Source organism: Cellulomonas sp. zg-ZUI22 (assembly GCF_017353535.1).
GTDB lineage: Bacteria > Actinomycetota > Actinomycetes > Actinomycetales > Cellulomonadaceae > Cellulomonas > Cellulomonas wangleii.
The window spans coordinates 56,881-236,877 of the sequence record NZ_JAFMUZ010000009.1 but is presented as its reverse complement, the minus strand read 5'-3'; the positions used below and the strand labels follow the sequence as shown (position 1 = coordinate 236,877).

The window sequence follows — 179,997 nt, the reverse complement described above, 5'->3', positions numbered from 1 at the left end:
TGCCACTGCGTCGTGTAGTTGCCGCCGTCGTTCATGCCGGAGGACACGGTGCCGGGGCTGTCGGTCCAGAACGAGAACCAGTAGCCGCCGCTGGTGCCGGTCTGGTTCGTGGTGATCGTGGCCGCCGAGGCCGGGGTGGCCAGGGCGACGGTGCCGGCCACGAGCGCGCCGACGGCGACGGTGCCGAGGGCGGCGCGCAACGAGCGGCGCCGGGTCGAGGGTCGAGCAGGGGCGAAAGTGTCGGTCATCAGGAGGCGCTCCAGTGCGTGAGGGTGGAGGTGTCAGGCGGTGCGGACCGCGCTCCCTCGCGGGGGCCGCTGAACCTGCCACGGCGGTTCGACCGGTACGAGCCGGTCGATACCGTTATCGCCGCAGTCTGCAGCGTGGGAGCGTGACCCATCACCGTCGGGTGAGAGGGTTAATCGTTTCCGTCCTTCACCCGGTGAGGTCTCGGCAGAGCGCTCGGGAGCGCCGTGTGCGCTCGCAAGTTTCGGGTCGGGCTCCGCACAGCCACCCGACCAGGACCGTCGCTCGCTGCCGGGTACGCTCGCGCCCGTGGCCGAGGCGGGGGACGTGCTGACCATCGACGGCGGGGACCTCGGGTGCGCGCGGCTGCTGCTCCTGCTGCGTGACCGCGTCGCGACGCTGCCCGCCGGCGCGGTCGTGCACCTGGTGACGAGCGACCCCGTGGCACCGATCGACCTGCCCGTCTGGTGCCACATGACGGGGCACGAGTACCTGGGCACGGTCGACGGCCGGGGCCGGCCCACCTACGCCGTGGGCGTCGCGGCGCGACCGACGGCGACGGACGAGCGGAACCCCTGGCAAGCGGGTCCACGCGACGACTGACCGGGCGATGACGGACCAGGCGTGACCGACCGGGCGCGACGCACCCGGTGCGGGCTGCCGGGTCAGTCGCGCGGGACGACCCGCAGCGTCACGTCCACCACCTGGGGCCCGACGACCGTCCCGACGATCGCCGGCCCGTGCGCGTCGTACTTCGCGTGATAGGCCGCGTCGAGGGCCGCGTGCACGTCGGGTGGCGCCGGTTCGAACGCCACGTCCTTCTCGACACCGCCGGCGCGGACCCGCCCGCTGCCCGAGGCCCGCGCGCGCCGGAACCACCCGTTGCCCGGCCCGTAGGCGGACCGCACGTACAGGTCGTCACCGGCCCGCACGCACCAGATCGTCACGTACGGGCGCAGCGTCCCGTCGGGGCGGTACGACGCGAGCTGCAGCTCCTCCGCGTCGCCGAGCCGTGCCAGGTCATCGGGTGCCCAGGTGCTCATGCGTCCTCCGGTGCGCTGGTGCGGGACGGTTCCGTCGCGGTTCGCGGTGTCGCGCCCGGGGCGTCCGCCCCGCCGGGTGCGGCAGATCCGGGGGCGTCGGCCACCGAGCCGTCGGCCCACCGCAGCACCCGCAGGGCGAGCAGCGTGAGCCACCTGCTCGGGGCGCCCTCGTCCTCCCCGAGGTCGACGAGCAGGCGGTCGTGGTGCCGCTGCTCCAGGCGCCAGCGGCCGTCGTCGCCGCGCTTCGACGCGAGCAGGTCGAGCGCCTCCGCCGCGCGCTCGTCGGGGGCCGGGCGCGTGCGGCGCAGGTGGTCCAGCGCGCGTCCGACGTCGTAGTACCAGCCGTGCGGGAAGGCCAGGTGCTGCCAGCGCTCCTGGCCCACCCGCCCGTCGGACAGCCGCCGCAGCAGGTGCCGGTCCAGCAGGTACTCCTCGCCGCGCACGCGGGCCTCGGTGACCGCGGGGTCGGCCGAGACGCGCTGCTCGTACTCGGCCAGCCCTTCGAGCACGTTGATCGTCGTGTCGAAGGAGCCGCGGGTCGACCCGTTCTCCTGCTCGCAGTTCCAGCCGCCGTCGGCCATCTGCTCACCCAGGAGCCGGTCGACGACGCCGCGCACGTCCTGCCCGAAGTACGCGCCGGTCGCCACCGTGCGCCCGTTGATGCAGGGCTCGACCTCGCCGTCGAAGAACCGCATCGTCGGGTCGTACTCCCAGCGCGCCGCCTCGTGCACCGGCGCCAGGGCACGGTGCGCCTGCGGGCTCTCCGGGTCCAGCCCGAACGTCCGCAGCAGCCGCAGCGTCGCCTCGGTGGAGACCCACTCGGGGAAGAACGTGCCCCCGCCCCACCGGCCGTCGGGGTCCTGCGCGGCCAGCAGCCGAGCGCCCCAGCCCTCGTGCGCGACGCGGGCACGCTCATGGGCGACCTCACCGGGCGTGGCGTCGGCCAGGTCGTCCAGCACCTGCCAGCGCAGCGCGGGGTCGGAGTCGAGGAGCCACGCGACGACGTCGTCCACCCCCCGAGCGTCCTCCGGGTCTCGACTGCGATCAACCCCGAGCCCGGACCGGCAGGCCGGTACCGGCCCGCCCGCACGCGCGGGTTGTGGGGGCCAATCGTTTCGGGACGGGACTGCGGGCTCCCGCGCTGCCTAGCATCCGGGGACCCACACCCCGACGGAACGGCTGGTGCGCGCATGAGGACGATCCGGACCCTGGTCACCGTCGTGGCGGTCGCCGCGACCACGTTCGTCCTGGCGCCGGTCGCGTCCGCCGGGGGTGGGCAGGGGCACGGGCACGGGCCGGGTCAGCGCGGCCCGTGCTCGCGCACCGACGCGCTGTTCTGCGAGGACTTCGAGTCCCAGCCGCTGGGCGGCCCGGTGAGCCTGGACTGGGGCGTCGACACCCGCCGCGGCGCGCTGTCCGTGGAGCGGGCGGGCCGCGCCGGGAAGGTGATGCGCGTGCACACCGAGGACAACGGGCAGGCGTTCCTCGAGGTCACGGACTTCGCGGCGCCGGGCAACACGTTCTACGGCCGGCTGCGGATCAAGGTCGACGACTTCCCGACGGCCCCCGACTGGGCGCACTTCACGCTGGTCGAGGTCACCGGCTCGGGCAGCGAGGAGATCGTCCGACCGCTCGGCGGGCAGTTCGCGCCCACGGTCGGCCCCGACGCGACGTTCTGGGGCGTCGGCGCCGACGGCGGGCCGACGGGCGACTGGACGAGCTGGCAGGAGTCCGCGCCCACGGTCGAGGACCGCTGGCAGTGCGTGGAGTTCGAGTGGTACGCCCCGGAGAACCGGGTCGCCGTGTGGTTCGACGGCGTGCCGCAGCCGGACCTGACGGTCACGACGACCGAGCACGGCGGCGCCGACGTCGACTTCGTCCTGCCGACCGCGGACACCGTGCGGATCGGCTGGCAGCTCTACCAGGGCGGGTCGACGCCGGGCGCCTACGACGTGTGGGTCGACGACATCACGCTCGACACCGAGCGCGTCGGCTGCCGCTGACGATCCGGTCCGACCGGGCCCACCGTCAGAGGAACGGACGCAGCTCGACGCGCCGTCCGCACGCCCGCGACGCGTCGGTCGCCAGCCCGAGCGCCGTGGCGTGGTCGACGGCCTCGACGACCCAGAACCCGGCGACGTACTCGGTGGTCTCGAGGAACGGGCCGTCGGTCCGCAGCGGCGGGCCGTCGCTGGTCGCGTCGACGACCGTCGACGCCCAGGGTGCGGCGAGGCCGCCGGCGAGGACCCACTGGTCGGCCGCGACCAGGCGGTCGTTGTACTCGTCGATGGACGCGATCTCCGCCGCTGTCGCGGTGCCGGTCGCGTCGTCGATCACGGACATGAGGTAACGGGCCACGGGGACCTCCGGGTGCTGGTCACGCCCCGTGCGGAGCGTCTCGACACGGTGACGCACGGGGCCGCGCGCTTTCGACACCCGGCTGAGCGTGCCAGGTCCACCCCTGCGGACAGAGGCTTCCCGGCGGTGGGGCGCGCCGGTTACGGTCGTCGGACCGACGGCGACGAGGAGACGTCATGGCGACGTTCGACCGGTCCGACGACCTGCGCGGCGCGACGTTCGTCGGCGTCGACCTCACCGGTGCCCGGTTCCGGGGGGCCGAGCTGTCCGGTGTCGTCATGCGCGGCGTCGAGATCGGCGGGGCGGACGTCGACGCGCCGTGGCTGCCGCACGCGGACTTCTTCCGCGTCAACGGGGTCGACGTCATCCCGCTCGTGGAGGCCGAGCTCGACCGCCGGTTCCCCGGTCGGGAGCTGCGTCGGGCCGGCGATCCCGAAGGGCTGCGCGCCGCCTGGCACGCGCTCGAGCGGACGTGGGAGGCGACCACCGCACGCGCGGCGGCGCTCCCGCCGGGTGCGGTCGACGTGTCGGTCGACGGCGAGTGGTCCTTCGCCCAGACGCTGCGCCACCTGGTGATGGCGACCGACACGTGGTTGCGCCGCGCCGTCCTGGGGGTCGCGCAGCCGTACCACCCGATCGGTCAGACGGACCACGGGTACGCGCTCGACGGCAACGACCCCTCCGTCTTCTCCGCGGTCGCACCGCCGTACGACGAGGTCCTGGAGGTCCGCGCGGGACGACAGGCCATGGTGCGCGAGCTGCTCGCGACGGTGACACCGGACGAGCTCGCGGTCGAACGGCGCAACCCGTGGGCGCCGGAGCACCCGGAGACGACGCTGTCGTGCCTGCACGTGATCCTCGAGGAGGAGTGGGAGCACCACCGGTACGCGGTGCGCGACCTCGCGGTGATCGAGGCGCGCGGCTGAGCCCGGCCGCGGCGTGCGCCCGCCGCTCAGCGGCCCACGTCCCGCCGCCGGAAGCCGGCGAACCCGACGGCGACCAGCCCGGCCGTCACGAGCGTGAGCCATCCGAGCCCGCTCCAGTCCGGGGCGGCGGCCGTCGTGTCCGGGACGTGCCAGAACGGGCTGATGCCGAGCACCCAGTCGTCGAGCCCGAAGGTGGGGCCGAGCAGCGTCAGCAGGAACGACGCCACCAGCGCGCCCCACGCGGCCAGGTGCACGACGGGCCGGGCGCCCACGACCGCGACGGACACCGCGACGACCGTCCAGACCGCGGGGACCGTGGCCAGCGTCTGCAGGACGACGTCGACGAACCCGACGGGGAGGTCGGCGCGCGCGGCCATGAGGCCGACGACGATCCCGGCGCCCACCAGGTAGCCCGTGATCACGGTCAGCGCGACGGCGACGTGGGCGGCGTAGTAGCGGACGCGGGGGAGCGCACCGGCCAGCACCGGCTCGACGCGGTCCTCCACCTCCTCGCTGCGCACCCGCAGCATGATCTGGATGCCGGGCACGGCGGCGATGATCCCGACCAGGCTGAGCAGGGTGCGGACGAACGCGCCCGTGAGCTGCTCGGGCGTGGTGGCACCGGACGCGAGGACCTGCTGCACGCCCGTGCTGCCGGACACCAGGTCCGTGATCGACGTCGTGAAGTACCCGAACACCAGCCCGAGCAGGTGGAACGCGATCGCCCACGTGACGATCGGCGCCCGGTTGAGCCGCAGGGCGAGCAGCAGCGGGCCGCGGACGCGTCCGCGCGCCGGGCCGGGGCGCTGCGCGATCGACCCCTGACCGAAGTCGCGCCGCGCCTGCAGGGCGAAGCCGACGGTGACGACCACGAGGGTGAACGCCACCGTGAGCAGCAGCGGGGCCCAGTGGTCGCCGGCGGCCGGCCGGGTCTCGAGCGTCCAACCCAGCGGGTTGGCCCAGACCGTCCACGCCGGGGCGTCGAGCGCGAGGCAGAAGCCGCGGGCGAGGAACAGGGCGCCCAGGGTGCCGACGGCCAGGGCGTTGGCCGTCCGGGCGTCGGACCCGATCTGCGCGGCGACGGCGGCGACGGCGGCGAACATCCAGCCGCTGGCCGTGTACGTCGCCCCCAGCAGCAGCGACGCCTCCCACGCACCGCCGCACAGCGCCGTGACGACGCCGGCGACGAGGCCCGCGGCGAACGACCCGACGGTCGCGACGGCCACACCGGTCAGCAGCCGGGCGGAGCGTCCCACCACCCCGGACGCCAGGAGCTCGGCCTGGCCGGAGTCCTCCTGCCCGCGCGTCGTGCGGGTGACCGTGAGGATCGCGCCGAGCGCCACGAAGAAGCCGCCGAGGGCCAGCGTGCGCCAGGAGTTGAACCCGTCGACGGTCGTCAGGTCGTACGCCGGACCGAAGATCAGGCCGATCGCGGGGTTCGCCTCGACAGCGGCGGCCAGGCCCAGCCGCGCGGCGAGGTCGGGGAAGACCCACGGGTACACGATCACCGAGGACGCCGACAGCAACGTCACGACCAGCACCCACGGCGCGAAGAGGCGGCCGTCGTGCCGCAGGGCGGCCCGCAGCAGCGGGCGCGTCCCGGTGAGGGAGGCGGTCGCGGTGCTCATCGGGTCGGGGTGGCCCGCGCGTGCGTGGTCTCGTCGCCGTACAGCCGCAGGAACAGACTCTCGAGCGACGGGGGCGCGACGGTGAGCGCGCGGATGCCGTGCACCGTGAGCACGGCCATCGCCTCGCCGATCCGCAGGGTCTCGACGTTCGCGGTGATCCGGGCGCCGTCGACCTGCACGTCGCGCAGGACGGCCGGCGCGGGGACGGGGAGCGGCTGCATGAGGGTCGCGTGGATCGTCGTGCGGGTCTGCCCGCGCAGGTCGGCCAGGGTCCCGGACTGCACGACCCGGCCGTCGCGGATGATGCTGATCCGGTCGGCCAGCGTCTCGACCTCGGCCAGGACGTGGCTGGACAGCAGCACCGTCGCGCCGCGGGCCCTGGCCTCCCCGAGCACCTCTTGGAAGACGTTCTCCATGAGCGGGTCGAGCCCGCTGGTCGGCTCGTCGAGCACCAGCAGCTCGACGTCGGACGCCAGCGCCGCGACCAGGGCGACCTTCTGCCGGTTGCCCTTGGAGTACTGCCGCCCGCGCTTGGTGGGGTCCAGCTCGAACCGCTCCACCATCTCGGCGCGGCGGCGCTCGTCGAGGCCGCCGCGCAGTGCACCGAGCAGGTCGATCGCCTCGCCGCCGGTCATGCCGGGCCACAGCGAGACGTCGCCCGGGACGTACGCCAGCCGCCGGTGCAGCGCCACGACGTCCCGCCACGGGTCCCCGCCCAGCAGCCGGACGGTGCCGCCGTCGGCGCGCAGCAGCCCGAGCAGCACGCGGATGGTCGTGGACTTGCCGGCGCCGTTGGGGCCGAGGAAGCCGTGCACCTGCCCGCGCTCGACCTGCAGGTCGAGGCCGTCGAGCGCGCGGAACCGGCCGAACGACTTGCGCAGCCCCTGGACGTCGATCACCGGCTCGCTCATCGGGCTCCCCTTCGTCGACCACCGGGCACCCCCAGTGAACTCCACGGGGGCCCGTCCGGCGCGCACGAGGCTCCCGCGTCGGCCGGCGGCCGGGCCGCCGGTCCGACTCAGGCGTCGATCGCCGCGAGAGCCCGCCCGTGCGGGTGCGTCAGCCGCGCAGCAGTGCGCTGTAGCGCAGGTGCACGTCCAGCGGCAGGCCGTCCTCGGTGTCCTCGTCGTCGACGAGCTCGCCCGGCACCGCGCGCAGCATGAGGTCGGGCACCGGGTACGGCTCGGGGTCGTCGCCCTCGCCCTCGGTCCAGTCGATCTCGTCGTCGTCGGTGGGGTCGAAACCGATGCCGTGGTCGGCCCAGTACCCGGCGGCGTAGCGCTCCTCGATGAGGCGCAGCAGCTCCCACGTCGGGCGGTCGGGCTCCGGGACCTCGTCGGCCGACGCGTACCGGCAGTAGTACCCGGCGCCGAGGATCCAGTAGGCGGCCAGTGCGCTGGCGCGGTCCGTCGTCGGGTCGTCGAGCACGAAGCGCACCAGCGCCTCGCCGGTGTCGTAGTTGGCCCGGCGCACGAACGTGTGCCGCTGCTGCGGGGTGGCCGAACGCAGGTAGTCACGCAGGAACTGCTCGGCCTCGGGGTGCACGGTGCTCACGTCCGTCGAGGCTACCGGGCCGTCGCCCGTCGGTACCGCGGCTGCACGCCGGGACGCGCCGGGTTAGCGTCGGCGGCGTGTACCGCGAGGTCGGGGGCGTCCGCGTGCACCACGTCGAGCACGGCGGCGGGGTGCCGTTCGTGGTGCTGCACGGCGCCGGCGTCGACCACCGCGAGGTCGTCGGGGCGCTCGAGCCCGCGCTCGCGGACCTCGCGGGCGTCCGGCGCGTCTACCCGGACCTGCCCGCGCACGGTCGTACCGCCGCACCCGCTCACCTGACCAGCGGTGACGACGTCGTCGAGGTGCTGCTGCGGTTCGTCGACCGGGTCACCGGCGGCGGGCCGTTCGTCATCGCCGGGCACTCCCTGGGCGGGTACCTGGCGCGCGCCGTGGCCGCCCGGCGGCCCGACCGGGTCGTCGGCCTCGCGCTCGTCTGCCCGGCCGGCCGCACGGCCCGGGACGTCCCGCCGCACCGGGTGCTGCACGACGAGCCCGGTGCCGCGGACGCGCTGGACCGTGCCGACGTGCCGGGGTTCGAGGAGTACCTCGTCGTGCGCACCGCCCGGACCGCCCGGGCGTACCGGGACCACGTGCTGCCCGGCGCCCGGCTGTGCGACGAGGAGGGGTTCGGCCAGGTGTACGGGCGCTGGGAGCTGCGTGACGCCCCCGACGCCGACGCACCGCAGCCCTACCCGACGCTGGTGCTCGCGGGCCGGCACGACGCCTCCGTGGGGTGGGCCGACGCCGTGCGGCTGCTCGACGTCTACCCGCGTGCCTCGCTCACCGTGGCCGACGGCGCGGGCCACGCGCTGCTGCACGAGCAGCCCGACCTGGTCGCCGCGCTGCTGCGGCACTGGCTCGCGGGGCTCGCGCTCCCGGCCGCCTGAGGCGACCGGACGGACCCTGCGCGTGCGGGGTGTGGCCCGCCTCCGCATGCTGGGGACGGCGGCGCCGTCCGGGCCCGCCACCACCAGCCGGCAGGGGGCGCCGCGATGCGTGCAGTCGTCATGGAACGACCCGGGGAGGTCCGCGTCGTCGACCGGGAGCAGCCGAGGATCGAGGAGCCGACCGACGCCGTCATCGAGGTGACCGCGACCTGCATCTGCGGCTCCGACCTGTGGCCCTACCGGGGGATCGAGGCCGTCGACCACGCGTGGATGGGTCACGAGTACGTCGGCGTCGTGCGCGAGGTGGGGCCGCAGGTGCGCGACGTGCAGGTGGGGCAGTTCGTCGTCGGGTCGTTCTTCGCGTCCGACGGCACGTGCGAGATCTGCCGCTCCGGGTACCAGTCGCACTGCGTGCAGCGGGTGCCCATGGGGTCGATCGGCACCCAGGCGCAGTACGCGCGCATCCCGCTGGCCGACGGCACGCTGGTCGCGACGCCGGGCATGCCGGACGCCGACCTGGTGCCGTCGCTGCTGGCCGCGTCCGACGTGCTGGGAACCGGGTGGTTCGCGGCGGTGGCCGCCGAGGCCGGGCCCGGGAAGACGGTCGCGGTGGTCGGTGACGGGGCCGTGGGCCTGCTCGGCGTCCTGGCGGCGCGGCAGCTCGGCGCCGAGCGCGTGATCGCCATGTCCCGGCACGCCGACCGGCAGGCGCTCGCGCGCGAGCTCGGAGCGACCGAGATCGTCGAGGAGCGTGGCGACGCGGGGGTGGCGCACATCAAGGACCTCACCGACGGGCTGGGCGCGCACAGCGTCGTCGAGGCCGTCGGCACGCAGGAGTCGATGATGCAGGCGATCGGGTCGACCCGGCCCGGTGGGCACGTCGGGTACGTCGGCGTCTCGCACGACGTCACCCTGCCCGGGCAGGAGCTGTTCTTCTCCGGCGTGCACCTGCACGGCGGGCCGGCTCCGGTGCGCAGGTTCCTGCCGGACCTGATCCGCCGGATCTGGGACCGGACCATCGACCCCGGACGGGTCTTCGACCTCACCCTCTCGCTCGAGCAGGCCGCCGAGGGCTACCGTGCGATGGACGAGCGGCGGGCGACGAAGGTGCTGCTGACCGTGTGAGGGGCGAGCGCGCCCGCGGACGGCGCGGGGCACTGTCGGGACGACGAGGGGGTCGGGATGACCGTGCCGGGACCTGACGACGACCTGCGCGGCGCGCACCTCACGGGCGTCGACCTGCGGGGGGCGCGGTTCGTGCGTGCCGACCTGTCCGGCGTCGTCATGCGGGGCGTCGAGGTCGACGGCGCCGAGATCGACTCGCCGTGGCTCGTGGAGAGCGGGAGCCTGCTGGTCAACGGCGTCGACGTCGTGCCGTTCGTCGACGCCGAGCTGGACCGACGGTTCCCGGGGCGCGAGCTGCGCCGCGCATCCGACCCCGACGGGCTGCGCGCGGCGTGGGCGGCGCTCGAGCGCACGTGGGAGGCGACCCTCGCACGGGCCGCCGCCATGCCGCCGGGCACGGTCGACGTGCAGGTCGACGGCGAGTGGTCGTTCGCCCAGACGCTGCGTCACCTGGTCATGGCCACGGACACGTGGCTGCGACGGGCCGTGCTGGGCGTCGAGCAGCCGTTCCACCCGCTCGGTCACCCGAACGAGGAGTACGAGGCCGACGGCAACGACCCGTCGGTGTTCGCCCCGGGGACCCCCGCGTACGACGACGTGCTGGCGGTCCGCGCCGAGCGTGTCGCCATGGTGCGTGACTACCTGGCCGACGTCACGGTCGACGACCTCGCGGTGGAGCGCCGCAACCCCTGGGCGCCGCAGTACCCCGAGACGACGCTGTCGTGCCTGCACACGATCCTCGAGGAGGAGTGGGAGCACCACCGGTACGCGGTGCGGGACCTCGACGCGATCGAGGCGGGCGGTCAGTCCGCGGCGACGTCGAGCGTGTAGGCCGCCTCGACGGTGAACCCGTGACCGTCGCCGCCCCTGATCACGACCTCGTGGCGACCGGCGGGCAGCGGTGGGACCAGGCCCCACAGCCCCCACATCGCCATGGGGACGATCCGGCGGGTCTGCGTGACGGGGTTGTCCTGCGAGCCCGCGAGGTCCACGGCGTCGACGACGACCTCCCGCAGCTCGACGTCCGCGCCGTCCACGGTGATCCGGCCGAACCCGTCACCCAGCACCGGCGGACCGTCGCCCGCCGGTCCCCACATGTTGACCGCGGGGCCGTACAGCGGCCGCCCGGCCGGCACCGTGCAGTCCCGCTGCACCGGTCCGCCGAACGTCCCGGCGAGGAACCAGACGTCGTCCGGCTGGTCCCGGCCGGCGTGCTCGCCGTTGAGGTCGGCGACCGGCGAGGTCGCCCAGTCCTGACCCGCGACCCAGCGGAGCCAGCGCGCAGCCAGGTCCTCGGGGGAGCCCGTCGGGTACGGGACGGGCGCGGGCCGGCGGCGCGGGAAGAGGAGCATGGCCAGAACGTAGTGGCCGGCGGTGCCCGGTGGGGCCGGAACCGGTGGTCGATCGGCGTCGGTCCGTCCCGGGGGTGGTCGCACCGTCCGCCGACGGCCGTCAGCCGGGCAGCACCTCGGCCAGGAAGCCGTCGACCACGCCCCGGAACGCGGCGGGCTGCTCCACCCACGGGTAGTGCCCGCACGCCGCCAGCACGGCGAGCCGACCCGCGGGCAGCGCGGCGGCGAGCGCTGCGACCGGGGTGACACCGGTGAGGGCGTCCTCGGCGCCGGCGACCACGAGCGTGGGGACGGTCAGCGTCGGCAGGCCCGCACGCAGGTCGTCGGGCGGCGGTCCCGCGAGGTACGCCCGGGCGGCCGCCAGGTGCCACCGACCGGCGGCGGCGTGCTCCCGCTCCGCGGGTCCCCACGCGGCGTACCCGGCGGGCGCACCCGCCCGCTGCCACGCGTCGTAGGCCTGTGCGCTGCACGTGTCGGCGCCGCCCTCGAGCACCGCCACCGCGGACCGGAACACGGGGTCGTCCGCGCGCCGGGCGGCCACCGCCTCCGCGTCGGAGGCGACGTCCACCAGCGACGCCGCCGACGGCGTGACCAGGACGAGCCCGGCCAGGCCCGGGAACCGCAGCGCGTGGCCCAGCGCCTGGCGTGCTGCCGCCGAGTGCGCCAGCAGGACGAGGCGCGACGCACCCAGGTGCAGGCGCAGGTCCTGCACGTCCTGGGCCTGCGCCCACCACGAGGCGTGGGCGGGGTCCAGCGGGGAGCGGCCGACGCCACGGGGGTGGGGTACGACGAGCCGCCGGGCCCCGGCCAGGCCGGCCAGGTCACCGAGGTACGCGGGGTCGCGCGCGGGCCCGCCCGGCAGTGCGATCACGACGGGGGCGTCGGCGGGGCCGTGGGCGTCGTACGTGAGCTCGGTGCCGTCCGCTGCCGGGTAGGTGGCCACGCGGTGACCGTAGCGGCAAGGCGCTCGCCGCGCGCACCGCGCGCACCCGACCTACCTTGTGGCGATGACTCCTGCCGCTCATGCCGTCGACCGTCTGATCGCCGCGTACCAGCGGTCCGTCTCGCCCCGCAAGGGCTTCAGCTGTGCCTACCGCGTCGCCCACGGCGACGCGTCCTGCTCCGGCGTGGTCCGGCAGGCCGTGCGCAGCCGCGGGGTCACCCGTGCGGTGGTGCCGGCCGTCGTGCAGCTCGTGGCCTGCTACCAGGCGGCGACGATGCTCGCGCAGTCCGACGTCAGCGGCGTCTGCTGCTGCGGTGGCATCCCCATCCCGTTCCGGTTCCCGTTCCGCTCCTGAGCGCAGCCCGGCGCGGCGGACCTGCGTCCGCAGCGCACGCGACCGCGCGGACGGGCCGCCCCCTCCGGGACCCGTCCGCGCGATCCGTCGCCCCGTCGCCTCAGCGGCGGCGGGCGGTCAGTGTCGCGACGACCGGCGCCAGGAAGGCGACGCCGGCGGCGACGAAGGCGGCTGTGGCGACGGTCTCGTCGACCAGCGGGCCGTTGGTGCGTCCGATGCCGATCCACGTCAGGCCCCAGGCCATCGCGAGGCCGACGGGGATGACGAGGGCCGGGCGCCGGCGGCCGTAGGCGCCGTACGCGATGGCGAGCAGCGCGGCGGCCGAGACGAGCACGACGGACCAGCCCGTCGCCCCGAGGCCCAGCTCGCCGACGTCCGCGATCGCCAGGAACGCCGCGGTGTTGGCGAGCGTCGCGACGCTCACCCAGCCGAGGTAGAGCCCGACGGTCACGTCCGTCACCACGGACGGCAGCGTCGTGGTGTGGTCCGTCCGGACGAGCTTGACGAACATCGTCGCGAGGACCGCGAGCAGCACGATGATGACGAGGTCGCTGCCGCCGACCGAGCCGGCCTGGACGACCGCGATCCACAGCGCGTTGAGCAGCATCGACGCCAGCACCCACCAGGCGATCGCGCGCAGCCGACGGTCGGTCGCCTGGCGGGGCAGCGCCTGGACGATCGCGAACACCGCCAGGCCCGTGTAGATGACGGACCAGATCGAGAAGGCGGGGCTGTCGGGGGCCACGGGCGTCGCCGTGGCGGACAGGGAGCCGCCCGCGGCCTCGGCGATCGGCTGCCCGCCGAACGCGCCCGAGCCGACGGTCGCACCGACGATGGCGATCACGGCGCCGACGAGGACCGTGACCTGACGGACCCGGTCCTGGGACGTGGTGCGGCCGACTGACGCGGCGGGGTTCATGGTCTCCATGGCACCAGAGTGACAACAGTCAGCACGCTGAGCATCTTGAGAGACGTCCGGATCTGCCTGGATCGTCCCACGGTCGGGGGTGGGGCGCCCGCCACGTCGACCGCGAGGGCGTCGTCACCTGCCGCCCGCGCTGCGTGCGGCACCAGCCGTGGCTAGCGTGACGAGGCATGGGTCCGGAGCATCGGGCGTGGGTGCCGCCCGCGTGGGTGGCGTGGGGCGCGGTCGTGGCCGCGTTCGCCTTCGCCGCGGTGAGCCTGCTCTGGGCGACGGGCAGCACGCTCGGCCTGGACACCCTCGGCGGGACGGTCGAGCGGCTCGGGCGTGCACGTGACCCGGCGCTGCTCTCCGCGAACGCGGTGGCGCTCGTGCTCAAGGTGCTGGGCGGGGTGCTGGCCCTCGCGCTGGTCCAGCCATGGGGTCGCAGGCTGCCGCGACGACCCCTGCTGTCGCTCGGCTGGGCGGGGGCGGCGGTCCTCGTCGTCTACGGGGTGCTGCAGGTGACGTCCGTGGCGCTCGTCGCGGCGCACGTCGTCGTGCCCGACGAGGTGCTCTCCGCCCGGGCCCTGCGGTGGCGGTTGCTGCTGTGGGAGCCGTGGTTCCTGGTCTGGGGCGTGCTGCTGGCCGGTGCCACGCTGCGTCACCAACGGCTGAGGCCGGCGTCCTGACGTGGCCCCGAGTCCGATGTCGGGAACTCGCGGACGTCAGTCCAGCCAGCGGGCTGCGGCGTCGTAGACGTCGTCCGGCACGGTGTTGAACGCGATCGCCGCCTGCGGCGCGTGCCGGTGCACCAGGTTGACGACGCGCTCGAACAGCTCGAGCAGGTCCTCACGTTTGCGGATGCCGCCGCCGACCACCACCACCTGCCAGGCGCGGGACCGGAGCGCGTCGGTGACGACCTGCTCGACGTCGTCGCTCCCGTCGAGAGCGACCAGGCACCGGACCGCGGTGACGCCGGCCTCGTCGAAGCGCGTCATCCCCTGGGCCACCGCGCGCGCGACCGGCTCCGGGTCCCAGGGGCCGGGCGCCCGGTAGGGGTCCAGACCGATCACGAGCACGCCCGGATCGGGGGTGGTGGCGCTCACCTCCTCACGGTAGGCGCCGCGCGTCGGTGCCGAAACCCCCCACGCGGCGGGACCGCGAACCCCTACTGTCACGCCATGGCTGCGAACTTCACCTGCATCGGTCTGGACGCCACGGCACCGGGTGACCTCGACCGCATCCTGGAAGCGGCCGGGGCGGGCGCGACGCCGCTCGGTGAGCGGGACGGCATCACGGTGATGCGCTGGCAGGACGACGGAGGTGCCCGGCTCGTCCTGGAGGTCGACCGGCAGCGGCGGGTCCTCGCCGTGACACCGTCGTTCGCGGCCGAGGCGGGTGCGGAGGTCGCGTCGCTCGGCCACCTCAACCAGCAGGTGTGGAGTGCCGACGTCCTGCAGGACGGGGAGAAGGTCACCGCACTCGCTGCGGACGTCGAGCAGTCGGCCCTGCTGGACCCGTCCGCCCCGCGCGGTGGTCGTGCCGCGGTCGTCGCCTTCGGCTCGCAGGTCCAGGTCCTCCCCGACGTGCAGGCGTTCGGCTCGTCGCCGGCCTCGCTGCTGAGCCCCGACAAGGAGGACCACGGTGAGCCGCCGGCGCACTACGTGGAACAGGGCTGGCCCTGGCCCCCGCGGATGGGCCCGGAGTCGTTCGTCTCCTACGGCGTCTTCGGCGACCCGGCCGGGGCCGAGGCGTACGCCCGGCTCAACGGCACGGTGCTGCGCTCGCGGACCTGCCGCACGGCGCTCACCGGTGGGACGTTCCACGTCGCGCGCGTGCGGACCGTTGGGTTCGAGGCGGACGTGTGCCTCGCCGCGTCGGAGCACCCGCAGGCGCCCGCGCCGGGAGCGGTGCTCGCCGGGGTCGTCTACCTCGTGATGTCGCTGGAGGACGCCCCCGCGCCGGAGGCCCGCGCTGCCCGCCGGCGGTGGTCGCTCCGGCGGTGACCCCGGGGCGGGTGGCGGGGCGGCTGCGCGCGCCGGACGGACGGACGACGTCGCCTCAGGCGCGGCGGCGGAACGGCGCGAGCGTCGCGCGCAGGGCGTCGGCCGCGCCCCAGTCGTCGTCGAACTGCGCCACGACGGCGAGGTGCTGGCGCAGCTGGACGATCGGCATCCGCTCGCGCCACCCGTCGTCGAGGCCCGTCAGCTCGGCGTAGAGCGCGAAGAAGCGGTCGGCCTCGGGCGGTGGGGCGGTCGTCCACACGTGCGCGAGGTCGACGTCGGCCCACGTGTAGGAGACGGCCGGGTCGATGAGTGCGGGCGTCCCGTCGGCCGTGGCCATGACGTTGCCCGCCCACAGGTCGCCGTGCACCAGGCAGGCCGGGCGCACCGGCAGCAGCTCGGGCAGCCGCGCGCACAGGTGCTCCAGCGCCGCGCGGTCGCCCGTGCCCAGGGCGGCGGCGACCCGGGGCTCGTCCAGCCACCGCAGCAGCCGGTGCTGCGCGAAGAACTCGAACCCGTCGTCGTGCCACGTGTTGACCTGGCGGCGCCGGCCGAGCCAGTTGTCGCGGTGCCACCCGAACCGGGAGTGCGTGGTCGTCGTGTGCAGACGGGCCAGGACGTGCGCGCACCGTTCCCAGAACGCCGCGTCGGCCGGCCGCGGGCGCAGGGGCTCGAGCACGAGCAGGTCGGCTGCGACGAGGACGACCCGCGGCGTCACCGCCCCGCCGAGCGTGCGCAGGGCATCCAGGCCCTCGGCCTCCGCGGCGAACGCGTCGTCCGACGGCGACTCGACGAACCCCTTGACGAACACGGACGTCCCGTCCGCGCGGCGCGCCAGACCCGCGACGGCGGCCTGTCCGCCCGCCGCGTGCTCGACAGCGACGACGTCCGTCAGCCCGGCCGCGTGCAGGCGCCGCAGCAGCAGGGCCGTCGCGTCGGACCGCGCGGTGCCGCCGTCCTCGTGCTCCATCGTCACGGGACGGGACGGTACCGCGCCGCACGGTGACCGACCCCGTGCAGGGGCGGACATCCGCGGACAGACCACCCGTTCCGCAGGCGGGATCGCGCCGCCCGCAGCAGGATGACCAGCGACACCGACCCCCAGCGAGAGGTGAGACACCCGTGGAGCACTGGACGATCGCGACCGTCGCGCAGCAGAGCCCGGACTTCCGGCGCGTGCTGTGGACCGGCAAGCACAGCCAGCTCGTCATCATGACGATCCCGCCGGGCGGGGAGATCGGTGAGGAGGTCCACGAGGACATCGACCAGATCCTCACGTTCGTCTCCGGCACCGGGAAGGCGGTCGTCTCCGGCCAGGAGCGCAACGTCGCGCAGGGCGACCTCGTCGTCGTCCCCGCCGGCCGGACGCACAACTTCCTCAACACCGGCGAGAACCCGCTGATCCTCTACACGGTCTACGGACCGCCGGAGCACGCCGACGGCGCGGTGCACCGGACCAAGGAGGAGGCGGACGCCGCCGAGGAGGCGGGCAAGGACGAGCCGCCGACCGAGTGAGCCGTCCCGCGCCGTGAGGCGCGACCGTCGCGAGACCGGGCTCAGCCCGCTCATCCCCAGGGATGCGCCGCCTCAGCCCGGTCTCGCGGCGTCGTCGTCCCGGATCGCTCTCACCACTGCGAGCGGGCGTAGTCCTTGAGGAAGCAGCCGTACAGGTCCTCGCCGGCCTCGCCGCGCACGATCGGGTCGTAGACCCTGGCCGCGCCGTCGACCAGGTCGAGGGGGGCGTGGAAGCCCTCCTCGGCGAGCCGGACCTTGGTGAAGTGCGGGCGCTCGTCGGTGATCCAGCCGGTGTCGACCGCGGTCATGAGGATGCCGTCGGTCAGCATCTCCGCCGCGCTGGTGCGCGTGAGCATGTTGAGGGCGGCCTTGCTCATGTTGGTGTGCGGGTGGCCCGGGCCCTTGTAGCCGCGGGAGAACACGCCCTCCATCGCGGACACGTTGACGATGTACGTGCGCCGCGCGGGTGACGCGGCCAGCGCGGGGCGCAGACGGCTGATGAGGATGAACGGCGCCGTCTGGTTGCACAGCTGCACCTCGAGCAGCTCCATCGGGTCGACCTGCTCGACCGTCGCGACCCAGGAGTTGGTCTCGGCGACGTCGGGGATCAGGCCGCCGGCGTCGATGGACGTGCCGGCGACGAGCCGCTCGAGGCTCGCGGCCTGCGCCGTGAGGGACTGCGCGACCAGCTCGTCCGCGGCGCGGGCCGCCCGCTCGATCGCCAGCGCGGGGCTCGTGAGCTCGCTGACGGACCCCGCCAGCGCCCGCGGGTGGGCGTCGCTGGTCTGGCCGAAGGTCGTGATCATCGCGGCGGCCTCGTCCGGCAGCGGGGCGGCCTCCGCCTCCGCGAGCTGCGAGTACGCGCCCGGCGACCGGCGCACGGTCTGGGCGGCGTTGTTGATGAGGATGTCCAGCGGGCCCTGCGCGGCCACGTGGTCCGCGAGCGACACCACCTGCGACGGGTCGCGCAGGTCGATCCCGACCACGTGCAGCCGGTCCATCCAGTCGGCCGAGTCCTCCATGGCGCCGAACCGGCGGACCGCGTCGCGCGGGAACCGCGTGGTGATCGTCAGGTCCGCGCCGTCACGCAGCAGCCGCAGCGCGATGTACATGCCGATCTTCGCGCGCCCGCCGGTGAGCAGCGCCCGGCGCCCCGTCAGGTCCGTGCGGGCGTCCCGCTTGGCGTGGTGCAACGCCGCGCACGCCGGGCAGAGCTGGTGGTAGAACGCGTCGACGACCGTGTAGTCCTCCTTGCAGACGTAGCACGGACGCGGCTTGAGCAGGGTGCCCGCGATCGCCCCGGTGGCCGACGAGGACAGCGGGATGCCGTTCGTCTCGTCGTCGATCCGGCCCGGGCTGCCGGTCGCGGTCGCGGCGATGACCGCGGCGTCCGCCTCGGCCAGGAGGCGACGCTTCTCGCCCCGGCGGTGCTTCTTCGCGGCCTTGAACAGGCCCGACGCGGCGCGGCGTGCGGCGGCGTGCTGCGGGTGGTCCTGCGGCAGGACGGCGACCTGGTCCATCACCCGCAGGAACGTCGCGAACTCAGCGGGGCCGACACCGGGCCGGTCGCCCGTCGTCGCGTCGGGGGTGTCGTCGGTGGGGGGCACCGGGCTGGTGGTGTGCGCGCTCATGCGCCGTCCGTCCTGCATGGGGGAGAGCCGCCGGGAGGGTCGGGGGCCGCAGAAATCGTACGCGTCGCGGGTGCGCGGACCACGGGGGTGCGACCACTGTCACGTTGGCGACCACCCCGCCCACGGCCGACCGCTCAGCGCGCGGCCAGCACCCGCTGGACGATCCACGCGTGCATGCCGACCTGCCGCACCCGGTCGAAGTCGTACCGGTCGAAGAGCTCGACCGTCCCGCTGAACAGGAAGCGCCCCTGGGCGTCGCGGCCGGCGGTGGTCTCCGAGATCGCCTCGACACGGCCACCGCCCTGCCGGGCGATGAAGTCCAGCGCGCCCTCCAGGGCGAGGCGGGCGACGCCCCGCCCCCGGTGGCGGCGGTCGACGAACACGCACGCGATCCGCCAGTCGGGCACCGGCGGCGGCTCCTGGTCGTACCGCCGGCGGTGCTTGATGTTCGGCAGCTCCTGCGGGCTGCCGTACTGGGCCCAGCCCTGCGCCCGGCCGTCGGCGTCGAGGACCAGCGCGGCATGGGCGCCGCCGGTGCGGACCCGCCGCTCCTTGACGTCGCGGTGGCTGATGCCCCGCTGCCCGCACTCGGGGTGCCAGCCGATGCACCAGCACCCGCCGAAGATCCCGTTGTTGCGCTCGACGAGCTCTGCGAACGCGTCCCACGTCGAGGCGTCGAGCTCGTGGACACTCAGGCCGGCGGCGTCGGGCACGTGCTCCGGCGTCGTGGTGCGAGGGGTGTCGTCGTCAGGCACGGGGACCTCCGGCGCGGGCCGCGCGACGACGAGGTGGGACGCCGGACCGCGCCACCACACCGGCTCACCGTCGAACCGCAGCACCACGGACCGAGCATGACAGCGGCCACCGACACCCGGTGGTCCGGGGTCGTCGCGCGCGCCGGTGAAAAAAGCGCGCGGCGGGACGGGTGATCATCGGCGTGATCCGCCCTGCGGCTCCCGCATTGTCGCTATCGTGGCGTCCCCACCTGCGAGAAGAGGCACGCCCATGGTCGCCCGTCGACTGCTCGCGCTCGCGACGCTGGTCCTGCTCGTCGCCGGGCTCGGTGCCGCGCCGGCTTCTGCGGCGCGCGCCGACTTCCCGTTCTACTCCCGGCCCTACACGTCCGTCCTCGTCACCGACTACGGGCTGAGGCAGCCGACGATGCAGCCCGTGTCGTTCGAGACGTGGCTGGCCTGGGGGGCCCCGGCCCCGGTGCCCGCGCCGACCGAGTACCTCAAGTACCCGTGGGCGCCGCAGATCGTCGCGCGGACGACCTTCCCCCACACCGAGCCGATCTGGCAGGTGCTCACCTTCGACGAGTGGGCGCGAGCGGGGTACCCGACGCCCCGCGCCGCCGCCTGGCTGCCGCAGACGAGCTACACGAAGTTCCCCTCGTCGCCGGAGATCATCGCGGAGTTCGGGGGTGTCAACCACATCCTGACGTTCGACGAGTGGCGGGCCGCGGGGTTCCCGGCGTTCGTCGAGCGGAGCGCCTCCTACGCCAAGCTCTCGTGGGACGCGGGGATCGCGGAGACGTACCCGGGGAACCCGGGCGCGGAGACCAAGCTCAACGGCGTGCGGCTCACGTACGCGCAGTGGGCGGCGGCGGGGTACCCGACGCCGATGGTCCGCGACATGTTCCCGGGCGACACCTTCTGCTGGGTGCCGGCGGAGTGGCTGGTCAACGACCAGGGCCCGGTGCCGAAGTACCCCGAGGGCGGCATCAGCTACGAGGGCGTGACGTACTCCGGCTACGTGGCGCGCGAGCACTGGCCGCTGATCGGCGCCGACGTCGCCACCGCGCCCCACTGCCCCTAGGGGACGGCTCCGCGGGTGAGGGCGACACACGCACCTGGACCCCGATGACTTCCGCCATCGGGCCGGGTCGGAACGCCATACCCCGCACCCACCCCGGAGGACCCGATGACCGACACCGCGACGTCCCGCACCCTCGACGTGCCCGGCGCGACCATCGCCTACGACGTGCGTGGCCCGCTGCCGACGGCGGACGGCCGACCGCCGCTCGTGCTCATCGGCCAGCCGATGGACGCGCGGGGGTTCGGCACCCTGGCCTCCCACTTCCCGGACCGGACCGTCGTCACGTACGACCCGCGCGGCATCGGCCGCAGCACGCGGGACGACGGGCGTACGGACCATGATCCGGCGGTGCAGGCGGAGGACCTGCACGCGCTGGTCACCGCGCTGGGGGCCGGCCCGGTCGACCTGTTCGGCAGCAGCGGCGGCGCGATCACCGCCCTCGCGTGGGTCACCGCCCACCCGCAGGACGTCCGCACGCTCGTCGCGCACGAGCCGCCGATCCTCGGGGTGCTGCCCGACGCCGAGAACGCGCGGGCCGTGTCCGCCCGGGTCGACGCCGCCTACCAGGAGCACGGCTGGGGGTACGGCATGGCCGCGTTCATCGCCCTCACGTCGTGGCAGGGCCCGTTCCCCGCGGACTTCCTCACCGAGCTGCCCGACCCGGCGGCGTTCGGCATGCCCGCGCAGGACGACGGCTCCCGCGACGACCCGCTGCTCTCCGGCGCGTCGGCCCCGGTGACGGCGTACCAGCCGGACGTCGCCGCGCTGCGGTCCTCACCGACGAGCGTCGTGCTCGCCGCCGGGATCGAGAGCGAGGGCATCATCACGTGGCGCGCGACCCACGCGCTCGCGGACCTCCTCGGCACGCAGGTCGCCATCTTCCCGAGCAACCACGGCGGGTTCCTGGGCGACGAGTTCGGGATGCCCGGGCAGCCGGAGGCGTTCGCCGCACGGCTGCGCGAGGTTCTGCCGGAGGCGTGACGTCCGCCGGGCGGACCGGCGTCAGACGACCGACGCCGCGCCACCCCGGCCTGCAGGGCGGCCGCGGTGGTCCCGTCAACCGGGGTGAGCGACCATCGGTGGCGTTCGGGCTCTCGACCGACGCACGGCGCGCGAGCTCGGTGGTGGTCAGCGGTGGCGCGCCGTTCTCGCGAACGTCGGCGTTGCGTGCGTCCAGTCAGTCGAGGTACTCGGCGAGCGGTGCGTCGGGGCCCGGTATCGCGGCGCTCATCGGTTGTTCCACCACTCGGGCGTGATCCCGCCGTAGCCGAAGTCGGCGGGTGACAGCTCGCGGTCTGGGTCCAGCGGGTCGATAACGCGGATCCCGGGTCCGTAGAACCCGAGGTGGGTCGCGTAGACGACGAATGCCTCGGCGGCGACGTGCATGGCCCGGGTGGCGTCCTCCGGCGTCAGCTCGACATGGGGCACCCCCGTCGCCAGCCGGGCGAAGCTGCTCGTGCCCAGTTCCGACAGCGTGGCGAGCGAGTGGGCGCCGTGCTCGTCGTCGCGCCGCGTCACGTGAGCCTCGAGCCCGATGGGGCGCCCGTGCCAGCGCAGCAGGAGGGCCTCGCCCCTCTCCTCGCGACCCACGCCTCCGGCCCTGACCAGGAGGCTGCCGGTCTCGGGGTCCTCGACGTAGAACTTGGAGGCGAGCCTGATCCCTTCACCGAACAACGCGGACAGCCCCGCGTACGACTCACCCACCCGGAACTCGAACACGAGCGCTCCCCTGGCTCCGCCGGTCGTCGAACACGGCCAGCAGCGCGTGCTGGCGGGCCTCGTCGGGCGTGAACCCGTTGGCGAGCGCGTCGCTCCGCGTGTTCTCCCAGGCGCGCACGAGGGAGTCCCGCGAGATGCCGTTGATGGTGTCGACGGCGGTGTCGGCCAGCAGGCCGGGCAGCTCGACGGTCCCGAAGTCGCGGGTCCAGTCGGCGCCGTCCTGCGGCAGCAGGACGATCACGTCGCCCCGTGCTGCGGCCGCGTACCGGGCCGAGGCCGTCGCCCACAGGTCGTTGTTCCACTTGACGCCCGGGTCGAGCGGGTCACCCCAGCCCAGGTCCAGCAGCTGGGTCTCGGTGAGCGGTGCGGCTGTGCCGTCCGCGACCGCGTCGTCGTGGGCGGCGAGCCAGTCGACCATCTCGGCGAGGGACGCTCCGGGCGCCGGCATCGGGTTCATCGGGCACCTCGCGTCACAGGCGCGATCTCGCCGTAGCCGAAGTCCGCGGGCGACAGCTCTCGGGCCGGGTCCAGCGGATCGGTGACGCGGGCGCCCGGGCCGTAGTCGGCGCGGTGGGACTCGTACACGACGCACGCCTCGGCGGCGACGTGCAGTGCGCGCGTCGCGTCCTCCGGCGTCAGGTCGACCAGCGGCACCTTGGCCCGCAGCAGGGCGCCGTGGGACGCGCCGGGCCCGCTGAGCGTGAAGAGGGCGTGGTCGCCGTGCTCGTCGTCGCGGCGGGTGATCCGGTAGTCCACCCCGATGGCCCGCCCGTGCCACCGCAGCACGTAGGAGCCGCCCGGGTTCTCCGGGCCGTCCCCGCCGGCGGGGACCAGCAGGCTGCCGGTCTCGGTGTCCTCGACGTAGGTCCTGTCCGCCAGCGTGACCCCGTCGCCGAACAGCGCGGCGACCTCTCCCACGGTGCGGCCCTTGCGGTACTCGAACACGTGTGCCCCCTCGACACTCGCGGCGGCCACTCTGATCTCTTCGCCGAACGCCGCGGACAGCCCCGCGGACGACTCACTCACCCGGAACTCGAACACGAGCGCTCCCTGGCTCCGCCGGTGCCGTCGCCGGCCCGGCACTCCGATCACCGGCGCCGGCTGGTGTCACGGCGGCGCGCAGCCGGACAGTAGTGGACGAGTCGGGCCGAGACGCGGTGGCGTGCCGAGAACGCGGTCAATGCGCGCGTGATCCGGGAGCAGGACGATGACGTCGCCGTGGGCGGCAGCCACGTAGCGCTCGGACGCCTCGCCCCAGATCCGGTTGACGAAATTCTCCGTCGGCTTGTCGTAACTCCAGTCCAGTGGTTTGCCGCCCGGTCGCGTCCTTATAGGCGTTCTTGAGCTGTGGCGAGTCGATGAGGTACGCGAATGTCGTCTCGTCGATCACGGCTAGCTTCCCGGCCGCATCGGTGGCAAGCCCGATGGCGGACGCATTAGCGTCGTACGGGTTCTTCCCGCTGTAGAAGATCGCGCCGTCGGTGGCGTTCGGGCTCTCGACCGACGCACGGCTCGCGAGCTCGGCGAGCGCGTCGGTGGTCAGGGGGCGCACCGTTCTCGCGGACGTCCGCGTTGCGCGCCTCCAGCCAGGCGATGTACTCGGTGAGCGGCGCGTCGGGGCCCCCCGCATCGCGGCGCTCATCGCTTGCCCCACCGCTCGGGCGTGATCTCGCCGTAGCCGAAGTCGGCGGGTGACAGCTCGCGGTTCGGGTCCAGCGGGTCGGTGACGCGGATACCAGGCCCGTGGTCCTCGCGGTAGGTCGCGTAGACGACGTACGCCTCGGCGGCGACCTGCATGGCCCGGGTGGCGTCCTCCGGTGTCAGCTCGACATGAGGAACCCCCGCCTTCAGCAGGGCGAAGCTGCTCGTGCCCAGCTCCGACAGGGTGGCGAGCGGGTGGGTGCCGTGTTCGTCGTCCCGACGTGTCACGCGGGCTTCGAGCCCGATGGGGCGCCCGTGCCAGCGCAGGACGAGGGTCTCGCCGCTCTCCCCGCGGCCGACGCCTCCGGCTTCGACCAGGAGGCTCCCGGTCTCGGGGTCCTCGACGTAGTACCTGGAGACGAGGCGGATTCCTTCACCGAACAACGCGGCCAGCCCCGCGGACGACTCACTCACCCCGAACTCGAACACGAGCGCTCCCTGGCTCCGTCGGCGCCGTCGCCGGCCCGGCACTCCGATCACTGACGCCGCTGGTGCCGCAGCCACGCGCAGCCCGGACCGTAGTGGACGAGTCGGGCCCAGAAGGTCCCTTTCGCCTGCCATCTCTCTTGAGCGCATGACTTCGTGCGGGAGCCGGCATGGCGGTTCACCCATCCGGTCCAGTCGCAGGTGTCGGTCCGGCGGCGTCGGCGGTGCGACGGGTGGAGGCGCGCCGCGCCTTCGGGCGGTCCCGGACGACCCGATCCTCGGCACCGTCCCCCCGGAGGCGTGACGCCGGCGGGCCGGGCTTCGAGCCCGGCCCGCCGACGTCCGTCAGACGAACCGACGCCGTGCCACCCCGGCGAGCAGCGCACCGAGCCCGAACAGCGCGGCGGCAGCCACCCCGCGCCCGATGGAGCTCGCGCCCGCCCCGTCGGCCGCGGCGATGTCGATCGAGTACGCGGTGACGGACGCCGCGCCCTCGGGACCGCCGTACGCCATGGACTCGGTCGCGGCGCGGTCGGCACCGGCCTGGATGACGGCGTACTTGATGCCGTAGTCGGCGGCGGTGGCGGCGCCGGTCTCGACCAGCACCGACGTCCCCTCCTCGGAGAGTCGGCCCGCGCCGTCGACGAGCGCGGGGGCGCCGTCGGCGGCCGTGGTGATCCCGTCGGCCAGCGTGAGCGAGCCGTCGGCGGCGGTCCGCAGACCGGTCGCCAGCTGGTCCGCGCCGGCCGTGAGCCGCCCGGTCCCCGCGACCAGGGTCGAGGTGCCGTCGGCCAGGCGCCCGGCCCCGTCGGCGAGCTGCGAGGAGCCGGACCGCAGGGCCGACGCACCCGCCGAGAGCTGTCCCAGGCCGCCGACGAGCGTCTGCCCGCCCGCGGACAGCTGTCCCACGCCCGCCGACAGCGACGCGACGCCGCCGCGCAGCGTGCTGTCGTCCTTGGTCTGGCCCGCGACCCCGACGCCCGCGCGCACCTTGGTCACGACGCCGTCGGTGATCTGGTCGATACCGCCGGCGGTGAGCGCCAGCCCTTCGCGCAGGCCGGTCCTCTTGGGGTCGCAAGCGGCGGTGGCCTGGCTCGAGAGCCCGCAGAGGGCCGTCTGCAGACCGGAGACGGCGGTACCGGTCACGCCCGCCAGCCCTTGGAACGCCGGCGCCAGCGGGACGGGAGTCGTGGGTGCGGCGGCGTACGCCCGGGGGTCGTACAGCCCCGCGAGCGTCTGGAACTGGCCCTTCTGGGTCGGGTCCGCCGTCTGCGCCGCGAGCCCGCCGAACAGCTGGGCCAACGCGCCCATCTGCTGGGCGTCCGTCGCGGCGCTCACCGTGGCGGTCGTCGACCCGAGCTCGCCGTAGACCCCCGCGAGCGCCGACTGCAGGCCGTGCAGGGTCGAGAGCCCGTCGAGCAGCGCGGTCACGCCGTCCTGCAGGTTGGCGACGCCGTCCCTGATCGGCTGCGCCTGGGCCGGGACGTTGCCGATCTCCTCGTACATCGTCTCGAGGCGGCGGTCCATCGTTGCAGGCCCTCGCTGACCGTCGTGAGGCCGCCCAGCAGCTCGGGGACCTTGCTGCCGGCGGACGCCAGCCCGGCGTCGAGGGTCGCGGCGCCGGTGGCGAGCTGGTCCGCGCCGGCGTCCAGCGTCCGCGCGCCGGTGGCGAGGTCGGCCGCGCCGTCGTCGACCTGGGCGACGCCGTCGGCGAGCCGGGCGGCGCCGGGCACGGCGGTGTCGTTGAGCCCGGCGGAGAGCTGGTCGGCGCCCGCCTGCAGCTGCAGGAGCCCGTCGAGCAGCGTCGCGGCGCCGTCGCGCAGCTTGAGGAGGTTCGCGTCGATCTCGCTCGCGCCCTCGGTCAGGGCGATGCCGCTGCGCGCGCCGCCGGCGTAGCTGGCCGAGCCGCCCTTGAAGGACGGGCTGGTCAGCGGCGACACCGGCAGCACCGAGACGTTCGCGGCCGGGATGCGCCCGCCGGTGACCTGCGCGGTGTACCCGAACTCGGCCGTCGCCGACCCGATCGGGGGGAACAGGGTCATCGTGTAGCTCATCCGCGTGCCGCCGCGCCCGTCGCCGGCCATGTTCGCCTCGTCCGAGCTGACCGACGTGAACGACGGCGGCAGGGTCGTGGTGAGCTGCCCGACGAACGGGATGACGGTCTCGGCGGTCGCCGTGGCCTTCTTGCCCGTGCCGTCGTCGTAGGTGACCTCGTCCTGGCGCGTCGTCAGGTTGGTGACGGTGTACCGGACCTCGAGGGTGCCGGACTTGCCGACCACCCCGCCCGCGGACACCTTCTCCCCGTCGAGCCGGTACTCGACGTCGATGCTCACGGGCAGCTCGCGCGTGAAGTCGCTGACCGTGCGCAGCCGCTTGCGTCCGTCGACGTCGACGGTGGTCTCCATCGCGTCGTCGTGCAGGGTGTAGCCGCCGAAGCCGTCGAGGTTGCGCAGCCCTTGCGTCGAGACGGGGTTGCGGACGGTCGTGGTGCCCGTGCCGCTGAACGCGAGCTGGTCGTAGACGCGCGCGACCTGGAGCCGGCCGTCGGCGTCGAGCCGTGCCTGGACGGTCTCGGTGTTGGTCACCACGACATCGTCGGACGCGGCGGCTGCCGGGGCGACGGCGAGGAGCAGGACGAGCAGCAGCCGAGCGCGGCGATGCCGGACCGCCGGGCGGCGGGGCTCGCCGCGGGCCGGTGGCGTGCGGTCCGGCGCGGCGCGGGCCGGTGCGGGGCGCGTGCGGTCACGTCATGCCTCCGTGGTGGGCTCGTAGGGACGGGACGACGTGGGCCGGGCCGGAGCCGCGGTCCGCGGGCCGACCGTGGTGGGTGCGGGTTCGTGCGCCCCCGTCGCCGGTGCGGCGTGCGCGGGGCCCCGAGCGGGGTCGTCGAGCCGCTCGGTCTCGCGATCCGCCTGCACGGCGGGGCCGAGCAGCGCGGTCGCGACGAAGCCCGCCGCCGCGGTGAGCAGCACGGCTGTCGCGAAGACGGGGGACGTCGTCGCGAAGCCGGAGGGGTCCGCGGCGTACGGGGACTCGTAGGAGCCCGCCATGGCGGCCGCGCCGAGCAGCGCGGCCCACAGCGGCAGCCGCCCGCGGGTGCCGGCGGTCACCGCCAGGCAGACGAGAAGCACCACGAGCACCGCGACGGCGCGGCCGCTGGGGGCGTCGGGCAGCGCGGCGGCGCGCAGCAGGTAGCCGATCCAGGCGGCGGCGAACCCGACGGCGAAGGCGCCGGCGCGTTCCGCGGCGGACCGGTCGGGCACGAGCCCGAGCGCACCGCCGAGGGCCGCGCCCAGCAGGGCGACCCCCTGGACCTCGGGGCCGAGGACCCCGGACAGCAGGACGACGAGGGCGGCGAGGGCGGCGAGGAGCGTGCCCGCGAGTACGTGTCTGATCATGACCACTCCGTTGTGGTGCGTGACGTGACGCCAGGCCGGGGCAAGGGCATCCGACGGTCCGGGAGTGGGACCTTGGTCCCTCGCGGACCGGGCATCGACTGTCTAGCAGCGCCCGACCTGCGTGGAACAGTGAGTACTAGGTACTTCGCACCGTTCGGGCGCACATCGTTACCGGGGCGTTACCCACCGGTACGCGGCATTCGTCGCCCACGGGCGGTCGTCGAAGCCACGCGTGAGGATCGGTGGTTCGTCCGGTACGTCCCCCCACGCTTGCAAGGACAAGTAGGAAATCAAGGGGTCGGGCGGGTCGGTCTCTGCTTGGGTGGCGCGATGCCGACCCTCGTCACGCCGCCCAAGCTCGCCCCCGGTGACCGCGTCGCGGTCGTGTCCCCGTCGTTCGCCGCGCCCGGGTTCGCGCCCGCCGTGCACGAGCAGGCGATGCGCCGGCTGGTCGAGGCCACCGGTCTGGTGCCCGTCGAGTACCCGACGACCCGGCAGCTCGGGGCGTCCCCGCAGGAACGCGCGCGGGACCTGAACGTCGCGTTCGCGGACCCGACGATCCGGGCGGTGCTGGCGACGATCGGGGGCGAGGACCAGGTCCTCGTCGTGCCCCACCTCGACGCCGAGGCCGTCCGGGCGGATCCCAAGCCCTTCCTCGGCTACAGCGACAACACCAACCTGCTGAGCTGGCTGTGGCAGCAGGGCGTCGCCGGCTTCTACGGCGGCTCCACGCAGGTGCACCTGGGCCCCGGACCCGCGGTCGACGACGTCCACCTCGCCTCGCTGCGCGCGGCGCTGCTGACGGGGGAGACGCTCACGCTGACCGAGCCGGGTGAGTCCGAGGACCTCGGCCACGACTGGCTCGACCCCCGCGCCCTGACCGAGCACGGCGAGCGGGAGCCCACCGGGCCGTGGACGTGGGCGGGCCCGGCGCGCTCGGTCACCGGCCCCACCTGGGGCGGGTGCCTCGACGTCCTCGACTGGATCGCGATGGCCGACCGGTTCCCGCCCACCGCGGACCTGCAGGGCGCGGTCCTCCTGCTGGAGACGAGCGAGGAGCTGCCGTCGGCGCCGACCGTGCAGCACTGGGTGCGCTCGCTCGGTGAGCGCGGGCTGCTGGCCGCCGTCGCGGGCGTGTGCGTCGCCCGCCCGCCCGTGACGGGGTTCGAGGTGCGGCTCGACGCCGACGAGCGTGCGCGCCGCAGGGCCGAGCAGCGCGATGCCGTCGTCGGGGAGGTCACGCGCTACAACCCCGAGGCCGTCGTGTGCGTGGGCGTGCCGTTCGGCCACACGCGGCCGCAGTGGATCGTCCCGTACGGCGGGCGGATGACGCTCGACGGGGCGACGCGGACGGTGACGGCGTCGTACGCCTGACGCCGGTGCGTCGTCCGCCTGAGGCAGGGCTCAGGCGGACGTCGTCGGCGGGGTGCCCGTGCCGCTCGACGTGGCCTGCTGCCCGGGCGCGGCCTGCTCGTCCGAGGCCTCCTGCTGCTCCGGGGCGTCCGCCTGCTCCGGGGTGGCCTGCTCGTCCGCCGCCACGGGCTCGCGCCCGGGCAGCAGCACCGACGTCTCCGGCTCGGGGTGCCGGCGCCGCTGCACCACGATGAGCGTCACCCCGGTGACCACCGCGGCCAGGGCGCCCCACACGTTGGCGGGCAGGCCCAGCGGCGTGACGCTGGTCGGGTCGATGCGCAGCAGCTCGAGCCACACCCGGCCCGCGCCGTACCAGACCAGGTACGCGCCGAACGCGGTGCCCCAGCGCATCGCGACGCGCCGCTCCAGCAGCAGGATCACCGCGATCCCGAGCAGGTTCCACAGCATCTCGTAGAGGAACAGCGGGTGGAACAGCGTCCCGTCGGGCAGGCCCGGGGGGAAGGCGCCGTTGCTCGACGGGATCTCCAGGCCCCACGGCAGCGTGGTGGGGCTGCCGTACAGCTCGTGGTTGAACCAGTTGCCGAGCCGCCCGATCGCCTGCGCGAGCAGCATGGCCGGGGCCAGCGCGTCGGCGAACGACAGGAGCCGCACCCCGGCGCGGCGGCACCCGATGGCGGCGCCCACCGTCCCGCCGATGAGCGAGCCGAGGATCGCGATGCCGCCCTCCCACACGTAGAGCGCGCTCACGGGGTCGTCCACGTAGTTCCCGAGGTGCGTGACCACGTGGTAGATCCGGGCGCCGATGATGCCGAACGGCACGGCCCAGATCGCGATGTCGAGGACCGCCCCGGGGGGTCCGCCGCGCGCCGTCAGCCGCCGCGAGGTCAGCCAGACCGCCGCCGCGATGCCCGCCATCAGGCACAGCGCGTAGGTGTGGAACGTCAGGGGGCCGACGGAGATGCCCGACCAGGACAGGTCGGGGCTCGGGATCGACAGGGGCACCACTGCCGCGGCTGCTCGGTTCACGGGGATGAGCATCCACCGTCCGGGGCGTCGGGGGAAAGCCCGGGCGTCGTCCGCGCGCCGGACCCGGGCGGGGTGTGCCGCACGACGCGGTCAGACCCGCGGGTCACCGGGGAAGCCGGTCCACCGCAGCCCGGGTGGCAGGTGGCTCTGGTCGTTGAACGTCACGAGGGTCGGCGGCAGGTCGGGCCGGTACTCCAGGACGGTCAGGGCGGCGTTCGCGCTCTCGAGCCCGATCCAGCGGGCGTCGGGGGCGTCCAGTGCGTGCCTGACCAGCCACGCGACCTGGTAGGCGTGGGTCACCAGGACCTCGTGGACGTCGTCCGCGCCGGCCGGCGCGGCGGCGAACCGCTGGGCGAGGGCGTCGGCCGTGCGTCGCCCCGCGGCGGCCTCGGCGGTGTCGAACCCGTCGAAGAACCCCACCAGCGCGCGCGGCACGTCGGCCGGCGCCGGGACGTGCGGCACGTGGTCGACGAGCTCGTCGGCCGGTGCGACGGCCACCCCGAGCAGGTGCCGGGCGACCTCGTGGGCGCTCACGACGGCGCGCGGCAGCGGCGAGTGCCACACGGCCGTGACCGGGACGCGTGCGAGGCGCTCGCCCAGCAGTGCGGCCTGTCGGCGGCCGGTGGCGGTGAGGGTCCCCAGCGCGTCCGCCTCGCCGTGGCGGGCGACGTACAGGTGGCGGGTCGCCATGCGATCACGTCCTCGGGGCGCCAGGTGCGCCGACGGTGCCGGTGGTGCCGTCGACCTGCAGGGTCGAGCCGTCCGCCAGCGCGGTCGTCGCGTGCGCGACACCGAGGACGGCGGGGATCCCGCGCTCGCGGGCGACGATCGCGGCGTGCGACAGCACCCCGCCGGTCTCGGTGACGACGCCGGCGGCGAGGTGCAGCAGTGCCGTCCACGACGGGTCGGTCCACCGGCAGACCAGCACGTCACCGCGGCGGACGCGCGCGAAGTCGGCGGGCCCGTGCACCACGCGCGCCGGGCCGGTCGCGGTGCCGCGGCTGCCCGGTGTGCCCGTCAGCAGGTCCGTAGCGACGCCGTCCGGTGCACCCCCGTCGAGGGCACGAGCGGCCGCGGTCGGGGCACCCGTGGGCGGTTCGGACGTCACGGGCCGGGCCTGCAGCACCCACGCGGTGCCGTCGGCCACCGCCCACTCGACGTCCTGCGGCGCGCCGAGCAGGTCGGCGGCGCGTCGCCCCAGGTCGGCGAGCCGTACGGCGGTGGCGTCGTCCAGGGCCGGTCGCAGGCGGTCGCCGTCGGGGACGTCGCGCACGACGATCCGGGTGCCGACCCGGTCCGCACGGGTGCGCTTGTCCGCGACGGTCCGCGTGACGGTGCCGTCGCCCTGGACGCGGTGGGCGTCGGGGGTGACCGTGCCGCCGACGACCGTCGCGCCCAGCCCCCACGACGCCTCGATCAGGACGGTGCCGTCGTCGCGCGTGAACAGCACGCCCGCGATGTCGGCGTCGACCAGCCGCTGCACGAGCACACCCATGACGGGGTGGCCCGGGCCGGCGGTCGCGGCGCGGTAGGCGACCGCACCCGGTGCGTGCAGGGAGGTCCAGCAGGCGCGGACGGCGTCGACGACGTCGGCCACGTCACGCACACCGAGGACGGTGGCGTGCTGCCCGGCGGCCGACGCGTGCGTCCCGTCCTCGTGCCCCGCCGACGAGCGCACGGCCACGGGCACGTCGCCGAGCGCGTGCAGGGCGTCGGTCAGGGCGGCGTGGAGGTCCGGCGGCACGGGCCGGTCGCCGGGGGCGTCGCTTCCCCGGTGCGCCGCGACCGGGACGACGAACCCGTCCGGCACCGGCAGTCCTGCCCGCACCAGGTCCCCGAGCGCACCGGCCTTGCCGCCGCACGTCGGGCGGTCGGCGTCGGCGAGGGGGATGAGCACGGTGCACCCCCTCACGTCCTCAACGATCCGTTGACAACCGACTGTTGAGTGTGGACGATCGCCGCATGGAGCACAAGGACCGTCTCGCCGCCGCGGCGCGCGACGACCAGGCGCAGGCGCACCGCGAGCACGAGGCCCGTCGCCGGCTCCGGGCTGCGGGCGCGGACGCGATCCGCGAGCAGCCCTGGCGGCCGGCACCGATGCCGCCGTCGGCCGTCGACCTCGTGCAGGACGCCGTGTGGCGCTCGGCCGACCTCGGCCCCGACGCTCTGCTGGCCGCGCTGACCATGCTCCCCGCCGCGCGGGCCGAGGTCGACGGGCTCGAGGACGGGCTGCTGTTCGCCGCCCGCAGCGCCGGGCTCACCTGGGCGCAGATCGCCGACGCGATGGGGTTCAACTCACCGCAGGCGTGCCAGCAGCACCACGCCCGCCTCGCTGCCCGGCGCGGGACCGCGTCATGACCCGCACGTCGGCGCCCGACCTGCGGGTGCTGCACGCCGTGCGCGTCGCCGGCTTCGCGGAGGTCGGCGCTCTCGCCCGGCGTGCGGGCGTCGGCGCCGACGTGACCGAGGACCTGCTGCTCGACGCCGAGGCCCGTGGCTGGGTGACGCACGCGGCGTTCGCCGGCCTGGGCGGCTGGTCGCTCACCGCGGCCGGTCGCGCGGAGGGGGAGCGTCGCCTGGCGGCCGAGCTCACGGACGTCGACGGGTGGGACGAGGTCCGTGCGGTCCACCGCGACTTCCTGCCGCTGAACACCCGGCTGCAGGAGGCGTGCACCCGCTGGCAGCTGCGTCCGACGCCCGCCGACCCCCTGGCCCCGAACGACCACACCGACACCGCGTGGGACGCCGCGGTGCTCGACGACCTGGCGGCCGTCGAGCGCGGCCTGGTGCCGCTGGTCGCCCGGCTCGGCGGCGTCCTGCAGCGGTTCGCCGGCTACGACGAGCGGTTCGCGCGGGCGCGGCGCCGCGCCGCCGCCGGCGAGCCGGGCCGGGTCGACGGCACGGACGTCGACTCGTGCCACCGCGTGTGGTTCGAGCTGCACGAGGACCTCGTCGCGACGCTCGGGATCGAGCGCGGCGCGGCGAGCTGACCCGGCGCCGGGCGGCCCCCTCCGCCGCCCGGCCCGGCTACCCGTCAGCCGATCCGCCGCCGGTACGTGGCGACCGCCGCCAGGTACGCCACGACGAGCACGCCGACCAGCCAGGCCAGCGCCACACCGATGTCCGAGCCCACGGGCTGCCCGGCCAGCAGCGCGCGGATCGTGTCGACGACCGCCGTCACCGGCTGGTGCTCGGCGAACCACGCCACCGGCCCCGGCATGGTGCCGGTCGGCACGAAGGCCGAGCTGATGAACGGCAGGAAGAGCAGCACGTAGCCGACGCCGCTCGCCCCGTCGGGGGAGGTGGCGGCGACGCCGGCGATCACCGCGATCCACGTGAGGGTGAGCGTGAACAGCGTCAGCATCCCCAGCACGGCGAGCCACGCGCCGACGGACGCCCCGGTGCGGAACCCGAGCAGCAGCGCGACGGCGACGACGACCGCGACCCCCGCGAGGTTGGCCACCAGCGAGGTGAGGACGTGCGCCCACAGCACGCTGGGCCGCGCGATCGGCATCGAGCGGAAGCGTTCGACGATGCCGCTGCTCACGTCGAGGAACAGCCGGTAGGAGGTGTAGGCGACACCGGACGCCACGGTGATGAGCAGGATGCCCGGCAGCACGTAGTCGAGGTACGACCCGCGCGTGCCCGTCTCGATGGCGCCGCCGAACACGTACGTGAACATCAGCATGATCGCGATCGGGGTGACGACGCTCGTGACGATCGTGTCCGGGCTGCGCAGGACGTGCCGCAGGGACCGGCCGGTGAGGGCGGCGGTGTCGGCGACCGCGTGGGTGGCGCTCATGACGGGTCCTCCTGGGTCGGGCCGTCGGTGGAGGTCGGGGCGACGAGCGCGAGGAACACGTCCTGGAGCGACGGCTGCTTCTCGACGTACTCGACGGTGGCGGGCGGCAGGAGCGTCCGGAGCTCGGCCAGCGTGCCGTCCTGGACGATCACGCCCTCGTGGAGGATCGCGATGCGGTCGGCGAGGTGCTCGGCCTCGTCGAGGTGCTGGGTGGTCAGCAACACGGAGGTGCCCGCGGCGGCGAGGCGCGTGATCGTCGCCCACACCTCGAGCCGGGCCTGTGGGTCCAGGCCTGTGGTCGGCTCGTCGAGGAAGATCACGGGAGGGTCCCCGACCAGGCTCATGGCGATGTCGAGCCGCCGCCGCATGCCGCCCGAGTACGTGCCGGCGCGGCGGCCGCCGGCGTCCGTGAGGCCGAACCGGGCGAGCAGGTCGTCGGCCACGGCGCCCGTGTCCGGCAGGTGGCGCAGCCGGGCGACGAGCGCCAGGTTCTCGCGGCCGGTGAGGATGTCGTCGACGCCCGTGAACTGACCGGTCAGGCTGATGGCGCCGCGCACCCGCGCGGCCTCGGCCACGACGTCGAAGCCGTGGACGACGGCCGTGCCGGCGTCGGGCCGCAGCAGCGTCGCGAGGATGCGCACGAGCGTCGTCTTGCCCGCGCCGTTGGACCCGAGGAGGGCGACGACGCTGCCGGGCATCACGTCGAGGTCGACGCCGCGCAGCACGTGGACGTCGCCGAACGACTTCTCGACGCCGCGCACCCGGACGGCCGGGGCGCGCACGGCTGCCGCGCTCACGGCTGCTCCCGGCGCTGGGCCTCGTCCATGGCGCGGACCAGGCGGGTGCGGGCCTTGTCGATCCAGCGCTCGCCGGTGTACGCCTCGGCGAAGCCCTCCACGAACTCGACGGGGTCCTCGCCGACGATCGCCCCCACGGGCCGCTCGTCGGCCGCGGCGCCCTCCCAGAGGTCCGCGAGGTCGCCGACCATCTGCACCAGGGCGTCGCCGTCCGTGAGGCCGCACGTCGCCATGAGGTACCGGTGCATGCCGGTGGCGGCGGTCCGGTACGGCTCGGGCAGGCCGTGCAGGCGCGCGACGTCCCGCCGGTACTGCTTCTTCTGCTCCCACGGCCCGGTCAGGGCCTCGATCCACCTGGCGACCATGTCAGCGCTCCCTGTCGGTGCTGTCGGTGCGTGCGGTGCGGAGCCGGTCGATCCGGCCGGCCAGCAGGTCCCAGGTCCGCCAGAACTCGGCGAGCTGGTCCCGGCCCGCCGCGTTCAGCGAGTAGACCTTGCGCGGCGGGCCCTTCTCGGACGGCACCTTCTCGACGTCCACGAACCCGCGCTGCTCGATGCGCACGAGCAGCGCGTAGACGGTGCCCTCCGCGATGTCGGTGAAGCCCTGCTCCCGCAGGTGCGCGGTGATCTCGTACCCGTAGGCGGGCCGGGTCTCGAGGAGTGTCAGGACGATGCCCTCGAGCGTGCCCTTGAGCATCTCCGTCAGCTGGTTGGCCACGGGTCGTCCCCACTCCTCGGTGTCACTGAGTACTGGAACAAAGTAACGCTAGGTACCGCTGCTTGGCAACACTAGGTACCGGCGCCCGGCGTCGCGCGAGGGGCCACGTGGCGGAACGGCCCCGGGGGGTGGAGAGTCGACGGACGGCGGCACACGGGGAGGCGCGGTGGACGTGCAGGTGGGCGAGGTGGCCCCGGGCGAGGTGCCGTCCTGTGCGCGCGTCATCGCCGCCGCGCTGCGCGACGACGCGGTCGTGCGCTCGCTGGTGCCTGGGGACCACGACCGCTTCGCACGGCTGACGTCCGTCTACGCGGCGGCCGTGCGGATGGCGCTGGCGGGCCGGGGCGTCGTCGACGTGGCACGGGACGGACCGGACGGCCCCGTCGTGGGCGTCGCGATGTGGGAGGGGCCCGACCACTCGCCGGGCGGGTGGCCGCTGCTGCGCGAGCTGCCGGGCCTGGTGCGCGCCGTGGGTGTGCGGCGCCTGCCGGCCAGCGCCCGGGCGCTGCGCGCGTTCGCCGCGCTGCGCCCCCGCTACCCGCACTGGTTCCTCGCCGACGTCGCCACCGAGCCCACCGCCCGCGGTCGCGGCGTCGGGTCCGCCCTGCTCGCGCACCGCCTCGCGCTCGTCGACACCACAGGGCTGCCGGCCTACCTGGAGTCCACGACCGCGGCCAGCCGCCGGTTGTACGAGCGGTTCGGGTTCCGCGCCACCGGGACCGTCCGGCTGCCCGGCGCCGCCGCGACGGCGATGGTGCGGCCCGCCGTGCGGGACGACGACGCCGTGGACGGCTGACGGCGCCCCGGGCCCGCCACGGTGGCGCGATGTCGACCCAGCAGCTGACGGTCACCGCGTCCATCGGCGTCGAGGTCAAGGGTGAGACGTGGAGCTGCGTCGAGATCCCCGGTTCCGCCGGCCGTCAGTGGGCCGTGGGCCGGTAGGTCAGCTCCTGCGTGCGCCCGTCGAGCACGCGGCTGTCGAGCAGCTCGAGGTCGAAGTCGCCCGCGCCGCCGAACACCGGCGCCGTCCCCGTCCTCCCGGTGATCACCGGGAAGATCGTCACCTGCACGCGGTCGACCAGGCCCGCGGCCATGAGCGCCCAGTTCAGCGACAGGCTGCCGTGCGAGCGCAGCGGCAGGTCGGACTCCTCCTTCAGCCGGGCGACGACCTCGACCGCGTCCCCGCGTGCGACCGTGACGTCGGGCCAGTCGACGGGCTCGTGCAGCGTCGAGGACACCACGGTCGCCGGCAGGTCCCGCATGCGCCCGGCCCACGAGTCGTGGATCCCCGAGTCGTCGGGGCTGTCCGCCCACATGGTCACGAACTCGCGCAGCGTGGTGGCCCCGAACACCATGCGCTGCTCGCCCTCGTAGAGCTCGTGGCGCCGGCGCAGCAGCTCCGGCCCCTGTTTGCCCCAGTACCCGCCCCAGTCGCCCGGCGGCCCGTAGGAGCCGTAGCCGTCGAGGCTCACGAAGACGTCGAAGGTGTAGGGGGCGGTCATGGGGGGTCCTCTCGCGGGGCTTCCGGGGTGTCGTTGTCCCGACCGGCGGGGGCGGTCCGACTCATCGGGTGGCAACCTGGGAGTGATCGGGTCGAGGGCCAGGGGGCGACATGTCGAAGGACCAGCTCATCGCGCTCGAGCGCGAGCTGCGCGGGTTTCCCGCGCCGTCGGGGACGCTCGCCGAGCGGCGCGCCGGCTTCGAGATGTTCTCCACCCGCCCACCCGATCCGGGCGTCACCGTCACCGAGGTCACGCTCGGGGGCGTCCCCGCGCTGCTGGTCGAGCCGTCGACCACCACGGTCGGCACGGTGCTGCACCTGCACGGCGGCGGCTACGCCCTCGGGTCCGCGCGCTCCGGCGTGGCGCTGGCGTCGGCCCTCGCGCACCGGGCCGGTGCGAGCGCCCACTCGCTCGGCTACCGGCTCGCGCCGGAGCACCCGTTCCCGGCGGCGGTCGAGGACGGGCTCGCCGCGTACCGAGGGCTGCTCGACGCCGGGTACGCGCCGGACCGGGTCGCCCTGACCGGCGAGTCCTCCGGTGGGGGCCTCGCGCTCGCGGTGCTCCTCGCCGCCCGGGACGCCGACCTGCCGCAGCCCGCCGCGGTCGTGCTGATGTCGCCCTGGGTCGACCTGACCCTGTCGGGGGAGAGCCTGCGCACCCACGAGGCGGTGGACCCGATGAACAGCGCCGCCGGCCTCGCCGAGAACGCGGCCCGGTACCTGGACGGCGCCGACCCCGCCGACCCCGCCGCGAGCCCGCTGCTGGCGGACCTGCACGGGCTGCCCCCGCTGCTGGTCCAGGTGGGCGCGCACGACGTGCTCCTCGACGACGCCACCCGGCTGGCCGCCCGTGCCGCCGCGGCGGACGTGGACGTGACGCTCGAGGCCGTCGCCGGGGCGCCTCACGTCTTCCAGAACTTCGAGGGGCGCATCGACGAGGCGGACCGCGCGCTGCACCGGGCGGGCCGGTTCCTGGCCGAGCACCTGGCGCGCTGAGCGGGCGGGACGGGACGAGTCCGGGTCGGGGCGTGGCGTCGGCAGCGGACGGCGGGGGGACAGAGCGCGCGGTCCGGCGTGCGGCGGGGCAGCGGCGGCGCTCAGGTCCGGGCGACCCGCCCCGGGGCCATGTCGTACGTGACCCACGGGGTCGCCGTGGCGTGACGGTCGTACAGCGCCCGGGCTCGCGTGTTGTCCTGCGCGGTGATCCACCGCACGACCGTGTCGCCCCGCTGGGCCGCGAGGTCGCCCGCCGCGCGCAGCAGGGCCGAGCCGGCGCCGCTGCGTCGCGCGTCCGGGTCGACGAAGAGGTCGTCGAGGTACAGGCCGGTCGTGCCGGTCGACGGCCGGGCGAACGCGCGCAGGTTCGCCAGCCCCAGCAGGGCGCCGTCCGCCCCGACCGCGACCAGACCGGTCATGCCGTGCTGCTCGCCCACGACCCACCCCCATGTGGTGGCGATGGCGTGGCCGTCGTCGGGCAGCTCGTAGAAGGCGCGGTACGCGCGGAACAGCCGTGTCCAGGCAGCGTGGTCACCCGCGGCGACGCGGCGCACGGTCGGTCCGGACGGCACGGTTCCCACGGTCGTCATGGGCGGAAGCGTGACGGTACGTGGGGGTTCCTCGGGCGACCTGCTCGGCATCCGGACGTGCGGCGCGCACCGGTCCCGGGCACCGGTCAGGGCTGCGCCGGTGGACCGTCCGTGGTCGGGGTCCGGGCCGCGGGGTCGTAGTAGTCGTCGTCGTCCGCCGGGTCGTTGCGCCGGGGGCGGGCGGCCGGCTGTGCGGGGGGTGACGGTCCGTCGGGTGGTCGCGCGTCGAGGGCGTCGTCGGCGTCGTCCGGGCCGTCGGGGTCGCCCACCACGACGACCACGTCGACGTCGTCACCGAGCTCCACGCCCTCGGCGCGCCGGGCGGCGACCTTGACCGGCACCATGAAGCCGCCGTCCTTGGGGAAGATCGACGTGGTGAACGTCGTCGCGCCCAGCGTGACCGTCGCGGGGATGCAGCCCCAGCCGTACGTGACGCGCGAGGCGATCGCCCGCAGGCGTGCGGCCTCGGGGTCGGGGAGCGCGACGAAGTGGTACGGCGCGGGTCCGCGCCACCAGATCACCTCACCGCCGAACCGCAGCTCCACCCGGCGAGCATGGCAGCAGGCGCCGACAGTCGCGCAGGCTCACCGACCGGGCCGCCTCACCCCGCTCGTGCGGCGGCGACGACGGACTCGATCGCCGACCCCGCCGGGACGACGATCGTCGCGACGGCGGCGCCGAGCGTGAGCTCCACCTGCGTGGCGTCCGCGTACAGCGGGTGCGGGGTCAGCGCGACGGTGTCCAGCCGGCTGAGCGGCAGCACGAGCCGCGACGCGGAGTGCTGCGGCGTCTGCCCGCGCGTGACCCAGGTGCTGCGGCCGATCACCTCGACGGCCGACCCGTCGCCCGCGACGACCGCCCCTTCCACGGTGGCCGGGGACAGCACGTGCGCGGCCAGCCGCACGAGGCCGAGCGCCCCGGTGGGCCGGACCGTCAGCCGGCGCCGCCCGTGGCACGCCCACGGCACCAGGCCGGGGTTCGCGCGGACCGCCGCGGTGACGTCGGCGACCAGGGCGAGGTCCTCGGGGCCCGGGTCGAGCGGGCACGGTGCGGCGGCGCGCCCCGCGGCGTCCAGGGCGCGCCCGACCGCGGTCGGCGCGCCGACGACCGCACCCGCGCGCAGCACGTCGACCAGCCGCGTGACCTGCGTGCGCGCCGACCCGTTGAACCGCACCGTCAGCGCGGCGCCGTCGTCGGTGCGGACCGTCAGCCGCCCATCGAGCAGGTCGACGGACTCCTGGACCACGACGACGCGCGTCAGCGGCACCGTGCGCACGTCGTACCCGGCCGGGACCGCGGGAACGCCGCGGCGCGCCCGCTCCGCCGCGCGTCGGCTGAGCACCGTCAGGGTCGTCGCGTCCACGACCAGCAGGTGGTCGTACAGGTCCATGTCGGCGGTCGCGTCGCGCCGGGCGATGTTGCGGGGGACCTTGAGGACGAGCCGCGCGGCGTCGAGGTCGAGCGGGTGGTCGCGGTAGAGGCGCGGGACGTCGTCGGGGGTCGTGACCTCGTCGATCCACGGGCCGAACCGGTCGTACTCGGTGGTGGCGGTCATCCGGCTCCCCGGTCCTGGGCGCGGCGCGCCGACGGCCCGGCACGCGGGGTGCGGCACCCTCGTCGGTGCGCGCAGCGCGACCCTACTCCCGGCCATCTCGGCCGGGTGCCGGGACGTTGCACCGGCCGCGCCGGGTGACGTCGCGGTGGCGACAGCGGGACCGCGCCCGGTGGCCCGGCACCGCGCGCGGGCACGCCCCCGGCGTCCGACACTGGCAGCGGACGCCCGACGACGGACGCCCTCACCCGCCCGCCAACGAGGATCACATGAAGATCACGCGCAGCGGCGGCCGGTCCGTCCCCGGCCCCGAGGACTGGTTCACCGGCGCCGTCTGGATCGACGGCGTCCGGGACCCCGACGGTCCCGGGTCGGCCGGCTGCGGGCACGTGCGGTTCGCGCCCGGCGCCCGCACGGCGTGGCACCGCCACCCGCGCGGGCAGACGCTCTACGTCACCGACGGCATCGGCCGGGTCGCCCGCCGCGGCGGCCCGGTCGAGGAGATCCGCCCGGGGGACGTCGTGCACATCGACCCGGACGAGGAGCACTGGCACGGCGCGAGCCCCGACCGCTTCATGGCGCACGTCGCGCTCCAGCAGGCCGACGACCACGGCGAGGTCGTCACCTGGCTGGAGCACGTCACCGACGCGGACTACCGCGGGTCGTGACCGGCGCCGTCGACCGGTACGAGGGGCACATCCTCGGCCTGGCCACCGCGGACGGGCGTCGCGTCGTCGTGGGCCGGTGGCTGCGCTCGCCGTGGGGGCGGTTCGCGGACGTCATGACGCAGGACGCGCGCGGCCGCCGCACGCTGCTCGCACCGTCCGACGCGGTCGCCGACGAGGTCACCGCGACCTACGTCGTCGACGAGGTCGTCGTCACACCGGTCCGCGTGACGTGCGACCCGGCCACCCGACGCTGGCACGTCACCTCCGGCCCGCTGACCGCGGACGTCACGCTGGGCGGGCGGACCGCGCTCGGGGCGCTGCTCACCGCCCTGCCCCGGCCCGTCACGCGCTCGCGGGCGTTCGCCGCCGCGGTCGACCCGGTCGCGTCGCGGCTGGTCCCGGGGGTGCGGACCGTCGGCAGCGCCGGGCAGGGGCGCCGCGAGTGGTACGGCGCCACCGGGCAGCACCGGGTCGTCGACGTCGACGCGACCTGGGACGGGGTGCCGTGCGGACCGTTGCTGCCGGACGTGCCGCCCGTCGAGCTCGGCTTCTCGTCCGTGCCGCACCGCCCGACCGTCACCGCGGTCCGGACGACGATCGCGCTCGGGGGCGAGGGTCGCGCCTGAGGCGCAGGCCCCGCGGTCCGAGGTCGACGTGCGGCGTCATCGCCGGTGACGTCCGACGTGCCCCTGGCCTAGCGTGCGCGCATGGCCACCGTCGTCCCGTACCGCCCCCTGCCGCTCGACCTCACGGACGTGCGGTACGCGCACGGTCCCGACTCGGAGCGTCGCCCGGAGGTGCCGGCCGGGGAGACGGTGGAGCTGCGGTGGGACACCAGCAGGGTCTACCCCGGCACGACGCGCCGGGTCCGGGTCCACGTCCCCGCGCACGACGGCCCCCCGCCGCCGGCGGGGGTGATGGTGTTCAACGACGGCGGGCTGTACCTCGACCCCGACGGGGACGTCCGCGGCGGCGTCGTCCTCGACAACCTGGTGCACGCCGGCGACGTCCCGTACACGCTCGGCGTGTTCGTCGACCCCGGCGTCGTCGTCGGCAGCCCGCAGCCGAAGAACCGCAACGTCGAGTACGACGCGTTCGACGACCGCTACGCGACCTTCCTGCTCGACGAGATCCTCCCGCTGGTCACCACGCGGTACGACGTCACCGACGACCCCGAGCGGTGGGGCGTGTGCGGGGGCAGCAGCGGCGGCGACGCGGCCTTCACGGTGGCCTGGATGCGCCCCGACCGGTTCCGGCGGGCCGTGTGCTTCCTGTCGAGCTTCGCGCAGATGCCCGGCGGCAACCCGTACCCCGAGCTGCTGGCGAGCACCCCGCGCAAGCCCTTGCGGGTCTTCCTCCAGGCCGGGCACCGCGACCTCAACCACGACGCGCCCACGCGGAACTGGCTGGCCGAGAACCTGCGTGTCGCCGCCGCCCTGGCCGAGGCCGGGTACGACCACCGCCTCGTCCTCGGGGACGGCGGGCACAGCACCAACCACGGCGGCGTGCTGCTGCCCGACGCGCTGCGCTGGGCTCTGGGCCCGCGCGCGTGACGCTCAGGCGGTGAGCACCTGCTCGTAGTGCTCGACCACCGGGAACGGGTCGTAGAAGTGGTGCAGCAGCCGGCGCCACTCCTGGTACCCGGCCGACCCGCGGAACCCCACGGTGTGGTCCTCCAGCGACCGCCACGTGACGAGCAGCAGGTAGGTGCCCGGTCGCTCCACGCAGCGCGACAGCGTCAGGCCCTCGAACCCCGGCGTGCCGGCGATGATCGCCCGGGCACGCCCGAAGGCGTCCTCGAACTGCGCCTCACGGCCGGGGACGACGGACAGCAGCGCGTGCTCGAGGACCATGCGGCGATCGTGGCAGAGGAAGCCCGGGCGGCTACGGTGCGCCCATGAGCAACCTGAACGAGGTCGGCGAGCGGGACGCGTGGCGCTGCTGGCTGTGCGACCAGCCGGTGGACCCCGACGCGTCGGTGAACTCCGACCTGGGGCCCAGCGTGGACGCGGGCGTCGCCCCCAAGGCGAAGAAGGGTGCGGCCGCTCCCGAGCGGCTGGCGCACCGGGCGTGCAACACCCGCAAGGGTGCGGTCAAGCCGGTGGTCCCGTGGTCGCCCGACCTGTTCGTCGTCGACCCCGCGCCCATCGCGGAGACGGTGGAGCGGCTGCGACGCAAGGGCGGGCGGGAGGTCGTGGCGCGCTGCCCCGGCCGGGCCGACGCGGACGCTGCCGCCGAGTGGCTGGTCGACCGGCTGTCGCGGTTCGCCCCCGACCTGCCGGTCACGACGCAGGTCGAGCCCGGCGGCGGGCAGTTCCTGCTGTCGGTGCGGACCCGCTGACACCGTCACCCGGGCGGCCGTAGCCTGCCCGCATGACGCGTCCCGGGATGCTGCTCCGCCGTGCGGTGCCGGCCGACGCCGAGCGCGCCGGCACCGTCCACTTCACGTCGTGGGTCGAGACGTTCACCGGGCTCGCCTCACCCGAGTTCTGGGCCCGCGCGTCGCAGGAGCGCAGCGTCGCCATCTGGCGGCGGCTCCTCGACGACGGGCTGGACGCGACGCTGGCCGAGGTCGACGGTGAGGTCGTCGGGCTCGCGATCGTGGGTGAGGCGACGGCGCGGCACGGGCACGAGCCGGTCCGCGAGCGCGAGCTGTCCAACCTCTACGTGCTGGCGGCGCACCACGGCGCGGGCGTCGGGCAGGCGCTGCTCGACGCGGTGCTGCCCCCGGCGGAGCCCGCCCAGCTCTGGGCTGCGCGCGGCAACCCGCGGGCCGTGCGGTTCTACGAGCGCAACGGGTTCGCCGCCGACGGTGCGACCGACGACGGGTCGTCGTTCGGCGGGATCGAGGCGGTGCGTCTGGTGCGGTGAGGTACGGCGTCCCTCGGCGTCGTCAGACCGTCAGGTGCGCCACGTCCCCGACCGTGACCACCGCGCGGTTGTGGAAGAACCCGTCCTCCCGCAGCGTCGTGATGCTGCCGGACGGGACGGGGAACGCGACGTGCCCGGCGGCCTCGACCGGCATGCCGATCCACGCCGCGACGACGAGGGTCGCGGTGAACCCGTGGGTCACGACGACGAGCTCGTCGACGTCCCGCGCGAGCAGGTCCGTCATCGCGCCGTAGACGCGCAGCGCCACGTCGAGCCGCGTCTGCGCGCCGGGCACGCCCGGGTGGTGCCGCAGCCGGTCGCCCACGGCAGGCGCCGGGGTGTACCGCGCGTCGAGCCACGCCTGCGGGCGGCCCTCGGCGTCGCCGTAGGAGATCTCGCGCAGGCGGGCGTCCGCCTCCGGTGCGGCGCCCAGCGCGGCCGCCACGACCTGCGCCGTCCGCCACGTGCGGCGCAGGTCCGACGACACGACGGCGACGCTCGACGCGCCGACGCGCTCGCGCAGCACGGCCGCGATCGCCGCCGCCTGGTGCTCGCCGCGCGGCGTGAGGTCCGAGTCGTGCTGCCCGCCGACCAGCCCGTCGACGTGGTGCGTCGCCTCCGGGTGCGTCACGACGCTGACGGTGCGCACCCGCGGCGGGACGACGCCGGGCACGGGCGGTGCGGGGAGAGTCGCGGAGTCCACGCGCGCACCCTCCCACGCGCCGCCACGCCCGCCTCCATCCTTCGATGCAACCGCCCCGGTTCGTCCCTGCGCCCGGCGCGGCAGCACCCCCCGGATTCCTAGCGTCGAGTCATGTCGCACCGACCCCGACGAAAGGGAACTCCGATGAGCGTCCTCACCCCACCGGCACCCCCGCAGCAGCGGGGCGGCCTGCCCGGTCTGATCCGCCGCCGCCCGCTGCTGTCGTTCGTCGTCCTCGCGCTGGGACTCAGCTGGATCGCGTGGATCCCCTTCATCCTGTCGAACCACGGCCTCGGTGTCTGGGACTTCACGTTCCCCGGCGACGAGGGCGGCCAGCTGCTCGGCATGCTGCCCGGCGCCTACCTCGGGCCCATCGGCTCGGCCCTGCTGGTCACCGCGGTCGCGGACGGCCGCGCCGGGCTGCGGGCGTGGGTGGGGCGGCTGTGGCGGTGGCGCGTCAACTGGCGCTGGTACGTCGGCATCCTGCTGGGTGTCCCGACCGCGATGGTGCTGTCCGGGCTGGTCTTCTCCGGCGGGCAGATGCAGGCGCCGGCCATGCTCGCGATCGTCGCGCTCGTGCCCGGGCTGCTCATCCAGATGGTCACCACGGGCCTGGCCGAGGAGCCGGGCTGGCGTGACTTCGCGCTGCCCCGGGCGCAGCGTCGGTTCGGGCCGGTGGTCGCGGCGCTGCTCATCGGGCTCCTGTGGGGCGTGTGGCACCTGCCGCTGCACCTCACGTCGTGGGCCGGGTGGCCCGAGATGCCGTGGTCGCGGCCGCTGGAGTTCATCGCCTTCTGCATCGTGTTCAACATCGTCATGACGTGGGTGTTCAACCGCACCGGCCAGAGCCTGCCGATGGCGATGCTGCTGCACGTGAGCATCAACAACACCGCGTCGACCGTGTGGGAGAGCATGTTCCCCGGCATGGACCGTGACACGTTCCAGCGTGCGCTCATCCTCGCGGCCACCGTCGCGGCGGTCGTCGTGCTGGTCCGCAGCCGCGGCCGACTGGGCTGGACGTCGCACGAGGAGGCGCCTGCCGTCACGGTCGAGCAGGCGCACGGCGCGGGGACCGACCGCCGGCTGGCACCGACCCCTCTATCGTGACGACCGTGACCGAGTCTCCTGCTCAGCACCACCGCCGGCCGACGGACGTCGTGCCGGCGGTGGTCTGGGTGCTCTCGGTCGGTCTGCTGGCCGCCTCCGTGGTCGTCAGCGAGGCCGACCCGGAGGCCGCGCTCGTCCTCCCGGGCTTCGGCGACGCCGCGTGGTGGTGGTCGGCCGTGGTGCTGACCCTGCAGGCCGTGGCGCTCGCCGTGTGGTCGTCGGGGCGGCCGCGTGCCGCGCTCCTCGCGGTCGCCGCGGGGGTGCCCGCGGGGTTCGTCCTCGGTGACGCCATGGGTGTCCTCCTCCTGGCGGTGATGGTCGCGACGTACCGGGCGGTGCTCGCGCGGCCCGCCGGGCGTCTTGCCACCACCCTCGTGGCGGCTGCTGCCCTGGTGGCCGGAGGGGTCGCCGCGGCCACCGCCCGCAACGGCGCCGAGGGGTGGACCGTGGTCGTGGCCGGCCTGCTGCAGGCCCTGGCGGCCGTGGGCCTGCCACTCGTGCTCGCGAGCGTCGTCGGGTCCCGCCGTGACGCGGTCGACGCGCTCGCCCGCACCGCGCAGGCGCAGCACCGCGAGCGCGACGCGCTCGTCCAGGTGGCCGTCGAGCGGGAGCGCACGGCGATGGCCCGCGAGCTGCACGACATCGCCGCGCACCACCTGTCGGGGATCGCCGTGATGACCGGGGCGATCGGGCGGCAGATCGACGTCGACCCCGAGGGGGCGAAGGTCGCGGTCGCGCAGGTGCGCGAGCAGAGCACCGCGATGCTGCGGGACCTGCGCAACCTCGTCGTGCTGCTGCGTGACGTGGACGTGCCCGTCGAGCCCGGCGGCCCGGTGCGGATGGAGACGCTCGCCGGGATCGGCGACCTGGTGGCGGGGGCGGCGCGGGCGGCGGGGGCGGACGTGTCGCTGGAGACGGTGGGGCCCGTCGCGGACGTCGCCGCCGCGGGGGGTGTCGGGCCGCTGGCGCAGCTCGCGGCGTACCGCGTGGTGCAGGAGGCGCTCGCCAACGCCGCCCGGCACGCGCCCGGTGCGCCGTGCTCGGTGCGCCTGGACGCCCAGGAGGAGGGGCGTCTGGAGGTCGTGGTGCGCAACCGTCCGCCTGCCGTCCGCGCGGCCCCTGCTCCTCATGACCCCGGCTACGGTCTGGTCGGCATGCAGGAGCGCGCGGAGCTGACGGGCGCGAGCCTGCGGTTCGGCCCGACGCTCGACGGCGGGTGGCAGGTCGTGCTGTCGGTCCCCGTGGGCGGACCGGCGCCGGGGTCGACGACGAGCGGGGGACAGGGCCGATGACCGTGACCGGGACCGTGCGGGTGGTCGTCGCCGACGACCAGCCGCTGGTGCGCATGGGGCTGGCGACGATGCTCGGCACCGAGCCGGGCGTCGAGGTCGTCGGCCAGGCCGCGGACGGCATGGAGGCCGTCGAGCTCGCGCTCAGGCTGCGGCCCGACGTCGTGTGCATGGACATCCGCATGCCCGGCAAGGACGGCATCACCGCGACGCGCGAGCTGTGCGGCCCGGACGTCGCCGACCCGATCCCCGTGCTGGTGCTCACGACGTTCGACGTCGACGAGTACCTGTTCGGCGCGCTGGAGGCCGGCGCGTCGGGGTTCCTGCTGAAGGACGCCGAGCCGGCCACGCTCGTCGAGGCCGTCCGCTCGGTCGCCGCCGGCCACGGGATGCTCGCCAACGCCCTGACCCGCCGCGTGTTGCGCGAGGTCGTCACCCGCCGCCGCACCCAGCCCGTCACCGCCGCCCGGGCCAGCGAGCTGCTGACCCCGCGCGAGCTCGACATCCTGCTGCTGCTCGCGCAGGGCATGTCGAACGAGGAGATCGCCCGCGAGCTCTACCTCGAGGTTTCCACCGTGAAGTCGCACCTCGCGCGGTTCATGCCGAAGCTCGGCGTGAAGTCGCGGCTGCAGGCCGTGGTGTGGGCGTACCAGAACGGGATCGTGGACGTCACGGGTTAGGCCGCGAACTCCTGGAATGCCCTGGCAGCGAGGTCGAGGCCGTCTAGGGAGAGGCCACGTCGCTGCCCTATTGCCAACTCGCGGTGCGCTGTGCGTTTTGGTCCACTGCCTCTATCGACATCGGATCGCGTCAATTGTCAAGAACCAGCCATTCCTCGCGCTCGGTCACGTCTGCGGACGGCGTCATCGATATCGCTGCGCAAGGTGGCGCTGATCCTGTCCCACGCATAAACGGTCTCCATGCCGGCGCCAGTCCACTCCTGATCTAGGTAATCGACAAACATGACCGCGCGCGAAACGCGTTCGTCGAACGTGCGAGCATCTCGAATCTCTCTACGGGTCGACGACCTCACGATTGGAGTATCGACGATAATCGCGTCTATGTAGGAGAAAAACGCGGGGAGTCGAGCTTCGGTGTACGCGCCTAATTGGTTTGTGCGGTAGGGGCCGGCGGTGCCATCCATCGAGGAATCTAGCAGGCTGTATCGCACTGCGCGCTCGAGATGATAAGCGATCTGCTCCTGACTAAAACCGAGCGCTCCAAACTCCGCGTAGATCACACCTACCTCAACAAAAGCACCTCGACCCTCGTCTCTACCACGAATATACGACAGAAGCGCTGGGAGGAGAAAGTGCTCGCGACCGTCCTCCACCGATATATCAAAGACGTTAACAATTTCACTCTTGGTGGGGTCGTACTGAGCATAGTCCCCGAGCACCACTGCGCGCAAGAATTCGTGGGCTGGCACCGTGTATCGTCGCCCATTGCGCGCCTCCGTCAGCACGCGCTCTGTGTTTACATAGGGACTGCCCACGAACCGCGAGAGCATTGATATTGCTCTCCTGGTGTTCCCTCCGCTAAGGTTGTCGACAAGTTCCCGCAACTGTTCGCTATTGCCAAAACTAGCTTCCAGCATGTCGAGGTACGCGCCTACGTCATCGATGGAGAACTGAAGCGCCTCCGGAAGGTGGGTCTGTCGGCTCGCTAGTTCTCTCGCGTACTCCAGGCGACGGAGGATGACTTCATCCACGCGCGGAGGAGCAACAGTAAAAACGCGGAGGTGATACGCCGACAGGGTGCCGGTCGAGCGAGAGTTGAAGAACGTCGCAGGCCTCAGTGAGATAAATACTGTTACCGGCCATTGGGCGGCGAGAGCCTGGCCGATCAGAAATACCCTGCCTTGGTCCTCGATCGGCCACTGATCAATGTTGTCCAGGATCGCGACCAGCGCATATCGTGAGTTCAGGTGCCTAAGAGAACGCAGGACATGGTCCCTGCTAGAGACGAGTCGCTCGAGCTCCTCAGCCTCCTTGAGGGCGTAGATGTCTGGTTGCGATGCCTTTAGCGCCCCATAGATACCGCGCGCGAATTGATTGATCTCCCTGTTATAGACAGCTCTCACGAAACTGACTTCGGTGATCTCGACGTCGTAGTCCTCTGTAAGTTGGCGAGAGATCTCGGCATACACAAAGCTCTCGAAGTCCTCGAAGGTCCCCTTTGCGCCAAAATCAATGTAGAAGGCCAACGTGTCCTCAAGCAGATCTCGACCTTCGACGCGGATCAAGTGCTGAAGAAACATCGTCTTTCCGACGCCAACGTCGCCAAGTATTATCAGCGGGCTCGACTGCATAGCCCGGGTGAGGCTTGAGCCGAGTTCTGGGTGCAACTTTCCACGCTTCTGCCTCACTGGCGCGAGGTCTGCGCCAGTTGTCGAGATCGTCGCGGCGTAGCGTTCGCGCAGGACCTCTTTGCTGACAAGCGCGTACTGCGATAAGGCACCAGTGTTGCAGTAGCAGAACTCGTAGAATTCGTCACTAGCCTGCTGAGGGCCCTCGATGTCGCGAATGAAAGCGTTTCCGAGCATTTGGAGGTTGGTATCCAGGGCACCGCGAGCGCGCAATCCAGGGTAGCTGGTAATGGAGGACGAGAGTTTAGCAGGGGGGAGCGGTTGTCGATTTCCCACGGCTAGGTGGCGTAAGAGATTTCTCTGGGCCATCCCATGTCGCGAGAGCATGGCCCAGAACACTGAAAAGTCTTCCGCCATCTCGTGGAGGCTGTGGAAACACAGCGCCTCGCCGGCCAAGGGGCGGATCCCGTCCTGTCGAGAGGCGTAGAATGCAATGAGTTGATGTCCATTGGTAACGACTGCGATCGGCACGCCACGGGCCTGGCAGTATGTCAGAACTTGTTCAATCGCTTTCTTTGTTGCGGGATCCGCCATTAGGGTCCGAAGGTCAATTTTTCGGCGGCTCTCAAGGCCTGCTGGAATCGTGAAGTGAATGCCTTCGCGTTTGGCTTCAACTATAGCCTGGGGAATCGGCGACCCGAGCGCATAGTCTACATAACCGTCCGTGCCGCCGAGCTCCGTATCGATATCCATAGTGCGCCACGCGAGGCCATCAAGGAGGATTCGATCGATAACGCGGATCCGGGTCGTCGCCTCGTTGAGGCTGCCCGGACTTGCATGGTCAACTGCGAGTTGTTGCATCGCCGCCTGGGCACTTGCGTACCTGTCCATGAGTCCTCCGCGCCGGGTTTGGCATAGCATCGCACAATGCGCGTTGGTGCGTGGCGAGATCGGCGAACTGCCCGGTGTTGACGTAGCTCTCAGTCTCATGTACGCTAGGCGAGCCTGTCCGTGTACCCTGGCAAAGGACGGATCATGAGCATCTAGACAGTCTCGAGTTGACGGATCCGACTTCCACGAGTGGCCAGTTCACGCGAACTGGCCACTCGTGTGCGTTTTGGAGAGCCAGCTGAGTGCCGAGCGCCGGGCTTGACGCGGCTGCGTCAGCAGTCGTACGTTGCCCGAGCCCGTCCATGTTGTCGTACGAAGGATCAGTCATGGCGAACTGAGGTCCCATCGGAATGGGCTTGTCGTACTTGAGAGGGCCGAGACCTCAGTGGTCTCGGTCCTCTCGCGTGTCGCCGCCGGTCGTGGGTCAGCGTTCGGAGCCCGCGCTTCCGTAGTTGACCCCGCCAGTGTGGGTTGCTGCAAGGACGGCATCACCGCGACGCGCGAGCTGTGCGGCCCGGACGTCGCCGACCCGATCCCCGTGCTGGTGCTCACGACGTTCGACGTCGACGAGTACCTGTTCGGCGCGCTGGAGGCCGGCGCGTCGGGGTTCCTGCTGAAGGACGCCGAGCCGGCCACGCTCGTCGAGGCCGTCCGCTCGGTCGCCGCCGGCCACGGGATGCTCGCCAACGCCCTGACCCGCCGCGTGTTGCGCGAGGTCGTCACCCGCCGCCGCACCCAGCCCGTCACCGCCGCCCGGGCCCGCGAGCTGCTGACCCCGCGCGAGCTCGACATCCTGCTGCTGCCGGGCCGGACACCCTCAAGGTCCGGCGGCTGCGCCGCGACCCGCGGGCGTCGATCGTCGTCGCCGCACCGGTGGGCGAGCGCGAGCACTGGGTGGCGGTGTCCGGCCCGGTCACGGTCGAGAGCGACGGCGCGCACGACCTGGCGGCCCGCCTCGCGGCCCGCTACTGGGACCTGACGGACCCGGTTCGCGTGGAGGACCTGCAGGGGATCCTCGCCGAGGACCAGGTCCGGCTCGTGATCCACCCCGAGAACGTCCGCCGGTACGCGTACTGAGAGCCGTCCCGTCGGAGGGCGCTCCCCTCACCGCCGGGGCGCCGTACGTCAGGGCAGCGGGATCCGCGACACCGTGAACGGCCCCGGCGTCCCCCCGCCGCCGAACCGGATCTCGAACTGGCTGTTGACCACCAGCAGGCTGCGCCCGGCGCGGGCGATCGTCGTCGGGTCGTCGAACGAGGGGTCCGTCGTGCGGGAGACCACGGTCCCGGAGGCGAGGTCCCGGCTCAGCCTGACCTCGACGACGGACTGCGGCGGCCCGGCCGTCCACTCGGCCGCGTACAGCGTGCGGCCGTCCAGCAGCAGGCCGTCGCCGGCCACCGAGGCGCCCCCGAGGTCGACGCGCACCACGCTGCCGTCCTTCAGCCCGACGCGGAACAGCTCGCCCGTCCGCGGCTTCGACACCACCGCGTACCGCCCGTCGCGCGAGACGACGATCCCGTTGGCGTTGATGTCCTGGTCGTACGTGAAGACGGTGCCCTCGAACGAGACGACCGGCTTCAGCAGCTCGGTGCCCGTCGTCCTGCGGTCGCGGGCGTCGATCCGGTAGAGCACCGGACGCGACGAGTCGGTGACGTAGACGTCGCCGCGGGGCCCGACGGCGATGTCGTTGAGGAACGCCGGGGTGCCGTCCTGCACGACCTGCCACGACCCCGTGAGCTCGCGGGTCCGCAGGTCGTACGCCCAGACGAGCCCCGTGGGGCCGCCGGCGACGAACAGCGTGCGGCCGTCGACCTTCAGCCCGGCCGCCACCACGCGGCCGTCCTCGCCGCCCGGCAGGAAGGGCACGGCGGTGGGCTGGTCGAGACGACCGCGATAGATCGTCCCGTCGGTGGTGCTGCTGACGTAGAACTCGTTCCCCCGGGCGGCGATGCCCTCGGGGTAGATGTCGTCGGCCGCCGGGCCCACCGGGTCCAGCAGGTACGTCGTCGGCAGGTCGGGGCGGTGCCGCTCCTGCGTCTGCACGTCCTGCACCCGCGTCTCCTGCGCGGCGGCCGGGACGGCGGTGAGGAGGGTGAGGGCCACGACGGTGGCCAGGGTGGTCGTCAGGCTGGAGCGCATCGGTGGACCCCTTCGACGGGGGCGTCCGGCCCACCGGGCGCGGGCCCCCGCCGACACCCCTGGGTGCACCGTGACGATCGGGACGAATCGGCGCCGAGGCCACTGTAGGGACGGCGTCGCCCCGCGTGCCACCGCTCGGTGCGGGGGTGCCCGGTGGCTCAGGGCACGGGGATCCGCGACACCGTGAACGGCTCCGGGGTCCCGCCGGCCGCCCGGGTCTCGAACTGGCTGTTGACCACCAGCAGGCTGCGCCCGGCCCGGGCGATGGTCGTCGGGTCGTCGAACGACGGGTCGGTCGTGCGCGAGACCACGGTCCCGGAGGCGAGGTCCCGGGAGAGGTCCACGGTCACGACCGACTGGGGGTCGGCCGTCCACTCGGCCGCGAGCAGCCGCCGCCCGTCGAGCAGCAGGCCGTCGCCGGCCACCGAGGCGCCGCCGAGGTCGACCTTCACGACGCTCCCGTCGGTCAGCCCCACGCGGAAGAGCTCGCCCGTCCGCGTCTTCGCGACGACGGCGTACCGGCCGTCGCGCGAGATCACCAGCCCGTTGGCGTTGACGTCCTGGTCGTACGTGAAGTCGGTGCCCTCGAACGACACGACGGGCTCGAGCAGCTCGGTGCCCGTCGTGCGGCGCTCGCGGGCGTCGATCCGGTAGAGCACCGGGCGCATCGAGTCCGTCACGTAGACGTCCCCGCGGGGGCTGACGGCCAGGTCGTTGACGAACGTCGGGGTGCCGTCCTGCACGACCTGCCAGGAGCCCGTGAGCTCGCGGGTCCGCAGGTCGTACGCCCAGACGCGCCCCGTGGCGCCCCCGGCGACGAACAGCGTGCGGCCGTCGACCTTCAGCCCGACCGCCATCGTGCGGCCGTCCTGGCCGCCGGGCAGGAACGGCACGGCGGTGGGCTGGTCGAGACGACCGCGGTAGATCGTCCCGTCGGTGGTGCTGCTGACGTAGAAGTCGTCGCCGCGGGCGGCGATGCCCTCGGGGTAGATGTCGTCGGCCGCCGGGCCCACGGGGTCCAGCAGGTACGTCGTCGGGAGGTCGGGGCGGTGCCGCTGCCCCGCGTCGTGCGCGGCGGCGGGGACGGCGGTGACGAGGGTCAGTGCCACGACGGCGGCAAGGGTGGTCGTCAGGCTGGAGCGCATCGGTGGACCCCTTCGACGGGGGCGTCGGCCCCACCGGGCGCGGGCCCCCGCCGACACCCCTGGGTGCACCGTGACGATCGGGACGATTCGGCGCGGTGCCCACTGTAGGGACCGCGCCGCCGCGCGTGCCAGGAGGCCGCGCGGGCGTCTCACGCCGGGACGCTCAGCCCCTGCAGCCAGTCACGCCACGCCGGCTCCTCGCGCTGCACGTACGCGGCGGCGTCGGGCGAGAAGAGGTGCGCGCGCACGGACGCGTTCGTCGTGCCCTCGCCGGCGTCGTGCACGCCGACGCTCAGCACGCCGGGCACCGGGCCCGTGAGCCGGACGACCGCGTGCCGCGGGCCGACGCTCTCGACGGTCCCGGTCGCCCCGCGCACGTCGAGCGTCGACCCGACGTCGCCGAGCCCGAGCGCGCCGCGCAGCGCCGCCCACACCGTCGGCTCGTCGCCGGGGTGGACGGCGTCGGCCTCGAGCTGCGTGGCCTCCTGGCCCGCGAAGTGCGCGAGGTACAGGCGCAGGACGTCGAACGAGGGCCTCCAGCTCGCGCCCATGTCCTGCCACCAGTCCTGCTCCCAGTCCGCGCCGATGCCGAAGCCGCTGGTGGTCACGCGCACGACGCACGTCCCGCCGGAGCGTGCCTCGACGACGAACTGCGACGTCATGGGGCTCAGGTCGTCCGGGTCCTTGCCCATGAGGCCGGCCCAGTCCTCCTCGTAGACGAGGCGGTGCGGCGGCTCCCAGGCGGTGACGTGGCCGTCGGAGCCCATGTCCCTGCCCATCGCGAAGTGCAGGGTGCCGCCCTCGTGCTCCTCGATGCGGGTCGGCAGGAACCAGGAGCTCAGGCCACGGGCGGTCGCGATGGCCTGCCAGACCTGCTCGGGGGTCCCGGGGACCTCGACGTCGAACTCCAGGCGGTACGGGACGTGCGGTGCGGTGGTCATGCGTCCTCCTCGGGCAGCGGGTGCGCGGCGACGACGAGCCGGTGCGGGCGCCCGTCGTCGTGGTGGTAGCGCGCGGCCAGGTCGAGCACCGCGGCGGTGAGGTCGTCCGCGAAGGCCGCACGGTCGGCGGCGGAGCGGAACCCGATCTGCGTGTCGATGGTCAGCGTGGGGACGCGTGCCCCCGACGTCCCGGCCCGGCGAACCAGCGCGCCGACCTCCCGCACCAGCCGCCCGGCCAGTGCGACGAGGTACCCGGCGGACTGCCGGTCGGAGGTGGCGTCCGGCTGGGCGGCCGACGCGCTGACGGCCGCGGGGGAGACGACGTACCGCGCGGCGGACGCCCGCAGCACCCGCTCGGTGATGCCGCCGTGCCGGCGCTCCTCGGCCAGCTCCACCAGGCCGTGCGCCTCCAGCGCCTTGAGGTGGTAGTTGACCTTCTGGCGGGGGATGCCGACGCGGGCGGCCAGCCCGGCGGCCGACGCGGGCTCGGCCAGCTCGCCGAGCAGCCGTGACCGGACCGGGTCCAGCGCCACGGCGGCGGTGTCCGCGTCCTCGATGACCTCGACGTCCTGCATGGGTCCAGGGAACCCTTGACAAGAATATTTGTCAAGGGTCCGGGAGGTCGGCGCGGTGCGGCAGCGAACAAAGTTCCGGGCGAGCGGCACTGCTGTCCGACCGTGCGCTCACGGCGAGGAGAAGCCCGATTCAGTCTGCACAAGGTAACCTCCTGCGGTTACCATCTGCAGAATGAGTGGACGCGAAGAGATCGCCCGGCTCGCGGCCCGGGCACCCCTGCGCACCATCCGCGTCGCGGACCTGGCTCACGTGTACGCGCACCCCAAGAAGGAGATCCGCGAGCTCCGGCTGCGCGGCGTGCTGCACCGGCTGGCCCGGGGGATCTACTGCGCCGTGCCCCTCGACGTCGATGCGGCGACGTGGCGCCCCACCCTGGAGGCGGCGACCGCTGCGGTGGCGACTGCGCACGTCGGCGACCGGGTGCCCGTGCTGATGGGCCTCACGGCCGCCCGGGTCCACCGAGCGCTGCCGCGTGCCGTCGGTGAAGGGCACGTCGCGGTCCCGACCTACCGGCGCCCCACGGTGCTGGCGGATCGCGACGCCCGCGTGGTCTTCACCGAGCGGGACGTCTCCGCGCTGGACGCCGTCCTCGTCCCGACGGATCTGGGGCCCGCCCTCGCGACCACCCCGGAGCAGACCGTCCTCGACCTCGCGCGCACGGACCCGCGAGGTCACGACGTCGACGCCCAGGAGGCGATCGACGCCCTGTGGCCGGCGTGCGACCCCGCGCAGCTGCAGGACCTCGCGGAGCACCAGCGCATGCGGGCGACGCTCCGACGGCTCGAGGCCAGGCGATGACCGGCAGCGGGTACGCGGAGTGGGCGGCTGTGGCCGAGCGCTTCGGCGTCGCTCTCGAGCAGGTCCGACGCGACCACCTGATCTCTCATGTCCTGGGTGCCCTCGCTGCGGGAGTCCCCACCGACGACCTGGTCTTCTTCGGAGGGACAGCCCTGTCGCGCACCCACCTGGTCGACGCCCGCCTGAGCGAGGACATCGACCTGGTCGCGCTCGCGCCGCGCAGCAGGGTCGCGGAGGACATCGACAGGGCGGTGCGGCGCGGTCTCGCCCGGAGCCACGGGCGGCCCACCTGGCGACCCGCGCTCGCCTCAGCGCGTGGCGCGGAGCCTGCCCTGCTCGAGGTGGGTGACACGCTGGCCGTCCGGGTCCAGCTCCTGGCCGACGACGGGTTCCTGTGGCCGACGGAGGTGCGGCAGGTCGAGCAGCGGTACTCCGACGCGCCTCCGGCCCGCCTTCGGACCCTGACGGCAGCGGGTTTCGCGGCCGCCAAGCTCAGCGCGTGGATCGACCGTCGTGCACCTCGTGACCTGTACGACCTGTGGGCCCTTGCCCGGCGCGGGCTGGTGGACGCGGCAGCGCTGGACGTCTTCCTGGCTGCAGGACCGACGGGAAAGCCGCCGGGCGCGTGGGTCTTCGACGTGCCGGCCGACGAGGCCATGTGGCGTCGCGCGCTCGGTCACCAGACCCGGCTCGGCGTCACGGCCACCGAGGCCATCGCCGTCGTCCGCGCCGCGTGGGACACCGCCGCGCGGTGAGCCGCGCGTGCGCCCGGGGCTGGCCGGCCGCACCGACGGGCTGGCGTGTCGCACCCCCCGGACGCCACGCTGTCGGGCATGGACGTCCCCGGCCCCACCCCCCGCCTGCTGCTGCGCCCGATGACCGACGACGACCTCGACGACATGGCGGCGCTGCTCGGCGACCCCGTCGTCATGGCGCACTACCCCCGGCCGCGCACCCGCGAGGAGGCGCAGAAGTGGATCGACTGGACCCGCCGCTCCTACCGCGACCACGGGTTCGGCCTGTGGGTGCTGGTGGACCGGGCGACCGGGGAGTTCGTCGGCGACTGCGGGCTGACGGTGCAGCACATCGACGGTGTCGACGAGCTGGAGGTCGGGTACCACGTGCGCGCGGACCGCCAGGGCGAGGGGCTGGCGACCGAGGCCGCGCTGGCCGCGCGTGACTTCGCCCGCGAGGTGCTGGGGGCGACCCGTCTGATCGCGATCATCGCGCCGGACAACGTCGCGTCGCAGCGGGTGGCGTCGAAGATCGGGCTGGGCGTCGAGAAGCGCGCCCGGTACGGCGACGACCAGCGGGAGGTGCTCATCCACGCGGGCGTGCCGTGACCTGCACCGATGGTGTGTACGTTCGAGCACATGGCTCACGACTACTTCGCCGGCGACCCCCGCACCAACCGCGAGCGGATGCTCGCCGGTGACCTCTACATCGCCGACGACCCGGAGAGCGAGCGCATCGCGCGCCGCGCCACCGCGCTGGTCGACGCGTACCAGCGGGCCGTCGTCGCCTCCGACGACGCCGGTGCGCGCGCGATCCTGAGCGACCTGCTCGGCTCGCTCGGCGAGGGCGCGTTCATCAAGCCGCCGCTGGCCGTCGACTACGGCGAGAACATCCACGTCGGCGCCCGGACCTTCGTCAACTCCGGGCTCACGGCGCTCGACGTCGCGACCATCACCATCGGCGAGGACTGCCAGATCGGCCCGAACGTGCAGCTGCTGACCCCGACGCACCCCGTGGACCCGCAGCCGCGCCGCGACAAGCTCGAGGCCGCGCAGCCCATCACCCTGGGCGACAACGTGTGGCTCGGCGGCGGGGTCATCGTCTGCCCCGGGGTGACGATCGGGGACAACACGGTGGTCGGCGCCGGGGCCGTCGTCGTGCGTGACCTGCCCGCGAACGTCGTGGCCGTGGGCAACCCGGCCCGCGTCGTGCGGACGATCGAGCCCGGCGACGCGCGGTGACCCGGCGGCGGGCGCGACGACGCTCGACGACGCGCTGGTCGAGCGCCCGACCCGCGCCTGCCCGGACGGGTGACTGCCGCCGCCGCGAACGCTCGGCGATACTCCGCGGATGAGCGTTCGTGCGCGCCCGGTGGTGTCGGCCCTCGTCGTGCTGGCGCTCGGGGGGTGCGCGTCGAACGGACTGCCGGACCGTTCCCCGGAGGTCACCGGCACGGTGACGGCCGACGGCGCTGAGCAGTCCCTCACGACGGTGTCCGACGACTACTACGAGGGCATGGCGTTGCGTCTGACGGACGCCGTGGTCGTCGACGCCGACGGCGCGCAGGTGGACGCGCCCTCCGACGGCGACGAGGTCGAGGTCTGGGTCGGTGGCGGCTGCAACGAGTCGCGCCCCGTGCAGTGCACCGTCGTCGCCGTGCGCGTGCTGGGCTGACGCTTCTCGAGCCCACCGGGCGTCCGTCCTGTCCGGACATGCCCGTTCCTGGACGGCGGTGCATCATCGAAGGGCGGCGGGCGGCCGGCCCGCCGAAGACAGGGGGGCAACCAGATGTGCACAGGCATTCGATTCTCGGACGGTGACGGCAACCTCTACCTCGCCCGCAACCTCGACTGGACCGTCGGGTACGGGGAGCGGGTGCTCGTCACGCCCACCGGATACACGCCCAGGTCGCCGTTCGGTGCCGTGGGCAGCATCCGCCACGCGACGATCGGCATGGGCATCGTCGAGGAGGACACGCCGCTGTACTTCGACCTCGGCAACGACGCGGGCCTCGCCGTGGCGGGCCTGAACTTCCCCGGGTACGCGCAGTACGCGCCGGGGCCGGTCGACGGGAGGACCAACGTCGCCGCGTGGGAGTTCCCCCTCTGGGTGGGCTCGCAGTTCGCCTCGGTGGACGAGGTGGAGGCCGCGCTCGCGGACGTGACGATCGTCGACAAGCCCATCAACGAGAAGTTCCCGAGCTCGTTGCTGCACTGGATCATCGCCGACGCGAACCGCGCGATCGTGGTGGAGCACACGGCCACCGGCCTGCACGTCTTCGACGACGACGTGGACGTGCTGGCCAACCAGCCCGGGTTCGAGTGGCACCACGAGAACCTGCGCAACTACCTCAACACGGGCCCGGAGTTCCCCGACGCCCTGCAGGTCGGGCGGGCCAGCCTCACGCCGTTCGGCTCGGGCTCGCACATGCGCGGGATCCCGGGCGACTACTACTCCACCTCGCGGTTCGTGCGGGCGGCGTACGTCAACGCCCACTACCCGACCAAGACCAGCGAGGAGGACAACGTCAGCCGGGCGTTCCACACCCTGCAGCAGGTCGCGATGGTCGACGGCGCCGCCGCCATGGGTGACGGGGCGTTCGAGAAGACGATCTACACCGGTCTCTTCTCGTCCCGGACGACGACGTACTACTGGAACCTGTACGACGACCCGGCGATCCAGAGCGTCGCGCTGGCCGACCTGAAGCCGGACGGCACGGAGCTGGTCTCGGCGTAGGGGGGACCCGCGCGGCCCTGCGGCCGGCGCCGCGTCAGGCGCCCCGCAGGGCCGCGGTCCGCCCGTCGTCGACCGTCGCCGCGCGCTCCCGGTCGGCACGCGAGCGGGCCACGTCCTCGGTCATCCTCGCGGTCTCCACGCGCTCGGCCCGGCTCGCCCGGACCGCGAGCAGCGCCCACAGGATCGTGGTGAGGTCCACCGCCTCCTGCAGCCACGCGCCCGCGAGGGCGGGCAGGCTGCCGGTGGCCGCCACGAGCATCAGCGCCACGGACAGGCCGACGCCCATGGCGATCGACTGCCACGCGACCCGCATGGTGCGCTGGCCGATCTGCACGGCGCGCGCCGCGCGGGACAGGTCGTCGACCGTGATGACGACGTCCGCGGACTCGCTGGCGGCGCTCGCACCGCGCGCGCCCATCGCGATGCCGACGTCCGCGACGGCCAGCACGGGTGCGTCGTTCACGCCGTCGCCGACCATCATCACCGGGCGCAGGGGGGCGGACCGGACCGCGGCGACCTTGTCCTGCGGCAGCAGCTCGGCGCGCACGTCGTCGATGCCGGCCTCGGCCGCGATCCGCCGGGCGACCTGCTCGCCGTCCCCGGTCAGCATCATCGTGGTGCAGACGCCGGCGCGGTGCAGCGCGGCCATGGTCGCGGCCGTCTCGGCGCGCAGCTCGTCGGCCAGCGTGAGGCTGCCCGCGAGGCGCCGGTCGACGGCCACGTGGATGCTCGTGTCCCCGTCCGACGACGCCGGTGCGGCACCCGACTCCTGCGCGACCCAGCCGGCCTTGCCCACGACGACCACCCGCCCGTCGACCGTCCCGCGCACACCGTGCGCGGGGACCTCGACGACGTCCTGCGCGGGCGGCAGCGTCCGGCCCGTCCCGCGGGCGCGCTCCACGACGGCCTCGGCGAGGGGGTGGCTCGAGTACTGCTCCACGGCCGCGGCGAGCAGCAGCAGGTCCTGCGGCGCGAGGCCCTCGGCGTCGACGTGCGTGACGCGCGGCTGCCCGTGGGTGAGGGTCCCGGTCTTGTCGAACGCGGCGGTGCGCGCCCGGGCCAGCTGCTCCAGGGTGCCGCTGCTCTTCACGATGATCCCGGCCCGCGCGGAGCGGGACATCCCGGCCATGAACGCGACCGGGGCGGCGATGATCAGCGGGCACGGGGTGGCGACCACCAGCACCTCGGCGATCCGGACCGGGTCCCCCGAGACCAGCCACGCCGTGACGGCCACCGCGAACGCGAACAGCGTGAAGGGCACCGCCACCCGGTCCGCGAGCCGGACGAACGGCGCCTTGGAGTCCTGCGCCTCGCGGACGAGGGCGATGATCCGCTGGTACTGGGAGTCCGCCGCCGCGGCGGTGGCGCGCAGCTCGATGGCGTCGCCACCGTTGATCGCGCCGGACAGCAGGCCGTCGCCGCGCACGTGCTCGACGGGCAGCGACTCCCCGGTCAGCGACGACTCGTCGAGGATCGCGTCGTCCGACTCCAGCACGCCGTCGACGGGGACGACCTCGAAGGGACGCACGAGGACCCGGTCGCCGACCACGACGTCCCCGACCGGGACGTCGGTGGGCTCCCCGTCCGGTCCGAGCAGGTGCGCCGTGCGGGGCGCGTTCTGCAGCAGCCCGGTGAGCTCGCGCCGGGCCCGACCCGCGGCGTAGTCCTCGAGGGCCTCGCCGCCGGACAGCATGAGGCACACCACCAGGGCCGCCCAGTACTCGCCCACCGCGACCGTCGAGGCGATCGCCGTCACCGCGAGCAGGTCGACGCCGTGGTTCCCCGCCCGCAGGTCCGCCACCATCCCGCGGGCCTGCAGCAGCGCGACGCCCACGGCGTACACGGAGACGACCCACCGGGCCGTGGTGCCGTCGCCCGTCGCCTCGAGCAGCCCGCCCACGGCCGCGACCGCGACCGTCGCGAGGACGACCGGGTAGTCGAGCAGGCGGTGGACGAACGTGCCCATACCTCAGTGGTACGCCTCGCGGGGGTCGTTCCGCCACGAAGGACAGGCACGCCTGACCCGCGCGCGCGGGCCAGGCCTGCCGGTGCGTCAGGCGGCCGCGGAGAGCCGCTCGATCTCCTCGCGCGTCAGTCGCAGGTCCACCGCCAGGACGGAGTCCTGGATCGACGCGGGCCGCGACGCCCCGGGGATCGGGACGACGACGTCGGCCTGCGCGAGCTCCCACGCGAGCGCCACCTGCTGCGGGCTGACGCCGTGCGCCTGGGCGACCTGCGCGAACGGGGCGAACGTGTCGCCCAGGTCGGCGGCCTTGGCGATGCCGCCGAGCGGGCTCCACGGCAGGAACGCGATGCCGAGCTCGGCGCACAGGTCCAGCTCCGGCTGGGACGACCGGAAGGCGGGGGAGTACTGGTTCTGCACGGACGCGAGGCGCCCGCCCAGCACCTCCTGCGCGAGCCGGATCTGCTCGGGGTTCGCGTTGGAGACGCCCGCGAGGCGGATCGTGCCGGCGTCGAGCAGCTCGGCCAGCGCGCCGACCGACTCCTCGTACGGCACGTCCGGGTCGGGGCGGTGGAACTGGTACAGGCCGATCGCCTCGACCCCGAGCCGGCGGGCCGACTCCTGCGCGGCCTGCTTCAGGTACTCGGGGCGGCCGTTCACCGTCCACGAGCCGTCGCCGGGGCGCAGGTGCCCGCCCTTGGTGGCGACGAGGACGGACGAGGCGTCGCCCGACCAGGTGCGCAGCGCCTCGGCGATGAGGTCCTCGTTGTGGCCGACCTCGTCGGCGTGCAGGTGGTACGCGTCCGCGGTGTCGATGAGCGTGACGCCCGCGTCGAGCGCGGCGTGGATGGTGGCGATCGAGCGCTCCCGGTCGGGGCGGCCCTCGATCGACATGGGCATGCCGCCGAGGCCGATGGCGCTGACCGGGACGTCGGCGATGTGTCGTGTCTGCATCCGCCCATCCCACCCCGGTGCGCCACGTCCCGCACGCCGACGCGCCACGTCCCGCACGGCGCCTCCGTCGAAGGATGGAACTCGCCCGGGGCCCTCTTCCGAGGCTCGATGGCGACCCCGCCCGGTCCCTAGGTTCGAGAGCAACACCAGGACCTCGACAACCAGGAGACCACCATGGCCACGCAGACCACGGCCGCGACGACGGGCACCGCGGTGCGCCTCGTCGACGTGCACAAGACCTACCCCGCTCGTGAGCCCGTCCACGCGCTGCGCGGAGTCTCCCTCGACCTGCCGGCCGGGTCGGTCACCGCGGTCGTCGGGCAGTCCGGTTCCGGCAAGTCCACGCTGCTGAACTGCGCCGCGGGCCTCGACACCCCCAGCCGCGGCTCGGTCGTCGTCGGCGGCCACGACCTGACGACGATGCGCCCCGACGACCTCACCCGGTTCCGCCGCGAGCACGTCGGCTTCGTCTTCCAGGCCTACAACCTCATCGGGCACCTCACGGCCCGCGAGAACGTGCGGCTGCCGCTGCTGCTCGCGGGCCGCCAGGTCGACCCGGCGTGGGAGGCGGCGCTGCTGGAGTTCCTCGGTGTGCCGGACCTCGTGGACCGGCTGCCGGGCGAGCTGTCCGGCGGGCAGGCCCAGCGGGTCGCCATCGCCCGCGCACTCATCACGCGGCCGGCGGTCGTCTTCGCCGACGAGCCGACCGGCGCGCTGGACTCCAGGACCGGGGCCGCGGTGCTCCAGGTGCTGCGGGACACGGCCGACGAGCTCGGCCAGACGGTCGTCATCGTGACGCACGACGCGGGGGTCGCCGCCTCCGCCGAGCGCGTCGTCGTCCTCGCGGACGGGCTGGTCGTCGACCGGCTCGAGCGTCCCACCGCCGAGCAGGTCACCGCCCGGCTCCTCGCGAAGGGACGGTGAGCCCGATGTGGCAGCTCGCGTCCTCGGGCGTCCGCGCCCACCGCGGTGCCTTCGCCGGCACCGCCGTCGTCCTGGCCGTCGCCGCGGCGGTGCTCGCCGTCACCGGCGTCCTGTTCGAGTCGGGCCTGCGCACGCAGGGCGCGGCCGACCCGACGTCCGGCGGGCTGCTCGTCGCCCTCGCCTCGTCGTACGCCGGCACGCTGATCGTCGTCGTCGTGATGGTCGTCGCGGCCACCGTCAGCCTGGCGCTGCGCAGCCGCCGCCGGGAGTTCGCGCTCCTGCGTGCCGTCGGCGCGACGCCGGCCCAGGTGCGTCGCACCGTCACGCTCGAGGTGGGGGTCGTGTCGCTCGTCGCCGCGCCGCTCGGGGCGGTCGCGGGCCTGTTCGGCGCCCGCCTGCTGGACCCGCTGCTCGTGCGCAGCGGGATGGTCGCGCCGGACTTCGCGTCGTCGCTCTCCCCGCTGCCCGTCCTGGCCGCCGTCGCGCTCATCGTGGTCACCGCGGTGCCCGTGGGGCGGCTCGGCGCACGCGAGGCCGCCCGCACCGCACCCACCGCCGCGCTCCAGCAGAGCGCCGTCGAGGACCGGCAGGTCGGCCCCGGCCGCCGCCTGACCGCGGCGACGATGAGCGTCGTCGGCCTGGTCATGGCGTTCTCGACCCTGTGGATCCCCGGCGCCACCGGCAGCGCGATGGCCTCGCTGTCGGCGTTCCTGCTCATCGGGGCGGTCGCGCTCGCCGGTCCCGTGCTGGTCGGCTGGATCTTCGACCGGGTCGCACGCATGCACCCGGCCGGTGGTCGTCCCGCCACCATGCTCGCCGTGCGCAACGTCCGCGGCTTCTCGCGGCGCCTGACCACGGTCGTCGTGCCGCTCGCCCTGGTCGTCTCCGCCGCGACCATCCAGACGAGCGTGAACCGGGCCCTGACGACCGCGGCCGAGCAGGAGTTCGTCGCCGCGGTCAGCGCGGACCTCGTCGTCACGCCCCCGCAGGACGCGACGCAGGACCTGGTCGCGCAGGTCACGCAGGTGCCCGGGGTCGCTGCTGCCGTGCCGCTCGCGACGGTCCCGGCGCAGGTCCGGACCGACAGCGAGGGCGGCGCGCTGGCCTGGGAGGCGACCGCGCTGCGGGTCGTCCCCGTCGGCACCACCGCGCTCGACCCGGACGTCGTGAAGGGGTCGCTCGCCGACCTCGACGCACCGGACACCGTGGCCGTCAGCAGCGACACGGCGTTCACGTCCGGTGCCGGGCTGGGGGAGACGCTCACGCTCCGCCTCGGGGGTGACGAGGTCGACGCGACCGTCGTCGCCGTGTTCTCCCGCGGCATGGGCGTCGCGGGGGTCATCACAGGGCCGGCGACGGCCGAGGCCCACGGGCTGCCGGTCATGGCCGACACCGTCCTGGTCGACCTCGCCGACGGCGCGGACGCGACCGCCACGACCGCGGCGATCACCGCCCTGGGCGCCACGGCGGCGGACCCGCAGACCCACATCACCACCGCCATGAGTGCGGCCGGCGACGAGAACGAGGTCGGGACGGCACTGCTCCTGCTGCTGCTCGCGGTCGTGGCGGTCGGGGCGGCCAGCACGCTGGCGATGACCACGGTCGCGCGGCGCGACGAGCTCGCGCTGCTGCACCGCACCGGCACCACGCGTCGCCAGCTCATGGCGATGACCACCGTCGAGGCGGCGATCACGGGCGTGACGGCCTGGGTCGTCGGGACCCTGGCGGTCGTCCCGGCGCTGATCGGGGTGAGCGCGGGCGTGCTCGACGGGCCTCCCGTGGTGGACGTGCCGGCGTACGGCGTCGTCAGCGCGGCCGTCGTGGTCTTCGCGCTGATCGCGACCGCACTGGCGGCGCGCCGCACGACGCGGGTGGCGACGGCCGTCGCGTAGGGGACGGCCCGACGCCCGCACGGGCCCTTCACCCCCGCCCCGGGGTGGAGGGCCCGTCGGCGCGTCCCGGTCGGGCTCCAGGCTCCGGACGTCCAGCCGACGGGCCAGAGCCCGGCGCGGGCTCAGACCCGCAGGCCCTCCACCCGCGCGCCCGGCGCGATCGTCGGCCCGGCGGTGTTGAGCTGCTCGACCGCGAACCCCGCAGCGGCTTTGTACCCGGCCATGAACGCGGTGCGCTCGACCTCCGGGACGACGTCGTCGATGTCGTCGAAGTCCCCGCCGCAGCGCTCGTCGACGAGGTCCAGCAGCCCGAACGGCCCGGCGCCCCGGTTGCGCAGCACCAGCCGGGAGACCGGTCCGCACAGCTGCGCGTCGAAGGCGGCGAGCGCGGCCGGGGTGACGCCGTGCCGCAGCATCGCGGCCCCCAGGTGGCGGGCGTCCATGATCGCCTGGCTCGCCCCGTTGGACCCCGTCGGGTACATGGCGTGCGCGGCGTCCCCGACCAGCAGCACCGGGCCGTCCTGCCAGGTCGGCACGGGGTCGCGGTCGATCATGGGGTTCTCGTAGACCACCTCGGCGCGCGCCAGCAGGTCGGGCACGTCGAGCCAGTCGTACGTCCAGCCGTCGAAGTGGTGCGCGAGCTCCTGGACGTCGACCTGCCGGAACCAGCCGCTGCGCTGCCAGGCGGTGTCGTCCACCTGCAGCTCGGCGATCCAGTTGACGGTGGCCAGGCCGGTGACGGGGTCGGCGGGGGAGATCGGGTAGACGACGACGCGGTGCCGGGCCGAGCCCAGGCCTACGAACGACGAGCCGGTGCGCACGGGCACCGCCTGCGTGGTGCCGCGCCACATCATGGTCCCGCCCCAGTGGATCGGCGGCTGGTCGGGGTGCATCTGCGCACGGACGGCCGAGTGGATGCCGTCGGCGCCGATCAGCACGGACCCGTGCTCGTGCCAGACCGTGCCGTCGGGGTGCTGCCCCGTCGCCGTGACGGTCCCGTCGGTGTGCGTCTCGTAGCCGGTCACGCGGTGGCCCAGCCGGATCGCGTCCGCACCGGCCCGCTCGCGCAGCACCTGCGCGAGCAGCAGCTGCAGCCGCCCGCGGTGCAGCGCGTACTGCGGCCAGCGGTACCCCGCGTCCAGACCGCGGGGCTCGCTGTAGATGTCGTGGCCGTTGCGCCCGACCAGCGCCCACTCGCGCGCGGGGACGCCGATCGTGTCCAGCAGGTCGGGGCCGATGCCGAGGTCGCCGAGCTCGCGCACGGCGTTGGGCTGCAGGTTGATGCCCACGCCGAGGGGCGCGAGCTCGCGCGCGCCCTCCAGCACCGTGAACGGCACACCGACCTGGTGCAGCGTGAGGGCGACGGCCAGGCCGCCGATCCCGCCGCCGGCGACCAGCACACGCGGCTGCGCCATGTCCGGCCCGCTCATCCGACGCTGTACAGGTCGATCTGCACGGCGTCCGCGTCGCGTGCGCCGGTGCCCACGAACACCATCCGGTTGAGCCACCGGTAGTCCGGGTGGCCGCTCTCCAGGCGGGCCGTCGAGCGCATGGAGTACGACTCCGGCGGCGTCGGGGCGCCGGACGCGAGCCGCCGCATCACCTCGGGCGGGCCGTGGCGGTAGCCGGTGTTGACGATCTCGACGATCGCCCCGTCGGGCGTCTCGAAGGCGTACCGCGCGTGCAGCTCGGCCACGCCGTCGTGGGTCACGGACTGCCAGTCGGCGCCGAGGTCGAGGATCGTGCCGCTGACCCTGCCGGTGACCCGGCCGCCGATGATCGGGATGATGCGCCGCTCGGCGAACCGGCCGAGACCGACGTCGATGACCGGTGCGAGCTCGACCTGGAGGGTGCAGAAGTGCTCCAGGGTCGGTGGCCGCAGTGCCAGCACGGGTGCCTCCTCGTCGTCGAGCGGTCGGCGCACCCTACCGACGCCGCGGAGCTCCGTCCCGGGGCGTCTCACTCACCGTCGGTGCGGCGCGCACCCCTTCCGTGTGACGTGGATCACGCCTATCGTTGGCATACCAACGACTGGCGAGGACGCCACCGAGGAGGCCACCGTGCACCAGATGGACGGCACCGCCGACACCCCCGAGCTGAAGCAGCTCTACGCGGACTTCGAGGCCGAGAGCCTGGCCCCCCTGTGGACCCAGCGTGACGACCTCATGCCCATGGCCCCCTCGCCGAAGGCCGTGCCGTACGTCTGGCGGTGGAAGGCCCTGTACGACATCGCCCGCCGCTCCGGCGACCTCGTCCCCGTCGGCCGCGGCGGCGAGCGGCGCGCGATGGGCCTGGCGAACCCCGGCCTGCCCGGCACCGCCTACGCCACGCCGACGCTGTGGTGCGCGATCCAGTACCTCGGCGGCCACGAGACCGCGCCCGAGCACCGGCACAGCCAGAACGCGTTCCGGTTCGTCGTCGAGGGCGAGGGGGTGTGGACCGTCGTCAACGGCGACCCCGTCGCCATGCGCCGCGGCGACCTGCTGCTCACCCCCGGCTGGAACTACCACGGCCACCACAACGACACCGACGAGCCCATGGCCTGGATCGACGGCCTCGACGTGCCGTTCTCGCACTACGCGGACGTCGGCTTCTTCGAGTTCGGGTCCGAGCGCGTCACCGACGAGGCGTCGCCGGACGTCTCCCGCTCCGAGCGGCTGTGGGCCCACCCCGGCCTGCGCCCGCTGTCCGGGCTGCAGGACCAGACGAGCTCGCCCCTGGCCGCCTACCGCTGGGAGCACACCGACCGCGCGCTCACCGAGCAGCTCCGGCTCGAGGACGAGGGCCACCCGGCGACCGTCGAGCAGGGCCACGCCGCGATCCGGTACACCAACCCGACGACCGGCGGTGACGTCATGCCGACCCTCCGCTGCGAGTTCCACCGGCTGCGCGCCGGTGCCGAGACGCCCGCACGCCACGAGGTCGGGTCGTCCGTGTGGCAGGTGTTCGAGGGCGAGGGCACGGTCGTGCTCGGGGACACCGAGCACCGCGTCGAGACCGGCGACCTGTTCGCCGTGCCGAGCTGGGTGCCGTGGTCGCTGCACGCCGACACGCAGTTCGACCTGTTCCGCTTCAGCGACGGGCCGATCATCGACCGGCTGCAGTTCACGCGCACGTACGTGCCGGGCCAGCGCAACGAGGACCTCGCGTGAGGCTCGGGACGCTGCGCCTCGCCGCGCCCGGTGGCCCGACACCGGCTGCGACGGTCGCGGTGCGCATCGACTCCGACGCCGTCGCCGTGGAGATCCCCGGCGCGGTGGACGTCGGGGCGCTGCTGGCCGCACCGGACTGGCGTGAGCGTGCCGCGTCGGCCGGCGGGCCCCGCCGGGCGCTGGCGGACCTCGAGCCGTGGGCCTGGGCGCCGCCCGTCCCGCGGCCCTCGAAGATCGTGTGCGTCGGGCTCAACTACCGCAACCACATCCTCGAGATGGGCCGCGAGGTGCCCGAGCACCCGACGCTGTTCGCGAAGTACCCCGAGGCGCTCATCGGCCCGTACGACCCGATCGTCCTGCCCGCGCACGCGGCGGACGCCGTCGACTGGGAGGGCGAGGTCGCCGTCGTCGTCGGCGCGACCGCCCGGCGGCTCGACGAGGCCGCCGCGGCCGCCGCGATCGCCGGGTACGCGGTCCTCAACGACGTCACCATGCGCGACTACCAGTACCGCACCGCGCAGTGGCTGCAGGGCAAGACGTTCGAGGCGACGACGCCGTTCGGGGCGTGGCTCACCGTCACGGACGCGCTGCCCGCCGGTGAGCTGCGGACCGTCGTCGACGACGAGCAGGTGCAGCACACACCCGTCGACGACATGGTCTTCGGCCCGGCCGCGCTCGTCGCGTACGTCTCGCAGATCCTCACGCTGCACCCCGGGGACGTCATCGCGACGGGCACGCCCGGTGGGGTGGGCCACGCACGCAGGCCCCCGCGCTACCTGCGGCCGGGGCAGGTGCTCACCACGTCCGTCACCGGCCTGGGCGAGCTCCGCAACGACGTCGTCGCGGAGGCCTGACGTGCCCGCACGCACCGACCGGACCACCGACCCGGACCTGCGCTCGGCGCTCCTGCTGGCCAGGCGCGGGCAGGCGTACTTCTCCCGCAAGCTCAACGAGCTCGGCAACGACGAGCTCGACGTGCCGTCGCTGGTGCCCGGGTGGACGCGCAGGCACGTCGTCGCGCACGTCGGGCTCAACGCGCGGGCGCTCACGCGCCTGACCGAGTGGGCCGCGACGGGCGTCGAGACCCCGATGTACGCGTCGCGCGAGGAGCGGGACGCGGAGATCGCGTACGGCGCGACGCTGCCCGCGCGGGCCCTGCGGAGCCTGTCCGCGCACGCGGCCGTGCACCTCGACGTCGAGTGGCGCGACCTGCCGCCCGCGGCGTGGGCGGCCCTGGTCCGCACCGCGCTCGGGCGCACGGTGCCGGCGAGCGAGACGGTGTGGATGCGCACGCGCGAGGTCTGGGTGCACGCCGTCGACCTGGACAACGGGGCGTCGTTCCGGCAGCTGCCGCCCGAGCTGGTCGACGCGCTGCTCGCGGACGTGGCCCGGATGTGGGGTGCCCGGCCGGGCGGCGAGCCCGTCCCCGTGCTCGAACCGACGGACCGGCCGCGACCGGCGGCGCAGTCCGCAGCGGGTGCCGTGGCCGGTGCCGGTGCCCAAGCGCCGGTCGGTGATGCCGTGCGCGTCCGCGGCCGTGCCGCCGACCTCGCGCGCTGGGCGACGGGCCGGGGCGGTGCCGCTCTGCTGACGACGGCGGACGGCTCGCCCGTCCCGTCGCCGCCGCGGTGGCTGTGAGCGACCATCCGCGCGGGCAACGCCTCCGGTGCCGGGACGTGCGCGAGCTGAGACCCCGGCGCCGCCTGGGACGATGGCGCGCGTGACCGAACCGCTCGACCTCGCCCGCCACACCGGGTTCCTCGTGCGCCGCACGCAGCAGGCGCACCTCGCGGCCTGGGCGCAGGAGGTCGGGCCGCGCCTGACGAACGTGCAGTTCGGCGTGCTCAACGTGCTGCACCGCCGCGGCGAGGCCAGCCAGCGCGAGCTCTGCGACGACCTGGACCTCGACCGCTCGACCATCGCGGGGCTCGTCGCGCGCCTGGAGGCCCGTGGCCTGGTGGCGCGCGTGCGCGCCGCGGACGACCGGCGCCGCAACGTCGTGCGGCTCACCGACGACGGCCTCGCCCTGCTCGACGAGCTGGTCCCGGCGGCCGCGCGCGTGGACGACGTGCTGACGTCCGCGCTGACCCGTCAGGAGCGACGGACGCTGCAGGCGCTGCTCACCAAGATCCTGGCGGACGGCCAGGCGACCCCGACGGAGGACTGAGGGACGGCCGCCGGGGACCGTGGCCTGGCAGGGTCGACGCATGGTCCTCTACGACGACATCGGCCGGACGTACACCGCCACCCGCCAGGCCGACCCCCGCATCGCCGCGCAGGTCGACCGGGCTCTCCAGGGCGCGTCGACCGTCGTGAACGTCGGCGCCGGCACGGGGTCCTACGAGCCGCCGACCACGGTCGTCGCCATCGAGCCCAGCAGGACGATGATCGACCAGCGCCCCTCGGGAGCTGCCCCGGCCGTGTGCGCGGTGGCCGAGTCGATCCCCCTGGCGGACGACGCGGTGGACGCGGCCCTGGCGGTCCTCACGGTGCACCACTGGACCGACCTGGAGCGCGGGATCGCCGAGATGAGGCGGGTCGCACGTCGCCGCGTGGTGGTCCTGACGTTCGACGAGACCGTGACCCGTGACTTCTGGCTGCTGCGCGACTACCTGCCTGCCGCACGGGAGTACGACCGGGCGCACGCCGTCCCGATGGAGCGCCTCGTCGCGGCGCTCGGCCCGTGCGAGGTGGAGGCCGTCCCCGTGCCTCACGACTGCGTCGACGGGTTCGCCGCCGCCTGGTGGAGGCGGCCCGCCGCCTACCTCGATCCCGCGGTCCGGGCGGGCATCTCGGTGCTGAGCCGGGTCGGCGACGCGGAGATCCGCCACGGTCTGGAGCGGCTCGAGCACGACATCGCGGCGGGCGCGTGGGCCGAGAGGTACGCCGACCTGCTGGCGCTCGACGAGCTCGACGCCGGCTACCGTCTCGTGACCGTCGACCTGTAGGCGGAGCCGAGGGCTGTCAGGGAGCCGTCCGCGACGAGCGCCGGTAGCGTGACCGGATGCCTGCCCGAGAGCCGCTGCGCCGCCTGCTCGCGTGGTACGCCGACCAGCCCGTGCTCCGGGCGGTCCTGCCCGGCGTCGCGCTCGTGGCTCTCGGCCTGCTCGTCTTCTGGGGCATGTTCGACGCGGTGCAGGGGCGCGACGACTTCTCCCTGTGGGACGCGCCGGTACTCGAGTTCCTGGTCGGCGTCCGCAGCGACGTCGCCACCGCGGTCCTCGCCGCGCTCACGTTCGTCACCGGTCCGACGGTCCTGCCGGTCATCATCCTGGTCGCGTGCGTGGCCTGGGGCCTGCGCGCGCGCGAGTGGTGGCGGCCGCTCCTGCTCGCCGGCGCCATGATCGCCTCCACGCTGCTCTCGCTCCTGGTCAAGGGCCTCGTCGCCCGCCCCCGCCCGCCGGAGGAGACCATGTACATCCCCGGCTCGGAGACGACCGGGTCGTTCCCGTCCGGCCACACCATCGGGACGGCGACCTTCCTGCTGGTGGCCGGGTACCTCGTGGCGAGCCGGAACCGGACCTGGCGGGTCGTCGTCGGCTGGCTGGTCGTCGGTGTCGTCGGTGCCGCCGCGGTCGCCCTGAGCCGCCTGTACCTCGGCTACCACTTCCTGACGGACGTCGTCGCGGCGGGCGGCCTGGCCGTCGTCGTGCTCGGCGTCGTCACCGTGGTGGACCGGATCCACGTGATGCGCGGGCTGCCACCGAGCGAGCCGGAGCCCGGCTGGAGCCCGGAGCCGCCACCGGGGCTCACACAGCCGTCGCCCAGCGCCTAGGGGCGCCGTCCGGGACCTGCGGGACGCACGGGCGGCGACCCGGCATCAGGTGCCTGACGCGACCACCTCGCCGCGCTTGGCCCGCTGGATCTGCTCGTACACGTGCGTGCGCAGCTCGGTGAACCGCGGCAGCGCCCGGGTGGTGAGCTGGTCGCGCTCGGCGGGGAGGTCGATCGCGAGGTCCTCCTGCACGAACGTCGGCGAGCTCGACAGCATGAGCACGCGTCCGCCCAGGTACACCGACTCGTCGATGTCGTGGGTGACGAACAGGACGGTGACGCCGAGGTCCTGCCAGACCCGCCGGACGAGGTCCTCGAGGTCGGCGCGGGTCTGGGCGTCGACGGCGGCGAACGGCTCGTCCATGACGAGGATCTCCGGCTGGTAGGCCACCGCGCGGGCGATGGCCACGCGCTGCTGCATGCCGCCGGACAGCTGCCAGGGGTACGTGTCGAGCGCGTGCCCGAGGCCGACCTCCTCGACCGCGCGCTCGACGACCGCCCGCCGTTCCGCCTTCGGCACGCCGCGCGCCTTGAGCGGCAGCCCGACGTTGTCCCGCACGGTGAGCCACGGGTACAGGGAGCGCCCGTACTCCTGGAACACCAGCGCCATCTTCTTCGGCGGCGCGGTGACGGCGGCCCCGTCCAGCGTGACCGAGCCCGCCGTGGGCGGCAGCAGCCCGGCGAGGCACTTGAGCAGCGTCGTCTTGCCGCACCCGGACGGCCCGACGATGCAGACGAGCTCGCCGGGGCGCACGTCGAACGTGATGCTCCCGATCGCCTCGACGGGCCCGGAGGAGCCCTGGTAGGTCTTCTTCAGGTCCTGGACGGACAGCAGGGGCGTGGTCTCAGGCACGGGCGACCTCTCTCGAGCCGTGGTACCAGTGCAGCACCCGGCGTTCGACGAGCTGGAAGACGACGGCGACGGCGACGCCCACGAGGCCGAGCAGCAGGATGCCGCCCCACATCTCGGCGACCATGTACTGCCGCTGGAAGTAGACGATCTGGTAGCCCAGCCCCGACGACGAGGCGAACATCTCCGAGATCACCATGAGGATCAGGCCGATCGACAGGCACAGCCGCACCCCGGCCATGATCTGCGGGCTCGCGGCCGGCAGGACGACGTACCGGTAGGCCAGCGCGCCGCGGACCCGGTACGACCGCGAGGTGTCGACGAGCACCGGGTCGGTGCCGCGGACCCCCTCGATCGTGTTGAGCAGCACCGGCCACACGCTGCCCGAGACGATGACGGCCAGCTTCATGGTGTCGTCGATGCCGAGCAGCAGCATGAGGACGGGCACGAGCACCACGGGCGGGATCGCCCGGAAGAACTCGAGCATCGGCTCGAGCAGGGCGCGCAGCCACGGGGTCGCGCCGATCGCGGTGCCGGCGACGATCCCGATGACGATCGACAGGAGCACCCCGATCCCGAACCGGCCGAGGCTCGGCAGCACGTCCCCCGTCAGGGTGTCGGGGGAGAGCCACGTGCTGACGAACGCGTCGAGCACGCGCGACGGCGGCGGGAAGTACAGGTTGGTGGTGCCGCGGGTCGCCAGCGCCCACCCGAGCACGAGCAGCACGGGCAGGCCGGCGCCGTAGGCGACGGAGACGAGCGCGCGACGCACCATCAGGCGACGCCTTCCCTGCGGACCGACGGGTGCCAGTGCAGGACCCGCCGCTCGACCAGGCGCGTCGCGAGGTTGACGAGCAGCCCGAGCAGGCCCGTGACCAGCACCAGCGCGTACAGCCCGGGCGCGTCGGGAGCGGACCGGTAGACGTCGATCTGCCGGCCGATCCCGGGATTCCCGATGACGAGCTCGGCGGTGATGGTGAGCACGAGCGCGATCGACGCGGCGAGCCGGAAGCCGGTGATGACGTACGGCAGGGCGGTGGGCAGCACGACGTGCCGCAGGCGCTGCAGCCGTCCGAGCCCGTAGCCGCGCGCGGTGTCGTCGGCGACCGTGTCGACGTCCCCGACGCCGTACAGCACCTGGATGAACACCTGCCAGAACGGCGCGTAGACGACGACCACGAGCGCTGCCTCGCGCGAGAGGCCGGCGACGAGGACCGCCAGCGGGATGATCGCGACCGACGGGATGGGGCGCAGGAACTCCACGGTGGTGTGGGTGGCCCGGCGCAGGAACGGCACGAGGCCGACGACCGCGCCGGCGACGACGGCGGCGGCCACCGCGATGAGCAGCCCGAGCGCCCACGTCACGACGGTGTCGCCGAGCGCCGACCAGAACCGCGGATCGTCGAGCTCGGTGACCAGGCGGGCGGCCGTCGTCGTGAAGCGCGGCAGGTAGGCGGGGTTCACGACCTGCGTGAGCGCCACGATCTCCCAGGTGGCCGCGAAGCCGAGGACCCCGAGGGCACCCATCACCGCGCTGCGGCTGCCGCGCGGGCGGCGGGTGCGGCCACCGCCCGTCCCGCTCGGCGCACCGGCCCGGGGCCGGGCGGCGACGCCCCCGGGTCCCGGGCCGGTGGCCGTGTCGGTCGACGTCACGAGCTGACGAGCTCGTCGAGGTCCGGGGCGGTGTCGAAGAACTCGTGCTCGACCGCGAGGTCGGCCAGGCCCTGCAGCACGTCCTCGTCGATCTCGGTCGAGAACTGCGGCAGTCGCAGGTTGGCCGCCGCCGCATCGGGCAGCGACATCTCGGTGACGAGCGACTGGCGCATGGTCTCGTCGTTCTCGGCCGCCCACGCGAACGCGGCGGTGAACGCCTCGCGCACGGCCTCGACGAGCTCCGGGTCGTCGGCGACGGTCGTGCCGGTCGTCTGCAGGACGAGCGTGGGCAGGCCCGGCAGCACCGCCTGGTACGGGTCGACGACGCGGGCGCCGCCGGAGCCGACGATCATCGAGACGAACGGCTCGGGCACCCACGCGGCGTCGATGTTGCCGGCCTCGAGCTGCGCCTGGGCGTCGGGGAAGGCGACCTCGACGAACTCGACGGTGCTGGGGTCGCCGCCGTCCTCCTCGACCGCGGCCATGATCGTCAGGTCACCCGCGGCCCCCAGGGAGTTCACCGCGACCTTCTTGCCGGCCAGGTCGGCGGGGCTCGTGATGTCGCTGCCGGCGCCCACGACGACCGAGTTGATGTCGTCGCCCTCGGTCAGGCTCTGCGCGTAGTTGGCGACGATCTTGACGTCGAGGCCCTGCAGGCTCGCGCGCATCGCGCCGAACGGCTGGCCGACGGAGAAGTCGATGTCGCCGTTGATCAGCGCGGGCATGGCCTGCGCCCCGCCCTGGATCGGCTGGACGGTGACGTCGAGGCCGTGCTCGGCGAAGACGCCCGCCTCGACGGCGGCCCACAGCGGCGCGGTCTCGCTGATGCTCAGGGCGCCGATGGTCACGGCGCGCGGGGAGTCGGCGTCGGGGGCGTCGGCCGAGGCCGCCGGCTCGCTGTCCGGGGCGGACCCGGAGGACGAGCACGCGGCCAGTCCGAGCGACAGCGCCGCGACGAGCGCCGCCACGAGTGCGGGACGTCGGTTCATGGGGGTCCTCAATTCTCCGTTGAATCTCGGGGTGACGGGCGCCTCCGCACGCCGTCGGGACCGACCAGCGCTCGGACCATGCATGACACTCGTCCAGCAATCGTGCAGTCGAATGTCACACGTGTCAATGCTCCGGGCCCGCCTCCGCGTCCGGGGCTGGCCGGGTGTGCGTGCGAGAATCGCCCGCATGCCGACGCCGCCCGACGACGCGCTCGCGCCCGACGGTGCCGCCGTCCGGCGGCGCCCCGAGCAGCTGCTGCTGGCGTTCATGGGCGAGCTCATGGTGGCCGGCGAGATCGGGCCCCTCCCCGCGTCCGTGCTCATCGGCGTCCTGGCGGAGCTGGGGGTGGGGGAGGCGGCGACGCGCGCGGCGCTCACCCGCATGGCGGGCCGCGGCCTGCTCGCGCCGCAGCGCGTCGGGCGCACGGTCTCCTACGGTCTGACCGCGCAGAGCGAGCGCGTGCTGCGCGAGGCGCGCGACCGCGTGTTCGACCCTGAGCCCTTCGCGCCGCGCGGTGCCGGGTGGACGCTCGTCAGCTTCTCGGTCCCGGAGAGCCGCCGCGACGTGCGGCACCGCGTGCGCGCCCAGCTGGCGTGGGCGGGGTTCGGGCTGCTGCGCGACGGCCTGTGGATCGCCCCCGGTGAGGTCGACGTGGCGCAGGCGCTGGGCGGGGTCCGTGACGACGGTGACGGTCGCGACGACGACGTCGAGATCCTCGCGTTCCGCGCCCGCGAGGTGCCCGGCTTCTCGGCCGCGCGCAGCGTCCGGACCGCCTGGCGGCTGGACGCGATGCGCGCGCGGCACGAGCAGTTCCAGCAGCGCTGGGCGCAGGCGATCCGGGACGCGGCGCCGGACGCAGGCGCGGTCGCGGGTCCGGTGGGCGCGCACGCGCTGCGGGACGTCACGGCCCTGGTCGCCGACTGGCTCGACCTGCTGCGCGCCGTCCCCCGCCTGCCGGTCGAGCACCTGGCGCCGGACTGGCCGGCGACGCGGTCGGTCGAGACCTTCGCGCGGCTGCACGCCGCCCTCGCCGGGCCGGCGCGCGACGAGCTGGCCCGAAGGCTGGAGCCCTGAGCCCTGAGCCCTGAGCCCTCGAGGTTCGACCTCCGAGCCCTCTAGGTTCGAGGCGCGGCTCCGGGCACGCACCGCGACCGTCGTCATTCGACAACTACCTGACGATCGTCACGGAAATGATTGACGTGTGCAGGTGCGTACCGGCACGATCGGGACGTCCCGCACCGTCGCGGTCACTCGCGGCCCGCCCACGAGGATGTGAGCAGTGGCAGACGTCCCCTCGCCGTCCCCCGGTGACCTCGCTCGCGCCAACTACGCCGCGATCTGGGACGCGGTCGCGCGCGCCGTGCCGGACCGTGTCGCGGTGCGGGCCGAGGGCGCCACGCTCACCTACGCCGCGTTCGAGCAGCAGGCCGCCCGGCTCGCCGCGACGTTCGTCGCCCACGGACTGGGTCCCGACTCCACCGTCGCGGTCTTCATGTACAACCGCGTCGAGTACCTGGCCACGCTGTACGCGGCGTACAAGATCGGCGCGATCCCGGTCAACATCAACTTCCGCTACCAGGGTGCCGAGCTGGCCGAGCTGCTGGAGATGTCGCAGCCCGCCGCGCTCGTCTACCCCCGGAGCCTCGCCGTCGCGGTCATCGACGCCGCCGAGAGGTCCCCGCTGCCCCCGCTCGTGCTCGTCGTCCCGGACGACGCACCCCCCGGCACCCCCGTCGGCCCCGGTGCGCCGTTCGCGACCGCGCTCGACGCCGCACCCCTCGCCCCGCGTGACCTCGGGCCGGAGCACAAGATCTTCCTGTTCACCGGCGGCACCACCGGCCGGCCCAAGGCCGTGGTGTGGACGCACGGCAACCTGTTCGACAGCCAGCAGTTCTCGATCTACGGCTCGTTGCCCGTCGACCCCCCGGCCACCCTGGACGACGTCACGCGCATCGCCGCCCGCGAGGACCTGCCCCGCACGGTGTGCCTGCCGCTGCCGCCGATGATGCACGCGACCGCCCTGTTCAACGTCATGAACGCGATGGTGCTCGGCGGCACCGTGGTGTTCCTGCCGAGCCCGCGGTTCGACCCGCGCGTGGCCGCCCGGGTGATCGAGGAGCACGGCGTCACGCGCCTGGTCGTCGCCGGCAACGCGATCGTCGGCCCGCTCGTCGACGCCCTGGACGCGGGCGCCGACGCGGACGTCTCGTGCCTCACCACCGTCCTGAGCTCGGGCATGGTCTGGTCCGACGACCTCAAGCGCCGCCTGATCGCGCACGCGCCGAGCGCCACCCTCATCGACATCGTCGGGTCCAGCGAGGGCGGGCCGTTCGCCTACGGCGTCGTCCGCGGCCCGGAGGACCTGCCGAACCGCCCGCGCCTCGCGCCCGGTGCGGTCGTCCTGGCGCGGGACCTCACGCCGGTCGAGGACGTCGGCGGCACCGGGATGCTCGCGTACCGCGGCGCCATGCCCCGGGGGTACCACGGCGACCCGGCGCGCACCGCCGAGACGTACCCGGTCGTCGACGGCGTGCGGCACGTCATGCCCGGCGACTGGGTGCGCGTGCTCGGCGACGGGTACGTCGAGCTGCTCGGCCGCGGGTCGGGCGTCGTCAACACCGGCGGCGAGAAGGTGTTCCCCGGCGAGGTCGAGAAGGTGCTGCTCGCGCTGCCCGGTGTCGTGGACGCCGTCGTCCTGGGCCTGCCGGACGCACGCTGGGGCGAGGTCGTCACGGCCGTCGTCGTCACCGCCCCCGACGTCGTGCTCGTCCCCGAGCAGGTCCAGGACGAGGTGGGCCGCCGCCTCGCCGGCTACAAGAAGCCCCGCCGCCTGTACGTGCTGGACGAGCTGCAGCGCAGCCCCAGCGGCAAGGTCGACATGCACCGGCTGCGGCGGCGCCTCGCCGAGGCCGATGCCGTCGTCGGCCCCGCGGCCGGTCCCGCCGCCGCCCCCGCGCCCGTCACGCCCGCCCCCGCGCCAGGACCCGCACCCGCGGAGAGGACCCGATGAAGTTCACCGACGCCCACGTCCCGTTCGGCCTGAGCTGGACCTCGCCGTTCGCCAAGTGGCAGGGGCCGCTGGCCGAGGTCAACAGCCTCGACCTGGCCGTCGACGTCACGGGCCGCGCCCTGGCCGACCGCGGGCTGCCGCCGGAGGAGATCACCGAGTGGACCCTCGGGTGCACGGTCCCGCAGCAGCACTCGTTCTACGGCGTCACGCTCGTGTCCCGCCGCCTGGGGTCGGGCGAGCACGGCGGGCCGTGGATCTCGCGGGCCTGCGCGACGTCGGCCGCCGTCATCGAGCACCTCGCCACGCAGGTGCAGCTGGGCGCGCACACCACGACCATCGGCGTCATCACGGACCGCACCAGCAACGGCCCGCTCATGCTCTGGAGCAGCGCGACGAGCCCCGGCGGTGCGCCCACGCCCGAGCACTGGGTGCTCGACCCCATGAAGCTCGACCCGACCACCGGGCAGAGCATGAACGACACCGCCGAGAACACCGCCCGCGACGCCGGCTACACGCGCGAGCAGGTCGACGAGGTCGCGCTGCTGCGCCACGAGCAGTACCGCAGCGCCCTGGCCGACGACCGCGCGGTCCAGCGGCAGTACATGGTCCCGGTCCGCATCCCGACGCGCCGCGGCGAGACGTGGGTCGACGAGGACCACGGCGTCTTCCCGACGACCGCCGAGGGCCTGGCGCGGCTGCGTCCCGTGGCCCCGGGCGGCGTCGTGACGTACGGCGCGCAGACCCACCCGGCCGACGGCTGCGCGGGCGTCGTCGTCGCGAGCGCCGACCGCGCGCGCGAGCTGGGGCGCGACGGCGTCACCGCGCAGATCCTCGCCACGGGGTTCGCACGCGCGGAGCCGGCGTACATGCCGAAGGCGCCCGTCCCCGCGGCCCGGCGCGCGCTCGCGGACGCAGGGATCGAGATCGGGGACGTGGACGTGGTGACCACGCACAACCCGTTCGCCGTCAACGACCTGTGGTTCGCCGAGCAGACCGGCGTCCCGCTCGAGCGGATGAACCCGTACGGGTCGTCGCTGGTCTACGGCCACCCGCAGGGCCCGACCGGCGCGCGCGCCGTGACCGAGCTGGTCCACGCGCTGCACGCACGCGGCGGCGGCGTCGGGCTGTTCACCGGGTGCGCGGCCGGGGACTCCGCCGGGGCCGTCGTCGTGCGGGTCGACGGATGACGCGCGTCCACGCCGGCCCGCGGTCCCGCACCGCGGCGCGACGGATCGCGTCGCTCGACCCCGACCGCGTCCCCACCCAGGTCTACGCCGCGAGCCCTGCCACGCACCAGCCCACGATGAGGGAGCACACCCGATGACCTCCGACCCCGCCGCCACCGCCACCGACCCGACGCCGCTGCTGACCTCGGTGCCCCTGGACGACCTGCCGTCCCTGGTGGGCACGACGTTCGGCCCGTCGTCCTGGCGCACGATCACGCAGGAGCAGGTCGACCGGTTCGCCGACCTGACGGGCGACCACAACCCCATCCACCTCGCCCCCGAGTTCGCGGCGGGCACGCCGTTCGGCGGGACGATCGTCCACGGCTACCTCACGCTCGCGCTCGTCGTGCCGCTCATGGCCGAGGTCGTCGAGGTGACGGGCGTGGGCACCGGCGTGAACTACGGGCTCGACCGCCTGCGGTTCCCGGCGCCCGTGCGCGTGGGATCGCGCATCCGCGTGACGTCGACGCTGACCTCCGTGAGCGACGTGCCCGGCGGCTACCAGGCCGTGTTCGAGAACACCTTCGAGGCCGAGGGGCAGGCCAAGCCCGCCGCCGTCGCCGTCATGATCGTGCGGTACTACCGGTGAGCGCCGGGGTGGGCGTGAACGTGGGCACGGGCACGGCCTCCGGCACGGACCTGACCGGCAGGGCCGCGGTCGTCACCGGCAGCGGGCGGGGCCTGGGACGCGCGTACGCCCGGGCGCTGGCTGCCGCGGGGGCCGGCATCGTGGTCAACGACGTCGACGCCGACGCCGCGCAGGCCACGGTCGACGCGATCGTCGCCGACGGCGGCGCGGCCGTCGCGGTCGTCGCGCCCGTGGGCCCGACCGAGACCGCGGACCGCCTGGTCGCGGCAGCCGTCGAGGAGTTCGGACGGCTCGACGTGCTGGTCACCAACGCCGGCGTGCTGCGCGACCGCGTGCTGTGGAAGACCTCCGACGAGGACTTCGACCTGGTCGTCGACACCCACCTGCGGGGGACGTTCACGACGGCCCGCGCGGCGGCTGTCCGCATGCGTGAGCAGGGCGAGGGCGGGCGGATCGTGCTGGTCGGGTCGCCCGCCGGGCAGCACGGCAACTTCGGCCAGACCAGCTACGCGGCGGCGAAGGCGGGGATCGTCGCGATGGCCCGCACCTGGTCGCTCGAGCTGGCGCGCGCCGGGATCACGGTCAACGCCGTCGTGCCCACGGCGATCACCGCGATGACCGCGACCATCCCGGTGTACGCCGAGGTCGCTGCCGCCTACGACCGCGGGGAGCCGCTGCCGCGCGTCGTGCGCCAGGAGCACGCGCTGGGCGGCCCGGAGGACGTCGCGCCGCTCGTGGTGTGGCTCGCGTCCGACGCGTCCGCCGGGGTCACCGGGCAGGCCATCGGCATCGGTGGCGACAAGCTGTCGCTGTACTCCGTGCCGCAGGAGGTCGGGCTCACGTTCCGCGAGGGCGGCTGGACCGCCGACGCGATCGCCGAGGCGTGGGAGGCCGGCTTCGCGCCGCACCAGCAGCCCAGCGGCATCACGCTGCCCCCGCTCGACGCCTGACGGCCCGACCCCCGCCCGGGCGCCCTGCGACCTTCGCGAGAGGCCGCTCCGGCCCGGCGGGCGGGGGCGTCAGCGTGCGGGGGCCGGGGTGCGGGCGGGCGCGGCGAGGGCGGGGCGCGGCCCGGGCGGGTCGGAGGCGACGGAGAACTGCACGACCCGGTCCGCGAGCTCGGGCGCGTACCCGCTGATCACCTGGCGCACCCGCACCGACGCGGGGGCGCCGAGCTGCTCGTAGGTGTCGAGGAACAGGTCGCGCGCCCGGTCGCGCGGCCAGTCGGCGGGCAGCAGGCGGCGGGGCAGGTCGGGGTCGACGCCCGGGAACGCCCGCCACGCGTCCATCAGCTCGGTGCGCTTGACCAGCGCGTCGACCGGGGAGATGGCGCCCTTGCCCAGGGCCGCGTGCGTCGGCTCCCAGGTGGCGACGAACGCCCGGTACGTCTCGGCCAGGCCGTCGAGGTCCCAGGCGCTCTCGGGCGTCAGCGTGCCGTCGGGCAGCGGGGGGCACGTGGCGACGAACGCGGTGGCGCGCGTGACGCCCAGGGCCCCGAGCTCGGCGAGGGCCTCGTCGTGGCGGGCGTGCGGGGAGATCCACAGGGCGTCGTACAGCGGTGCGAACCCGAGCCAGCGCAGCCGCGTGCGCAGCGCCTCGCGCGCCGAGCGGTTGGCCTCGGGCACGGAGAACGCCACGAGGCTCCAGCGGCCGTCCCAGTCCGCGTCGTCGCCGGCGCCGAAGGCGACGATGCGCTCGGCGCCCGTGCGCATGATCGTCTGGGCGCGCGGGGTCAGGGAGTAGAAGGTGTGGCGGCCGCTGCGGGTCGAGACGAGCAGCCCGTGCTTGACCATGCGGCTGAGGGCGGCCCGGGCCGCGACGTCGCTCACGCCGAAGTCGGCCAGCAGGTCGACCAGGGCCGCGGACGGCAGCGGGTCGGTCTGCCCCCACCAGTAGTCGCCGAGCAGGGTCAGCAGCAGGCTCGGCGGCGAGCCCTCCCGCGTGCGCGGCGTCCTCGTGCCGGCCTCGCTGCTCCGTGCCACGAACTGATCCCCTCCCTGCCGGTCGTCGCGGGCGGCGACGATGCTTGACATATCTTACGTCGTCCGCCGATAGTCGTGTCACATTTGAGAGCCGGGAGCCACTGACGATGAGGTTGGCCAGCACCCACGACGCACGCCTGCACGCCGTCCTGCACGACCGGACGGTCGACCTGACCGACGCCCTGGGCCTGCGCCCCGGCGCGGGCGGACCGCTGCTGGACTTCCTCGAGCGCGGCGGCACGCTCGCCGACCTGCAGCGCCTCGACCTCGGCGCGCTGCCGTCGCGGCCGCTCGACCCGGCCCGGCTCGCGGCGCCGATCGCGCGCCCCGGCAAGGTCGTCGGTGCCCCCGTCAACTACCGGGACCACCAGGCCGAGATGGGCGAGCAGCGCACCATCGCCGACTACGGGGTGTTCCTCAAGGCCACGTCGTCGGTGGTCGGCCCCACCGGTGCGATCCGCCTGCCGTACACCGACGTGCGCACGGACCACGAGGGGGAGCTGGCCGTCGTCATCGGCCGCACCGCGAGCCGCGTGCCGGTCGAGCAGGCCCTGGACCACGTCTTCGGGTACGCCCCGGTCCTCGACATCACCGTCCGCGCGGGGGAGGACCGCTCGACCCGCAAGTCCTTCGACACCTTCACGCCGTTCGGCCCGTGGGTCACCACGGCCGACGAGGTCCCCGACCCCGGCGCGCTCGACCTGCGCTGCTGGGTCGACGACGAGCTGCGGCAGCACGCCTCGACGGCCGACCTCATCTACGGGGTCGCCGAGCTGGTCGCGTACACGAGCCACGTCATGACGCTGCATCCCGGGGACGTCATCGCGTCGGGGACCCCGGCCGGCGTCGGGCCGATCGCCGCCGGGCAGCGCGTGGCGGTCGAGATCACCGGGCTCGGGCGGCTCGACGTCGGGGTCACCGACGACGGCGCGATCCCGTACGCCGACCGGCCGGGGCACCGGTGACGGCGGCCTCGACCGCGGCCGGGACGCGCGCCGTCCGGCCGGGTGCGGGCGCCGCCCCGCTCGACGCGCTGTTCCGACCCGCGAGCATCGCCGTCGTCGGGGCGTCGGCGCGCGCGGGCAAGGCCGGGCACGCGATGGTCCAGGCGCTGCGCCACTTCCCGGGCGCCCTGCACCTGGTGAACCCGCGCGGCGGCGAGGTGCTCGGCCGCCCGGCCATCACGACGCTGCGCGACGCGTCCGACGTGGACCTCGCGGTGCTCGTCGTGCCGCCGGACGCCGTGCCGGGCGCGCTGCAGGACGCCCGTAACGCCGGCGTGCGGGCGGCCGTGGTGTGCGCGGGCGGGTTCGCGGAGTCCGGGCCGGCCGGTGCGGCGCTGCAGGACCGGGTGGTCCGCGTGGCGCAGGAGGCGGGCATCCGGCTGCTCGGCCCCAACACGTCGGGGTTCATGAACCCGGTCGACCGCACGACGGCGAACTTCATGCCCGCGGTCGCCGACCTGGCGCCCGGCTCGGTGGGCGTCGTGGCGCAGTCCGGCGGGGTCAACCTGGCGCTGGCCTTCCTGCTGGCGCGCGCGGGGGTCGGGCTGCGGCTCGGCGTCGGGCTCGGCAACGCGGTGGACGTCGACTTCCCCGAGGTGCTCGACCACCTCGCCCAGGACGACGCGACCACCGCCGTCGGCCTGCACGTCGAGGGCGTCGCCGACGGCCCGGCGCTGGTCGCGGCGCTGCGCCGGACCACCGCGCGCAAGCCCGTCGTCGCGTTCACGGTGGGCCGGTCCGACGTCTCGGAGTTCGCGCAGTCGCACACGGGCGCCATGACCGGGTCCTACGCGGTGACGCGCGCGGCGCTGCAGCAGGCCGGGGCCGTGGTCGTCGACAGCCTGGAGGAGATGGTCGCCGCGCTCGTCGCGCTGCGCGCCGTGCGGCTGCCGGCCGCCGCCCACGTCGGGGTCGGGCTGCTCACCGGGCAGGCCGGGCCGGGGCTCGTCGTCACCGACGCGCTCGGGGCGCGGGGCGTCGCGCTGCCGACGCTGACCGCCGCGACGCAGGAGCGCATCGCCGAGCTGCTGCCGCCGCTGACGTTCCAGCGCAACCCCGTCGACACCGGCCGTCCCTCGCCGACGTTCGGCGACGTGCTCCGCGCCGTCGCCGACGACCCGGCGGTCGACCTCGTCGGCGTCTACGCGCTCGACGAGCCCGGTGCGCTCGACCCCGTCGCCGCGCTCGCACCGGTCGCCGGCCGGGTGCTGTTCGCCAGCGGTGGCCCGGCCGACGCGCTCGCCGCGCGACGTGCGGCCCTGGACGCCGTGGGCGTCCCGCTGCTCGCCGGCCCCGGCGACCTGGCGACCGCGCTGGCCGCCGTGGTCAGCGACGCCCGCGTCCGTGCCGTCGCCGACGCCCCGCCCGTGCCGGCCTCCCGCACGGTCGGCCGCACGCTGGACGAGCACGAGGCCAAGACGCTGCTGGAGCACTACGGCGTCCGGACGCCCGTGCGTCGCGTCGCCGTCGACCGCGCGCAGGCCCGCGCGGCGCTCGCCGACCTGGTGCGCGACGGCGGCCGGGCCGTGGTGAAGGTGCTCGACACGGCCGTGGTGCACAAGTCCGACGTCGGCGGGGTGCACGTGGGGGTGCACGACGCCGCCGGGCTCGAGCGGGCCCTGGACGTGATCGACGCGATCGCGCCCGCGCATGCCCCGGCGCCGGCCGCCCGCCGCTACCTCCTCGAGGAGCTCGCCGAGCCCGGCGCCGAGCTGATCGTCGGCGCGGTCCGTGACCGCGTCTTCGGGCCCGTCGTCCTGCTCGGCCTGGGCGGCGTCGCCGCGGAGCTCGGTGGGGAGCCCGTGCTGCGGCTCGCCCCGCTGTCCGTGGCCCGCTCCGAGGAGATGGTCCGCGCGCTGCCCGCCACGGTGCTCGACGGCTTCCGCGGCGCCCCGCCCGTCGACGTCGCCGCCCTCGCCGCCGTCCTGCGGGCCGTCGGGCAGGTCGTGTGCGACCACGCCGACGTCACCGAGCTGGACCTCAACCCGGTCCGCATGACCGCCGACGGCCCGGTCGTCCTCGACGCCGTCGTCGTCGCACCCCCGAAGGGAGACACATGTCCGGCGTGAGCGCACCCAGCCCCGGTACCGCAGGCGACGGCACCGCTGGCGACGGCACCGGAGGCGACGTCCTCGTCGTCGGCGCGGGACCGGTCGGGCTGACCGCCGCGCTCGCGCTGCGGGCCTACGGGCTGCCCGTCACCGTGCTCGAAGCGGGCCCCGAGGGGCGGCAACGGCCCGGCAGCCGGGCGATCTTCACGCACAGCCAGACGCTGCAGATCCTCGACCGGATCAGCCCCGGGCTGGGCGCCGAGCTCTACCGCCACGGCGTGTACTGGAACACGCAGCGCACGTTCCACGTGGGCAAGGAGGTGTACGCCAAGACGTACCCCGATCCGCCCGCGGGCGTGTACCCGCACTTCACGAGCCTGCCCCAGGTGCAGATCGAGGCGTACCTGCAGGCCCGGGCGGTGGCCGCGGGGGTCACGTTCGCGTGGGAGCAGGAGGTCGCGGACGTCACGACCTCGGACGACGGCGTCGTGCTGACGACGACGGCCGGGCGCCGGTGGGCCGCGTCCTACGTCGTCGGCGCCGACGGGTCGCGCTCGGTCGTGCGCAAGCAGATCGGTGCGCGGATGGAGGGCACGCGGGACGAGGGCTGGTACGTCGTCGTCGACGTCGCCGAGAAGGACGAGCCGAGCCTGCCGAACGAGCGGCACTTCCACTACGCCCACCCGGCGGTCGACGGCCGCAACGTGCTGATCGTGCCCTTCGCCGGCGGGTACCGCGTCGACCTGCAGCTCGTCGAGGAGGACGACCCCGAGGAGCTCGCGTCGCCCGAGGGCGTGCGCGGCTGGCTCGACGCGGTCCTGCCGCCCGGGTACGCCGAGCGCACCACGTGGGTGTCGACGTACCAGTTCCTGCAGCTCGTGGCGCACGACTTCGCGGACCCGCACCGGCGGGTGCTGCTGGTGGGGGAGGCGGCGCACCTGTTCGCACCGTTCGGCGCGCGTGGGCTGAACTCCGGGGTGCCGGACGCGGAGGCCGCGGCCATCGCGATCGCCGCGGCCTCGCGTGCGACCGGTGCCGCTGCCCGCACGCCCGTCGAGGCGTTCGCGCTCGCCCGCCGGTCCGCGGCTCTGTTCAACCGCGACGCGGCCGGGGAGGCGCTGGCACACCTGCGGCCGGACGAGGAGACGGCGGCCCGCGTGCTGGCGGCCGCCGAGCGCGCACCGGAGGACGCCGAGGCGTCGGTGTGGTTGGAGAAGGCTCCCTACGGCCCCCGCGGCGTCCACCGCGCGGAGACGGTCTACCGCTACTGACCCCCTGCTGGACTCGCGGGTCCGCGAGACCGGGCTGGGCTGGCTGATGGCGCGGTGTGCGCCAGCAGATCCCGGTCTCGCGGGAGCGCCTGCCCGTCAGGTGGACGCGGCCGGTGGGAGCGCAGCGGTGGTGCGGCCGGCGGCGACCGGTGCCACGGTGGGCGGGTGACCACGAGCGCCTCGCCGACCGACCCGTGGAACCCGTTGACCCCCGCCGCGGTCGCCGCGCGGTTCGACCCCACCGGCGTCGTCTGGATGATCGCCGGCGGCGTCGCGATCGACCTCTTCGTCGAGCGGCGCACCCGGCCGCACGGGGACGTCGACGTCGTCCTCCTGCGCCGTGACCAGGCCGCGGTGCACCAGGCGGTGCCGGGGTGGCAGGTCTGCGCCGCGGACCCGCCCGGGCACCTGCGCCCGTGGCCCCCGGGCGAGGTGCTGCCGGTGACCGTGCACGACATCTGGTGCCGCAGCGACCCGGCGGGCCCGTGGCAGGTGCAGGTGATGCTCGACGAGAGCGACGGGGACGAGTGGGTGTCCCGTCGTGACCCGGGCCTGCGCCGGCCGCTGGCCGGCATCCGCCGGACGACGGCCACCGGCCTGCCGTACCTCGCTCCTGAGGTGCAGCTCTACTACAAGGCCAAGGCCCCGCGGCCGAAGGACGTCGCCGACCTCGAGTCCGCGCTGCCGCACCTCACCGACGAGCAGCGGACCTGGCTGCACGGCGCCGTCTCCCGCGTCTCGCCGGAGCACGCGTGGCTGGGGCGGCTGGGACGCAGGGACGCGCCACCGGCGCCGCGGTGAGACCGATGAGGTCGCGGCCGGGACGTGGCCCGCCATACTCGCGCCATGAGCGCAGCAGCCGCGGTACGGCCCGGCGGGTCCGGCGGCCGTCGCCGCCCCGGAGCCCGGCGGGGGGCATGGCGCCCGGTCCGGCGGGCGGCCGCCGCCCTCCCCGCGACCCTGACCCTGGCGCTCCTCGGTGCGTGCACGGTCCCGCCCGGCGGGACGATCGCCCTGGGTCGGACGGCGGAGGGGGACGTCGTCGCGTACGTCCGCATGTGCGAGGGGTTCATCGACGGGGTCACCGTCTACCGCCCTGACGCCGAGGGGCAGCCGGTGGTCGCCCGGTGGGACGCGGACGAGCCGGTGACCCGTGACGCGGACGTCGTGCTCGCCGGGGGTGGTGAGGGGTGGGTGGCACCCACGGCCCCGCAGGACGAGCGCCTGTCGGTGTACGGGTGGACCGACGACGCCTCGTGGTCGGCACACGGCCCCGACGTCACGCTCGCCGAGCTGTCGGCACTGGCTCCCGGCGAGGTCCTCTACTGGTCCGGCGACGAGGGCCCCGACGGGGGGACACCCGTGAACGCGGTCGTGGACCTGGACGTGTTCGAGCGCGACGCCTGCGCCTGACGCGGCCCGCGGCCACCCACTGCCGTCTGCGGCACCGCGTCGGCCCGACCCGGCTCGGCGCCCGGAGCCCGGAGGTCCGGCCGTCCGGGCCGCTCAGGCGACGAGCAGGTCCCGCAGCCGCAGCCGGGTGCCGTCGTCGAGCCCGACGACGTCGAGCAGGCGGCTCACGTCCGCGGCGGCCTCCTGCGCGACGGGGACCGCCTCCGCGAGGAACACCTCGACCTGCTCCTCGTCCCAGGTCGACTGCCGGTCGTCGGTGTGGTCGCGGCGCCCGGCGACCTCGCGCACGGACTGCGCCCAGTCGGCGGCGACGTGCTCGGGCGGGACGCCGGCGTTCGCGAGCAGGAGCGTCACCACCAGCCCGGTGCGGTCGCGGCCGGCGCTGCAGTGGACCAGCACGCCGGGCTCCGCGGTCGCGACGGCCTGCAGGGTCGCGCGCAGCAGGTCGGGCAGGAGCCGCGCGTTGTGCGCCCAGTACTCGGGGGAGTCGAGGATCGGACCGCACGTCGCCATGAACGGCACGTGCGTCGGGTCCTCGGTGGGGGCGTGGACGAGCGTCACGCCGGGCCACGGCTCGCCCGCCGTGCCGTGGTCACCGGGTCGCGTGCCGTGCTCGTCGGTGTTGCGCAGGTCGACGACGGTGCGCACGCCCCAGCGGACCGCGTCCTGCCGGCCGGCGGGGGTCAGCCACTCGCGTCGGGGACCGCGCGCGACACGGCCGAACCGGGTGGTGCCCGTGGGGGACAGCGGTGTCGGCAGGCCACCGAGGTCCCGCGCGTTGCGGTAGCCGTCCCAGACGAGGGCGCGCGCGGCGGTCACCTCGTCGTCGGGGCGAGCCGTTCGGCGGGGACCGTCCGGTAGTGGTCCGGGGCGGCGACGAACCGGACCGGCAGCTCGGGCACGAGGTCCGTCAGCCAGCGCGCGTACTCGGCCATGCCCGCCTCCTCGGACGGCACGTGCCCCACGACGACGACCCCAGCGGACGTGCCTGCGGTCACCGCGTCGGCGGCGTACTCCCCGAGCTCCCACTCGTGGCCCTCGCCGATGACGAGCACGTCGACGTCCGGGCGGGCGAGGACGCGCCGGTTCCACTCGAACCCCTGGAACCCCGGTTGGACGGCCACGACCGACACCGCCGCCGCCGGGTCGCCGACGTACCGCAGCGCACGTGCCCCGAGGGAGCGTGCGACGTGCGCGGCGAGCTCGCCCAGGGTCGTCGTCGGGCCCAGCGTCGTCGTCGGCAGGTCGTACACCCCGGCGTCGCCGTCCCGCTCGGCGTCGAGCCAGCCCAGGGCCCGCGCGACGCCGGTGAGGATCCCGTCGGGCTCGCGGTCGTGCCAGGCGTCGTGCGCGCGCAGCACGCGGATGCCGTGCTCGGCGACGAACGCGGCCTTCGCCGCGAACACCGGGTCGGCCGCCTCCGCGAGCTTGTCGTCCGACGCCCCCTGGTGGTCGAAGTACAGCGGCTCGTGGGTGATGACGAGGTCCAGCCCCTGCTCGACCGCCCGCCGCAGGACGTCGAACGTCGCCATCACCGTCACCGCGATCCCGCCGACCGGGGCATCGGGGTCCCCGGTGAGGAACCCGTCGACCGTCGTCCCGCGTCGCGGCGCACCGATGTGCGCGTCGATCCGCTCTGCCACCTGCTGCGCCGTCATCGCCACGGGCGCCACCCTAACGACGGCCGACGGGGTCGCGGGCCATGCGTCCGCCCCGGCCGCACCGCGGGCGCGTCGCGCCGACCTGACCTCCCAAGCGTTTCGGAGGTTGCCGCGCCACCCACCCCCACCGAGGGTCGATCTACGTCGTCCCTCGTCCCGGAGGTGCTCATGTCCCGCTTCTCACCCGGCCGCCGCTTCGTCGCGGCGGCCGGCGCCCTCGCCCTCGGTGCCGCTGCGGTGGTCGGCTCCGTCGCCCTCGCCGCGCCTGCCTCGGCGCACGGGGCGGTGTCCGACCCGCCGTCCCGCGTCTACGGGTGCTACCAGCGCTGGTCGGGCAACCACACCGACCCCGCCATGGCGACCCAGGACCCCATGTGCTGGAGCGCGTGGCAGGCCAACCCGAACGCCATGTGGAACTGGAACGGCATGTTCAAGGAGAACGTCGGTGGCCGGCACGAGCAGGCCATCCCCGACGGCAAGCTCTGCTCGGCCGACAACCCGGTGTACGAGGCGGCGAACACCCCAGGTGCCTGGCGGACCACCCCCGTGCCGTACGACTTCCGGCTCACCCTCAACGACCCGTCGAACCACGGGGCCGACTACCTGAAGATCTACGTCACCAAGCAGGGGTACGACGCGCGCACCGAGCCGCTCGCGTGGTCGGACCTGGAGCTCCTCACGACGACCGGGCGCTACGCCCCGTCCAGCCCGTACGTCACGGACGTGAGCATCCCGCGGGACCGCACCGGCCACCACGTGGTCTTCACGATCTGGCAGGCGAGCCACCTCGACCAGCCGTACTACCAGTGCAGCGACGTCCTTCTCGGCGGCGGGGACCCGGCGCCGAACCCGACGACGCCCGTGCCGAACCCGACGACCCCGGCACCGAACCCGACCACCCCGGTGCCGAACCCGACGACCCCGGTGCCGAACCCGACCACCCCGGTGCCGAACCCGACGACGCCGGCCCCCGGCCCGTCGGGCTGCACCGCCACGGTGTCCGTGGTGAGCGCCTGGCAGGGCGGCTACCAGGCCACGGTGACGGTGACCGCCGGGTCGAGCGCGATCACCGGGTGGAAGGCGACCGTGAACGGCGCGACCATCACGCAGGCGTGGAACGGCACGGCGTCCGGCAGCATCATCACCTCGGCCGGGTGGAACGGTGCGCTCGCACCCGGGGGGACGGCCACCGCCGGGTTCCTGGGCAGCGGCAGCTCGAGCGGGCTCAGCGCCACCTGCACCGCGTCCTGACGTCTCGTCCTGACCCGCGCCCGGTCCTGCGCGCGGGGTCTGAGCACCACGAGGGCCGCACGTCCGTCCGGGCGTGCGGCCCTCGTGCCGTGCGGGCTCGCGCTCGTCCCCCCGCGCGGCCGGCGGCGACCGGTGCCACGGTGATGCCGGTGGACGACCGTCCGGCACGGCGCGCGATCCACCTCCCGCGCGGGGGCAGAATGGGGCCGCTGGATCTGTTTCGACGAGGAGCTCACCGTGCCGCAGGGAATCGTCCGTTGGTTCGACACCGAGCGAGGCTTCGGCTTCCTCGACCTCGGGGAGGATGCCGAGGACCTGTTCGTCCACGCCTCCGAGATCGTCGGGGACGACAACCGCAAGGTGCTGAAGGAGGGGCAGGAGGTCGAGTTCGAGCTCGGCGAGGGCGACCGCGGGCCGCAGGCGCGCAACGTCCGGGTCGTCGGCGAGTACGCCGCCGACACGCCCGTGGGCCAGCTCGGCACCGTCTCCTGGTACGAGCCGGCCAAGGGGTACGGCTTCATCACCCCGGACAGCGGCGAGGCCGAGATCTTCGCGCACAGCTCCGCGATCGTGGGTGGTGGCGTGCTGCGGGAGGGGCAGCGGGTCGCGTTCATGGTCGTGCCCGGCGAGAAGGGCCCGCAGGCCGACCACCTGCTGCCGCTCGGCGCGAACGCCGCCCCGGCCGCGGTGTCCGACGGCGCCGACGGCACCATCACGTTCTTCGACGCGGACAAGGGCTTCGGGTTCGCCCGGCCCGACGCCGGCGGCGAGGACGTGTTCGTCCACGCCAAGGCTCTGGTCGGGACGGTCAGCCTTGCCGAGGGCGACCGCATCAGCTTCACCGTCGCCGAGAGCGACCGCGGGCCGCAGGCCCACGACGTGCGGCTCGTCGGCGGCCAGGCCCGCCGCGGTGCGCCCGCCGGCCGAGGTGCGCCCGCCGCCGGCCGCGGGGCGCCCGCCGCCGGCCGCGGCCGCACCGAGCGGCCCCGGGGTTCGGGTGCGCCGGCGCGCGGTGGCACGGGCACGGTCGCGCGTTACGACGCGGACCGCGGCTTCGGCTTCATCACCCCCGACGCGGGCGGCGACGACCTGTTCGTGCACGTGTCGGTCGTGCGCGGGTCCGACGACGGGCTCTACGAGGGCGACCGGGTCAAGTACGAGGTGCGCCAGAGCGACCGGGGGCCGCAGGCGGACCGGGTCGAGCTGCTGTAAGGCGGGCGGGGTCGCCTGCCGGCGGTCAGACCCGCAGGAGGAACTCGTTGCCGTCGGGGTCGGACAGCTCGACCGTGCCGTCGGGCCTGACGCCGAGCAGCGCGGCGCCGAGCGCCGTCAGCCGCGCGGTCTCGTCGGCGAGGTCGCCGACGGCGGTGAGGTCGAGCCGCTGCCGGGCACGCCCGTGCCGGGGCGTGATCGGCCCGTCCCACGACACCTTGGTGCCGCCGAGAGGGGACTGGATCGCCGTCTGGAGACCCTCGTCCCACACGACGGGCCAGTCGAGCACCTCGGACCAGAAGAACCCCGCCTCGCGCGAGCCCTCGCAGGTCAGCTCCGCGAGGAACCCGCAGCCGGCGAGGAAGGACGTGCCCGGCTCGATCACGCACAGCTCGCCGCCCTCGGGGTCGGCCAGCACGACGTGGCCCTCCTCGGGGCGCTGCCCGACGTCGAGGTGGCGGGCGCCGAGCCGCAGCGCGGACTCGACCGTCCGGCGCTGGTCGGCCGGGTCGGTGCCGGCGAGGTGCAGGTGCATCCGGTCCCGGCCGACCCGCGGCGCGCTGCTCGCCGTGAACCTCAGCCCGAGCTGCGTCGCGGACCCGGGGACCAGGACACCGTCGGCCGTGGCGACGGTCGTCCGCCCGAGGAGGCCCGACCAGAACCGCGCCGCACGCGCGGGGTCGTGGGCGTCGACGTCGAGGGCCGTCAGCCGGCTGGGCACCCTCGCACGGTAGCCCGGGGCGCGAGCCGCTGCACGGGTAGGACTGCGGGGGTCGTCACCGGTGCCAGCGGGGGCGTCGGGAGCACGATCGCCGACCATCCGGCGTCGCTCGCTCACGTCGTCGTCAACCTCGACCCGGTGATCTGACGCATCACGGGGCCGGGTGCCATGTACACAATCATTGTTGGCTTGCTACGGTTGTGTGCATGTCCGAGCAGCGGGTCGGCGCCGACCTGAGCGTCGCGGAGGCGGCCCGTGCCGCCGGGCTCAGCCACGCCCGTGTCGGGGCGCTGGTCAGGTCAGGCCGGGTGCCGTCGCGCCGGATCGGTCGTCAGCACGTCATCACGGACCCGGAAGCTCTGCTCGCGATGCCACGTCGGGCGGGGCGCCCGATGTCGCCGCGCATGGCGTGGGCGCTGCTCCTGCTGGCCGACGACCGGCGGCCGGAGTGGGTCTCACCCGGCGAGGTCTACCGCCTCAGGCGCCACCTCGACAAGCTCGCGGCCGACCCGGAACCCGAAGTGGCGCTGCAGGCGCTCGTCCGCAACAGGGCGGCACGCCGTCCGTACCGGGCGCAGCAGCCTGGTGCTCTGCTCGAGGACGACAGCGTCGTCGCGTCCGGCCTCAGTGACGCACGGTCCGGCATGTCGGCCGGGGTGGACGTCGAGGTGTACGTCCACGAGGACGACGTGCGTGCCGTCGTGCGGCGCCACCTGCTGGTCGATGCCGCGGGCGGGCGCGCGAACGTCTGGCTGCATTCGTCCGAGCTGGTGCCGGCGCCATCGCTCCGTCTGCAGGTCGCGGCGGACCTCGCCGAGCACGGCGGGCCGCGTGAGCGTGCGAGAGCACGGGAGATCGTCCGCGAGGTCGTCGGGAACCGACGGTGAGCGTCCGGCTCCCGCCTATGCGCGCCCCGCAGCGGGACGCGTGGTGGACGCTGATGGACCTGCACAGCGACATGCCGGTCGGTTGGGTGCTCGTCGGCGGACAGATGGTCCACCTGCACTGCGCGGAGCGCGGCGCGGCGCCCCAGCGCCCGACCGACGACGCGATGCCGCGATCGACGTGCGTGCCCACCCGCGTGCGCTGAGCGACTTCACGGCTGCGCTCCTCGACCGCGGTCTCGAGCCCGACGGGACGACCTGGAGAGGGCATCAGCACAGGTGGCGGAAGGGTTCGTCACGCTGGACGTCCTGATCACCCGTGCTGGCCGGTCAGCGCCGCGGACACCCCGGTAGGTCCGCCGGGCTACGCGCCCGCGCGCCAGGCCTCGAACAGGCGCAGCTTCGCGAACAGGTCCTCGAGGACGAGTCGCACGTCGACGTGGGTCCACACCCGCATCTCCGGAGCGTCGGGCCGCTCGACGTACCGGCCGTCGTCGGTCAGCCCTGGCTTGGGGCGCGTGACGAACCGGCACGACGACGCGTCCCCGGTCCAGTAGGTCCGCAGCGCCGTGAGCGCCACCAGGCAGGAGTCGCCCAGCACGTAGGCCTCGCTGGGCGGGCGCGACGGGTTCGCGTGCCGCCGCATCTCCGCGCGGAGCTCCTCGTCGAGGTGGCGTCCCAGCGGCCCGGCCGCCCGCACGCGCGTGCGCGACTCCGCGTCGGACAGCACGCACGTCGCGTACGTGCTGCGGGGGATCTGCCAGAGGTCCAGGCCGGGCGCGTCGAACACCACCTGCGCGGCGCGCACGTCGATCGACAGGTTGTACTCCTCGTCGACCGACCGGGGCGCGTCGAGCCACGGCACGGGCTCGTGCTCGAACCCGCCGATCCACACGACCACGAACCGGCCCGCGATCTCGGGGTGCGCGAGGTACGCCGATGCCAGGTCGGTCAGCCCGCCGCCCGCGACGTAGAAGAGCGGGCGCGGGTCGTCGCGCATCGCCTCGGCGACGATCCGCTCGGTCGCCGCCGACCGCTGCGGCGTGCGCAGGTCCGTCAGGGTCTCCTCCGAGCCCGCCACCACGACATCGGTCGACGTCAGGCCCATGCGCGCGAACACGTCCTCGACAACACGCGCCCCGTCGGCGGCGCTCGTCTCCGACCGGCCGTCGTGGTCGTGACGCAGCCGCGACGACACGACCAGCGGGATCTCCACCGACGGCGACAGCACGTGGTGGACCAGCTGGAACAGGTCGTCCGGGTCGCCGGCGAAGTCGTTGTCGAGGATCAGCCGCGCGGAGGCGGGCGCGGGCGGGGCGTCCGCGAGCCACGGGTGCTCACCCAGGCGCCACAGCGGGTCGGCGGGGGCAGCGGGGACGGGTGGGACGGTCGCCATGCGGCGAGCCTAGGCACCGCGACGCGGCGGCTGGTGGGCACACCGGGTCCGACCCGCGCCCCACCCCGTCGGCACGAGGTAGCGACGCGTCGTCCGGCCGACGCCCGCGCGGTGGTCCTCCATGCGTCCCAGGTAGTCGGACCAGTCGCCGTCATGACCCGGTCCGAGCAGGAACTCGAACCCTTCGCGCGCCATCACGTCGTGCGCGCGCCGGGCGGGGGCCTCGTCCTGAGGTGTCAGCGCTCGCAGGCGCAGGGACGTGACGGTCATCGGGGCATGCTGCCACCGGCGGCGTCGTGGGTCGTGGGCTTGTCCGTGCCCGTCAGGTGCCCGACCAGGAACGCGACGCTGCGCGCGATGACGCCCTCCGCCTGGTCGTACGTCCACGCGCTGTGCGGGTACCCGTCCAGGACGTCGACGAGGTCTCCGGGACGGGCCGCCGTCAGCAGCGCCTCGCGGTTCTCCGTCGAGACGTACTCGTCGGCGGTGCCGAACACCAGGTGGCACGGGGCTGTGACCTCGCGGAACCGGTCGGGGACGTGGGCGTCGTGCGCCTCCTGCCAGAACGCGTTGCCGACCCGCTGGCCGCCCTCCTCGACGAAGCCCTGCGGGCCGGGGGAGAACTCGTCGACGTTCGCGTCCGGCACCCACGCCACCACCGCGTCCACGGGGACCTCGGCGGCGGCGCACAGGACGGCCGCCCCGCCCATGCTCTGGCCGAACAGCGCGACGCGTCGCCCCAGGTCCTGCTGCTCCCGCGCGAGCGCGGCGATCGCGTCGACCCAGATGCTGAACCGCGACTCCAGGAAGTCGCCCGAGGAGTCGCCCGACCCGTACTGGTCGAAGCGGATGGAGGAGACGCCGTGCTGCGCGAGGCGTCGTGCGGCGCGCACGAAGGTCCGGTTCGGCCCCGACTTCTCACCGCGGAACCCGTGGCAGAACAGCACGACGGCGTCGCCACCCGCGTCGTGCCGCACGGCGGCGAGGCGCCTGCCACGGACCTGCAGGTCCGTCGAGATCTCCGCGCCGCCGGGCGCGTCGAGAGGTCGACCGTCGCTCGGCCTGCTGTCGTCCCGCGTCACCGTCACACGCATGGCCCGATGCTGCCAGGCTGGTCCGGCGTGATTACCGGTCGGCGGGGCTCGTCGCACCGTCGTCGCGGGCCCCTGCCCTCCCCGCCGCCACGTGGGCGATGGCGGTCAGCGCCCGCTGCAGCAGGTCGCGACGCTCGGCGTAGGGCGGGGCCCAGTCGCCCTGCGGCGGCAGACCCACGCGAGGGGCCAGGGTAGGGCTGAGGTGCCTCTCGAGGACCTTCCCGTCCGCGAGCCACACCCTGTGCGACCCGATGCGGGCGTACCGGCTCCGCTCGACGCGGCCCTCGACGGCCGCCTCGACGACCTGACGCACGATGTCGACGGCGCGGTCGTCGCGTGCGAGCGGGAAGGTCGTGCCGTCGACGTTGAGGTTGACGCGGTCCGTGCTCTGCGACCACCACACCGGGGCGGCGCCGGGCGCGTGGGGCCTGACGGCCACGTCGTCCGGGTCCCAGTCGAGCATGGCCCGGCCCATCGGTGGGGGCGTTGACGGCCCCTCGACCTCCGCCAAGCCGGCCAGCCTCGTGCGCAGCTCGTCCCTCAGGTCGCGCAACGCGGCCGCGAGCGCGTCCTGAGGCGTCCAGTACGGGACGGCGACGGGCTCCGGGGGGGTGTCGGGCACGGCAGCACGATGGCAGGGCGTGGGCGCGCGTCGGGACCGTTCCGAGCGTGTTCACCCGTCCGGACCCGCCGGCCTGACGCGCCGACGCGCCGCGTCACGCGGACGGCACCGTGGCGCCGACGGGCGCGGTCAGCGGGTCCGCGGCGCGGCGGGTGCGGCCCTCGTCGGTGACCGTCGCGAAACCCTCGCGCACCCAGTACTCGTACCCGCCGATGAGCTCCCGCACGCGGGTGTAGCCCAGCTCGGCCAGGGCAAGCGCGCCCCACGTGCTGCCGTTGCAGCCCGGCCCCCAGCAGTAGACGACGACGTCCGCGTCGCGGTCCGGCAGGAGGTCGGCGGCGCGGGCGGTGAGCTCGGCGCCGGGGACGTGCACGGCCCCGGGGATCCGGCCCTGCCGCCACCCCTCCGCGGAGCGGACGTCGACGACCACCGGCGCGCGGCCGGCGGCACGGTCCGCGGCGAGGTCGGCGGGGTCGGTCTCGTAGGCGAGCTTGGCGGCGAAGAAGTCGCGGGCGGTGATCGAGGTCTGCATACCCACCATCGAACGCGGGCCGCGACCCGCTGACCAGGCACTCCGCACGGGGAATCGGGCATCTCGCCGGGGATCCGCTGGTACGTTGCGCGTCGTGCCGACGAATCCACGCCTCGTGCTCGACGCCACCGACCACCGGATCCTCGAGCACCTGCAGCGGGACGGCCGGCTGAGCGTCGCCGACCTCGCCCGGGCCGTGAACCTGTCGGCCAGCGCGACGGCCGACCGGGTCCGGCGCCTCACCGACGCGGGCGTCATCACCGGGTACACCGCGACCGTCGACCCGGAGGCCCTGGGGTACGCGATCACCGCGTTCGTGCGCCTGGCCTACCCGTCGGGCAACTACCGGCCGTTCCACGACCTCGTCGACACCACGCCGGAGATCGTCGAGGCCCACCACGTCACCGGCGCCGACTGCTTTGTCATCAAGGTGATCGCCCGCTCCATGCCCGACCTGGAGCGGCTCACGGGCAGGCTCGCGACGCTGGGCTCCATCACCACGAGCGTCGTGTACTCGACCACGGTCCCGCGCCGGAACCTCGTCCCGGCCTGACCTCCGCCGGCTGTCCCGGAGCGGCCATGCACTCGGTCCGCGCCTGGATCTCGCCGTACGCGGTCACCTCCGGCGGCAGCCCGTCGTCCCGCACGCGCCGTGCGACGCCGACGGCCGCGTCGAGGGCCGCGCGGTAGAGCAGCGACCCGGTGCTCACCCTCCGGACGCCGAGCGCGGCCAGACGTGACAGCGGGTGCACCGGCGTGGCCAGGACGTTCAGCGGGGCGCCCACCGCCCCGACGAGGTGGCGGATCTGCGCGGCGTCGAGCGCACCGGGCACGAAGACGCAGTCGGCACCCGCCCGCACGTACCGCTGCGCACGCCGCGTGGTCGCCTCGAGGGTGGCCGACTCCCCGAGCCAGAAGGTGTCGACGCGGGCGTTGACGACCAGGAGGGGGCAGCGCTCGCGGACGGCGGCGATCTTGTCCGCGTGCCGCTCGGGGTCGACGAGCCGCCCGCCGGTGCTGTCCTCGAGGTTGACGCCCGCGACCGGCAACGAGGCCACGAAGGAGGCCACGGTCCGCGGGTCGTCGTCGAACCCGTCCTCGACGTCGGCCGTCACCGGCACCGGCAGCTGCGCGAGGCGCCCGACGAGGTCGGCCGTCAGGCGACGCACCGCGCGTGAGCCGTCGAGGACGCCCGCGCCGGCGGCGAGCCCGAGGCTGGTCGTCCCGACCGCCGCGAACCCGGCCCGCACCAGCGCGAGCGCCGAGGCGACGTCCCACGCGTTGGGGAGCACGAAAGGGTCGGGGCCCCGGTGCAGCGCGCGCAGCGCCTCGCCCGACGTCGCCGTCACGTCCGCGCCGCTGTCACGTCGGCACCGCCGTCACGTCGGCACCGCCGTCACGTCGGCACCGCCGTGGCGAGGCCGAGCGCGAGCGTCCGCCCCGGGCAGGCGTGGGGGCCGCGGCCGAACGGAGCGTCCACGAGGTCCACCTCGACGACCTCGCCGTCCGGGTCGATCCGCCGGGTGCTCGGCACCGGGGGCCGCGGGTCGCCCGTGCGCAGCCGGTCGACCAGGGCGCGCGTCGCGGCGTGCGCCTGCACGAGGACGCCGACGCGGGCGGCGGTGAGCTCGTCGCGCGGGCCGAGCGCGGCGACGAGGCGGTCGGCGGCCGCGTCGGCCTCGGGCGACTGCGGGACGTGGGGCTGGTACGCGTCCGCCACCAGCGCGACGTCCCGCACGTGGGCGGCGGGCAGCCCGAGAGCGAGGAGGAGGCACTCCGTCGGGTCGCCGCCCGGCACGACCCGGCGCGTGAGGTCCGCGAGGACCGCCGCCACGAGCTCGCGTCTGCGGGTGTGCGACGGGCCCTCGCTGAAGCGGGCCACGTGCGCCCGCAGCCACGCCACCCCCGCGGTGCCGTCGGGCACGTCGGGCACGCGCAGCGCGGGGTCCTCCAGGGCCGACGACGGTGCGCTTCTCATGCCGGGAGTCTGCGCGGGGGACGGTTCGGCGAGGGCCGAACCGTCCCGGTCGCCGCACGGTCGCCGGTCGCGGCAGGCACCGGACCGAGCATGATGGCCGGGTGCCCCTCACACCGGCGTCGATCGCGCGGTTCGCGGCGCTCCTGGGCGACGAGACACGCGCCGGGATGTGCCTCGCGCTGCTCGACGGGCGCGCCTGGACGGCCGGCGAGCTCGCCCGCCACACCGGCGTGGCGCGCTCGACGGCGACCGAGCACCTCAGCGCACTGGTCGGCGCGGGTGCCCTGAGGGAGCGACGTCAGGGCCGGCACCGCTACGTGCGCCTCGCCGGCCCAGAGGTCGCACGCCTGCTCGAGGACCTCGGTGTGCTGGTCGGCGAGCCCGTCCGGCCGTCGTCGTTCCGGGCCGTGCGTGCCGACACGCGGCTGCGGGCCGCGCGCACGTGCTACGACCACCTCGCCGGTGCGGCCGGCGTCGCGCTCCTCGACGGGATGGTCGGCGCGGGGTTCCTCACGGCGGGCGACGCCCCGGCGCTCACCCCGGCAGGGTCCCGGTGGCTCTCCGGGCTCGACGTCGAACCGGGCGCGGACGGACGCCCGACGGTGCGCCCGTGCCTCGACTGGACGGAACGTCGCGAGCACCTCGGGGGGTCGCTCGGTGCGGCGCTCCTCGCGACCGCGCTGCGCCGGGGCTGGCTCCTGCGGGTCGAGTCCCTGCCGCGAGCGCTCACCGTGACGGACGCCGGCCGCGACTGGTTCCGCACGCACCTGGGCACCGACCTCGGTGCGCCCGGCGGAGGGGGGCGGAGGCCGTGAGCGGCCCGGTGTCCGTCGTCGTCACCGGCGCCAGCGGCGGTGTGGGGAGCGCGATCGCCGCCCACCTGGCGGCGCTCGGCCACGTCGTCGTCAACCTCGACCCGGCGGCACCCGCGCACGCGACGTCGGGCGTGCACCACGTCGCGGCGGACGCCGGCGACGCCGACGCGGCCGCCGCCGCTGCGGAGCTCGCGGAGCACCACGCGCCGCTGACCGGCTGGGTCAACAACGCCGCGGTCTTCCGGGACGCGGACCTCGCCACGGCGACCGCCGCGCAGGTCAGCGAGCTCGTCCGACGCAACCTCGACCTCGCGGTCGTCGGCTGCTCCACCGCCGTGCGACACCTGCTGGCGCACGGTCGGCCCGGTGCGATCGTCAACGTGTCCTCCCACCAGGCGCAGCGGCCCGTGCGCGGTGCGCTGCCGTACGCGGTGGCGAAGGCCGCCGTCGAGGGGCTCACGCGCGCGGCAGCCGTCGACCACGGGCCGGCGGGCGTCCGGGTCAACGCGGTCGCGCTCGGCTCGGTGACGACCGCCCGGTACGAGGAGTACCGCCGCGTCCACCCGGGGGTCGACGCGCAGATGGCGGCCCTGCACCCGCTCGGCCACGTGGGCAGCCCGCAGGACGTGGCGCGCGTCGTGGCCTTCCTGCTGTCGCCCGACGCCGCGTTCGTGACCGGTGCTGTTCTGCCGGTCGACGGCGGTCGCGCCGCGCTCGGGCAGGACCCCGAGGGGGTCTAGGCGTGTCTCCCACGTGCACCTCGGGCATGGCAGTGTCGCGGCGGTGCGCGTCGAGCTGAGACCGTGGTCGCTCGCTGATGGCCCCTCGCTGCAGTCCGCGGTGGCAGCAAGCCCCGATCTGGTCACGCAGCTGGGCGGGGCCGACCTTCGCGAGCTGGAGGACTGCACCCGGTTCATCGAGACTCATCTGCAGGCCCTCGGCCCCGTCCGGTACGACGTCGCGATCACTGTTCACGGCTGCGCGGTGGGCAACGTGGGGTTGAGCAGCATCGACAGGGTGCATGAGACGGCGTGGACGTACTACTGGGTCGCCGCCACCCACCGGGGACAGGGGCTCGCCTCGCGGGCGCTGGCGACCGTCTCCAGGTGGGCGCTCGAGGAGCTCGGCCTCTTCCGGCTGGAGCTGGGGCACCGGGTCAACAACCCCGCATCGTGCCGGGTGGCGACTCGCGCAGGATTCATCGCAGAAGGTCTTGAGCGGTCCAAGCTGCGCTACGGGGACGGCCGGTTCGACGTGGAGACCCACGCGCGGCTGGCGACGGACCCGGTCCCGCCGCTGGAACTTCTGCCGATCGGCGGACTGCCTCCGGGCGAGGCTCGTGACGTCACGCCACGAGGGCGGTGACCCGCCCGGCGCACCGGAGCCGTCACCGCCCACGTCGGCGACCCGGCGCCCGCCGGCGGTATCCGGTGGCACCGCTGCGTGCTCCTTCCGGAAGACCCCGGGAGGCCCGCCATGCCCGACGACCACGACCGTCTCGTCCTCGACCGCCCCGCCGACGCCGAGCTGGCCGCGCGGCTGCTCGCCGCGGGGCGTCCCGTGGCGCACGGGTTCGCCAACGTCTACGCGCTGACCGCCCGTGGTGACGCGGTGCAGCGCCTCAACGTCCTCAAGGGCCGGCCCTGCGACCAGGTGGGCAGTCTCACGGCGGCGACGGGGCACGTGCTCGACGCGTTCGACCTGTCCCGGCTCCCGCCCGGCGTGCCGCCGAGCCTGGTGGCCGACGTGGTCGAGGCATTCGCGGCGATCGGCCCGTTCGGGTTCCGTGGCCCCGCAGCCGCCCGCCTGCCCGCCGGCCTGACCGCGTGGGACGGGCCGACGAGAACCACGCAGGTGATCGTCCCCGGCGACGCGTGCCCGTCGCAGCGGTTCCTCGCGGCGGCCACGGACGCCGTCGGCGGAGGCCCGCTCGCGATCACCTCCGCGAACCGGTCGCGGCACGTCACGGGCGACGCGGACGCACCCGCCCACTGGCGTGCCGACTCCCTGCGCACCGAGCTGGCCGACGTCGCCGACGCCGTCGTCTGGCTCGAGCACGCCGACGAGGCCGCCGCCCGCGCGCGCTTCCCCTGCCACACGCCCGTCTCGACGAGCATCCTCGCCCTGCACCGCGCCGAGCGGGTGCGTGGGCGGGTCCACCTGGTCCTCGAGCGGCACGGCTCGCTGGGCGCCGACGACGTGGCACGCGTGCTGGCGAGCCTGGGCATGCGCCTCACGATCGGGCCGCGGGCGGCGGCGCGGCTCGCGCCCCGCTCCTACGCCGACGATCCGCCGTCCAGGCTCGTCGGGCGGCCCGCCGCCCGGTGACGTCGCGCGAGGGCTGGTGCCCCTGCGGACGTGCTGGGAGCCTTGCGCCCATGACGACGAACGAGACGCCGGCGGACCAGGAGTGCGTCTTCTGCGCCATCGCGGCCGGGCGGGCCGAGGCGAGCGTGGTGTTCGAGGACGACACCGTCGTCGTCTTCATGGACCTGCACCCCGTGAACCCGGGTCATCTTCTCGTCGTCCCGCGCGGGCACGCGGTGGGCCTCGAGGACCTGGACGGGGCCACGGGGGCGCACGTCTTCGCGGTCGGGCACGACATGGCCAGGGCGCTGCGCCGCTCGACCCTGCGCTGCGACGGCATCAACGTCGTCCTGTGCGACGGGAGGGCCGCGTTCCAGACGGTGTTCCACGTCCACCTGCACGTGATCCCGCGTCACACCGACGACGGCTGGACCATGCCGACCGACCCGCCGGAGCGGGCCAAGGCGCTGCGCGACCGCGACGCTGCCGCCATCAAGGACGCGCTCGCCGCGGTGCGCTGACCCCCGGCCCTCGGCCGCGGACCCGTGACGGTCGCCCCTGGACCGTGCGCGGCGCGCAGCGGTGGGATGGGCACGTGGACGCCGTGGCGCGGGTGAGGTGGGCGGCCGTCGGAGCCGGCGGCCGGGTCGCGCGGCGGACGAGCGCGTGGTGGGAGCGGGCCGTCGCAGCCCGGGAGCACCGGGCACCGCAGCCGCTCGTGCACGCCGTGCTGGAGGTCGTGGTGGACGGCGCGACGACGCGCGTCGACATGGGACCCACCTGGGGCCGGACCGCCGCGGGGCGACGGGTCGTGCGGACCGGACCGGTGGGCTCGCGGCTCCTGGGCCGGTGCCCGCTGTTCCGCTACGAGGTCCGGACGGTGCACGGGCCGGACGCCACGCCGGGGGTCCTGGCCGTCAGCGCCGACGTCCCGGTCCCACGGGACCTGCTCGAGCACCTGACCGACGTGCCGGCGTGGACGTGGGGCCGCGACGAGGCCGGGACCGGCGACATGTGGACGTCGAACTCCGTCGTCGCGTGGCTGCTGGGGCGCGCGGGCGTGACGTCCCTGGGGCCACCGGCCGGGCACCGGGCGCCGGGCTGGGACGCAGGTCTGCGTGCCTGACCGCGTCCGCGCGCGCGGTCCGCGGATCAGGTCTAGATTCCGGCGACATGGACATGCTCTCCGGGCGTGAGATCGACCAGGCGCAGCTGGTCGACTGGCGCAAGCTGGCCCAGGGCCTGCACGCCCGGTACCTGGTCGACGACTTCGGCACCGGCGCCCGGTTCCTCGCTGCGGTGGGCGAGGCCGGCGACGCGGCCGGGCACCACCCGACCGTGGCGATGAGCAAGGGCCACGTCGACCTCAAGCTGGTCAGCCCGGACGCGATCTACCGGGACGGGGACACCGAGCACGTCGTGGAGTGGGTGACGCAGAAGGACGTCGACCTGGCCCGGCAGATCACGCAGATCGCCGCCGAGCACGGGCTCGCCCCGGACCCCGCGTCGGTCAGCGTCGTCGAGCTCGGACTGGACGCGGCGGACTCCGCGACCATCGCGCCGGTGTGGGCCGCGCTGCTGACGGGCCTCGTGGACGCGCAGGGCCACGGGTCCCCGAGCGACGAGGTCCGCGACGCCACGGGCCGGGTGCCCAACCTGTGGTTCGGCGACGCCGACGAGCAGGGCGGGCCACGCCAGCGCTTCCACGTGGAGGTGTACGTGCCGGCCGAGGTGCTCGAGCAGCGGATCGCCGCCGCGGTCGCGGCCGGTGGGACCGTGGTGGACGACAGCGACGCACCGTCCCTCACCGTGGTCGCCGACCAGGAGGGCAACACCGGCGCGGTCTGCGTGGCCTGACCGCGGCGGGCGGGGTCGGTCGGATCGCGGTCCTGCCCCTGGCGCGGGACGCTCGTGCGGGGGACGGACGAGCGGGGGGCGCTCGCGGCTCGCCCAGGACGGAGCGCGGCGTGAGCAGGGACCCGGTGGACACCGTGCCGGAGCTGGGCCGGCCACCCCGCCCGGACGCGCGCACGGATGACCCCGAGCCGGCGTCGCCGCGCCGGGACGACCCGGTCTCGCGGGGCTGGGCCGCCACGGTCGCCACCGTCGCAGGCCGGGTCGTCCAGGGGATGGCGGCCTGGCAGGTGGTCGCGCTGCTGCTCCTGCCGTTCGCCCCCGGTGTGGTGCGCCGCGTCGCCGAGGCGCTCTCGGTGCTGAACCTGCCGGCCCAGCCGGGGTTCTTCTCGCTCGTGCTCCTGGCGACGGTCGCGTCGGGGCTCGTGCGCCGCCTGCGCGTCACGCTGTGGGTCCTCGTGCTGGTGTGGCAGGCGCCGGTGGTGCTCGCCGGGCTGGTGACGGCGGTCCTCTGGTCCGCCGACCCGGCCGGGCGTGGCGAGCCCGGGGTGACGGCGCGGGACGTCGTCGCGTGGGTGGTCGCGGTCGTGGCCGTCCCGGTGCTGGTCAGCGCGCGCTCGGCGTTCCCGGCGCGGGTGCGGCCCGGCGCCTGGTGGCGGTCCCTGCTCGTGGCGTTCGGGGGCGTGGCCGCCGGCACGCTCCTGTCGTTCGCGCTGCTCCGGGTGCTGGGGCGTGGTCTGCCGACGGTGGGCGACCAGCTGCAGTGGGCGTTCGCGCAGGCGTTCAGCGTCTACGGCTCGGCGCTGGACCCCGGCACGGTCGGCTACGTGCCGACGTGGGTCGGGGTCGTCGGGGGCCTCGTCGCCGCCGTCGGGCTGGTGCTCGCGCTCGTGCTGTTCATGCGGTCCCGTGAGCCGGTGGGGACCGACGCCGCGGACGACCGGCTGCAGGTCCGCCGGCTGCTGCTCGAGCACCCGTCCGGCGACTCCCTGGGGTACTTCGCGACCCGGGACGACCGGTCGACCCAGTTCTCCGCCGACCGGCGGGCCGCCGTGTCGTACCGCGTCGTGTCGGAGGTCTGCCTCGCGGCCGGCGACCCGATCGGCGACCCCGCGTCGTGGCCCGACGCCGTGGCCCGGTGGTTGGCGACGGCCCGCCGCTACGGGTGGGTACCCGCGGCGACGTCGACGACGGAGGCCGGGGCGCGGGCGTACCGAGCGGCCGGGCTGCACCCCATCGTCATGGGCGACGAGGCCGTGATCGTCACCCGGTCGTTCGACCTGCGGAACCCGGCCATGCGCGGGGTGCGCCGCGCCGTCGAGCGCGGCCGGGCGGCGGGGTACGAGGTCCGGGTCCGCCGGCAGGCGGAGACGCCGCCCGACGAGCTGGCCGAGGTGGTGGCGCAGGCCGACCGGTGGCGCCAGGGCCAGGAGCGTGGGTACTCCATGGCTCTGGACCGGTTCGGCTCGCCGGTCGACCCGGGCGAGGTCGTCGTCACCGCGCGCGACGCGGACGGCCGCCTGCGGGGGGTGCTGTCGTTCGTCCCCTGGGGGCGGCACGGCCTGTCGCTGGACGTCATGCGACGCTCGCCCGACGCGGTCTCGGGGGTCACCGAGCTCATGGTCGCCGGCCTCGTGGACGCGTCGCGCGACCTGGGCGTCGAGCGCATCTCGATGAACTTCGCGATGTTCCGCGAGACGTTCCAGCTCGGGGAGCGTGTCGGGGCCACGCCGGTGCAGCGCCTCAACCGGCGGGTGCTGCTGCTCGCGTCGCGCTTCTGGCAGCTGGAGCAGCTGTACCGCTCGAACGAGAAGTACCTGCCCGAGTGGCAGCCGCGGGTCCTGTGCTACGAGGCCGCGGGCCACCTGACGCGCGTGGTGCTCGCGCTCGGGCAGGCGGAGGGCTTCGTGCCCCCGCTTCGTCGCCTGGCCGGCGGCGAGCAGCCGCCCGTGGCGGCCGCGGACGACCCGGCGCTCGTCGCCGCGGTCGTCGCGCAGGAGCACGAGCTGCTGGCGGTCCGGGCGCCCACGCGCCGGCTGACCCAGCAGCAGCGCGTCCGCCGGGCCAAGCTCGCCGTGCTCCGGGCCGTCGGGACGGACCCGTACCCGGTCGCGGTGCCGCGCACCCACACCGTGCGCGCGGCGCGGGGCGTCCAGGTCGACGGTCCGGAGGTGTCGGTCGTCGGGCGGGTCGTGCGGCTGCGCGACCTGGGCGGGGTCGTGTTCGCGGTGCTGCGCGAGGGGACGGATGAGGTGCAGGCGCTGCTCACCGCGTCGGGCACCACCGGCCTCGACCTGTTCCGGCGCACGGTCGACCTGGGGGACCAGGTGAGCGTGACCGGTCCGCTCACGCACAGCCGCAGCGGTGAGCTCAGCGTCGCCGCGCGCACCTGGCGGATGGCCACCAAGGCGCTGACCCCGCCGCCCGACAAGCGGCACGGCCTGGCCGACGCCGAGGCCCGGGTGCGCCTGCGGCACATGGACCTGGCGCTGCACGACGCCGCGGCGGTGGCCCTGCGCGCCCGGTCGACGGCGGTGTGGTCGATCCGCACCTCGCTCGTCGCCCGCGGGTTCCTCGAGGTCGAGACGCCGATCCTGCAGCGGATCCACGGCGGCGCGAACGCCCGCCCGTTCGTCACCCACATCAACGCGTACGACCTGGACCTGTACCTGCGGATCGCCCCCGAGCTGTTCCTCAAGCGCCTCATGGTGGGCGGCACGGGCAAGGTGTTCGAGCTGGGCCGCAGCTTCCGCAACGAGGGCGTCGACGCGACGCACAACCCCGAGTTCACGTCGATGGAGGCGTACGAGGCGTACGGCGACTACACGACCATGCGGGAGCTGACGCGCGAGCTGGTCGTGGCCGCGGCGCTCGCCGTGCACGGCGAGCCCGTGGCGCACCGTCCGGGGGGCGGCGTGGTGCGCCTCGACGGCCCGTGGCCCGTCGTCACCGTGCACGAGGCCGTGTCGCGCGCGGTCGACCGGGAGGTCACCCCCGACCTGCCGCTGACCGAGCTGCAGTCGCTGTGCAGCCGGCTCGACGTGGCGTGGGAGCCGACCGAGACGCACGGCGCGCTGGTCTCGGAGCTGTACGACCGGTTCGTCGAGGGGCAGACCGTCGTCCCGACGTTCTACACCGACTTCCCCGTCGAGACGTCGCCCCTGACCCGCGCGCACCGCACCGACCCGCGCCTCGCCGAGCGCTGGGACCTCGTCGCGTTCGGCGCCGAGCTCGGCACCGCGTACTCCGAGCTCACCGACCCGGTCGAGCAGCGCCGGCGCCTCACCGAGCAGTCGGTCCTCGCGGCGGCCGGCGACCCCGAGGCGATGGAGATCGACGAGGACTTCCTCGACGCCCTCGAGTTCGGCATGCCGCCGACCGGCGGCGTGGGCGTCGGGGTCGACCGGGTGGTGATGACGCTCGTCGGCGGCACGATCCGCGACACGCTCGCCTTCCCGTTCCTGCGGCCCCGGGGACGTGCGTGACCGCGGCGCTGCTCGCTGCCGTCGCCGCGGCGGTCGGCTACGGCGTCAGCACCGTGATGGAGGCCGTCGGGGCCAGGCGCTCCCCGGGGGCGGGTGCGCTGCGCCGACCGCTCGTGCTGGCCGCGCTGCTCCTCGACGGCGTCGCGTGGCTGCTGTCCCTGCTCGCGCTGGACCGGCTGCCGCTGTTCGTCGTGCAGGCGGTGCTCGCGTCGTCGGTCGTGGTCACCGTGGTGCTCGCGCGCCCCGTGCTCGGGGCCAGGCTGCGCCGGCGTGACGTCCTGGCCGTCGCCGTCGTGGTGGTCGCCCTGGTGGTGGTGGCCGGCGGGTCCGGGGACCAGCCGGCCGTGACGCCACCGCGGGGGTTCACCACGGGCATGCTCGTGGCGACCGGGGCGCTGGTCCTGGTGTCGGTCGCCGCGTACGCGCGTGGCGGTGCGCTGCTGCTCGCGCTGCTCGGCGGGCTGGGCTACTCGGGAGCCGCGATCGCGGCGCGCGGCGCGCACGCGTCCGGCGACCTGCTCGCCACCGTGCGGCAGCCCCTGGCGGTCGTGGTCGTGGTGTGCGGGGCCGTCGGTGTGGTCGCGTACCTGCGGGCGCTGGAGCGCGGGCCGGTGGGCGGCGCGGCCGCGGTGGAGTCGGTCGTGGAGGTGCTCGTGCCCGGCGTGGTGGGCGTCGCGGTGCTGGGCGACACGGTCCGGCACGGGTGGGCGGTGCCCGTCGTGCTCGCCCTCGTCGTGGCGGTGGCCGCGTGCGTGGTGCTCGCGGGCAGCCCGGCGGGCGTCGCGGCGGAGGACGCCGAGCCCGACGCGGGGCGCGTCGACGGGCCGGCCCGGCGCGCGCCGGGCTGAGCGCAGGGGACCGGCGCCCCGGGGTCTTGCCGCGCGTGCGACGGCGCGCGTACGTTCGCGAGATGGGGGGCATGGCCGTGGACGGCTACCGGATCGAACCGCTCGAGGAGCGCACCTGGGACGCGTTCGCGGGCCTGGCCGAGCGGCACAACGGCGTGTGGGGTGGGTGCTGGTGCACGTACTTCCACCTGTACCCCGACCCGGTCGAGGAGCGCAGGGCCCTGGGCCACCGCGAGTTCAAGCGGCAGCTCGTGCTGGCCGGCCGCGCGCACGCCGCGCTCGTCATGGACGGTGACGAGGCCGTGGCGTGGGCCCAGTACGGGACGGTCGACGAGGTGCCGAACATCCAGCACCGCAAGGAGTGGGAGAAGGGCCTCGAGCAGCGGCCGGACTTCCGGATCACCTGCCTGTTCGTCGACCGCCGGTACCGCCGGCAGGGGATGGCGTCGGTCGCCGTGCGTGGCGCCCTGGGGCTCATCGCCGCGGCCGGGGGTGGTCTGGTCGAGGCCTACCCGCACGACCTCCCGCCGGGCAAGCGCACGTCGTCGTCCTTCCTCTACAACGCGACCCGGACGATGTACGAGGAGCTGGGCTTCGCGTACCAGCGGCCGAAGGGCAAGGGCAACTGCGTGATGACGTCGACGGTGCCCGCCGCGCAGGCGTGACCGGCGCAGGCGTGTCCGGTGCCGGCCGGCGGGGCGCGACCCGCCGGCCGGCCCGTCCTCAGGACCCCGTGATGGCCGTGATGATGCCCTGCTGGGTCACCGTCGCGGACTGCCGGTCGAACAGCCCGAACCCGTACACGCCGTTGTAGCCGTTGTCCCAGTAGGCGGTGGCCGCCCCGTACTTCTTCGCCAGTGTGACGAGGGTGCGGGCGTAGTCGGCGCGGTACCGGTTGTTGGTCGGGTCGGCGGACGTCTTGTCGATCGACCCGTACTCACCGATGAACACCGGGTAGCCCTTCACCACGAACGCGTCGTGCACCTTCTTCAGCTGGTTCTCCGTGTGCACGTGGTCGCCCCACGTCGCACTGCGCGACGGGTCGGTCACGTTGGGGCCCCACTGGGTGGTCGCCCCGCTCTCCGTGCCGGTGAAGTCCCACGGGTCGTAGTAGTGGACGGAGATCATGATCCGCTTGTCGGCGCTGGGGATCGCCGACGACCGGTACTGGTCCGTCGGGATCGTGAAGCCGTAGCCGCCGGTCGTGTAGTCGATGTTCGTGTTCCAGCCCGGGACGAGCAGCCACCGCGAGGCGTTGGTGCCGCCGGTGCGGCGCACCGTGTCGACGAAGACCTGGTTGTACGCGTTGATGTTCGAGTAGCACGGCTCCGTCGGGGTGCCGTACTGCCCGTCGAAGTTCTCGTTCATCGACTCCAGGACGAGCCGGCCGTCGTAGTCCTTGAACGTCGTCGCGACCTGCTGCCAGACCTTCTGGTACTTGGTGCGGATCTGCTCCTGGCCCGACGCGTCGCAGATCAGCCACGCACCGCTGACGCTCTTGTAGCCGTCACCGTGCATGTTGATCACCACGTACAGCCCGCGGTCGTACGCGAGGTCGACGACCTGCTGGATCCGGGCGAGCCAGGCGCTGTCGACGGTGTAGTCCGGGGCCGCGCCGGTCTTGCCGAGGTAGGAGACGGGGATCCGGACCGTGTCGAAGCCGGAGGCCTTGACGCGGTCGAGCAGGGCGCCGGTGATCACCGGGTTGCCCCACGCGGTCTCGCTGGGCACCCCGTCGATGCTGGCCTCGAGCTGGTTGCCGAGGTTCCAGCCCTGGCCCATCTCGGCGACGAGGCGCGCGGGGTCGGCGGTGACCGGTCCCGCGGACGGCACGGGTGTGGGGGTCGTCGTCGGGGTCGACGTCGGCCGGGGCGACTGGGTCGGCGTGGCGGTCGGCGACGTCGACGGGGTGCTCGTCGGCACCACCGGCGCGCCGGTGCAGGCGACGCCGTTGAGCGTGAACGCCGTCGGCACGGGGTTGCTGCCGGTGAACGTGCCGTTGAAGCCGAACGACGCGGTGCCGTTGGTCGCCACGGTGCCGTTGTACGCGGCGTTGCGCACCGACACGGCGGAACCGGTCTGGGTGACGGTGCCGTTCCAGAGCTGGGTGACGGTCTGCCCCGCGCCGAACGAGAACCGCAGGTCCCACGAGGTGAGCGGGTCTCCCAGGTTCGTCACCTGCACGGCGGCGTTGAACCCGCCGGGCCACTGGCTGGCCACGGTGTAGTCGACGCGGCACCCGGCGGCGGCGCTCGCCGGTGCGGTCACCGCGACCGAGCCGACGACGGCGACGAGTGCCGCGGCGGTCGCGGTCAGCGCTTTCCTCAGAGCGTGCACGGGAGGTTCCCTCTCGACGGGTACGGACGGGCGCGCCCAGCCCACCAGGACGGACGGCGCGGTGCACCCGTCGAAGCGTTTCGCCGGTACGGGTGCGAACACGGTTCGGCCCGTGCCGGACGGGTGACCAGTGGTCACCGGCTCGGACTAGCATCGCTGGGTGGCGATGCTGGCGATCGAGACCGAGCCCCCGGACACCGAGGTGCAGCCCCCCGATGCCGCCGCGTGCCTCTTCCGAGGTCTGGGCGACCTCTCGCGGCTCACGATCCTGCGTCACTTGACCCTGGGGGAGCACCGTGTCGTCGACCTCACCGAGCACCTGGGGCTCGCGCAGTCCACGGTGTCCAAGCACCTGGCGTGCCTGCGCGAGTGCGGGCTGGTGACCTCGCGCCCGCAGGGGCGCGCGTCGGTGTTCCGCCTCGCCCACCCCGAGGCTCTGGCGGAGGTGCTCGGCGCCGCGGAACGCCTGCTGGCCCTCACCGGCCACGCCGTCGTCCGGTGCCCGACGTACGGTGCCCGCGAGGAGGTCACGGCGTGACCGCGGCGACGCACGGCCTCGACGCCGCCGAGACCGCACGGCTGACGCACCGCGGGCTGCGCCTGGCTCAGTTCACCGTCGCCTACAACGTCGTCGAGGGAGCCGTCGCGATCACCGCCGGGCTGCTGGCGGGCCTGGTGTCCGTCGTGGGGTTCGGCGTCGACTCGGCGATCGAGTCCGCGGCCGGCGTCCTCGTCGCGCTGCGCCTGTCGGCTCGGCTGCGCCACGGCCGGACCGACGAGCGCAAGGAGCGGCTGACCCTGAGAGCGGTCGCCGTCACGTTCTTCGTCCTGGCCGCGTACGTCACGGTCGAGGGTGTTCGCAGCCTCCTCGACGGCGAGGCGCCGGACCGCTCGCCGTTGGCGATCGGGCTGCTGGTCGCGTCCATCGTCGTCATGCCCGTGCTGGCCGCGATGAAGCGGCGGGTGGGGCTGCGCCTGCGGGACAACCTGGTCCTCGCCGACGCCGCCGAGACTCGCATCTGCGTGATCCTGAGCATCTCCACCCTGGCGGGGGTCGTCCTCCACGCGCTCACCGGGGCGGCGTGGCTCGACCCGGTCGCCGCGTTCGTCATCGCCGCCTTCGCCGTGCACGAAGGCAGGGAGGCGTGGGAGGGCGAGCTGGTCGAGGACGAGGACGAGGACGAGGACGACGCGGACGAGGACGCCGACTGACCGAGCTGACGCCGGGCCCGCGGGTCACGCCCGGGGGGCCATGACGCGGACGGGCGCGCCGGGCGTCGTTCAGCCCGGCCGCCGCACCTGCGCCTGGAGCGTCACGGTGCCGTCGGGCGCGGAGGTCTGGCGGTACACCCCCGTCGCGCGCAGGCCGCGGTCCGCGAGTGCCGCGTCGAGGGCGATCCAGGCGTCCGCCACGTCAGGGGGCGCGTCGAAGGTCACCGCGACGCCCTCGTCGACCGCCGCGACGTCGACCACGGTCAGACCGTCCACGGGGGTCGGCGTCCCGGCCGTGACGACGATCGCGTCGTCCGCGGTGCCGTCGTAGAGCAGCACGACGGCGTCGTCGTCACCGAGCCGGTCGCGCAGCTCGCGGCGCAGCCGACGTGCCGTGTCGGGGATCTCGGTCTCGTCCCGCACGGAGGCGCGGACGCTCCACAGCCGCAGCGCCGGCAGGGGCGCCAGGTCGAGTGTGCTCATGACGGTGTTCCGTCCCTTCTCGAAGGTCGCGAGGCGCGACCGCACCTCGGCGAGCCGGCGCGACGCCTCGTCGACCTGGGCGACGAGCTCCTGCTCGCGCGTCCGGAGCAGGTCGACCAGCCGCCGCTCGTCGAGGTTCCCGTCGAGCAGGTCGCCGATCGCGTCGAGCCCGAACCCCAGGGCGCGCAGGGACGCGACCGCGCGCACCCGGCCGACCTGGCTGGGTGCGTAGCGGCGGTACCCGGTCATGGGGTCGGTCGACGCCGGCTCCACGAGTCCGAGCTGCTCCCAGTGGCGCAGCATGCGCCGCGAGACGCCCGTGCCCCGCGCGATCTCCCCGATCCTCAGCATGTGGTCCATCGGACCTCCTCACACGGTGTCAGAGTCAACACCGGCCGGTGCCGGGGAGCGGTCGGCGGATGTCCTCCCGTTGCGGTGCTGGGCGGTGTTGCCATCGGGCGATGGCCTTCTCCCCGATGCCGGACCGGCTCGACACCGAGCGGTTCGTCCTGACCCCAGGAGCCGTCAGACCTCGCCGAGCGTCGTCATCTCCCCGGTGCCGACGTCCACCCGGTACACGACGCCCTGCGGGTGGCCGCCGGCCAGCGCGGTCGCGACGTCGACGCGGCGCAGGTGGTGCTGCAGCAGCCGGCCGATCATCTCGTGCGACACCAGCAGGGGGTGCCGTGCGCCGGACGCCTCGACGCGTGCCAGCGCCCGCGCGGCGCGCGGGACGGCGTCCTCGTAGCTCTCCCCGCCGGGGAACCGCCACCGGTACTTGTCCTGACGGCGCAGGGCGAGCTCACCGGGGAACGCCCGCTCCATGTCGTCGGGGGACATGCCGGCCATCGCGCCGTGGTGCAGCTCCGCGAGCTCGTCCAGCGGGACCACGGGCAGGCCCAGGCGCTCGCCGCACACCCGCGCGGTGGCCACCGCCCGGCCCTGCGGGCTGCAGAAGACGGCGTCCACGGGCTCGTCGGCGACGAGCTCGGCCACCGTCCGCGCCTGCGCGCGGCCCAGCGCGGTCAGCGGCGCGTCGAGCTGCCCCTGCCAGCGGCCCTGCACGTTCCCCTCCGTCTGCCCGTGCCGGGCCAGGTACACCGTCTGCAGGGAGGAGGGCATGGCCCGTGAGTATGCCCTGTCGGCCAGTTCCTCGGTCACGACACCGAGTACGGATGCTCGTCTACGCCGGGAGCTGAGGGCCCCGGCACAGGCCCGTTCTACCTGCCCGCTTCCGTACAGACCCGCGTCAACTCCCACCGGCTGCCGGCGCACAGCAGTGCGAGCTGCTGCGACGGGTCCGAGACGCGCTCCACGGGAAGTGACGGCTGCAGGGCCTCGTCCTGCTGGTGCCAGGCATCCAGGGGGCACTCGTCCGACGTCGCCGTGAGCGGGCCTGCGCTCTCCTCCGGGCTCGCGGCGAGCAGTGCGGCGAAGGCGCTCTCACACGCGCGGGCGTGGGTGAGACGACGACGTCGACCATCGGCGGGCTCGCGGCGCAGCCGGGCAGGGCGAGAGCGAGCAGGACGACCGGCAGGAGCATCGACCGCGACCTCATCCGGCGACCGTAGCGGCGGCTCCGGGCGCGGGCGGGCCAGGAGTCGGCCCGTGCGCCGTGCCGTCGCCGGACCCCTGCGCGTAGTGGGCGATCTTCCCGTCGAGCACGCGGACGGCGGCGAGGATCCGCTCCGCCTGCTCCTCGAGCTCCGCGCGGCGAGCGCGCAGGAACGCGACCCGGTCGGTCGCACCGGCCTCGGTGCGCAGGAGGTCGGTGAACCGGCGCAGCTCCGCGATCCCCAGCCCGGCGTCGCGCAGGCACGTGACCAGGCCGATCCACGCCACGTCGTCCTCGTCGTACCGTCGCTGCCCGCCCGCCGACCGTGCGATCGGGCCGACCAGGCCCTCGCGCTCGTAGTACCGCAGCGTGTCCACCGTCAGGCCCGTGCGCTGCGCGACCTCACCCGGTGCGTACCCCGTCATGCGGGCCATCGTGGCAGCGCCCGTCAGACCGCGGCGTCGAGGCGCGCCCGGAGCTCGTCGGGCAGGTCGACGTCGCGGGCCGCCATGGCCTCGGTGAGCTGGGCGAGCGAGCTCACCCCGAGGATCGGGCTGATGCCCTGCGCCAGCAGCCACGCGAGCACCACCTGGTTGCGGGTCGCGCCCAGCTCGTCCGCGACCTCGGCGAGGACCGCCAGGCGCCGGTACGTCCCGGGGTGGTCGTAGCCCTCCGAGAGCGGGCGGTCGTCGCGGACGTACGCCCCGGTGAGCAGCGGCGAGTACGCCCACAGGTCGAGGCCCTGCGTGCGGGCGTGGTCGAGCTGGTCGCGCTCGGCGTGCACGTGCCCGCCCTCGGGGAGCGTCACGCCCGGACGCGGCCACACGTACGAGTAGCGCAGCTGCACGGCCGACCACGGCTCGACGCCGCGCTCGCGGGCGATCGCGCGTGCCTGCTCGACGCGCCACGCGGCGTGGTTCGACGCACCCAGCCGGCCGACCTGCCCCGCGGCCACGAGCGCACCGAACGCGTCGACGGTCTCGGCCAGGGGGACGTCGCGGTCCTCCGCGTGCGCCCACAGCAGGTCCACCGAGTCCAGGCCCAGCCGCTCGAGCGACGCCGCGAAGCCCCGGGCGATCGCCTCGGCGGACAGCCCCTCGGAGGACGAGGGCCACTCGTGCGGGACGAGCGGCTGGTGCCGGACCTTCGTCGCGAGCCGCACCCGGTCCCGCACGCCCGGGCGTGCCGCGAACCACCGGCCGAGCAGCCGCTCGCTCTGCCCGCCGACCCCTGACGGGTCCTCCCAGAAGCTGTAGCAGTTCGCGGTGTCGATCCAGCGCCCGCCGAGGTCGACGAACGCGTCGAGCAGGGTGGTCGAGAGCGCCTCGTCCGCGCGGGTGCCGAAGTACATGGCCCCGAGGACCGGCTCGGGGGTGCGCTGCGTGGTGTCCATGACGACGAGCGTGCAACCTGGAGCGCGCTCCAGGTCAAGCCTCCGGGTGGATCACGTCGCCGCGGCCGACGGCGCGGCGCGGTCGACGTCTCGCCGGCAGGGCGCGACGCGCGGCCCGTGCGTCACCCGAGGTGGCGGACGAGGAAGCGACCGGCGTCCTCGGCCGCGTGCGGCGGGACCCCGGTGTGACCGCCCGTGTTCGCCTGGAGGGTCTTCTGCGGGGAACCGAAGGCGTCGAAGAGCTCGAGAGCCCTCTGCCGGTCGTTGTCCTGGTCGTCCCACTGCAGGAGCACGTGCACGGGGACGGTGACCCGCCGCGCCTCCTCGATGATGCTGCGCGGGACGGCGGTGCCGGCGAACAGGCCGACGGCCACCACACGGGGCTCGACGGCCGCCAGCCGGACGCCCATGGCGGTCACGCCCCCGGAGACGGCGACCGGGCCGCCGACCTCGGGCAGGGCGAGCACGGCATCGAGGAGTGCCCGCCACTCGGGGACGGCCTGCTCGACGAGGGGGAGGACGAGTCGGTCGACGACATCGTCGTCGGGCCGTCGCCCGGCGCCGATCGCCTCGCGCAGGTCAGCGCGTGCGCGGTCGATCTCGGGGACGGGCGGCCGCCCGCCGCCCCCGGGCAGCTCGAGGGTCGCGCTCGCGTACCCCAGTCCCGCCGACTGGCGCGCCCGCGCCTCGAGCCGGGTCTGCATCGCCTGCAGCCCGCCGGGGTGACCCAGCAGGACCAGCGGGACGGGTGTGGACGGTGAGGCGGTCGAGGGTGTCCACAGGACGCCCGGTGCCCCGTCGAGCGTGAACCGCCGTTCGCGGGTGCCGTCGTCGAGGAGCCGGGTGGAGGAGAAGTCCATGTGATGCCTCTCGGTGGGCTGTGGTTCGGCACCCGGGGTCACGGCACGCACGTCGCTGACGGCGTGCCGTGGAGGGGTGGTTCCCTCCGTGGCTGGTCCCGCGTCACCGGGCGTGCCGCACCGCGTGGCGCACGTAGACCACCCCGTTGTCGAACCGCCGCGTGTCCAGCAGCTCGAGCTCCAGCCGCACCCCGAGGGGCAGGGCCGGCTTGCCGCCGCCCACGGCCACCGGGCACAGCAGCAGCACCGTCTCGTCGACGAGCCCGAGGCGGAACGCCTCCGCGCCGAGGATCGCGCCGCCCACGCTGAGGTCGGTGTCGGACCCCTCCTTGAGGCGGCGCACCGCGTCGGCGTCGAGCTGCCGCTCGATCCGGGTTCGGGTGCTCGACACGGTGTCGAGGGTCGTGGAGTAGACGACCTTGTCGGTGTCGCGCCAGATCCCCGCGTACTCGCGCACCACGGCGGGCTGGTCGGTCAGCCAGTCGTCGTCCTCCCAGACGCGCATCGTCTCGTACATGCGCCGGCCGTAGAGGGACGTGCCGATGCCTCGCTCGTGCTCGTTCCAGAACGCGTGCACGGCCTCGTCGGGGACCGACCAGTCGAAGGCGCCGGTCTCGTCCTCCAGGTAGCCGTCGAGCGAGGTGTTGGCGGCGTAGATCAGCTTGCCCATGCGTGCCTCCGGGGTGACGGACTCAGAAGAGGGGAGCGTCGCTTCCGCTCCGGGACGCCGCGAAGATCGCCTGCATCTTGTCGAGGCACTGCTCCTGCCCGGCCTGCGACTGGGCCCGCGTCTCCTCGTCCACGTACCCGGTCTCGGTCAGGGTCAGCCGCGTGCGCCCGTCCGGCAGGGCTTCGAGGAGGACCACGTGCGGCACCTCGGCGGGCACGGTCGCCGGCACGCCTGCCTCGCCCGGGGTGAGGGCCGTGCCCGCCTCGTCGACGAACGTGCTGACGAACGCGAGGCGCTCGGGTGGCTGGACGACGCGGAACGACCACCGGTTGTGGATCCGGAAGCCGCCCCACGCATCGGGTGCCTGCATGGTCACGACGGTCGAGCCGCCGACGCGCACGTCCACGTCCGCGCGCGGGCACGTGAAGCCGGTGGGCCCCCACCACCGGCGGAGCACGTCCGGGTCGCTCCACGCCGTCCACGCCACGTCGGGCGGGGCGTCGAGCTCCCGGGAGACGACGACGGCGTGCTCGGTCGGGCCCGGGTGCGCGTGCTGCGCGTCGTCGGCGGTCGTCATCGGTTCTCCTCGCGTCGCGGGTATGGGTGCAGACCGCCGAGGGGGACGGGACTCATCGCTCCTGCCGTGCCCGGACGCACGACCGGCCGGGGCGCACTCGCCCCGGCCGGTCGTCGCAGTACCTGTCAGCTCGCGGTGCAGGTGGCGCTCAGGTTGCTGCCGCTCCCGCTGGAGATGAAGCCCGCGGTCGTCGAGGCGCCGGCGCCGAGCTTGCCGTTCCACTCCGCGTTGGCGAGCGTGTCGCTGCCGCTGAGGGTGGAGCTCCACGCCTGCGTGATCGTGGCGCCGTTCACGGTGACCTTCCAGCCGTTGATCGCGGCGCTGCCCGCCTTCACGGTGACCTCACCCTGGAAGCCGCTGCCCCACGAGTTGGCCGCACGCACCGTGGCGGTGCAGGCGCCGGTGCCCGGCTGTGGTGCCGGGGTCGTCACGCTGGGCTCCGGTGCCGGCGTGGTGGCGGTGGGCTGCGGCGCCGGGTTCCCACCCGGCGTGATGTAGGCGTCGATGCACTGGTAGAAGGCGTTCACCGTGTCGGCGATGTTCCACCGCACGAAGATCTTGTGGTTGCCCTCGGGCAGGTTGTTGATGGTGTGGGTGAACCGCTTGGGCGGCTGGGCACCGTTGTCGTTGATCGTGGTGTGCAGCCGGCCGTCCACGAAGTACTCCCACGTCGACGTGGAGTGGTTGGCGACGATGTCCCAGGTGAAGGTCTCGTTGGTGGTGAGGTTCTGGCGCGGCCAGGCCCGGGACTCGTTGTCGAGCTCGGTGAAGCGGCCACCGCCGGAACAGAGCATCGAGCCCTTCTTGGCCTCCACGCTCCACGGCTCGTACTGGACCGGGCCGCAGTCCTTCACGGCGCCGGTGTAGCAGAGGTCCTGCCGGCTGGGCGGGTCGGAGATCCAGCCGTGCGCCTGGGCGGACGGCGCGGGTGCGGCGGTGAGCATCGCGAAGGCCAGTGCGACCGCCGCCAGGGCGGACAGGAGCAGCCGGAGGGCGGGGGGTCGTTGGGCACGGGGGAGAGCGGACGATCTCATGGCGGTCACCTCGACCGGGTCGGGTCGGACATGGACGAACGACGTTACGAGTCCATGAGCCGACCACCCAGGGCGAGAAACCTTTCGTGCGCGGCGACGGCCCGCCCGGCGGCGCCCGGCCGATCCCTCCTCCCGCTCACCCGAGGAGCGGCCCGGCGATGTTCGCGGTGAAACGCTTCGACGGCCGCGGAGCCCTTGTTGCCGACGGGGAGCGGGGGCAGGGTGACGCACATCCACGAGCGAGCTGAAGCCGCCCGCTCACGGGGTGTTGTGAACGATCACACGTGGCGGCCGACGTCGTCCGCCGCGCACCGAGGAGCGCGCAGGTCCCCCCAGCACCACCCGACCGGGCGGGACCTCGTCGCGCCGCTGTCCACCGAGAGAGAGCGACAACATGACCACGACCTCACCCCGGTTCGGCCGGGTGCGCCGGGCGGTGTCCCTGCTCACCACCGCGGGCCTGGTGGCCACGGCCGCCGTGGCCCTGGCCGGCCCCGCCCAGGCCGGGACGACGCTGGGCCAGTCGGCCGCGGAGCGCGGACGCTACTACGGCACGGCCATCGCCGCCGGCCGCATGAACGACTCCACCTACATGGGGATCGTCGACCGTGAGTTCGACATGATCACGGCCGAGAACGAGATGAAGATGGACGCCACGGAGCCGAACCGCAACCAGTTCAACTTCACCAACGGCGACCGGATCGTCAACTACGCGCTCGGCAAGGGCAAGCGGGTGCGCGGGCACACCCTCGGCTGGCACGCGCAGCAGCCCGGCTGGATGCAGAGCCTGTCCGGCCAGTCGCTGCGCGACGCCTTCCTCAACCACGTCACGCAGGTGGCGGCGCACTACAAGGGCAAGATCTACGCCTGGGACGTGGTCAACGAGGCGTTCGCCGACGACGGGCGCGGCTCGCGCCGTGACTCGAACCTGCAGCGCACCGGCAACGACTGGATCGAGGCCGCGTTCCGCGCCGCGCGCGCCGCCGACCCCGGGGCCAAGCTCTGCTACAACGACTACAACACCGACGGCATCAACGCGAAGTCCACGGGCATCTACACCATGGTCCGGGACTTCAAGTCCCGCGGCGTGCCGATCGACTGCGTGGGGTTCCAGTCGCACCTGGGCACGAGCGTGCCGAGCGACTACCAGGCCAACCTGCAGCGGTTCGCCGACCTGGGCGTCGACGTGCAGATCACCGAGCTCGACATCGAGCAGGGCTCGAACCAGGCCAACGCCTACCGGCAGGTCACCCAGGCGTGCCTGGCGGTCTCGCGCTGCACCGGCATCACCGTGTGGGGCGTGCGCGACTCGGACTCCTGGCGCACCGGGGCCAACCCGCTGCTGTTCGACTCCTCGGGCAACAAGAAGGCCGCCTACACCTCGGTCCTCAACGCCCTCAACGCCGGCAACAACAACGGTGGCGGCAACAACGGCGGCGGCAGCAGCTCCGTCGACACCAACGCCTGGTACGTGCTGGTCAACCGCAACAGCGGCAAGGCGCTCGACGTCTACAACCTGTCGACCGCGGACGGCGCCGACATCGTGCAGTGGTCGCGCAACAACGGCAACCAGCAGCAGTGGCAGTTCGTCAGCTCGGGCAACGGGTCCTACCGCGTGAAGTCCCGGCTCTCGTCGAAGGTGCTGGACGTCTACGCCAAGTCCACCGCCGACGGCGGCGAGGTCGTCCAGTGGTCCGACAACAACGGCGGCAACCAGCAGTGGAACGTGTCGATCGCCAACGGCTACGCGTCGCTCGTGAACAGGAACTCGGGCAAGGCGCTGGAGGTCCAGGGCGCATCCGTGGCCGACGGCGGCAACGTCGTGCAGTACTCCAACTGGAACGGCGCGAACCAGCAGTGGCAGCTCGTCAAGGTCGGGTGACGTCGGCCGACGCTGCTTCCGCTTGAGACGACCGCCCCCGCACGGGTCCGTGCGGGGGCGGTCGTGCGCGACGAGGGGCCGGTCCGACGACGGGGCCGGGTCCGGCGATCGCCGAAGGTCAGGCCGGGACCCTCTCGCGGGCGGCTGCGAGGACCTGGTCGTAGAGGCCGCGCACGTCGTCCGCCGGGGCGGCCTCCAGGAGCTCGCCCTCGGGGGTGAGGTGCTGGCCGAAGCTCAGGCCCGGGCCGGCCAGGGTCACGGCCTGCACCCGGTCGAGCACCTCGCCGAGCTGACGCACGGCGCCGGCCGCGGCGCCCCACCCGTACCCGATGACACCGATCGGCAGGCCCTTCCACTCGGCGTGCAGCGTGTCGATCGCGTTCTTCAGCACGGCCGGGTAGCCGGCGTTGTACTCCGGCACGGCGAGGATGAGGGCGTCGTAGCTGCGGACCCGCTCGGACCAGCTCGTGGTGCTGGGCATCGTGTAGTTGCCGGTGGCCGGCTGCTCGGGCTCCGCGAGGAAGGGCAGGTCGACGTCGGCGAGGTCGACGATCTCGACGTCGACGCCCGCGGGGGCCACGGTGCTGACCCACTGGGCGACCTTCGGGCCGATCCGGGTGGGGCGCGACGAGCTGATGACGATGCCGATCCTCTGAGTCTCCATGCCTCGCTCAATAGATGAATCGACAACTATCTTCCCGGTCGGGTGGTGAGCGACGTCACACCGGCGTCCGCTACCGTCGAGGAGCGCCCTCGTCGGTGCGGGCAGCGACGGTCGCCGCCACGTCAGGAGCTGACATGTCCCTCGTCCGCGTGCACAACTTCTCGGTCTCGCTCGACGGCTTCGGCACGGGGGAGGGCCAGGCTCTCGACGCGCCGTTCGGGCACGCCGGCCAGCGGCTGGTGGAGTGGGCCTTCGAGACGCCCACGTTCCGCGCCATGGGCATCCACGGGGAGACGGACGGCTCCTACGGTGTCGACGAGGCGTTCGCCGGCTCGTGGGGGACCGGGATCGGTGCGGAGATCATGGGCCGCAACAAGTTCGGCCCGCAGCGCGGTCCCTGGCTCGACGAGGAGTGGCAGGGGTGGTGGGGCCCCGACCCCGTCTTCCACACCCCGGTCGTCGTCCTGACGCACCATCCGCGCCCGACGCTCGAGATGGAGGGTGGGACCACGTTCCACTTCGTCGACGCCGATCCGGTCTCCGCGCTCGCGCTGGCCCGGGAGCTGGCCGGCGGGCTCGACGTGCGGATCGGTGGCGGCGTGAGCACGGTGCGCCAGTTCCTCGAGGCGGACCTGATCGACCGGATGCACCTCGTCGTCGTGCCGGTCCTGCTGGGCCGGGGCGAGCGGCTGTGGGACGGGCTGGAGGGTCTCGACGAGCGCTTCAGCATCGAGGCGACCCCGTCGCCGTCCGGCGTCGTCCACCTGGCCTTCGCACGCCGGTAGGCCCGCTCAGGGTCACGGCCACCCTCGCGTGCCCGCGCCTGTCGAATCCGGCACGGTCCGTCCGTCAGAGTGATGACACCGAAGCGGGCAGCCGCACAGGAGGCGCGACATGACGCAGTACGCCATCTACTTCCACCAGCAGTGGGTGGGGGACCACCCGGCCGAGTGGTTCCGCACCCGCGTGGAGCCCAGCACGGCGGTCGTCCGTGACATGGAGGCCGCCGGGGTCCTGGTCTTCGCCGGTGGCCTCGAGGAGGACTTGGCAGACGCCTTCAGCGCCGACGCGACGAGCGGGACGCTGTCGATCACCGACGGTCCCTACACCGAGACGGTCGAGCAGCTGGGCGGGATCACGGTCATCGACGTGCCCGACCTGGAGACGGCCAAGCTGTGGGCGGGCCGGGTCGCCGAGGGGTGCGGCTGGCCCCAGGAGGTCCGGGTCATCCGGTAGGTCCGCGTACGACGCGGCCACACGCTGCACGCCGACGGCCGCGCGCCGGCACCAGCACGCTCGCCCGTATCGTCTCGTCGATGTCGACACGTGGCGTCCAGCAGGCCTACGCGCTCCTGGCCGCGCAGTACATCGACCTCCTGGGATCGGTCGACCGGGTGCACCCCGACGACCTGGCGCTCATCGACCGGCACCTGCGGCCGGTCTGCGGCCCGGTGCTCGACCTCGGGTGCGGCCCCGGCCACCTCACCGGCTACCTGACGAGCAGGCACGTCGACGTCACGGGCATCGACCTGGTCCCGGAGTTCGTCGCGCACGCACGTGCTGCCCACCCCGACGCGCGCTTCGAGGTGGGGTCCGTGCTCGCGCTCGACCGCGCCCCCGGGTCGGTCGCCGGTGCGCTGGCCTGGTACTCCCTCATCCACCTCGAACCCGAGCAGCTGGACGGCGCCCTGGCGGCGATCCGCCGGGCGCTGGCGCCGGGCGCGCCGCTGGTCGTCGGGTTCTTCGACGGGCCCGAGCACGAGCCGTTCGCGCACCGGGTCACCACCGCCTACCGGTGGCCGCCCGACGAGATGTCACGACGGCTGGCAGCGGCCGGGTTCGTCGAGCGCGAGCGGGTGCACCGGGACCAGGAGGGCGAGTGGCGCCCGCACGCGGCGATCGTCGCCCACGCCGCCTGATCGTGCGCGGACGACGCCCGCACGCGTAGCGCCGGCGAACGACACGGTCACCGGGGAGGCCGGCAGCGCGCGTCCTGACCGGTCAGGGTGAACGGCGTCGCCTCACGGTGGTGCCTGCCGCAGCCCGGCTTCACCCGGCCCAGCGTGGAGCTGACGGCGGCCGTGTAGGCCTCGTAGCCCTCGATCGTCGGGTGGAAGGCTCCGGGGTCCGACGGCCCCAGGATCCACGGGTCCGGGGAGTTCGCCCCGTGGCCCTCGAAGCGCTGGCGCACGTCGACGAACCGGAACCCGGCGCGGGTGGCCGCGGCGGCGATCACCGTGTCGAGGGTGTCCGCAGCGGCGTTGAGGCTGGTCAGCTCCGCCGGCGAGGCGGCGAGGTACGGGCCGTGCTCGGGGGAGAACAGCCGCGGGTAACCCGTCACCACGACGCGGGCGTTCGGGGCGGCCGCGGCGACCTGGGCGTAGACCGTGTCGAGCAGGGCAGGCAGCTCGCCGGTGATCCTGGCGTCGACGACGGCGACCGCGCCCGTGCACTGGGCGTCGGTGCCGCCGAGGCACGCCACGACCGCGGTGGACCAGCCGACGTCGTTGCCGCCGATCGTCAACGTCACCAGGTCCGTCTCGGCGTCGAGGGCGGCGAGCTGACCCCCGCTCACCAGGGAGGTCGTGGTCGCGCCCGCGCACGCGACGAAGTCGTCCAGCCGCAGCCGCTGACGCCCGTCGAGCTGCACGGCGTAGGCGCCCTGCGAGCGGCCGCACTCGGCGTAGGGCGGGACGCCGTAACCGGAGGCGTACGAGTCGCCGAGGGCGTCGTAGACGACCCGGGGAGGGTGGGCGAAGGCCGCGCCCGCGCCGGGGACGACGATCGCGAGCGCGGCGACGAGGGCCACGACGGCGGACCGCGCCGTCCGCAACGAGCGCTTCATCTCTGCACGGTAACCGCGACGCCCGGGGCGTGCCGGGTGGACGCGTCGGTGCTGAGGTGGCGCCCGAGCACCACCGAGCCGGGGTGGAGGTCGGCGCTGCGGGTGAGCGGGAGCGGCACCTTCGGCGCCGGTTCGCCCCGCCGCCTCTGTCCGGGCGGGGGTCCCCGCCTCGCGGAGGGTGTTCTCCTCAGCCGCGTGGGTCCACGAGCACCGTGACGCGGTCGGGCCCGGTGGCCGTGGCCGTCGGCGCGAACAGGGTGACCTCACCGCGGCGCCGGTTCCAGCTGGCGGCCAGACCGTCCGGCAGGTCGAGGTTGGAGCGGAGCGCCGCTGTCGGGTGGGTGCCGTCGGCGAAGGCGACCAGTCGGGGGCCGGTCGGAAGAGTCGCGAGGGGCTCGGGCCGAGCGGGATCGTGCAACCCGAGAAGGGTCGACTCGGTGGGCCCGACCAGGATCATGACGGGCGCACCGAGGTGGCGGCCGGGGCGGAGCGCGAGGAGGCCCTCGTCCGCGGGGACGCTCGCGACGCCCTCCAGCAGGGTCTGGCGGACGTCGACGACGAGCGGCTGCGCACCGGTCGCCGGGGCCTCGGCGCGGGACCGGCTCAGCACGACGTCGCGGCCCTCGGGTCCCGGCGTCACGACGGCCGACAGGTGGACCGTCCCGGTCGCCCCGGCGACACCGGTCGCGACGCGCTGCCCGTCGCTGTCGATCATGACGACCTCCTCGCCGTAGCTCAGGCCGGCCATGACGACGTCCCACCTGTGCAGCGACGTCCGGTCGGGGGGGTCGGGGATCCAGAAGACGGGGTCAGTGAGCATGTCGACCAGCTGGTAGCAGCTGCCCACGGCGGCCCAGCGCGCGCGCGTCAGGGCCCGGAGCTCCTCCTCGCTCGCCTGCGCCGGGATGCCGAGCGGGACCGCCCGGGCGCCGCCGTTCGTCTTGATCAGGACCACGCAGGGGTAGGCGGGGGCGGACAGGTACTCCTCCGTCAGCTCGCCGACCTCGATGCGTACGGCGGTCGCCGTGCCGTCCTCGTCGCGTACGACCGTCAGCGGGAACTGCTTGGCCGGGTCGAACAGCACGCGGGCCTCGCACAGGTGCAGGGGTGCGCTGCCGGTGCCGGTGAGCGTCACGGTGCCGACGTTGCGGATCCCGATGCCGCGGGAGCACGAGCCGGTGAGCTGCCACGTGAATCGCGCCGGCTCGACGGTCAGCCCGGCCGGCGTCAGCGGGCGGAGTGGGGCGACGTGGCCCGTCAGGTGCAGCCCGTGACGGTCCGGCACCAGGTCGTCGACGACGAGGTGGCCCAGCAGCGGGCTGCTGAGGCCCGGGTAGATGGTGCGCTCGTACGTGGTCGCACCCACCTTGGTCCAGCCGTTCACCGTCGGCAGCACAGCGTCCAGGTCGGGCTCGAGCCCGAGGATGTCGCCCATGAGCCCGCTCAGGCCGCCGAGGTCGGTGGCGACGTCGAGGTCGAGGCGCAGCCGGAGGACGTCGGGGGAGACGACGGAGAACTCGAGCGTCATGGTGACGGTGACGTCGGCGTCCTCGTCGAAGGGGCCGACGTCCTTCACCGTGCCGCTGCGCGACACGCGGATGCCGCGCCCGCTGGGCGACCAGGAGGCGACCGGGGCGCCGAAGGTGCCGACCGTCGGCTTGGCGGCGTTCGCGAGCTCGAGCGTCGTGAGTGCCAGGAGCGTCTCGTCGATGAAGGCGGCCCAGCCGTGGCCGTCCAGGCGGTCCGGTGCGGCGCCGGCGTAGAGCTCCTGCCACAGGGTGACCGTCCTCGGCGAGGTGAGGGCCTCCAGCCGCACGGTCACGAGTCGCTCGCCCGCGTCGAGTGCCAGCCCGGCGTTGACGGGCGGCAGGGAGCGCAGGAGCAGCCGGTCCAGTCCGCGGACGTCGAGGGGCACCGTCCCCGACAGCGTCGTCAGGGCGGCGTCGACCTGCTGGCCCACACCGGGGATCAGCTGCGCCAGACCTCCGACGTCGATGGGAGGGACGTACGTGACCTGCAGCCTGGGTGTGCCGCCGACGACCGTCAGGGCCAGGGTGAAACGGACGTCGACCGGGAGGCTGGTCATCTGCGCCGCGGGGGACGTGCCGGCCGCGAGCAGCCCGTTGACGGTGACGAGGTGGAGCACGACCTCCTGGGTGACCTCGACGGCGGAACCGGCCAGGTCGACCGGGACGTTGCCCTGACCGACGACCGTGACCGTCCGGGGCGTGGCACGCAGGGTGGTGCGATCGGTGATCTCGACGTGGTCGAGCAGGACCGTGTCCTGGCCGAGCTTCTGCTCCTGCGTGAGACACACCGGGCGGGTGCGGAGCTGGTTGCGCACGTTCGCCGCCAGGTGGTCCGCGGTGACCTGCAGGTCGACGATCACGACAGGATCTCGGCCTCGTCGGGCGGGGCCGCGTCGCGCAGGCGCTCCAGGGCCGCCCGGGGCGAGAGCCCTGCGTATCCCTCGAACTCCCGCTCGAGGTCGTCGAGCAGGTGACGGAACTCCTCGTCCGACGAGGCGTCGTGGAAGTCGCGGAAGACCTGCTTGCAGGCAGCCACCTGCTCCGGTGTCAGCTCCACGTCGCCGTCCTCATCGAGCCCCCGGGCGGCCGCGACGACGGCGGCCACGAAGGGGTGGATCGACAGCCAGGTGGCCGCCGTGCGGCGCACGAGACCGAGGTCCCGGGCCGCTGCGGCGTAGAGGTGCGGGAGGTTGACGTCGTAGTGGTCGCGCAGCCGGCGCCCACGGGTGGTCGGCATCAGCACGTCGTCCCGGAAGGCGACGGTGTCGCGGTAGGTGGTGGCGAGCCGCAGGATGCTTTCGGTCACCCGGGCGGCGACCTGCGATCGCAGGTCGCCGGTGAGCGGGACCAACGCGTCGTCGTCCCGGAGGCCGCCTCCGGCGCGGCGCACAGGGCCGCGCGCGGGGGGGATCACCTCGTCGTCGGTGTCGATCAACGCGAGCGCCGAGCGGGAGATGGCAGCCGAGGACCCGACGTCGGTGAGCAGGTTGGCGAGGCTCCGGGTCAGCACGTTCCGGATGAAGCAGAACGTCACCGTTCCCGGTCCGATCGGCGGCGGTCCGCCGCCGTCGTCCATGCAGCTGCCGCCCATGCGGTAGCACTCCTGGCAGCTGCTGACCGTCACGATGCGGTGGTTGCCCGCGGTGTCGGTGTAGAAGCAGTCCGGCATCGTCCTCGCCCCCCGCCCCATGCCCGGAGACCGCTCGTGGTGCGAGCGTACGCGCCGCATGTCGGGGCGAACAGGGCGAAAACCGTTCAAACCGCTGCCACCTGTCCTGCTGGAGATCGCGTCGGAGCCCTCAGCGTGACGGCTCCCCGCAGGCGTCGGACACCTCCCCGCGACCGGTCTCCCTGTCGGCACGCAGCAACCCACCGATCGGCGCGCGAGGTGCGTTCCGTATCCTGCGTGGCATGGCACTGCGCGCGTTGTTCATCGGTGGGACCGGCATCATCAGCACGGAGGCGGCCCGGCGGGCGGTCGCGGAGGGTGTCGATGTCACCCTGCTGAACCGCGGGCGGTCGACCAAGCGGCCCGTGCCCGAAGGGGCCCGGGTGGTCCACGCCGACGTCCGCGACCCGGAGTCGGTCCGCGCCGCGCTGGGCGACCAGGAGTTCGACGCCGTCGTCGAGTTCACCGCGTTCACCCCGGAGCACGTCCAGGCGGACCTCGACCTGTTCACCGGCCGCACCGGCCAGTACGTGTTCATCAGCTCCGCGTCGGCGTACCAGACGCCGCCCACGCACCTGCCGGTCGTCGAGTCGACGCCGCTGCGCAACCCGTTCTGGGAGTACTCCCGCGACAAGATCGCGTGCGAGGACCTCCTGGTCCGCGCGTACCGCGACACGGGCCTCCCGATGACGATCGTGCGCCCGTCGCACACCTACGACGCCACGCTCGTGCCGATGGACGGCGGCTGGACGGTCGTCGACCGGATGCGCCGCGGCCTGGAGGTCGTCGTGCCCGGGGACGGGACGTCGCGGTGGACGATCACGCACAGCGCGGACGTCGCGGTCGGGCTGGTCGGGCTGCTGGGTCGCGAGGAGGCGATCGGCCAGGCGTTCCACATCACCGGCGACGAGGCCCCGTCGTGGGACCAGATCTTCCGCGCGATGGCCGCCGCGGCCGGCGTCGACGAGCCGCGGCTGGTGCACGTCGCGTCCGACGCGATCGCCGCCGCCGACCCCGAGCTGGGCGCCGGGATCCTCGGCGACAAGGCGCACACGATGCTCTTCGACAACACGAAGATCCGGCGGCTGGTCCCGCAGTTCTCGCCCCGCATCCCGTTCGCGCAGGGCGCCCGCGAGATCGTCGCGTGGCACGACGCCGACCCCGCGCGCCGGGTGGTCGACCCGCAGTTCGAGGACCTCACGGAGCGCCTGCTGGAGGCCTACCGCCCGCGCCCCCTGTGACGGCTCAGCCGCTGGGCTGACGGTCCACGGCGTGGCCGGGGACCAGCGCCCCGTCGACGACGCCCGTCGACGGCGCCCGTCGACGACCACGGGGACGGACGCCGACGACGCCCAGATCGTCACAGTTCGCCCTTTCCCAGCTCGGGCGCACGGTCGATAGTGGGTACGACCGGTGCACCGCGACGTGGGAGGTGCCGTGCTGACGTTCGATCTCATCCGTGCGTCCGTCCACCCGGACGGGCCGATCGAGGATCACGGCGGCGACGGCCCGATCCCTCGGACCGGCTACGGCGACCTGCGCGTCGCGTACCTCGACGCGCTCGACCTCGTCGAGGGCGGCGTCGACGCCCTCGCGGCGGACGTGGCGGCGGAGGACGCGGTCCAGGCGGCGGTCCAGCGCGACCTCGCTCTGGATCCGAACGGCGAGCGGTGGTCATCGAGCTTCGCCGAGCCGCTCGCGTTCGCGGGTGGGGCACGCCAGGTCGTGCGTCAGCTCGAGATCTGCAGCGCCGCCGTCGCGGAGTCGGCCGCCCGGACACCCGCCGACATCCCGCGCTTCGTCTGCGGGCTGTGGCCGGATCCTGTCCCCGCCGCGCGGTCGTTCGCTGCCGGGGACGGTGTCGTCGTGCTCGTGAACACCGGGCTTCTGGCCGCGCTGAGGATCGTCGTGCAGACGGCCGCCTCCAGCATCCGTACGCTCACGGGGCTGCCCGACCGGTGGGTGGACGGTGACCTCCCGCTCGGCTACCAGTACGGCGCGATGAGCGACCTCCTCGAGCGCTGCCGGGAACGCCGCGACCTTCGCGCCGAGCCGATCCAGGTTTCGATCCACACCGGCCGCGCCGACCTCTTCCGCCGACACGCCATGCTCTCGGCGTACTGCCAGGTGATCGCGCACGAGCTCGGGCACTGGGCGCGGCGGCGGCCCGGACCTGACGACACGTGGCTCGACGACAACCCGGCGTTCCAGCGCGCGGCACGGGTCACCAGGGCGGACCAGTGGGCCGCGCCGATCGACGAGGTCGACGAGGTCGCCACGTCGAACAGCGAGAACCACGCCGACGCGGTCGCGTGCGAGATCCAGACGCGTCCGCCGCTCGGACCGGGGTACCCGTCACCGAGCCAGGTGATCGGTGCGATGGCGCCGTGGGCGCTGCACTCCGGTCTGTGGTGGGCGGAAGCCGCGCACACGGAGGATCACCTCGGATGGACGCACCCCTACCCGGAGCTGCGGCTGGGGCTGACCGGGCTGCGGCTCGGGCAGCCTGCTTCCGAGCTCGCGAACCTGCGCGCGTCGCGTCCTCGCCCCGTGGCATCCGATCCACCCGCACGCGGAACGCCCGCTGACATGGCCATGAAGTTCCAGGTCTGGTGCGAGGCGATGCTCGACATCGCAAGGAATCGGGAGATCGCGCTCGAGCGGGGCCTCGAGCACCGCACGTCGACGCTGGACCGCTTCGCGATCGAGCTGCGCCGCGGACTCGGCGAGCTGTCATGAGCGACGCCGGGCGGAAGTGGGGGCCGATCGGTGTGGACGAGTGGGTCGCGGGAGCGTCGGCCCTGGAGCTCCGGCTGCAGGGGCAGCGGGTCCTGCTCGTGGGGCCGTGCCCGGGCTGCGGGCACCAGATCGACCGGGACATCACGGCGGCGGCCGGTGTCGGCCTCGTCAAGGGCTCCGCACCGGAGCGGGTGTCGGTCGCCTGCAACTGCGGCCGGCACCACGCAGGCCGAGCGGCTGATGCCCGTCCCGCAGGCTGCGGGGCCGCCGGCGCCATCCGGCTCGAGGCCCGATGAGCACCACGCCGCCTCGAGATGACGGGCGCGGGCCGGCCGACGGGCTGCGCGTCGTCGGTGTACCGACCGAACCGGGTGACAGCGAGGTCGACGCGTGGGCAGACGCGGCGGTCTCGGAACGGCTGCCGCGTCTGCGCGCGGTCGCCGCGGAGTGGCAGAAGACGGTGGGCACCGTGGCCGGCCTCCTGGGAGCCGGAACACTCCTCAACGCCGACACGGCGGTGGGGTCCCTCTCACCGGCCGCCCGCAACCTGTTCGCGCTCGCCGCGGGCATCGCGTTCACGGCCGCCGCCGCGTCCATCGTCCTCGCGAGCCTCGCCGCGCAGCCCCGGATCCAGGAGATCCCACCGGGGGTCGTCGCGCGCCGAGCGGCCCGGGACGAGGCGTTCGTCTACGCGCGCCGGCGCCTGGTGGCATCCAGGTGGTGCGCGGGGATCGCGCTCGTCGCGCTCCTCGCCTCGTTCGGGGTGCGGTGGTACGCCTGAGGTGCGCCCGCCTGCGCGATCCCGCGCCAGGCGACGATCACCACCGGTAGCACGACGACCGCCCAGCCGTGCACGCGGCGCAGCACGGGCTGCGACCGCCCCGCGCGGTACAGCACGACGTTGACGAGGAGGACGGCCGCCACGCCGACGAGCGCCGCCCACAGGAGCGCCGTGCCGAGGCCGTCGAACGTGCCGTTCACCCCGTTGGTGGCGTCGTCGAGCAGCAGGACCACGCAGAGGCCGAGCGGCCCGAGGGGGCGCGTGCGCTCCTCGCCGTCGGCGGACCGGGTGCGGCACACCGTAGCGCCAGAGCCCGATCGAGACGGCCTGCGAGACGGCGGTGCAGGCGTCTGCGTCCTCGGATGCAACCGCCGACCTTCCACCGTCCGCCCGGCCGGGGGTTCATCGCCTTCTGCGTCACGTTCAACGTCGTCATGACCTGGGTGTTCAACCGGACCGGGCAGAGCCTGCCGATGGCGAGGCGGACCTGATCGACCGGATGCACCTCGTCGTGGTGCCGGTCCTGCTGGGCCGAAGCGAGCGGCTGTGGGACGGTCTGGAGGGTCTCGACGGGCGCTTCGGCATCGAGGCGACCCCGTCGCCGTCCGGCGTCGTCCACCTGGCCTTCGCGCGTCGCTAGGTACCCACCGGCCGAGGGTGCTAGCCGGACGCGTCCTGGTCGAGCGGGTGCGCGAGGGCCCGGTCCGCCCACCCGGTCGCTGTCAGCGCCGCGGCGGCACAGCCCGGCTTGCGTCGCGCCTGGTCCTGCAGCAGGCCCACGAACGAACGGGCGAAGCCCAGCCGCGGGTACGCGGCGACGAGGTTGTCCCTGAAGGTGGTGTCGAACGCCTCCAGGCCGGTCCCGGAGACGTCCGCGCTGGTCCCCACCTGCAGCAGCCGGCTCTCCACGTCGACGTCGTGCGAGACGTCGCCCCGCATGTGGAGGACGATCACCTCCGCCGCCCGGTCACGTCGCTCGGCCGGCCAGCCGAGCCCGGCGGTGAGGACGCGCGCCAGGTGCCCGCCCGCCTCCTCGAAGGCGACCGTGTGACTGTCGAACGGCGGCGTGAGGGCCAGGTCGTGCAGCATCGCCGCGACGAAGAGCAGCTCGCGGTCGAACGCGAGGCCGCGAGCCTGCGCCCAGGCGGCACCGAAGACGTACGACCGCACGCAGTGGTGGTGGAGCGCGGGGTCCGCGTACTCCGCGCAGACGGTCCACGCCGCGTCCGCCGCCCGCCCGGCGGGAAGGTGCACCCCGGCGACCTCGACCGGCATCGCGGAGCCCGTCCGCACGGCGTCGCGGCCCGCGACCCGCGCATCGAGGTCGACCTCCTCGGCGGTCTCCACGACGACGACGGTGAGGTCGGTGACCGCCCACGTCTGGTGGACCTCGCCCGGTTCCCACAGCACGACCGTGCCGGGGCCGACGGGCTGACGGGGCTCCTCACCGACCTGCACCTCGCCGCGCCCGTGGACGACCGCGAACAGCTGACGCCGCACCGCGGGGTGGCGTCCGAGGGTCCCCCCGGCCGCGATCCTCGCCAGGTGCACCGACGTGCCACCGGTCCTCGGCATGAACCGCATGGCGACGCCCACGCTGTCGAACGAAGCGATCTCGTGCTCGGGCAGGTCGAGGAGTCGCATGTGCTCATCGTGGCGGGGACCGGAGCTGCTCGCCTCTCTGCCGTGAATAGCACCAGAGAAGATGCGTGCGCAACCCCACCCACTCCCGGCCGACCGACATTCCGCGGCCCGGTGGGGCGCCATAAAGTCGGGATCGGCGAACAGCAGGTGTTCGCATCTACATCTCAACCAACGAGAGGAGTGAGCAATGAGCACCTACGCAACCCCGCAGCTCACGCGGATCGGGTCGTTCAAGTCCGTGACCAAGAGCCTCGGCAAGGCGCCGCACAACGACATCTTCCGGCGTCCCGCGGTCTTCGTCATCTACGTCTGATGACCTGCTAGACCGATTGCAGGTGCCAGCGCGAATCGTCCTCGTGCGATTCGCGCTGGCACTTCGGGTTCACATCGCCCGCGCGCACAGGAGTGCATCGTCGCGCGTGCGTCGACTTCATCAGGAATTCTTCTCGCAATTTCGGAGGCAGGATGTCCATCGTCGTTCTGCCTGACCGCCCCGTTCCGCCCGACCTGGCAGCCGCTCTCGCGGCACAGGTCGGCAAGGTGCTCTTCCGTCATCCGTCGGGGAACGCCTGGCTCGTCGGGGACACCGGCGGCCGGCGTGTGGTCAGTGCGCGCGTGCGCGACCTCGACGTCGTGGTGACCGGTGACGACGCCCACGGGACGGACGAGCGGTCGCTGCGTTCGTGGCTCGAGGGCGCGACGTCCGTCGACCGGCTCGACGCCGGACGCCTCACCGAGGGCGACGTCGTCCTGTTCGCCCGCTCGCACGGTCGTATGCGGTCGCAGGCACCGCTGTTCCTGACCAGGTCGCTGTGCTGGACCATGGTCGCCGGCGTCCCCGTGATCAGTGACGAGCAGCTGACGCTCCAGCGGCTCGCGGAGCTGCGACCGGACCCGGCGGTCCTCGCGAGCCGGCTCACCGACGCCGAGATCTCGCTCCCCGTCGGGCTGCGCAGCATCTGGGCGGGCGTGCACTCGTTGCGCCCGGGCGAGTGGTGGCACTCGCTCGGGTCGGACGCGCCGCGCGCGGTGCGCTGGTGGAGCCCGCCGGCACCGGACCGGTCCCTCGAGGAGCTCACGGACGTGGCCCGGGACGCCATGCGTGCCGCGCTCGCGACGCGGACCGACCACCGACGCGACCTGAGCGCTGACCTGTCCGGCGGGCTCGACTCGACGACCCTGAGCTTCTTCCTCGCGGACAGCGGCCGACCTCCCCACCACACCCTGTTCCTCAGCTCGCAGAACGTCGCCAACGGTGACCACGTCTGGGCGGAGCGCGCGGCGTCGGAGCTCGGGACGAACCACCTGGTCCTGCCCTACGACTCGGTGCTGCCGCGCCTCGTCGACGCGACGACGGGCACGCTCGTCAACACTCCCGAGGGGCCGAGCATCGCGTCCGTCTCCGCGGCGGCCGTCCCGATGCTGGAGGACGCCCTGGCGGGTACCGGATCGTCGTTGCACCTGAACGGGCACGCGGGGGACGCCCTCTTCGGCCCGGTCACGACGATCCTGTGGTCGTTGCTGCGCTCGGGGGCCAAGGGGCGCGTCCGGCAGGTCTGGCGGCAGCGGCTCGCGAACCGGTACCCGGTGGTCGGGACCCTCCGGACGCTGGCGCAACGGGGGACGTACGCGGACGACCTCGCCCGGGTCGCGCGTGCCGACTTCGACAGACCGGAGTCGGAGCTCGCGGACTTCTCGCGATGGGTCGCGATGCCGCGGGTGCACCCCGCGCTCACGGGCGTCGCCCGGGACCACCTCCGGGGGCTCGCCGCGCAGGAGATGGCCGAAGGGCGGGAACCGTACTCGCCCGACCGCACGACACACCAGATCGTGCAGTACCTGTCGGTCCACGGCGCGGACGTGCGCCGGATCAACCAGGCGCGGACACCCGGCGCGGGCCTCCTCTTCGACAGCCCGTACCTCGACCGCAGGATCGTCGACGCGTGCCTCGCGCTGAGCATCGACGACCGCGCCCGTCAGTACCCGGTCAAGCCCTTGCTGGCGGCAGCACGCCCGGCAGGGATGTCGCTGGACTACTTCACGCGGGCGGACAAGGGCGACTACTCGGCGGAGGTCTTCTCGCACCACCGCGCCGCCGCGCCGATGCTCCGTGAGCTGTTCTCCTCCGGGTCCGCCCTGGAGGACCTCGGGCTGATCGACCCGGGCCGGATCATGCGTGCGGTCGACGGGTACTCCGTCGACGGCGCGGAGTACCGCGACCTCGATCAGATCGCATTCACCGAGCGATGGCTCCGGTCGCTCGCGGACCCGCCACCGTCTGGCGCGCGTGCACGTACACGAGAGGGTGAGCTGACATCGTCCGGCTGAAGGATGGACTCCAGATCGTCGAGGTCGAGGAAGGTCGGGTGCTGCTGGACACGCACAAGGGCGTGTACTGGCACCTCAACGAGGCGGCGATGACGTTCGTCGACGAGCTGGCCAAGGGGGTCGCCGTCGACGACTACGTGCGCGCGGTGGCCGGGCAGACCGGCACCGACGAGGCACGTGTGCGTGCCGATCACCTGCAGCTCCTCGCCGAGTTCCGCAAGGCGAAGCTCGTCACGGACGGGCCGGCATGAGCGCCCCGGTGCTCGCCGAGCTCCGTGAGCGGATCGGATGGCGTCGGTCGCTCGTGGCGCGGCTCGCGACGGGCCCGGCGTTCGTGCTCGCGGCGCTCCCTCCCGCGGTGATCCGCCGCGCCCTGGTGGCGGTGACCGCGGGCGCACGACCGGCGAACGCGGCCGACACCGCACGGTGGCGCACGGACGTCAACAGCGTGAGCCGCCGCTGCGCAGGTCAGGGGTGTCTGCAGCGCTCGATCGCCGTGGTGCTGCTGGCCCGCCTGCACGGCAGCGCCCCGACCTGGCGCACGGGGTTCCGTCCCGACCCGTTCGTCGCGCACGCGTGGGTCGAGGCGGACGGGGCGCCGGTCGGCGAACCGCCCGCGGTCGCGCACTTCCACACCGTCCTGACCGTGTCCCCCACGGCTGACGCCGAGCGCAGCCGCCGATCCCCCTCCTGGAGAGCATGATGACCGCAGCACGCGTCATCGACGAGCCGCAGACCCCCACGGAGTCGCAGCCGGCTCCGCCGGCCGAGCGTCGTGCCGCGGAGGGCCCCCCGGGCATGGGCGACGTCCTGCGCCTCCTTCGCCCGTACCGCGGCCGAATGACCCTCGCGTTCGTGCTGGGTAGCGCGAGCACGGTGTTCGCGGCCCTCCAGCCGCGCGTGGTCGCGTCCGCGGTCGACGGGTTCGACGGCGGCATCCGTCCCGTGACGATCGGCCTGCTCGTCACGCTCCTGATCCTGAGCGCGGTCTTCACGAACGCCCAGCAGCTGGTCATGGAGCGGTCCGGGGAGCTGTTCGCGTTCCACACGCGTGAGCGCGTGATCCGGCACCTGTTCACGCTGCCGATCGGTGTCCTGGAACGGCGCGAGCGGGCCGACCTGGTGTCCCGGGTGACCACGGACACCAGCCAGCTGCGCATGGTGATGAGCTCCGGGATCGTCGAGCTCGCGACGAGCGTCGTGGCGGTCCTGGTGTCGGTCGTCATGATGGCGCTGATCGACTGGGCGCTGCTGGCCCTCGCGGTCGTCACCATCGTCGTCGCGCTCGTGGTGATCGTCGTGATCGGCCGCCGGACCGCACCGGCCGGGCTGCGCCTGCAGACGGCGATGGGCACACTCGCAGGGGCGGTGACGCGCGGGCTCGGGTCCATGCGGACGATCCGCGCGACGGTCTCGACGGACCGTGAGGTCGACGTCGCGGTGGGAGAGGCCGACGCGGTGCTGAAGGCGGGCTACGCCGCGGCGACCCTGCGCGCCGCGATCCAGACGTTCGCGGCCGTGACGATCCAGGCGCTGCTGCTGGCGATCATCGCGGTCGGTGCCATGCGCGTGGCCGCCGGGACGCTCACGGTGGGCGACCTCAGCGCGTTCATCATGTACCTGATGCTGATGGCGGCGCCGATCACCCTGTGCGCGGGCATCTTCGCGCAGCTCGGCGAGGCGTTCGGTTCGCTGCACCGGGTGCTCGAGGTGCAGGCGATCGAGGGCGAGCGCGACGTGGACGTGCCTCCGGGGATGCCGCTGCCGGATGCGTCGGCGCCCGCGGCGTTCGAGCTGGTGGACGTGTCGTTCCGGTACCCGCAGGGTCCGGACGACGAGGCACCCGGGGACGACTGGGTGCTGCGCGGGGTGTCGATCCAGCTGCGCGCGGGGGAGACCACCGCGGTCGTCGGCCCGTCCGGCGCGGGGAAGTCCACGCTGTTCGCCCTCCTGGAGCGGTTCTACGAGCCGACGCAGGGTTCGGTCCGCTTCCGCGACGAGGACGTGCGCCGGCTGTCGCGCGTGGAGCTGCGCCGTCAGATCGCCTACGTGGAGCAGGACGCGCCGGTCCTGTCGGGGACCGTCCGGGACAACCTCGTCCTCGGCGCCCCGGGAGCGAGCACGGACCAGTGCATCGACGCGCTGCGCCAGGTCAACCTCCCGCGGGCCGGCGACGCGGCCGCGTTCCTCGCGTGCCAGGTCGGTGAGGGGGGTGAGCTGTTGAGCGGCGGTGAGCGCCAGCGGCTCGCCATCGCCCGTGCGCTGCTGGCGGACTCACCGGTGCTGCTGCTCGACGAGGTCACGTCGAACCTGGACAGCAACAACGAGCGGATCGTCCGGGACCTCGTCGCCTCGGTCGGCGGACGGAGCATCGTGGTGATCGCGCACCGCCTGTCGACGGTGGTCGCCGCGGACGCGATCATCGTGCTGGACCAGGGGCGTGTGGTCGCGCAAGGTACGCACCGCGAGCTGATGGACTCGTGCCCGCTGTACCGCGAGCTGGCGGGCAACCAGCTGCTCGCGTGACCCCGCGTGTCAGCGGGTCTCGTGCAGCAGCCCTGCCTCGTGGGCGAGGACCGCGAGGTGGGTGCGGTCCTTGACGCCGAGCTTGACGAACATGCGCCGGAGGTAGGTGCGCACGGTCTCGGTGCTGAGCACGAGCTGGTCCGCGATCTCCTGGTTGCTGCACCCACGGGCCACCAGCCGGACGACCTCGAGCTCGCGCGGGGTGAGCAGCCGCCCGACGAACGTGTGCGGACGGGCGGGGCGGGGCGGGGCGAGCTGGCGCAGGAGCCGGGCCGTGACCTCCGGGGCGAGGTGGGCGTGGCCGGCGTGCGCGGTGCGCACGCCGGCCAGGACCTCCTGCGGCGAGGCGTTCTTGAGCAGGAACCCGGAGACCCCCAGGCTCAGCGCCTCGTGCACGTAGTCGTCGAGGTCGAAGGTCGTGAGCATGACCACGCGCACGTCGGGCACGTCCTGGAGGATCTCGCGCGCCGCGTCGAGGCCCGTGCGACGCGGCATCTGGACGTCCAGGAGCGCCACGTGGGGCTGGTAGGCCCGCACGAGGCGGACGGCCTCGTCGCCGTCCCCCGCCTCGCCCTCGAGACGGAAGCCCGGGGTCCGTTCGAAGAGCTTGCGGTAGACGCCCCGGAACGACGGGTCGTCGTCGGCGACGACGACGCGGATGGACGGTTCGGTCATAGCACGCAAGTATCCCGGGCCACGGCCGGCCGACGGTGCCGGATCGAGGTGGTCTAGCATCCGTCGCATGCCTGGCTCTGCGCTCGCGGCGCCGTCGCCGCACGAGTCGTCGGCGCTGGTCCGGTGGTCGGTGAACGCGGTCGCCGCGGTGGTCGTCCTGGGTGTGTTCTGGCTGCCGCCCGCGATGGGCGCGGACGACCCGTGGCATCGCGCGGTGGGGCTGGCGCTCGCGGCGTTCGTCGGGGTGGCCATGCTGGTCAGGGAGCGGCTCCCCACCCTCGTCGTGGCGGGTGTCGGGCTCGCGACCCTGGGCGCGATGGCGCTCGGGGTCACGGAGGACTTCATGCTCGCGGTCGCGTGGTGCCTGTACCCGTTGGCGGTGCGTCGTGCCGCGAGCGCACGCCGGCTGGTGATCGGGCTCGTCGCCGTGCTGCTCGTCGTCGTGGCCGTGTCGGGTGTCCCGGACGACAGCCGGCAGGTGGCGCAGTGGATGGTCCTGTCGGTGGCCGCGCCGGGCGTGGCGTGGTTGCTCGGCACGGCGGTCGGCCGCCGGATCGAGGCCGCGGCCGAGGCTGCGCGGGTCGCGGCGCGGCTGGAGGTCGCGCGTGAGGTCCACGACGTGGTGGGTCACGCGCTCGGCCTGCTGGGTGCGGAGGCCGGGGTGGCCCGCTCGTTGCCCGACGCGGACGAGGACGAGCTGCGTGAGGCGCTGGCCGACATCGAGGTCCGGGCCCGCGGCACGCTGGAGGAGGTCCAGGGCCTGGTCGGCGCCTTGCGGACGTCGTCGTCGGACGCGCCCGACCAGGGCGGGCTCGCGTCCCGTCTGCAGGAGCTGGTAGCGCGGACGCGTGGTGCAGGTGTCCACGTCGAGGCGCTGATCGAGGTCGACGAGCGGGTCGACGAGGCGACGAGCCTCGTGGTCTTCCGCATCGTCCAGGAGGCGCTGGCCAACACGGTGCGACATGCGCCCGGCGCCCCGTGCACGGTGGTGGTCGGGTCGGACGGGTCGCACGTGAGCGTGCGTGTCCGGGACCGGGGTCCGGGCGCCGGGGGCACAGAACCGGGATTCGGCCTGACGGGGATGCGTGAGCGCGCCGCCCTGGTGGGGGGCACCGTGGACTGGGCGGACCACCCGGCGGGTGGGTTCGAGGTCCTTGCCCGCCTGCCCACGACTCACCAGGTGTCTACTTCCGGGTGACCCGGGCGCCGGTGCGGTGCGGACAGGATCGAGACGTCCTTCCCGCACGTCTGTGAGGTCCACGTGATCACGATCGAGCACCTGTCCAAGCGGTACCGGCAGTCCATGGCCGTCGACGACGTCACGTTCACCGCGGTGCCCGGCCGCGTGACGGGGTTCCTCGGTCCGAACGGCGCCGGCAAGTCGACGACGCTGCGCATCCTGCTCGGCCTGAGCTCTGCGACGGGCGGCACGGCGACGATCGGCGGCCGGCGGTACGCCGAGCTGCGGGACCCCCTGCGGACGGTGGGGGCCATGCTGGACGGCGCGGGTGCGGTCCCGGAGCGTCGCGCGGTCGACCACCTCCGGTGGATCGCCCAGTCGAACCGGATCCCGCGGTCGCGGGTCGACGAGGTGCTCGGACTCGTGGATCTCGAGCGAGCCCGGTCGCAGCGGGTGCGCACGTTCTCGTTGGGGATGGCGCAGCGTCTGGGGATCGCCGCGGCGCTGCTCGGCGACCCGCAGGTCGTCGTCCTCGACGAGCCGACGAACGGCCTGGACCCCGCGGGGATCCGGTGGATCCGCACCCTGATGCGCGAGTTCGCCACGCAGGGGCGCACCGTGCTGGTCTCGAGCCACCAGATGGCGGAGATGGCGGACACGGTCGACGACCTGGTGATCATCGACCGCGGTCGGGTCCTCGTGCACGGGACGCTCGGCGAGGTGGTCGCGGGGCACCCCTCGCTCGAGGACGCGTTCTTCGCCGCACTGGCCGCGGGCGCGGCCCGGTGAGCGCGCTCGTGGCGGTCGTGCGTTCCGAGCTGACGAAGATCATCACGCTGCGCAGCGTGTGGCTCACGCTCGGTGGCGTGCTGGCGCTCCAGGTGCTCGTGGGTGCGACGTCGTTGTCCCTGTACTCCGACGCGGTCGCCGCCATCACGCCCGACGGGATCATCGAGATCTTCGTCGGGCAGCCGCAGGACGCGGAGCAGGCGATGCTGGAGAGTCTCGTCGCGTCGTCGCTCGAGATGTGCATCTTCCTGCCGGTGGTGGCGGCGGTGATCGCCGGGCAGGAGTTCCGCGGGCGTCAGCTGCGCACGAGCATGCTCGCGGTGCCCGCGCGCGGGCACCTGGTCGCCGCGAAGCTCGGCGCCGCCGGCATCTTCCTCCTCCTGCCTGCGTTGCTGGTCGCCGCGGTGTCGACGCTGTTCACCTGGCTCGCGGTGCGGCAGTGGCAGCCCGGGCTCGTCGTGAGCCAGGCCGCGTTGTCCGCGCAGGCCCGGTTCGTCGTCTTCGCGGTGGCGCTGTGCCTGGTGACGTACGCGGTCACGCTCGTCACGCGCAGCGTGGTGATCGCGGTGATGGTGGCGGTGGTCCTGACCGCCGTGGCGATGTCCCAGGCCCTCGCGCCGACCCTGGACCGCTGGCTGCCGGTCAGTGCGGGTCGCAACCTGCTGCTGGACCCCGTGTCCACGCCCGACCTGACGTCGGGGCCGACGCTCGCGGTCGCGGTGCTGGCGACGTGGGTCGTCGTGCTCGGGATCGCCGCGGGTGCGGCGTTCACCCGCCGGGAGGCGCCGTGAGCGCCGTGCTCGCCGCGGAGCTCACCAAGGTCCGCACCCTCCCGTCGGCGTGGGCGGTGGTGGGCGCCGCGCTCGTCGCCAACGTGCTGCTGGCGGTGCTCGCGCGCGACGACACGCTGCGCCTGGCCGGGGCCGACGGCGGGATCCCGCTCGGCCAGGTCGGCAGTCTCATGCTCGCGCCGGTGTACGTCTTCGCAGCGCTCGGTGCGATCGCGGCGGGGAGCGAGTACACCGGTGGGCAGCTGCGCTCGAGCCTGCTCGCGACGCCGGACCGCGCCCGGTCGTTCCGCGCCCACCTGGCCGTGGCGGCGGGCCTGAGCGCAGCCGCCTCGCTCGTGGTCGTGACGCCGGCATACCTCGTCCAGCACGCGGGTGCCCTGGGCGCGGGCACGCTCGGGCCACGTGATGCCGTGACGGCGGTGCTCGCGCTGGTGAGCGCGTACACGCTGGTGTCGGTGCTCGCGTTCGGGTTCGCGGTGCTGGCTCGTGGCGCGGTGGTGCCGCTGGTCGTGCTCGTCGTCGCCGCCCTGCTCGTCGCACCGACCCTGCGCGGTGCGCTGCCGCAGGTGATCGCGCTTCTCCCGCAGGACGCGGCGCTGAGCGCCGTCGGGACGCCCGAGGGCCCCGACGCGTTGACGCGTGGGGCGGGTCTCGGGGTCCTGACGGCATGGGTCGCCGCGTGCGTCGCGGCGGCGTACGTGACGTTCGCGCGACGTGATACCTGATGACGCGGGGCTGCGGGGCCGTGGCTAGTGCACCGCACCGAGCCGGATGGCGATCGCGACGAGTGCGTCGCGACCTGCACCTCTCGGGAGGTCGAGCTTCGCGCTCACGTACCGGATGTGTGCGTCCACGGCGCGTGCGGTGAGCTGTCGCCGTCCGGAGCTCAAGGCGGTCGCGATCTGCGACGACGTCGGCAGGGGGGGCGCTGAGCGACCCTGCGAGGCGGGGGCGGCACAGCTCTCGCAGCACCCGGTGATAGGTCGATCCCGGGTCGAGCAGCACGCGCGCGGGCGCCTCCCGGCAGACCGGCTGGTGCGCGAGGACCCGGCGTGGCTCGGGCCCGAAGATCGTGACCATGGAGCCGGAGGGGGCGTTGGTCGGCCCGATCTGTGACAGCTCGAAGGGGACGGGGACGCGTCGGCGGCCCGGTTCGACGACGAAGTACTGGTACAGGTCGTCCATGTTGACGATCCGGATCGGCTGCTGGTCGGAGAGGTTGCTCACCGACCAGTAGCCGCGGCCCGCGGTGATCTCCGCCGTGAAAGCGGGAGTGCCGTCGTCCTCGATCCTCAGATGCAGGTCGCACCTGCTGCACCGGCAGACCCCGACCGATGCCGACTGCCCGGACCTCACCGTGAGCTGCCGTGCGGGCTGTCCCGCCACGCACGGTGCCTGGATCGTTATCTGGTCGTCCTCCATGGCAAAACGCCCCCCCTGCTGCTGTGCTCCGGTCGCGGGTCGTCAGCGACTGCCGCGCCTCTCATCGTGCGAACTGACTGGCACAGCAAAGCACGCACCTCGGACATGAGGGACATGTTTCGGCGCGGTCGGAAGCGCCCGGTCGCACCGGCACCGGCGGGTCGCGCGCGGACACGCTCGGCCCTGCGGCGACGAGTGCGGCCGACCCGAGGACGACCGGGTCATCAGGGAGGTCCGCGCAGGTCAGGGGCCTGGCCTGCCGGGATGCCCTCGGCGCCGTGAGGCAGGGCGACGACCTGGGGCGCACGTTCGCCTCACCCACCCACGTCAGCGGTCGGTGAGGAGCGCGGTGACCCACACCAGCGGCGCGTTCCAGCGGATGCAGACGTCGTTGGTGACCTCGGAGGTCGGCTCGTCGAGGTAGCAGAGCTGCGGCGGCAGGCCCCGCAGGCGCTCGTCGTACGGGAAGTCCGGTGCGGGCACGCTGTTCGCGCCGCCCGCGAGGGCTCCGGGCGGGGGTGGCGGCAGCGTCGGGTCGAGGTCGTGGCCGAACTGGCGGGTGCGCTGGTGATGGCTGTGGTCGGTGCCGTGGCCGGTGACGTAGCTCTGGCCCAGCGCGTTGCGGCCGAGCAGGTAGTCCGTGCCGGTCGCGACGGCGTCGAGGTAGGCCGTGTCCCCGGTGACCAGGTGGGCGACGCCGAGCACGACGAGGTTGTTGAGGATCCGCCCGTTCGACCCCCACGCCCAGCCCGCGGCCGGTGCGTAGGGCTGGCCCCACGGCTGCCGCGACTGCAGGTCGAGGAGGCGGTCGGCACCGGCCCGCAGGCTGTCGACCACCCGGTCGTGGTCGGCCAGCCCGTGGCCGTGCAGCGCCAGGTCGAGGCGGGCGGGCGCGCCGACGGCGTCGTAGTCGAAGCCGGCGGTGTCGAACGGGTCGGCCGCGTGCACGGGGGAGCGCAGGATCGCGGCCTCGTAGCCGGGGTCGCCGGTGGCCAGCCACAGCTCGGTGGCCGCCCAGTAGACGTCGTCCGCCACGTCGGCGTCGTCGTAGGGCCCGCCGCCGTGGCACGCGTGGTCGTCCGGGGCGAGCAGGTCGGGATGGCGTCGGGCCGCGGCGTACGCCGACCGTGCGGCGTGCTCGAGCCGGTGCGCGTACGCGGGGTCGCTCGAGCGGAGGTGCCGCGCACCGGCTGCCGCAGCGGCCGCCAGGTGCAGTGCGGCCGTGGTCGAGGGGCGGTGCAGCACGCGTTCGGTCGGGTCGAGGTGCGGCAGGCCGGGCAGCGGCGACCACGTCGTGCCGTGGACGCGGTGGAACGCCAGGCCGGCCAGCGGGCGTCCGGCCGGCACCTGCATGCGCAGCAGCCAGTCGAGCTGCCAGCGGCACTCGGCGACGATCCGGGCGTCGCCCGGCCGGACGTCGAGCGCTCCCAGCAGCTGCCACACGGCGATCGCCCCGCTGGTGACGTACTTGCCGTAGTCCCCGGCGTCGTACCAGCCGCCCGACACGTCGTAGACGCCGTCGTCGTGCCAGCCCGGGTACAGCCGCCGGGCGTCGGGACCGGTCCACGCCGGCACCGCGGTGTCCGGGTGGCCCGCGGGCCGCTGGTACCCGGGGACGTCGATGTCGGCGCCGGACCGCAGGAGGGTGAAGAAGCGCAGGGCGTCGTCGTGCAGGGACGCGTGCAGCCGGGCGCCCACCCGGAAGCGGTGGCTGTGCTCGACGCCTGCTCGCAGGTGGAACGTGCCCTCCGGGAGGCCGCGGAGGTCGAGCACGTGCACCGTGAGCCCGGACGTCGGGTCCGGGCGCACGGGCCACGGCTGGGACACGCCCTCGCGCACCACGACGTCGTCGTCGCGCACGACCGTGAACCCGACGGGCTCCGCCTCGTCCGTGACGAGGGTCGCCTGCATGGGCCGGCCCGGCAGGTAGCCGAGCTGGTTGACGCGGACGGCGGGCCGCCGCGCGAGGACGTCCTGCACGGACCAGGTGATCCTGAGGTCGTCGACGTGCTCCGACACGCGTGCCCCCGATCCGTGCGACAGGGGAAGCGTGGCGCACGGACCAGGCACCGTGGAAGGTGCTGACGTCCCCAGGGCCGGCCGAGTGCTGCACCTTGCACCGCATCGACTGGGGGGCGCGGGTGGCGTGACGACGCGAGGCGCCACCGTCACCCGTGCGGCGGAAGCCCGCTCAGCGTGGCGCGCGCCGCGGTGGGGTGGCCCCTAGGCTCTGGCGCGACCTCAGCGGGACGGGCCGCGTGCCGCGCCTCCCGGCCGCGGCACGGACCTCGGAAGGACCCCATGCACAGCACGCCTCCCGACGGACCTCGCGCCACCGCGGGTGGCACCGGCGCCACCACGACCGGTGCCGGGGTGGACCGTGCCGACACCGACGGTTCGTCGCCCGTCACGCCGAGCCTGCTGTTCGGCTCGGCGGCCGACGGGAGCGTCGGGGAGGTCCGTCGGCGTCCCGCGCTCCTGCTGCCGGTGGCGCTGGCCTTCGTCGCCGCGGCGCTGGTCGGCGCGGTCGGCGTCGTCGTCCGCGCCTGGACGACGCCGACGCTGCTGAACGACGGCGTCCTGGTGCACGCGGCCGAGTCGGGCGCGGCGGAGCTGACGTCGTTGCTGCTGGGTGTCGTCGCGGGCGTGCTCACCGTCGCGGCACTGGGCGGCGTCGTCCTGGCGGCCCCGGCCGTCGCGTTCGACCGCGCCCTCCGCGTGCGGGAGGTCGTGCGTGAGCTCGCCCGCCGGTGGGCCGTGCTGCTGGTGGGCCTGGTCGGGCTCTCCCTGGCGACGCTCGTCCCCGTGGCTCTGGCCGTGCTGCTGCCGATCCCGCTCGCACCGTTCGTCGTGGTCCCCGCGCTGCTGGCGGCTGTGCTGCTCGTCGCCGGCGGCGCCCGCGTGGCCGTGGCCGCCCTGCTGCACGGGGTCGGCCTGCGCACCGCCGCGCACCGGGTCCGCGAGCTGCGCCGCTGCGATGCCGCCCGCGCGCAGCTCCGTCGCGGACGTGTCCTGGTCCTGGCGGTCATCGCGGTGGCGGCAGCCCTGGTCGTGGCGGTGAGGTGGCTCACGGCCGACGCCGACGGCCTGGTGTGGACGGCGGCGCGGGACGTGCTGCAGGCCGTGGTCGGCTCCATCGCGCTGACGGTGGCAGCCGCGGGCCTGACGTGGGCCCACATCAGCGCGACGTCGGTCGCCGAGCGGCAGGGGGTGCCGCCGCTCGCCTGGCGCGGCGTGGCACGCGTGACGGGCACGCTCGCACGTGGGGAGCGGGGGCGCGCAGCCGGGCCGGGGTGGTCCGCGGCAGCCGGCTGGGCGAGCGCGGCCGCGGCCTGGGCGCTGGTGCCGTTGCTCGCCGTCGCCCCGACCCTGCCCCAGGTCACCCCCGCCCTGCGCCCGCAGGTCCTCGCGCTGCGCGACTTCATGGCTGCCCCGATGACCGTCGGCACCGCGGACGGGGTCCTCGTCCTCGAACACGTCGACCGCGGCATGGACACGTTCCTCTGCTCGCCGGAGGAGGGCTGCGAGCACGGTCGCGGCATGGCCGAGAGCGGCAGGTTCCAGTACGCCGCGGTCGCCGCGGACCCCGACGGTCCCGGCGTCGTCATCCTCGCCGGGGTGCTCCCCGACGACGGGGCGACCGCGCGGTACGACCTCGTCACCTGTGCGCCGACCGACTGCACGGACCCGGACCGGCGGACGACCCAGGTGAGGATCGCGGAGGAGTCGGCCAGCCACAACCCGGCGCTCCACGCGGTGGCGGCACGCGACGGCGCCTACGCGGCCGTCCACCCGGTCGGCGGCCCCCGCGACCAGGAGCTGGCGCTGACCCTGTGCGCGACCGCCCGGTGCCCTGAACCCGTCACCGTCCCGCTCGGGCCGACCTCCGGGGACGACGTCGTCGACGTCGAGATCGCGCCCGACGGCACCGTGTGGGTGCTGCGTTCCCAGGGAGCGGTGGTCCACCTCGCCCGGGTCGAGCCGGGGGGCACCGCCGTCACGGACGTGCAGGTGCTGGAGCCGGACACCGAGCACGACTCCCTCTACTACGGGGAGGGGGACGACTACCGGTACTCGCGCGTGCTCGCGCTCGCGGTGCGCGGCGACGGCCGTCCCGTCGTCCTGCACCGTGACCTGTCGGACGGTGGGCTCGAGCTGCTGGGCTGCGCCGACGCCGCCTGCGCGACGACGACGTCGTCGCGACTGCCCGGCGGCGCCGCCCGGGGCGCGGAGCTCGTCGTCGACGGCTCGGGGCGGCCGCTGGCCGCGACCGTGGACCCGGGCGTGCAGCTGCACGCCTGCACGGACGACGCCTGCTCGGACGTGCGGTCCGCTCTGCTGTCCACGTGGACCCCACCGAGGTCGTCCAGCGAGTTCGTGCCGTTCCTGGCGAACGACGCGCAGGACCGTCCCGCGGTCCTCGTCGAGCGGCAGCTCGCGGAGGCCGTGGTGGTCTACTGCAGGGAGCCGCGCTGCGGGTTGTAGCCCGCGCGGGGGCGGCCTCGCGGCCGGACAGGTGCCGCGCTCACCGATCCGCAAGGTCGTCGATCGCCCGGCAGGTGAGCTCCATCTCCACGTCGCCCCCGTGGCCCTCCGACTCGACGACGTGCAGCTCGCTGCCCGGCCACGCCTGGTGCAGCCTCCACGGTGTGACGGCCGGGCCGCTGATGTCGCGACGCCCGTGGACGAGCACGCCCGGGATCCCCACCAGCTCGGCGGCGCGTGCGAGGACGCTGGCGCTCCGGGGGAGGAAGCAGTCGTGGGCCCAGTAGTGCGTGACCAGGGTGGCGAAGTTCTCCCGCTCGCGGGGGTCGTCGTGCAGGGGCCCGGGTGCCCAGCCCGGGTCGAGCGAGATGTGGGTCGACTCCCACGCGTCCCACGCGTCCGCGGCCGCGGACCGCACGGCCGGGTCGGGGTTACGCAGCAGGCCCGCGTAGTGCTCGACGACGCGCTCACCCGCCGGCGTCGTCGCCGCGAACCGCTCCCACGCCTCGGGGAAGACCCTTCCCACGCCCTGCGTGATCCAGTCGATCTCCTCGCGGCTGCCGGTCGTCACTGCCGTGAGCACGAGCGCGGTGACGCGGTCGGGATGGGCCAGCGCGTAGGCCAGCGCGAGCGTCGACCCCCACGACACGCCGTGGACGAGCCACCGGTCGATGCCCAGGTGGGTGCGCAGCGCCTCGATGTCGGCGACGAGGGTGGGGGTGGCGTTGTCGTCGAGGTGGTCCAGGTCGTCGATCGCCCACGGGGTGCTGCGTCCGCAGCCGCGCTGGTCGAGCCCGACGACGAGGTAGCGCTCGGGGTCGAACCGGCGACGGTAGCCACCGGCGCCGAGACCGCTGCCGGGGCCGCCGTGCAGGTAGAGGGCCGGACGGCCGTCGGGACTGCCCGACGTCTCCCAGAAGAGACGGACGTCCCCCGGCCGGCTGATCCACCCGGAGTCGAACGGGGCGAGGGGAGGGTGCACCCGGCCACGGTACGGGCGCCGGACCTGTTCCCGGGCGCGGTGCCCCGTCGCTTCGACGAGCACCGGCTCGCACCGCGGCCGGCAGGGGCTCGTCACGTACGACCGGTGCGGTCCCGCCAGCGGGCCTGCTTCGCGCGGTTGCCGCAGATGCTCATCGAGCACCACTGGCCGGTGCGGGAGCGGGACGTGTCGTAGAAGCCCCAGCGGCAGTCGTCGGCGGCGCAGACCTTGAGGCGTGACCAGGTCCCGTCGGCGAGGGATGCCGCGACCGCCGACACGATCCGTCCGTAGACGGCGTCGGCGCCTGTCCCGACGGGTCGGAGGGTCGGTCCGTCGGACGTGAAGCGCACCGTCAGCCGGGAGCGGGTCGCCGCGGCGTCGAGGGCCTCGATCGTCTCGGTCGGCAGCGGCGCGCGGTCGTGGTTGGCGAGCAGGGCCGCGCGCAGCGCCTCGCGGAGCCCTCGGCCGAAGCGGAGGTCGGCGGCAGTCGCCTGGGAGGTGAGCCCGTGCCCGCTCGCCCACGAGGCCCACGCGTCCGGATCGCGCATCAGGTCCGCTCCCGACTCGATGTCGAGGGTGTTGACGAACGCGCGCACGATCTCGAGCTCACCCGGAGCAGGCGTGACGGGAGAGGACGCGGGCACACCGGAAGAATAACTGCCATTGCGGCGACGATGGTTGGTCCATAACCTCTGTCAGTGTGACGGTGGTTACCAGCGCGTGGCGGGTCCCGGCGTTCCGGCGCGTCTGGGGCGCCGGGGCCTTCTCGGGCCTCGGGGCGGAGATCGGCGAGCTGGCGGTCCCGGTCCTCGCCGTGGTGACGCTGGGAGCCTCCGCCTCCGAGCTCTCGTTCGTCCGGGCCGCGCTGCTGACGCCGTACCTCGTCCTCACGCTCGCCCTGGGTGTGCTCGTCGACCGCGTGCGGCGACGGCCCCTGATGATCGGCGCCGACCTCGCCCGCGGCCTGCTCCTGGTCGCGGTGTGCGCCCTGGCGGTGAGCGGCCGGCTCACGGTGCCGATGCTCGTCGTCGCGGCCGCGCTGATCGGGTCGCTCACCGTGCTCTACACCTTGGCGGACTTCTCCTTCCTGCCGCTCGTGGTCGAGGACCGCGCGCTGATCGACGCGAACGCCCGCATCACCGCCACCCAGTCCGTCATCGGCGTCGCCGGCTCGGGGGCGGGCGGCCTGCTCGTGCAGGCACTGACCGCTCCGATCGCGATCGCCCTGAACGCGCTCGGGTACCTGCTCTCGGGCGCGTTGCTCGCGCGCGTCCGGGTGCCCGAGCCCCGGCGTCCGAGCGCTCCGCGAGATTCCGCGCTCGCCGAGCTGAAGGTCGGCCTGGCCGCGCTGTCGCAGCACCGGATCCTGCGCGCGCTGGTCGCCGAAGCGGGCCTGTGGAACTTCGGCAACGAGATCGTCCTGCTCGCCCTGACGGTCCTGGTGCTGCAGACGTTCGGGTGGGGGCCCGTCGTCCTCGGCACCGTGATCATGGCCGTGGGTGTCGGTGCGGCCATCGGCAGCGCCCTCAGCCAGCGACTGACCCTCCGGTTCGGGTACGGGCGCTCCCTCGTCGTGGCGATGCTGGTCGGGAACACCGCGCCCCTCGCGGGGGTCGTCGGCGCCCGGGAGCCGAGCTGGCCGGCGCTCGCCGGCCTCACCGTGGCCTTCGTGGTGTCCGGCGTCGGGATCGGGGTCGCCAACTCCCAGGCCGTCAGCCTGCGCCAGCTCGCCGTGGCGCCGGAGCTCCGCGGTCGCGTCAATGCCACCTACCGCCTCGCGTCGTGGGGAAGCCTGTCCCTCGGGGCGCTCGTCGGCGGCGTTCTCGTGACGAGCCTCGGCCCGTGGCTCGCCGCCGTGATCGGCGCCCTCCCGATGGCCCTCGCGAGCCTGCCCGTCGTCACCTCCCCGGTCAGGCGGATGCGCCGGATCGAGGAGGTCGTCCCCGGGGAGGCAGGGTGCTGACACGTCAGTGGCGTGGGTGACGGACCCTCCGACGACGCGCTGTGCGGCGGGCAACCGCCGTCGAGACCCGACGATCCGGCGGTGACAATGCCGCATGCGTCTCTTGCTGCTGCGGCACGGCCAGACCCCGTCGAACGTGCGAGGACTCGTCGACACCGGCATCCCGGGCCCGCGGCTCACCGCGCTGGGCGAGCGCCAGGCCGCTGCGGTGCCGGCCGCGCTGGCGGGCCGCCGGATCGACGCGATCGCGGTCTCGACCCTGCTGCGCACGGCGCTCACCGCGGCCCCGCTCGCGGATCGCCTGGGCCTCGCGCCGACGACCTACGACGGGCTGCGGGAGGTGGAGGCCGGCGACCTGGAGATGTCCAGCGGCCACGAGGCGCACCAGGCCTACCTCTCGACGGTGTTCGCCTGGGCGCGCGGCGACACGAGCCGGCGCATGCCGGGCGGGCCCGACGGGGCGACGTTCCTGGCACGGTTCGACGACGCCGTCGCGCAGGTCGTCTCCGCGGGCGGGAGCACCGCGGTCGTGGTCTCGCACGGAGCCGCCATCCGGTGCTGGGTGGCCGCCCGTGTCGCGGGTCTCGACGTCGACGACGTCGAGCGGACGCCGCTGGACAACACCGGCGCGATCGAGATCGACGGCGACCCGACCGGCGGATGGCGGCTCGTCGCGTGGTCGACCGACCCCCTGGGCGGCCCGACGCTGCGCGACGACGCGGGTGACGATCCGACGGGTGCGCCGCTCGACGCGTGACGGCGCACGCCGTTGCCTGCCGGCCACTGCTCGCTGTCGAGCCGGCCGGGGGGCCGAGCCTTCACCGAGCCGGGACGGTGCACTCCTGGGAGGATCGGCTGCGTGGCCAACGGGATCGTGCTGCGCCGGGCGTCGCTTCGAGCGCGCTGCACCGGGGACGGATAGGCAGTGGGTGTTCACGTCGGCCTGTGCGGTTGGACCGTCTCCCAGGCGTCGTACGTGCGCCGCTTCCCCGTCGTCGAGGTCCAGCACACGTTCTACGAGCCCCCCACTGACGCCGTGCTGATGCGCTGGCGAGCCCAGGTGCCGGCCGGTTTCGAGTTCACGATCAAGGCGTGGCAGGTCGTCACCCACGAGTCCAACAGCCCCACCTACCGGCGGATGAAGCAGCCCTTGCCGGACGGCGCACGGGGCCAGGTGGGAGCGTTCCGGACCACGCCTGCGGTCCTCGCGGGATGGCAGCGGACCCTCGAGTGCGCCCGGATCCTGCAGGCCACCGCCGTCCTGCTGCAGTGCCCGAAGAGCTTTCGCCCGACTGCTGACAACGTCGGACGGCTGCGGAGCTTCATGACGCAGGTGGAGCGGCCGGCGGCGCGGCTGCTGTGGGAACCTCGTGGTGAGTGGCCCACGCAGCTGCTCACGGAGCTCTGCGCCGAGCTCGATCTCGCGCACGTCGTCGACCCGATGCAGACCGAGACCGTGACGCCCGAGCAGACGTACTACCGCCTGCACGGCACGACCGGCTCGCGTCACGTCCACTCCGACGACGAGCTGCGCCGGCTGCGGGACATGGTCGACGGCCGACCGTCGCCCTACGTCATGTTCAACAACCTCCCCCGCGTCGGCGACGCGGAGCGGTTCCTCGGCCTGCTCTGATCACGCCAGGTGCGTGAGGGCACCGCGCCACTCGTCCCGGCCGGCGAAGCCGGCGGGTGGGTCCTCCACCGGTTCACCCCCGGTCCCGCGCGGCCCGGCCTGATGCCTTCCCCGAGCCCGCGCAGTGCCGGCGCCCGCCCGGTCGGCACCGGGCGGGCGCCGGGGCGTCACAGGTCGAGCGGACGCAGCACGAACGAGATGCCGTGCGCGATCTGCGCGTTGCCGACGTTGATGTCGAGCTGGCTGCGCACCAGCAGCGGGTTCAGGTCGTTGCGGTCCGCGTCGCGCAGCACGACGATCGGGATCCGCTTGGACAGGACGTCGACCGTGAAGGTGCCGCCCTGGGCGGTGGTCAGTGCCGCCCCGTCGGACGCCAGTGCGGTGGCGGAGTCGATCGTGGCGCCGGGCACGACGTGGTAGAGCAGCACCTGCTCGATCGCGTCGATCCCCACCGCCTGCGCGAGGGCCCCGAACACCTTCTCCTCCGAGCCGTACCAGCGGTGCGTCAGGTCGTGCGCGAGCACCTGGAACGCGCGGTCGTTCGGCAGGAACGCGGTGAGCGGGACCGTCCCGTCCGCGAGCACCGCCACAGGGCTGCCGGGCTTGGCGGCGAGCACCGCGTTGACGGCGTTGTCGACGATGTCGTAGTCGTACCAGTTGCGGTCGAACCCGGCGCCGTCGGCGGCGAGCACCGAGGCGAGGCTCGTGGTGCCGGCGGCGGAGGCTGCGGGCGCGAGCCCGACGACCGCACCACCGGCGAGGGCGGTGGCGGCCAGGGACGCTGCGAGACGACGGATCCTCATGGAAGGACTCCTTGCGGGCGGTCGGGCGGCACGCGCTGCGCACCGCAGGGCGTCGTCGTCGACGCCCTGCCCCCTCTTCCCCTCCAGGGGCGTTCTCGGATGCACCCGCCGTCGTCCGGTTCGCGACGGTGCGATCCGCCGCGGCCGTGCCTCAGAAGGTGGAGGCGGTCCGCTCGAGGTAGCGGGCGACGATCCCCAGCTCGTCCTCGCTGAACTCGGCGTCCGTGCGTTCGAGGCTCTGCGTGTACTGGTGGTAGCGGCCGATGATCGGCTCGATCCTCTCGGCGACGAGCTCGATGTTGATGCGACGCCGATCCTGGGGGTCGCGCACGCGGCGGACGTAGCCCGCGGCCTCCAGGCGGTCGAGGACGCGTGTCACGGTGCTGGTCGGCAGTCCCGTGGTCCGGCTGAGCTGCTTGGGCGTGCGGACGTCCTCACGCAGGACGAGCAGGTGCAGCGTCTGGAGGTCGGTGACGAGCAGGTCGAGCTCGCGCGCGATGCGCTCGTTCCCGAGCACCGCGTTGACCAGCGCACCCTGGAGCGCCCGGCGGATCCGGTCGCCGTTCGGGCTCGACATCTCCCACCCCCGTGCGTAATCTCTCCAATACGGGACTATCCCGTTCACGTTACATCCCGGCTCGGGATGATCCCGGGTCGAACACTACCGGGGAGAGCCCGGTCCGCCTGGCGACGTGCCGGGAACAGGATCGTCGCGGTCGACGCACACCCGACGTCATCACCGACGCCGCTGGCCGCCGCGCCACGAGCCGCCCCTGGAAGGGAGCCACCTCATGTCCGACACCGGCACCTTGCCCGGATGGTTGAAGCCCGCCAACCGCCTCGTGAAGCTCCTGCACCGGCTCGGCGTGCCGCTCGGGACCATCCACATCATCACGATCCCCGGCCGCACCACCGGCGAACCGCGGTCGACGCCCGTCTCACCGCTCACCGTCGACGGTCGCCGTTACGTCATCGCCGGGCTCGCCGACTCGAGCTGGGCCAGGAACGCCCGCGCCGCCGGTCACGGTCGCCTCACGCGAGGACGCGCGCACGAGGACGTCGACCTGGTCGAGGTCACCGACCCCGCCGTTCGTAGGCGCGTCATGACCGCGTTCCCGACCGAGGTGCCCCACGGCGTCCAGTTCTTCATCCGCCTCGGGATCGTCGAGGGCGCCGAACCTGCCCAGTTCGCCGCAGCCGCCGACGAGGTCGCCGTCTTCGAGACGCGTCCCGCCGTGCACCGGCCCGCCGCGGCGCAGCCCTGACGGCGACCGTCCCGGCGCACGCTGCGGACCACGTCAGGGCAGAGGTTCGCTCAGCACCCGGTCGAGCGCCGCGCGTCCCGCCGGCCCCCACGCCGGCTTCCCGCCGGGCAGGCCGCGGTCCCCGTTCTGGCCCATCAGCATCAGGAAGAGGCTCTTCGCAGCGGCCAGTCCGCGGGCACGTCGGACGGTCGCCTCGTCGGCCTGCGCGTAGGCGGTGAAGAAGCGTGCGGTCGCGTCCGCCGGCAGCAGCAGCCAGGCCGCCGTGAGGTCCCACGCCGGGTCACCGGCGAACAGGTCGCCGAAGTCCACGACGCCGGCCAGCGTCCCGTCGGCGACGACGACGTTCGCCGGGTGCAGATCACCGTGCACCCACACCGAGGGGCCCTCCCATGCGGGGGCCGCGACGGCGTCGTCCCAGACGGCCCGGACGTCGGCGGTGTCCCGGCCGAGCGCCTCGGCATCGACGGAGCCGAGGAAGTGCTCGAAGCCGCCGGTGCAGTCCTTCGGGTGCGCGCCGCGGTCGGTGGCCACCGGTGCGTCGGCGGGCGCCTCGACGTGCAGCGCCCGGAGAAACGCCGCCAGGGCGTCGGCCGCGTGCTCGCCGCGAGTGATCGACCCCTGGTCCAGCGGCTGCCCGGGGACCCACGTCATGACGGTCCAGAGCTTGGAGAACCGTGCGGACGGCGCACCGTCGCGCACCGGGACGGGAACGGGCAGCGGCAGGCGCGGGGCGAGCAGCGGCAGCCACCGGCGCTCCTTGAGCTGGTGGTCCGGCGTCGTGTCCATCCGCTGGATCCGCACGGCCAGCTCGTCGCCGAGGCGCCACATCTGGTTCCCCCAGCCGCCGTCCACCTCGCGCAGGGGTAGGTCGGCCAGGTCGGGGTGCTGGTCGCGCAGCAGGTCGCGGACGAGATCCGCGCTGATCTCGCTCGTCGTCATGCGGAGCCACCCTAGTGATCAGGTCGGTCGGACGATCGGAACCGCACGGCGAGGCGCACGGTGCCGCCCTCCGGTCCGCGGACCTGGTGCGCGCCCGGTCCGCGGACCCGGCAGGCAGTTCTCAACCCCGACGAGCTGCAGCCTCGTGGATCGCGGTGACGCACTGGACCACGACAGCATCGATCTCGGACCCGTCCGGCGTGCGTCGCTCCCACACGAGGTCCGGTTCGACCGACTCGTCGACCGCGCCGTCGGGACGACGGGGCCACGCCAGCGTGCGGGGGTAGGCACCCGTCAGCGCGAGCGACCACCCCGTGCCGGCGACGCGCTCGTCGACCGCCGTGACGATCTGCTGCTCGATCTGTCTCGCCGCCTCGAGCGACCCCGGGTCGCACCTGGCGATCGCGAACGCGAGGGCCTCGGTGTGCTCGTCCTCGTCGCCGTCCCACGCCCGTGCGAGCTCCTCCAACGCCGGCAGCAGCACGGGGTCCGCGAGCTCTGCCGCCGCCTCGAGCGCCACGAGCCCGATGAGCGTGTCGGGCTCCTCGATCAGAGCCCGGACCCGGGTGAGCGCCTCGGGGTCCGCTCGACGGGCCAGCCCCAGCAGCGCCTCAGCTGCTGTGTCGTGGTCCTCGTCGTCCAGCCGGGCGCGCAGCGCGGCGCGGATCGCGGGTGAGTCCTGCGACCACTGGGAGCCCAGGCCGAAGGTCGCCCAGTCACGGACTCGGGGATCGGGGTCCGACGAGAGCGTGATCAGCGCATCGAGCGCCCGCTCGGTCGGGGGTGCGGCGTAGGGCATGCCCGGGACGGACATCGCCACCGCGCGGCGCACGCCGGGAGCCGGGTCTCCCGCGAACGACAGCAGCTCGTCGAGCCACGCGACGTCCTCCGCCTTGCCCAGGGCGTCCACCAGGTCCTCGCGGACGTCGTCGTCCCTCTCCGCACGGGCCGCGCGCACCAGCTCGGGGAGCACGCGCGCGCCGAAGGGTCGTCCCTCCGGGTATCCGAACTGTCCGAGGACCCACGCCGCGGCCCGGCGGTGCCACGGGTCGTCGTGCGACAGCGCGCTCAGAGCCAGCTCGAGGACGGACACCTCCGCCTCGACCTGGAGCTGCTGGACCAGCGACGCCGCCTCGTCGTCCAACGCGGCGTCCTCGGGCCCCTGACCCAGCGCGAGCAGCCGCACCCACCGTGCGTCGACCTCAGCCATGATGCGACGGTATCGCTCGGTTGTCGGCGCGGACGTCCTCGGCGCAGGTGGCTTGTCGTCACGGGCGGGCGAACCCTTGGCTGTTCCAAGGGTTTCGTACACGGTCAGGGGATGGCTGCTCGCGGCGAGATCCACGGCAAGGCGGTCGACGACGCCCAGATCCAAGCATGGGCCGACGAGGCGGAAGCCGGCTATGACCCCGCAGCCCTGCGACGCCGGGGACGGCCCACCGCGGGCGAAGGTCCCGGTGTCGTGGTCACGGTCCGGCTCGACGGCCCCACGCTCGCGGCGTTGACGCGGCGCGCCGAGGCTGAGGGCTTGCCCAACCGGACCGAGGCCATCCGGGCCGCAGTGCGCGCATGGGCGCACGTTGCGTGACATCCACCCCTCGGCACGCAAGCACTACTCCCGCGACCGCCTGACGGACGGTCACCTGCGGGACGCCGCCGAGGCGCCCGTGTACCGCCAGCGGCTCGACGATGAGGACGACCCCCGACGCCGCTCCTTCTCGGCTTCGACAGCGCCAGCCGGCTGCTCGAACTCGTGATCCTGGAGTTCGACTCGGGGTGACGAGCTCATCATCCACGCGATGAAGGCGCGCGAGCAGTACCACTCCTTGCTGTCCTGACGCCCTTCCTCAGGTCCATGAGGAGTGCGTCGCTCGAGCCCCGGTCATGTCTCGATCAGCGCGCGTTCGGGTCGCTGCCCTGGAGGCGGACGAGTCCGAGGCCGCCGCCGGGGACGCACACGTAGACGACGAACGACCGGCCCGCCCCCTGAGCCTGTGCCCAGCTCAGCACGTCGACCACGTCGCCGCCGCGCAGCTCGTACTCGTCGGACGCGCCGTCGGCGGCATGGAAGTACACCCGATAGCTCGGCTGGTCCAGCTCCCACGTCTGGTCGCGAGGGTCGACCGACCTGATGTCCACGCCGTCGAGCCTGGCAGAACGGACCTCACACGCCGGCGAGGAAGTCGTCGACCACCTCGCGAAGTCGAGTACGGCTCTCGCCGATCCAGAACAGGTGCGAGGGCGCCCCGAGCTCGACGAGGCTCGCTCGCGGGATGGTGGAGGCGAGGTCCTCGGCGTGCGCCCAGGCGACGCCACCGTCATGCCGCGAGCCTGTGACCAGCGTCCGGCACGGCGCCCGCTGCTGCGCCGCGCGACGGATCGGTCCCTCGTCGGTTCCGGCGTGGGCGAGATCGATGACGAACCCACGTCCGGACCGCATCGAGGCGAAGGCGTCCCGCATCTCCGCCCGGTCCGCCTCCGTGACCTGGGGGAGCCACGTGGCCAGGGGCACCGTCGACAGCGGTGCCAGCATCATGCGCAGGCCGACCTCGGGCGCCCGGCGCATCAGCGTCCTGGTGGCGCCCCACACGTGCCGTTCGACCCTCGGATGGAACATGACCGGCCCGAGCAGCCGCTGCAGCGCGACGTCCGGGTACGGCAGCGTCGACGGGGCGGCCGAGTGCAGGATCAGCGAGCGCGCCCGAGCGGGCCGCTGCACGGCGTACTGCACGGCCTGCTGCCCGCCGAACGACGTGCCCACCACAGCCGTGAACTGATCGACCCCGAGCGCGGCACGCACCTCGTCGATCTGCGGTGCGAAGTCGGCGGGGGAGAGCGGCCCCACGTCGGTGCCCCCGTACCCCGGGCGCGACACGGCGGCGACGCGGTGTCCGAGCTCGACGTACACCCGGCAGGCAGGAGCAGCCTCTGCGGACTCGTGCCCCCCGTGGAGGTACAGGACCGTGTCGCCCGGCGTGCCGGCATCGGCACGCACCACGACCTCGACGACGCCCGCCGACGTCCGGACCACGCGACGCTCGGTGTCCACCGCGTTCTCCTTGTCCGCCCCGACCACCAGGAGGCGGCGTCCCGGGTCGTCCCCTGTGCTCCCAGCATGGCGGTGGAGGTCAGCGGGTCCGTGCCGGACGCGCCCGGCCGACGCGGCTGCGTCCCGACCAGCCGCACGTCGCCGACCCTGCCAACCAGGCCGGCAGCGCCACCGGCACCGCGCCGCTCACCGCCGGTCGTCTGGCTCTCGGTATGGCGACCTGGCAGCGGCGACACGACGCGGCACGGAGGTCAGCCGACGGTCGCCGTCCCGCCGAGGTATCGAGGTCCGTGCCGGTTCCGTCGGGCGGATCGCGACGGCCCCGACCTCGACGAGCTGGTGGCGCAGTCCGGGGCCACCGCCGGATGACGGCGGCGCCGTCAGAGCGGCAGGAGGTCGGCTCCCAGGGAGGTGATCACGGCCCCGCGCCTGTCCTGCTCCGAGCAGCCGGCGAACCCGCCCCGGTCGAAGACCAGACGGACGTAGTCGACCAGGGCCATCTCGTCGGTGGTGACGATGCGGCCGTCTGCGGCGGCGTCCGGCAGCACGACGCCGTACGGAGGGCCGCCGCTCACGTTGTCCTTGTGGAGGGCGTCGGGGGCCACTGGGAGCTGGAACCGCTCACCGTCGGCCGTGTCCTCCCACTGGTCGAGCTCGTCCAGGAGCAGCGCCCGCATGTCCGCGCCCGCGTAGCGGGTGCCCTCGACCTCGAGCACGAGCGGGTCCGCGGCGGACGCGCCCGCCCACCGCGGGTGCGTCCCGACCAGCCACACGTCGCCGACGAGGCGGACCCAGGACGACAACGTCATCGGGATCGTGCCGAACGTCTGCTCCAACCAGCGCACGTGCTCCGCAGCGCCGGCGCTCGCGGGCGCGAACGGCACTGCCGGCGTCTGCGCGTCGTCGTTCTCGTGGAAGCGATAACCCTGGTCGCTCAGCCGGTCGATGATCCGCTCGAGGTTGATCCGCACGCGCCGCGCCCACTCGTCGCACACAGCCTGGGCCTCCGGGGCGTACTCCGGTTCCCGCACGCGGTGACCGAGGTCGCCCAGCTCGCGCCAGACCTCCCGGTGCGCTCCGCCCCGATAGCGCGCCAGCCAGTCACCGTGTGATCCCACGCCCGGATTGTGCCGCAACCGCGTCGAACGGGAGGGGCGTCACCCGCGAGCGGCCTCGCGGAGTTCCCGCACGAGCGCCTGCCACGAGTCGCACAGGACCACGCTCGGCCACCGAGGCGACGACTCCTTCGTCCATGTGAGGTGAACCCAGGCCCAGAGATCCTCCTGGGGCAACCAGAAGACGACCTCCTTCTCCGGTCGGTGCACCGCCACTGCCTGCACCGGTAACCCGTGCAGGCGGTGGCCTTCGACGACCTCGCGTGCGAGCTCCGCCTCCAGTCGCCAGCGGCAGCGATCCCGTAGGTCTCGGCCCACCGGTCGGAGAGCATCGTCATCTCGAAGGTCGGAGCGTGGTCCATCCGAGAAGTCTGCCGAGGGCGCGCCTACGGCTCCGGGGGTGGCGACGCCCCCTCGAACGCCGCGGCACGGGACAGGGCCAGGGTGAGGCGGTGGCCCGGGTACTCCTCGAGGGGGTAGCGCCGGCGGTAGTAGCAGTCCCAGTAGCTGATGACCCGCGCCCGCAGCAGGCGCAGCATCTCGGGGTTCTGCGCCAGCACCCGTCCGTAGGCGCGCTGCTGCGGCGAGCCCTCGACATCGACATCCGTCAGGAACGCGGCGACGTCGTCGACGATCTCCACGACGTACTCGTCGACGAGCTTGACGACGTACGGGACGACCCACGGCTGCAGCGCGCCGGGCCCGTCCAGCAGCGTGCGCAGTGCCCTCTGTCGCACGTGGCCGTCGTGGTGACGTGTGTACGCGCACGCGGTCACGACCGGAGCCAGCGGCGTGACGAACGAGGTGTCCGCGGGCAGGGCGGCGTGGTAGATGCGGTACGGGAAGGCGAGCATCTCCCCGTCGAGCGCGACCGGGATAGACCGCGGTGGCGGCGACTTCCTCGCCGACAGGCAGCGTTAACCGGTGGACCGGGAACGTGTTCGTGCAGGCGGACGCCTCGAGGTCGACGTCGAGCAGCCCGTCCAGACGGGGTGCAGGTCGGCCGTCGACGGTCCAGCTGCCCTGGCCGTCGGAGAGGAGCTCGGTGGTGCGCAACCCGTCCACGGTGTCGGACGAGACGCGGACCGACCGGGTTCTCCAGTCGCCGTCGAGCGTGATGTCGTACGCGACGGCGTGCGCCCGACCGCCCTCGACGGCGGACGTGTGGCCGCGCAACCGGCCCGGTTCGAGGTAGGCCACCTCGAACCCGTCGACCGCGTCGACGAACCGCCAGGCGGCGAACGGCGGGAACGACATGTACACGGCCCCAGGCAAACAGTCGGACGGGGGGCACGCCAGGGCGCGGCGGCGGACCCGCACCACCGTGCAGCGAGTCATCGAACGTTCCGGAGCCGGAGGTCTGGCCTGCGGTGGGACACCTCGATGAGACGCGGGCGCCCGTGGTCCTCGCGGGGCTGCACCAGGCGGTCCCGGTGGCGCGCCGGGCTCAGCCCACCCGGACCAGCTGCCACTGCTGGCTGGAGCCCGGTCCAGTCGGAGTACTGGACGATGTTGCCCCAGTCGGCGGGCGCGCGTACCCGGGCGACGCTGTGTCTCAACGCGTCGCGTAGCGGCTCTTCCACCCCTGGGGACCCGCCGGGTCGACGACGGGTGGTTCGTTCCCGACGGCCGCGCGCAGGGCGTCGACGTGATCGCCCAGGGCGGCGGCGGCCGTCCGCGACAGGTCCAGGACCTCGCTCTCGAAGTCCGCGCGGACGGTGGAACGTGACCTCCATGCCAGGGCCAGGTCCTCCAGTGCGCGGTGCAGGGGGTGGCCGCCCTCATCGGTGAGGGTGGCAGCGGTCGTGGTGGCGTGGGCCGCGGCGTCGCCGAGCGCTGTCCTGTACTGGTTGGGGCGGAAATCCGGGGTCAGTCCGGTCGACATGAGGGCTCCGTGGCGGGAGTGGGCTGGGGGCGGGGCTGGCGTGGGGTCAGCTCGGCCAGGGGGCGTTGGTGGTCTCGGGCAGGGTGGCTGCGCGTTCGACCGCCGTGGCCAGGAGTGCCTCGTGGTCGAGGTGGGGGTCGTGGCCGGGGCGCCAGCCGATGGTGAGCATGACGATGATGTCGTCGTCCGTGGTGGTCCACGTGGTGCGGATGTGCCAGGCGTGGGGGGTGTTCTCCCGGTAGACCTCGTCGAGCACGGGCGCCTGAGGGGTGCCGGTGACGGTGACCACGGAGGTGACCTCGGTCGCGACGGGCTCCCAAGCGACGCACTGGCTCGCGCGGTCGTCGATCGCGGTCAACGTCTCGTCGACGTCGTCGGACGTGTCGTAGCGGGTGGCCTGGGACCAGACGATGACCTCGCCGTGGTCGCCGGTGCTCCACGCTGCGCTGGCGTACGCTTCGCGCCCAGAGCTGCCGGACGATCCGCTCGGCACCAACGGAACGTCACACCTGAGCTCGAACCGTGGTGGGTCGGTGTCGCGTTCCTTCTGCGCGGACGGGATGCCCCACCACGGGCCGGCCCAGTCCTGGCCGAGGTCGTCGGTCGTCAAAACCCCGGCGGTCGCCCCGCGGGGGTCGACGGCTTCCTCAACTGCCTGACTGCAGCCGGTGAGCAGAAGCGCTGCCGCGCACACCGACACTGCCAGGCCGCGGACCCTGCTGGGGTGTGTCGTGATGGTCATGAGTCAATCCGTCGGGTAGAGGACGAGGAACTCCCTGATGAACTTCTCCCCGAACTCCCCTGGGTCGAGAAGTTCTCCGAGGTTCCGTGGGTAGGTCAGTTCGTCCGCGGCCATGCCGGTCATCCTGAACTCTTCGTAGGTCAGGGCTCCGCCGTCGGCGTGACGCAACGGCGCGGCCAGGTCCGCGGGTGCGGCACGCGATGTCGCGAGGGCGGAGATCGCCTGGTAGTAGGCGCGTTCCCTCGCGGCGGCGGCCTCCTTCGTCGCCCCCTCGACCCTCTCCATCACGGTGAGGTCCGGCACGAGCGCGCTGACAACGGTCCGCTGGGCGCCGTCGAGCGGCTGCCCGTTCTGCGCGTAGGTGGCTGCGACGGCGCGCACGCCGTTGGCGATGTCACCGGTGATAGCACCCGCCGCCCCACTCACGCTGACCACGGTGATGAGGGACGTGGTCCACGCCTCGGTGCGTGCCGCGTCCACCTGGGCGTCGTCGATGTCCCGACGTCCGACCGCGTGCGTGAGCATGCCCTCAAGCCCAGCCTGCGACTTCCAGGCCGCCGTGAACAGACCGGTCGGGTGACCGTCGAGCTGGTCGCCGGCCTGATCCCTGACCAGGACCGTCCCCTGCGCCTCGAGCGAGTCCTCAAGGGCACCGAGCGCGATGCCGTACTTCACCGCGGCATACCGGTCGACCCCGGCGCGCAGCGTCGCCGTCGACTCGGTGGTGGCCGACGCCAACGTCACGAACGCCCCCAGCGGCGACTGCGTGCGGGCGTCCCCGCCGCTGGTGCGAGCATCGAAGACGGGCAGCACCCCGAGCTCTCCCGTGTGGAACCAGGCAGTTCCGGCGTCGATGACCTCGGCAGTCCCGACGTCCATCTGGATGCTCCGCGTTGCCGAGTCCATGGCGAGCGCGTGCGTCGCCAGGATCATGGCGAAGTTGTTCGCGGCGTCCGTCGGTCCGTACCCGCCGGTCAGCACGTCCCGGTCGATGTCGGTCCGGGTGCCGATGAGGTTGACGACAGCGGCGGTGAGCGACGCCACCGCCCGGGCGGTCGCGGGGTGGGCCAGCAGATCGGGGTCGGTCGTGGCGGCCACCATCGCGCGGCTCACCGCCGAGAACTGGTCGTCCCACGGGCGGTCGTGCAGCCAGTAGGTCATGCGGGCGGTCGCCTCACGGTGGTCGGACCCCTCGGTGAAGAACGTCACCGTGGCGGCGGGGTCACGGGCCAGTGCGGACATCAGGCCGATCCCGGGGTCCCACGACGCCGGCGACGTCCCACCGCCGGGCAGCTGCGGGAAGAACCCTGCCCACGGGTTCAGACCCGTGAGCCGCCGCGTCCACAGCATGTCGTCCGCGGGACGTCCCACCGCCGCTGCCGCGTCGCCTTCGTACTCGTCGAGACCCCGCGCGATCGTCAGGGTCAGTGCCGAGCTGTGCTGCTGGCTGTCCAGGAGGTAGGACAGGGCCCCGCCGTACCCGGCGACGAAAGGGCTGACCGGGTCACCCTCGTGCGGGCCGGTCGCCGCACCGACGGCTTCGGCCGCGAACCTCGAGCGCTGCGCGTCGTCCCAGCCGCGGTCGGCGACGTGCAGCAGGTACCGCAGGGACGACATGGTGCGCCGCTGCGTCTCACCGGGCGCACCACCCGGCGGGGTGCTGGACGCGATCCGGGTCATCAGGTCCAAGGTCTCGCCGCCCCCCAGCGTCGACAGGAAGGACGCCGCGAAGCCGGTGCTGTTGCGGTGGCGCATCACGACGCCGTCGAACCACGCCAGTGCCCCGGTGTCCTGCGGGTCGAGGCCGCGTGCCGCGAAGGCCAGCTCCCTGCCCATCGCCGCGTACAGGTCCTCGCCCTCGACGTCGGGAACCTCGACCGCGGTGCTCCCCACGTCCCAGGCCGAGCGGCCCGCCTCGATCGCCGTCGCCAGGTCGACGCGCGTCTGCAGGTCGGCAGCCAGGGCGCGGATGCGGGCCGTCACCGGTGGGAGCCGGGACAACGACGCGCTGTCCACCTCCAGCCCTGCCGCACGGGTGCGCAGCTCGTGCTGTGCCTCGTCCAGGTCGTCCGCAACGCGCCGCATGCTCGCGACGACCCCGGACGCGTCCTCGATCTGGATGAACCCCACGCCTGCTCCTCCTCGCTCCCGCCAGGAGGGTTCCCCGACCGAGACGGAGCCTAGCGACCGGGCGCCCGATCTGGGCCGGTTCGTCCACAGGCACGGTCCTGCCCGAACGTCTCACACCCGCACGCCCGCACCAGCCCGTCGCGCGCGCCGAGCACCAGCCGATGGTGGTGTGGAGTCCAGGTGGGGCGCGTCTGTAGGAACTCAGCGGAGTTGTCCGCGTGGCGCGGTCATGACCCGCGGGTGTACAGGTGGGTGAGACGACGGGCGTCCCATCTTCCTGTCCGAATCCTCAGAACCTGTCCCACGAGTGGCCCGTTCCCCGATCCAGTAGCCCGCTGGTGAACGTCGGTCGTGGGTAGGCACGATGGCGGGGTGAGCAGAGGACCGGAACAGCGAGAGCGCCGGGACGGGGCAGAGCGACCGCCGGAGCCGAGTCCTGCCGGAGACGGCGGTGAGTGGCCCTCGCCGATTCGTGACGGGGAGTGGCTCGATGCCGCTGGGACGCGATGGCGGCGCCGTGGCGGTCTGTGCACGGACAAGCGCGTGAGGCGCCTGCTGGGTTCGCCCGAGGTCAGGGTCCTGCTGTTCTACGGACCACACGCACCGACGGACGTCGAGCCAGCCGATCGGGACGCGTTGTGGCAGCGGATGCGCCGCTACCTCAAGGAGCCGGCGGTTCGCGATCCCGGCGACCACACCGACTTCGATACCGGGGAGTTCCGGGACGACCAGCGCCGCACGCTGCTGGTCATCGAGGAGTCGTGCTGATCGAGCAGGTTCGTCGCGGGGCACGGCCAGGTCTCACATACCTGTCCGAGGCCCCGGCGGTACGCGCCGCTGCAGACGGTCGATCGTCCGCACCACCTCGTCGCGGTGCTGTGCCGAGGTGATCCACGACGGCAGGCGCTCGAGCATGCTGGTGGGGCCGAGGTCTTCCGGCGTCTCGCGCAGCTTCGCGGCGACGTGGGCGCGGAGCACGCCGAGATGCCGTTCGTTGTAGGCCCACAGCACCCGCCCGCCGCAGCACGGACTCTGCAGCCACAGCGGCGCGCCGAAGTAGGGGTCGGTCGCTCCACCCCACGCGCTCCCCGACCTCGGTGGACGTTCCTGCACCAGAGAACAGTGCGGGCACACGAGGCGGCGGGGCCACGACCCGAGCCACTCGTCGCTCCGTGACGTCACGACGACCCTGGCGCAGGCCTGGCAGGAAGGACAGGTCACGAGCACGTCCTCGGCGGTGAGCTCGTAGGCCGTCAGCCCGGGGTCGCGGTGCCTCACGCCGTGCCTGTCGTCGTCTGTACCGTCCACGGCGCCAGTGTCGTCGACACGACGGGATCGCCCGTCAGGACGACCTCGTCGAGGAAGCTCATGGAACCACCCGGGGCTGAGTCGTAGGCAGGACTCGTCATCGTCCAGCCTGGGCACCCTGCAGGAGGCCTGCGTCGAACCAGACGTCCTCGTAGCCCGGGGCGATGAGGAAGCGCCAGCCGGGTGCGAGCTCGAGGTAGGGGCGGACCCACTGGCTCAGTGGGCCAAGGTGCTCGACATGGCGCGGCTCGAAGAAGTCGGCCGCCGAAGAGAGCTCCTCGCCCGCCCAGATGTACCAGCCGCACGCGCGCCCGGCGGGAGGGTGCCGTAAGCCGTTGATGGGTAGAAGGCCCGTTCCGACTGCCTGCGCGACGCCGACGATCTCCCCCGGGAGGACCGGCGACCGGTCAGCGCCGAACCGCCCGGCCACGTCGCCGCCCCGACCAAGCGCTGTCTCCGCCATGCGCACAGAGGTTACGAGGGCGACGTCCTGCAAGCAGCGGCGGCCGCCGCTCCTGTAGGAGCTCAGCGGAACTGTCCGCATGGCGCGGCCCTGACCTGCGGGTGGACAAGAGAGCGAGATGACGGACGTCTCATCTTCCTGTCCGAATCCTCAGAATCCGCCCCCGAGTGGCCCTGGAGCCGCGGACGGTGGCAGTGGAAACCGGCGCGGTGCGCACCTGCGACAAGGCGTTCTACGTGACCAAGCCGCAGCGCAGCTTGCTCTGGCCAGCGTCCACGAGAAGGCGGCCAAGAGTGGCAAGCGCAGCCGGCTCCCGGTGCGGACCTACCCGTGCGACGTCTGCGACGGGTGGCACCTGACCTCCAAGGTCACAAGCCGCCGTGGGACCGCGTCTCCCACTGGGGTCGACCAGAAGGCGCCGGGCATCTTCAGCAGCGCGCTGACGTGGGACCGGACAGGAGGGTGAGCCTCGGCCGGGAGCGGCGAGACGCTCGAGCGCCTGGACCAGCGTGTCCTCGGACAGGGTTGTCGTAGGTCGCGCCGGACTCGACGAGCGCCCGCACATGGCTGTGCCCGTCGGTCGCGCTTCCGCGACCCGGTGGGCACAGCGTGCTCAGAGCTCGCGCATCATCGTGTCGGAGCCCCCGTTGCGCCCGACCGTCACGAAGCCGTGCCGGGCGTAGAGCGCGCGGGCGGGGGCGTTCCCGTCCTCGACGCTCAGACTCAGCGCCCGCCACCCGAGGTCGCGGGCCTGTCGGAGGCAGCCGGCAAGCAGCGCGGAGCCCAGGCCCCGGCCGTGGTGGGGGCGAGCGACGGCCATGCCGAGCTCGGGGACGTCGTCCGCCACGTAGCCGTAGCCCGGCGTGGCCGCGGGCAGGGCGCGTGCCCAGACGGCTCCGAGCGGGGAGCCGTCGTCGTCGGTCGCGACGAGCCCGAAGTCGTCCGGGCGCTTCCACCCGCCGAGGTACCGCTGGGTGTGGGGGTCCGCGACGATCTCGGCGCGGGTGAACCGCGGGGTGCCGTCCCAGTTGAACGCCTCGAGGAGCAGGTCGAGCAGCAGCTCGATATCGTCGCCGGTCGCGTCGCGGAGCATCACGCCCGCGATCCTGGCACGGTGCCCCCCGATGCCCACGAGAATTCCGAGCGCCTCGGAGGACCGAGCTCCTGCTGCACCCGAGGGTGGTTCACCCGCGCTGGGGAGCCATGTCGTAGGTAACCCACGGGGTCCGGGTGGTCAGCTCGTCGTAGAGCGCGCGGGTGTCGGCGTCGTCGGCGGCGGTGATCCAGCGCACGACGCTCGCGCCGCGTTGGGCGGCGAGGTCGGCCACCGCACCCAGTAGGGCCGTGCCGACACCCGCGCGACGCCGACACCCGCGCGACGGGCCGCGGGACCGGTGAACAGGTCGTCGAGGTACAGGCCGACGGTGCCGGTCGAGGGGCGGGCGCGACTCGTGATGGGCCTCCTCGTGATGGCTGCGGCCGCCTCAGGCCAGGGAGGGCCAGGGGATCTCGATCTCGAGGCAGTACTCGTAGCCGTCTTCGTCGACCCAGCAGATCTTGAAGGTCTTGTGGCCGTCCAACGGCCAGGGCAGGTGTCCCAGCCGCCCTCTTGATCTGAAGTTGATGCTCCCTACAGGTCCGCTGGAGGCGTTCGTCAGAGTGAAGCCGCCCAGGTTTGCAGCGACCTCCGCCTCGTCCATGCCGGACATGGCTGCCAGTTCCGAGACCAGCTTCTCGATGACCTCGTTCGCCTTCTCCGGCTTGACGTCCTTGGTGTGCCGCGCCGCGGCCGTGACCAGTTCTCTCACCTGGTCCAGCTTCCCGCTGTTCGTGACGTGTTCCATCTCCGGGCTCCCCGCAGCCGATAGATCGCTCGTCGCAGGCTTCGAGTGTGCACCTCTGTGGTCGCGGGCAACAGGGCCGTGTTCGCCGGTCGAGGAACTCAGAAGACCTGTCCGCCAACGCGGGGCCGGCTGGATCGTGCGGCGGTGGGCGCGTGACGGGCACGAACGGCTGTATGCGGAGACGCCCGGCGGGACGGCGCTGGGGTACCTCGTCCTGAAGACGGGCCGTTCCACTCCGACGACCTGTCGAACCTGCCGCTGTTCGAGGCGGCGATCAGCGACCACCTGGCACCTCGGCGCGGCGCTGCCTCGTCGGGCGCCATCGGTGTGGCGACGCGCGAGCCGTCCTCGGCCGACGCGCCCCCTGCGTGGACCGACATCAGTGGTGCGCGTCCTGGCAGCGCGGCGCGTGAGCAGGCCGTCGCCGCACGAGCCGCCCAGGGCCGCTTCACGGGCTTCCTCGCGCGTCTTCGACGTCAGGACCGAGGAACGGGCGTGGCGGATCGGCGCCGACGGTGAGGAGGCGGTCGCGGCGCAGATCACGTCACTCGGTCCGCAGTGGCGAGTTCTGCACGCCGTGCGGGTGGGTCAGCGGGACGCGGACATCGACCACGTGGTCATCGGCCCGGCGGGTGTGTTCACCGTGAACGCCAAGCACCACCCACACGCCTCGGTCTGGGTCAGGGGTGACACGTTCATGGTCAACGGCCGGCGGGTGCCGTACGTCCGCAACAGCCGCCACGAGGCCGGCCGCGCGTCGCGGTTGCTGACCGAGCACGCCGGCTTCCCGTCGACGCGGTGGGCGTCATCGCAGGGGTGGGTGCGCGCCGCGGCCTCACCGTGAAGCAGCAACCGCGGGACGGGGGCCGTGGTCGTCGTCGCCCGGCGGTGACTGCGCGCGTACCTGCAGGGACTGCCGACCCGCCTCGACGTCGGCCAGGTCGAGGCGATCGGCGACGTCGCCCGACGGTCCACGACGTGGCGCTGAGGTCAGCTGGTCGAGGACCTGCGAGACCGGGGCCGCGCTGACCCGAGAGGGAGGGTGGCTCCTCCGAGTGCTGGCTACGACGCCCGTCGTCTCAGCTGGCTGGCCGAGTCCTCGGCGACGTCGATCGACCCGACGAGTCAGGCGAACCGCACGGCGATGCCCGCGCAGGTGACCCGGACATCAGCCGGTGTCGTCGAGGAACGCGAGGATCGCCCCGGCGAGCCGCTCGGGCTGGTCCTCGGGGACGAGGGTCGAGGAGTCGGCGATCTCGACCAGGCGCCCGGCGGGGTAGAGGGCCGCGAGGCGAGGCCCGTGGTCCCGAGGCATCAGCGGGTCGTCCTGCGCCCACACCACCAGCACGGGTCCCGTGAAGTCGGCAAGCCGCTCGGACCAGGACAGGAGCGTCGCGCGGTCCGGTGCCGAGGCCGCGAACGCCGCGAAGTCGCGCCGGATCGCCCGGGACCTCCTCGCGGGTGCGATCCAGTCGTCGAACACCTCGTCCGGGATGCCGCGCAGGCTCATGGCGCCGTAGGCGCGTGGGCTGTGCCGGAACCAGCGGGTGCGCATCAGCTGCACGACCAGCCAGATCCCGCCCGGCACCCGGGCGGCCGCCGCCAGGGCCTTGGCCGGTGCGGGCGGGAAGTTGTCGAACGCCTCGCACGCCACCAGCACCATGCGCCCGACGCGTTGCGCGCGACCCTCGGAGACCAGGAACTGGCCACCGCCCCAGTCGTTGAGCACGAGGGTCACGTCCGTGAGGTCCAGCCGCTCGAGGAGCTCGCCGAGCAGCAGCGCCACGCCACGGTGGGTCAGGTCAGCACCCGGGCGCATCGGTTGCCGGTGGCCGCCGAGCGGGAGGGTCGGCAGGATGCACCGGCACCCGGTGAGCAGTGGCACGACCTTGCGCCACTGCGTCTCGTTCATGGGCACGCCGTGCGCGAAGACGAGCACGGGTCCGTCGCCGCCCGTGTCCTCGTAGTCGATGCGGCCCGCGCTCAGCTCGATGTGATGGCGCATGGTTCACGCTGACACGCCCCGGTGCGGGCCGTCGACCGTCACGTGTCGACCGTCATGACCGTCATGAGTCGACCGTCATCGTCAGCGTCAGGCGAACCGCACGGCGACGGCGGGGTGGTCGAGCACGAGGCCGTCTACGCCGACGAGCAGCGTCAACCGGCGGGCCACCACCCGCTCATGGAGCCAGGAACGTGCGCATCTCGTCGTGCTCGTGTCCTCGGGCGCACGTCGAGGGCGCGTGGGAGAAGCGCTGGTCGCCCCTTTCACCGGCGAGCTCGCGGTTTTCCCGCTGACACGGTGTCGAGAGTCGCGGGCGCGGAGCCTCGCTATCGTTCGGGCCCATTCGGGCGGGCCCCCAGCCGTCGCCAGGAGCCGACGGTCCAGCTCCGCACGCGCGTGCGTGGTGGGCGTCACCCCCACGAGCTACCGGGCGTGCTCCGGGAGCGGGCCACCATCTCATCGTGGCCGGGTCTTCCGGCCGGGCACCCCCGAGGGCAGGTGCGACGTGGCACGCTCGTGCGTATGAGCCGCGACTCCCTGTGGGTGACCGAGCAGGAGTCGTACGCCGACGTCGTCGACGGGTACGAGCGGGCCTGCCGTCACGCCGACGCCACGATCGACGCGCTGCCGATCGATGCCACGGGCTACGTCCCCTGGTGGCCGCAGCCCGACGTGACGCCGCCCAACGTGATGGTCCACGTCCTGACCGAGACCAGCCGTCATGCCGGGCACGCCGACATCCTGCGCGAGCAGATCGACGGCACCGACGGCGCGGGCACGACGACGTCAGTACGCGACGAGGCCGACTGAGCCGCGCACCGGTCGAGGGTCGAGGAGGCGGCTCGGGCGGCTGGCTCGCTCGGCTGACCGAGTGAGCGGACACCCGGACGCGACGCCGGAGACGGCAATCCCGAGAACCCTGTCGTGAGCGACGGCTCAGCGGGCCACGTTCGTCCGGCTGAACACCTGCTGGACGAGACGGGTGAACGGCCCGACCGTCGGCTCGGTCGGCCACTCCGGAGCGCCGGCACCTGCCGGCACCATGGCGCCGAGGACCGCTGTGCGCACGCTGTCGGCGTCGACGTCCATCGCGTGCAGCAGCCGTGACGCGCGCGCGGCGGGCTCGAGCACCGCGAGCCACAGGATCGCGCTGCCCACCTTGCGCTCCTTCGGCAGGGCGCCGGTGCGCCGCAGCTGCCCCCACTTCGCTGTCGCCTGGTTCAGTGCCGACTGCAGCTCGGGGGTGTGCTTGTTGCGCGGTGGCGCGCCGCCCGCGCGTCGAGGCGTCGCTGCCATCGCCGGGTCGGGGGCGGAGATCCCGAGCCGAGCCAGGTGGGGGGCGTCGTCCAGCGCGCCGTGCACGGCGTCACGCACCACCGACGTCGTGAGGCTCGGGAACGACCGGACGACCCGCTGCGTGAGGTCGTCGTCGGAGGCCAGCAGCCCCAGCAGGACGTGCTCGGAGCCGAAGTCGCGCGCTCCCAGGGCGGTGGCCTCGTTCTTCGTCGCCGTCATCACCGCGACGAAGGACTGGTCATACATCAGCATCTTTGCTCCATCTCCGTGGGCCGCGTGGCCGGCTGTGCTTCTTGTGGACCGTCTGGCGCGTCACCTGGAGCTCGACGGCGATGTCCGCCCAGGACATCCCCTGCTCTCGCGCCCGGGCGACGTGCACGTCCTCCAACCTGTCCGCCAGTCGGTGCAGCGCAAGGACCATCCGCAGCCCTTCGCGGGGGTCCCCCTCCGACGCTGCCGCTTCCACCTGCCTGAGGTCCATGGCTGTCAGCCTGGTCTGACATGCGCTGCGTGTCAACCCAATCTGACACCCGGAGGGCCGGAGCGGCGCGACGTGCTCCACCTCGACGGCGGCTCCCTCGAGTCCGCGGACGTCGTCGTGGGCTGCGCCCTGGTCGGTACCGGCGTCCGCTGGCAGGCTGCTGCCGTGCCTCTGACTGCTGAGCCGGTCGTTCCCGCAGATCGGTGGGACGGGTCCAGCCAGCCCACGTTGGCCGCTGACGGACTTGTGCTCCGCCGGTGGCATCGGGAGGACGCCGCGGCCGTCCGCGCGGCCTACGACGACGACGCGATCCGCCGGTGGCACGCCCGGACGATGGCCGACGAGGACGAGGCCCGGGCGTGGATCGAGGGCAAGAACGCCGCGTGGCGCGCAGGCACAGCCGCCGAGTGGGCGGTGGTGGCGCCGACAGCCCGCGTCGATGAACCCGCGCAGGAGGGCAGTGCGTCGGCGGGCGGCTCCGTCGTGGGGCGCGCCGCTCTGACTCACCTGAACCTGTTCGAGGGCTACGCCGCGCTGGCCTACTGGGTCGTCCCCGAGGCCCGCGGACGGCGCGTCGCCGTGCGCGCAGGCACGGAGGTGCTGCGCTGGGCGTTCGAGGACCTCGGCCTGCACCGCGTCGAGGTCGAGCACTCCACCCGCAACCCTGCGTCGTGCCGCGTCGCCGAGCTCCTCGGCTGCCGCGCCGAGGGCGTACGACGCGGCCACGCGCTGCACGCCGACGGCCACCACGACATGCACCTGCACGCACGGCTGCGCACCGACGTGCCCCTGGGTGCTCTGACCTCGACATCGGCCACTCCCTGAGGTCGTCCGGTCCCGAACGGGCCGAGAAGCAAGGGGGCGACGACCGGGTCGAGCGCGGAGCCTCGCTATCGTGCGGCCCATGTACCGCGGGCTGCTCCTCGACATGTACGGCACCCTCGTGCACGAGGACGACGAGGTCCTGGCCCCGATCTGCGCCCACGTCGCGCGGCTCGCCGGTGTCGAGCCCGGCGTCGTGGCGAAGGAGTGGTGGCGCCGGTTCGGGGAGGCCACCCGTGCGGCCCACGGTGACGCGTTCCGTCTGCAGCGGGACCTGAACCACGAGACGCTCGCGGAGACGATGCAGCACCTCGACGTGCCGGGCGACGCGGAGGCCCTCTGCCGGCCCCAGTTCGACTTCTGGCGTCGTCCTGCGGTCTTCGCCGACAGCCTGCCGTTCCTGCGGGAGCTCGGTGTGCCTGTGTGCGTGGTCTCCAACATCGACCGGGCCGACGTGCGGGCGGCGCTGGACCTGCACCAGCTGCCGGTGGACGCCGTCGTCACGAGCGAGGACGCCCGCGCCTACAAGCCTCGCCCCGAACCGTTCGAGCTCGCCCTGGAGGCTCTGGGGCTGCGGGCCGACGAGGTCCTGCACGTGGGGGACTCGGCGTCTGCCGACGTCGGCGGCGCCGCTGTGCTCGGGATGGACACGGCATGGCTCAACCGCAGGGGCCGCCAGGCCCCACCGGGCTGCGAACCCACCTTCACGGCGGGCTCCTTCCACGCCCTGGTGGTGCAGCTGAGCCTGGGTGGGCAGGGCGTCTGATCGCCACGAGGAGGGCAGCGGCCGTGCGCGAGAGTCGGTCCGTCTCGCCCACCAGGGAGGGCGCCACAGGGGTCTCGGTGGAGGTGAGTCTCAGCCGGGGGTGGCGAGGCGCTCGAGCGCCCGCACCAGGAGCGCTTCCGTCGGTGCGGTGAGCACCGCCACCTCCCCGTCGTGCGGGACGTCGATGACGAGGCGGATGTCGAGCCCGCGCATCGCCGCTGCCCGGGCGCTGCCGTGCTTGTCGCGGAGGGCGAACGTGTCGGGCGGACGCCGCGAGGACTGCCAGATGAGTGCGCCGCCGTCCGTCGCGGTCTGCAGCTCCGGAGCTGCCTCGCGCAGCTGAACCGGTGTGAGCAGCAGGTCGAACGACATGCGGCGGACGGTCCACCGACTCGCGGGCGCGTCCGAGTGCTCACTCAGCGGCACCGCGAGCGGTGTCCACCGCCAGTCCGCAGCGCAGTGGTCCTCCACGACGACGAACTCCAAGCCGGGGTCGGTCGCCCTCACGATGTCCGACAGGTGCGCGGGCCACACCCCGGCGGTCCACAGACCGTGGTCGCCCTGCTGGGGTGCGCCGGACGTGTCCACGCTGAAGTGGATCACACCGGACAGGCCAGTGCCGAGACCGCGGGCGCGCTGTTCATGAGCGTGGCACCAGGCTCAGCGCCCCGGTCGCGGGGACCGGGGCGCTGCTGGGTCGATCTCGGTGACGTGCCCGCTCAGCCCACCTTGACCAGCTGCCACTGCTGGTTGGCGCCGTTCCAGTCGGAGTACTGGACGATGTTCCCGCCGTCGCTGGTGGAGGCGCCCTGCACCTCGACGGCCTTGCCGCTGTTCCGGGCGATCAGCTGGACGTAGCCGTCGATCGTCTGGATGCCGAACTGCTGGTTGGTGCCGCCGTGGTCGCTGTACTGCTGGATCGCCGCGCCGTCGGCGGTGGAGTTCCCGCTGACGTCGAGGACCTTGCCCGACAGCCGCGACTTCACCTTGTAGTAGCCGTTGCCGGTGCTGACGAACTGCCACTGCTGCTGGTTGCCGCCGTTGCGGGACCACTGGGTGATGCGGGCGCCGTCGGCGGTGGACAGGTTGTACACGTCGATGGCCTTGCCGCTGTTGCGGTTGACGAGCGTGTACCAGGCCGAGGTGTCGACCGGACCGGTGCCGGGGTTGGAGGTCGGGCTGGGCGTCGGCGTAGGGGTCGGCGTGGGAGTGGGGGTCGTGCCGCCCGCCGGGTTGCCGATGCTCCCCGGCACGGCACGCAGCGCGGCGTACCAGGCGGCCGCCATCTTGTCGTAGCCGTTCGCGTTGGGGTGCACGCCGTCCGGGAGGTCGGAGAGGCTGACCGCCCGGTACATGTCGACGAGGTGCACCTTCTTCCCGGCCGCGGCCCTGCTCGACACGATGCCGGGGATGGCGGAGTTGTAGGCACGGACCTGCGAGTCCGCGTACGAGACCGGGATGAGGGTCGCGACGAAGACGTCGGTCTGCGGGGACGTGCTGGTGATCTTGTCGATGACCCCCGCGAGCCGGTTCGGCGCGTTCGCCAGGTCGCGGTTCTGGCTGATGTCGTTGGTGCCGATGTGCAGCAGCACGGTGCGCGGCTGGTACGTGCGCACCCAGTTGACGACGTTGGCGTCGATCTGGTCGATCCGCCAGCCGGAGTGCCCCTCGTGGTCGTGGTCCCACAGGCTCGACGGCCCGTTGAAGCCCGACCCGACGAAGTCCGTGGTGTAGCCGCCCTGCGCCAGGCGCTGCCACAGCCCGACGCGGTACCCGCCGCCTCCGGACATGCCGATGCCCTCCGTGATCGAGTCACCCAGGGGCATCACGCGGGTGCCCCCGTTGCTCTCGGCGGAGGCGGGCGCGGACTGTGCCACGACACCCCCGGCGAGTGCGACACAGAGCGTGACGGCGAGGGCCAGCCGTCGAGCAATTCCGTGCATGTCGTCTGCCTCCTGGAGCCGGCCGCGCGGGCGCGACGTTGCGCCGATGTGAACGTTCACGCGCGGGAACGCCTCACTGTGGCACGGGGCTCGTGGGACGCGCGATCGGCTCAAACGATTAGGTGAGGGGTGTGGGCGGTCGCGCGTTGCGGCTCCTACCTGCAGCGGGACCGGTCGGTGACGCGACCGACGTCTCGCCTGGTCGTCCGAGTCCTGCGGTGTACCTCTTGACCTTCGAGCCGGGTCGAAGGTCTACGGTCCAGGCGTGGCCTCCTACCGGATCTCCCAGCTCGCCGAGCGCAGCGGTGTGCCCGCCACCACGCTGCGGTTCTACGACGACGCCGGCCTGCTGCCGGCGCGGCGCACCGCGGCGGGGTACCGCATCTACGACGACACCGCGGTCGAGCAGCTCGCGTTCATCTCCTCGGCCAAGTTCCTGGGGCTCGCCCTCGGCGAGATCCGCGAGCTGCTGATCGCCCGGCAGGACGGGCCGTGCCGCACAGTCCGGTCGCGCCTGGTCGCCGGCCTCGAGACGCAGCTCACGGCGACCGGCACCAGGATCGACGAGCTCACGACCTTCGCGGCTCGCCTGTCCGAGGTCCGCGCCGAGCTCCTCCAGGCGGCGCCTGCGGGCGGCTGCGGTCCGGACTGCGGGTGCACCACCGGCGCGGCCGCGGCGAGCGTCCCCGAGGACCTCCCAGCGGCGATCCCGCTCTCGGTCTCCCCGCCGACGACAGGGACGGACACCAGGCAGGACGCGTCCGTGGCGTGCGCGCTGGACCCGTCGGACCTGGTCGCGCGCACCGACCAGTGGCACAGCCTCCTGGAGCACGCACAGCGACGCGAGGACGTCGACGGGGGAGTGCGGATCACGTTCCCCGCCGACGCCGACCTGGCCGGGCGCGTCGCCACGCTGGCGGCGGCCGAGCAGAGCTGCTGCGCCTTCCTCGACTTCACGCTCCACCTCGAGCCCGGCCGGCTGGAGCTGACGGTCCGCGCACCCGAGGCGGGCACCGCCATGGTGACCGACCTGTTCGGCGGCGACTTCTAGGCGCAGGCGTACCGCGCCGGCAGCGCCTGCACCGATCGACAGCCAGTCGGCGGGTGCCCTCGTGATGGGCCGATGAGCCAGGGCGGCGCGCTGGTTCAGCGGTACATCGACGCCTTCAGTGCCGGCGCTCCCGTCCGCCACCGACCCCGCTACCGCGGCCGCCGACAGGTATCAACCAGCACCACCACCCGCACCTCTCTCCCGAGAGGGGGGGTTGCCGTGGCTGCGTGTCGTGAGGTGTCGACCTGGATCCAGGAGAACGTGCTGACGCCCGTCGAGCGGTTCGTCACCCAGGCCCGCGAAGCGTGCGAAGAGGTGCGCACCTGGGTCGAGGAGCAGGTGCAGCGCCCCGTCGAGAACTGGGTCAGCCAGACCGAGCGCCGCTGCCGCGAGCAGGACTGCAACTGGTGGTGCGCGTGCTGCAACAAGTGGTTCTGCTGGCTCGTGACCGTCGTCGTCCGGGTCGTCACCTGGGTCGTCGTCACCGTCGGCAAGTGGGTCGCGCACCTGGTGTGCAAGATCGTCGTCACGGTCATCGGCATCGTCGTCGAGCTCGTCCTCAAGGTCGTGTCGCGACTCGTCACGTTCTTCGTGTGCCTGTTCACCGACCCGATCAAGGCGCTGAGCGCGCTGTGGGACCTCGTCAACGACGTCGTGGACGCGCTCGACGACGTCCTCGGTCTGGTGGTCGAGCTGCTCGACGACGTCGGCGAGATCATCCGGGACGTCGGTCGGCTCCTCGAGGGCCTGGGGCGCTCCTTCTGCATCTACGGTGACGGCGCGTGCGCGCTGTTCGGCGCGATCTTCGGCTTCCTCAAGGCGGTCACGGACTGGCTGGCCGACGTCGTGGACTGGGTCCGGGACACCGTCGACGGCGTGCGGGACCTCGTCCTCGGCATCCTCAGCCTCGACTGGTGCCGCATGCAGCGCGGCCTGGGCATCTTCAACGTGCTGCGTCTGGTCACGAGCGTGACCCGCCTGCTCGGGATGCTGTTCTACGTCGGCCCCCGTCAGCTCGTCGACCGGCGCGGCCTCGAGGCGACGATGGACTCGGCGCTCACGCAGGCGCTCCTCGACGACCCCGAGCGCCTCGAGCGCGCGCGCACCCGCGCCGGGATCGGCGGAGCACCCCTCGGGACACCGGCCACGCTCGACCCGTGGCGCCTGGCCGTGCGGTCGGGCGAGTTCCTGCGAGAGCTGCACACCTCGGGCGTCCTCGACCTGTACGCCGTCGCCGGCCGCTTCAGCGACTGCCAGGGCAAGTTCACGTACGACCAGCTCAACGGTGAGGTCGTCTACACCGGCACGCGGACCACCGTGTCGAAGACCGACATCGACGACTTTCTGGAGCTGGGAGCCGACGCGGTGCCCTCGTTCACCGTCCACGCGATCGACCGGGAGGTCTTCCAGCGCCACCTCCAGACGGCGCGTCGCAAGGCGCTCACCGTCGGAGTCAGGTTCTCGACCCGGGGGGTGCGCGAGCTGCCGGTCGAGGACGCACGGTTCGTCCCGCTCGACGCGGGCGAGTCCAGCGGCGCCACCCAGCGCACCCTGCTGGAGCTGGTCGGGCGCAACGCGCGCGACGAGGACCTCACGGTGGTCCCGGTCCTGGCGGTCTTCGGGTACGTGGACACGTCCCTGCACGGCCTCGCCTCGTCGCACCGGGGAGAGGTGCACGGGCCGACGGGCACGACCTTCCGGTCACGCTTCCCCGAGGTGGTGTTCGAGTACGTCCCGATCCACGAGGTCGGCCACTACCTGGGGCTCGACCACGAGGGCCACACCCATGCCGGGCAGATCATGTGGAAGCCCGCGCTGGGCAACGACTGGGGTCAGACCCTGCTGACGTACCTGCTCGGGTCCGGTGAGGCGGACTTCACCGGCGAGGACGCGACCGCTGTCTGGCTCTGGCTGGCGACGACACCCGAGGCCCTGGCGGACTTCTTCCCGTGAGCACGAGGAGGCGACCGTGGAACTGATCGTGGAGGACCTGACGACCCTCGCCCGGCTGCGTCGGCCCGGCACCCGCTCGACGATCCGGCGGGTGCGGCTGCACGGGGCGCTCGCCGACCCCGTGCTCGAACGACGTCTCAACACCGCGTACTTCGCGTGCGGGTGCAAGACGGGGTCAGCGGCCGTGAGCCTGACGATGGCGGTGTCGGTGCTGCTCGGCATCCTGCAGGGGTTCGCGGGGCCGTGGGCCCTCTGGCGGATCCTGCTCTACCTGGCCGCCGCCGCGCTGCTCGGCAAGGCCGTCGGCCTCGTCGGCAGCCGGGTGGAGCTCCGACGGATCTACCGGCGACTCGACGCGGCTCTGGTGAACGACCGGCGGTGATCCGCCGCCGGGCTGCGGCGGGCGTGAGGGGAGAGCTGATCCACCGGTCACGCGATGAGCGGACCCGGATCACCGAGCACACCGAGCGGTGCAGACTCCCGACGCCAGCAGGTCAGGACTCGTCGGCGCGCCGCAGCACGATCAGCGGGGTGACGTAGTGCTCGAGCACCCGGCCGCCGACGGCGTCACCACATCTTCAGCGCGAACCACGAGTCTCCGCGCAGCCTGCTCAGTAGAGTCAGCAAGCCGTCACTGCGACCGGAGGCTCTGCGTGCCCGTGAACACCCCCGCCCCGGAGGGCTTGTGGGCAGCAGTCCACGCCGAACGCTCCGCCCGCGGCCGAGGCCGACAGCGACTGTCCCCGTCGACGAGCGTGACGCGGCGCGACGCGGTCTGGTCCGCCGGCGCGGACGCCACGGAGTGAGTGCGGCGGCAGCGCGGGCCGGGTCTGCGGGCGCCCGTCCGCGGGCCTCGACGCGACGCGCAGGGCACCCGTGAGCACCGGCGCGAGCGAGGCCATCAGCGGCTTCCTGCTCGTCGGGCCGTTGTCGTCGGTGATCGTCCTGACGTGGGTGGCGTCGTGGTGGCGTCCGCGGCTCCGGCCGGGAGTCGTCGCGGCGGTAGGGCTGGCTGCAGGTGTGCTGGCCATCGTCGCGGCCGGGCTGTGGCCGGACGACGACGAGGGCGGTGGCTTGTCGTCGGTGTCGACCGCGAGTGCCGTGCTGTTCCTCAACGGCAGCCTTGCCGTGTGGGTCAGCGCTGCCCTGCTGCTCGTCACCGGGATCGTCGCGCTGGTGCGGTGGTCCCGCAGCGAGGGCCTCGGCTGAGAGCGTGGCCGCTTGGCGGCGTGCTGGCGTCGGGCCAGCTCACCCGGTCCGGGGCGGGCGTCGTCGAACCCGGCGGCGTCGATCCACGCGGTGCCACAGGCCCGCAGCGGGGTCGTCGCGGCGCGCGCGAGCATGAAGACCCCGGCGAACCCGGCCCACGGCCACGCCAGCCTGGCGGCGCCGTCGGGGGCCCACGAGCGCACGGTGAGCGCGTCTCACTTGCCTGTCGGAGTCCTCAGGTGACGGCGGGGAGGCGGTCGACTCGTCCCGGCTCTCGCCGCAGTCCACACCTGCGTTTCCACAACGACGAACGGCGCGACCATCACGCGCACTCTCTCGACGCGGGTCAGCCCCGCGGGGTGAGGGTCTGCCGGCCGAGGGTGCTCACGACCATCGCACTCCTCGCCCCGCGTGGCCCCGCGGTCCGGTACGACCGGACCGGCGTCTCCGGTCGGTCCCACGGCGGGCCCCACTCGCTGAGGACGTCGACGAACACCCAGCGGGCGTCGGGATCGGGTGGTGCGTAGCAGTGGACGGTCTTGCCGACGACGATCGACGCGGCGGGCAGCTCGGCGACGAGGCGGCCGCGCGTCCAGGCATCGATCCGGTCCGGGTCGCAGAGCGCCGTGACGACGGTCGCGAGGTCGTGCGCGGACAGACGGGGCACGTCGAGCCAGCCGAACAGGGCGGCGAGCTCGGCGTACCAGGCGGCCACCTCCGCGTTGCCCGTCGACCTCACGGTGAGGTCGTGCCCCTCGACCTGCACGTCTCCGCTCGCGAACCACCACAGCATCGACTCGGCGCCGGTCGACCCGAAGTCGTCGCGGCGGCGGCGGCCCATCTCCCGCGCGTACGCCTGCTCGCAGTCGTCGACGTACGCGAGCACCTCGAGGAGCTCGCGGCAGAAGACCTCGGCCGCGCGGGCGTCGGGCACGTACATGCCCGTGCGGTGGCACACCTGCTGGAACCGTCCGACCAGGCGCTCGCGGAGTTCTTCCAGGCTGGGCACGGCCGTCACCCTATCGAGGGCTGGTTGCCGGACGAGGGGTGCTCAGTCACACCGGCTGGACGGAGAGGCTCAGCCGCGTAGACGCATCGGCCTCGCCCGGACAGGAACGGCGCAGGCGGCTCGTCTTCCAGCCGCGAGAATGATGCGCCGAGAGATGGGCGCGACGCCGGACACGCTGCGGACAGCTAGCTGCCGTGACCTGCGTGCTGACAGCAGCGGGGACCGGCCTGGCGTCTCACCTCCGTGCCCGGATCCTCGCGATCGCACGCCAGGGCTCCGGCGCGCTCACCGCCCGGACGTGCCAGCCCGCCACATCGCACCGGCCGCCATCGTTGTTGCCGGCGGCGAGGACAGTCCCATCCCCTCGTAGGCCGAGGGTGTGCGTCGACCCGGCGGTGACGGCCACCACGTCACGCCATGAGGCGGTGTCGCACTGCCCGTGGCTGTTGTCGCCGGCGGCCAGGACTCGCCCTCTGGTATCGACCCCTGCGGTGTGGTGGCTGCCCGCCGACAACGCGACGACGTCGCGCCAGTCCAGCACCTCCGCGGCACCGGCGCTGCGGTCGCCGGCGGCGTGCACCCGGCCCGTCCCGGTGACGGCGACGGTGTGCAGGTGGCCGGCCGAGACCGAGGTGATGCCGCGCCATCCGCTGACCTCGCACTGTCCCCTGCGGTTGTTCCCCACGGCAGCGACCGTGCCATCTGCCCGCAGGCCCACGGAATGCCAGTCTCCCGCCGCGGCGGCGACGATCTCCTCCCACTCATCGACCTGGCACGCGCCTTCACGCGCGCGACCCGCGGCGAGCACGGTGCCACTGGCACGGACACCCAGCGTGCGCCGCCAGCCGGCGGCGACGAACACGACGTCCGCCCAGCCAGCGACGGCACACTGGCCGTCCTTGTCCCAACCGACCGCGACAACCGTCCCGTCGGTACGCAGGCCCACAGTGTGCGAGCGGCCCGTGTTCGGTGCCGTGTGCACACTGCCGACCGCGACCGACACGATGTCGGACCACGCACCGACGGAGCACTCCGGCGATCCGGGGGAGCCTGCCGCAACGACAGATCCGTCCACGCGCACGCCCACGGAGTGCCGTCGCCCAGCGGCGATCACCGGGC

General features: G+C 74.0%; 199 protein-coding genes and 3 pseudogenes. 101 read left to right on the top strand and 101 right to left on the bottom strand.

Annotated features, from left to right (window positions below; genetic code table 11):
- Window positions 1–248: pseudogene (locus tag J1G43_RS18455) on the bottom strand (hypothetical protein); the annotation flags it as partial.
- A gap of 307 nt (window positions 249–555) precedes the next feature.
- On the opposite strand from J1G43_RS18455, the gene J1G43_RS18450 reads away from it, so the two are divergent.
- Window positions 556–849 carry a sulfurtransferase TusA family protein gene (locus J1G43_RS18450; RefSeq protein WP_307859661.1) on the top strand — a complete coding sequence of 98 codons (294 nt, stop codon included), beginning with the start codon at window positions 556–558 and terminating at the stop codon, window positions 847–849.
- Window positions 850–911: 62 nt separating this feature from the next.
- On the opposite strand, the gene J1G43_RS18445 is transcribed toward J1G43_RS18450, so the two are convergent.
- A complete protein-coding gene (locus J1G43_RS18445; protein WP_207341724.1) occupies window positions 912–1,289 on the bottom strand; it encodes a DUF2255 family protein in 378 nt (125 codons plus the stop codon).
- Window positions 1,286–2,302 carry a hypothetical protein gene (locus J1G43_RS18440; RefSeq protein WP_307859660.1) on the bottom strand — a complete coding sequence of 339 codons (1,017 nt, stop codon included), beginning with the start codon at window positions 2,300–2,302 and terminating at the stop codon, window positions 1,286–1,288. Before J1G43_RS18440 ends, J1G43_RS18445 begins: the two co-directional genes overlap by 4 nt.
- 177 nt (window positions 2,303–2,479) lie before the next feature.
- On the opposite strand from J1G43_RS18440, the gene J1G43_RS18435 reads away from it, so the two are divergent.
- Window positions 2,480–3,292 carry a hypothetical protein gene (locus J1G43_RS18435; RefSeq protein WP_207379047.1) on the top strand — a complete coding sequence of 271 codons (813 nt, stop codon included), beginning with the start codon at window positions 2,480–2,482 and terminating at the stop codon, window positions 3,290–3,292.
- Between the two features lie 25 nt (window positions 3,293–3,317).
- On the opposite strand, the gene J1G43_RS18430 is transcribed toward J1G43_RS18435, so the two are convergent.
- Window positions 3,318–3,647, bottom strand: coding sequence for a YciI family protein (locus tag J1G43_RS18430; RefSeq protein ID WP_249670692.1), 330 nt, complete (start codon window positions 3,645–3,647; stop codon window positions 3,318–3,320).
- Window positions 3,648–3,823: 176 nt separating this feature from the next.
- Here J1G43_RS18430 and J1G43_RS18425 point away from each other — a divergent pair, with 176 nt between their 5' ends.
- Window positions 3,824–4,573 (top strand): DinB family protein, encoded by a 750-nt coding sequence (locus J1G43_RS18425; RefSeq protein WP_207371173.1) that lies wholly within the window; start codon window positions 3,824–3,826, stop codon window positions 4,571–4,573.
- Window positions 4,574–4,599: 26 nt separating this feature from the next.
- Here J1G43_RS18425 and J1G43_RS18420 read toward each other — a convergent pair whose 3' ends face one another.
- The 3 genes from J1G43_RS18420 to J1G43_RS18410 form a co-directional block, all read right to left on the bottom strand.
- Complete coding sequence (locus tag J1G43_RS18420) at window positions 4,600–6,201, bottom strand: ABC transporter permease (RefSeq protein ID WP_207379046.1); 1,602 nt, start codon at window positions 6,199–6,201, stop codon at window positions 4,600–4,602.
- Window positions 6,198–7,112, bottom strand: a complete 915-nt coding sequence (locus J1G43_RS18415) for an ABC transporter ATP-binding protein (protein WP_207379045.1) — start codon at window positions 7,110–7,112, stop codon at window positions 6,198–6,200. Before J1G43_RS18415 ends, J1G43_RS18420 begins: the two co-directional genes overlap by 4 nt.
- A gap of 148 nt (window positions 7,113–7,260) precedes the next feature.
- On the bottom strand, window positions 7,261–7,755 hold the full coding sequence (locus J1G43_RS18410) for a DUF4274 domain-containing protein (RefSeq protein WP_207371172.1): 495 nt from the start codon (window positions 7,753–7,755) through the stop codon (window positions 7,261–7,263).
- A gap of 77 nt (window positions 7,756–7,832) precedes the next feature.
- Here J1G43_RS18410 and J1G43_RS18405 point away from each other — a divergent pair, with 77 nt between their 5' ends.
- From J1G43_RS18405 to J1G43_RS18395, 3 genes are all read left to right on the top strand, one after another.
- Entirely contained in the window at window positions 7,833–8,642 is an 810-nt protein-coding gene (locus tag J1G43_RS18405; protein ID WP_207341730.1) for an alpha/beta fold hydrolase, read from the top strand.
- Window positions 8,643–8,747: 105 nt separating this feature from the next.
- Window positions 8,748–9,767, top strand: a complete 1,020-nt coding sequence (locus J1G43_RS18400) for a zinc-dependent alcohol dehydrogenase family protein (RefSeq protein ID WP_207379044.1) — start codon at window positions 8,748–8,750, stop codon at window positions 9,765–9,767.
- Window positions 9,768–9,824: 57 nt separating this feature from the next.
- Window positions 9,825–10,598 (top strand): DinB family protein, encoded by a 774-nt coding sequence (locus J1G43_RS18395; RefSeq protein ID WP_207379043.1) that lies wholly within the window; start codon window positions 9,825–9,827, stop codon window positions 10,596–10,598.
- On the opposite strand, the gene J1G43_RS18390 is transcribed toward J1G43_RS18395, so the two are convergent.
- Both J1G43_RS18390 and J1G43_RS18385 read right to left on the bottom strand, forming a co-directional pair.
- Window positions 10,571–11,119: a hypothetical protein gene (locus J1G43_RS18390; RefSeq protein WP_207379042.1), complete on the bottom strand. Its 549-nt coding sequence runs from the start codon at window positions 11,117–11,119 to the stop codon at window positions 10,571–10,573. The two genes, J1G43_RS18395 and J1G43_RS18390, sit on opposite strands and share 28 nt — an antisense overlap.
- A gap of 100 nt (window positions 11,120–11,219) precedes the next feature.
- Window positions 11,220–12,062: an alpha/beta fold hydrolase gene (locus J1G43_RS18385; RefSeq protein ID WP_207379041.1), complete on the bottom strand. Its 843-nt coding sequence runs from the start codon at window positions 12,060–12,062 to the stop codon at window positions 11,220–11,222.
- 64 nt (window positions 12,063–12,126) lie between these two features.
- On the opposite strand from J1G43_RS18385, the gene yidD reads away from it, so the two are divergent.
- Complete coding sequence (gene yidD / locus J1G43_RS18380) at window positions 12,127–12,417, top strand: membrane protein insertion efficiency factor YidD (protein WP_207341735.1); 291 nt, start codon at window positions 12,127–12,129, stop codon at window positions 12,415–12,417.
- Window positions 12,418–12,517: 100 nt separating this feature from the next.
- Here the strand turns inward: yidD and J1G43_RS18375 are convergent, their stop codons facing one another.
- Window positions 12,518–13,345: a TspO/MBR family protein gene (locus tag J1G43_RS18375; protein WP_242635975.1), complete on the bottom strand. Its 828-nt coding sequence runs from the start codon at window positions 13,343–13,345 to the stop codon at window positions 12,518–12,520.
- A 167-nt stretch (window positions 13,346–13,512) separates the two neighbouring features.
- Between J1G43_RS18375 and J1G43_RS18370 the strand changes: the two genes are divergently transcribed.
- A complete protein-coding gene (locus J1G43_RS18370; protein WP_207341736.1) occupies window positions 13,513–14,010 on the top strand; it encodes a DUF3995 domain-containing protein in 498 nt (165 codons plus the stop codon).
- Window positions 14,011–14,046: 36 nt separating this feature from the next.
- Here the strand turns inward: J1G43_RS18370 and J1G43_RS18365 are convergent, their stop codons facing one another.
- Window positions 14,047–14,427 (bottom strand): hypothetical protein, encoded by a 381-nt coding sequence (locus tag J1G43_RS18365; RefSeq protein ID WP_207341737.1) that lies wholly within the window; start codon window positions 14,425–14,427, stop codon window positions 14,047–14,049.
- Between the two features lie 75 nt (window positions 14,428–14,502).
- Between J1G43_RS18365 and J1G43_RS18360 the strand changes: the two genes are divergently transcribed.
- Window positions 14,503–15,327 (top strand): hypothetical protein, encoded by an 825-nt coding sequence (locus J1G43_RS18360; protein ID WP_207371165.1) that lies wholly within the window; start codon window positions 14,503–14,505, stop codon window positions 15,325–15,327.
- 55 nt (window positions 15,328–15,382) lie between these two features.
- On the opposite strand, the gene J1G43_RS18355 is transcribed toward J1G43_RS18360, so the two are convergent.
- Complete coding sequence (locus J1G43_RS18355) at window positions 15,383–16,294, bottom strand: fructosamine kinase family protein (protein WP_207379057.1); 912 nt, start codon at window positions 16,292–16,294, stop codon at window positions 15,383–15,385.
- Window positions 16,295–16,446: 152 nt separating this feature from the next.
- Between J1G43_RS18355 and J1G43_RS18350 the strand changes: the two genes are divergently transcribed.
- On the top strand, window positions 16,447–16,839 hold the full coding sequence (locus J1G43_RS18350; protein WP_207341739.1) for a cupin domain-containing protein: 393 nt from the start codon (window positions 16,447–16,449) through the stop codon (window positions 16,837–16,839).
- Between the two features lie 110 nt (window positions 16,840–16,949).
- Here J1G43_RS18350 and J1G43_RS18345 read toward each other — a convergent pair whose 3' ends face one another.
- Window positions 16,950–18,470 carry an SDR family NAD(P)-dependent oxidoreductase gene (locus J1G43_RS18345; RefSeq protein WP_207371164.1) on the bottom strand — a complete coding sequence of 507 codons (1,521 nt, stop codon included), beginning with the start codon at window positions 18,468–18,470 and terminating at the stop codon, window positions 16,950–16,952.
- A gap of 134 nt (window positions 18,471–18,604) precedes the next feature.
- A complete protein-coding gene (locus J1G43_RS18340) occupies window positions 18,605–19,312 on the bottom strand; it encodes a GNAT family N-acetyltransferase (protein WP_307859659.1) in 708 nt (235 codons plus the stop codon).
- Window positions 19,313–19,475: 163 nt separating this feature from the next.
- Here J1G43_RS18340 and J1G43_RS18335 point away from each other — a divergent pair, with 163 nt between their 5' ends.
- Window positions 19,476–20,288: a hypothetical protein gene (locus J1G43_RS18335; protein WP_207371163.1), complete on the top strand. Its 813-nt coding sequence runs from the start codon at window positions 19,476–19,478 to the stop codon at window positions 20,286–20,288.
- Between the two features lie 105 nt (window positions 20,289–20,393).
- Window positions 20,394–21,269, top strand: a complete 876-nt coding sequence (locus J1G43_RS18330; protein WP_207371162.1) for an alpha/beta fold hydrolase — start codon at window positions 20,394–20,396, stop codon at window positions 21,267–21,269.
- Window positions 21,270–21,515: 246 nt separating this feature from the next.
- Here the strand turns inward: J1G43_RS18330 and J1G43_RS18325 are convergent, their stop codons facing one another.
- The 8 genes from J1G43_RS18325 to J1G43_RS18290 form a co-directional block, all read right to left on the bottom strand.
- Window positions 21,516–22,007 (bottom strand): hypothetical protein, encoded by a 492-nt coding sequence (locus J1G43_RS18325; RefSeq protein ID WP_207379040.1) that lies wholly within the window; start codon window positions 22,005–22,007, stop codon window positions 21,516–21,518.
- On the bottom strand, window positions 21,985–22,464 hold the full coding sequence (locus J1G43_RS18320; RefSeq protein WP_207379039.1) for a hypothetical protein: 480 nt from the start codon (window positions 22,462–22,464) through the stop codon (window positions 21,985–21,987). The genes J1G43_RS18325 and J1G43_RS18320 overlap by 23 nt, the downstream gene beginning before the upstream one ends.
- Complete coding sequence (locus J1G43_RS18315; protein ID WP_207379038.1) at window positions 22,461–23,048, bottom strand: hypothetical protein; 588 nt, start codon at window positions 23,046–23,048, stop codon at window positions 22,461–22,463. The genes J1G43_RS18320 and J1G43_RS18315 overlap by 4 nt, the downstream gene beginning before the upstream one ends.
- Before the next feature lie 136 nt (window positions 23,049–23,184).
- Window positions 23,185–23,559: a hypothetical protein gene (locus tag J1G43_RS18310; RefSeq protein ID WP_207379037.1), complete on the bottom strand. Its 375-nt coding sequence runs from the start codon at window positions 23,557–23,559 to the stop codon at window positions 23,185–23,187.
- Window positions 23,560–23,645: 86 nt separating this feature from the next.
- A complete protein-coding gene (locus tag J1G43_RS18305) occupies window positions 23,646–24,137 on the bottom strand; it encodes a hypothetical protein (RefSeq protein WP_207379036.1) in 492 nt (163 codons plus the stop codon).
- Between the two features lie 342 nt (window positions 24,138–24,479).
- Window positions 24,480–25,661: a hypothetical protein gene (locus J1G43_RS18300; protein ID WP_207379035.1), complete on the bottom strand. Its 1,182-nt coding sequence runs from the start codon at window positions 25,659–25,661 to the stop codon at window positions 24,480–24,482.
- Window positions 25,562–26,719, bottom strand: coding sequence for a hypothetical protein (locus J1G43_RS18295; protein ID WP_207379034.1), 1,158 nt, complete (start codon window positions 26,717–26,719; stop codon window positions 25,562–25,564). The genes J1G43_RS18300 and J1G43_RS18295 overlap by 100 nt, the downstream gene beginning before the upstream one ends.
- Window positions 26,720–26,881: 162 nt before the next feature.
- Entirely contained in the window at window positions 26,882–27,532 is a 651-nt protein-coding gene (locus J1G43_RS18290; RefSeq protein WP_207379033.1) for a hypothetical protein, read from the bottom strand.
- A 330-nt stretch (window positions 27,533–27,862) separates the two neighbouring features.
- On the opposite strand from J1G43_RS18290, the gene J1G43_RS18285 reads away from it, so the two are divergent.
- Window positions 27,863–28,906, top strand: a complete 1,044-nt coding sequence (locus J1G43_RS18285; protein WP_207379032.1) for a S66 peptidase family protein — start codon at window positions 27,863–27,865, stop codon at window positions 28,904–28,906.
- Between the two features lie 30 nt (window positions 28,907–28,936).
- Here J1G43_RS18285 and lgt read toward each other — a convergent pair whose 3' ends face one another.
- The 3 genes from lgt to J1G43_RS18270 form a co-directional block, all read right to left on the bottom strand.
- Window positions 28,937–29,932 carry a prolipoprotein diacylglyceryl transferase gene (gene lgt, locus J1G43_RS18280; protein WP_374191815.1) on the bottom strand — a complete coding sequence of 332 codons (996 nt, stop codon included), beginning with the start codon at window positions 29,930–29,932 and terminating at the stop codon, window positions 28,937–28,939.
- A gap of 90 nt (window positions 29,933–30,022) precedes the next feature.
- Window positions 30,023–30,622, bottom strand: coding sequence for a histidine phosphatase family protein (locus tag J1G43_RS18275; protein WP_207379030.1), 600 nt, complete (start codon window positions 30,620–30,622; stop codon window positions 30,023–30,025).
- Window positions 30,623–30,626: 4 nt separating this feature from the next.
- Window positions 30,627–31,844: a PEP/pyruvate-binding domain-containing protein gene (locus J1G43_RS18270; protein WP_307859658.1), complete on the bottom strand. Its 1,218-nt coding sequence runs from the start codon at window positions 31,842–31,844 to the stop codon at window positions 30,627–30,629.
- 50 nt (window positions 31,845–31,894) lie between these two features.
- Between J1G43_RS18270 and J1G43_RS18265 the strand changes: the two genes are divergently transcribed.
- Together J1G43_RS18265 and J1G43_RS18260 are read left to right on the top strand one after the other, a co-directional pair.
- Window positions 31,895–32,290 carry a DNA-binding protein gene (locus J1G43_RS18265; protein ID WP_207379029.1) on the top strand — a complete coding sequence of 132 codons (396 nt, stop codon included), beginning with the start codon at window positions 31,895–31,897 and terminating at the stop codon, window positions 32,288–32,290.
- On the top strand, window positions 32,287–32,922 hold the full coding sequence (locus tag J1G43_RS18260) for a transcriptional regulator (protein WP_207379028.1): 636 nt from the start codon (window positions 32,287–32,289) through the stop codon (window positions 32,920–32,922). The genes J1G43_RS18265 and J1G43_RS18260 overlap by 4 nt, the downstream gene beginning before the upstream one ends.
- Before the next feature lie 44 nt (window positions 32,923–32,966).
- Here the strand turns inward: J1G43_RS18260 and J1G43_RS18255 are convergent, their stop codons facing one another.
- The 4 genes from J1G43_RS18255 to J1G43_RS18240 are packed head-to-tail and all read right to left on the bottom strand — an operon-like array spanning window position 32,967 to window position 35,248.
- Window positions 32,967–33,734 (bottom strand): ABC transporter permease, encoded by a 768-nt coding sequence (locus tag J1G43_RS18255; RefSeq protein ID WP_207371151.1) that lies wholly within the window; start codon window positions 33,732–33,734, stop codon window positions 32,967–32,969.
- Window positions 33,731–34,531, bottom strand: coding sequence for an ABC transporter ATP-binding protein (locus tag J1G43_RS18250; protein ID WP_307859657.1), 801 nt, complete (start codon window positions 34,529–34,531; stop codon window positions 33,731–33,733). Before J1G43_RS18250 ends, J1G43_RS18255 begins: the two co-directional genes overlap by 4 nt.
- Window positions 34,528–34,896 (bottom strand): DUF1048 domain-containing protein, encoded by a 369-nt coding sequence (locus J1G43_RS18245; protein WP_207341757.1) that lies wholly within the window; start codon window positions 34,894–34,896, stop codon window positions 34,528–34,530. The genes J1G43_RS18250 and J1G43_RS18245 overlap by 4 nt, the downstream gene beginning before the upstream one ends.
- Window position 34,897: 1 nt before the next feature.
- On the bottom strand, window positions 34,898–35,248 hold the full coding sequence (locus J1G43_RS18240; protein WP_307859656.1) for a PadR family transcriptional regulator: 351 nt from the start codon (window positions 35,246–35,248) through the stop codon (window positions 34,898–34,900).
- Between the two features lie 166 nt (window positions 35,249–35,414).
- Between J1G43_RS18240 and J1G43_RS19740 the strand changes: the two genes are divergently transcribed.
- Entirely contained in the window at window positions 35,415–36,044 is a 630-nt protein-coding gene (locus tag J1G43_RS19740) for a GNAT family N-acetyltransferase (protein WP_207379027.1), read from the top strand.
- Window positions 36,045–36,168: 124 nt separating this feature from the next.
- Here the strand turns inward: J1G43_RS19740 and J1G43_RS18225 are convergent, their stop codons facing one another.
- On the bottom strand, window positions 36,169–36,750 hold the full coding sequence (locus J1G43_RS18225) for a dihydrofolate reductase family protein (RefSeq protein ID WP_207379026.1): 582 nt from the start codon (window positions 36,748–36,750) through the stop codon (window positions 36,169–36,171).
- A 110-nt stretch (window positions 36,751–36,860) separates the two neighbouring features.
- On the opposite strand from J1G43_RS18225, the gene J1G43_RS18220 reads away from it, so the two are divergent.
- The gene (locus J1G43_RS18220) at window positions 36,861–37,745 is read left to right on the top strand and encodes an alpha/beta hydrolase (RefSeq protein WP_242635974.1); all 885 of its coding nucleotides are present in this window, start codon (window positions 36,861–36,863) and stop codon (window positions 37,743–37,745) included.
- A gap of 101 nt (window positions 37,746–37,846) precedes the next feature.
- On the opposite strand, the gene J1G43_RS18215 is transcribed toward J1G43_RS18220, so the two are convergent.
- The 3 genes from J1G43_RS18215 to J1G43_RS18205 form a co-directional block, all read right to left on the bottom strand.
- Window positions 37,847–38,335 carry a GNAT family N-acetyltransferase gene (locus J1G43_RS18215; RefSeq protein ID WP_207371147.1) on the bottom strand — a complete coding sequence of 163 codons (489 nt, stop codon included), beginning with the start codon at window positions 38,333–38,335 and terminating at the stop codon, window positions 37,847–37,849.
- Window positions 38,336–38,421: 86 nt separating this feature from the next.
- Window positions 38,422–38,880, bottom strand: a complete 459-nt coding sequence (locus J1G43_RS19735) for a DUF1905 domain-containing protein (protein WP_207341762.1) — start codon at window positions 38,878–38,880, stop codon at window positions 38,422–38,424.
- Between the two features lie 56 nt (window positions 38,881–38,936).
- Window positions 38,937–39,890, bottom strand: coding sequence for a hypothetical protein (locus J1G43_RS18205; protein WP_207379025.1), 954 nt, complete (start codon window positions 39,888–39,890; stop codon window positions 38,937–38,939).
- Window positions 39,891–40,156: 266 nt separating this feature from the next.
- Here J1G43_RS18205 and J1G43_RS18200 point away from each other — a divergent pair, with 266 nt between their 5' ends.
- From J1G43_RS18200 to J1G43_RS18190, 3 genes are all read left to right on the top strand, one after another.
- Window positions 40,157–40,555 carry a cupin domain-containing protein gene (locus tag J1G43_RS18200; protein WP_207379024.1) on the top strand — a complete coding sequence of 133 codons (399 nt, stop codon included), beginning with the start codon at window positions 40,157–40,159 and terminating at the stop codon, window positions 40,553–40,555.
- Window positions 40,552–41,181: a hypothetical protein gene (locus J1G43_RS18195; protein WP_207341765.1), complete on the top strand. Its 630-nt coding sequence runs from the start codon at window positions 40,552–40,554 to the stop codon at window positions 41,179–41,181. Before J1G43_RS18200 ends, J1G43_RS18195 begins: the two co-directional genes overlap by 4 nt.
- An 81-nt stretch (window positions 41,182–41,262) precedes the next feature.
- The gene (locus tag J1G43_RS18190) at window positions 41,263–42,108 is read left to right on the top strand and encodes an esterase family protein (RefSeq protein ID WP_207379023.1); all 846 of its coding nucleotides are present in this window, start codon (window positions 41,263–41,265) and stop codon (window positions 42,106–42,108) included.
- Window positions 42,109–42,111: 3 nt separating this feature from the next.
- Here J1G43_RS18190 and J1G43_RS18185 read toward each other — a convergent pair whose 3' ends face one another.
- Window positions 42,112–42,408: an antibiotic biosynthesis monooxygenase gene (locus J1G43_RS18185; RefSeq protein ID WP_207341767.1), complete on the bottom strand. Its 297-nt coding sequence runs from the start codon at window positions 42,406–42,408 to the stop codon at window positions 42,112–42,114.
- 44 nt (window positions 42,409–42,452) lie between these two features.
- Here J1G43_RS18185 and J1G43_RS18180 point away from each other — a divergent pair, with 44 nt between their 5' ends.
- Together J1G43_RS18180 and J1G43_RS18175 are read left to right on the top strand one after the other, a co-directional pair.
- Window positions 42,453–42,896 (top strand): hypothetical protein, encoded by a 444-nt coding sequence (locus J1G43_RS18180; protein WP_207341768.1) that lies wholly within the window; start codon window positions 42,453–42,455, stop codon window positions 42,894–42,896.
- Between the two features lie 32 nt (window positions 42,897–42,928).
- Window positions 42,929–43,426 (top strand): GNAT family N-acetyltransferase, encoded by a 498-nt coding sequence (locus tag J1G43_RS18175; RefSeq protein ID WP_207379022.1) that lies wholly within the window; start codon window positions 42,929–42,931, stop codon window positions 43,424–43,426.
- A gap of 22 nt (window positions 43,427–43,448) precedes the next feature.
- Here the strand turns inward: J1G43_RS18175 and J1G43_RS18170 are convergent, their stop codons facing one another.
- Window positions 43,449–44,129, bottom strand: coding sequence for a histidine phosphatase family protein (locus tag J1G43_RS18170; protein ID WP_207341770.1), 681 nt, complete (start codon window positions 44,127–44,129; stop codon window positions 43,449–43,451).
- A gap of 144 nt (window positions 44,130–44,273) precedes the next feature.
- Between J1G43_RS18170 and J1G43_RS18165 the strand changes: the two genes are divergently transcribed.
- From J1G43_RS18165 to J1G43_RS18155, 3 genes are read left to right on the top strand one after another with little or no spacing between them, the layout of a single operon-like run.
- Window positions 44,274–45,236, top strand: coding sequence for a CPBP family intramembrane glutamic endopeptidase (locus J1G43_RS18165; RefSeq protein WP_207341771.1), 963 nt, complete (start codon window positions 44,274–44,276; stop codon window positions 45,234–45,236).
- A gap of 5 nt (window positions 45,237–45,241) precedes the next feature.
- Window positions 45,242–46,528, top strand: coding sequence for a sensor histidine kinase (locus J1G43_RS19730; RefSeq protein ID WP_207379021.1), 1,287 nt, complete (start codon window positions 45,242–45,244; stop codon window positions 46,526–46,528).
- On the top strand, window positions 46,525–47,205 hold the full coding sequence (locus J1G43_RS18155; RefSeq protein WP_207379020.1) for a response regulator transcription factor: 681 nt from the start codon (window positions 46,525–46,527) through the stop codon (window positions 47,203–47,205). Before J1G43_RS19730 ends, J1G43_RS18155 begins: the two co-directional genes overlap by 4 nt.
- Before the next feature lie 137 nt (window positions 47,206–47,342).
- Here the strand turns inward: J1G43_RS18155 and J1G43_RS18150 are convergent, their stop codons facing one another.
- Window positions 47,343–49,724: a hypothetical protein gene (locus tag J1G43_RS18150; RefSeq protein ID WP_207379019.1), complete on the bottom strand. Its 2,382-nt coding sequence runs from the start codon at window positions 49,722–49,724 to the stop codon at window positions 47,343–47,345.
- A 466-nt stretch (window positions 49,725–50,190) separates the two neighbouring features.
- Here J1G43_RS18150 and J1G43_RS19725 point away from each other — a divergent pair, with 466 nt between their 5' ends.
- Window positions 50,191–50,703, top strand: coding sequence for a response regulator transcription factor (locus J1G43_RS19725; RefSeq protein ID WP_307859655.1), 513 nt, complete (start codon window positions 50,191–50,193; stop codon window positions 50,701–50,703).
- A gap of 146 nt (window positions 50,704–50,849) precedes the next feature.
- On the opposite strand, the gene J1G43_RS18140 is transcribed toward J1G43_RS19725, so the two are convergent.
- The 4 genes from J1G43_RS18140 to J1G43_RS18125 all read right to left on the bottom strand — a co-directional run bounded on the left by J1G43_RS18140 (window position 50,850) and on the right by J1G43_RS18125 (window position 54,524).
- Entirely contained in the window at window positions 50,850–51,863 is a 1,014-nt protein-coding gene (locus J1G43_RS18140; protein WP_207379018.1) for an SMP-30/gluconolactonase/LRE family protein, read from the bottom strand.
- 158 nt (window positions 51,864–52,021) lie between these two features.
- A complete protein-coding gene (locus J1G43_RS18135) occupies window positions 52,022–53,008 on the bottom strand; it encodes an SMP-30/gluconolactonase/LRE family protein (protein WP_207379017.1) in 987 nt (328 codons plus the stop codon).
- A 149-nt stretch (window positions 53,009–53,157) separates the two neighbouring features.
- Window positions 53,158–53,949 carry an SRPBCC domain-containing protein gene (locus tag J1G43_RS18130; RefSeq protein WP_207379016.1) on the bottom strand — a complete coding sequence of 264 codons (792 nt, stop codon included), beginning with the start codon at window positions 53,947–53,949 and terminating at the stop codon, window positions 53,158–53,160.
- Window positions 53,946–54,524, bottom strand: a complete 579-nt coding sequence (locus J1G43_RS18125; protein ID WP_207371140.1) for a helix-turn-helix domain-containing protein — start codon at window positions 54,522–54,524, stop codon at window positions 53,946–53,948. The genes J1G43_RS18130 and J1G43_RS18125 overlap by 4 nt, the downstream gene beginning before the upstream one ends.
- 172 nt (window positions 54,525–54,696) lie before the next feature.
- Here J1G43_RS18125 and J1G43_RS18120 point away from each other — a divergent pair, with 172 nt between their 5' ends.
- From J1G43_RS18120 to bsh, 6 genes are all read left to right on the top strand, one after another.
- A complete protein-coding gene (locus J1G43_RS18120) occupies window positions 54,697–55,323 on the top strand; it encodes a type IV toxin-antitoxin system AbiEi family antitoxin (RefSeq protein WP_207371139.1) in 627 nt (208 codons plus the stop codon).
- Window positions 55,320–56,078: a nucleotidyl transferase AbiEii/AbiGii toxin family protein gene (locus J1G43_RS18115; RefSeq protein ID WP_207371138.1), complete on the top strand. Its 759-nt coding sequence runs from the start codon at window positions 55,320–55,322 to the stop codon at window positions 56,076–56,078. Before J1G43_RS18120 ends, J1G43_RS18115 begins: the two co-directional genes overlap by 4 nt.
- Before the next feature lie 78 nt (window positions 56,079–56,156).
- Window positions 56,157–56,666, top strand: coding sequence for a GNAT family N-acetyltransferase (locus J1G43_RS18110; protein WP_207371137.1), 510 nt, complete (start codon window positions 56,157–56,159; stop codon window positions 56,664–56,666).
- A gap of 30 nt (window positions 56,667–56,696) precedes the next feature.
- A complete protein-coding gene (locus J1G43_RS18105; protein WP_207379015.1) occupies window positions 56,697–57,299 on the top strand; it encodes a sugar O-acetyltransferase in 603 nt (200 codons plus the stop codon).
- A gap of 109 nt (window positions 57,300–57,408) precedes the next feature.
- Window positions 57,409–57,732, top strand: a complete 324-nt coding sequence (locus tag J1G43_RS18100) for a hypothetical protein (RefSeq protein ID WP_207371135.1) — start codon at window positions 57,409–57,411, stop codon at window positions 57,730–57,732.
- A 114-nt stretch (window positions 57,733–57,846) separates the two neighbouring features.
- Complete coding sequence (gene bsh, locus J1G43_RS18095; RefSeq protein WP_207379014.1) at window positions 57,847–58,794, top strand: choloylglycine hydrolase; 948 nt, start codon at window positions 57,847–57,849, stop codon at window positions 58,792–58,794.
- Window positions 58,795–58,828: 34 nt separating this feature from the next.
- Here bsh and J1G43_RS18090 read toward each other — a convergent pair whose 3' ends face one another.
- Both J1G43_RS18090 and J1G43_RS18085 read right to left on the bottom strand, forming a co-directional pair.
- A complete protein-coding gene (locus J1G43_RS18090; protein WP_207379013.1) occupies window positions 58,829–60,760 on the bottom strand; it encodes a heavy metal translocating P-type ATPase in 1,932 nt (643 codons plus the stop codon).
- An 87-nt stretch (window positions 60,761–60,847) separates the two neighbouring features.
- Window positions 60,848–61,711 (bottom strand): aldo/keto reductase, encoded by an 864-nt coding sequence (locus tag J1G43_RS18085; RefSeq protein ID WP_207371133.1) that lies wholly within the window; start codon window positions 61,709–61,711, stop codon window positions 60,848–60,850.
- Window positions 61,712–61,885: 174 nt separating this feature from the next.
- Here J1G43_RS18085 and J1G43_RS18080 point away from each other — a divergent pair, with 174 nt between their 5' ends.
- Together J1G43_RS18080 and J1G43_RS18075 are read left to right on the top strand one after the other, a co-directional pair.
- Window positions 61,886–62,635, top strand: coding sequence for an ABC transporter ATP-binding protein (locus J1G43_RS18080; protein WP_207341788.1), 750 nt, complete (start codon window positions 61,886–61,888; stop codon window positions 62,633–62,635).
- Window positions 62,636–62,640: 5 nt separating this feature from the next.
- Window positions 62,641–64,527, top strand: coding sequence for an FtsX-like permease family protein (locus J1G43_RS18075; RefSeq protein WP_242636017.1), 1,887 nt, complete (start codon window positions 62,641–62,643; stop codon window positions 64,525–64,527).
- Between the two features lie 122 nt (window positions 64,528–64,649).
- Here J1G43_RS18075 and J1G43_RS18070 read toward each other — a convergent pair whose 3' ends face one another.
- Together J1G43_RS18070 and J1G43_RS18065 are read right to left on the bottom strand one after the other, a co-directional pair.
- A complete protein-coding gene (locus tag J1G43_RS18070) occupies window positions 64,650–65,957 on the bottom strand; it encodes a flavin-dependent oxidoreductase (protein WP_242635973.1) in 1,308 nt (435 codons plus the stop codon).
- Entirely contained in the window at window positions 65,954–66,418 is a 465-nt protein-coding gene (locus J1G43_RS18065; RefSeq protein WP_207341790.1) for a DUF3237 domain-containing protein, read from the bottom strand. The genes J1G43_RS18070 and J1G43_RS18065 overlap by 4 nt, the downstream gene beginning before the upstream one ends.
- Window positions 66,419–66,596: 178 nt before the next feature.
- Between J1G43_RS18065 and J1G43_RS18060 the strand changes: the two genes are divergently transcribed.
- From J1G43_RS18060 to J1G43_RS18035, 6 genes are all read left to right on the top strand, one after another.
- Window positions 66,597–67,679, top strand: coding sequence for a cupin domain-containing protein (locus J1G43_RS18060; RefSeq protein WP_207800720.1), 1,083 nt, complete (start codon window positions 66,597–66,599; stop codon window positions 67,677–67,679).
- Window positions 67,676–68,533: a fumarylacetoacetate hydrolase family protein gene (locus J1G43_RS18055; protein WP_207379011.1), complete on the top strand. Its 858-nt coding sequence runs from the start codon at window positions 67,676–67,678 to the stop codon at window positions 68,531–68,533. Before J1G43_RS18060 ends, J1G43_RS18055 begins: the two co-directional genes overlap by 4 nt.
- Before the next feature lies 1 nt (window position 68,534).
- Entirely contained in the window at window positions 68,535–69,317 is a 783-nt protein-coding gene (locus tag J1G43_RS18050; RefSeq protein ID WP_207379010.1) for a maleylpyruvate isomerase family mycothiol-dependent enzyme, read from the top strand.
- 82 nt (window positions 69,318–69,399) lie between these two features.
- Window positions 69,400–69,846 carry a MarR family winged helix-turn-helix transcriptional regulator gene (locus tag J1G43_RS18045; protein WP_307859654.1) on the top strand — a complete coding sequence of 149 codons (447 nt, stop codon included), beginning with the start codon at window positions 69,400–69,402 and terminating at the stop codon, window positions 69,844–69,846.
- A gap of 40 nt (window positions 69,847–69,886) precedes the next feature.
- Window positions 69,887–70,627, top strand: a complete 741-nt coding sequence (locus tag J1G43_RS18040; RefSeq protein ID WP_207379008.1) for a methyltransferase domain-containing protein — start codon at window positions 69,887–69,889, stop codon at window positions 70,625–70,627.
- A gap of 56 nt (window positions 70,628–70,683) precedes the next feature.
- Window positions 70,684–71,454 (top strand): phosphatase PAP2 family protein, encoded by a 771-nt coding sequence (locus tag J1G43_RS18035; RefSeq protein WP_207379007.1) that lies wholly within the window; start codon window positions 70,684–70,686, stop codon window positions 71,452–71,454.
- 45 nt (window positions 71,455–71,499) lie between these two features.
- Here the strand turns inward: J1G43_RS18035 and J1G43_RS18030 are convergent, their stop codons facing one another.
- Genes J1G43_RS18030 through J1G43_RS18015 form a run of 4 tightly spaced genes read right to left on the bottom strand, consistent with a single transcriptional unit; the run spans window position 71,500 to window position 74,945 of the window.
- Entirely contained in the window at window positions 71,500–72,306 is an 807-nt protein-coding gene (locus J1G43_RS18030; protein WP_207379006.1) for an ABC transporter ATP-binding protein, read from the bottom strand.
- Window positions 72,299–73,078, bottom strand: a complete 780-nt coding sequence (locus J1G43_RS18025; RefSeq protein WP_207371126.1) for an ABC transporter permease — start codon at window positions 73,076–73,078, stop codon at window positions 72,299–72,301. The genes J1G43_RS18030 and J1G43_RS18025 overlap by 8 nt, the downstream gene beginning before the upstream one ends.
- Complete coding sequence (locus J1G43_RS18020) at window positions 73,078–73,956, bottom strand: ABC transporter permease (RefSeq protein ID WP_207379005.1); 879 nt, start codon at window positions 73,954–73,956, stop codon at window positions 73,078–73,080. Before J1G43_RS18020 ends, J1G43_RS18025 begins: the two co-directional genes overlap by 1 nt.
- A complete protein-coding gene (locus J1G43_RS18015; RefSeq protein ID WP_207379004.1) occupies window positions 73,953–74,945 on the bottom strand; it encodes an ABC transporter substrate-binding protein in 993 nt (330 codons plus the stop codon). The genes J1G43_RS18020 and J1G43_RS18015 overlap by 4 nt, the downstream gene beginning before the upstream one ends.
- Window positions 74,946–75,132: 187 nt before the next feature.
- Here J1G43_RS18015 and J1G43_RS18010 point away from each other — a divergent pair, with 187 nt between their 5' ends.
- From J1G43_RS18010 to J1G43_RS17990, 5 genes are all read left to right on the top strand, one after another.
- Window positions 75,133–76,020 carry a PaaX family transcriptional regulator C-terminal domain-containing protein gene (locus tag J1G43_RS18010; RefSeq protein WP_207341801.1) on the top strand — a complete coding sequence of 296 codons (888 nt, stop codon included), beginning with the start codon at window positions 75,133–75,135 and terminating at the stop codon, window positions 76,018–76,020.
- Between the two features lie 205 nt (window positions 76,021–76,225).
- Entirely contained in the window at window positions 76,226–77,956 is a 1,731-nt protein-coding gene (locus J1G43_RS18005) for an AMP-binding protein (protein WP_207379003.1), read from the top strand.
- Complete coding sequence (locus J1G43_RS18000) at window positions 77,953–79,143, top strand: thiolase family protein (RefSeq protein WP_207379002.1); 1,191 nt, start codon at window positions 77,953–77,955, stop codon at window positions 79,141–79,143. The genes J1G43_RS18005 and J1G43_RS18000 overlap by 4 nt, the downstream gene beginning before the upstream one ends.
- Window positions 79,144–79,276: 133 nt before the next feature.
- Window positions 79,277–79,771 carry a MaoC family dehydratase gene (locus J1G43_RS17995; protein WP_207379001.1) on the top strand — a complete coding sequence of 165 codons (495 nt, stop codon included), beginning with the start codon at window positions 79,277–79,279 and terminating at the stop codon, window positions 79,769–79,771.
- A complete protein-coding gene (locus J1G43_RS17990; RefSeq protein WP_307859653.1) occupies window positions 79,768–80,721 on the top strand; it encodes an SDR family NAD(P)-dependent oxidoreductase in 954 nt (317 codons plus the stop codon). The genes J1G43_RS17995 and J1G43_RS17990 overlap by 4 nt, the downstream gene beginning before the upstream one ends.
- A gap of 69 nt (window positions 80,722–80,790) precedes the next feature.
- Here the strand turns inward: J1G43_RS17990 and J1G43_RS17985 are convergent, their stop codons facing one another.
- Window positions 80,791–81,753: a PaaX family transcriptional regulator C-terminal domain-containing protein gene (locus tag J1G43_RS17985; protein ID WP_207379000.1), complete on the bottom strand. Its 963-nt coding sequence runs from the start codon at window positions 81,751–81,753 to the stop codon at window positions 80,791–80,793.
- Window positions 81,754–81,860: 107 nt separating this feature from the next.
- Here J1G43_RS17985 and J1G43_RS17980 point away from each other — a divergent pair, with 107 nt between their 5' ends.
- The 5 genes from J1G43_RS17980 (at window position 81,861) to J1G43_RS17960 (ending at window position 87,492) form a co-directional block, all read left to right on the top strand.
- Window positions 81,861–82,718, top strand: coding sequence for a fumarylacetoacetate hydrolase family protein (locus J1G43_RS17980; protein ID WP_207341806.1), 858 nt, complete (start codon window positions 81,861–81,863; stop codon window positions 82,716–82,718).
- Window positions 82,715–84,826: an acetate--CoA ligase family protein gene (locus J1G43_RS17975; protein ID WP_207378999.1), complete on the top strand. Its 2,112-nt coding sequence runs from the start codon at window positions 82,715–82,717 to the stop codon at window positions 84,824–84,826. The genes J1G43_RS17980 and J1G43_RS17975 overlap by 4 nt, the downstream gene beginning before the upstream one ends.
- Window positions 84,823–86,079, top strand: coding sequence for an FAD-dependent oxidoreductase (locus J1G43_RS17970; RefSeq protein ID WP_207378998.1), 1,257 nt, complete (start codon window positions 84,823–84,825; stop codon window positions 86,077–86,079). The genes J1G43_RS17975 and J1G43_RS17970 overlap by 4 nt, the downstream gene beginning before the upstream one ends.
- Before the next feature lie 165 nt (window positions 86,080–86,244).
- On the top strand, window positions 86,245–86,880 hold the full coding sequence (locus tag J1G43_RS17965) for a nucleotidyltransferase domain-containing protein (RefSeq protein ID WP_207378997.1): 636 nt from the start codon (window positions 86,245–86,247) through the stop codon (window positions 86,878–86,880).
- A gap of 45 nt (window positions 86,881–86,925) precedes the next feature.
- On the top strand, window positions 86,926–87,492 hold the full coding sequence (locus tag J1G43_RS17960) for a hypothetical protein (RefSeq protein WP_207378996.1): 567 nt from the start codon (window positions 86,926–86,928) through the stop codon (window positions 87,490–87,492).
- 93 nt (window positions 87,493–87,585) lie between these two features.
- Here the strand turns inward: J1G43_RS17960 and J1G43_RS17955 are convergent, their stop codons facing one another.
- Both J1G43_RS17955 and J1G43_RS17950 read right to left on the bottom strand, forming a co-directional pair.
- Window positions 87,586–88,311, bottom strand: coding sequence for a tyrosine-protein phosphatase (locus J1G43_RS17955; RefSeq protein ID WP_207378995.1), 726 nt, complete (start codon window positions 88,309–88,311; stop codon window positions 87,586–87,588).
- The gene (locus J1G43_RS17950; RefSeq protein WP_242636008.1) at window positions 88,308–89,150 is read right to left on the bottom strand and encodes a Nif3-like dinuclear metal center hexameric protein; all 843 of its coding nucleotides are present in this window, start codon (window positions 89,148–89,150) and stop codon (window positions 88,308–88,310) included. Before J1G43_RS17950 ends, J1G43_RS17955 begins: the two co-directional genes overlap by 4 nt.
- 171 nt (window positions 89,151–89,321) lie before the next feature.
- On the opposite strand from J1G43_RS17950, the gene J1G43_RS17945 reads away from it, so the two are divergent.
- Both J1G43_RS17945 and J1G43_RS19720 read left to right on the top strand, forming a co-directional pair.
- The gene (locus J1G43_RS17945; RefSeq protein ID WP_207378993.1) at window positions 89,322–90,404 is read left to right on the top strand and encodes a lytic polysaccharide monooxygenase; all 1,083 of its coding nucleotides are present in this window, start codon (window positions 89,322–89,324) and stop codon (window positions 90,402–90,404) included.
- Window positions 90,405–90,641: 237 nt separating this feature from the next.
- Window positions 90,642–91,616: a cold-shock protein gene (locus J1G43_RS19720; protein ID WP_207371113.1), complete on the top strand. Its 975-nt coding sequence runs from the start codon at window positions 90,642–90,644 to the stop codon at window positions 91,614–91,616.
- A gap of 25 nt (window positions 91,617–91,641) precedes the next feature.
- On the opposite strand, the gene J1G43_RS17935 is transcribed toward J1G43_RS19720, so the two are convergent.
- Window positions 91,642–92,337 carry a VOC family protein gene (locus tag J1G43_RS17935; RefSeq protein ID WP_249670698.1) on the bottom strand — a complete coding sequence of 232 codons (696 nt, stop codon included), beginning with the start codon at window positions 92,335–92,337 and terminating at the stop codon, window positions 91,642–91,644.
- 206 nt (window positions 92,338–92,543) lie between these two features.
- Here J1G43_RS17935 and J1G43_RS17930 point away from each other — a divergent pair, with 206 nt between their 5' ends.
- Both J1G43_RS17930 and J1G43_RS17925 read left to right on the top strand, forming a co-directional pair.
- Window positions 92,544–93,224, top strand: coding sequence for a hypothetical protein (locus tag J1G43_RS17930; protein WP_207341814.1), 681 nt, complete (start codon window positions 92,544–92,546; stop codon window positions 93,222–93,224).
- A 53-nt stretch (window positions 93,225–93,277) separates the two neighbouring features.
- Complete coding sequence (locus J1G43_RS17925) at window positions 93,278–93,427, top strand: hypothetical protein (protein WP_207371111.1); 150 nt, start codon at window positions 93,278–93,280, stop codon at window positions 93,425–93,427.
- A 158-nt stretch (window positions 93,428–93,585) separates the two neighbouring features.
- Here J1G43_RS17925 and J1G43_RS17920 read toward each other — a convergent pair whose 3' ends face one another.
- The 5 genes from J1G43_RS17920 to J1G43_RS17900 form a co-directional block, all read right to left on the bottom strand.
- The gene (locus tag J1G43_RS17920; RefSeq protein WP_207378992.1) at window positions 93,586–94,617 is read right to left on the bottom strand and encodes a nucleoside hydrolase; all 1,032 of its coding nucleotides are present in this window, start codon (window positions 94,615–94,617) and stop codon (window positions 93,586–93,588) included.
- Window positions 94,618–94,626: 9 nt separating this feature from the next.
- Window positions 94,627–94,887 (bottom strand): hypothetical protein, encoded by a 261-nt coding sequence (locus J1G43_RS17915; protein WP_207378991.1) that lies wholly within the window; start codon window positions 94,885–94,887, stop codon window positions 94,627–94,629.
- Window positions 94,884–95,711 (bottom strand): alpha/beta hydrolase, encoded by an 828-nt coding sequence (locus tag J1G43_RS17910; RefSeq protein ID WP_207378990.1) that lies wholly within the window; start codon window positions 95,709–95,711, stop codon window positions 94,884–94,886. Before J1G43_RS17910 ends, J1G43_RS17915 begins: the two co-directional genes overlap by 4 nt.
- A 31-nt stretch (window positions 95,712–95,742) precedes the next feature.
- Window positions 95,743–96,333 carry a hypothetical protein gene (locus tag J1G43_RS17905; RefSeq protein ID WP_207371108.1) on the bottom strand — a complete coding sequence of 197 codons (591 nt, stop codon included), beginning with the start codon at window positions 96,331–96,333 and terminating at the stop codon, window positions 95,743–95,745.
- A gap of 94 nt (window positions 96,334–96,427) precedes the next feature.
- Window positions 96,428–96,874 (bottom strand): rhodanese-like domain-containing protein, encoded by a 447-nt coding sequence (locus J1G43_RS17900; RefSeq protein WP_207341820.1) that lies wholly within the window; start codon window positions 96,872–96,874, stop codon window positions 96,428–96,430.
- An 85-nt stretch (window positions 96,875–96,959) separates the two neighbouring features.
- Here J1G43_RS17900 and J1G43_RS17895 point away from each other — a divergent pair, with 85 nt between their 5' ends.
- Window positions 96,960–97,418, top strand: a complete 459-nt coding sequence (locus J1G43_RS17895; RefSeq protein WP_207341821.1) for an Lrp/AsnC family transcriptional regulator — start codon at window positions 96,960–96,962, stop codon at window positions 97,416–97,418.
- Here J1G43_RS17895 and J1G43_RS17890 read toward each other — a convergent pair.
- Window positions 97,360–98,214, bottom strand: coding sequence for an isocitrate lyase/phosphoenolpyruvate mutase family protein (locus tag J1G43_RS17890; RefSeq protein ID WP_207378989.1), 855 nt, complete (start codon window positions 98,212–98,214; stop codon window positions 97,360–97,362). The two genes, J1G43_RS17895 and J1G43_RS17890, sit on opposite strands and share 59 nt — an antisense overlap.
- A gap of 47 nt (window positions 98,215–98,261) precedes the next feature.
- Window positions 98,262–98,843: a hypothetical protein gene (locus tag J1G43_RS17885; RefSeq protein ID WP_207378988.1), complete on the bottom strand. Its 582-nt coding sequence runs from the start codon at window positions 98,841–98,843 to the stop codon at window positions 98,262–98,264.
- A gap of 101 nt (window positions 98,844–98,944) precedes the next feature.
- Between J1G43_RS17885 and J1G43_RS17880 the strand changes: the two genes are divergently transcribed.
- The 10 genes from J1G43_RS17880 (at window position 98,945) to J1G43_RS17835 (ending at window position 108,817) form a co-directional block, all read left to right on the top strand.
- Window positions 98,945–99,658 (top strand): helix-turn-helix transcriptional regulator, encoded by a 714-nt coding sequence (locus tag J1G43_RS17880; protein WP_207378987.1) that lies wholly within the window; start codon window positions 98,945–98,947, stop codon window positions 99,656–99,658.
- Entirely contained in the window at window positions 99,655–100,398 is a 744-nt protein-coding gene (locus J1G43_RS17875; RefSeq protein WP_307859652.1) for an SDR family oxidoreductase, read from the top strand. Before J1G43_RS17880 ends, J1G43_RS17875 begins: the two co-directional genes overlap by 4 nt.
- A 43-nt stretch (window positions 100,399–100,441) precedes the next feature.
- Window positions 100,442–101,023 (top strand): GNAT family N-acetyltransferase, encoded by a 582-nt coding sequence (locus tag J1G43_RS17870; RefSeq protein ID WP_207341824.1) that lies wholly within the window; start codon window positions 100,442–100,444, stop codon window positions 101,021–101,023.
- Window positions 101,024–101,134: 111 nt separating this feature from the next.
- Entirely contained in the window at window positions 101,135–101,986 is an 852-nt protein-coding gene (locus J1G43_RS17865; protein WP_207378986.1) for a hypothetical protein, read from the top strand.
- 50 nt (window positions 101,987–102,036) lie between these two features.
- Window positions 102,037–102,486: an HIT family protein gene (locus tag J1G43_RS17860; protein WP_207378985.1), complete on the top strand. Its 450-nt coding sequence runs from the start codon at window positions 102,037–102,039 to the stop codon at window positions 102,484–102,486.
- 74 nt (window positions 102,487–102,560) lie between these two features.
- Entirely contained in the window at window positions 102,561–103,091 is a 531-nt protein-coding gene (locus J1G43_RS17855) for a hypothetical protein (RefSeq protein ID WP_207378984.1), read from the top strand.
- 47 nt (window positions 103,092–103,138) lie between these two features.
- Window positions 103,139–103,822 (top strand): 4a-hydroxytetrahydrobiopterin dehydratase, encoded by a 684-nt coding sequence (locus J1G43_RS17850; RefSeq protein ID WP_207341828.1) that lies wholly within the window; start codon window positions 103,139–103,141, stop codon window positions 103,820–103,822.
- Between the two features lie 110 nt (window positions 103,823–103,932).
- Complete coding sequence (lysX, locus tag J1G43_RS17845) at window positions 103,933–107,304, top strand: bifunctional lysylphosphatidylglycerol synthetase/lysine--tRNA ligase LysX (protein ID WP_207378983.1); 3,372 nt, start codon at window positions 103,933–103,935, stop codon at window positions 107,302–107,304.
- The gene (locus J1G43_RS17840; protein ID WP_207341830.1) at window positions 107,301–108,152 is read left to right on the top strand and encodes a hypothetical protein; all 852 of its coding nucleotides are present in this window, start codon (window positions 107,301–107,303) and stop codon (window positions 108,150–108,152) included. The genes lysX and J1G43_RS17840 overlap by 4 nt, the downstream gene beginning before the upstream one ends.
- 62 nt (window positions 108,153–108,214) lie before the next feature.
- Complete coding sequence (locus J1G43_RS17835) at window positions 108,215–108,817, top strand: GNAT family N-acetyltransferase (RefSeq protein ID WP_207378982.1); 603 nt, start codon at window positions 108,215–108,217, stop codon at window positions 108,815–108,817.
- A 58-nt stretch (window positions 108,818–108,875) separates the two neighbouring features.
- Here the strand turns inward: J1G43_RS17835 and J1G43_RS17830 are convergent, their stop codons facing one another.
- Complete coding sequence (locus J1G43_RS17830) at window positions 108,876–110,489, bottom strand: cellulase family glycosylhydrolase (protein WP_207378981.1); 1,614 nt, start codon at window positions 110,487–110,489, stop codon at window positions 108,876–108,878.
- 166 nt (window positions 110,490–110,655) lie between these two features.
- On the opposite strand from J1G43_RS17830, the gene J1G43_RS17825 reads away from it, so the two are divergent.
- Complete coding sequence (locus J1G43_RS17825; RefSeq protein ID WP_207341951.1) at window positions 110,656–111,027, top strand: helix-turn-helix transcriptional regulator; 372 nt, start codon at window positions 110,656–110,658, stop codon at window positions 111,025–111,027.
- Window positions 111,024–111,701 (top strand): cation transporter, encoded by a 678-nt coding sequence (locus tag J1G43_RS17820; RefSeq protein WP_207378980.1) that lies wholly within the window; start codon window positions 111,024–111,026, stop codon window positions 111,699–111,701. Before J1G43_RS17825 ends, J1G43_RS17820 begins: the two co-directional genes overlap by 4 nt.
- Window positions 111,702–111,770: 69 nt before the next feature.
- On the opposite strand, the gene J1G43_RS17815 is transcribed toward J1G43_RS17820, so the two are convergent.
- From J1G43_RS17815 to J1G43_RS19235, 8 genes are all read right to left on the bottom strand, one after another.
- Window positions 111,771–112,544 (bottom strand): MerR family transcriptional regulator, encoded by a 774-nt coding sequence (locus J1G43_RS17815; RefSeq protein WP_242635971.1) that lies wholly within the window; start codon window positions 112,542–112,544, stop codon window positions 111,771–111,773.
- 165 nt (window positions 112,545–112,709) lie between these two features.
- On the bottom strand, window positions 112,710–113,306 hold the full coding sequence (locus J1G43_RS17810; RefSeq protein WP_207378979.1) for a histidine phosphatase family protein: 597 nt from the start codon (window positions 113,304–113,306) through the stop codon (window positions 112,710–112,712).
- A gap of 432 nt (window positions 113,307–113,738) precedes the next feature.
- The gene (locus J1G43_RS17805; protein ID WP_242635970.1) at window positions 113,739–114,164 is read right to left on the bottom strand and encodes a MerR family transcriptional regulator; all 426 of its coding nucleotides are present in this window, start codon (window positions 114,162–114,164) and stop codon (window positions 113,739–113,741) included.
- Window positions 114,165–114,187: 23 nt separating this feature from the next.
- Window positions 114,188–115,132 carry an aldo/keto reductase gene (locus tag J1G43_RS17800; RefSeq protein ID WP_207378978.1) on the bottom strand — a complete coding sequence of 315 codons (945 nt, stop codon included), beginning with the start codon at window positions 115,130–115,132 and terminating at the stop codon, window positions 114,188–114,190.
- Between the two features lie 122 nt (window positions 115,133–115,254).
- Window positions 115,255–115,992, bottom strand: coding sequence for an alpha/beta hydrolase (locus J1G43_RS17795; protein WP_207378977.1), 738 nt, complete (start codon window positions 115,990–115,992; stop codon window positions 115,255–115,257).
- Between the two features lie 103 nt (window positions 115,993–116,095).
- A complete protein-coding gene (locus J1G43_RS17790; protein ID WP_207378976.1) occupies window positions 116,096–116,662 on the bottom strand; it encodes a dihydrofolate reductase family protein in 567 nt (188 codons plus the stop codon).
- Between the two features lie 22 nt (window positions 116,663–116,684).
- Window positions 116,685–117,239, bottom strand: coding sequence for an SRPBCC domain-containing protein (locus J1G43_RS17785; RefSeq protein WP_207378975.1), 555 nt, complete (start codon window positions 117,237–117,239; stop codon window positions 116,685–116,687).
- Window positions 117,240–117,364: 125 nt separating this feature from the next.
- Window positions 117,365–118,273 carry a lytic polysaccharide monooxygenase gene (locus tag J1G43_RS19235; protein WP_242635969.1) on the bottom strand — a complete coding sequence of 303 codons (909 nt, stop codon included), beginning with the start codon at window positions 118,271–118,273 and terminating at the stop codon, window positions 117,365–117,367.
- A gap of 394 nt (window positions 118,274–118,667) precedes the next feature.
- Between J1G43_RS19235 and J1G43_RS17775 the strand changes: the two genes are divergently transcribed.
- Entirely contained in the window at window positions 118,668–120,155 is a 1,488-nt protein-coding gene (locus J1G43_RS17775; RefSeq protein ID WP_207378974.1) for an endo-1,4-beta-xylanase, read from the top strand.
- 118 nt (window positions 120,156–120,273) lie between these two features.
- Here J1G43_RS17775 and J1G43_RS17770 read toward each other — a convergent pair whose 3' ends face one another.
- Window positions 120,274–120,819, bottom strand: coding sequence for an NADPH-dependent FMN reductase (locus tag J1G43_RS17770; RefSeq protein ID WP_207341843.1), 546 nt, complete (start codon window positions 120,817–120,819; stop codon window positions 120,274–120,276).
- Window positions 120,820–120,953: 134 nt separating this feature from the next.
- On the opposite strand from J1G43_RS17770, the gene J1G43_RS17765 reads away from it, so the two are divergent.
- From J1G43_RS17765 to J1G43_RS17755, 3 genes are all read left to right on the top strand, one after another.
- On the top strand, window positions 120,954–121,604 hold the full coding sequence (locus J1G43_RS17765) for a dihydrofolate reductase family protein (RefSeq protein WP_207378973.1): 651 nt from the start codon (window positions 120,954–120,956) through the stop codon (window positions 121,602–121,604).
- A gap of 109 nt (window positions 121,605–121,713) precedes the next feature.
- Entirely contained in the window at window positions 121,714–122,055 is a 342-nt protein-coding gene (locus J1G43_RS17760) for a YciI family protein (protein ID WP_207378972.1), read from the top strand.
- Window positions 122,056–122,135: 80 nt separating this feature from the next.
- Entirely contained in the window at window positions 122,136–122,738 is a 603-nt protein-coding gene (locus J1G43_RS17755) for a class I SAM-dependent methyltransferase (RefSeq protein WP_207378971.1), read from the top strand.
- Window positions 122,739–122,785: 47 nt separating this feature from the next.
- Here J1G43_RS17755 and J1G43_RS17750 read toward each other — a convergent pair whose 3' ends face one another.
- The 3 genes from J1G43_RS17750 to J1G43_RS17740 all read right to left on the bottom strand — a co-directional run bounded on the left by J1G43_RS17750 (window position 122,786) and on the right by J1G43_RS17740 (window position 126,862).
- A complete protein-coding gene (locus J1G43_RS17750; RefSeq protein WP_207371087.1) occupies window positions 122,786–123,664 on the bottom strand; it encodes an SGNH/GDSL hydrolase family protein in 879 nt (292 codons plus the stop codon).
- A gap of 187 nt (window positions 123,665–123,851) precedes the next feature.
- Window positions 123,852–126,053: a hypothetical protein gene (locus tag J1G43_RS17745; protein WP_207378970.1), complete on the bottom strand. Its 2,202-nt coding sequence runs from the start codon at window positions 126,051–126,053 to the stop codon at window positions 123,852–123,854.
- On the bottom strand, window positions 126,050–126,862 hold the full coding sequence (locus J1G43_RS17740; protein ID WP_207378969.1) for a hypothetical protein: 813 nt from the start codon (window positions 126,860–126,862) through the stop codon (window positions 126,050–126,052). The genes J1G43_RS17745 and J1G43_RS17740 overlap by 4 nt, the downstream gene beginning before the upstream one ends.
- Before the next feature lie 242 nt (window positions 126,863–127,104).
- On the opposite strand from J1G43_RS17740, the gene J1G43_RS17735 reads away from it, so the two are divergent.
- The 4 genes from J1G43_RS17735 (at window position 127,105) to J1G43_RS17720 (ending at window position 130,382) form a co-directional block, all read left to right on the top strand.
- The gene (locus J1G43_RS17735; protein ID WP_207378968.1) at window positions 127,105–128,103 is read left to right on the top strand and encodes an NAD-dependent epimerase/dehydratase family protein; all 999 of its coding nucleotides are present in this window, start codon (window positions 127,105–127,107) and stop codon (window positions 128,101–128,103) included.
- Between the two features lie 196 nt (window positions 128,104–128,299).
- Complete coding sequence (locus J1G43_RS17730; protein WP_207341851.1) at window positions 128,300–129,601, top strand: hypothetical protein; 1,302 nt, start codon at window positions 128,300–128,302, stop codon at window positions 129,599–129,601.
- A complete protein-coding gene (locus tag J1G43_RS17725) occupies window positions 129,598–129,897 on the top strand; it encodes a transposase (protein ID WP_207341852.1) in 300 nt (99 codons plus the stop codon). Before J1G43_RS17730 ends, J1G43_RS17725 begins: the two co-directional genes overlap by 4 nt.
- Window positions 129,894–130,382 (top strand): hypothetical protein, encoded by a 489-nt coding sequence (locus tag J1G43_RS17720; RefSeq protein ID WP_207341853.1) that lies wholly within the window; start codon window positions 129,894–129,896, stop codon window positions 130,380–130,382. Before J1G43_RS17725 ends, J1G43_RS17720 begins: the two co-directional genes overlap by 4 nt.
- Here the strand turns inward: J1G43_RS17720 and J1G43_RS17715 are convergent.
- Window positions 130,289–130,681 carry a hypothetical protein gene (locus tag J1G43_RS17715; protein ID WP_207341854.1) on the bottom strand — a complete coding sequence of 131 codons (393 nt, stop codon included), beginning with the start codon at window positions 130,679–130,681 and terminating at the stop codon, window positions 130,289–130,291. The two genes, J1G43_RS17720 and J1G43_RS17715, sit on opposite strands and share 94 nt — an antisense overlap.
- A 63-nt stretch (window positions 130,682–130,744) precedes the next feature.
- On the opposite strand from J1G43_RS17715, the gene J1G43_RS19470 reads away from it, so the two are divergent.
- Together J1G43_RS19470 and J1G43_RS17710 are read left to right on the top strand one after the other, a co-directional pair.
- Complete coding sequence (locus J1G43_RS19470) at window positions 130,745–130,873, top strand: hypothetical protein (RefSeq protein WP_256439598.1); 129 nt, start codon at window positions 130,745–130,747, stop codon at window positions 130,871–130,873.
- 8 nt (window positions 130,874–130,881) lie between these two features.
- Window positions 130,882–131,022 carry a hypothetical protein gene (locus tag J1G43_RS17710; protein ID WP_242635968.1) on the top strand — a complete coding sequence of 47 codons (141 nt, stop codon included), beginning with the start codon at window positions 130,882–130,884 and terminating at the stop codon, window positions 131,020–131,022.
- A gap of 20 nt (window positions 131,023–131,042) precedes the next feature.
- Here J1G43_RS17710 and J1G43_RS17705 read toward each other — a convergent pair whose 3' ends face one another.
- On the bottom strand, window positions 131,043–132,026 hold the full coding sequence (locus tag J1G43_RS17705; RefSeq protein WP_207341855.1) for a cupin domain-containing protein: 984 nt from the start codon (window positions 132,024–132,026) through the stop codon (window positions 131,043–131,045).
- A gap of 187 nt (window positions 132,027–132,213) precedes the next feature.
- On the opposite strand from J1G43_RS17705, the gene J1G43_RS17700 reads away from it, so the two are divergent.
- The 5 genes from J1G43_RS17700 (at window position 132,214) to J1G43_RS17680 (ending at window position 136,880) form a co-directional block, all read left to right on the top strand.
- On the top strand, window positions 132,214–132,339 hold the full coding sequence (locus J1G43_RS17700) for a lasso RiPP family leader peptide-containing protein (RefSeq protein WP_207341856.1): 126 nt from the start codon (window positions 132,214–132,216) through the stop codon (window positions 132,337–132,339).
- Window positions 132,340–132,491: 152 nt separating this feature from the next.
- On the top strand, window positions 132,492–134,354 hold the full coding sequence (locus J1G43_RS17695) for an asparagine synthase-related protein (protein WP_207378967.1): 1,863 nt from the start codon (window positions 132,492–132,494) through the stop codon (window positions 134,352–134,354).
- A gap of 38 nt (window positions 134,355–134,392) precedes the next feature.
- Complete coding sequence (locus J1G43_RS17690; protein WP_207341858.1) at window positions 134,393–134,605, top strand: PqqD family protein; 213 nt, start codon at window positions 134,393–134,395, stop codon at window positions 134,603–134,605.
- Complete coding sequence (locus tag J1G43_RS17685) at window positions 134,602–135,057, top strand: lasso peptide biosynthesis B2 protein (protein WP_207378966.1); 456 nt, start codon at window positions 134,602–134,604, stop codon at window positions 135,055–135,057. Before J1G43_RS17690 ends, J1G43_RS17685 begins: the two co-directional genes overlap by 4 nt.
- Window positions 135,057–136,880: an ABC transporter ATP-binding protein gene (locus J1G43_RS17680; RefSeq protein ID WP_207341860.1), complete on the top strand. Its 1,824-nt coding sequence runs from the start codon at window positions 135,057–135,059 to the stop codon at window positions 136,878–136,880. Before J1G43_RS17685 ends, J1G43_RS17680 begins: the two co-directional genes overlap by 1 nt.
- A 9-nt stretch (window positions 136,881–136,889) precedes the next feature.
- Here J1G43_RS17680 and J1G43_RS17675 read toward each other — a convergent pair whose 3' ends face one another.
- Entirely contained in the window at window positions 136,890–137,555 is a 666-nt protein-coding gene (locus tag J1G43_RS17675) for a response regulator transcription factor (RefSeq protein ID WP_207341861.1), read from the bottom strand.
- Between the two features lie 67 nt (window positions 137,556–137,622).
- On the opposite strand from J1G43_RS17675, the gene J1G43_RS19465 reads away from it, so the two are divergent.
- The 4 genes from J1G43_RS19465 (at window position 137,623) to J1G43_RS17655 (ending at window position 141,040) form a co-directional block, all read left to right on the top strand.
- Complete coding sequence (locus J1G43_RS19465) at window positions 137,623–138,753, top strand: sensor histidine kinase (protein WP_207341862.1); 1,131 nt, start codon at window positions 137,623–137,625, stop codon at window positions 138,751–138,753.
- Window positions 138,754–138,816: 63 nt separating this feature from the next.
- Window positions 138,817–139,524 (top strand): ABC transporter ATP-binding protein, encoded by a 708-nt coding sequence (locus J1G43_RS17665; RefSeq protein ID WP_207378965.1) that lies wholly within the window; start codon window positions 138,817–138,819, stop codon window positions 139,522–139,524.
- Window positions 139,521–140,315, top strand: a complete 795-nt coding sequence (locus J1G43_RS17660) for an ABC transporter permease (protein WP_207341864.1) — start codon at window positions 139,521–139,523, stop codon at window positions 140,313–140,315. Before J1G43_RS17665 ends, J1G43_RS17660 begins: the two co-directional genes overlap by 4 nt.
- A complete protein-coding gene (locus tag J1G43_RS17655; protein WP_207378964.1) occupies window positions 140,312–141,040 on the top strand; it encodes a hypothetical protein in 729 nt (242 codons plus the stop codon). The genes J1G43_RS17660 and J1G43_RS17655 overlap by 4 nt, the downstream gene beginning before the upstream one ends.
- Before the next feature lie 1,024 nt (window positions 141,041–142,064).
- Here the strand turns inward: J1G43_RS17655 and J1G43_RS17650 are convergent.
- The gene (locus J1G43_RS17650; RefSeq protein WP_207378963.1) at window positions 142,065–143,756 is read right to left on the bottom strand and encodes a glycoside hydrolase family 9 protein; all 1,692 of its coding nucleotides are present in this window, start codon (window positions 143,754–143,756) and stop codon (window positions 142,065–142,067) included.
- Between the two features lie 282 nt (window positions 143,757–144,038).
- Here J1G43_RS17650 and J1G43_RS17645 point away from each other — a divergent pair, with 282 nt between their 5' ends.
- On the top strand, window positions 144,039–146,222 hold the full coding sequence (locus J1G43_RS17645) for a hypothetical protein (RefSeq protein ID WP_207378962.1): 2,184 nt from the start codon (window positions 144,039–144,041) through the stop codon (window positions 146,220–146,222).
- A gap of 40 nt (window positions 146,223–146,262) precedes the next feature.
- Here the strand turns inward: J1G43_RS17645 and pip are convergent, their stop codons facing one another.
- Together pip and J1G43_RS17635 are read right to left on the bottom strand one after the other, a co-directional pair.
- On the bottom strand, window positions 146,263–147,204 hold the full coding sequence (gene pip, locus J1G43_RS17640) for a prolyl aminopeptidase (protein WP_207378961.1): 942 nt from the start codon (window positions 147,202–147,204) through the stop codon (window positions 146,263–146,265).
- A 92-nt stretch (window positions 147,205–147,296) separates the two neighbouring features.
- On the bottom strand, window positions 147,297–147,848 hold the full coding sequence (locus J1G43_RS17635; protein ID WP_207378960.1) for a CGNR zinc finger domain-containing protein: 552 nt from the start codon (window positions 147,846–147,848) through the stop codon (window positions 147,297–147,299).
- Window positions 147,849–147,904: 56 nt separating this feature from the next.
- Here J1G43_RS17635 and J1G43_RS17630 point away from each other — a divergent pair, with 56 nt between their 5' ends.
- From J1G43_RS17630 to J1G43_RS17620, 3 genes are all read left to right on the top strand, one after another.
- The gene (locus tag J1G43_RS17630; protein ID WP_207378959.1) at window positions 147,905–149,167 is read left to right on the top strand and encodes an MFS transporter; all 1,263 of its coding nucleotides are present in this window, start codon (window positions 147,905–147,907) and stop codon (window positions 149,165–149,167) included.
- 94 nt (window positions 149,168–149,261) lie between these two features.
- Window positions 149,262–149,924: a histidine phosphatase family protein gene (locus J1G43_RS17625; RefSeq protein ID WP_207341874.1), complete on the top strand. Its 663-nt coding sequence runs from the start codon at window positions 149,262–149,264 to the stop codon at window positions 149,922–149,924.
- A gap of 168 nt (window positions 149,925–150,092) precedes the next feature.
- Window positions 150,093–150,800 (top strand): DUF72 domain-containing protein, encoded by a 708-nt coding sequence (locus tag J1G43_RS17620; RefSeq protein WP_249670701.1) that lies wholly within the window; start codon window positions 150,093–150,095, stop codon window positions 150,798–150,800.
- Window positions 150,801–150,967: 167 nt separating this feature from the next.
- Here the strand turns inward: J1G43_RS17620 and J1G43_RS17615 are convergent, their stop codons facing one another.
- Window positions 150,968–151,603 (bottom strand): fasciclin domain-containing protein, encoded by a 636-nt coding sequence (locus J1G43_RS17615; RefSeq protein WP_207378958.1) that lies wholly within the window; start codon window positions 151,601–151,603, stop codon window positions 150,968–150,970.
- Between the two features lie 151 nt (window positions 151,604–151,754).
- The gene (locus J1G43_RS17610; RefSeq protein ID WP_207341876.1) at window positions 151,755–152,180 is read right to left on the bottom strand and encodes a MarR family winged helix-turn-helix transcriptional regulator; all 426 of its coding nucleotides are present in this window, start codon (window positions 152,178–152,180) and stop codon (window positions 151,755–151,757) included.
- 214 nt (window positions 152,181–152,394) lie between these two features.
- On the opposite strand from J1G43_RS17610, the gene J1G43_RS17605 reads away from it, so the two are divergent.
- The gene (locus J1G43_RS17605) at window positions 152,395–152,868 is read left to right on the top strand and encodes a nitroreductase/quinone reductase family protein (RefSeq protein ID WP_207341877.1); all 474 of its coding nucleotides are present in this window, start codon (window positions 152,395–152,397) and stop codon (window positions 152,866–152,868) included.
- 33 nt (window positions 152,869–152,901) lie between these two features.
- Here the strand turns inward: J1G43_RS17605 and J1G43_RS17600 are convergent, their stop codons facing one another.
- Both J1G43_RS17600 and J1G43_RS17595 read right to left on the bottom strand, forming a co-directional pair.
- The gene (locus J1G43_RS17600) at window positions 152,902–153,807 is read right to left on the bottom strand and encodes a phosphotransferase (RefSeq protein ID WP_207341878.1); all 906 of its coding nucleotides are present in this window, start codon (window positions 153,805–153,807) and stop codon (window positions 152,902–152,904) included.
- 121 nt (window positions 153,808–153,928) lie between these two features.
- Window positions 153,929–155,017: a HEAT repeat domain-containing protein gene (locus J1G43_RS17595; protein WP_207378957.1), complete on the bottom strand. Its 1,089-nt coding sequence runs from the start codon at window positions 155,015–155,017 to the stop codon at window positions 153,929–153,931.
- A gap of 111 nt (window positions 155,018–155,128) precedes the next feature.
- Here J1G43_RS17595 and J1G43_RS17590 point away from each other — a divergent pair, with 111 nt between their 5' ends.
- Window positions 155,129–155,395: a ribbon-helix-helix domain-containing protein gene (locus tag J1G43_RS17590; protein WP_207371065.1), complete on the top strand. Its 267-nt coding sequence runs from the start codon at window positions 155,129–155,131 to the stop codon at window positions 155,393–155,395.
- Window positions 155,396–155,700: 305 nt separating this feature from the next.
- Here J1G43_RS17590 and J1G43_RS17585 read toward each other — a convergent pair whose 3' ends face one another.
- The 8 genes and pseudogenes from J1G43_RS17585 to J1G43_RS17555 all read right to left on the bottom strand — a co-directional run bounded on the left by J1G43_RS17585 (window position 155,701) and on the right by J1G43_RS17555 (window position 162,728).
- Entirely contained in the window at window positions 155,701–155,946 is a 246-nt protein-coding gene (locus tag J1G43_RS17585) for a hypothetical protein (protein ID WP_207371064.1), read from the bottom strand.
- Window positions 155,947–155,971: 25 nt separating this feature from the next.
- Window positions 155,972–156,856 carry an alpha/beta fold hydrolase gene (locus J1G43_RS17580; RefSeq protein ID WP_207371063.1) on the bottom strand — a complete coding sequence of 295 codons (885 nt, stop codon included), beginning with the start codon at window positions 156,854–156,856 and terminating at the stop codon, window positions 155,972–155,974.
- Between the two features lie 380 nt (window positions 156,857–157,236).
- The gene (locus J1G43_RS17575; RefSeq protein ID WP_207371062.1) at window positions 157,237–157,974 is read right to left on the bottom strand and encodes a hypothetical protein; all 738 of its coding nucleotides are present in this window, start codon (window positions 157,972–157,974) and stop codon (window positions 157,237–157,239) included.
- 383 nt (window positions 157,975–158,357) lie between these two features.
- Window positions 158,358–158,825 carry a hypothetical protein gene (locus tag J1G43_RS19225; protein WP_242635967.1) on the bottom strand — a complete coding sequence of 156 codons (468 nt, stop codon included), beginning with the start codon at window positions 158,823–158,825 and terminating at the stop codon, window positions 158,358–158,360.
- Window positions 158,826–158,859: 34 nt separating this feature from the next.
- Window positions 158,860–159,228, bottom strand: a pseudogene (locus J1G43_RS19795) (putative glycolipid-binding domain-containing protein); the annotation flags it as partial.
- Window positions 159,229–159,526: 298 nt separating this feature from the next.
- On the bottom strand, window positions 159,527–159,856 hold the full coding sequence (locus tag J1G43_RS17565; RefSeq protein ID WP_207371060.1) for a hypothetical protein: 330 nt from the start codon (window positions 159,854–159,856) through the stop codon (window positions 159,527–159,529).
- A gap of 46 nt (window positions 159,857–159,902) precedes the next feature.
- Window positions 159,903–160,349 carry a hypothetical protein gene (locus J1G43_RS17560; RefSeq protein ID WP_207378955.1) on the bottom strand — a complete coding sequence of 149 codons (447 nt, stop codon included), beginning with the start codon at window positions 160,347–160,349 and terminating at the stop codon, window positions 159,903–159,905.
- Between the two features lie 252 nt (window positions 160,350–160,601).
- A complete protein-coding gene (locus J1G43_RS17555; RefSeq protein WP_207371058.1) occupies window positions 160,602–162,728 on the bottom strand; it encodes a hypothetical protein in 2,127 nt (708 codons plus the stop codon).
- A 543-nt stretch (window positions 162,729–163,271) separates the two neighbouring features.
- Here J1G43_RS17555 and J1G43_RS17550 point away from each other — a divergent pair.
- Window positions 163,272–163,496: a hypothetical protein gene (locus tag J1G43_RS17550; RefSeq protein ID WP_207371057.1), complete on the top strand. Its 225-nt coding sequence runs from the start codon at window positions 163,272–163,274 to the stop codon at window positions 163,494–163,496.
- A gap of 33 nt (window positions 163,497–163,529) precedes the next feature.
- On the opposite strand, the gene J1G43_RS17545 is transcribed toward J1G43_RS17550, so the two are convergent.
- From J1G43_RS17545 to J1G43_RS17525, 5 genes and pseudogenes are all read right to left on the bottom strand, one after another.
- Window positions 163,530–164,036, bottom strand: a complete 507-nt coding sequence (locus J1G43_RS17545) for a hypothetical protein (protein ID WP_207378954.1) — start codon at window positions 164,034–164,036, stop codon at window positions 163,530–163,532.
- A gap of 97 nt (window positions 164,037–164,133) precedes the next feature.
- On the bottom strand, window positions 164,134–164,499 hold the full coding sequence (locus tag J1G43_RS17540) for a hypothetical protein (RefSeq protein ID WP_207378953.1): 366 nt from the start codon (window positions 164,497–164,499) through the stop codon (window positions 164,134–164,136).
- Window positions 164,500–165,112: 613 nt separating this feature from the next.
- Window positions 165,113–165,592 (bottom strand): GNAT family N-acetyltransferase, encoded by a 480-nt coding sequence (locus J1G43_RS17535; RefSeq protein ID WP_207800704.1) that lies wholly within the window; start codon window positions 165,590–165,592, stop codon window positions 165,113–165,115.
- 91 nt (window positions 165,593–165,683) lie between these two features.
- Window positions 165,684–165,851: pseudogene (locus J1G43_RS17530) on the bottom strand (GNAT family N-acetyltransferase); the annotation flags it as partial.
- 132 nt (window positions 165,852–165,983) lie between these two features.
- Entirely contained in the window at window positions 165,984–166,343 is a 360-nt protein-coding gene (locus J1G43_RS17525) for a hypothetical protein (protein WP_207371052.1), read from the bottom strand.
- Here J1G43_RS17525 and J1G43_RS19220 point away from each other — a divergent pair.
- On the top strand, window positions 166,237–167,187 hold the full coding sequence (locus J1G43_RS19220) for a nuclease-related domain-containing protein (protein WP_242635993.1): 951 nt from the start codon (window positions 166,237–166,239) through the stop codon (window positions 167,185–167,187). The two genes, J1G43_RS17525 and J1G43_RS19220, sit on opposite strands and share 107 nt — an antisense overlap.
- Before the next feature lie 324 nt (window positions 167,188–167,511).
- On the opposite strand, the gene J1G43_RS17515 is transcribed toward J1G43_RS19220, so the two are convergent.
- Window positions 167,512–168,348, bottom strand: a complete 837-nt coding sequence (locus J1G43_RS17515; RefSeq protein ID WP_207378952.1) for an alpha/beta fold hydrolase — start codon at window positions 168,346–168,348, stop codon at window positions 167,512–167,514.
- A 522-nt stretch (window positions 168,349–168,870) separates the two neighbouring features.
- Between J1G43_RS17515 and J1G43_RS17510 the strand changes: the two genes are divergently transcribed.
- Window positions 168,871–169,158: a DUF664 domain-containing protein gene (locus J1G43_RS17510; RefSeq protein ID WP_207378951.1), complete on the top strand. Its 288-nt coding sequence runs from the start codon at window positions 168,871–168,873 to the stop codon at window positions 169,156–169,158.
- A 126-nt stretch (window positions 169,159–169,284) separates the two neighbouring features.
- Here the strand turns inward: J1G43_RS17510 and J1G43_RS17505 are convergent, their stop codons facing one another.
- On the bottom strand, window positions 169,285–169,896 hold the full coding sequence (locus tag J1G43_RS17505) for a Clp protease N-terminal domain-containing protein (protein WP_207378950.1): 612 nt from the start codon (window positions 169,894–169,896) through the stop codon (window positions 169,285–169,287).
- Here J1G43_RS17505 and J1G43_RS19715 point away from each other — a divergent pair.
- Together J1G43_RS19715 and J1G43_RS17495 are read left to right on the top strand one after the other, a co-directional pair.
- Window positions 169,838–170,950, top strand: coding sequence for a GNAT family N-acetyltransferase (locus J1G43_RS19715; protein ID WP_372437922.1), 1,113 nt, complete (start codon window positions 169,838–169,840; stop codon window positions 170,948–170,950). The genes J1G43_RS17505 and J1G43_RS19715 overlap by 59 nt on opposite strands.
- 79 nt (window positions 170,951–171,029) lie before the next feature.
- Window positions 171,030–171,713, top strand: coding sequence for an HAD family hydrolase (locus J1G43_RS17495; protein WP_207371048.1), 684 nt, complete (start codon window positions 171,030–171,032; stop codon window positions 171,711–171,713).
- A 90-nt stretch (window positions 171,714–171,803) separates the two neighbouring features.
- Here J1G43_RS17495 and J1G43_RS17490 read toward each other — a convergent pair whose 3' ends face one another.
- Both J1G43_RS17490 and J1G43_RS17485 read right to left on the bottom strand, forming a co-directional pair.
- Window positions 171,804–172,316 (bottom strand): hypothetical protein, encoded by a 513-nt coding sequence (locus tag J1G43_RS17490; protein WP_207371047.1) that lies wholly within the window; start codon window positions 172,314–172,316, stop codon window positions 171,804–171,806.
- 116 nt (window positions 172,317–172,432) lie between these two features.
- A complete protein-coding gene (locus J1G43_RS17485; protein WP_307859650.1) occupies window positions 172,433–173,590 on the bottom strand; it encodes an RICIN domain-containing protein in 1,158 nt (385 codons plus the stop codon).
- A 331-nt stretch (window positions 173,591–173,921) separates the two neighbouring features.
- On the opposite strand from J1G43_RS17485, the gene J1G43_RS17480 reads away from it, so the two are divergent.
- The 4 genes from J1G43_RS17480 to J1G43_RS17465 all read left to right on the top strand — a co-directional run bounded on the left by J1G43_RS17480 (window position 173,922) and on the right by J1G43_RS17465 (window position 177,869).
- Complete coding sequence (locus tag J1G43_RS17480) at window positions 173,922–174,707, top strand: MerR family transcriptional regulator (RefSeq protein ID WP_207378949.1); 786 nt, start codon at window positions 173,922–173,924, stop codon at window positions 174,705–174,707.
- Between the two features lie 237 nt (window positions 174,708–174,944).
- Window positions 174,945–176,660 carry a hypothetical protein gene (locus tag J1G43_RS17475; RefSeq protein WP_207378948.1) on the top strand — a complete coding sequence of 572 codons (1,716 nt, stop codon included), beginning with the start codon at window positions 174,945–174,947 and terminating at the stop codon, window positions 176,658–176,660.
- 16 nt (window positions 176,661–176,676) lie between these two features.
- Window positions 176,677–177,042 (top strand): hypothetical protein, encoded by a 366-nt coding sequence (locus J1G43_RS17470; RefSeq protein ID WP_207371043.1) that lies wholly within the window; start codon window positions 176,677–176,679, stop codon window positions 177,040–177,042.
- Window positions 177,043–177,536: 494 nt separating this feature from the next.
- Window positions 177,537–177,869: a hypothetical protein gene (locus J1G43_RS17465; protein ID WP_207371042.1), complete on the top strand. Its 333-nt coding sequence runs from the start codon at window positions 177,537–177,539 to the stop codon at window positions 177,867–177,869.
- 346 nt (window positions 177,870–178,215) lie between these two features.
- Here the strand turns inward: J1G43_RS17465 and J1G43_RS17460 are convergent, their stop codons facing one another.
- Complete coding sequence (locus J1G43_RS17460) at window positions 178,216–178,878, bottom strand: hypothetical protein (RefSeq protein WP_207378947.1); 663 nt, start codon at window positions 178,876–178,878, stop codon at window positions 178,216–178,218.
- Window positions 178,879–179,113: 235 nt separating this feature from the next.
- Window positions 179,114–179,881, bottom strand: a complete 768-nt coding sequence (locus tag J1G43_RS17455; RefSeq protein ID WP_307859649.1) for a chromosome condensation regulator — start codon at window positions 179,879–179,881, stop codon at window positions 179,114–179,116.
- Window positions 179,882–179,997 lie beyond the last annotated feature (116 nt).

Excerpts from the sequence above, each read along its gene's own strand:
- J1G43_RS18445 (WP_207341724.1), bottom strand. The coding sequence starts at position 1,289 with ATGAGCACCTGGGCACCCGATGACCTGGCACGGCTCGGCGACGCGGAG.
- J1G43_RS18435 (WP_207379047.1), top strand. The coding sequence starts at position 2,480 with ATGAGGACGATCCGGACCCTGGTCACCGTCGTGGCGGTCGCCGCGACC.
- J1G43_RS18425 (WP_207371173.1), top strand. The coding sequence starts at position 3,824 with ATGGCGACGTTCGACCGGTCCGACGACCTGCGCGGCGCGACGTTCGTC.
- J1G43_RS18420 (WP_207379046.1), bottom strand. The coding sequence starts at position 6,201 with ATGAGCACCGCGACCGCCTCCCTCACCGGGACGCGCCCGCTGCTGCGG.
- J1G43_RS18415 (WP_207379045.1), bottom strand. The coding sequence starts at position 7,112 with ATGAGCGAGCCGGTGATCGACGTCCAGGGGCTGCGCAAGTCGTTCGGC.
- J1G43_RS18400 (WP_207379044.1), top strand. The coding sequence starts at position 8,748 with ATGCGTGCAGTCGTCATGGAACGACCCGGGGAGGTCCGCGTCGTCGAC.
- J1G43_RS18395 (WP_207379043.1), top strand. The coding sequence starts at position 9,825 with ATGACCGTGCCGGGACCTGACGACGACCTGCGCGGCGCGCACCTCACG.
- J1G43_RS18390 (WP_207379042.1), bottom strand. The coding sequence starts at position 11,119 with ATGCTCCTCTTCCCGCGCCGCCGGCCCGCGCCCGTCCCGTACCCGACG.
- yidD (WP_207341735.1), top strand. The coding sequence starts at position 12,127 with ATGACTCCTGCCGCTCATGCCGTCGACCGTCTGATCGCCGCGTACCAG.
- J1G43_RS18375 (WP_242635975.1), bottom strand. The coding sequence starts at position 13,345 with ATGGAGACCATGAACCCCGCCGCGTCAGTCGGCCGCACCACGTCCCAG.
- J1G43_RS18370 (WP_207341736.1), top strand. The coding sequence starts at position 13,513 with ATGGGTCCGGAGCATCGGGCGTGGGTGCCGCCCGCGTGGGTGGCGTGG.
- J1G43_RS18360 (WP_207371165.1), top strand. The coding sequence starts at position 14,503 with ATGGCTGCGAACTTCACCTGCATCGGTCTGGACGCCACGGCACCGGGT.
- J1G43_RS18355 (WP_207379057.1), bottom strand. The coding sequence starts at position 16,294 with ATGGAGCACGAGGACGGCGGCACCGCGCGGTCCGACGCGACGGCCCTG.
- J1G43_RS18345 (WP_207371164.1), bottom strand. The coding sequence starts at position 18,470 with ATGAGCGCGCACACCACCAGCCCGGTGCCCCCCACCGACGACACCCCC.
- J1G43_RS18335 (WP_207371163.1), top strand. The coding sequence starts at position 19,476 with ATGGTCGCCCGTCGACTGCTCGCGCTCGCGACGCTGGTCCTGCTCGTC.
- J1G43_RS18330 (WP_207371162.1), top strand. The coding sequence starts at position 20,394 with ATGACCGACACCGCGACGTCCCGCACCCTCGACGTGCCCGGCGCGACC.
- J1G43_RS18320 (WP_207379039.1), bottom strand. The coding sequence starts at position 22,464 with ATGAACCCGATGCCGGCGCCCGGAGCGTCCCTCGCCGAGATGGTCGAC.
- J1G43_RS18300 (WP_207379035.1), bottom strand. The coding sequence starts at position 25,661 with ATGGACCGCCGCCTCGAGACGATGTACGAGGAGATCGGCAACGTCCCG.
- J1G43_RS18290 (WP_207379033.1), bottom strand. The coding sequence starts at position 27,532 with ATGATCAGACACGTACTCGCGGGCACGCTCCTCGCCGCCCTCGCCGCC.
- J1G43_RS18285 (WP_207379032.1), top strand. The coding sequence starts at position 27,863 with ATGCCGACCCTCGTCACGCCGCCCAAGCTCGCCCCCGGTGACCGCGTC.
- J1G43_RS18275 (WP_207379030.1), bottom strand. The coding sequence starts at position 30,622 with ATGGCGACCCGCCACCTGTACGTCGCCCGCCACGGCGAGGCGGACGCG.
- J1G43_RS18265 (WP_207379029.1), top strand. The coding sequence starts at position 31,895 with ATGGAGCACAAGGACCGTCTCGCCGCCGCGGCGCGCGACGACCAGGCG.
- J1G43_RS18260 (WP_207379028.1), top strand. The coding sequence starts at position 32,287 with ATGACCCGCACGTCGGCGCCCGACCTGCGGGTGCTGCACGCCGTGCGC.
- J1G43_RS18255 (WP_207371151.1), bottom strand. The coding sequence starts at position 33,734 with ATGAGCGCCACCCACGCGGTCGCCGACACCGCCGCCCTCACCGGCCGG.
- J1G43_RS18245 (WP_207341757.1), bottom strand. The coding sequence starts at position 34,896 with ATGGTCGCCAGGTGGATCGAGGCCCTGACCGGGCCGTGGGAGCAGAAG.
- J1G43_RS18225 (WP_207379026.1), bottom strand. The coding sequence starts at position 36,750 with ATGACCGCCCCCTACACCTTCGACGTCTTCGTGAGCCTCGACGGCTAC.
- J1G43_RS18220 (WP_242635974.1), top strand. The coding sequence starts at position 36,861 with ATGTCGAAGGACCAGCTCATCGCGCTCGAGCGCGAGCTGCGCGGGTTT.
- J1G43_RS18215 (WP_207371147.1), bottom strand. The coding sequence starts at position 38,335 with ATGACGACCGTGGGAACCGTGCCGTCCGGACCGACCGTGCGCCGCGTC.
- J1G43_RS18205 (WP_207379025.1), bottom strand. The coding sequence starts at position 39,890 with ATGACCGCCACCACCGAGTACGACCGGTTCGGCCCGTGGATCGACGAG.
- J1G43_RS18200 (WP_207379024.1), top strand. The coding sequence starts at position 40,157 with ATGAAGATCACGCGCAGCGGCGGCCGGTCCGTCCCCGGCCCCGAGGAC.
- J1G43_RS18190 (WP_207379023.1), top strand. The coding sequence starts at position 41,263 with ATGGCCACCGTCGTCCCGTACCGCCCCCTGCCGCTCGACCTCACGGAC.
- J1G43_RS18185 (WP_207341767.1), bottom strand. The coding sequence starts at position 42,408 with ATGGTCCTCGAGCACGCGCTGCTGTCCGTCGTCCCCGGCCGTGAGGCG.
- J1G43_RS18180 (WP_207341768.1), top strand. The coding sequence starts at position 42,453 with ATGAGCAACCTGAACGAGGTCGGCGAGCGGGACGCGTGGCGCTGCTGG.
- J1G43_RS18175 (WP_207379022.1), top strand. The coding sequence starts at position 42,929 with ATGACGCGTCCCGGGATGCTGCTCCGCCGTGCGGTGCCGGCCGACGCC.
- J1G43_RS18165 (WP_207341771.1), top strand. The coding sequence starts at position 44,274 with ATGAGCGTCCTCACCCCACCGGCACCCCCGCAGCAGCGGGGCGGCCTG.
- J1G43_RS18155 (WP_207379020.1), top strand. The coding sequence starts at position 46,525 with ATGACCGTGACCGGGACCGTGCGGGTGGTCGTCGCCGACGACCAGCCG.
- J1G43_RS18150 (WP_207379019.1), bottom strand. The coding sequence starts at position 49,724 with ATGGACAGGTACGCAAGTGCCCAGGCGGCGATGCAACAACTCGCAGTT.
- J1G43_RS18140 (WP_207379018.1), bottom strand. The coding sequence starts at position 51,863 with ATGCGCTCCAGCCTGACGACCACCCTGGCCACCGTCGTGGCCCTCACC.
- J1G43_RS18135 (WP_207379017.1), bottom strand. The coding sequence starts at position 53,008 with ATGCGCTCCAGCCTGACGACCACCCTTGCCGCCGTCGTGGCACTGACC.
- J1G43_RS18130 (WP_207379016.1), bottom strand. The coding sequence starts at position 53,949 with ATGACCACCGCACCGCACGTCCCGTACCGCCTGGAGTTCGACGTCGAG.
- J1G43_RS18125 (WP_207371140.1), bottom strand. The coding sequence starts at position 54,524 with ATGCAGGACGTCGAGGTCATCGAGGACGCGGACACCGCCGCCGTGGCG.
- J1G43_RS18120 (WP_207371139.1), top strand. The coding sequence starts at position 54,697 with ATGAGTGGACGCGAAGAGATCGCCCGGCTCGCGGCCCGGGCACCCCTG.
- J1G43_RS18115 (WP_207371138.1), top strand. The coding sequence starts at position 55,320 with ATGACCGGCAGCGGGTACGCGGAGTGGGCGGCTGTGGCCGAGCGCTTC.
- J1G43_RS18110 (WP_207371137.1), top strand. The coding sequence starts at position 56,157 with ATGGACGTCCCCGGCCCCACCCCCCGCCTGCTGCTGCGCCCGATGACC.
- J1G43_RS18105 (WP_207379015.1), top strand. The coding sequence starts at position 56,697 with ATGGCTCACGACTACTTCGCCGGCGACCCCCGCACCAACCGCGAGCGG.
- J1G43_RS18100 (WP_207371135.1), top strand. The coding sequence starts at position 57,409 with ATGAGCGTTCGTGCGCGCCCGGTGGTGTCGGCCCTCGTCGTGCTGGCG.
- bsh (WP_207379014.1), top strand. The coding sequence starts at position 57,847 with ATGTGCACAGGCATTCGATTCTCGGACGGTGACGGCAACCTCTACCTC.
- J1G43_RS18090 (WP_207379013.1), bottom strand. The coding sequence starts at position 60,760 with ATGGGCACGTTCGTCCACCGCCTGCTCGACTACCCGGTCGTCCTCGCG.
- J1G43_RS18085 (WP_207371133.1), bottom strand. The coding sequence starts at position 61,711 with ATGCAGACACGACACATCGCCGACGTCCCGGTCAGCGCCATCGGCCTC.
- J1G43_RS18080 (WP_207341788.1), top strand. The coding sequence starts at position 61,886 with ATGGCCACGCAGACCACGGCCGCGACGACGGGCACCGCGGTGCGCCTC.
- J1G43_RS18075 (WP_242636017.1), top strand. The coding sequence starts at position 62,641 with ATGTGGCAGCTCGCGTCCTCGGGCGTCCGCGCCCACCGCGGTGCCTTC.
- J1G43_RS18070 (WP_242635973.1), bottom strand. The coding sequence starts at position 65,957 with ATGAGCGGGCCGGACATGGCGCAGCCGCGTGTGCTGGTCGCCGGCGGC.
- J1G43_RS18060 (WP_207800720.1), top strand. The coding sequence starts at position 66,597 with ATGGACGGCACCGCCGACACCCCCGAGCTGAAGCAGCTCTACGCGGAC.
- J1G43_RS18040 (WP_207379008.1), top strand. The coding sequence starts at position 69,887 with ATGGTCCTCTACGACGACATCGGCCGGACGTACACCGCCACCCGCCAG.
- J1G43_RS18035 (WP_207379007.1), top strand. The coding sequence starts at position 70,684 with ATGCCTGCCCGAGAGCCGCTGCGCCGCCTGCTCGCGTGGTACGCCGAC.
- J1G43_RS18025 (WP_207371126.1), bottom strand. The coding sequence starts at position 73,078 with ATGGTGCGTCGCGCGCTCGTCTCCGTCGCCTACGGCGCCGGCCTGCCC.
- J1G43_RS18015 (WP_207379004.1), bottom strand. The coding sequence starts at position 74,945 with ATGAACCGACGTCCCGCACTCGTGGCGGCGCTCGTCGCGGCGCTGTCG.
- J1G43_RS18010 (WP_207341801.1), top strand. The coding sequence starts at position 75,133 with ATGCCGACGCCGCCCGACGACGCGCTCGCGCCCGACGGTGCCGCCGTC.
- J1G43_RS18000 (WP_207379002.1), top strand. The coding sequence starts at position 77,953 with ATGAAGTTCACCGACGCCCACGTCCCGTTCGGCCTGAGCTGGACCTCG.
- J1G43_RS17995 (WP_207379001.1), top strand. The coding sequence starts at position 79,277 with ATGACCTCCGACCCCGCCGCCACCGCCACCGACCCGACGCCGCTGCTG.
- J1G43_RS17980 (WP_207341806.1), top strand. The coding sequence starts at position 81,861 with ATGAGGTTGGCCAGCACCCACGACGCACGCCTGCACGCCGTCCTGCAC.
- J1G43_RS17960 (WP_207378996.1), top strand. The coding sequence starts at position 86,926 with ATGAGCGCAGCAGCCGCGGTACGGCCCGGCGGGTCCGGCGGCCGTCGC.
- J1G43_RS17950 (WP_242636008.1), bottom strand. The coding sequence starts at position 89,150 with ATGACGGCGCAGCAGGTGGCAGAGCGGATCGACGCGCACATCGGTGCG.
- J1G43_RS17945 (WP_207378993.1), top strand. The coding sequence starts at position 89,322 with ATGTCCCGCTTCTCACCCGGCCGCCGCTTCGTCGCGGCGGCCGGCGCC.
- J1G43_RS17930 (WP_207341814.1), top strand. The coding sequence starts at position 92,544 with ATGTCCGAGCAGCGGGTCGGCGCCGACCTGAGCGTCGCGGAGGCGGCC.
- J1G43_RS17925 (WP_207371111.1), top strand. The coding sequence starts at position 93,278 with ATGGACCTGCACAGCGACATGCCGGTCGGTTGGGTGCTCGTCGGCGGA.
- J1G43_RS17920 (WP_207378992.1), bottom strand. The coding sequence starts at position 94,617 with ATGGCGACCGTCCCACCCGTCCCCGCTGCCCCCGCCGACCCGCTGTGG.
- J1G43_RS17915 (WP_207378991.1), bottom strand. The coding sequence starts at position 94,887 with ATGACCGTCACGTCCCTGCGCCTGCGAGCGCTGACACCTCAGGACGAG.
- J1G43_RS17910 (WP_207378990.1), bottom strand. The coding sequence starts at position 95,711 with ATGCGTGTGACGGTGACGCGGGACGACAGCAGGCCGAGCGACGGTCGA.
- J1G43_RS17900 (WP_207341820.1), bottom strand. The coding sequence starts at position 96,874 with ATGGTGGGTATGCAGACCTCGATCACCGCCCGCGACTTCTTCGCCGCC.
- J1G43_RS17885 (WP_207378988.1), bottom strand. The coding sequence starts at position 98,843 with ATGAGAAGCGCACCGTCGTCGGCCCTGGAGGACCCCGCGCTGCGCGTG.
- J1G43_RS17865 (WP_207378986.1), top strand. The coding sequence starts at position 101,135 with ATGCCCGACGACCACGACCGTCTCGTCCTCGACCGCCCCGCCGACGCC.
- J1G43_RS17860 (WP_207378985.1), top strand. The coding sequence starts at position 102,037 with ATGACGACGAACGAGACGCCGGCGGACCAGGAGTGCGTCTTCTGCGCC.
- J1G43_RS17850 (WP_207341828.1), top strand. The coding sequence starts at position 103,139 with ATGGACATGCTCTCCGGGCGTGAGATCGACCAGGCGCAGCTGGTCGAC.
- J1G43_RS17835 (WP_207378982.1), top strand. The coding sequence starts at position 108,215 with ATGGGGGGCATGGCCGTGGACGGCTACCGGATCGAACCGCTCGAGGAG.
- J1G43_RS17825 (WP_207341951.1), top strand. The coding sequence starts at position 110,656 with ATGCTGGCGATCGAGACCGAGCCCCCGGACACCGAGGTGCAGCCCCCC.
- J1G43_RS17815 (WP_242635971.1), bottom strand. The coding sequence starts at position 112,544 with ATGGACCACATGCTGAGGATCGGGGAGATCGCGCGGGGCACGGGCGTC.
- J1G43_RS17810 (WP_207378979.1), bottom strand. The coding sequence starts at position 113,306 with ATGCCCTCCTCCCTGCAGACGGTGTACCTGGCCCGGCACGGGCAGACG.
- J1G43_RS17805 (WP_242635970.1), bottom strand. The coding sequence starts at position 114,164 with ATGACGGGGTACGCACCGGGTGAGGTCGCGCAGCGCACGGGCCTGACG.
- J1G43_RS17800 (WP_207378978.1), bottom strand. The coding sequence starts at position 115,132 with ATGGACACCACGCAGCGCACCCCCGAGCCGGTCCTCGGGGCCATGTAC.
- J1G43_RS17795 (WP_207378977.1), bottom strand. The coding sequence starts at position 115,992 with ATGGACTTCTCCTCCACCCGGCTCCTCGACGACGGCACCCGCGAACGG.
- J1G43_RS17790 (WP_207378976.1), bottom strand. The coding sequence starts at position 116,662 with ATGGGCAAGCTGATCTACGCCGCCAACACCTCGCTCGACGGCTACCTG.
- J1G43_RS17785 (WP_207378975.1), bottom strand. The coding sequence starts at position 117,239 with ATGACGACCGCCGACGACGCGCAGCACGCGCACCCGGGCCCGACCGAG.
- J1G43_RS19235 (WP_242635969.1), bottom strand. The coding sequence starts at position 118,273 with ATGAGATCGTCCGCTCTCCCCCGTGCCCAACGACCCCCCGCCCTCCGG.
- J1G43_RS17775 (WP_207378974.1), top strand. The coding sequence starts at position 118,668 with ATGACCACGACCTCACCCCGGTTCGGCCGGGTGCGCCGGGCGGTGTCC.
- J1G43_RS17770 (WP_207341843.1), bottom strand. The coding sequence starts at position 120,819 with ATGGAGACTCAGAGGATCGGCATCGTCATCAGCTCGTCGCGCCCCACC.
- J1G43_RS17765 (WP_207378973.1), top strand. The coding sequence starts at position 120,954 with ATGTCCCTCGTCCGCGTGCACAACTTCTCGGTCTCGCTCGACGGCTTC.
- J1G43_RS17760 (WP_207378972.1), top strand. The coding sequence starts at position 121,714 with ATGACGCAGTACGCCATCTACTTCCACCAGCAGTGGGTGGGGGACCAC.
- J1G43_RS17755 (WP_207378971.1), top strand. The coding sequence starts at position 122,136 with ATGTCGACACGTGGCGTCCAGCAGGCCTACGCGCTCCTGGCCGCGCAG.
- J1G43_RS17750 (WP_207371087.1), bottom strand. The coding sequence starts at position 123,664 with ATGAAGCGCTCGTTGCGGACGGCGCGGTCCGCCGTCGTGGCCCTCGTC.
- J1G43_RS17740 (WP_207378969.1), bottom strand. The coding sequence starts at position 126,862 with ATGCCGGACTGCTTCTACACCGACACCGCGGGCAACCACCGCATCGTG.
- J1G43_RS17735 (WP_207378968.1), top strand. The coding sequence starts at position 127,105 with ATGGCACTGCGCGCGTTGTTCATCGGTGGGACCGGCATCATCAGCACG.
- J1G43_RS17725 (WP_207341852.1), top strand. The coding sequence starts at position 129,598 with ATGAGCGACGCCGGGCGGAAGTGGGGGCCGATCGGTGTGGACGAGTGG.
- J1G43_RS17720 (WP_207341853.1), top strand. The coding sequence starts at position 129,894 with ATGAGCACCACGCCGCCTCGAGATGACGGGCGCGGGCCGGCCGACGGG.
- J1G43_RS19470 (WP_256439598.1), top strand. The coding sequence starts at position 130,745 with ATGCAACCGCCGACCTTCCACCGTCCGCCCGGCCGGGGGTTCATCGCC.
- J1G43_RS17710 (WP_242635968.1), top strand. The coding sequence starts at position 130,882 with ATGCACCTCGTCGTGGTGCCGGTCCTGCTGGGCCGAAGCGAGCGGCTG.
- J1G43_RS17705 (WP_207341855.1), bottom strand. The coding sequence starts at position 132,026 with ATGCGACTCCTCGACCTGCCCGAGCACGAGATCGCTTCGTTCGACAGC.
- J1G43_RS17700 (WP_207341856.1), top strand. The coding sequence starts at position 132,214 with ATGAGCACCTACGCAACCCCGCAGCTCACGCGGATCGGGTCGTTCAAG.
- J1G43_RS17695 (WP_207378967.1), top strand. The coding sequence starts at position 132,492 with ATGTCCATCGTCGTTCTGCCTGACCGCCCCGTTCCGCCCGACCTGGCA.
- J1G43_RS17685 (WP_207378966.1), top strand. The coding sequence starts at position 134,602 with ATGAGCGCCCCGGTGCTCGCCGAGCTCCGTGAGCGGATCGGATGGCGT.
- J1G43_RS17680 (WP_207341860.1), top strand. The coding sequence starts at position 135,057 with ATGACCGCAGCACGCGTCATCGACGAGCCGCAGACCCCCACGGAGTCG.
- J1G43_RS17675 (WP_207341861.1), bottom strand. The coding sequence starts at position 137,555 with ATGACCGAACCGTCCATCCGCGTCGTCGTCGCCGACGACGACCCGTCG.
- J1G43_RS19465 (WP_207341862.1), top strand. The coding sequence starts at position 137,623 with ATGCCTGGCTCTGCGCTCGCGGCGCCGTCGCCGCACGAGTCGTCGGCG.
- J1G43_RS17645 (WP_207378962.1), top strand. The coding sequence starts at position 144,039 with ATGCACAGCACGCCTCCCGACGGACCTCGCGCCACCGCGGGTGGCACC.
- J1G43_RS17625 (WP_207341874.1), top strand. The coding sequence starts at position 149,262 with ATGCGTCTCTTGCTGCTGCGGCACGGCCAGACCCCGTCGAACGTGCGA.
- J1G43_RS17615 (WP_207378958.1), bottom strand. The coding sequence starts at position 151,603 with ATGAGGATCCGTCGTCTCGCAGCGTCCCTGGCCGCCACCGCCCTCGCC.
- J1G43_RS17610 (WP_207341876.1), bottom strand. The coding sequence starts at position 152,180 with ATGTCGAGCCCGAACGGCGACCGGATCCGCCGGGCGCTCCAGGGTGCG.
- J1G43_RS17605 (WP_207341877.1), top strand. The coding sequence starts at position 152,395 with ATGTCCGACACCGGCACCTTGCCCGGATGGTTGAAGCCCGCCAACCGC.
- J1G43_RS17600 (WP_207341878.1), bottom strand. The coding sequence starts at position 153,807 with ATGACGACGAGCGAGATCAGCGCGGATCTCGTCCGCGACCTGCTGCGC.
- J1G43_RS17595 (WP_207378957.1), bottom strand. The coding sequence starts at position 155,017 with ATGGCTGAGGTCGACGCACGGTGGGTGCGGCTGCTCGCGCTGGGTCAG.
- J1G43_RS17590 (WP_207371065.1), top strand. The coding sequence starts at position 155,129 with ATGGCTGCTCGCGGCGAGATCCACGGCAAGGCGGTCGACGACGCCCAG.
- J1G43_RS19225 (WP_242635967.1), bottom strand. The coding sequence starts at position 158,825 with ATGCTCGCCTTCCCGTACCGCATCTACCACGCCGCCCTGCCCGCGGAC.
- J1G43_RS17565 (WP_207371060.1), bottom strand. The coding sequence starts at position 159,856 with ATGTCGACCGGACTGACCCCGGATTTCCGCCCCAACCAGTACAGGACA.
- J1G43_RS17540 (WP_207378953.1), bottom strand. The coding sequence starts at position 164,499 with ATGGCGGAGACAGCGCTTGGTCGGGGCGGCGACGTGGCCGGGCGGTTC.
- J1G43_RS17535 (WP_207800704.1), bottom strand. The coding sequence starts at position 165,592 with ATGCTCCGCGACGCGACCGGCGACGATATCGAGCTGCTGCTCGACCTG.
- J1G43_RS19220 (WP_242635993.1), top strand. The coding sequence starts at position 166,237 with ATGACCTCGTTCGCCTTCTCCGGCTTGACGTCCTTGGTGTGCCGCGCC.
- J1G43_RS17525 (WP_207371052.1), bottom strand. The coding sequence starts at position 166,343 with ATGGAACACGTCACGAACAGCGGGAAGCTGGACCAGGTGAGAGAACTG.
- J1G43_RS17515 (WP_207378952.1), bottom strand. The coding sequence starts at position 168,348 with ATGCGCCATCACATCGAGCTGAGCGCGGGCCGCATCGACTACGAGGAC.
- J1G43_RS17510 (WP_207378951.1), top strand. The coding sequence starts at position 168,871 with ATGAGCCGCGACTCCCTGTGGGTGACCGAGCAGGAGTCGTACGCCGAC.
- J1G43_RS17505 (WP_207378950.1), bottom strand. The coding sequence starts at position 169,896 with ATGCTGATGTATGACCAGTCCTTCGTCGCGGTGATGACGGCGACGAAG.
- J1G43_RS17495 (WP_207371048.1), top strand. The coding sequence starts at position 171,030 with ATGTACCGCGGGCTGCTCCTCGACATGTACGGCACCCTCGTGCACGAG.